This is a genomic window from Acidovorax sp. 107, assembly GCF_003058055.1.
GTDB lineage: Bacteria > Pseudomonadota > Gammaproteobacteria > Burkholderiales > Burkholderiaceae_C > Acidovorax.
The window spans coordinates 1-190,183 of the sequence record NZ_QBTZ01000002.1; the positions used below are offsets into that span (position 1 = coordinate 1).

Annotated in this window: 175 protein-coding genes and 12 pseudogenes; 92 read left to right on the forward strand and 95 right to left on the reverse strand. The window is 63.1% G+C overall.

Features of this window, described 5'->3' with window-relative positions; all coding sequences use genetic code 11:
• Window positions 1-252: 252 nt before the first annotated feature.
• A complete protein-coding gene (mobI, locus tag C8C99_RS22885; protein ID WP_146186043.1) occupies window positions 253-672 on the forward strand; it encodes a conjugative transfer protein MobI(A/C) in 420 nt (139 codons plus the stop codon).
• Between the two features lie 1,321 nt (window positions 673-1,993).
• On the opposite strand, the gene C8C99_RS24080 is transcribed toward mobI, so the two are convergent.
• On the reverse strand, window positions 1,994-2,365 hold the full coding sequence (locus C8C99_RS24080) for a hypothetical protein (protein ID WP_060987628.1): 372 nt from the start codon (window positions 2,363-2,365) through the stop codon (window positions 1,994-1,996).
• Window positions 2,366-2,395: 30 nt separating this feature from the next.
• On the opposite strand from C8C99_RS24080, the gene C8C99_RS22895 reads away from it, so the two are divergent.
• Window positions 2,396-2,758, forward strand: a complete 363-nt coding sequence (locus C8C99_RS22895; RefSeq protein WP_146186044.1) for a hypothetical protein — start codon at window positions 2,396-2,398, stop codon at window positions 2,756-2,758.
• 373 nt (window positions 2,759-3,131) lie between these two features.
• The gene (locus C8C99_RS22900) at window positions 3,132-4,019 is read left to right on the forward strand and encodes a hypothetical protein (RefSeq protein WP_108627286.1); all 888 of its coding nucleotides are present in this window, start codon (window positions 3,132-3,134) and stop codon (window positions 4,017-4,019) included.
• A 61-nt stretch (window positions 4,020-4,080) separates the two neighbouring features.
• On the opposite strand, the gene C8C99_RS22905 is transcribed toward C8C99_RS22900, so the two are convergent.
• The 9 genes from C8C99_RS22905 to C8C99_RS23985 form a co-directional block, all read right to left on the reverse strand.
• Window positions 4,081-4,344, reverse strand: a complete 264-nt coding sequence (locus tag C8C99_RS22905) for a hypothetical protein (protein WP_108627287.1) — start codon at window positions 4,342-4,344, stop codon at window positions 4,081-4,083.
• A 598-nt stretch (window positions 4,345-4,942) separates the two neighbouring features.
• Window positions 4,943-5,467 (reverse strand): DUF6036 family nucleotidyltransferase, encoded by a 525-nt coding sequence (locus tag C8C99_RS22915; protein WP_108627289.1) that lies wholly within the window; start codon window positions 5,465-5,467, stop codon window positions 4,943-4,945.
• Window positions 5,464-6,138, reverse strand: a complete 675-nt coding sequence (locus tag C8C99_RS22920) for a helix-turn-helix domain-containing protein (protein WP_108627290.1) — start codon at window positions 6,136-6,138, stop codon at window positions 5,464-5,466. Before C8C99_RS22920 ends, C8C99_RS22915 begins: the two co-directional genes overlap by 4 nt.
• Before the next feature lie 636 nt (window positions 6,139-6,774).
• Window positions 6,775-6,975 (reverse strand): hypothetical protein, encoded by a 201-nt coding sequence (locus C8C99_RS22925; RefSeq protein WP_108499163.1) that lies wholly within the window; start codon window positions 6,973-6,975, stop codon window positions 6,775-6,777.
• Window positions 6,976-7,234: 259 nt separating this feature from the next.
• Complete coding sequence (locus tag C8C99_RS22930; protein WP_108627291.1) at window positions 7,235-8,584, reverse strand: HipA domain-containing protein; 1,350 nt, start codon at window positions 8,582-8,584, stop codon at window positions 7,235-7,237.
• The gene (locus tag C8C99_RS24085; protein WP_199226546.1) at window positions 8,581-8,898 is read right to left on the reverse strand and encodes a hypothetical protein; all 318 of its coding nucleotides are present in this window, start codon (window positions 8,896-8,898) and stop codon (window positions 8,581-8,583) included. The genes C8C99_RS22930 and C8C99_RS24085 overlap by 4 nt, the downstream gene beginning before the upstream one ends.
• Before the next feature lie 421 nt (window positions 8,899-9,319).
• Window positions 9,320-9,997: a YkgJ family cysteine cluster protein gene (locus C8C99_RS22940; protein ID WP_108627292.1), complete on the reverse strand. Its 678-nt coding sequence runs from the start codon at window positions 9,995-9,997 to the stop codon at window positions 9,320-9,322.
• A gap of 83 nt (window positions 9,998-10,080) precedes the next feature.
• Window positions 10,081-10,404, reverse strand: a complete 324-nt coding sequence (locus C8C99_RS22945; protein ID WP_146186045.1) for a hypothetical protein — start codon at window positions 10,402-10,404, stop codon at window positions 10,081-10,083.
• Window positions 10,405-10,564: 160 nt separating this feature from the next.
• A complete protein-coding gene (locus C8C99_RS23985) occupies window positions 10,565-10,738 on the reverse strand; it encodes a hypothetical protein (protein WP_158274190.1) in 174 nt (57 codons plus the stop codon).
• 1,165 nt (window positions 10,739-11,903) lie between these two features.
• Between C8C99_RS23985 and parA the strand changes: the two genes are divergently transcribed.
• The 3 genes from parA to C8C99_RS22960 all read left to right on the forward strand — a co-directional run bounded on the left by parA (window position 11,904) and on the right by C8C99_RS22960 (window position 16,390).
• A complete protein-coding gene (gene parA / locus C8C99_RS22950) occupies window positions 11,904-12,578 on the forward strand; it encodes a ParA family partition ATPase (protein ID WP_108497340.1) in 675 nt (224 codons plus the stop codon).
• A gap of 9 nt (window positions 12,579-12,587) precedes the next feature.
• On the forward strand, window positions 12,588-13,595 hold the full coding sequence (locus C8C99_RS22955) for a ParB/RepB/Spo0J family partition protein (RefSeq protein WP_108627293.1): 1,008 nt from the start codon (window positions 12,588-12,590) through the stop codon (window positions 13,593-13,595).
• 1,436 nt (window positions 13,596-15,031) lie between these two features.
• Window positions 15,032-16,390, forward strand: a complete 1,359-nt coding sequence (locus C8C99_RS22960; RefSeq protein WP_108627294.1) for a replication initiation protein — start codon at window positions 15,032-15,034, stop codon at window positions 16,388-16,390.
• Window positions 16,391-16,668: 278 nt separating this feature from the next.
• Here the strand turns inward: C8C99_RS22960 and C8C99_RS22965 are convergent.
• Window positions 16,669-17,099 (reverse strand): annotated as a pseudogene (locus tag C8C99_RS22965) (DDE-type integrase/transposase/recombinase); the annotation flags it as partial.
• Here C8C99_RS22965 and C8C99_RS22970 point away from each other — a divergent pair.
• A pseudogene (locus C8C99_RS22970) lies at window positions 17,094-17,377 on the forward strand (ATP-binding protein); the annotation flags it as partial. The pseudogenes C8C99_RS22965 and C8C99_RS22970 overlap by 6 nt on opposite strands.
• Before the next feature lie 72 nt (window positions 17,378-17,449).
• Here the strand turns inward: C8C99_RS22970 and C8C99_RS22975 are convergent.
• A complete protein-coding gene (locus C8C99_RS22975) occupies window positions 17,450-17,761 on the reverse strand; it encodes a helix-turn-helix domain-containing protein (protein WP_108497338.1) in 312 nt (103 codons plus the stop codon).
• A gap of 199 nt (window positions 17,762-17,960) precedes the next feature.
• Between C8C99_RS22975 and C8C99_RS23880 the strand changes: the two genes are divergently transcribed.
• The gene (locus tag C8C99_RS23880; protein ID WP_133246262.1) at window positions 17,961-18,251 is read left to right on the forward strand and encodes a hypothetical protein; all 291 of its coding nucleotides are present in this window, start codon (window positions 17,961-17,963) and stop codon (window positions 18,249-18,251) included.
• 1,151 nt (window positions 18,252-19,402) lie between these two features.
• Window positions 19,403-19,552: pseudogene (locus tag C8C99_RS24465) on the forward strand (hypothetical protein); the annotation flags it as partial.
• 89 nt (window positions 19,553-19,641) lie between these two features.
• Here the strand turns inward: C8C99_RS24465 and C8C99_RS24260 are convergent.
• Entirely contained in the window at window positions 19,642-19,890 is a 249-nt protein-coding gene (locus C8C99_RS24260; protein WP_233247460.1) for a hypothetical protein, read from the reverse strand.
• Between the two features lie 129 nt (window positions 19,891-20,019).
• On the opposite strand from C8C99_RS24260, the gene C8C99_RS22990 reads away from it, so the two are divergent.
• From C8C99_RS22990 to C8C99_RS23015, 6 genes are all read left to right on the forward strand, one after another.
• Window positions 20,020-21,450: a DUF4158 domain-containing protein gene (locus C8C99_RS22990; protein ID WP_108627296.1), complete on the forward strand. Its 1,431-nt coding sequence runs from the start codon at window positions 20,020-20,022 to the stop codon at window positions 21,448-21,450.
• A 77-nt stretch (window positions 21,451-21,527) separates the two neighbouring features.
• Window positions 21,528-23,054, forward strand: a complete 1,527-nt coding sequence (gene istA, locus C8C99_RS22995) for an IS21 family transposase (RefSeq protein WP_108627297.1) — start codon at window positions 21,528-21,530, stop codon at window positions 23,052-23,054.
• A complete protein-coding gene (istB, locus tag C8C99_RS23000) occupies window positions 23,044-23,847 on the forward strand; it encodes an IS21-like element ISThsp10 family helper ATPase IstB (RefSeq protein ID WP_108625308.1) in 804 nt (267 codons plus the stop codon). The genes istA (C8C99_RS22995) and istB (C8C99_RS23000) overlap by 11 nt, the downstream gene beginning before the upstream one ends.
• A gap of 182 nt (window positions 23,848-24,029) precedes the next feature.
• Window positions 24,030-24,221, forward strand: coding sequence for a hypothetical protein (locus C8C99_RS23005; RefSeq protein WP_108627298.1), 192 nt, complete (start codon window positions 24,030-24,032; stop codon window positions 24,219-24,221).
• 581 nt (window positions 24,222-24,802) lie between these two features.
• The gene (locus C8C99_RS23010) at window positions 24,803-25,837 is read left to right on the forward strand and encodes a hypothetical protein (protein WP_146186046.1); all 1,035 of its coding nucleotides are present in this window, start codon (window positions 24,803-24,805) and stop codon (window positions 25,835-25,837) included.
• A gap of 208 nt (window positions 25,838-26,045) precedes the next feature.
• Window positions 26,046-27,551, forward strand: a complete 1,506-nt coding sequence (locus C8C99_RS23015; RefSeq protein WP_108627300.1) for a hypothetical protein — start codon at window positions 26,046-26,048, stop codon at window positions 27,549-27,551.
• A 4-nt stretch (window positions 27,552-27,555) separates the two neighbouring features.
• On the opposite strand, the gene C8C99_RS23020 is transcribed toward C8C99_RS23015, so the two are convergent.
• On the reverse strand, window positions 27,556-29,967 hold the full coding sequence (locus C8C99_RS23020) for a site-specific integrase (protein WP_108627301.1): 2,412 nt from the start codon (window positions 29,965-29,967) through the stop codon (window positions 27,556-27,558).
• A 108-nt stretch (window positions 29,968-30,075) separates the two neighbouring features.
• On the opposite strand from C8C99_RS23020, the gene C8C99_RS23995 reads away from it, so the two are divergent.
• The 3 genes and pseudogenes from C8C99_RS23995 to C8C99_RS23030 form a co-directional block, all read left to right on the forward strand.
• Window positions 30,076-30,234 carry a hypothetical protein gene (locus C8C99_RS23995; protein ID WP_158274192.1) on the forward strand — a complete coding sequence of 53 codons (159 nt, stop codon included), beginning with the start codon at window positions 30,076-30,078 and terminating at the stop codon, window positions 30,232-30,234.
• Window positions 30,224-30,944: pseudogene (gene istB, locus C8C99_RS23025) on the forward strand (IS21-like element helper ATPase IstB); the annotation flags it as partial. The gene C8C99_RS23995 and the pseudogene istB (C8C99_RS23025), both read left to right, overlap by 11 nt.
• 12 nt (window positions 30,945-30,956) lie before the next feature.
• A pseudogene (locus C8C99_RS23030) lies at window positions 30,957-31,628 on the forward strand (IS66 family transposase); the annotation flags it as partial.
• Window positions 31,629-31,656: 28 nt separating this feature from the next.
• Here C8C99_RS23030 and C8C99_RS24090 read toward each other — a convergent pair.
• Window positions 31,657-31,869 (reverse strand): hypothetical protein, encoded by a 213-nt coding sequence (locus tag C8C99_RS24090; RefSeq protein WP_199226558.1) that lies wholly within the window; start codon window positions 31,867-31,869, stop codon window positions 31,657-31,659.
• On the opposite strand from C8C99_RS24090, the pseudogene C8C99_RS23035 reads away from it, so the two are divergent.
• Window positions 31,813-31,992: pseudogene (locus C8C99_RS23035) on the forward strand (transposase); the annotation flags it as partial. The gene C8C99_RS24090 and the pseudogene C8C99_RS23035 overlap by 57 nt on opposite strands.
• 153 nt (window positions 31,993-32,145) lie before the next feature.
• On the opposite strand, the gene C8C99_RS23040 reads toward C8C99_RS23035, so the two are convergent.
• The 12 genes from C8C99_RS23040 to C8C99_RS23095 form a co-directional block, all read right to left on the reverse strand.
• Window positions 32,146-33,258, reverse strand: coding sequence for a CaiB/BaiF CoA-transferase family protein (locus C8C99_RS23040; protein WP_108627302.1), 1,113 nt, complete (start codon window positions 33,256-33,258; stop codon window positions 32,146-32,148).
• Between the two features lie 50 nt (window positions 33,259-33,308).
• Window positions 33,309-34,169 carry an ABC transporter ATP-binding protein gene (locus C8C99_RS23045; RefSeq protein WP_108627303.1) on the reverse strand — a complete coding sequence of 287 codons (861 nt, stop codon included), beginning with the start codon at window positions 34,167-34,169 and terminating at the stop codon, window positions 33,309-33,311.
• Window positions 34,163-35,392: an ABC transporter substrate-binding protein gene (locus C8C99_RS23050; RefSeq protein ID WP_108627304.1), complete on the reverse strand. Its 1,230-nt coding sequence runs from the start codon at window positions 35,390-35,392 to the stop codon at window positions 34,163-34,165. Before C8C99_RS23050 ends, C8C99_RS23045 begins: the two co-directional genes overlap by 7 nt.
• A gap of 70 nt (window positions 35,393-35,462) precedes the next feature.
• Window positions 35,463-36,515 (reverse strand): branched-chain amino acid ABC transporter permease, encoded by a 1,053-nt coding sequence (locus C8C99_RS23055; protein WP_108627305.1) that lies wholly within the window; start codon window positions 36,513-36,515, stop codon window positions 35,463-35,465.
• A gap of 3 nt (window positions 36,516-36,518) precedes the next feature.
• The gene (locus tag C8C99_RS23060; protein ID WP_199226547.1) at window positions 36,519-37,406 is read right to left on the reverse strand and encodes a branched-chain amino acid ABC transporter permease; all 888 of its coding nucleotides are present in this window, start codon (window positions 37,404-37,406) and stop codon (window positions 36,519-36,521) included.
• A 5-nt stretch (window positions 37,407-37,411) separates the two neighbouring features.
• The gene (locus tag C8C99_RS23065; protein WP_108627306.1) at window positions 37,412-39,355 is read right to left on the reverse strand and encodes a long-chain fatty acid--CoA ligase; all 1,944 of its coding nucleotides are present in this window, start codon (window positions 39,353-39,355) and stop codon (window positions 37,412-37,414) included.
• Window positions 39,352-40,152: an ABC transporter ATP-binding protein gene (locus C8C99_RS23070; protein ID WP_233247462.1), complete on the reverse strand. Its 801-nt coding sequence runs from the start codon at window positions 40,150-40,152 to the stop codon at window positions 39,352-39,354. Before C8C99_RS23070 ends, C8C99_RS23065 begins: the two co-directional genes overlap by 4 nt.
• A 3-nt stretch (window positions 40,153-40,155) precedes the next feature.
• Complete coding sequence (locus tag C8C99_RS23075; RefSeq protein WP_108627308.1) at window positions 40,156-41,316, reverse strand: acyl-CoA dehydrogenase family protein; 1,161 nt, start codon at window positions 41,314-41,316, stop codon at window positions 40,156-40,158.
• 31 nt (window positions 41,317-41,347) lie between these two features.
• On the reverse strand, window positions 41,348-42,115 hold the full coding sequence (locus C8C99_RS23080) for an SDR family NAD(P)-dependent oxidoreductase (RefSeq protein WP_108627309.1): 768 nt from the start codon (window positions 42,113-42,115) through the stop codon (window positions 41,348-41,350).
• Between the two features lie 11 nt (window positions 42,116-42,126).
• The gene (locus tag C8C99_RS23085) at window positions 42,127-43,374 is read right to left on the reverse strand and encodes a thiolase family protein (RefSeq protein ID WP_108627310.1); all 1,248 of its coding nucleotides are present in this window, start codon (window positions 43,372-43,374) and stop codon (window positions 42,127-42,129) included.
• Between the two features lie 31 nt (window positions 43,375-43,405).
• Window positions 43,406-44,206 (reverse strand): enoyl-CoA hydratase/isomerase family protein, encoded by an 801-nt coding sequence (locus C8C99_RS23090; protein WP_108627311.1) that lies wholly within the window; start codon window positions 44,204-44,206, stop codon window positions 43,406-43,408.
• Window positions 44,207-44,250: 44 nt separating this feature from the next.
• Complete coding sequence (locus C8C99_RS23095) at window positions 44,251-45,429, reverse strand: acyl-CoA dehydrogenase family protein (protein ID WP_108627312.1); 1,179 nt, start codon at window positions 45,427-45,429, stop codon at window positions 44,251-44,253.
• Window positions 45,430-45,656: 227 nt separating this feature from the next.
• Here C8C99_RS23095 and C8C99_RS23100 point away from each other — a divergent pair, with 227 nt between their 5' ends.
• The 19 genes from C8C99_RS23100 (at window position 45,657) to C8C99_RS23190 (ending at window position 65,364) form a co-directional block, all read left to right on the forward strand.
• Window positions 45,657-46,841, forward strand: coding sequence for a lipid-transfer protein (locus C8C99_RS23100; protein ID WP_108627313.1), 1,185 nt, complete (start codon window positions 45,657-45,659; stop codon window positions 46,839-46,841).
• A gap of 33 nt (window positions 46,842-46,874) precedes the next feature.
• The gene (locus C8C99_RS23105) at window positions 46,875-47,318 is read left to right on the forward strand and encodes a MaoC family dehydratase N-terminal domain-containing protein (RefSeq protein WP_108627314.1); all 444 of its coding nucleotides are present in this window, start codon (window positions 46,875-46,877) and stop codon (window positions 47,316-47,318) included.
• 10 nt (window positions 47,319-47,328) lie between these two features.
• Entirely contained in the window at window positions 47,329-47,745 is a 417-nt protein-coding gene (locus C8C99_RS23110; protein ID WP_108627315.1) for a MaoC family dehydratase, read from the forward strand.
• Between the two features lie 64 nt (window positions 47,746-47,809).
• Window positions 47,810-48,637 (forward strand): SDR family NAD(P)-dependent oxidoreductase, encoded by an 828-nt coding sequence (locus tag C8C99_RS23115; RefSeq protein ID WP_108627316.1) that lies wholly within the window; start codon window positions 47,810-47,812, stop codon window positions 48,635-48,637.
• 28 nt (window positions 48,638-48,665) lie between these two features.
• Window positions 48,666-49,847 (forward strand): acyl-CoA dehydrogenase family protein, encoded by a 1,182-nt coding sequence (locus tag C8C99_RS23120; RefSeq protein WP_108627317.1) that lies wholly within the window; start codon window positions 48,666-48,668, stop codon window positions 49,845-49,847.
• A 15-nt stretch (window positions 49,848-49,862) separates the two neighbouring features.
• A complete protein-coding gene (locus C8C99_RS23125; protein ID WP_108627318.1) occupies window positions 49,863-51,002 on the forward strand; it encodes an acyl-CoA dehydrogenase family protein in 1,140 nt (379 codons plus the stop codon).
• A 45-nt stretch (window positions 51,003-51,047) separates the two neighbouring features.
• Window positions 51,048-52,655 carry an acyl-CoA carboxylase subunit beta gene (locus C8C99_RS23130; RefSeq protein WP_199226548.1) on the forward strand — a complete coding sequence of 536 codons (1,608 nt, stop codon included), beginning with the start codon at window positions 51,048-51,050 and terminating at the stop codon, window positions 52,653-52,655.
• 23 nt (window positions 52,656-52,678) lie between these two features.
• Entirely contained in the window at window positions 52,679-53,089 is a 411-nt protein-coding gene (locus C8C99_RS23135; RefSeq protein ID WP_108627320.1) for a CoA transferase, read from the forward strand.
• Window positions 53,090-53,118: 29 nt separating this feature from the next.
• Entirely contained in the window at window positions 53,119-54,279 is a 1,161-nt protein-coding gene (locus tag C8C99_RS23140; RefSeq protein ID WP_108627321.1) for an acyl-CoA dehydrogenase family protein, read from the forward strand.
• Window positions 54,280-54,303: 24 nt separating this feature from the next.
• Window positions 54,304-55,092 carry an enoyl-CoA hydratase/isomerase family protein gene (locus C8C99_RS23145; RefSeq protein ID WP_108627322.1) on the forward strand — a complete coding sequence of 263 codons (789 nt, stop codon included), beginning with the start codon at window positions 54,304-54,306 and terminating at the stop codon, window positions 55,090-55,092.
• Between the two features lies 1 nt (window position 55,093).
• Window positions 55,094-57,097 carry a biotin carboxylase N-terminal domain-containing protein gene (locus tag C8C99_RS23150; protein WP_108627323.1) on the forward strand — a complete coding sequence of 668 codons (2,004 nt, stop codon included), beginning with the start codon at window positions 55,094-55,096 and terminating at the stop codon, window positions 57,095-57,097.
• A 90-nt stretch (window positions 57,098-57,187) separates the two neighbouring features.
• A complete protein-coding gene (locus C8C99_RS23155) occupies window positions 57,188-58,120 on the forward strand; it encodes an MBL fold metallo-hydrolase (RefSeq protein ID WP_108627324.1) in 933 nt (310 codons plus the stop codon).
• A 92-nt stretch (window positions 58,121-58,212) separates the two neighbouring features.
• Entirely contained in the window at window positions 58,213-59,001 is a 789-nt protein-coding gene (locus C8C99_RS23160) for an enoyl-CoA hydratase/isomerase family protein (protein WP_108627325.1), read from the forward strand.
• A complete protein-coding gene (gene can, locus C8C99_RS23165; protein ID WP_199226549.1) occupies window positions 59,001-59,669 on the forward strand; it encodes a carbonate dehydratase in 669 nt (222 codons plus the stop codon). Before C8C99_RS23160 ends, can begins: the two co-directional genes overlap by 1 nt.
• A gap of 31 nt (window positions 59,670-59,700) precedes the next feature.
• Window positions 59,701-61,131, forward strand: coding sequence for an MmgE/PrpD family protein (locus tag C8C99_RS23170; protein ID WP_108627326.1), 1,431 nt, complete (start codon window positions 59,701-59,703; stop codon window positions 61,129-61,131).
• Window positions 61,131-62,300, forward strand: coding sequence for an acyl-CoA dehydrogenase family protein (locus tag C8C99_RS23175; RefSeq protein ID WP_108627327.1), 1,170 nt, complete (start codon window positions 61,131-61,133; stop codon window positions 62,298-62,300). The genes C8C99_RS23170 and C8C99_RS23175 overlap by 1 nt, the downstream gene beginning before the upstream one ends.
• Before the next feature lie 60 nt (window positions 62,301-62,360).
• Complete coding sequence (locus C8C99_RS23180; RefSeq protein WP_199226550.1) at window positions 62,361-63,518, forward strand: acyl-CoA dehydrogenase family protein; 1,158 nt, start codon at window positions 62,361-62,363, stop codon at window positions 63,516-63,518.
• A gap of 15 nt (window positions 63,519-63,533) precedes the next feature.
• Complete coding sequence (locus C8C99_RS23185) at window positions 63,534-64,511, forward strand: acyl-CoA dehydrogenase family protein (protein WP_108627329.1); 978 nt, start codon at window positions 63,534-63,536, stop codon at window positions 64,509-64,511.
• Between the two features lie 43 nt (window positions 64,512-64,554).
• Window positions 64,555-65,364 (forward strand): hypothetical protein, encoded by an 810-nt coding sequence (locus C8C99_RS23190; RefSeq protein ID WP_108627330.1) that lies wholly within the window; start codon window positions 64,555-64,557, stop codon window positions 65,362-65,364.
• Here C8C99_RS23190 and C8C99_RS23195 read toward each other — a convergent pair.
• A complete protein-coding gene (locus C8C99_RS23195; protein WP_108627331.1) occupies window positions 65,318-67,285 on the reverse strand; it encodes an AMP-binding protein in 1,968 nt (655 codons plus the stop codon). The genes C8C99_RS23190 and C8C99_RS23195 overlap by 47 nt on opposite strands.
• Before the next feature lie 98 nt (window positions 67,286-67,383).
• On the opposite strand from C8C99_RS23195, the gene C8C99_RS23200 reads away from it, so the two are divergent.
• The 6 genes from C8C99_RS23200 to C8C99_RS24265 all read left to right on the forward strand — a co-directional run bounded on the left by C8C99_RS23200 (window position 67,384) and on the right by C8C99_RS24265 (window position 74,125).
• Entirely contained in the window at window positions 67,384-68,055 is a 672-nt protein-coding gene (locus tag C8C99_RS23200; protein WP_108627332.1) for a nitroreductase, read from the forward strand.
• A gap of 93 nt (window positions 68,056-68,148) precedes the next feature.
• The gene (locus C8C99_RS23205) at window positions 68,149-69,456 is read left to right on the forward strand and encodes a long-chain fatty acid--CoA ligase (RefSeq protein ID WP_199226551.1); all 1,308 of its coding nucleotides are present in this window, start codon (window positions 68,149-68,151) and stop codon (window positions 69,454-69,456) included.
• Window positions 69,410-69,787 (forward strand): hypothetical protein, encoded by a 378-nt coding sequence (locus tag C8C99_RS24095; RefSeq protein ID WP_199226552.1) that lies wholly within the window; start codon window positions 69,410-69,412, stop codon window positions 69,785-69,787. The genes C8C99_RS23205 and C8C99_RS24095 overlap by 47 nt, the downstream gene beginning before the upstream one ends.
• A gap of 26 nt (window positions 69,788-69,813) precedes the next feature.
• Window positions 69,814-71,016 carry a thiolase gene (locus tag C8C99_RS23210; protein ID WP_108627333.1) on the forward strand — a complete coding sequence of 401 codons (1,203 nt, stop codon included), beginning with the start codon at window positions 69,814-69,816 and terminating at the stop codon, window positions 71,014-71,016.
• Entirely contained in the window at window positions 71,013-71,432 is a 420-nt protein-coding gene (locus C8C99_RS23215; protein WP_108627334.1) for a Zn-ribbon domain-containing OB-fold protein, read from the forward strand. Before C8C99_RS23210 ends, C8C99_RS23215 begins: the two co-directional genes overlap by 4 nt.
• Before the next feature lie 167 nt (window positions 71,433-71,599).
• Window positions 71,600-74,125 (forward strand): LuxR C-terminal-related transcriptional regulator, encoded by a 2,526-nt coding sequence (locus tag C8C99_RS24265; protein WP_233247466.1) that lies wholly within the window; start codon window positions 71,600-71,602, stop codon window positions 74,123-74,125.
• Window positions 74,126-74,140: 15 nt separating this feature from the next.
• On the opposite strand, the pseudogene C8C99_RS23225 reads toward C8C99_RS24265, so the two are convergent.
• Both C8C99_RS23225 and C8C99_RS24470 read right to left on the reverse strand, forming a co-directional pair.
• Window positions 74,141-74,581 (reverse strand): annotated as a pseudogene (locus C8C99_RS23225) (methyl-accepting chemotaxis protein); the annotation flags it as partial.
• 116 nt (window positions 74,582-74,697) lie between these two features.
• Complete coding sequence (locus C8C99_RS24470) at window positions 74,698-74,859, reverse strand: helix-turn-helix domain-containing protein (RefSeq protein ID WP_369867868.1); 162 nt, start codon at window positions 74,857-74,859, stop codon at window positions 74,698-74,700.
• A 293-nt stretch (window positions 74,860-75,152) separates the two neighbouring features.
• Here C8C99_RS24470 and istA (C8C99_RS23235) point away from each other — a divergent pair, with 293 nt between their 5' ends.
• Together istA (C8C99_RS23235) and istB (C8C99_RS23240) are read left to right on the forward strand one after the other, a co-directional pair.
• Window positions 75,153-76,679 (forward strand): IS21 family transposase, encoded by a 1,527-nt coding sequence (gene istA / locus C8C99_RS23235; protein ID WP_108627297.1) that lies wholly within the window; start codon window positions 75,153-75,155, stop codon window positions 76,677-76,679.
• Entirely contained in the window at window positions 76,669-77,472 is an 804-nt protein-coding gene (istB, locus tag C8C99_RS23240; RefSeq protein ID WP_108625308.1) for an IS21-like element ISThsp10 family helper ATPase IstB, read from the forward strand. The genes istA (C8C99_RS23235) and istB (C8C99_RS23240) overlap by 11 nt, the downstream gene beginning before the upstream one ends.
• A 192-nt stretch (window positions 77,473-77,664) precedes the next feature.
• Here istB (C8C99_RS23240) and C8C99_RS23250 read toward each other — a convergent pair whose 3' ends face one another.
• The 33 genes from C8C99_RS23250 to C8C99_RS23410 form a co-directional block, all read right to left on the reverse strand.
• Window positions 77,665-78,543, reverse strand: coding sequence for an SDR family oxidoreductase (locus C8C99_RS23250; protein WP_108627336.1), 879 nt, complete (start codon window positions 78,541-78,543; stop codon window positions 77,665-77,667).
• Window positions 78,540-79,403: an SDR family oxidoreductase gene (locus tag C8C99_RS23255; RefSeq protein ID WP_108627337.1), complete on the reverse strand. Its 864-nt coding sequence runs from the start codon at window positions 79,401-79,403 to the stop codon at window positions 78,540-78,542. The genes C8C99_RS23250 and C8C99_RS23255 overlap by 4 nt, the downstream gene beginning before the upstream one ends.
• Window positions 79,404-79,410: 7 nt before the next feature.
• Window positions 79,411-81,009, reverse strand: coding sequence for an acyl-CoA carboxylase subunit beta (locus C8C99_RS23260; protein WP_108627338.1), 1,599 nt, complete (start codon window positions 81,007-81,009; stop codon window positions 79,411-79,413).
• 10 nt (window positions 81,010-81,019) lie between these two features.
• Window positions 81,020-81,514, reverse strand: coding sequence for an acetyl-CoA carboxylase biotin carboxyl carrier protein subunit (locus tag C8C99_RS23265; RefSeq protein ID WP_108627339.1), 495 nt, complete (start codon window positions 81,512-81,514; stop codon window positions 81,020-81,022).
• A gap of 2 nt (window positions 81,515-81,516) precedes the next feature.
• The gene (locus C8C99_RS23270; RefSeq protein ID WP_199226553.1) at window positions 81,517-82,986 is read right to left on the reverse strand and encodes an acetyl/propionyl/methylcrotonyl-CoA carboxylase subunit alpha; all 1,470 of its coding nucleotides are present in this window, start codon (window positions 82,984-82,986) and stop codon (window positions 81,517-81,519) included.
• A gap of 56 nt (window positions 82,987-83,042) precedes the next feature.
• Window positions 83,043-84,251 carry an ABC transporter substrate-binding protein gene (locus C8C99_RS23275; protein ID WP_108627341.1) on the reverse strand — a complete coding sequence of 403 codons (1,209 nt, stop codon included), beginning with the start codon at window positions 84,249-84,251 and terminating at the stop codon, window positions 83,043-83,045.
• Window positions 84,252-84,469: 218 nt separating this feature from the next.
• Entirely contained in the window at window positions 84,470-85,516 is a 1,047-nt protein-coding gene (locus tag C8C99_RS23280; protein WP_108627342.1) for a branched-chain amino acid ABC transporter permease, read from the reverse strand.
• The gene (locus C8C99_RS23285) at window positions 85,516-86,388 is read right to left on the reverse strand and encodes a branched-chain amino acid ABC transporter permease (protein ID WP_108627343.1); all 873 of its coding nucleotides are present in this window, start codon (window positions 86,386-86,388) and stop codon (window positions 85,516-85,518) included. Before C8C99_RS23285 ends, C8C99_RS23280 begins: the two co-directional genes overlap by 1 nt.
• Complete coding sequence (locus C8C99_RS23290) at window positions 86,388-88,256, reverse strand: long-chain fatty acid--CoA ligase (RefSeq protein ID WP_108627344.1); 1,869 nt, start codon at window positions 88,254-88,256, stop codon at window positions 86,388-86,390. The genes C8C99_RS23285 and C8C99_RS23290 overlap by 1 nt, the downstream gene beginning before the upstream one ends.
• Window positions 88,253-89,035, reverse strand: coding sequence for an ABC transporter ATP-binding protein (locus C8C99_RS23295; RefSeq protein WP_108627345.1), 783 nt, complete (start codon window positions 89,033-89,035; stop codon window positions 88,253-88,255). Before C8C99_RS23295 ends, C8C99_RS23290 begins: the two co-directional genes overlap by 4 nt.
• 7 nt (window positions 89,036-89,042) lie before the next feature.
• On the reverse strand, window positions 89,043-89,834 hold the full coding sequence (locus tag C8C99_RS23300) for an ABC transporter ATP-binding protein (protein WP_108627346.1): 792 nt from the start codon (window positions 89,832-89,834) through the stop codon (window positions 89,043-89,045).
• A gap of 425 nt (window positions 89,835-90,259) precedes the next feature.
• Entirely contained in the window at window positions 90,260-91,945 is a 1,686-nt protein-coding gene (locus C8C99_RS23305; RefSeq protein ID WP_108627347.1) for an electron transfer flavoprotein-ubiquinone oxidoreductase, read from the reverse strand.
• Window positions 91,946-92,002: 57 nt separating this feature from the next.
• On the reverse strand, window positions 92,003-92,512 hold the full coding sequence (locus C8C99_RS23310; protein ID WP_108627348.1) for a MaoC family dehydratase: 510 nt from the start codon (window positions 92,510-92,512) through the stop codon (window positions 92,003-92,005).
• Complete coding sequence (locus tag C8C99_RS23315; RefSeq protein WP_233247468.1) at window positions 92,509-93,159, reverse strand: TetR/AcrR family transcriptional regulator; 651 nt, start codon at window positions 93,157-93,159, stop codon at window positions 92,509-92,511. Before C8C99_RS23315 ends, C8C99_RS23310 begins: the two co-directional genes overlap by 4 nt.
• A 102-nt stretch (window positions 93,160-93,261) precedes the next feature.
• On the reverse strand, window positions 93,262-94,053 hold the full coding sequence (badI, locus tag C8C99_RS23320; RefSeq protein WP_108627349.1) for a 2-ketocyclohexanecarboxyl-CoA hydrolase: 792 nt from the start codon (window positions 94,051-94,053) through the stop codon (window positions 93,262-93,264).
• Window positions 94,054-94,112: 59 nt separating this feature from the next.
• Window positions 94,113-94,910, reverse strand: a complete 798-nt coding sequence (locus C8C99_RS23325; protein WP_108627350.1) for an SDR family NAD(P)-dependent oxidoreductase — start codon at window positions 94,908-94,910, stop codon at window positions 94,113-94,115.
• A gap of 160 nt (window positions 94,911-95,070) precedes the next feature.
• Window positions 95,071-96,273, reverse strand: coding sequence for an ABC transporter substrate-binding protein (locus C8C99_RS23330; RefSeq protein ID WP_233247470.1), 1,203 nt, complete (start codon window positions 96,271-96,273; stop codon window positions 95,071-95,073).
• Window positions 96,274-96,426: 153 nt separating this feature from the next.
• Window positions 96,427-97,242, reverse strand: a complete 816-nt coding sequence (locus tag C8C99_RS23335) for an ABC transporter ATP-binding protein (protein ID WP_108627352.1) — start codon at window positions 97,240-97,242, stop codon at window positions 96,427-96,429.
• Window positions 97,243-97,295: 53 nt separating this feature from the next.
• Complete coding sequence (locus C8C99_RS23340) at window positions 97,296-98,369, reverse strand: branched-chain amino acid ABC transporter permease (protein WP_108627353.1); 1,074 nt, start codon at window positions 98,367-98,369, stop codon at window positions 97,296-97,298.
• A gap of 4 nt (window positions 98,370-98,373) precedes the next feature.
• Window positions 98,374-99,261, reverse strand: a complete 888-nt coding sequence (locus tag C8C99_RS23345; protein WP_108627354.1) for a branched-chain amino acid ABC transporter permease — start codon at window positions 99,259-99,261, stop codon at window positions 98,374-98,376.
• Window positions 99,262-99,264: 3 nt separating this feature from the next.
• Entirely contained in the window at window positions 99,265-101,208 is a 1,944-nt protein-coding gene (locus tag C8C99_RS23350) for a long-chain fatty acid--CoA ligase (RefSeq protein ID WP_108627355.1), read from the reverse strand.
• Complete coding sequence (locus C8C99_RS23355) at window positions 101,195-102,046, reverse strand: ABC transporter ATP-binding protein (protein WP_233247471.1); 852 nt, start codon at window positions 102,044-102,046, stop codon at window positions 101,195-101,197. The genes C8C99_RS23350 and C8C99_RS23355 overlap by 14 nt, the downstream gene beginning before the upstream one ends.
• 150 nt (window positions 102,047-102,196) lie before the next feature.
• Complete coding sequence (locus C8C99_RS23360; protein ID WP_108627356.1) at window positions 102,197-103,411, reverse strand: CaiB/BaiF CoA-transferase family protein; 1,215 nt, start codon at window positions 103,409-103,411, stop codon at window positions 102,197-102,199.
• 9 nt (window positions 103,412-103,420) lie between these two features.
• Window positions 103,421-104,587, reverse strand: a complete 1,167-nt coding sequence (locus C8C99_RS23365) for an acyl-CoA dehydrogenase family protein (RefSeq protein ID WP_108627357.1) — start codon at window positions 104,585-104,587, stop codon at window positions 103,421-103,423.
• A gap of 12 nt (window positions 104,588-104,599) precedes the next feature.
• Window positions 104,600-105,403, reverse strand: coding sequence for an enoyl-CoA hydratase/isomerase family protein (locus C8C99_RS23370; RefSeq protein ID WP_108627358.1), 804 nt, complete (start codon window positions 105,401-105,403; stop codon window positions 104,600-104,602).
• Window positions 105,404-105,446: 43 nt separating this feature from the next.
• Complete coding sequence (locus C8C99_RS23375; RefSeq protein WP_108627359.1) at window positions 105,447-106,304, reverse strand: MaoC/PaaZ C-terminal domain-containing protein; 858 nt, start codon at window positions 106,302-106,304, stop codon at window positions 105,447-105,449.
• Window positions 106,305-106,318: 14 nt separating this feature from the next.
• Window positions 106,319-107,239 (reverse strand): SDR family oxidoreductase, encoded by a 921-nt coding sequence (locus tag C8C99_RS23380; RefSeq protein WP_108627360.1) that lies wholly within the window; start codon window positions 107,237-107,239, stop codon window positions 106,319-106,321.
• A gap of 28 nt (window positions 107,240-107,267) precedes the next feature.
• Window positions 107,268-108,425, reverse strand: a complete 1,158-nt coding sequence (locus C8C99_RS23385; protein ID WP_108627361.1) for a thiolase — start codon at window positions 108,423-108,425, stop codon at window positions 107,268-107,270.
• Window positions 108,422-108,832 (reverse strand): Zn-ribbon domain-containing OB-fold protein, encoded by a 411-nt coding sequence (locus C8C99_RS23390; protein ID WP_108627362.1) that lies wholly within the window; start codon window positions 108,830-108,832, stop codon window positions 108,422-108,424. Before C8C99_RS23390 ends, C8C99_RS23385 begins: the two co-directional genes overlap by 4 nt.
• Window positions 108,829-109,995: an acyl-CoA dehydrogenase family protein gene (locus tag C8C99_RS23395; protein WP_108627363.1), complete on the reverse strand. Its 1,167-nt coding sequence runs from the start codon at window positions 109,993-109,995 to the stop codon at window positions 108,829-108,831. The genes C8C99_RS23390 and C8C99_RS23395 overlap by 4 nt, the downstream gene beginning before the upstream one ends.
• Window positions 109,992-111,158, reverse strand: coding sequence for an acyl-CoA dehydrogenase family protein (locus tag C8C99_RS23400; protein ID WP_108627364.1), 1,167 nt, complete (start codon window positions 111,156-111,158; stop codon window positions 109,992-109,994). The genes C8C99_RS23395 and C8C99_RS23400 overlap by 4 nt, the downstream gene beginning before the upstream one ends.
• 84 nt (window positions 111,159-111,242) lie before the next feature.
• On the reverse strand, window positions 111,243-112,409 hold the full coding sequence (locus C8C99_RS23405) for an acyl-CoA dehydrogenase family protein (RefSeq protein WP_108627365.1): 1,167 nt from the start codon (window positions 112,407-112,409) through the stop codon (window positions 111,243-111,245).
• A gap of 19 nt (window positions 112,410-112,428) precedes the next feature.
• A complete protein-coding gene (locus C8C99_RS23410; protein WP_108627366.1) occupies window positions 112,429-114,480 on the reverse strand; it encodes an NADPH-dependent 2,4-dienoyl-CoA reductase in 2,052 nt (683 codons plus the stop codon).
• A 39-nt stretch (window positions 114,481-114,519) separates the two neighbouring features.
• On the opposite strand from C8C99_RS23410, the gene C8C99_RS24335 reads away from it, so the two are divergent.
• From C8C99_RS24335 to C8C99_RS23525, 26 genes are all read left to right on the forward strand, one after another.
• Window positions 114,520-114,642 (forward strand): hypothetical protein, encoded by a 123-nt coding sequence (locus tag C8C99_RS24335; RefSeq protein WP_255411701.1) that lies wholly within the window; start codon window positions 114,520-114,522, stop codon window positions 114,640-114,642.
• Window positions 114,639-115,805 carry an acyl-CoA dehydrogenase family protein gene (locus C8C99_RS23415; RefSeq protein ID WP_108627367.1) on the forward strand — a complete coding sequence of 389 codons (1,167 nt, stop codon included), beginning with the start codon at window positions 114,639-114,641 and terminating at the stop codon, window positions 115,803-115,805. Before C8C99_RS24335 ends, C8C99_RS23415 begins: the two co-directional genes overlap by 4 nt.
• Complete coding sequence (locus C8C99_RS23420) at window positions 115,802-116,590, forward strand: enoyl-CoA hydratase/isomerase family protein (protein ID WP_108627368.1); 789 nt, start codon at window positions 115,802-115,804, stop codon at window positions 116,588-116,590. The genes C8C99_RS23415 and C8C99_RS23420 overlap by 4 nt, the downstream gene beginning before the upstream one ends.
• Window positions 116,591-116,622: 32 nt before the next feature.
• A complete protein-coding gene (locus C8C99_RS23425; RefSeq protein WP_108627369.1) occupies window positions 116,623-118,230 on the forward strand; it encodes a carboxyl transferase domain-containing protein in 1,608 nt (535 codons plus the stop codon).
• Window positions 118,231-118,296: 66 nt separating this feature from the next.
• Window positions 118,297-120,297: a biotin carboxylase N-terminal domain-containing protein gene (locus C8C99_RS23430; protein WP_108627370.1), complete on the forward strand. Its 2,001-nt coding sequence runs from the start codon at window positions 118,297-118,299 to the stop codon at window positions 120,295-120,297.
• 18 nt (window positions 120,298-120,315) lie between these two features.
• Window positions 120,316-121,305, forward strand: a complete 990-nt coding sequence (locus C8C99_RS23435; protein WP_108627371.1) for a hydroxymethylglutaryl-CoA lyase — start codon at window positions 120,316-120,318, stop codon at window positions 121,303-121,305.
• A 61-nt stretch (window positions 121,306-121,366) separates the two neighbouring features.
• Entirely contained in the window at window positions 121,367-122,119 is a 753-nt protein-coding gene (locus C8C99_RS23440; protein WP_108627372.1) for a glucose 1-dehydrogenase, read from the forward strand.
• 24 nt (window positions 122,120-122,143) lie between these two features.
• Complete coding sequence (locus C8C99_RS23445; RefSeq protein ID WP_108627373.1) at window positions 122,144-123,739, forward strand: carboxyl transferase domain-containing protein; 1,596 nt, start codon at window positions 122,144-122,146, stop codon at window positions 123,737-123,739.
• A gap of 10 nt (window positions 123,740-123,749) precedes the next feature.
• A complete protein-coding gene (locus tag C8C99_RS23450; RefSeq protein WP_108627374.1) occupies window positions 123,750-124,547 on the forward strand; it encodes a crotonase/enoyl-CoA hydratase family protein in 798 nt (265 codons plus the stop codon).
• A gap of 25 nt (window positions 124,548-124,572) precedes the next feature.
• Window positions 124,573-126,603: a biotin carboxylase N-terminal domain-containing protein gene (locus C8C99_RS23455; protein ID WP_108627375.1), complete on the forward strand. Its 2,031-nt coding sequence runs from the start codon at window positions 124,573-124,575 to the stop codon at window positions 126,601-126,603.
• Window positions 126,603-127,748 carry an acyl-CoA dehydrogenase family protein gene (locus tag C8C99_RS23460; protein WP_108627442.1) on the forward strand — a complete coding sequence of 382 codons (1,146 nt, stop codon included), beginning with the start codon at window positions 126,603-126,605 and terminating at the stop codon, window positions 127,746-127,748. Before C8C99_RS23455 ends, C8C99_RS23460 begins: the two co-directional genes overlap by 1 nt.
• Entirely contained in the window at window positions 127,745-128,812 is a 1,068-nt protein-coding gene (locus C8C99_RS23465) for an MBL fold metallo-hydrolase (RefSeq protein ID WP_233247473.1), read from the forward strand. Before C8C99_RS23460 ends, C8C99_RS23465 begins: the two co-directional genes overlap by 4 nt.
• On the forward strand, window positions 128,809-129,285 hold the full coding sequence (locus tag C8C99_RS23470; protein ID WP_108627377.1) for a PaaI family thioesterase: 477 nt from the start codon (window positions 128,809-128,811) through the stop codon (window positions 129,283-129,285). Before C8C99_RS23465 ends, C8C99_RS23470 begins: the two co-directional genes overlap by 4 nt.
• Window positions 129,282-129,716, forward strand: coding sequence for a PaaI family thioesterase (locus C8C99_RS23475; protein WP_108627378.1), 435 nt, complete (start codon window positions 129,282-129,284; stop codon window positions 129,714-129,716). Before C8C99_RS23470 ends, C8C99_RS23475 begins: the two co-directional genes overlap by 4 nt.
• A 23-nt stretch (window positions 129,717-129,739) precedes the next feature.
• Window positions 129,740-130,621, forward strand: a complete 882-nt coding sequence (locus C8C99_RS23480) for an SDR family oxidoreductase (RefSeq protein WP_108627444.1) — start codon at window positions 129,740-129,742, stop codon at window positions 130,619-130,621.
• 13 nt (window positions 130,622-130,634) lie between these two features.
• Window positions 130,635-131,324 (forward strand): transglutaminase family protein, encoded by a 690-nt coding sequence (locus C8C99_RS23485; protein WP_233247475.1) that lies wholly within the window; start codon window positions 130,635-130,637, stop codon window positions 131,322-131,324.
• Window positions 131,325-131,384: 60 nt separating this feature from the next.
• On the forward strand, window positions 131,385-132,611 hold the full coding sequence (locus C8C99_RS23490; RefSeq protein ID WP_108627380.1) for an ABC transporter substrate-binding protein: 1,227 nt from the start codon (window positions 131,385-131,387) through the stop codon (window positions 132,609-132,611).
• A 22-nt stretch (window positions 132,612-132,633) separates the two neighbouring features.
• Complete coding sequence (locus tag C8C99_RS23495; RefSeq protein ID WP_108627381.1) at window positions 132,634-133,506, forward strand: alpha/beta fold hydrolase; 873 nt, start codon at window positions 132,634-132,636, stop codon at window positions 133,504-133,506.
• A 14-nt stretch (window positions 133,507-133,520) separates the two neighbouring features.
• Entirely contained in the window at window positions 133,521-135,035 is a 1,515-nt protein-coding gene (locus C8C99_RS23500) for an AMP-binding protein (RefSeq protein WP_108627382.1), read from the forward strand.
• A gap of 55 nt (window positions 135,036-135,090) precedes the next feature.
• Window positions 135,091-135,576 (forward strand): MaoC family dehydratase, encoded by a 486-nt coding sequence (locus tag C8C99_RS23505; protein WP_108627383.1) that lies wholly within the window; start codon window positions 135,091-135,093, stop codon window positions 135,574-135,576.
• A 91-nt stretch (window positions 135,577-135,667) separates the two neighbouring features.
• Window positions 135,668-136,837, forward strand: a complete 1,170-nt coding sequence (locus C8C99_RS23510; RefSeq protein ID WP_108627384.1) for an acetyl-CoA acetyltransferase — start codon at window positions 135,668-135,670, stop codon at window positions 136,835-136,837.
• A 5-nt stretch (window positions 136,838-136,842) separates the two neighbouring features.
• Window positions 136,843-137,244 (forward strand): Zn-ribbon domain-containing OB-fold protein, encoded by a 402-nt coding sequence (locus tag C8C99_RS23515; protein WP_108627445.1) that lies wholly within the window; start codon window positions 136,843-136,845, stop codon window positions 137,242-137,244.
• Between the two features lie 16 nt (window positions 137,245-137,260).
• The gene (locus C8C99_RS24270) at window positions 137,261-137,665 is read left to right on the forward strand and encodes a hypothetical protein (protein ID WP_233247476.1); all 405 of its coding nucleotides are present in this window, start codon (window positions 137,261-137,263) and stop codon (window positions 137,663-137,665) included.
• Window positions 137,649-137,960: an acyl-CoA dehydrogenase family protein gene (locus C8C99_RS24275; protein WP_233247478.1), complete on the forward strand. Its 312-nt coding sequence runs from the start codon at window positions 137,649-137,651 to the stop codon at window positions 137,958-137,960. Before C8C99_RS24270 ends, C8C99_RS24275 begins: the two co-directional genes overlap by 17 nt.
• Window positions 137,920-138,249 (forward strand): acyl-CoA dehydrogenase family protein, encoded by a 330-nt coding sequence (locus C8C99_RS24280; protein ID WP_233247480.1) that lies wholly within the window; start codon window positions 137,920-137,922, stop codon window positions 138,247-138,249. The genes C8C99_RS24275 and C8C99_RS24280 overlap by 41 nt, the downstream gene beginning before the upstream one ends.
• Window positions 138,250-138,441: 192 nt before the next feature.
• On the forward strand, window positions 138,442-139,380 hold the full coding sequence (locus tag C8C99_RS23525) for an IS481 family transposase (protein WP_108627385.1): 939 nt from the start codon (window positions 138,442-138,444) through the stop codon (window positions 139,378-139,380).
• A gap of 114 nt (window positions 139,381-139,494) precedes the next feature.
• Here the strand turns inward: C8C99_RS23525 and C8C99_RS23530 are convergent, their stop codons facing one another.
• Complete coding sequence (locus C8C99_RS23530) at window positions 139,495-140,445, reverse strand: DUF4158 domain-containing protein (RefSeq protein WP_108627386.1); 951 nt, start codon at window positions 140,443-140,445, stop codon at window positions 139,495-139,497.
• A 105-nt stretch (window positions 140,446-140,550) separates the two neighbouring features.
• On the opposite strand from C8C99_RS23530, the gene C8C99_RS24285 reads away from it, so the two are divergent.
• The 4 genes from C8C99_RS24285 to C8C99_RS24000 all read left to right on the forward strand — a co-directional run bounded on the left by C8C99_RS24285 (window position 140,551) and on the right by C8C99_RS24000 (window position 141,539).
• A complete protein-coding gene (locus tag C8C99_RS24285) occupies window positions 140,551-140,652 on the forward strand; it encodes an acyl-CoA dehydrogenase family protein (RefSeq protein ID WP_233247482.1) in 102 nt (33 codons plus the stop codon).
• Between the two features lie 66 nt (window positions 140,653-140,718).
• Complete coding sequence (locus C8C99_RS23535; protein ID WP_108627387.1) at window positions 140,719-141,156, forward strand: alpha/beta fold hydrolase; 438 nt, start codon at window positions 140,719-140,721, stop codon at window positions 141,154-141,156.
• Window positions 141,141-141,359, forward strand: a complete 219-nt coding sequence (locus C8C99_RS23540) for a hypothetical protein (RefSeq protein ID WP_108627388.1) — start codon at window positions 141,141-141,143, stop codon at window positions 141,357-141,359. The genes C8C99_RS23535 and C8C99_RS23540 overlap by 16 nt, the downstream gene beginning before the upstream one ends.
• 36 nt (window positions 141,360-141,395) lie before the next feature.
• Window positions 141,396-141,539, forward strand: coding sequence for a hypothetical protein (locus C8C99_RS24000; RefSeq protein ID WP_158274193.1), 144 nt, complete (start codon window positions 141,396-141,398; stop codon window positions 141,537-141,539).
• Window positions 141,540-141,593: 54 nt separating this feature from the next.
• Here the strand turns inward: C8C99_RS24000 and C8C99_RS23545 are convergent, their stop codons facing one another.
• Genes C8C99_RS23545 through C8C99_RS23555 form a run of 3 tightly spaced genes read right to left on the reverse strand, consistent with a single transcriptional unit; the run spans window position 141,594 to window position 144,584 of the window.
• Window positions 141,594-143,000 (reverse strand): MmgE/PrpD family protein, encoded by a 1,407-nt coding sequence (locus C8C99_RS23545; RefSeq protein WP_158274194.1) that lies wholly within the window; start codon window positions 142,998-143,000, stop codon window positions 141,594-141,596.
• Between the two features lie 7 nt (window positions 143,001-143,007).
• Window positions 143,008-143,769 carry an enoyl-CoA hydratase-related protein gene (locus C8C99_RS23550; RefSeq protein WP_108627390.1) on the reverse strand — a complete coding sequence of 254 codons (762 nt, stop codon included), beginning with the start codon at window positions 143,767-143,769 and terminating at the stop codon, window positions 143,008-143,010.
• On the reverse strand, window positions 143,766-144,584 hold the full coding sequence (locus C8C99_RS23555; protein WP_108627391.1) for an IclR family transcriptional regulator: 819 nt from the start codon (window positions 144,582-144,584) through the stop codon (window positions 143,766-143,768). The genes C8C99_RS23550 and C8C99_RS23555 overlap by 4 nt, the downstream gene beginning before the upstream one ends.
• A gap of 205 nt (window positions 144,585-144,789) precedes the next feature.
• On the opposite strand from C8C99_RS23555, the gene C8C99_RS23560 reads away from it, so the two are divergent.
• The gene (locus tag C8C99_RS23560; RefSeq protein ID WP_108627392.1) at window positions 144,790-146,040 is read left to right on the forward strand and encodes a CaiB/BaiF CoA-transferase family protein; all 1,251 of its coding nucleotides are present in this window, start codon (window positions 144,790-144,792) and stop codon (window positions 146,038-146,040) included.
• A 545-nt stretch (window positions 146,041-146,585) separates the two neighbouring features.
• Here C8C99_RS23560 and C8C99_RS23565 read toward each other — a convergent pair.
• The 13 genes from C8C99_RS23565 to C8C99_RS23625 all read right to left on the reverse strand — a co-directional run bounded on the left by C8C99_RS23565 (window position 146,586) and on the right by C8C99_RS23625 (window position 164,000).
• A complete protein-coding gene (locus C8C99_RS23565) occupies window positions 146,586-147,254 on the reverse strand; it encodes a TetR/AcrR family transcriptional regulator (protein WP_108627393.1) in 669 nt (222 codons plus the stop codon).
• Window positions 147,255-147,389: 135 nt separating this feature from the next.
• Window positions 147,390-148,586, reverse strand: a complete 1,197-nt coding sequence (locus C8C99_RS23570; RefSeq protein WP_108627394.1) for an acyl-CoA dehydrogenase family protein — start codon at window positions 148,584-148,586, stop codon at window positions 147,390-147,392.
• Window positions 148,587-148,630: 44 nt separating this feature from the next.
• Window positions 148,631-150,412 carry an acyclic terpene utilization AtuA family protein gene (locus C8C99_RS23575; RefSeq protein ID WP_108627395.1) on the reverse strand — a complete coding sequence of 594 codons (1,782 nt, stop codon included), beginning with the start codon at window positions 150,410-150,412 and terminating at the stop codon, window positions 148,631-148,633.
• Window positions 150,413-150,436: 24 nt separating this feature from the next.
• Complete coding sequence (locus tag C8C99_RS23580; protein WP_158274195.1) at window positions 150,437-150,922, reverse strand: PaaI family thioesterase; 486 nt, start codon at window positions 150,920-150,922, stop codon at window positions 150,437-150,439.
• Between the two features lie 23 nt (window positions 150,923-150,945).
• A complete protein-coding gene (locus C8C99_RS23585; RefSeq protein ID WP_108627397.1) occupies window positions 150,946-152,337 on the reverse strand; it encodes a VWA domain-containing protein in 1,392 nt (463 codons plus the stop codon).
• The gene (locus C8C99_RS23590) at window positions 152,321-153,289 is read right to left on the reverse strand and encodes a MoxR family ATPase (RefSeq protein ID WP_108627398.1); all 969 of its coding nucleotides are present in this window, start codon (window positions 153,287-153,289) and stop codon (window positions 152,321-152,323) included. The genes C8C99_RS23585 and C8C99_RS23590 overlap by 17 nt, the downstream gene beginning before the upstream one ends.
• Entirely contained in the window at window positions 153,261-154,421 is a 1,161-nt protein-coding gene (locus C8C99_RS23595; RefSeq protein WP_108627399.1) for an acyl-CoA dehydrogenase family protein, read from the reverse strand. The genes C8C99_RS23590 and C8C99_RS23595 overlap by 29 nt, the downstream gene beginning before the upstream one ends.
• A 13-nt stretch (window positions 154,422-154,434) precedes the next feature.
• A complete protein-coding gene (locus C8C99_RS23600) occupies window positions 154,435-155,598 on the reverse strand; it encodes an acyl-CoA dehydrogenase family protein (protein WP_108627400.1) in 1,164 nt (387 codons plus the stop codon).
• A gap of 50 nt (window positions 155,599-155,648) precedes the next feature.
• Window positions 155,649-157,607, reverse strand: coding sequence for an acetyl-CoA carboxylase biotin carboxylase subunit (locus C8C99_RS23605; RefSeq protein WP_304529399.1), 1,959 nt, complete (start codon window positions 157,605-157,607; stop codon window positions 155,649-155,651).
• Between the two features lie 132 nt (window positions 157,608-157,739).
• Window positions 157,740-159,359 carry an acyl-CoA carboxylase subunit beta gene (locus C8C99_RS23610; protein WP_108627402.1) on the reverse strand — a complete coding sequence of 540 codons (1,620 nt, stop codon included), beginning with the start codon at window positions 159,357-159,359 and terminating at the stop codon, window positions 157,740-157,742.
• 49 nt (window positions 159,360-159,408) lie between these two features.
• Window positions 159,409-161,541: a 3-hydroxyacyl-CoA dehydrogenase NAD-binding domain-containing protein gene (locus C8C99_RS23615; RefSeq protein WP_108627403.1), complete on the reverse strand. Its 2,133-nt coding sequence runs from the start codon at window positions 161,539-161,541 to the stop codon at window positions 159,409-159,411.
• A 44-nt stretch (window positions 161,542-161,585) separates the two neighbouring features.
• On the reverse strand, window positions 161,586-162,794 hold the full coding sequence (locus C8C99_RS23620; protein WP_108627404.1) for an acetyl-CoA C-acetyltransferase: 1,209 nt from the start codon (window positions 162,792-162,794) through the stop codon (window positions 161,586-161,588).
• A gap of 69 nt (window positions 162,795-162,863) precedes the next feature.
• Window positions 162,864-164,000: an acyl-CoA dehydrogenase family protein gene (locus C8C99_RS23625; RefSeq protein WP_108627406.1), complete on the reverse strand. Its 1,137-nt coding sequence runs from the start codon at window positions 163,998-164,000 to the stop codon at window positions 162,864-162,866.
• 145 nt (window positions 164,001-164,145) lie between these two features.
• On the opposite strand from C8C99_RS23625, the gene C8C99_RS23630 reads away from it, so the two are divergent.
• From C8C99_RS23630 to C8C99_RS23650, 5 genes are all read left to right on the forward strand, one after another.
• On the forward strand, window positions 164,146-164,748 hold the full coding sequence (locus C8C99_RS23630) for a TetR/AcrR family transcriptional regulator (protein WP_108627408.1): 603 nt from the start codon (window positions 164,146-164,148) through the stop codon (window positions 164,746-164,748).
• Between the two features lie 78 nt (window positions 164,749-164,826).
• Entirely contained in the window at window positions 164,827-165,576 is a 750-nt protein-coding gene (locus C8C99_RS23635; protein WP_108627409.1) for an electron transfer flavoprotein subunit beta/FixA family protein, read from the forward strand.
• Window positions 165,576-166,514 carry an electron transfer flavoprotein subunit alpha/FixB family protein gene (locus C8C99_RS23640; protein ID WP_108627410.1) on the forward strand — a complete coding sequence of 313 codons (939 nt, stop codon included), beginning with the start codon at window positions 165,576-165,578 and terminating at the stop codon, window positions 166,512-166,514. The genes C8C99_RS23635 and C8C99_RS23640 overlap by 1 nt, the downstream gene beginning before the upstream one ends.
• Before the next feature lie 64 nt (window positions 166,515-166,578).
• Window positions 166,579-168,177, forward strand: a complete 1,599-nt coding sequence (locus C8C99_RS23645; RefSeq protein WP_108627411.1) for an AMP-binding protein — start codon at window positions 166,579-166,581, stop codon at window positions 168,175-168,177.
• A 139-nt stretch (window positions 168,178-168,316) separates the two neighbouring features.
• Entirely contained in the window at window positions 168,317-168,517 is a 201-nt protein-coding gene (locus C8C99_RS23650) for a CDGSH iron-sulfur domain-containing protein (protein ID WP_233247485.1), read from the forward strand.
• Between the two features lie 392 nt (window positions 168,518-168,909).
• On the opposite strand, the pseudogene bioB reads toward C8C99_RS23650, so the two are convergent.
• The 11 genes and pseudogenes from bioB to C8C99_RS23710 form a co-directional block, all read right to left on the reverse strand.
• Window positions 168,910-169,924 (reverse strand): annotated as a pseudogene (bioB, locus tag C8C99_RS23660) (biotin synthase BioB).
• Between the two features lie 26 nt (window positions 169,925-169,950).
• On the reverse strand, window positions 169,951-170,346 hold the full coding sequence (gene panD / locus C8C99_RS23665; protein ID WP_108627413.1) for an aspartate 1-decarboxylase: 396 nt from the start codon (window positions 170,344-170,346) through the stop codon (window positions 169,951-169,953).
• Between the two features lie 133 nt (window positions 170,347-170,479).
• The gene (locus tag C8C99_RS23670; protein ID WP_108627414.1) at window positions 170,480-171,268 is read right to left on the reverse strand and encodes a citryl-CoA lyase; all 789 of its coding nucleotides are present in this window, start codon (window positions 171,266-171,268) and stop codon (window positions 170,480-170,482) included.
• 27 nt (window positions 171,269-171,295) lie between these two features.
• Window positions 171,296-172,123, reverse strand: a complete 828-nt coding sequence (locus C8C99_RS23675; RefSeq protein WP_108627416.1) for a CoA ester lyase — start codon at window positions 172,121-172,123, stop codon at window positions 171,296-171,298.
• A complete protein-coding gene (locus C8C99_RS23680) occupies window positions 172,120-173,490 on the reverse strand; it encodes an MmgE/PrpD family protein (protein WP_108627418.1) in 1,371 nt (456 codons plus the stop codon). Before C8C99_RS23680 ends, C8C99_RS23675 begins: the two co-directional genes overlap by 4 nt.
• A 17-nt stretch (window positions 173,491-173,507) precedes the next feature.
• Window positions 173,508-174,683 carry a CaiB/BaiF CoA-transferase family protein gene (locus tag C8C99_RS23685; protein WP_199226557.1) on the reverse strand — a complete coding sequence of 392 codons (1,176 nt, stop codon included), beginning with the start codon at window positions 174,681-174,683 and terminating at the stop codon, window positions 173,508-173,510.
• A gap of 11 nt (window positions 174,684-174,694) precedes the next feature.
• Complete coding sequence (locus C8C99_RS23690; protein ID WP_108627421.1) at window positions 174,695-175,852, reverse strand: acyl-CoA dehydrogenase family protein; 1,158 nt, start codon at window positions 175,850-175,852, stop codon at window positions 174,695-174,697.
• A gap of 53 nt (window positions 175,853-175,905) precedes the next feature.
• Entirely contained in the window at window positions 175,906-176,688 is a 783-nt protein-coding gene (locus C8C99_RS23695; protein WP_108627423.1) for an enoyl-CoA hydratase-related protein, read from the reverse strand.
• A 50-nt stretch (window positions 176,689-176,738) separates the two neighbouring features.
• Window positions 176,739-177,923, reverse strand: a complete 1,185-nt coding sequence (locus tag C8C99_RS23700) for a CaiB/BaiF CoA-transferase family protein (RefSeq protein WP_158274196.1) — start codon at window positions 177,921-177,923, stop codon at window positions 176,739-176,741.
• Between the two features lie 13 nt (window positions 177,924-177,936).
• A complete protein-coding gene (locus tag C8C99_RS23705; protein ID WP_108627426.1) occupies window positions 177,937-178,725 on the reverse strand; it encodes an enoyl-CoA hydratase/isomerase family protein in 789 nt (262 codons plus the stop codon).
• A gap of 549 nt (window positions 178,726-179,274) precedes the next feature.
• Window positions 179,275-179,467: pseudogene (locus tag C8C99_RS23710) on the reverse strand (IS481 family transposase); the annotation flags it as partial.
• Window positions 179,468-179,524: 57 nt separating this feature from the next.
• On the opposite strand from C8C99_RS23710, the gene C8C99_RS23715 reads away from it, so the two are divergent.
• The 5 genes and pseudogenes from C8C99_RS23715 to C8C99_RS23735 form a co-directional block, all read left to right on the forward strand.
• Window positions 179,525-180,884 (forward strand): IS3 family transposase gene (locus C8C99_RS23715; RefSeq protein ID WP_369867863.1). Its coding sequence is split into 2 segments (ribosomal slippage): window positions 179,525-179,994 and window positions 179,993-180,884, totalling 1,362 coding nucleotides; the frame shifts between segments, so codons are not numbered across the junction.
• 162 nt (window positions 180,885-181,046) lie between these two features.
• Window positions 181,047-181,412 (forward strand): annotated as a pseudogene (locus C8C99_RS23720) (IS3 family transposase); the annotation flags it as partial.
• A 3-nt stretch (window positions 181,413-181,415) separates the two neighbouring features.
• Window positions 181,416-181,757, forward strand: a pseudogene (locus C8C99_RS23725) (IS3 family transposase); the annotation flags it as partial.
• A gap of 222 nt (window positions 181,758-181,979) precedes the next feature.
• A complete protein-coding gene (locus C8C99_RS23730; protein ID WP_108627428.1) occupies window positions 181,980-182,963 on the forward strand; it encodes an IS110 family transposase in 984 nt (327 codons plus the stop codon).
• A gap of 7 nt (window positions 182,964-182,970) precedes the next feature.
• A pseudogene (locus C8C99_RS23735) lies at window positions 182,971-183,450 on the forward strand (IS3 family transposase); the annotation flags it as partial.
• Here the strand turns inward: C8C99_RS23735 and C8C99_RS23740 are convergent.
• Entirely contained in the window at window positions 183,447-184,418 is a 972-nt protein-coding gene (locus tag C8C99_RS23740) for an IS481 family transposase (RefSeq protein WP_108627429.1), read from the reverse strand. The pseudogene C8C99_RS23735 and the gene C8C99_RS23740 sit on opposite strands and share 4 nt — an antisense overlap.
• 413 nt (window positions 184,419-184,831) lie before the next feature.
• Between C8C99_RS23740 and C8C99_RS23745 the strand changes: the two genes are divergently transcribed.
• From C8C99_RS23745 to C8C99_RS24295, 5 genes are read left to right on the forward strand one after another with little or no spacing between them, the layout of a single operon-like run.
• Window positions 184,832-185,236 carry a hypothetical protein gene (locus C8C99_RS23745; RefSeq protein ID WP_146186048.1) on the forward strand — a complete coding sequence of 135 codons (405 nt, stop codon included), beginning with the start codon at window positions 184,832-184,834 and terminating at the stop codon, window positions 185,234-185,236.
• A 23-nt stretch (window positions 185,237-185,259) separates the two neighbouring features.
• A complete protein-coding gene (locus C8C99_RS23750) occupies window positions 185,260-185,730 on the forward strand; it encodes a hypothetical protein (protein WP_060985853.1) in 471 nt (156 codons plus the stop codon).
• Between the two features lie 13 nt (window positions 185,731-185,743).
• Window positions 185,744-186,322, forward strand: a complete 579-nt coding sequence (locus C8C99_RS23755; RefSeq protein ID WP_108627431.1) for an RES family NAD+ phosphorylase — start codon at window positions 185,744-185,746, stop codon at window positions 186,320-186,322.
• 16 nt (window positions 186,323-186,338) lie between these two features.
• Window positions 186,339-186,500, forward strand: a complete 162-nt coding sequence (locus C8C99_RS24290; RefSeq protein WP_231940643.1) for a hypothetical protein — start codon at window positions 186,339-186,341, stop codon at window positions 186,498-186,500.
• Between the two features lie 30 nt (window positions 186,501-186,530).
• Window positions 186,531-186,869, forward strand: a complete 339-nt coding sequence (locus C8C99_RS24295; protein ID WP_233247483.1) for a hypothetical protein — start codon at window positions 186,531-186,533, stop codon at window positions 186,867-186,869.
• Between the two features lie 157 nt (window positions 186,870-187,026).
• Here C8C99_RS24295 and C8C99_RS23765 read toward each other — a convergent pair whose 3' ends face one another.
• From C8C99_RS23765 to C8C99_RS23775, 3 genes are all read right to left on the reverse strand, one after another.
• Complete coding sequence (locus C8C99_RS23765) at window positions 187,027-187,998, reverse strand: hypothetical protein (RefSeq protein ID WP_146186049.1); 972 nt, start codon at window positions 187,996-187,998, stop codon at window positions 187,027-187,029.
• 472 nt (window positions 187,999-188,470) lie between these two features.
• Window positions 188,471-188,716: a hypothetical protein gene (locus tag C8C99_RS23770; RefSeq protein WP_146186050.1), complete on the reverse strand. Its 246-nt coding sequence runs from the start codon at window positions 188,714-188,716 to the stop codon at window positions 188,471-188,473.
• A gap of 759 nt (window positions 188,717-189,475) precedes the next feature.
• Window positions 189,476-189,844 carry a hypothetical protein gene (locus tag C8C99_RS23775; protein ID WP_199226554.1) on the reverse strand — a complete coding sequence of 123 codons (369 nt, stop codon included), beginning with the start codon at window positions 189,842-189,844 and terminating at the stop codon, window positions 189,476-189,478.
• Window positions 189,845-190,183 lie beyond the last annotated feature (339 nt).

Genomic DNA, 190,183 nt, shown 5'->3' on the forward strand with positions numbered 1-190,183 from the left:
CCTGCGACATGAAAAGTCCAAAAAGCTGTGCATCCTAATAGGATGGATTGGCACCCTGAATCCATCCTATTAGGATTGACACTTTTTCAAGCCTACACCTGAGGATGCTATAGGATGGGTGGATTCATCCAACTAGGATGGACCAGACCGGCATCTCCATCCCGGAAAAAGTGTGTTTTGAGCAGTACGGCCCCGTGGATGGATGTACCGGGTATCTCCATACACGGTAAAGAGATGGATCTACCCCCCGAAATGAACAAAGACGAACTAGCCCTCTATGAAGATGCAATCCAAGGCCTTGAGCGATGCATCGAGGTGCTCTATGGCCAAGCCATGGTCGCGGCAGACGAGTACATGAGCTTTGTGGATCGGGTTGAGGCGAAGGCGACAGGCTGGGAGTCCAGGTCAACACTGCAACTGTCATGTACCAGAAAGGGCAACCACTTGGATCTCAAATGGACGGGAATCCGTTGGTTTGGTCAAAAGAACAACCGACAATCCATTCGAGTGAGGATTGCGATCAATGAAGAATCAATGACCTATGCAAAGGACCGACTGAATACCTTTGCCAGAGAATGGGAAATTGATGAAGTGATGAAGACAGAAAAAAAAGCTTCAATCCATCAGACGAAAGTCAAAACACATTGTCAAGGCCATCATCAATACTCGTAATGCCATCCGCGTGTTGAAAGCGCAGAAGGGGGATGAGGTTGAGTCCGAGGAAGAGGCGGTCGGCTAGGGCCTATGTAAAAGCAATAGAACCCGCAGCTTGACCCACAATCTTCTTTTTTCACTTGCACTTAAACCTGGGCCCTATGTAGATGCACATGGGGCCTTTGACATTTCAGGGGTGGATTGATGTGCTCGCTGGATGTTTCCCTCGCGGCGTTTGTGCTCTTCAGGCCCCGTGCTTTGACCCCCGTCTTCTTTCCCCCGAAGAAATAAGCGCTCCGTAGTTTGGTTCCATTGATCTCGGGGTTAGGCGATCACACTGGCTCTTCCTCTATACACATTGCGGTCTTTCGAGGCTGTTATTGAGGGGACGAATCGCCCCTCGCGGAATCGCCTCAATCGCGGCGATAGCTGAGGCCCTATGTAGATGCATTTCTATGTAGTTGCGCATCGATTTTGATGACGGCCCTCGTCGCCCAATCAGCCCGACAGCGTTTAGTGTTCGCCCCGCACTTCCGTAGCCTTAATTTCCGCCCGGAACCGGTATCTTCACCATCTGGTGCTCGGTATTTGTCCAGTTTCCAGGCTTCGCCTTTCAGCACCCTGTTTCACGGCTGGAATTGGCATATGAATTCGAAGGCCGACTTGCGACAACAGTAAGATTGCGATGGCGAGCGTTGGATACGACGAGCTACGCGGAAGCCATTCGGCCTTTGGCGTTTCTGGCGGTGGTCCGCGTCGGGTTTTGATTCAGTGGTAACCCAAGGAGAATTCCGCTCTCTGAGCCCGGTGACGCGCGGCGGTGCAGAAATCGCTCTCGTGACCTTTTTCACCGAAAAGCCGCCTTTGCCGGTCTTAGTGGCGCAGCCCCCCCGGCGCGACCCTATAAAGCGGGAATTGCTCTCCGCTGCTCTCTCGAATCTCTGCGGGCCGAAGGTTTTTCGTCTCCCGTAATAGAACCCCAAGATCCTCCGATGGGCCTCCTAGCTCACCAAACGCCCTCAGAGCCCCAAAGTAATTCACCCCCCGGCTGGAGTTTGGAAGCTTGTTTTTGGGGCCTCCTGCGCCTCATTACATGGCCCTCCCCCGTTTGGTTAGACCCGCTCTATTTCGGAGTGGTTTCAAAAGGTGGCAGCAGTTTTCTAGCGTAGCCCCCAGAGAAGAGCAAAGCTTCGCGGATTTCCTGCTCCCCAAGCACCCGAGCATGGTCCACAAGCCCCCGCCAGACAGAGCCGTCCTCAAAATAACGAGCCTTCACGATTTCAGCGTCTAGATCTGCGGCTATGACTTGCCTATACGGCTCTAGATCTTCCAAATCAAATTAGCCTTGGTGGAGCGTGGAACTCGCGAGATCCAGCAATATGACGCCCGCTTTTTGCAGCTGGTATCCGTCTTCATAAAACCGGCGCACTCCCACGCGAGCTGCTTGGACCAGAATGGATGTGTCTGCAGTTGGTCTGCGCAATGGCACGACTACTCCGCGCGAAAACTGGGGAAGTGGCCGAAAAGGCGAGCTGTGGGCAAAGCCATAAAGCTGGCCCGCGAAACTCCCCTGCTTCCTGAGTTTTTCTGCCGCGCGTGACGCAAACTCACTCACGGCCTCCAGTAATGGCTCCAGCGTTTTCACCGGACGGCCGAAGGACCGCGTTACCGCGATTTGCTTTTTATCGGTGGGCACATCTTCCAGCGCCATGCACGATTGCTGCCCTTTTCACCCGACCCCGTGAAACTCAGCCTGGGCTTCAAGGGGGATTCGCTCTCCGTAATCAACGTGCAGCGCCCCGACGAGGTGATGGAGACCAAGATCCGGCAGGAGCTGGAAGCCAAGTACGGCTCGCCGACGCTCGATGATGGACGCAAGGACGAACAGTGCATCTACCGGAACGGCAACAGCTTTACCCTGAAGTCGGGCGTGATGTCAGTGCGCTGGAAGGATGACGAAACCTCGACCACCACAGATCTGAACCTGGTGCATTGCCAGTCGTGCCCGTCAAACCTCAGCAGCGGCATGGTCAGCACGCAGCCATCCCGCAGCCTCTCCATTCAGCGTCGGCCCGCCCCCGCCAAGGCCAGCGGGCTCTTCTGAGCGCCCTCCTCCCCCTCGGGGTGGCAAAAGCGCCTTTTTGCTCAAGTGCGAAGCACTCACGAGTGAGAAAAGCGGTTGAACTCAACAGGTCGGTTGTAGGGGGCAGAGCGCACGCAGCCTGATCCCGCTTTCGGGCGGGGCATGTAATCCAAACAAATCACACTTTTTGCCCTCGGTCCTGCGCGATATACTTGCAAGGCCACCCCTGGGCGCGCGCCGCTTGCGGCGTTGGGGGGTCTATTGAGACCATGGCCTGATCACCATTTACAAACCCTCGATCCTCTTTCTGGACTGGTGGAGCTTTGCGAATGCGCCCTCCCAAGCTTTGGCCCGAAAGCGCCAAGGCAGCTCCATCGTGAATGAAGGAGTTCGAATGAAGTTGTATGTCAACGATGGCGCCGTTTTTGCCGCCAATGTCAACCTTAGCCAAGCTGCCAAGAAGGCAAAATCCCTGAAGTACGTCGAAACCGTTGAGGAGGGCGAGAATCTGATCGCCCAGCTGCTCGGACATCGCGACTTTTTCGAGGTGCGACATCTCGCCAAGAAGGGCGCAGCCAGCCGCAACATTGCGCACCTCGACGAATTTGCTATCTACGACCTGTTGCACAAGAAGTCCGTGACCAAGGGCGAACCGTTCCCTCGCGATCTGCCCCGTCAGTTCAATCGTCCCTGGAAGGATCAAGCCCTGCAGCTTCTGGATGTGGCGCTGGCCAACTGCAAGCCAGACGAACTGGATTTCGTGGCTCTTGTGGGTGGTCCTGGATCTGGCAAGACGATCCTCGCCAAAGCCCACAGCGTCAAGACAGGTGGCTACTTCATCGACGCGGACCTGTACGCGTGGTGGGCAAAACTCTCACCTCCGCGTAACGTTGCGCCGGCAAACTATCTGGACCGCCCAGCGAAAACGCCCACAACGACCGGCACCAACGCGCGTTTCGTTGCTGCCCGCGAGTGGCAGGCAACAGGTATGGACCAGCGCACCGAGGCCAAGGCCTCAGGAGTCTTTCGTGTCCCTGAACTCGGCTTCCCGATGGATGAGATTGAGGTCATGGAAAGCAATTCTCCGGCTCGGGCACTGGTGCGCAGCAGCCCAACGGTGATCGCCTTCGGGTCTCTAGATGCCGTACAGAAGGCTCTTGACAACGCTTGGCATGCGTACATGGGCGGCCAAGCCAAAACCGCCCGTCTGAACTGGGGTGTAGCCCACGTGGTTTGCTTGGATGACATGACAACGCACACGCTGCGCCGTAAGTCGGGATAAGCATTCTGGGGGTCCGGCATATGCCCGAGCCCCCTCCTCAGCTCCAAGGGTCCAGCTTCACTTAGCTGTCTGCCGCGTGCCTGATGAGCATGCAAACCGCCTTGTAGCTCTCCATCACCAGAAGCGTGCGGGCCCCTTGATGCACTCCGTGACCAGAGCAGGTTTCATTGAGCGTCAACTTCGTCTTCACACCCGCCGCGTAATTGGCGCTTGCCACATCGACCACCGTGGTGATCAGGTCCACCTGCACCAGCGCGCTACGCGGTACTACCAGGTCATCGCTGGAATCGTTGACGACAGTCAGGTCGATGCGGGGAGTCGGCATGTTGGGGCGCTGTCAGACCATCAAGGTCTTGCCAGTCTTGTTGGCCATATCGCCCATGCTACTTGATGGCCCTGAAGGAAGTCACACACGCGCATGCCCTGGCGCTCCCCCGAAAAACACACGAGCCCATGGCCCGCAGTCTCACTTTCCGGTTGCTGGAACGAGTGCATAAACGCAAACCAGAGGCCGGAGGAAAGTGAGCCCGTTGAACAGATGACAGTGGCAACTCTCGGGGATGTGGCCATCATCTCCGACAGCGGGGAGCAGTATCTACGCGCAATCAACACAAAGGGCATGAACCGCGACACGCTGGCAGACAGCTTCATTGGTGCAATCCAGGCTGAGCCTTCACGGCATCCCCTGACTTTCCAAAACCCATATCCCGGTGGTCATACGCTGGCTTGTCTCGCAACACACGACTGTTTGCTGAGCCACGTTGTGCTTTTCGGGGTCTTCTACGCCACGTTCATAACGCGCAATCCATCGGGTTACGGCGGCGACTCCAGGGTGTTTTTCATCAACCCGGCATCTAGGGAGTACAACGCCAGCGACTTCAGCTGCGAGGTTGCCGCAGGGCGAATCAAGGGCTTGGGGAGACCTACTTCGCCCAGCGCTTGATGCGGGCTACCAGTCGCGCGATTTCTGGAGGCTCCAGTGGCATTGAGGGAGCAAGTTCGAGACACCTTTCAAGGGTCACATACCCTCGACGCAAGAGCCCCGTGCAAAACTCCTGATCCTTCGGCCTGGCTGCAGCCGCCTTCGACATGAAAAGGTCTTCAACGTCCAAGCACCAGCCAATGAAGCTGTCGGTATTCCCGTTCTGCACCTTCCATAGCCGTTCCTCCCACCCCTGGGGCAGGACTGCAGTCTCTGGGCCCACGCCTTGGGCATAAAACCCGTTCGCAAGGTGAAACTCGGAGCCCTCGCCCAGCACCCCTTCGATCTTCTCCGCAAGCTCAGGCGCGTACCTGGGATAAATGTCAGCCTCTGCAGACATCTTGAACTCGGGGTCTGGGTAGGGAATCTTGCCCAGAATGGACTGGCTCCCGATCACAACGAATTCGTACTCTTCGGTGATCGCACCGCTCGCCCGGATCAGATGCTCCAGTTCGTGGCGATTCATGGAAGGGGCCCTTCCGCACCAAAAACAATCCCCTTCTTGAGAGTTGAAACATGACTCAAGATGCTTTCGCGATCCTCTTTCGAGAGCAACGTGGGCAAAGGAGACGCCTGGCGTAGCTCCTGCGCATGTCTCGAACGGCCCAAAACCTTGCTCCACTTCTTCGCCATGAGGATCTTGAGCCACTCTGCGTAAAGGGTGTGCGAATGCGCGTTGCCACTTTTCATCCAGCGATTAACAGTCTCCTTGGCTTCCTCGATCAGCTCGGGATTGGCCCGCACCCGCTCCACCGCCTTTTCGTGAAGAACCAGGCTCAACAGATCCTGCGCCTGATGCCGCTTGCTGTCCGCGCTGATCATGATTTGAACCTGAGGCGCTGGTCGGTGTGACCGGGCCGCCGCCGTACCAGGCTGCGCTGGATGAACCATATCTCCCGCCAAAAATGCCAAGTCAGCGGCCACGCCTAGAACACCCATCACCCGCAGATAGGTGCCCATGGATGGGCCTGGATCGCCAGCTTCCACCGAAGCGAGTGTCATGCGGGAAATGCCAGCGCGTTCAGCCATCTCGACCGTGGTGAGCTTTCGCGCCTTGCGCAGTCGGCGCAGGCGATCACCCAGCTGCAATAGCAACTGCCGGTGAAGGACGAGAGAATCAGAAGGATCGGGTTTCATTTGGCTAGAATTTTATACAAACGACCTATCAATGTCCATATTTCTAGCCACATGAAAAGGCGCGACCACATAGCTAATGCGACGACAAAGGCTCCTGCTCAATCAACCTTTTGTCATGACATACCAACGCACATGGCCCTCAGGCGGCTGGGGCGCGTCTGGTAACTCGACTGCAGTCACAAGGCGCTGGACCAGCCACATGACCTTCCGGCCCGAGCAAGAGGACCCTTGGCAAGCTTATCCACCACACCATCGTCCCGAATGCCCAAAAGCGGCTGCGGGCACCGCACTGAGCCCCCAACCATGGCGATCTGGGTTCCCAGCGAAGATTGCCCTTGCCCTGCCCTTATCCATGTGGGGCCTCACAAAGATGGCCTCGAAGTCCTCCACAGCCTTCGGACTTGGGGCCATGCGCGTAACGGGCACCTGCGGCTGTGGGCCCTACACAGAGGTACCACAAATGGCCGTCCAGCAGCGCAACGGCAATAGGGATGGCCAGATGTGCATCTCTGCCCGTAGTTCCCGCTTTTCATGGCATCACGAGAACGTCGCCAATCCGAAAGGACGTGGGCGAAGGTCAGGGACATGGATTCTCCGAAACGGGTGCGGTCGGCTGGCGGTACGTGAGGGTTTGTTTCAGGGGTGCGCGCAATCAGGCATAGGGGTGCCAGGGACACCCCGCATCACCTGCGTGCTCACGCGGTACTGCGCGCCGCGCTTGGTCGTGAGCACAGGGGCGTAGCTGTAACCGCCGCTGTAGAAGCTGGATGGCAGTTCGGCCAGGGAGCCCCCGGCCCGCAGAGCGCTGAGAACCTGGTCGAGTCCAGCAGATTTCATTTGGTGGGGGCGCCACGCTCACCCAATCGTCCTCTGCATGGGTATCCTTCGATGCGTCAGTCGTTGCTGGCGCCCCGTTCTGTGGGCCTCTGGGCTGCTTGATGACTCTTATTGCAATTCAATAGCCAATTCAAAGCAGTACGGCAGTTGCTTTGTCAATTTCGATGAAGGAACTGAACCCGCCCAATTCAGCATTTGGATAGCGTCCAATTCGGCATTCAACCCATTCACGGGCTTCCTCTGCTGGGCTCACTTGTCGCTAGGCTTGGGGGGCCTTAGCAGCCGGGACTGGCAAGCGGACGCGTCTGAGCATGTCCGCAATCACAATCATGCGGATGGAGCGCAGGAGATGGCTTTGTGCGCCGACAGTTTCGCGGGTGGGCGTGCCGTTTGGCCCTGTGGCGTCGCGCATAGTGGCTTCCAGCTTGTCGGCGATGTCTTCTGCGGCCTTATCCAGCTTGCTCACGATCTTGCCGATCTCGCGCGCGGCAGTGACCTTGTTGAGCCCCAGCTCCATGCCGGTTTCAAGGAGCTTTTCGAAAGTCACTTCAGCAAAGAAGGTCGCTCCTGCAACGGGAGTGGCCAGCTTTTCGTTGGGCCAGACGGCATCGCCGTCGCTGTAGACCCGCGTGTGATACACCGCCGTACACAGGAGGTCGTAGAAGGGGGCCACTCGCTTACCCTCCTGATCCACCAAAAACGAGATGTTCTTCAGGTGCGAGTCCGAGTTGCCCACCATCGTGTTGAAGATGATCCAGCGGAACACCTCCAAGCGCGCCACCACTTTGTTGCGACACTGGTCGATGAGTTCGTTGAGCTTGGGGAGGGTGGCGCTCGTGTACTTGTTGAATGCAGGCTCATTGAGCAGCTGGATGCCGTCGAGCGCATGCACGCGGTCGGGTTCGATATGCCCAGGCGTTCGGTCGAAACGCTCGATGATGAACACTGGCTCCGGGAGGTACAAGTGCCAGACACTGGGCACGGTGAGCCCCAACCGAGCAGCCAGCAGCATGGTGAACGTTTCGTTGATCACTGAGTGCGGATAGCCCTCGGCCGTCGAATTCGGCTTGAGGATGTGGGTGGATGGCGTGCCTTTCAGGGGCTCGCTCAATTCCTGGCTCTTCGGATCAAAGAGAACCACCATCTTGTGCTGAGCCCCGGCCAGCGACATGCGCTTGGGGGCATCCTTGTTCAGAGACGCCCTCGGCAGGTTGCGGATGCGTTGAGACAGGTCTTCCCAAGTGAGCGGCTGCATGCCTTTTTCAGGCTGCGGTGCGCCCTCAGCCTGCAGCACCAGGGCCCCAGCCGACTCCATGCCCATGCGCTCCAGCATGCCGAAGGCATCCGCGGATTCCACGTTCACCTCTTTCGCCAGCACCTGGCGCATCAGCTCCTCGGGCAGCAGGTTGTCAAAAAACCATTGCACGGGCCGCGACGATGAGCCGTCCACCTGCCAGTCGGTGGATAGCGGAAGAGACGGGGCCAGAGGGAATGCGCCGGGGCTTGCCAACCAGGTGCCGGCATACTGGAACGCCCAGATGTTGTCGGCATCGCGCAGCGTGCCCACCAGTGCTCCGTTGATGAGGACTTGGAGCGTGCGGGTGGTCATTCACGCACCTTTTTGATGATCATTTTGTTCTCGGTGCTGGAAAGGAGAACCATGTTTGATTTGGGTAAAAAGTGCTCAAAGGCCCGCTTCACAGCGGATGCCTGCGAATCTGGCACCTCCAACAGCACCCGGATACCAAGCTCATCGAGCACCTTGAGCACGCGCCCGAACTGAATGGTGTCCTTGCCCTTCTCCAGGTCGCGCAGGAACACATGGCTTACCCCAGGCACATCCTCCTGACGAATACTGTTGACCTTGCGCATAGCGCGGATGGCCACACCGACGCTCTCAACTGACGTTACCTGTATCTGCATGTACACGCTCCTGAATCTCAATGATCGCTTAGGTTTAAGCCATTATGGACCCTGGAAGTAGTCAAACGCAACGATCTATTCGTTTTGACCATCACCAGTGGGTTTGAGGCTTAAAACTAAGCACACCATTCGATTCTGACCTTCAATACATCGTTGAAGCTAGTCTTCGAAGCGAGCGTTGCGAATTTCTAGGATAGGGCTAACGGCAAGCATCCCGGATGCCACCTCTGCGGGAGCTGGTAGCCTGTCATTCTCGAACGCCCCACAATGCTGTGCACCGTCGAATCGAGGAGACAGCGTGAAAGACTGGGGACATCTTTGATCTCGCGCGTCACATTTATCGAATGACGAGTAATGCGCTCTTCCTAGATCCAGGTACGGTTCTTGTCCCGCTCGTAGGTAACTCTTAACGACTCCCTGCTCACTGTTGCTCAGTCATCGGGAACCAGTTTCTGATGTCGTCGTAATCCTGGTGAGCCCCAAGGATGACAACCGAATCGACGTGGTGTTCCTGGGTGTTCAGGTAAGGGACATTGATGGTGCTGCCCTCCACGAGCTGGCACAGCAATGCGTCCTCATCCATGTTCAGGAGAAGCCTGCATTGAAGGGGGCGGCTTGAGTAGATACCACAGACATCATCCTTCAGGAAGGTACAGGGCTTGCCAAACGCTTCCTGCGTCGCCGCCTTGTAGCTCTCGCTGTCCTCATCCACGTTGGCCATCGTGTACTTCCCTGCCAACGGGTTCATCGGCGCACCGGTTTCCTTGGCGATGACCAGTGCCTCGGCTCTGGAGATCATCACGGCGATATGGCAGCAATGTGAGCAACCCTTGCGGCATGCGGCCAACGGCGCAGCACTGCCCGTGACGCTATCAGCCGCCTTGCGCAGCCATGTCACCCGCTTGGCCACAGTGCCGGCCTTGGCAGCTTGGTCGAGGAGCCGGGATTCCTGCCTGCGATCCACACCTTTGAGCGTCTGCAGCTTGGCCTCCACGCGTTCGCGCAAGCCTTCCCATCGGCGCTCGATGCGCCCCATGACCTCGGGGGCGGAGGTTTGAACCTGCCCACCGGGCACGACGAAGTCACTGTCGGTCTTCATGGCTTTACCCCAACTCCAATGGGTTCGATGCCTTCATCCAGCGCGGCACAGCCAACATGACGGTGAAGGGGCAAGTTGGGGGCTCATGTGCGGATACTTGGAGTAGTTGGCGCGACTGATGCCAAGAACTGGCCTTCCACCGCTCCAGGATCAGTTTTCGATGAGAAAGTAGCTATCAACCTCCCGACTGCCGTCTCTTCCTTGAGGTGAGCGAACAATTGGAGATCTACAGCATGTTCACGCTGCTCGGCTTCAAGGCGTAGCTTTAGATCCTGTTGCAGCTCGCCCAGGTCATCCAGCACATTGAGCTCATACGGCACGTAGGCGCAGTCGTCCTCGCTGCCCAGGAAGGCACGCGCGCACCGAGTGTCGCATGTCGACAGGGCCGACAGGTCCTTGGGGGACACACTACCTTGCTCCATACAAATTCATCAATCTGGCCATTCACGCATACGGTGAAGGTTTCCTGAGCGTAACCAAATTGGGCCATAGCCACATTGGCGTTAGGGAGAAATAGCTCTGACTGGTTGACTGGTCGCGAGCCCTGCAAGCACGCTTTAGAACCCGTTAGCCCCCAGACTTTCCGCTTCCATTGCCGCCATAGACGGTCGTCAAGCCCTTGGCTCCAACTTCCAACTGCTGGTTTTCAGCGTTGACGTTGCGCAAATTCTTGATGACGAGCAACTGGATCCCGATCTCAGCCTGGATCGGTACCGGTATCCGGCCTTCGACAAGAGGCAAGGGCTCCTGTTTCTCTGGATCAGGTATGCCATGTGCCACCTTGAGCAGCGCATGAAGGTCATCTTAATCAGCGGGCGTAAGCACATTCTTTACCAGCAAGAGCGCCGCTCCACCAGGCCTGGAGCCCTTTTGTCCAAGCCCATAGTTTCCGCGTCGTCAACATGACCTCTCCTGACTTGTCAGTCATACGATTTCAGTTAATCCATTGAGGCTGGATCTATTGGGTGCTCAATGGCGTTCTCAAACGTGAGAAATTGCCAAGGGGGCGGACATAGAGAAGACTGGCACGCTGGACGGGGAAAGCATCTTCGTGAGGACCGCCTGAATAGAGTCGCTGCGTCCGCTGCGCTCCACAATCTGCTGAAGCTCGCCCACCATGGTCAGCCCCCAAGAAGCCGCCTTCCCCTGATGGGTCAATAGCGTTGGTTACTTCGAGCCCCACGGGGTCTGGGCCCAACGCATCACTAAGCGTGCTCGTACCCTCCTTGGGTCGATGCAATCTGGTTCCTCGGTCAGTTCAATGCACATGATGACCTGAGTTACAGACGATCGTGGATGTCTCGAGCGCCGGGGCTTTGCCCCAATGATGCTCTTCCCTTAAGCCACCGCAAGCTCTCAATTTCGACGTTATCCAAACAACATTTCAAAAAAGCCAGCTCTGCATTGAACATAGCCGCATAACCACACCGCCCAGAACTTTCAGCGCTGAAAGTTCACCCTCGCACCCGCACTCAATAAAAAACACAAATTAGAAATTTTACAAAAATACAATGCACGAACAATAAATTTTACGCACCAACAAAACCGCGACACCCCACCGATCACGCACTCCCCCACGGGGTCCAACCTTCAACCCTCAGCACCAAAAGCCCCGCAACCAATCGCACCAAAACATCGCCCCCCAAACATAGCGCGCACCAGGCAACACAACACCAAAAGGCCGATCAACAACCACCCCTGACTCAACTTTCAGCGCTGAAAGTCAAGCCATAGCAACGATCAAAGCAACACAGAAGTCGTTTTGCAAAAACGCATGTGCGATAAAATAAACAGCGTTTTCATTAATTTGTTATTGAATTTCATCTGAGTTTGATACAATCCCCTTCGCGGAGAATCCGGCAAGACTTTCAGCGCTGAAAGTCTGCCAACCTATCAGGAGCAGGCAATGACAGCAAAAGTGGTCACCGTGTTTAACCAAAAGGGCGGGTGTGGAAAAACAACCATTGCGATGAGCCTCGCTGGATCATTCGGGCTTCGCGGATATTCATCACTTGTCGTAGATATGGACCCGCAGGGGACTGCAAGCCGCTGGGCAAGTGCCGCCCCCGAAGAGCGGCCATTTCCAGCTTCTGTGATTAGTCTTGCTCCTATGGAAGGAAAGATGCACAGAGAAGTAAAAAATCACATAGATAAATTTGATGTGATTTTTGTAGATTGCCCACCGGCAATGAATTCTGCAGCCCCCACGTCGGCCATGTTGATCTCTGACTTGGCTCTCATACCGCTGGTCCCGAGTCCGGCGGATATCTGGGCGGCGGAGTCTGCCAAAAAATTGGCGGAGGCAGCACAGGCCAACAACGAAGAGCTCGTCGCACGAGTCGTTGCTAACATGGTCCAGCGCTCGACTTCACTAGCCAAAGAGCTAATTGAATTATTGGAGGAAGATAAAGAATTTCCTCTTCTAAAAACGTCCCTAGGTTCGCGAGCGGCGTTTAGAGAAGCCCAGATTCTGGGGTCAACCGTTCATCAAGTGCCACGCGCCACAGTTGCAATGGAAGAGGTGGAGTTGATGGCAGAGGAAGTGCTTCACCTTTTGCACCTTCCTTCGCGCAAAAATTAAGGACAAAAGATGATTTCCAAAGTCGACCGCAAAGCTGCAATGCGAGCGTCCCTTTCGGCTGAAAAGCGGGATGTAAATGCGCGGTTTGCAGCGGCAGATGCCGTGCTTTCCGAGCGTCCAGGTGGCCTTGGAGGTGTGCCCCCCCCCCAAGTCGTCCTCGATGAGGCACAGGCTGGTCGGACTTTCAGCGCTGAAAATACTGGTCCAGCGCAGCAGCGAATTGTGGCAGCTCCTCTTGATAGAGTGCACGAAAACCCACTGAATGCCCGTCACATCTATGACCCTGACATCGTCAAGGAGCTGGCGGCGTCAATTGCAACTCGTGGTCAACTCGTTCCAGCGTCTGCGATCGCGCATCCGACCATAACAGGTGACTACTTGCTGATCGATGGCCACTATCGAAAGAAGGCGCTCGCTGCAGCTGGTCAACACAGCATCGACCTGGTGATTCGCCCACACGAAGGTGATCTCGAGCTCTATCGCGTGAGTTGGGTGCTCAATGAGGAGCGTAGCGCGCAAAGTCCCTTAGACAATGCATTCGCGTGGAGAAAATTGCTTGATAAAGGCTTAGTGCAAACTGAGTTGCAAATCGCTGAGCTCTTGGGAGTGTCGCTCTCGACGGTGAACAAGACCATTGCGTTGCTGAGCCTTCCGACTGCTGTGCTCGACCGAATGCGCGATCGGCCAGAGAAGTTTGGCGTATTCGTTGGGTATGAGATCACGCTTGCTGCCAAGAAGGTGAGCGAGATAGAAGTGCTTGCATTGGTAAATCGCATCATCGAAGAAGATCTGTCGTCGCGTGAGGTCGGCGCCATACGCGCAAAACTCGATACTGGCGATAAACGCAAGCCTAAAGAAACATCGCGCCAATACAAGATCCAACACACTGGCCAACAGATCGGATTCCTCAAAGAATGGGACTCAGGAAAGGTCTCACTTGAGGTCGTGCTTGCCGATCCAAAGGAGAGGGCAGCACTCGTTGCCGAACTCAGAAGCCGTTTCGGTCTGTTTGACTGATCAAGATGTCGGCCAAAAGGTGAGCCTCTACAGGGAGCGAACAATGCTCCCGAAGAGGACCAAGGGCCCATAGAACGGACTGGAGACTCTTTAGGGACGCGAAAAGGGGGTGACTGTCCTTCCCGCCTTAAACCGAGACCTTTGATAGCCCGTATCGGTCCCTTCTTCTTTCTAAGGTGAGTCTTTACGGGGAGTGCCGCTCCACCGTTGTTTCAGCAGTCGGCCTACCAATCCGTCTCCACCGCCGGAGTGCAGTGCCAGAGCGACCTGCGCTTGCCAATCCTCAAAAGGTGAGCCTTTTCAGGGACCCGTCGCAATCGTCAGCGCGAAGGACCGGGGGAAGCATTCGAACACCCCGATATGTATTAAGGTGAGCTTTTACGGGGGCTAAAGCCAGGCCCGGAAACCGGAGCGAAATGTTTGCAGTCTGCATTCGGCGGATCATCACCCCGAAACTCCCAAAAAGCGCCATATGGATGCCTACTTCATCGAGCCAAAGGGCATGTAAAGGCTCAAAGGTGAGACTCCACAGGGACTAGAAATGGCGCCCTAATGAGATTCCAGCATCTAGAATGTGTGCACTCACACACAGGGAAGAGTATTTAAAAGCTATCTTGCACACAAAGGTGAGTCTCATCAGGGACCAGCGCGGATGAGGTTCCACTATGCGTAGCCCGCACGGCTTCCTGTAAAGATTGGGTATAGGTGAGCCTTTACGGGGGGGCCTGATGAATCTAGGCGATTCTGATTGTGGCTGGGGAGAGGGGCAGGAGTCGTTTTCGATTTGACCTCGTCTGGTGAGCTTTTACAGGGAGCAAGGGAGTGATGCTCTACTGATGGGCAATTGGGCATGGTCGAAATCCTTCTGGACTCTGGTGAACTGGCTGTTTTGCATTGGAATTCACTCGTTAGGCATCCACGCTATTGAGGATTCTTTGTATTGAACATCCTTGGAAACCTTAAATACAATTTAAACATCGCAAAACCTAAGCCCCACGCGGTTTTCCGCCTAGTGAGGTGAGTGGATTCGGGGACCAAGGTGAGCCAATACGGGGAGAGAGGTGAGTGCCCCCGGGGACAGGCAACATCTATGGTGAGAATTAACAGGGACCATAAGTGAGTGGATTCAGGGGCAAAGTGCGCAAAGGTGAGCTTCTACGGGGAGCGGGCGACACGGTAGCTCCTTGAACTCGCCTAGAGCTCATGAACTTTTTCTTGGCGAGCTAGCTTCCACCTAATGATCGGGTTGGCCGAATGAGCGGTCTGCAGCCCAGCGTAGGCTTGCCTCATCACCTACGAAAAGGTGATGAGGCCACAAACCGATACAAAGGTGAACCCTCGACGCTTCCATCGAAAGGTGAGAGAATCGCGCCAAAATTTCACCGATAGATCCGGTCGCATGGCAGCGCGCACCAAGCACCGGTCAGGAAAGGTCGATGCCGATGGCGAGGAAGAGCAAGGCGAAACCTGGGGAGGTCATCACGATCGACGCCAGCGATGTGAGGGAGTTTCGCAAGACCAATGAGGCTATTGGATTGCGGGTCGTAGAAGGCAATCTCTCGCTGCTCTCTCGTAAGGTATTCAATGTGATGATGTACCACGCCCAGGAGATGAAGGTTCCTGGGCTCAATGCACCGATCAACACCGCTGCAGCCAAGAAGTACTTCTGGATTCCGCTTTCTGACCTTGCCCGGGATGCGGCCTACGACAGCAAGGATGTGCAGTACCTGAAGAAGCAGCTTGAGGAAATGCAGAACATTAAGCTGCTCATGGAGAACGAGCGACAGTGGACGAGTGAGCGACTGGTCTCTTCGGTCACCTTGGTTAATCCCGCTGGGCTGAACAAGCATGCAGGGCAGGTGTGGTTTGGATTCGCTTTTCCTCCTGAGGTGCACGAGCAGGTGATGGCGCCTAGCACTTACACACGGCTTTCGATCGTGTACCAAAGCTCGCTCAAGTCAGGGTCTGCCCTTGCTTTGTATGAAATCTGCCGTCGTTACGCGACTAATCCATCCAAGGTGACTTTCATCCAGACTTATGAGCACTGGTACGGTGTGATCACAGGCAATCCTATATCTGAGTCGACACCGCCCGTCTACAAGTACTTCAAGCGGGACACCCTGAGGCCCGCCATCGCTGAAATCAACGCGCTCACTGACATCAACATCGAACTGATTGAGCACAAGAACGGCCGGCGCGTCGAGAAGCTGCAGTTCAAGGTCGAGCAGACGAAGCAAGCCCAGCTTGAATTCCCGGCGCCGCCCATCATCGACACGGAACTCATGACGAGGGTGATGAAATTCGGTTTCAGCCAAGCGGACGCCAGCGACTTGGTCGCGCAACACAGTGACGACCTCCTGCGCACGGCCATTTCTCGGGTGGAGGCACGCGCAGAGTCGAAGGGAATGACCCCGCTGGAGACCCCAGCAGGCTACTTCCGCTGGACGCTCCAGGACTTGGTGCGTAACCCGACTCCTGTACCTGCACTGGCATCACCCAAGGCTGCCCCCTCGTCTAGCAAGGCGAGCGGTCGCAGTGTGATGGAGCGATTTCTTGCCGCCAGGGCTATTGAGGCCCTTGGGGTCTACAAAGAACTTGACGATAGCGAGCGCAAGGCTCTATTCGAGGCGTTCAAGTCACAGAACGCCAACAAGACGTTAAAGCTGGACAAGGGGCTTGATAGCGCTGCAGTCCGTGGCATTTTTGCGCCTTGGTACGCCAAACAGTTGTGGGGAGAGCCAACGGCCCAAGCGCTGGCTCAGTTTATCGAGGAGTATGGAGCTACGTCCAGTTAGCCAGCGCTGGCTGGCGTCGTACGTTGTGGCCGGAGACGAACCAATTTCTGCCGCTTCAACTCAATACCCCGGCTGGAAAATGTTTGCATTCTTATGTTGTTCGCATATTAATTATGTCCACGTAACGTGGACATTCAAAAAAATGGACGACAAAGGCATCTTTGAGAGTGCTCTAGAAGCAATAGCGCCAGTAATGCAGTTCGAGGTGAATCGTTCCGGGATTCTCGGAGGCTGTTTGGTTTAAGTCAGCCCACTTCCGCAGTGGCCTGACTGGCGAGTTACCGGTAGTGGTTTGCCTCAGCTTCTGCCGGTGGGACGTACCCTATGGGTTCGAGCAGGCGATGGTGGTTAAACTATGACCCCCATTCGAGCGTGGCGAACTCCACGGCTTCCTTTGTTTTCCATGGCGCGCGGTGATGGATTAACTCGGCCTTGTAGAGACCGTTGATGGTCTTGGCCAAGGCGTTGTCATAGCTGGCGCCCTTGCTGCACACGGAAGTCTCTATGCTCGCTTCAGCCAGTCTTTCAGAGTACCGAATGCTGGCGCATTGCGACCCGCGGTCACTGTGGCAAATCAAGCTTCCATCGCGCTCAGGCTGCCAGATGTAAAGGGCTTGCTCCAGTGCATCGAGCACGAAGTCCGTGCGCATTGAACTGCTTACCCGCCAGCCCACGATACGGCGGGCAACACGTCAATCACGAAGGCTACCTGCCGTTCCGTACGTGAGGAGGAGCTTTGCTGTTCCACCTGCTGTCCCAAGCTGTACGAGTGCACGAGCGTCGTGATAACCACCAACCTGAGCTTCAGTGAGTGGGCCAATGTGTTCGGAGATACCAAGATGACCACGGCGCTGCTGGACCGCATCACGCATCACTGCCATATTCTGGAAACCGGTAACGACAGCTACCGGTTCAAGAACAGTTCGGCACAGCAGCCACAGACCCACCAAAAAGGAGAAGACAACCAAGAACTTATCCACAACGTGAGCATGAAGTTCACGAACCAGGGTGGGTCAGATCGAGATGGAAATGGCGGGTTAGTTTTGGGGAAATCAACAGTCAGCCACCGCCCCCGCTAGGCAGGCCAAGCGCAGCGACTTCTTTCTGGACTTCGGCCAAAACAACCGAGACGTCATCTAGCGATGGAGAAGTGGCAAATGAAATTGCGAGCAGGGTCAGGGGATGGACGTTCAAAGCGGTGGCGATCTGCTCCACTTTTCCCAACGTGGGACTTTTGGTGCCTCGCTCTAGACTGCTGATGTAGGTTCGACTTGAAACAGAGGAGAAGTCCTCTTGGGTGTACCCCCGTGCGCGACGGATTACCCGCAGAGCCATGGCGATATTGTTCAACGCATTTGAATGAGCTTCCATCTCCGCGATTAGGAGACTTTGAACACAATAGGGCTACAATCTATAGTGTTCAAATTTTGCTTGACCAATGATTTCTTACTTTCGCAGTGTGCTTGCTGGGCTAGCTAGAGTCTCCCGCCGAAGAGCCCCAATAGCTAGTCTAAGTTTTGTACGACCATACTTCTTTGTTGAGTACCGTACAGAAAGCATTGGCGGAGGCATGAAGAACATTTTTTTGTCGAATGAAGACCTATTGCTCGACTTTGTGAAGCAAGGTTCTTTGCAAGGCTATATTGTGGTTCGCGTGAGGGTAATGTCACCTGGATACATGCATGATTCAAAATTTTGGCATTTTGAAGATCTCATAGCTTTATGGGAGGCTGAAGAACCTAATATGTATGAGCCGGCTCTGCTGTACACGCTGTCAACTGGTGTCGAGTTGGTAAAATCAGCTTCCTTCACGCCAATAGAGCATTTGGGAAAGCGCAAGTTGATATATCGGGCCCCTTAAGGCCAGGCAGTAGCAGCTATATGTTCCATTTCTCTCAAAAACTGCTGAGCAGAGCCTCCTGAAACGTGTTTTCTCTACAGTCGATTGCGGATATAACGATGACCGAGTTCTTTAATAATCCTGTTGCTGTCGGAATGAGCCTGTTCGGTCTGCTTCTGCTAGTGGGCTCCACATTTTCAAAAATGCAGGCTCGTTGGGAGCGGAAACACTTTCGCAATGACGCTCTTTGATTGAAAGCTGAGCCTCGTTGTTTTTAGGAATCAAATTGAATCGACAGGAGGAGCAAAAGAACGCTTTTCCCATCCTTCATAGGTTCTGTGATTGATTGAGTATCAGTCCTACATTATTTAGTTGCGCATATCACCATGGGCTTATTTGTCTCATGCCAGCGATAGCATAATTTATTGGTGTACGTCTCTGCGCAGGGGGTCAGAACTAAAATAATTGGAATAGCCTTGACTGCGTTGTACCAACGACATAAGCTGCACTATGTGAACAAAGCGCATTCGTTAGCCTTCGGCCTGACTACCGCCCAACTGCAAGAGTTGGCCAAACAGGCTGTCCGTGACGCCATAACCAAGAACGTTCAGGCGGGTGTTTCAACAACCGTTCTGCTCAACGGGCGTGTGCAATCGCTCGATGCAAGTGATCTACGACTGCAGTCGCTCTTGAACGAACGGGACGCGACTGGCCACGAGTCGTAGTGCGGAGGAACTTCATCTGGGCTGCTGTGCCCGTCATCGAAATCTCGAACTTCGTAGGGGTCATGGAGGCCGACCAGCTTTGACAACTGAGGTTGGCTCTGCGGGGGAAGCGTCCCGCGACTCCGAATTGCGGAATAAATGCTCCTATTTGGCGGTTCATATATCGGAGCATATAGGGGCAGCGGGCTACTTCAGGCTGATCTGAGCCATTAGCATTTCAGTACCTGAACGGCAGCAAACGCCAACACCACTCATTGAACTCCAACGTTGCTGACCGGCGGCTTCATCGTCGGAACCAGTCAGTCGAACGTGGAGCAGGCCAAGCAAATACCCGAACGACAGCTTATGCGCGCAGCGACAGACTCCTGTCAACCTTTCGCGGCTGCGAGTCAGCGTGCTTGAAAGCGGTAACTCAATTCGCCGGGTGGCGGGCAACGCGTGACTTGAATGGGCAAACGTCCGATCTGTGGCGGCTCACTCGCCATAGAAAATATCAACGCAAGGCTGAACGGGCGCAAGTTCGCCGGCACTGCCCGTGCCAACGTCTGCGACCAGGCTAAGAGCAAGGCGGGCGCACAACTTGAGCTTACAAGGGCGTTGCGAAAGTCTCCAAATGACGTAGCAGGCGTCGTACGAGCGGTTCGTATAGTGCTCATTCAAGCAGCCAACATTAGCGCCAGATGCTCTCAATGCCCAATCAAGCGGCTGACGACTTTGGAGACAGCGCTCAGGAGGGTCATGTCGTCGCCATCAAGGTCAGCTTGGCCAAGATGCTTCCAGAGGGCGATGGCCGAGCACATCAGCAGGATGGCGACTCCGGCCCATTGACAGGGCCAGATAAAGCGTTGCCACAGAACTTGGTCCAGCAATTGTGCAAAGACCTGGGCGGTGGGGCCCTTGAGACTGGCCTTCCGCTCAGCTGTCCAGGCCAACATGCAGGTCGGCAGCGCTGCATGGGGTGATCTCGGTTTTCGTGCAACATCCGAAGCGCTCCTCCAAAAATCCTTTTCCGACAACAAGTTAGGCGCACCGTATAGTGCTCTCCGCTGCGAAGGAGAGCACGGATGTCGAGCTACAGGTACAGGTTCGTCGGCTACGAAAAAATGCCGTCGGGGATGAACGCGGACGACGTCCAGTTGCATTGCCAACTATCAGACGAGCTGATCAGGGAAATCAGGAACAGCAGCTTCTTGAAGCGCTATCACCTGGGCCTGGCGGTGCAAATGTCTTTCCTTGCCCTGACCGGGCGGAATGCAGACGCTCGGCTCAAGATGCCCGCCCCAATGCTGAGCCTGCTGTGCAGTCAGTTGGGCATTCACTCAACCGCTATCGGCTCGCTCAAATCCCTGTACGCCAATGCCCAGCGGACACTGACCACCCATCGGGCCTGGGTGAGAGAAAAGCTGCTCTTCTCCAGCTATGACGAAGCTAACCACCAGCGCTTGTACGTCGCCATGTCCAAGCGTGCAGTCGACGCCTCCTCGGTTGACGAGTTGTTCACGTTCGCGCAGGAATGGCTGTTCGACAACAGGATTGTCTTGCCGAGTGACCGGGTAGTCCAGGACCTGGCCCGATATGCATTTCAGGTCGTAGAAAACCAAGCCTTCGTGATCATTCAAGCAGCAGTCACACCCGTACGCCTTCGGGTGTTGCTCAAGGTCATGCATGAGGAGAGTCCGATCCCAGGAATCTCACTTCTGGAGTGGCTGAAGCAGTCCGCCGGCAAGCATGGTGTAAAGGCGTTGAAGGAGGTGAACTCCCGAATCGAGACGCTCAAGACATTGGGTGTTCACCTCTGGAACCTGCAAGGACTGACGATCGGACGCATCCACGCTTTTGCCCAATCCGTCGTCAATCGCTCACCTTCAGAAACGGCCCGCAGGATCGAGAGCACTCGCTCGATTGAGATCGTGTGTTTCCTCAAGCACCTTCTGGGAGAGCTGAGCGACGAAGCGATCTTTCGGAACAATCGCCATACCGGTGACATTGTCCGGATGGGCACCAACCGAGTGCAGGCCAAGCAGGCACAGCGGGCGATGGAGTACCGCACCTCGATCAAGTCCATCCGAGACATTGCAGCGGACACCACGCGCGACGCGCAGTCACGGCTGTCTTCCATCATGGCCCTCGCAGATGACATGTTGGGCCGACCCCCCGTTAGCCGCGCCGAAATCGTCAGGAGAACTTTGACGGAGCAAAGCGCGCGGGTGCGCACCGTGCTGGACGGCATGGCGTGCCTTGAGCTCAAGGGAGACGCTGAGCACCGTGATGGGCGGTTGATTTCGGCACTTCGCGATCTGCGCGCCGCAGGCGCAAAGGAGCTGCCCACTGACTTTGATACCTCACTCGTTGATGCCAAGTGGCGTCCGCTTCTCGATGTTCCTGATCGCAAAGCCGCACTCAGAGCTTTTGAGGGGTTTGCTCTGACGCGTATTCGCAAGGGCCTGATCGGAGGTAGCCTGTATGTTGATTTCCACGCAGAAGTGACCCACTAACCCCCGGGATTTCCATCCAAACCTGACCCACGTACTAACCCTAACCTGCTGCTTTGCTGAGCAGCAGGAGACCAGGAGTGATAGACGTGGCAACACTGAGTGTCATCAGGCGCTGGGCCCTGCGAGAGCAGCTGTCCATCCGGGAGATCGCCCGCCGCACGGGCCTCTCGCGCAACACCATCCGCAAGTACCTGCGCGCAGGCGAGGCCGAGCCGCACTATGCCAAGCGGGTCAGTCCATCCAAGCTCGATCCCTTCGCCTTGAAGCTCGCCGGCTGGCTCAAGACGGAAGCTGGCCGATCCCGCAAGCAGCGGCGCACCGTCAAGCAGATGTACGTGGATCTGCAGGCGCTCGGTTATGGCGGCTCCTACAACCGTGTGGCGGCCTTCGCCCGCCTCTGGCACGAGCAGCGCCTTGTGTCACAGCAGACCACCGGCCGTGGCACCTTCGTTCCCCTGACCTTCGGCCCGGGTGAGGCCTTCCAGTTCGACTGGAGCGAGGACTGGGCTGTTCTCGCCGGCGTGCGCACCAAGCTGCAGGTAGCCCACTTCAAGCTCAGCCACAGCCGAGCGTTCTACCTGCGCGCCTACCCCCTGCAGACGCACGAGATGCTGTTCGATGCCCACAACCATGCATTCGTAGTCCTGGGTGGCGTGCCCCGCCGTGGCATCTACGACAACATGCGCACCGCAGTAAACCGGGTGCGCCGTGGCAAGGAGCGCGACGTCAATGTGCGTTTCGCCGCCATGGTCAGCCACTTCCTGTCCGAGGCCGAGTTCTGCAACCCGGCCTCGGGCTGGGAGAAGGGCCAGGTGGAGAAGAACGTGCGCGATGCCTGCCATCGCCTGTGGCAGGTAGTGCCGCCATTCCCAAGCCTGTCCGATCTCAATGCCTGGCTTGAAGAGCGCTGCGTGGCGCTGTGGCACGAGATCGAGCACGGCAAGCTGCCGGGCTCCGTCGCGGATGTCTGGGCTCAAGAGAAGGCAAGCTTGATGCCGATGCCCCGGCCCTTCGATGGCTTTGTGGAGCACACCAAGCGCGTCTCACCCACCTGCTTGGTCCACTTCGAGCGCAATCGCTACAGCGTGCCGGCGCCGTATGCCAATCGGCCGGTGAGCCTGCGGGTCTACGCCGATCGCCTGGTGGTCGCCGCCGAAGGCCAGATCGTGTGCGAGCATCAGCGCCTGATCGAGCGTAACCACCACGGTACGGGTCAGACCGTGTACGACTGGCGCCACTACTTGGCGGTGCTGCAGCGCAAACCAGGAGCTTTGCGCAACGGCGCCCCATTCCTGGAGCTACCAGCGGCCTTCAAGCGACTGCAGGCCACCTTGCTCAAGCAACCCGGCGGCGACCGGGAGATGGTGGAGGTACTGGCACTGGTGCTGCACCACGATGAACAAGCTGTGCTCGCTGCAGTGGAGTTGGCACTGGAGTCAGGGGCTGCCAGCAAGACCCACATCCTGAACGTGCTCCACCGCCTGCTGGACGGTAAGCCCGCCCCAGCACCGGTCACATCGCCGCAGGCCCTCAAGCTGGCGGTGGAACCCCAAGCCAATGTGCTTCGTTACGACCAATTGAGGGAGGTGCGCTATGCGTCATGACCCTGCCATCGCTTCCATCGTGATCATGCTGCGCGAGCTCAAGATGCACGGCATGGCCCAGGCAGTTGCAGAACTGGCTGAGCAAGGTGCACCGGCCTTCGATGCGGCGCAGCCCATCCTGTCCCAACTGCTCAAGGCCGAGACCGCCGAGCGAGAGGTGCGCTCGGTGGCCTACCAATTGAAGGTGGCCAGGTTCCCGGCGTACCGGGACCTGGCTGGGTTTGACTTCGGCCACAGTGAGGTGAACGAGGCACTGGTACGCCAGCTGCACCGCTGCGAATTCTTGGAGAACGCCAACAACGTGGTGTTGGTGGGTGGCCCGGGTACGGGCAAGACCCACATCGCCACAGCCCTCGGGGTGCAAGCCATTGAGCACCATCACCGCAGGGTGCGGTTCTTCTCCACGGTGGAGCTGGTCAATGCACTGGAAGAGGAGAAGGCCCAGGGCAAGCCGGGGCAGATCGCGCACCGCCTAGCCTATGCCGATCTGGTGATCCTGGATGAACTGGGCTACCTGCCATTCAGCACGTCAGGAGGAGCCTTGCTGTTCCACCTGCTGTCCAAGCTGTACGAGCGCACCAGCGTTGTGATCACCACCAACCTGAGCTTCAGCGAATGGGCCAGTGTGTTCGGGGATGCCAAGATGACCACGGCACTGCTGGACCGACTCACGCATCACTGCCATATTCTGGAAACGGGTAACGACAGCTACAGGTTCAAGAACAGCTCCGCACAGCAACCACCACAGACCACCAAGAAGGAGAAGGCGACCAAGAACTTATCCACAACGTGAGCGTGAAGCTCACGAACCAGGGTGGGTCAAGATTCGATGGAAATGGTGGGTCAGCTTTGCGTGGAAATCAACATTTCTTCGATGTACAGCGGTGATAGGGGGTGCTTCGTAAGTTCGGAGGCTTCTATGATGCGGGCCAGTTGCTCTAAGAGAGGTGTTCAGTGCCAAAGACGCTGAGTCAAATGAAGAAACGCCTGGAAGAGGCAATGAGCCAGGCCGACGATGCGGAGGAGATCATTCCTCTGATAAAGAAGGCTATTGCTCAATATGAGTTGATGCCCGGCGATCTGTTTGATCAGTCCCATCAAGCCCCCAAGTTGACTACTCAAAAACACCTGAAGACGCCAATTGCGCGGCCACAGGTGTCTTCGTGAACATCTTCACGCGGAACGCCCGACGCTAAGTCGATTGGTAGGGCATTGTGGGCGACTGGGGAATCCTCTCGAGACGTTCCCCCAATGCAACCCGTTGATCCGCAAGAACAGATGGCCAACTCGCGAGGGGAACCTGCCACCCTGTCTGCACAAGCCGGATGGAGTAAAGATGGGCCAGACCGGCAAGATCTATTCTGAGGACCGTAGGCACCAGCACTGCCCTGTTGCGTAGATCACAAAAGAGGCTATGGGGGGCGGCTTGTCTGCTCTACTGGCCCAATGAGTTCGCGTGGCTTACGTCACTCGACGGTTTGAGTCGCCTCGGGGCGATTCATATATGAGAATATTTGGATTACATGCACTGAGTCATTCCTGCGATAAGGCCGTCACTCAGAAATGAGTAACTACAACTCTTTCAACAGCTTTGCCTGAAATAGGGGATTGCATGACAGTCGCAATTCTTCAACATCTCACACATCGAAGTAGCGTCATGGCCGAATGCTACTTCGCTTGGAGATTGCCGTCCTGTCCCGTTCTCTCAATTACTCGTAAAGCAAAAAATCACGACAATGCAGTTGATCATGAATTCCAAAGTTGAATTGAGCGCTGATGAGTTTTTTGAGCAATGGCTAGTACATTGCTCAAATGATGACCAACGGGCCATCAACGACTTTGATTTCTACAGGTACTTTTGGACCTCCTGGACCAAATTTTTGGCAAAAGTTGGGGACCCTGATAACCCGAGATGGGTTCACTGGACTGATGCTGACCCTGTGCTGGTCAAGCGTTATCTGAATGGTGGGATCAAGGTGCGCGGGAGTGGCGTCAAGATCAGCGAGATCACCGAACGCCGGTACTGGCGCCTGCTGGAACGGGTGTATGACTACGCCATGGAACGCGGGCTGGTTGCAGCAAATCCAGCAGCGGCCATTGCCGAAAAAGAAAAGCCTCCTTCCGAAGATCCGAAGGGGGCCATCCTTTCACCTGTGGTCTGGGAGCAGTCCATCAAGATGCTTCGGGAAGACTCGGGTGAAGCCTTGAATCTGAAGGCCAGCGACATCCGCAACCGCGCGCTCTTGCTGGTCCTTTTTGAGTTGGGGTTGACCTCGGCGGAAGTCCGCGCGCTCTCGCACGAATCCTTCGTGAACGGCAGGGGAGGGAAGGGTGCCTCGATCCGCATCACCTCGGGTGGCGTCAACCAACTGCGCACGATGGTCGTGTCGGATGAGGTGCGTTCGGCCGTGGCATCGTGGCTGCAGGTGCGTTCGACGGCTGGCAAACACGCGATGACGCCAGCTCTTTTCAGCTCGCAGACTGGCAAACCAATGACCGACGAAAACCTGCTGGTGCTGGTTCGCGCGCACCTGCTGGCCGCCAGTCGGGCCGCTGGCCAGGGTGATCCGGTTCGCGCTGGGCCACAGATCGTCAGGAACACCAGGCTGGTGCAATGGATGCTGTCTGGCATGCCCCAGCCGGAAGTGGCACTTCGCGCCGGTCTCAAGAACGTCCGGGGGCTCTTGCATTTGCGCCAGCATTTGCCGGATGGACCGCGCCTGGAACTCGCGCGCGCGTCCAGCCGAAAGGACGACGAACCGCTGCGCCCAGCCTACGCGTAGCTGCTCTCGGGGTGATCCGCTGGGGCTCAACCATGGGTCTTCACCCTGAGCACGGGCAACACGCCCGATCTCGGCATTCAGTCATCCTGGAAACGCTGGCGCCCACTGGACTATCCCTTCGTCCTCTGGGCCCAGTCAATTTCGACATAGGATCACCACCATGGGTCGCGGGCCAAGGCCTGCACATGGCATTGATCGGGAGGCTTGAGTGAGTGCAAGAGAGAGGGTAACGCGCAACACCCACGAGTTCTGGAAGGCGACGTGCGGCATCGACACCCACGCCAGGGGCTCTGGGAATGCTCGCAACGACACACCGTGGGTCGCCTTCACGGCGGATCGGAAAGCTCTGGTTTGCACGGTCTGGGAAGACCAGATCGCCAAAGTCGTTGATCCCATCGACAACCGAACCCGCAGCTTCGTGATGCTCGGCGGGAAATCGACAAAGTGGAAGGGCGGGGCGGTCAAGCGGGGACGCGAAGCGGAAACTGCCATAGACGAGGCCTTGAATTTGCGCGTGCCAGTCTTTGGTTTCCGCGCGGTGGCGTCTGGGGACGATCCCGCCCACATGACCCGCCATGTGAAGCACATCAACCTCGATAATGTCTCTATCCTCAAGCCTCACTTTGGACTCGCCGTCGATAACCCACGAGAGCGCCTGGGCCTGGAAAAGAAGCTTCAGGACCTTTGGAAGAGCCCGGACGTTGATGCCCTCAATACGGCAACTCTCTTCGAACTGGTGGAGGCCACCGGCAATGTGCCCGGTGCCGACTGGAACCCTTTGCTTGCGCCTGCTACGGGGACCGACGACGCTGCAGGGCTTCGCGGCAATGCGCTTGCCGCGCGCATCGTGCTGCCCTACCTGGTAGAGCACGTCCGCAGGCAGACCGATGGTATCATCGTGCCTCTCACCTACTCCGATGTGGCCAAGTTACTGGGCAGGGTGAAGGCCGATGGCAATGCCTATGCTCAAGGCATCGGAAATGTCCTCGGCGAAGTGACTAATCTGGTTGAGGCGGGTACCCGCGATTGGCCTGAGGAACTTCGCCCCCCTCACATCACCTCCATGGTGGTCGCCAAATCGGGGGCCACTGCCGGTCTCCCCAGCGATGGCGTCAACGGCTACTGGCCCGGATTCGAGGCGCTGACACCGGCTGAAAAACGGGCCAAAGTGCGCGATGAATTCGACCGCATCCTCGCCTACGGTGATCGATGGCTCCAGGTCCTCGAAAGCGTGGGCCTTGGCTCCGCAGCATCGCCGGCAGACCCCGATTCAGGCAACGGCAAAGACAAACGCTACGGCTGGGGTGGCGGCGAGTCCGAGGAGCACAAGCAGCTGCGCCTCGATGTCTTGGCCAGGCCGGAGCTGTTCGGCCTGCAGAACACGCGCCACGCGGAGACGGAGTACCCGCTCTTGTCGGGTGATCGCCTGGACGTATTTTTCCGAACGGAGGCACGTTTGGTCGGCGTCGAGGTCAAATCCATCCGGTCGGCAGACGATGACCTGGAACGTGGCATCTACCAGTGCGTGAAGTACCTGGCCGTCATGCGCGCTCAGGCGTTGATCCACGAGCCTGCGGGCACAGAGATCCAAGTCACGGCGGTACTGGTGGTGCAAAAGCAGCTCCCAGCTGACCTGGAGGAACTCGCCACGAAGCTGGGCGTGAAATGGATGGTGCTGCCTCCTGGCCATTTTGCGCAGGCCACCCCAGATTGAAGCCTCAGACGCTCGACTTGAGCTTTTCCGCCACCCTGATGCGCTCGGACATGTCGGCTTTCACATAGATGGCGGTGGTGTTGATGTTCTTGTGTCCCAGCAGCCCCTGCACCACGCTGAGATCTCCTTCGGAGGACTTCAGCGCCTTGTGCGCATAGGTGTGGCGAAGCCAGTGGGTGGAGGCCCGCATGAAAGGGCCCTTGCCCTCGCCCGGTTTCTCACCAGCGGTGGCAGAGCACATCGCAAAGAATCCTTTGAGGATCTGATACAGCATGTGAGCGGACAAGGCGCCGTTCTCGTTGACGGTGTACTTGAGCTGGCCTGCCACGGATATGCCCTCGATCTCAATCGTCGGCAGCGCTTTGACCTGTGATGCCAGGGCTTTCTCGTCGCGTTCCTTCTTCAGCTTCTTGTCTTTCGCCCAGATCCACCGGTCATCCAGCACGCCAATCAACGGCTGGTCCTCGGGCTTGACGTGAGAGAAGTATTTCAGCCTGCCCTGGTTCAGCAGCTCCTCACGATCCCTCCGGTGCTCGCGCAAGGCCTCCATGGTCTCGGCGTTCAAGGGCACTTGGCGTTTGCGCTTGCCCTTGCCCAGCACCTGCAGCACACGCGCTTCAGAACCAGGTTCCAGCGCTCGGTCGGTTTGTACGTGGGACCACCGGGCCTGCGCCACCTCCGCACGGCGAAGACCCGCGTTTTCGAGGAGCCGGAACAGGGCGCGCAGCCGCCGCTTGGGAGCACCATCGGGCAGTTCTGCGAACGTGTTCCCCACCACCTCCAGGTCGGCTTTGGTGAACGAGCGGAATACGTCCAACGTCTCTTCTTCGCGCTTTTTTCCGTGGACGGCCTGGGCAGCGTTGCCGTCGATGTATCCCGATTCTTTCCAGTGCGTGTACATCTTGCGCACTGCGGCGAACGTCACGTTCAGGCTCACGGAGTTCAGGGGCCCGCGCAGGGGCCTCCAGCCGGTGGTCTTTTTCTTGGGCGAGCCTTTGTCTGCTTGAACCCAGTGAGGAGGCGGGGCGATCAAAAAATCCTTGAAGGCAAAGAAGTCGGCCTCGTCCAATGAAGAGAGCGCCTTCTTGCGCTCATGAACGGACCAGAGGATCAAGCGCTCGATGGAGCGCTGGTACGCCTCCTGGGTGAATGGCGACAGGTCCTTGATCTTGAGAAACCACCCCCTCACGGCCTCCAGGTCGTTGGTGGCACTCATCGTGTTGACCCCGTGCTTGCGAAACGTGCCCTTGGTTCCCATCAGATCTGCAGGCCACTTCATCGAGGTCAGCGGCTGCAGGGCGTTTTCATCCGAAACCTGCACTTCGGTGGAGGTGGCGTTGGCGGCGACCAGGGCGGGGAGCTGGGACAGGCCTTCGGCGGGCGCCAGGTTCCAGCGCAGAATCCACGCCAACAGGTTGTCCGCCCGCTTGACCCCATAGCCAGGCAGGGCGTCGTACCAGGTGGCGCCTTGCAGCGACATCCAGTCCACCAGGTTCCCCAGCGTGATCACACCGGCTTTGCGCAGCGCCTGCATCTGGGCGGCCGACATGATCACCCACTGCTCCACGCGATGGGCGCGCTCGGGCTTGGTGCCCAGATGTTCATCCAGCCAGTTGATCGCGTTCAGCACGTCCTTCATGCGCTCGGCCGCGCTGCGGGCCTGCTCCAGATCCTGCACCGGCTCGACCGGGATCACTGTCGGCACGTTGGCCAAGGTGATCTCTGCCTGTGCCGGTGAAGCCGTGGCCACGGGAGGGGTGAGGGCGGGAAGTGGGGCTTGGGCGGCTTGGGCGGCAGCTTCTGCTTCCTGCAGCGCCTCCTGGTGCCGCTCGATCAGCTCCGCTTCAGAAAACATGCCTTCGTCAAACTGCGCCGCAAACTCCTCCAGCGTCGGCGGCTGGGGCGCCTGGACTGCCACCGGCTCGGCAACGGACTGCGCTGCAGGGGCCGATGGCTGGGCACCGGGCTCACTGGCCGGAATCCGCGGTGCCTCCAGCACAATGGTCTGGTGGTCCCTGAGAACCCTCACCATAGCGCGGGCCTCGTGCGACTGCGCTATGCCGTTGGCTGCAGCCTCGATCCGGTCCAAAAGCTCCTGGTATCTCTTGATCAGCGCTGGGAGCTCGGGCGCGCGGCCTGGCCAGAGCATGTACTGGCGGGCGGCGACCGTGAGATCCACCCCTTGGGCAACCGCCCGCAGCATGGCAAACTCATCGGCCGTGGCGCTGCTGTCGTGGGCGATCTTGGTGCGCGAACCTGGTGGCCGACCGCGCCGCCGCGCTGTCTTGGCGGGTTGCGCGGGCTCCAGCGGCTGGCCACCGTCAAAATCCGCGACCGCGAGATTTCCGGGGCCGTCGATGGGGCCGGTGTCGGCGGGCGATTGACCCGCAGGAATTTCGGGCGTAGATTGGGCCATGACTATGAAAAAACCGATTGTCTTGAACGTTGGCCAGCGGGTCCAGCACCGGGCCAAAAGGTACAACTAAGCGAAAGAGGAGCCGGAAAATCCCCCTCCTCTATTTTCATGCCTTATTTGAAAGACCTTAACGTGCTGCACCGGCTGCTGGACGGCAAACCTGCGCCGGCACCGGTCACATCGCCGCAGGCCCTCAAGCTGGCGGTGGAACCCCTGGCCAATGTACTTCGCTATGACCAGCTAAGGGAGGTGCGCTATGCGTCATGACCCTGCCATCGCTTCTATCGTGATCATGCTCGCGAGCTCAAAATGCACGGCATGGCCCAGGCTGTCGCTGCGCTGGCCGAGCAAGGTGCACCGGCCTTTGATGCAGCACAGCCCATCCTGTCCCAACTGCTCAAGGCCGAAACCGCCGAGCGGGAGGTGCGCTCGGTGGTCTACCAATTGAAGGTGGCCAGGTTCCCTGCGTACCGGGCCTGGCTGGGTTTGACTTGAGCCACGGTGAGATCAACGAAGCTCTGGTGCGTCAGTTGCACCGCTGTGAATTCTTGGAGAACGCCAACAACGTGGTGCTGGTGGGTGGGCCGGGGACGGGCAAGACCCACATTGCCACAGCCCTCGGGGTGCAAGCCATTGAGCACCATCACCGTAGGGTGCGGTGCTTCTCCACGGTGGAGTTAGTCAATGCGCTGGAAGAGGAGAAGGCGCAAGGCAAGTCAGGGCAGATGGCCCACCGGCTGGCCCATGTGGATCTGGTGATTCTGGACGAGCTGGGCTACCTCCCGTTCATTGCATCAGGAGGTGCCTTGCTGTTCCATCTACTGTCCAAGCTTTACGAGCGCACGAGCGTTTTGTTCACCACCAACCTGAGCTTCAGAGAATGGGCAAGCGTGTTCGGGGATGCAAAGATGACCACGGCACTGTTGGACCGACTCACGCATCACTGCCATATTCTGGAAACCGGCAACGACAGCTACGCACCTGGTGCGTTTGAAGCCGCGCGTGCCGGTCAACATGCCAGAACCTTCCTGGGTGACTGGCGCGGCAATCTGATTTGTGACGACTACGCCGACTACAAGGCCAGCTTCGGCTAGGGCGTGACAGAAGCGGGATGCTTGGCTCACGCCCGGCGCAAGTTCTTCGATCTGCACGCGGCCAACAAGAGCACGATCGCCGAGTTCGCACTGGCGCAGTTCGCGCGGGTCTACTAGATCGAGCGGGCCGTCCAAGACACACCAGCACCTCAACGGCTACTGGCTCGCCTGCAGCACAGCTGGCCGATACTGGACGCCTTACACCAGTGGATGGTGTTGCAGCGTCAGCAGGTGGCCGGCAACTCGGCCACGGCCAAGGCGCTGGACTACATCCTCAAGAGCTGAGCGGCGTTCACGCGCTTTGTCGATGACCCGTAGCTGCCAGCGGACAACAACTGGATCGAGAACCAGATCCGGCCCATTGCCATCGGAAAAATCAACTGGTTGTTCGCCGGCAGCCTGCACGCGGGCCAGCGGGCGACCGCTGGTATGAGTCTGATCCAGTCGGCACGCATGAGTGGGCGCGACCCGTACGCGTACCTCAAGGAATTGCTGACCCGGCTGCCCACATACAAGGCCAGCCGGATCGACAAGCTGTTGCCGCACCGCTGGCAACCGGCGGGCTGATCCCGGCCATCGACGCCATCGGCTCTGTTCATCGGGTGGCTATCTTGAGCAGCAGCCCTGGGGAGACCTTCCAGTTCTGGCCTTCGTCGTTGTGCACGCTGGCGGTCTTCATGTTCAGGCGCAGCACGATGCCGCTCTTGACGCTGCCATCGCTGGCCGTGAACTGAACCCGGTCAAGGCCGTGGTGATTCCCTCGCGGGCAACGAACAAGCAGTCGCGCGATTTGTACAAGGCGCGTCATTTGATTGAGAACTTCCTTGCGCGCTTGAAGCAGTACCGTGGCATAGCTACGCGCTACGACAAGACGGCTCGTAACTTTCTGGGGATCATTCACCTGGCCGCATCCGTGGTGTGGCTGATGTGAGTCGTACCAACCCCACGCCAGCCTCAGGATTGATTGATGACACGCCTTAGTAGTCCAAGTTTTCGTCCCCCCTCCCGAGGTCTGCACTATCGGTTGTTCTCGACAGTGTCGGGGAGGCGACACGGTTGACCTGAATCGAGATAACCGATTGCCTCAGGTCGCGTCAGTGGTCATGGTGTCGTCGTGTTCGCCAATATACGGCGCAGATCCCGGACGAACTGGAGCCGTTCGGCTAAATCGTGGGGCCGGTGAAGGCTGCAGCACGCCGTCTTGCTCAAAGAACGTTTCGCGCGCCGCGTTGTGCGGATGGCGCGCAGCCTCTTCGAGCGTCAGGACGGGTGCAAAGCACACGTCCGTCCCCTCCAACAGCGCGCACCAGTCCTCGCTCGGTTTAGACAAAAAGATCTCTGTGAGCCTGCGCTTGAGTTCAGGCCATGCGGCGGGATCGCGCTGGCGCTGGAAAGCGGGATCGTGGAGACCAAGCTTCTCCAGCAGCAGCATATAGAACTGGGGCTCCAGGGATGCGATCGAGATCCACTTCCCGTCAGCGCACTCGTAGGTGTCGTAGAAATGCGAGCCACCGTCGAGCATGTTGGACTGTCGGTCGTTTTGCCACATGTTAGCCGCCTTGAGTTCGCAGACGATGGAGGTCAGCAGGGCAGCCCCGTCGGTGATCGCGGCATCGACCACCTGGCCGCGCAGCGATGTGCGCGCCTCTAGCAAAGCGCAAACAATGCCGAAGGCGAGCATCATGCCGCCGCCGCCCAGGTCGCCGACCATCGCCGGCGGCGCCACCGGGCCGCCTTGCGAGCGGCCGATCAGGCTGAGTGCGCCCGACAACGCGATATAGTTGATGTCATGCCCGGCTGCCTGCGCGAGCGGGCCGTCCTGGCCCCAGCCGGTCATGCGGCCATAGACCAGACGCGGATTGCGTGCCAGCAGCACATCCGGCCCCAGACCTAGCCGCTCCATCACGCCCGGGCGGAAACCTTCGATGATGGCGTCGGCTCCGTCAATCAGCTCCAGGACCCGCTGCACGTCCTCGGGCGACTTCAGGTCAACCGCGATCGAGCGCCGGCCACGGTGCAGCACGCTGCGCCGGCCGCCGGCCAGGAAACCACCCTGTCCGCGGTCCTTGCCCTTGTCGGCCTTGCGGTCCAGGCGGATCACGTCGGCGCCCATGTCGGCCAGCATCATGGCGCAGAACGGCCCGGGGCCGATGCCGCCGAACTCGATCACTTTCAACCCCTGCAAGGGACCACTCATTTGTCGCTACTCCTGCAATCGAACTAACAAAACCACCAGCCAGCCGCCTGTTACCCCAGCCAACGCTTGCGCCGCTTGTAATGCTTGACCTCGCGAAAACTCTTGCGTTCCCCCTCGCGGTCCAGGCCAAGATAAAACTCACGCACGTCCTCGTTGTCGCGCAGCTCCTGGGCCTGCCCCTCCAGCACGATGCGGCCGCTCTCCATGACATAGCCATAATCGGCGATCTCCAGGGCCACGCGCGTGTTCTGCTCGACGATGAGCAGCGACAGTCCCTGCGCGCGCAGGTGATGCAGCACGGCGTAGACTTCCTCGATCATGCGCGGCGCCAGTCCGAGCGAGGGCTCGTCGATCAGCATGAGTTTCGGCTCGGCCATGATCGCGCGCCCGATCACCAGCATCTGCTGCTCCCCGCCCGACAGATAGCCGGCGGTGCGTTTTCGCAGCTCGGCCAGACGCGGAATCGCATCGTACACGTTGTCCATCGCCCGGTGCATCGATTGTGCTGATGAAAACATGTGGCCGCCGATGATGAGGTTTTGCTCGACCGTCATGTGCTGCAGCACGCGTCGGCCTTCCATCACATGGACCAGACCTCCGCGCACCACAGTCGCCGGGTCGTGCCCTTGAATCGGCCGCCCATCGAAGGTGATGACCCCGCCCGAAACGCGGCCGTCCTCCGAGTCGATGACGCCGGAGATGGCCTTGAGGGTCGTGCTCTTGCCGGCACCGTTGGCACCCAACAATGCCACACAGCCTCCGTGGGGGATCTGCATGGACACGCCCTTGAGCGCCAAGATCACCTCGACGTACAGTACCTCGACGTTGGACAGCGTCAACACCGCCGGAGTGGCGGCCGCTTGAGGCGCGGCACGCTGGTCCGGAGCCGCAGCAAGGGCTGGACTTACCATTTTGGCACCGTTGGCACGGTCACGTCGCCTGCCGACCGGAACACCTTGCCATCCTTCATCGTGGCGATGTTGACCTTGGCCGTGCCGGTGGGGAAGGGCGTGTCGCTGTTGAAGTCCACGCCAGGCAGTATGCCCATCAGGTCGTTGCCGGTGAACTGGCTTGCCAGCAGCGTCTCCCGCACGGCTTCGCCTGTGACTTTGCCGACGCCTTTGGACTTGATGGTGGCCTCGATCGCGCGCACGGCCACGATGGTTTGGCCCAGACCCATGACGGTCATCGCATTCCAGGTCGATTTCAGACCGTACTTTTCCTGCAGCAGCTGATAGAACTTGCGTGCCGTTGTGTCGCTTTCGCTGGCGTCGGCAATTGCGCCCACTTCGAAGTCGCCGGCAAAGCCGTTAGGATCACCAAGGGCCTTGGACGATCCAGCCAGGCCGTTGTGCAGCGATAGCATGATCGGGATGTTCTTGCCCAGCGCCTGCAAGGCCCGTTTGGTCGCCACGGCCTGCGCCGTGTTGGTCTGGATCACAATCACATCGGTGCCCGCGTTGACCAGGCGGCGCACCGCCAGGGTTAGGTCAGTTGGCTGCACTTCGGTCCAGATCGCTTCGACGAAGCTGGCCTTGTCGGGGTTGGCCTTGGTGTAGCTTTGCAGGCCCTTGGCCATGTCGGCGTAGGCGGGCGTGGCTTCGGACGTGATGATTGCCACCTTGACCGGGCGCTTGCCCTCGAGCTTGGTGGCGCGGAACCACTCCAGGAAAGCGGCCGCCTCATGCGGGTAGGTGGGGCGCAGGTTCAGGGCCCATTGGTTGGGCTTCCAGCCGAAGCCGTAGGCCGCGGTGCCAAGCAGCATGACTACCTTGTCTTCCGGCAGGCGCTGCTGCAGCGCGGCCGCATCCGGGCCGCCAAGGCCTAGTACAAGCGCGGGTTTCACTTCGGCCTTGATGCCGGGCCATAAGCTGGCGGTTTGCGCCACGTCGTAGCGCATGTCATAGGTTTTAACGACGATTTGCGCATTGAGCTTGCTGCCCACTTCCTTGTTCCACCATTCGATCACGGCGAGTCGCCCGCCCTGCATCTCGGGCATGACGTTGGCGTAGGGGCCGGCGAAGTCCGCAAAGGCGGCAACGTTGATCGTTGTCGTCTGCGCAGAGGCTGTCGCGTTTAGCAGCAGACCTGCTGCGAGAGCGGCCGTGAGTTTGAAAAAGGTATTGCGCTGCATGCTTGTCTCCAGGTAGTGGTGGTGAAGGGAAAAGGGACCGGGGGATTGCGACTCGCTGTGGTGAGCGTGTTCAGTGGTGAAACGGCCAGAGCCGGTAGTTGGTTTTCAGGATGTTCCAGCGGTGCATCAGGCCTTTCGGTTCAAGCAGCAGGAACAGTGTGATGATCAGGCCGAGAAACACATTCATGCTGGCGAAGATCAGGTCGCTACTCAGGCTGGGAATGCGCTCGATCAGGTCGGGTCCGAGACTGGTGATGAGCTCTTGGACGCCACGGATGAGCACGGTGCCGATCAGCGCACCCACGATCGAGCCGAGCCCGCCGACGATCATCATGGCGATGAACCAGATCGAGTTGAACAGCGTGAACTGATCGACCGAGACATAGCGCACCTGGTAGGCCCACAAGGCGCCGCCGATGCCGGCGTAAAAAGCGCCAAGAACGAAGGCGCGCGATTTGGCCCCGGCCACGTCGATGCCCATCATGCCGGCGGCCACATCGTCGTCGCGCACGGCGACGAAGGCGCGTCCGTGACGGCTGCGCAGGATGCCGAAAGCGCCGAATACCATCACCATGGTGACGACAAGAAACAGGTAATACAGCGAACGATCGGTGTTGAACAAAAATGTGCCCAGCCGCGCCGGCTCGAGGCTGAAGCCATTGACGCCGCCGAGCCAGGAAGAGGGCAGGTTCAGCACCATGAAGTGAAAGATGAACTGGGCCGCGATGGTGGTCAGCGCCAGGTAAAAGCCCTTGATGCGCGCCGCCGTCAGGCCGAACAGCCAGCCGGCCAGCGCCGCCATCAGGCCCGCCACCGGCACCGCAACCCAGAACGGCAGCCCGGCCTTGACCTCGACCACGCTGGCGGCGTAGGCGCCGACGCCCATGAAGGCGGCTTGGCCCAGGTTGATCTGGCCGGCGTAGCCGGTGGTGATCTGCAGCCCGATCACCACGATGGACGTGACCAGCATCAGGTTGGCCACCGCGACCAGACGCGCCGAGGCGAACCAGGGGTAGATCAGCAGAATTCCGATGAACAGGGCCAGGCTGAGCCACTGGGCGCGTGTGCGGATCAGCGCGCGGTCGCGCGCATAGCTGGTGGAAAAAATGCCGGAGGGATCCATGGGTCAGACTCTTTCAATGCGTTTCCAGCCGAACATGCCGGTCGGACGAACCACCAGCACCACCAGCATGAAGATATAGGGGACGACGGCGGCGGCGTTGCCGCCGATCAGTGGGTCGATGTAGGCGGCCGTCAGCCCCTGCACGATCCCGACGATGATGCCGGCCAGCAGCAGGCCGCCAATGGATTCGAGCCCGGCCAGCAGCGCCACCGGCAGGGCGGCGAAGCCGATCTCGGAAGACATGAATGTCAGCGACTTGCCGCTCAGGTAAACCGTCGAGGTGATCACCGACAGCACCCCGCCCAGCGCCCAGGCGAAGGCGATGGAGCGGCGCACGCTGATGCCCATGGCCAGCGCGATCTGGTGGTCCTCGGCCACCGCCGACATGGCCAGTCCGGTGCGGCTGCGGTTGAAAAACCAGTGCAGCGCCACGGCCGCCGCCACCGCGATGAGGCCGCCGATGGCGAGCGGGCGCGGGATGATCATCTCGCCCAGGATGATGGGCGAGAGGGGAAAGAGGGCAGGGAACTGGCGCTCCTGCGGGCCCCAGATCACCAGAACGAGCCCGCGCATCAAGATCAGCAGCCCGATGGTCACCATGATCATGGAGAACACCGACTCGCCAATGAGGCGCCTGAACAACAGGCGTTCAATCGCCAGACCGATCAGCACAGAAATACCCAGCGCAGCGGGGACGCCGAGCGCCGGATGCATGCCGCGCGACTCGATCGCCCACCACAGCAGGAAGGCGCCCAGCACGATCATCTCGCCGATCGCCATGTTGAAGACCTTGCTGGCGCGATAGATGACGACAAAGCCCATGGCGACCAGCGCGTACAGCAGGCCGAGCAACGCACCGTTGATGGTGTAGTTGATGAATTCGATGATCATGGCGTTTAGGTTCCTTCGATGTCGGTGACCACGACAGTGGCTCGCAACACGCCCTGGCGGCCGTCCTGGTAGGTCACGGCGATTTCGCAGGCAATGTCGGTGGCGCCCGCATACAGGCCGTCAATGAGCGCCCGGTAGCGCACCTCGAGAAACTCGCGGCGCAACTTGCGAGTGCGGGTGAGTTCGCCTTCGTCGGGGTCGAGCTCTTTCGGAAAATTGGCAAAGCGCGCCACCCGCGAGCTTTCGGGCAGCAGTTGGTTGATACGCCGGATTTCCCCCTGCACCAGTTGGCGCACCTCGGGCCGCTGCGACAGATCGGTAAAGGTGGAGAACGCGATGCGCCGCTCCTCGGCCCAGCGGCTGGTAACCGCCATATCGATGTTGATCAGCGCGCCAACCCAGGGCCGGGTGGCGTCGCCCAGCACCATCACGTCCTTGATGAAGGGTGAAAAGCGCAGCCGCGTCTCGATGAACTGCGGCGGATACAGGTGACCGCTGGCGAGTTTGACCAGGTGTTCCACGCGGTCGAGATACACGAGTTCTCCGCGCTCGGTCTTGCGCACTGCGTCGCCGCTGACGTACCAGCCGTCGCGTTCGATGGCGGCGGTCTTGTCGGGCTTTCCCCAATAGCCCAGAAAGCCGGTGCCGCCGCGCAGCAGCAGCTCGCCGTTGTCCTCGATACGCGATTCCAGCGGTGCGCCGAAGGCCGGCTCCACATCCAGCAGCGGACCCACCGTCTCGAGGTCGTAGCGCTCGCCGCGGTGGCCGGCAATCAGGCCGAATTCGGAGCAACCGTAAATGTTGCGCAGTGGCACGCCCATGGCGTGGAATAAACGAAACACGTCGGGCGCCATGGCGGTGCCGCCAGAAACCGCGACATTGCTGCGAATAAAGCCGAACTGATCGCGCACCGGGTGCAGCGCCAGCGCTTCGGCCAGCGGCAGCAGCAGGCGCGACAGCCAAGGCGCCGTTCGCCCTTCGAGCCGCGCCACATGCACGTCGTGGCCGATGCGCATGCCCCAGCGGTAGATGCCGCGCGCCGCCCAGCTCGCGGCAAGCATGCGCGCCTCGATGGTGGCGGCAATGTTTTCCCACTGGCGCGGGCCGAACAGCACGATGTGTGGCGCGAGTTCGCGCAGGTTGGGCAAGACCTGGTCGGGACCTTCCGGGAAGTTGACCACCAGCGGCAAGGCCAGTCCGAGCGTCACGCCCAGCAATTGTTCGGTGATCCAGGCCAGCGGAGTGTAGGACATGTATTCCATGTCGGCTTGCAACGGCAACGCGCTCCTCATGCGCAGCGCGTTGTCCATCAACCAGCGGTGACTAATCATCACGCCTTTGGGCTTGCTAGTGGTGCCGGAGGTATAGGTCAGCAGCGCCAGATCGTCCGAGTGGCCGGCGTTGACTTCGCGTTCGAAGCGCTGCGGGTGCCGCTCGTGCTGGCGCCGTCCTTCAGAGGTCAAGGCATCAAAGGATTGCAGCAGCGGATGCCGGTACGACCACATGCCGGAGTTGTCCCAGTAGGCTATGCCCCGGATGTCGGGCAACCGCTCCAGCAGCGCGAGCGCCTTGTCGATTTGCTCCTGGTCCTGCGCGAAGATGAAGCGGGCCCGGGAATCCTCGCACAGGTAATGCAGTTCGTCGACGGTGGCGTCGGGGTAGACCGACACGGTTTTTGCGCCCAGTGACTGGGCCGCGAACAGAGCCCAGTAATGCTCGGGCTCGTTCTCGCCGATCACGATCGCGGTTTCGCCGCGCTGCAGGCCCTGCGCCGCTGCGCCAAGCGCAATGCTGCGCGTTCGGTCAAACACATCGGCCCACGTATAGCAGCGCCACACGCCTTTGCGCTTGACGCGTTGCGCCAGCCGCTTGGGATGCTCCTGGGCGTGGGCGAGCAACTTCTGTGGCAGGGTCGGTACGGATGCCGGGTTGGGGTGGACCGCGTTCATGCCGCAGCTCCCAGGTAAGCCTGGATCACGGCCGGATCGGCCTGCACCTGTGCTGGCGTGCCGTTGGCGATCATGCGGCCGAAGTCGAGCACCGCCACGCGGTCGGCCAGATCCATTACCACCCCCATGTCGTGCTCCACCAGCACCACCGGGATGCGCTTGGCCTCGCGCACGTCGATGATGAAACGGGCCAGGTCTTCTTTTTCTTCGGTGTTCATGCCGGCCATCGGTTCATCCATCAGTAGCACCTTGGGTTCCATCGCCAGCGCACGGCCCAGGTCAACGCGCTTGCGAAGACCATAACCGAGCGCGCCTACGGGCTGGTGGCGGATGTTTTCAATTTCGAGAAAGTCGATGATCTCCTCGACCGCTTCCCGGTGCAGGGTTTCTTCACGCTGCGTCCAGGGGAAGTAGAGAAATGCCTGCGCCAGACTTGAACGCATCTGGCTGTAGCGGCCGACCAGGATGTTGTCGATCACGCTCATGTTGGAGAACAAATGGGTGCCCTGAAAAGTGCGCACCACGCCGTCGCGCGCAATCTCATGCACCGCGCGGCCTTTGATTTCTTGACCACGATAGCGCACGCTGCCTTGTTGCGGGTGGTAAAAGCCGCTCAGCACGTTCATCAGTGAGCTCTTGCCCGCGCCATTGGGGCCAATGATGGCCAGCAGTTCATTGTCACGCACGTCTATGGCAACATCGGCCAAGGCAGTGACACCGCCAAAGCGCAAGGTGATGTCCCTGGCCTGAAGCACCGAAGCTTCACTGGACGGACTAATGGAGGGGGTGGGGGTCATGGGTCAGGAGAAGGCATTGATGCCGGTCAGGGCACGGCCAATGATGAGTTTCTGGATTTCGGTGGTGCCGTCGGGGATCGGCATCATTCGGGCGTTTCTGAATAGCAATTCAACGCCATAGTCTTTTGTGATGCCGTTGCCACCGTGAATCTGCAATGCCTTTGACGCGACGTTGACCGCCATCTCGGTCGCGTACCATTTGGCCATGGCGCTTTGCACCTCGCTTCGCACACCGTGGTCGATCAGGTTGAAGGCGCGATAGACCAGCAAGCGCGCGGCGTCGAGTTCGGTGGCAGCCTCAGCCAGCATGCCCTGGATCAATTGATGACCACCGATCGGCTTGCCATGCTGGCGGCGTTCCTTTGAGTAGGCCACTGCCTTGTCGAGCGCGGCCTGGGCGATGCCGATCGAAGTCATGCCCACCATGGGGCGCGCCTTTTCGAACAGCACCATGGTGTTCTTCAGGCCAGTGCCGGGTTTAATCATCATGTTCTCGGCCGGTACGCGCGCGCCGTCGAAGAACAGTTGTGCGGTTGACGTGCTGTTGAGACCCAGCTTGTCGATATTGCGGCTTTCGTAGCCGTGTTCGGCGCGGTCCACCAAGATCATTGAGATGTCTCCCGTGCCTTTGCTTGACGTGCGCACGATGACCATGCAGAAGTCGGAATAGTGGCCGTTGGAGATCCAGGTTTTTTCACCGGTCACGATGTAGTGGTCGCCGTCGCGCTGGGCACGGCAGGTCACCTCGGCCACGTTGGAGCCGACGCCGGGTTCGCTGATGCCGCTGCAGGCGATGATCTCGGCGCGGACCATGCGCGGCAGATACTTTTCGCGCATGGCGGTGTTGGTGCACACCTGTAGCGAGTAAGCGCCGAGCTGCTGGATCAGCAGCGAGATGGCCACGTCGCCGGAGATGCGCGCGAGTTGCTCGTACATCAACGCATAGGTGAGCCAGGGCATGCCGAGGCCCCCATGTTCCTCGGCGATGATGCCGTTGCCGCCCATGCCATAGGGCAACATCTTCTGGAAGATCTCGAGCATCAGCTCTTTTTCGATCAGCTTGTCGGGCTGGTGGCGCTCGACAATCGGACGCAATTCGTTTTCGAGAAAGCGGGTGAAGCCTTCGACGGCCATGCGCTGTTCTTCGGTGGGGAGAAAATTCATGATCGTGGTCTCGGTGGGGTGTCGATTTTGTTTAGCGTGTGCTCATGCGTGCGCCGGCATCAATGTGCAGACAGGTGGCGTTGATGTAAGGGTTTTCGACGATAGAGCGAATCAAGTGGGCCAGCTCGTTGGCTTGACCCATGCGCCGCGGGAAAAGAATCATGCGGTCAACGATGGCCTGCGCAACTTTCTTCGGCAGGCCCGCGACCATTGGCGTTTCGAACAAGCCAGGCGCGACCGCTACGCAGCGGATACCCAGATCGGCGAGGTCCCGTGCCACCGGAAGCGTGAGGCCGATCACACCTGCCTTGCTGGCGGCGTAGGCCGCCTGCCCCATCTGGCCATCTTGTGCGGCACCAGATGACAGGTTCACGATGACGCCCCGTTCATCGTCCTCATGTTCGTTGTGCGCCATCGCTACGGCGGCCAGGCGGAGCACGTTGAACGTGCCGGTGAGGTTGACCGCAATCACCTTGTTCCACAGTGCCAGGGGGAAGGGTTTTCCATCTGCCACGGTCTTGGCTGCGTCTGGCACGCCGGCGCAGTTGATACAGATGTGGATAGCGCCAAAACTGGCTAATGTTGCGTCGATACCCGCTTGTACCTGTATTTCGCTGGTGACATCGACCTGCGCGAACATTGCAGAACTGCCCAGTTCGGTGGCGACCTGCGTGCCTCGTTCGCTGTCGCAGTCAAACAGTGCCACGCGCGCACCGCCAGTGACGAAGGCTTCCACTACAGCACGCCCCAAACCGGATGCACCACCTGTGACGACGGCGACCTTGTCTTGTAAGTTCATCCTTCGCTCCCTCAGCGCCCGAGGATTGTGACGGCAGCCACGGCCTCTTCAATTCCGAAAAGGCCCCCACCGTTTTCTGCGATGGCAAGGCGGGCTCCTTGCACCTGGCGAGTCCCCGCTTCGCCGCGCAACTGCACGACCAGTTCGTGCAACTGACCCAGCCCGGTGGCACCGATCGGATGCCCTTTGGACTCCAACCCTCCGGATGTGTTGATGGGGATGCGCCCGCCGATAGTGGTGTCGCCGCGCTCGGCGAGCCGACCACCGTCGCCGAAATTGCAGAAGCCAAGGTTCTCGCTCTGCACGATTTCGCCGATGGCGGTGGCATCGTGCACCTCGGCCAGAGAGATGTCCTGCGGGCCGATGCCGGCGAGCTCGTAGGCGCGTCTGGACGCCTTGACGGTGATGTGCTGGGCCACGTCTTCCGGTTGGTGGATGGCGCCGGTGGCCACCACCGAGGCGAGCACTTTGATGGCGCGCCGACGGTCGGTCAGACGGGCCAGCGCCGCCTCCGAACAGACAATGGCTGCGGCAGCCCCATCGCTGATGGGCGCGCACATGGGTAGCGTCAGAGGATAGGTGATCGGTGGCGCGGCCAGTACCTCTTCGATGGTGTAGGCGTTGCGGTATTGCGCCAGCGGGTTGTGCACCGAATGGCCGTGGTTCTTGGCCGAAACGGCTGCAATTTGTCGCTGTGTGGTGCCAAACTCGCGCATGTGAAAGCGGCCAAAGGCGGCGTAGATGTCCATGAACAGGCTGTAGGGCGCTTTCGACGTGGAGCCATCGGGCGGCTCGATGCCGTGTCCCATTTGCAGCAGTGCGCGCTTGTTCTCATCAACCGTGGCCACGTCCCAGGCGCCGTCGAAGACGCTGAACATTTTGGCCTTGTCGGCGCAAAACATTTTCTCGGCACCAATGGCAAGCGCAATCTCGCCTGCACCCGAGCGCACATGCTGCACCGCCAAGTTGAAGGCCGAGCTGGCACTGGCGCAGGCGTTCTCGATGTTGAAGATCGGAATGGATTCGAAGCCCATCGTGCGCAATGCAATCTGGCCGCGGATCATGGTCTGGCCTTCGAGCGCGCCCTGGGTGGCGTTGGAGAAATACGCCGACTGGATGTCGCTGACGGACAGCCCGGCATCGGCCAGGGCGGCGTTCACGGCAGCGGCGGTCAGTTGCTTGATGTCGCGGTCAAGAAACTTGCCGGTCGGCGTCATGCCGACGCCGGCAATGTAAACGGTGGTTTGCGGGTTGGTCATGGTGATGTATCCGTTTAAGGCGTGGGTGAAATCAGTAGCCCTTGAAATCGGGCGTACGCTTGCCGACGAAAGCCGCGAGGCCCTCTTGGATGTCGTGCGAATGGCGGTGCGCGTCGAGCACAAGCCGCTCCAGCCGCAGTGCCGAGGCCTGTGGTTGCTCAAGACCGTCCGCGACGGCCTGTTTCATGCGGCGCAGCACCAGCGGGCTCTTGCTGGCGATGCGCAAGGCGAGTTTTTCGACCTCGGACACCAGCTCGGCGTCCGGCACCACGCGGTTCACCAGGCCCAGCGGAATCAGTTCACACGCGGGCAGGGTGTCGCCGGTGAACAGCAGGTATTTGGCGGCGGTGGCACCGATGCGCCTTGGCAGGATCGCCGCACCGCCCGCGCCCGGAAACACGCCGAAATTGGCATGCGCGTCGCCGATGCGGGTGCTGTCGGCGGCGATGATCAGGTCGCAGGCCAAGGCCAGCTCCAGCCCCCCGGCCATCGTCAGGCCGTTCAAGGCGGCGATGGTGGGCTTGGGGCACGCGCGCAGACGATTCATCATGCCGCCGACGAGATCGAGAAACTCACCCATCGGATCGCTCGGGCCGGGGTTGCCACCGCTGCTCTCGAATACGCCTTTGAGGTCGGCGCCAGCGCAGAAGGCGCGACCGGCGCCGGTCAGCACGATGACGCGGATGGCCGGGTCACGCTCGCAACGCTGGGTCGCCTCGCGCAATTCGGCGCACATCGTCTCCGACAGGGCATTCATCGCGTCGGGCCGGTTCAGCGTGATCCACGCCACGGAGCCGTGCTGACCGAAGTTGATCGTTGAAAAGTCTGGCATCGCGGGTTCCTCGTTCTTGGGCGGGTTTGAGGTCGTCATGGGGGTCAGCCGCGCAGCAGCTCTTCGGCAATAATCATCTTGCGCACTTCCGACGTGCCCGCGCCGATCTCCAGGATCTTGATGCAGCGGAACAGGCGGTTGATCTCCGACTCCCAGATGTAGCCGCTGCCACCGTGCACTTGCACTGCCTTGTTAAGCACGCGGTTGCAGGCCTCGCCCGCATACAGGATGGAGGCGGCGGTCAGCTTGTGGGCATCGCCGCGGCCACCGCCGCCGACTTCCAGATCATTGACCTCTGCCAGGGTGCGCCAGACCAGGGTTTTCATGGCCTCGATTTCGGTGTACATCTCGGCCAGCATGGCCTGGACCATCTGGAAACTGCCGATGGTCTTGCCGAACTGCACGCGCGTCCTGGCGTACTCGACGCTCAATTCGAGTGCCCGCTCAGAGATGCCCACGCACAAGCCGGCCACCAGCGCGCGCTCCAGATCGAGCCCGCTCATGACGATCTTGACGCCTTCGTTTTCCTTGCCCACCAGGTTGGCGGCCGGTACACGGCAGTCGTCGAACACCAGCTCGCCGGTCTGGCTGCCGCGAAAGCCCATCTTGATGAGCTTTTGCGCCACTTTGAAGCCGGGGAAATCCTTCTCGACGATGAAGGCCGAGATGCCCTTGGCACCCAACTCCGGCGCGGTCTTGGCGTAAACCAGCAGCACGTCGGCCACCGGGCCGTTGGTGATGTAGATCTTGGTGCCGTTGAGGATGTAGTGCTCGCCCTCGCGGCGCGCGCTGGTGCGCATGGCGCCCAGGGCGTCGGAGCCGGCGCCGGGTTCGGTAAGGCCGAGCGCGCCGATTCTCGTGCCGTTGCACAGGCCGGGCAGGTATTGGCGGCGTTGCGCCTCGTTGGCGTTACGGAAGATGTTGTTGACGCACAGGTTGTCGTGCGCCGCCCACGACAAGGCGATCGCGGGGTTCCAGCGCGCGAAGGCCTGGCAGATCAGACCCGAGCTGAACAGGTCCATGCCCGCGCCACCTTGCTCGGCAGAAACGGTGGCCCCCATGAAGCCAGCCGCGCCGATTTTTCGAAAAATATCCGGCGGCCACCATTCCTCGTCGTCCATGCGGCGCGAGAGTGGCGCGAATTCCTTGCGCGCGAACCTGTCGGCGGCTTCGAGCACGGCGCGATCGTCAGCGGAGAGAGAGAAATTACGAGGGGCGACCATGCTGGGTTACCAATCCGTGATGGGGTTGGGGCTCAATGGGCCCGAAGCGCGCTAACGCAAATTTACGTTGGCGAGATCCTTCTTAGGATGGCGCGAACTTAATGGGGTATTGTAAAACTGTCAAGCGTTAGGTAGGATTCGTGGCTGGACGTCTTATAAGACCATGCCGTTCGCGGAACGGTCGTTCATCAGCGTCAGCCGACGCTTCACCCCGAGGAGTTAGAGCCATGAGTCATAAAGTCATCGTTGCCGGCGTCGGTATGATCCCGTTCACCAAGCCGGGCGCCAGTGAGCCCTATCACGTGATGGGCGAGAAGGCCGTTCGCCAGGCCCTGGCCGACGCGCGCATCGCGTACCCCACGATCGAGCAGGCCTATGTCGGCTATGTGTATGGCGACTCGACCTGCGGCCAGCGGGCGCTCTACCTGGTGGGCATGAGCGGCATCCCTATCGTCAATGTCAACAACAACTGCTCCACCGGATCGACGGCGCTGTTCCTGGCGCGCCAGGCGGTCGAAAGCGGCGCCGCCGAGTGCGTGCTGGCCCTGGGATTCGAGCAGATGGCGGCCGGCGCCATCAAGGCCCAGTTCGAGGACCGGCCGACGCCGTTCGAGGCATTCGACCACGCCACCGCCGAGCTCGTCGGGCACCCGGAAATCCCCTTGGCCATTCGATACTTCGGCGGTGCCGGCAAGGCGCACATGGACAAGTACGGCACCCAGCTGTCGACTTTTGCCCACATCCGCGCCAAAGCCAGCCGCCATGCCGCCAACAACCCGCTGGCGCTGTTCCGCAAGGAGGTCTCGGTCGATGATGTGATGAACGCACCAGTGCTGTGGGAGGGCGTGATGACCCGCCTGATGGCTTGCCCGCCGACCTGCGGCGCCGCCGCGGCGGTGATCTGCTCCGAAGCCTTCGCCAGGAAGCACGGGCTCGACACGCGTGTTTCGATGGTGGCCCAGGCGATGACGACCGATTTCCACAGCACTTTCGAGTCGCACGACATGATGCGCGTGGTCGGTTTCGACATGGCGCGCGATGCGGCGCAAAAAGTCTATCAGCAAGCTGGCATCGGTCCGCAGGACGTGAATGTGGTCGAGTTGCACGATTGCTTCGCGCAGAACGAGCTGATTACTTACGAGGCGCTGGGCCTGTGTCCGGAGGGCGGCGCCGAGAAATTCGTGCTGGACGGCGACAACACCTATGGCGGCAAGGTCGTGACCAACCCGTCGGGCGGCCTGTTGTCGAAAGGGCATCCTCTGGGTGCCACCGGTCTGGCGCAATGTTACGAGCTGACCCATCAACTGCGCGGCACGGCGGACAAACGACAGGTCAAGGGCGCCCGTGTAGCCTTGCAACACAACCTCGGGCTGGGCGGTGCTTGCATCGTCACGCTTTACCAGGCCGCGTGAGCACCGGCGCGGAAAACCAGGAGCTGGAGTCCCATGATCGACAAGAAATTCATCGGTTACGAGGTGCCGCCCACGCTGTGGGATGTGGAGAAGGGGCGCATCCGTTTTTTCGCCGAGGTGATCGGCGTCACTGATCCGATCCACCTCGATGCCGCGGCCGCCAAGGCTGCTGGCTACCGCAACGTCGTGGCGCCGCCGACATTCATCTTTGGCGCCGAGAGCGATTCGGGGGTGCTGATGAAGCTGCTCGACACCCTCAAGATCGACCTGCGCAAGGTCTTGCATGGCGAGCAGCGCTTCGACTACCACGCTCCGGTGTGCGCTGGCGACACGCTGCGCTTCCAGACCCGGGTCACCGACATTTTCGACAAGAAGGGCGGCGCGCTCGAGTTTGTCGTCAACGACACGAAGGTCACCAATCAGGTCGGCGAGCATGTCGCCGACCTGCATTCGGTGATCGTCGTGCGCCACGCCTGAAGGAGTATTCATGAACATTCAAGTAAAAGCGATCGAGGTCGGCGACGACATGCCCGTGCTGGAACTGCCGCCGATCAACCGCACCACCCTGGCCCTGTTCGCCGGCGCGTCGGGCGACCACAACCCGATCCACATTGACATCGACTTCGCCCATGGCGCGGGGATGAAGGATGTGTTCGCGCACGGCATGTTGTCGATGGCCTACCTCGGGCGCGCGCTCACCGAATGGGTGCCGCAGCGCCAGCTCCTCAGCTATGGCGTGCGCTTCGCGGCCCTGACCCACCTCGGCGACCGCGTGCGCTGCAGCGGCAAGGTGGTCGAAAAGCTCGAGCATGCAGGCCGGCCCTGCGTGCGTGTTCAGATCAGCGCGACGAAGGCGACAGGCGAAATCACGCTGGCCGGCGAGGCGTTGGTTGCCTTGAACTGAGGCCGCCGTTTGGCGGCCCGGCTTTTTATTTCTTACCGTTGAACCACAAGCAAGGACTCATCTCATGAAAAAACTCGAAGGCAAAGTTGCCATCGTCTCCGGTTCCGGTCGCGGCATTGGCCGCGCCATCGCCATGAAACTCGCCAGCGAAGGCGCTAAAGTGGTCGTCAATGACCTCGACGCCGCCCCGGCCGAGCAGACCGCGGCCGACATCAAGGCCGCTGGCGGCCAGGCACTGGTCTGTGCTGGCAGCGTTACCGCTGATGGTTTCGCCGAGCAATTCGTCAAGACCGCCATCGACGGCTTCGGCGGCCTGGACATCATCGTCAACAACGCCGGCTACACCTGGGACAACGTGGTTCAGAAGATGACCGATGAGCAGTGGAACGCGATCATCGACGTGCACCTGACCGCGCCGTTCAAGATTTTGCGCGCCGCGGCGGAGTTCATCCGCGTCGCCTCGCGCAAGGAAGCCGAGGCCGGGCAGGAGGTGTTCCGCAAGGTGGTCAACATTTCGTCCATCGCCGGCACCGGCGGCAACGCGGGCCAGGCCAACTACTCGGCGGGCAAGGCCGGCATCATCGGCCTGACCAAGGCGCTGTCCAAGGAGTGGGGACGCTACAAGGTCAACGTCAACGCCGTCGCTTTTGGCATGATCAAGACGCGGTTGACCGAGGCGTCGGCCGGCGGCAACGCATCGATCGACATCGAAGGCCAAAAGATCAAGGTGGGTGTCAACCCTGATTTGCTGGAAATGATGGAGCGCACCATTCCGCTGGGTCGCAGCGGCACGCCCGAGGAGGCGGCCGGGTCGGTCTACCTGCTGTGCATTCCCGAATCGAACTACGTCAGCGGCCAGACGCTGATCTGCGGCGGCGGCATCTCGATCTAACCCGCAAGCGTATCCATAAAGGCCCACGATGGACATCGATTTCAGCCCAGAAGACCTGGCGTTCCAGCAAGAGGTTCGCGCCTGGTTCAAGGCCCACACGCCGCCCGAGCTCAAGCGCAAGACCGTCACTGGGGAGATGCTGCAAAAGGACGACATCGTTCAATGGCAGCGCCGACTCGATGGCCAGGGCTGGCTGGTCACCGGCTGGCCCAAGGAGCATGGTGGGCCGGGCTGGACGCCGACGCAGCGCTACATCTTCGACCTGGAGCGCGCGGCGGCCAGCGCGCCGGTGGGGCTGTCGATGGGCGTGATCATGCTCGGGCCGGTGCTGATCGCCTTTGGCACGCCTGAGCAAAAGGCGCAGTACCTGCCACGCATCCGCCGTTGCGAGGACTGGTGGTGCCAGGGCTATTCCGAGCCGGGCGCGGGCTCCGATCTGGCCAGTTTGAAGACCACGGCCGTGGCCGATGGCGATGACTACGTCATCAATGGTTCCAAGATCTGGACCACCTATGCGCATTGGGCGACGCACATGTTCTGCCTGGTGCGCACAGCCAGCACCGGCAAGAAGCAGGAGGGCATCTCCTTCCTGCTGATCGAGATGGACCGCCCCGGCATCGATGTCAAGCCCATCGTCTCGATCGACGGCGAGCACCATCTGAACCAGGTGTTCCTCACCGATGTTCGGGTGCCCAAGAAGAACCTGGTCGGTCGCGAAGGTCAGGGCTGGGACATTGCCAAGTACCTGCTCACGCACGAGCGCACCAGCATCGCTGGCGTGGCCGATTGCAAGGCGCATTTGGCCAACCTGCATGCTGCAGCAGCTGAGCGCCGCTCGGGTGGCCGAACGCTGATCGAGGACGCGGCGATGCGACTCAAGCTGGCGCGCGCCGAGATCGAACTGATGGCGCTCGAATACACCAACTTCCGCGTGCTGGCCGCCACCGCCTCGGGCAAGGCCCCGGGGCCGGAATCCTCGCTGCTCAAGACCATGGGCACGGCGGTGCAACAGACCCTGGCGGAACTCGACGTCGAAATCGCCGCCGAACAGGCTTGGCCCTGGCACGAGCAGGGCGAGTTTGGCCAGGGGCGCTATGCCCACGCGATGTCCCGCTATGGGTTCTCGCGCGCCGCCACGATTTACGGCGGCAGCGACGAGGTGCAAAAGAACGTACTGGCCAAGATGCTGCTGGCCGGCGGCGCGCGCTAGGCAATAAGGAACACGATGAACTTCGATCTCTCCGAAGAGCAAAATATGCTGCGCGACGCAGCGCAGAAATTTCTGCGTGCCGAATACCGTTTCGATGCGCGCAACAAGATCGTCGCATCCGAGGCAGGCATGAGCCGCGAGCACTGGCGGCGATTCGGCGAATTCGGCTGGCTGGGGCTGGGCCTGCCCGAGGCGCATGGCGGTTTTGGCGGCGTGGTCGAGCTGATCCAGATCGCCGAGGCGATGGGGGCCGCGCTGGTGGTCGAGCCCTACCTGGCCAGCACGGTGCTGGGCGCGCAGGCGCTGACGCGCGCGGGCAGCGCGGCGCAGCAGGCGGCCTGGCTGCCCGGTCTCGCGTCAGGCCAGCGCATATTGACATTGGCGCATGGCGAGGCCGATGCACGTCATGAACTCGGCTATGTGAGCACGCGTGCCATGGCCAAGGACGGCGGCTGGCTGCTGTCGGGCCGCAAGAGCGGTGTGCTGGGCGCCCCTTGGGCCGACGGCTTCGTGGTTGTCGCCAGAACCTCGGGCGCAACGGACGAGCGCCAGGGCATCAGCCTGTTTCTGGTCGACGTAAAAACGCCAGGCCTGCAAGTGGCGGGCTACCCGGCCTACGACGGCAGCCGGGCTGGCGACCTGGTGCTGGACCAGGTCGTGCTCGGGCCGGATGCGCTGCTGGGCGCCGAAGGCGCGGGTCTGGCGCTGCTGGAGCGGTTGGTTGACCTCGGCATAGTGGTCGCCTGCGCCGACGCACTCGGCGCGATGGGCGCGCTGCTGCGTAAAACCGGCGAGTACGTCAGCACGCGCAAGCAGTTTGACGTGCCCATTGCCAGCTTCCAGGTTATCCAGCACCGGCTGGTCGACATGTTCGCCGCGGTCGAGGCCAGCCGCTCCTTGCTGTTGATGGCGGCCTTGCATGCCGAGCATCCCGACGCGGCTACCCGCTCACGCGCGGTCTCGGCGGCCAAGTCGGCCATTGGCGAGCGCGCCCGCCATGTGGCGCAGCAGGCGGTGCAGTTGCACGGCGGCGTGGGCATGACCGAGGAGCTGGACATCGGCCACTACTTCCGGCGTTTGACGCTTTTTTGCAATCTGTTGGGCAGCTCCGACCACCACCTGCAGCGTTTTGCGGCGCTGCGTGCAGCGGCTTGATCGCCCGTGACCGACCGATACCGCGCCCCTTGACGGGCTGACCAAATGAGCCTGATGACATCTACCGCCGCACCGAGCTCGCCTGAGTTTCAGCGCAACCGTGAAGCCTATGAGGCGCGTATAGCCGATCTGCATGAACGCCGCGCACGAGCCCTGATCGGCGGTCCCGAAAAGGCGCGCCTGCTGCACAAGAAGCGCAAGCAGTTGTTGCCTCGCGAGCGACTGGCCGCCGTGCTCGACCCCGGCTCGCCTTTCCTCGAATTCGGGCAGCTTGCCGGCGACGGCCTGTACGCGGGCGTGCCGCCGGGCGGCAGCATCATCACCGGCGTGGGGCTGGTGTGCGGGCGCGCCTGCATGCTGATGATTCACGATGCCACGGTCAAGGGCGGCACCTACTACGGCATCACCGCCAAAAAACATGTGCGGGCTCAGATGTTCGCCTGGCAGCACCGGCTGCCGTGCATCACCATGGTTCAGTCGGGCGGCGCCAACCTGCCGGAGCAGGCGCATATATTTCCCGATGACGGGCAATTCGGTTCGATCTTTTACAACCAGATCCGCATGTCGGCCGAGGGCATCACCCAGATCGCCACCGTGCACGGGCCGTCCACCGCTGGCGGCGCTTACCTGCCGGCGCTGTGCGACGAGGCGGTGATCGTGCGCAACCAGGGCGCGATGTTCCTCGCCGGGCCCGAATTGGTGTATGCAGCCACCAAGGAAGAGGTTGACATTGAAACCCTGGGCGGCGGCGAGATGCACAGCCGCGTCAGCGGCGTCACCGACCACCTGGCCGAGAACGACGGCCATGCCATCGCCATCGTGCGCGGCATCGTGGCCAACCTCGGCACCGGGGCCAAGCAGCGCTGGGACGTGGCGCCGCCACTGCCACCGCGCCATGACCCGCGCGAGATCTACGGCATCGTCAGCGCCGACAACCGGCACCCGACCGACAACCGAGAAGTACTGTTGAGACTGATTGATGACAGCGATCTGCAGGAGTTCAAGCCGCTGTACGGCGACACCATGATCTGCGGCTTTGCGCGCATCAAGGGCTTCCAGATCGGCATTCTGGCCAACAACGGCGTGATCTTCTCCGAGAGCGCGCTCAAGGGCGCGCACTTCATCGAGTTGTGCTGCCAGCGCGACATCCCACTGCTGTTCATCGCCGATGTGTCAGGCTTCATGGTCGGTCAAGCGGTGGAGCAGCAGGGCATTGCCAAGCACGGCGCCAAGTTCATGACGGCCATGGCCTCGGCCAACGTGCCGCGCTACACGCTGATCACCGGAGGTTCGTACGCGGCGGCTTATCTGGCCATGTGCGGACGTCCGTTCAAGCCGAATGTGATGATGATGTGGCCCACCGGCCGCGCCGCGCTGATGGGGCCGGAGCAGGCCGCCACCACGCTGACCATGGTGCGCGAGAACATCCACCGGCGCGAGGGCACAAGCTGGAGCGACGAGCAGCGCGAGCAGTTCAAGCAACCGATACGCGAGCAATTCGAGCGCTTTTCCAGTCCCTACAACTACGCTTCCAATCTGTGGTGTGACATGGTCATCGACCCTCTGGAAACACGCGACACCATGGCTTTGCTGCTGGAGCTGGCGGGCCGCGTGCCGCGGCACGACACGCATTTCGGCGTGTTCAGGATGTGAGTCCTCGGGCCACGGGATTCAAGATGCTGGAAACCATTCTCTCTGACTGCCGCGTGCTCGACCTGACGCAAAACGCCGCCGGCACCTTCCGCGCCCAAGCCCTGGGCGACTTCGGCGCCGAGGTCATCAAGATCGAACGTCCGGGCAGTGGCGACGACGCGCGGCAGGGGAAGCCGCCTGAGATGGGTGGCCAGTCGACCGGGTTTCCGGCACTGGACGCAACAAGAAGAGCGTGTGCATCGATCTCGAACCTGCCGGTTAACGGCGCGCCTGAACACAAGGCGATGGGTCTGTCGATCAATTCGCAGGGGCGGCGCGGCCGCACCGGCCAAAGCTCGCCAGTGCTGGGCGCGCGCGCAGACGAGGTACTGGTGGCATGTGGCCTGAATGCGCAAGAGCTTGTCGAGCTGCGACGCAGCTCGGTCGTCGACTGACGGCGCCGACAACTCTCCAGAGGACACCCATGGACTTTGGCTACACCGAAACCCAAACCCAAATTCGTGCCGCGGTGAAGGCCCTGTGCGATGGCTTTGGCCTCGGATACTGGCGCCAGTGCGCGCAGGACGGGGCCTACCCCGAGGCCTTTGTCGATGCCATGATCCAGGCTGGCTGGCTGGCCGCGCTGATTCCCGAGGAATACGGCGGCTCTGGGCTATCGCTGATGGACGCCTGCACTATTCTGGAAGAGGTCAACCACAACGGCGGCAACAGCGCCTCGTGCCATGCCCAGATGTACACCATGGCCGCGATCATGCGGCATGGTGGCGAGGCGCAAAAGCGCAGGATGCTGCCGCGCATTGCCGACGGCAGCCTGCGCCTGCAGGCTTTCGGCGTGACCGAGCCCGATGCCGGCTCGAACACGTTGGCCATCAAGACCTTTGCGCGCAAGGTGCCCGGCGGCTATGTCGTCAATGGCCAGAAGACATGGACCTCGCGCTACAGCCATTCGCACATGTACCTGTTGATCGCGCGCACCACGCCGATCGAGGAGGCGGCCAAGAAGACAGACGGCCTGAGTCTGTTCCTGGTTGACATCGCCAAGGCTGGCGCATCGCTCAAGGCCACGCCGATCCGCACCATGATCAATCACCACGCCTTCCAGGTCTTCATCGACAATCTGGAACTGAGCGACGACGACCGCATCGGCGAGGAAGGAAAGGGTTTTTACTACCTTCTGGACTCGTTGCACTCCGAACGCCTGCTGGTGGCCAGCGAGGCCATAGGCGACGGCAAATGGTTCGTCGAGAAGGCCTCGCGTTATGCCAGCGAGCGTGTCGTCTTCGACCGCCCGATCGGTGCCAACCAGGGTGTGCAGTTTCCCATCGCCCGCGCCCACATGAACATCGAGGCCGCCGAACTGATGCGCAACAAGGCCGCCACGCTGTTCGATGCCGGACTGCCCTGCGGGCGCGAGGCGACCATGGTCAAGTACCTGGCCAGCGAAGCCGCCTGGGAAGCCGCCGAAGCGGCCATGACCACCTTTGGCGGCTACGGCGTGGCCTGCGAATACGACATCGAGCGCAAGTGGAAAGAGACGCGGCTGTTCCGCACCGCGCCGATTTCCAACAACCTGGTGCTGGCCCAGGTGGCGGAACATCTGCTGGGCATGCCCCGTTCGTACTGAGAGGCCGAGACAAGGAACAAGACGATGGAATTCACGACACTGCGCATCGAAACGGCGCCCGGCACCGAGGCCGCCGATGGCATCCGCACCCTGATTCTCAATCGCCCCGAGGTTCTGAACGCGATGAACACACAGATGTTCGTCGAGTTGCGCGAGGCCTTGCACCAACTGGCGTTCGACGACGCGCTGCGCGTGCTGATCTTCACCGGCGCCGGCGAGCGAGCCTTCTCGGCCGGCGGCGACCTCAAGCAGCGCGACGGCATGACCGACGGTCAATGGCGGCGTCAGCACCAGCTCGCGGAAGAGGTGTTGCTGGCCGTCAGGGATTTTCCGCGACCCGTGATTGTTGCGGTCGAAGGCCACGGGCATGGCGGCGGCTGCGAGCTGGCGCTGATGTGCGACTACATCGTCGCCTCGCGCGCGGCGGTGTTTTCTCTGCCCGAGCTGCGGCGCGGCATCATGCCCGGCGGCGGGGGCATCCAGAACCTGGTGTGCGCGGTCGGCATGCGACGGGCCAAGAAACTGCTGTTCACCGCGCGCCGCTTCTCGGCCGAAGAAGCCGCCGAATGGGGCATGGTGACCGAGTTGGCCGAGCCGGGCCAGGCGGTGGCCGATGCACGTGACATCGCGCTGGCCGCGCCCATGGCGGCGCGCTACGCCAAGCTGGCGGCCTCGCGCAGCGGCGAAGTCGACTTCCACACCGGCTACGCGCTGGACATTGCCGCCTACAACGTGCTGGTGTCGTCCGACGACCGGCTCGAAGGCGTGAAAGCCTTCAACGAAAAGCGCGCGCCGAGCTGGAGCGGTCTCTGATATGTTCAAAAAAATACTGATTGCCAACCGCGGCGAGATCGCTTGCCGCATCGCCCGCACCTGCCGCCGCCTTGGCGTGGCGACAGCCGGCGTGCATTCGAGTGCCGACCGCGATGCGCTGCACGTTGACTTGATCGGCGAGTCGATCGAGATCGGCGGGGCGGCGGCGGCCGATAGCTACCTGCGCATTGATGCGGTGATCGATGCGGCCCGGCGCACCGGGTCGCAGGCCATTCATCCGGGCTTTGGCTTTCTGGCCGAGAACGCCGTCTTCGCGCGCGCGGTCGAGGCTGCCGGTCTGGTCTTCGTCGGCCCGACGCCCGAGGTCATTGATCGCCTGGGCGACAAGGCCTCGGCTAAGCGCGAGGCCCGCGCTGCAGGCGTGGCCGTTCTCGGCGGCAGCGAGCTGCCGAGCCGCGATGCGGCCGAAGTTGCGGCCCTCGTGCGTGGATTGCCACTGCCGGTGATGTTGAAAGCCGCCGCCGGTGGCGGCGGCAAGGGCATGCGGGTGGTGCAGCAGTTGGACGGGCTGATGGAGGCCATCGAGTCGGCCATGCGCGAAGCCAGGAGCGCCTTTGGCGACGCGGCCCTGATTGTCGAATCTTTCGTTGAACGCGGGCGTCACATCGAGGTGCAAATCGTCGGCGACGGGCGTGGCGAAGTGATTCATCTGTTCGAACGCGAATGCACGTTGCAGCGGCGCCATCAGAAAGTCATCGAAGAGGCGCCGGCGGCGAACCTCGCCCTGGCGCTGCGCGAGGCGATGCTCAGTGACGCGGTGCGCTTGGGGAAGCGACTGTGCTACCGCGGCGTCGGCACGGTGGAATTCATCGTGCACGGCGAGCAGCACCACTTTCTCGAAGTCAATCCTCGGCTGCAGGTCGAGCATCCGGTGACCGAAGAAGTGACCGGGCTGGATCTGGTCGAGATCATGCTGCGCATCGCCGCCGGCGAGGGGCTGCCCTTGCGCCAGAGCGATGCCCAGGTGCGTGGCCACGCGATCGAGGCGCGGGTCTGCGCCGAGGATGCCGCGCAAAATTTCCTACCTTCCACCGGCGAGCTGATCGCGGTGCGGCTCCCGACTTCTGGCGTGCGGGTCGAATCAGGTGTGCGGGCTGGCATGGCGGTTACGCCGTACTACGACTCAATGCTGGCCAAGCTGATTGCGCATGCGCCCACGCGCGAGGCGGCGCTGGACCGCCTGAGCCTGGCGCTTGGCGAAACCCAGGTCCACGGCGTCGAAACCAACTGCGCTTTTCTGCAGCGCCTGCTGGCCCTGCCCGCCACGCGCAACGCCAGCTTCCACACCCGTCTGATTGACGAGGTGCTGGCCGAGGGGAGTCTGGGCGTGAGCAGCGCGCCGCTGGAGCGGCTGGCCGCTGCGGCGGCCTGGTGGTTGCTCGATGCGCGGTGCAGCGGCAAGCAATTCGGGGCTTGGTCGGCCCTGGATGTGACGGGCTGGCAGATGCATGCCGGCGACGACCCGCTTGCACCGGTTCCGGCGCTGTTGCTGCACTCGGGTGGCGCAACGCACGAGATCCGGTTTGGTGCCGTCTCGCCCGAGCCCGAAATGACGGTGCAGATCGGCGCCGAGCGGGTTCGCCTGGCGTTGACCGCCATGGTCGGGGGCGATTGGCGTTTGCGCATGGGAGATCGGCATGAAGTGCTGACTATCGTGCGCAGCGACGATACCGTGTTTGTGCAGGGCGTCGGGACCGCCCACGCCATCGGTGTGACCTCCTACCTCAGCCAGGCTGCCACGGGTCGCCAGGCCAGCGGCCAGTTGCGCACGCCGATGATGGGGATGATCCTGAAAACCCATGTCGCGGTTGGCGAGCGGGTGCGCGCCGGCGATGTGGTGGCGACGATGGAGTCGATGAAGATGGAGATGCGCATCAACGCCGACCACGATGGGGTGGTGCGCTCGCTGTCGGTGCAAGCCGGCCAGATGGTCGAGCGCGGCCTGGTGGTGGCGGTGGTCGAATCCGAAGACGCGGTGGAATGAGCGTGTCGCTGTCACTGGATGCGGCGCTTGTGATTGCTATTGATTTAATAGCTTATCGCGTCCGCCAAACGGTGGTTAGGGGCCATTTTGATGCAAAAAACCAATTTTGACAGAAATCTTCCGACAGGCGTGCAAGTATTCGAGCGCGGCTGGCTGTCCTCAAACAATATTCTGTTCCTCGGATCGCAGTCCAGCGCACTCGTTGACAGTGGTTACAGTACGCATGCCGAACAAACCACCGGGCTGGTCGGCGCCGCTTTGCAGCAGCGGCCGCTGGATTTGCTGCTCAATACCCATTTGCACAGCGACCACTGCGGAGGCAACGCCGCCCTCCAGCGCAGTTATCCAGAACTTCAAACCCTCATTCCGCCTGGCCAGGCATCACTTGTTTCGTCGTGGGACCCCGTTGCCCTGAACTATTTACCATCCGGGCAGCACTGCCCCCGGTTTAAGTTCGATGGCCTTCTTTTACCGGGCACGGTCGTTCAGCTGGCAGATACGGCATGGCAAATCCATGCGGCACCGGGCCATGATCCCCATTCGATCATTCTGTTTGAGCCTCGGTCCCAAACCTTGATTTCGGCAGATGCCTTGTGGGAAAAAGGCTTCGGCGTGGTGTTTCCGGAGCTCGATGGTGAAACCGCGTTTGACGAGGTGGCCGCTACATTCGACTTGATTGAGCGGTTGGACCCGCGCTGGGTCATTCCTGGCCACGGCCCGGTATTTGGCTACCGTGCCGAGGTTCTGGCTAAGGCGCGAGAGCGCCTGAATGCCTTTGTCAAAAGTCCTGACCGACATGCGCATCACGCGGCCAAGGTTTTGCTGAAGTTCAAACTGCTTGATCAGCAGCAAATGCCTTTTGCAGATTTTGTCAGATGGGCCGCAAACACCAGCTACTTTCAGCTCATTCACCAGCGGTTTGTTCCTTCTGGTCCCATCGACCACTGGATGGAACAGTTGACGCAAGAGCTTGTGCGTTCAGCAGCCGCACGAAGAGAAGGTGACATGGTCTACAACGCGTGAAATCGGTCACGGAGTGGATCATGCGACGAAGGCGCTGACGAATCAGCGGTCGTATGAGCAGAGCAGGCAATTTTTTAACAGGACATCAGGATATGAGTGAAGCAGAAACGGTTTTGTACGAAGTGCGCGATGGCATTGCCACCGTGAAGATCAACCGTCCCGAGATACGCAACGCGCTGTCACCGGCCGCCGCCAACCGGCTGCACGACCTGTGGGGTGAAGTCGATGCCGATAAAAACGTGCGCGTGGCCATCCTGACTTCGGCCGACTGCGGCACCTTCTGCGCCGGTCTCGACCTGCGGGAGGCCGCGCGCGTCAAGAAGGAAGAGGGCGTGGACATCCTGACCAAGATGAAGGACCCGTTCCACGGCCGCCAGCGCCGCGTGGCCAAGCCCATTATCGCGGCCATGACCGGGCATCTGATCGCCGGTGGCATGATGCTGAGCCTGAACTCGGATTTGCGTGTGGGCCTCAAGGGCACGCAGGTCGGCATCACCGAAACCCGCATCGCCGGACGTGGCAGCCCGTGGGCCATCCCCTTGCTGTGGATGCTGCCGCAGCCGCTGCTGATGGAGATGGTGCTGACCGGCGACCTGTATCCGATTGAAACCTTCAAGCAACTGGGTTTCATCAACTACCTGGAAGACACGCCGGATGCGGTGCGCGCTCGTGCCACCGCGCTGGCCGAACGCATCCGCGACAACGCGCCGCTGTCGGTGATGGCGGGCAAGGAATCGATCATGACGGCGATGAGCGCTGGCTGCGAGGCCGGCATGGCGCTGGCGCACAACATCTACCGTGCCGCCTACGCCAGCGAGGACGCGCAGGAGGGGCCGCGTGCCTTCGCCGAGAAGCGCAAGCCGGTGTGGAAGGGGCGCTGATGCCGTCCCGGGATGCCATGTCCAGCCTGGCCCCTTTGTTGGAGAACAACCGTGCCTGGTCGGCGCGCTGTGCTGCGGAAGATCCGCAGTACTTCGAGCGGTTGGCGCACCAGCAAATGCCGCGCTATCTGTGGATCGGCTGTTCCGACAGCCGGGTGCCGGCCAACGAAATCCTGGGCCTGCGGCCTGGCGAGGTGTTTGTGCACCGCAACGTTGGCAACCTGGTGGTGCACTCCGATCTGAACTGCCTGACGGTGCTGCAGTATGCGGTCGAGGTGTTGAAAGTCGAGCATGTTCTCGTGGTAGGTCACTACGGTTGCGGCGGCGTGCAGGCGGTGATAGAACAGCGCCGCACCGGTCTGGCTGAGAACTGGTTGCGCCATCTGGAGGATGTGGCGCGCAAACACGCTGATCGGCTCGACTGCATTTGGGGCCTTGACGAGCGCGCCGCGCGGCTTTGCGAGATGAACGTGATCGAGCAAGTCAGCAACGTGTGCCGCACCACCACCCTGCGCCGCGCCTGGGAGCGCGGGCAGCAAGTTGAGGTGCACGGGTTGGTCTACGGCCTGCGCGACGGCTTGCTGCGGCCGGTCGGGGGCAGCGTCAAAGGCGTGCAGGACCGGCAGGAGCAATACGCTCAATCGCTTGCTGCCCTTGGCACACTCTGAGTGATACGAAGAACACAAAAGGCTATTCCACATGTCAGCCGACACGACAACCCTCCCGGCCCCCCGCATCGCTGCCCAACTGGCCGCCTTCGCGCACGGGCTGGAGCCCGGCATGCTGCCTGCGGCCGTGGTCGAACAGGCCAAGCTGCTGATGCTCGACGCACTGGGCATTGCCCTGGCCTCGTCCGGGCAGGATTTCGCGCACTGTGCCTACCGCGGCCTGCAGGCCTTGGGCGGCACGGGTGACAGCGCCGTCATGGGCGCCTTTGCACCCCTGCCGCTGCGCGATGCGGTGCTGATAAATGGCATCCTGGTCCACGGGCTGGACTTCGACGACACCCACCCCGGCGCGATCACGCATCCCAGCGCCAGCGCTTTCCCGTTGGCGCTGGGTCTGGCGGCGCAACGGCATGCGACGGGGGCCGAGATGATCACAGCTTACGTGCTGGCGATTGAGGTTGCTGCGCGCCTGGGTGCGGCGGCTCGGGGTGGTTTTCATGATGTGGGATTTCACCCGACCGGGCTGGTCGGGGCTTTTGGGTGCGCGCTGGCGGCCGGCAAGCTGATGGGGCTGGACCTGGCCGCCCTCGAGCACGCGCAAGGCGTGGTGTTGTCGATGGCGTCGGGCAGCATGGAGTTTTTGGGCGACGGTGCCTGGACCAAGCGCATGCACCCGGGCTGGGCCGGCGTCAGCGGGCTGACCGCCGCGGCACTGGCCGGTGCGGGATTCCGTGGCCCGTCGCAGCCGTATGAGGGGCGCTTTGGCCTGTACGCCAGTCACCTGGCCGCGCGCGGCCAGAGCGCCGATCTGGCACTGTGCACACGCGGCCTGGGTGAGCGCTGGGCGCTGATGGAAGTGGCGGTCAAGCTGTACCCGACCTGCCACTTCACGCACGCCAGCATCGATGCCGCGCTGGCGCTGCGCGCCGCGGGTCTGCGCGCCGAGGAGATCGCCTCGGTGCAGGTGCTGTTGCCGCAAGGGGTGCACCCGGTGGTGTGCGAGCCGGTGGCGGCCAAGCGGCGGCCAGCAAACGTCTACGAATCACAGTTCAGCATTCACCATCTGGTCGCGCTGGCCTTGCTGCGCGGCGAGCTGGGGCTGGCCGAACTGGATGCCGCCCACCTGGCCGACCCACAGGTGCAGGCGCTGGCTGACCGCATCGAGCACGCGGCCGACCCCGATGCCGATTACCCCACCCTCTTTTCCGGCGAACTGCGCGTGCGCACGCACGACGGGCGTGAACTGCGCTGGCGCGAGTCAGCGCACCGCGGCGCACCGGGCCGGCCGATCACGGTTGCTGACGTCGAGGCCAAATTCATGGGCAATGCGCTACTGGTCCTGCCGCGCGATCAGGTGCTGCGCCTGCGCGACGCTGTGCTGAGCGCCGACCGCGCCAAAGACGCCGCCATCCTGGCACAGACCCTGGCCCACCCCAAAACCAGCACTTCCGGAGCCCTCTGATGACGAGCAGCCAGCCCACGGTCTTTGATGCCGAAAAAGAAAATTTGGTGCTCGCCGCCGTCGAACGCTTCGTAGAGCGCGAAATCAAGCCCGTGGCGCAGCGGCTCGAACACGCCGACGAATGGCCGGCCGACATCGTCGCCGGCATGCGCGACATGGGCCTGTTCGGCTGCATCATCTGCGAGGAATATGGCGGCCTGGGCCTGTCGGCCAGCACCTATGCCAAGGTGGTGGAGCGCATCGCGCGGGTCTGGATGTCGGTATCGGGCATCATCAACTCGCACCTCATCATGGCCGCCTGCGTGCAGCGCAACGGCACCGAGGCGCAGCGCCAGCATTTTCTGCCGCGCTTCGCCAGCGGCGAGCTGCGCGGCGGCCTGGCCCTGACCGAGCCCGACTGCGGCACCGACCTGCAGGCGGTACGCACGGTGGCCCGGCGCGACGGCGACCACTACGTCATCAACGGCACCAAGACCTGGATTTCCAACGGCAGCCATGGCCAGGTCTTTGCCGTGCTGGTCAAGACCGACCCCGGGGCCCAGCCCCGTCATCGCGGCATGAGTCTTTTCATCTGCGAGAAGGGCCCCGGTTTCAGCGCCACCAGAAAGCTGGAAAAGCTCGGCTACAAGGGTATCGACAGCGCCGAGCTGGTGTTCGACAACTTTCGCGTGCCGGCCGCCAACCTGGTCGGCGGCGTGGAAGGGCAGGGTTTCAAGCACGTGATGGGCGGACTGGAGTTGGGGCGCATCAATGTGGCTGCGCGCGGCGTGGGCGTGGCGCGCGCCTGCCTGGAGGAGTCGCTGGCCTATGCCCAACTGCGGCGCACTTTTGGCAAGCCGATCTGTGAACACCAGGCGATCCAGCTCAAGCTGGCCGATATGGCGACCCGCGCCGAGGCCGCCCGCCTGCTGGTCGAACAGGCCGCCAAGGCTTATGACGCCGGGCAGCGCTGCGACATGGAAGCCGGCATGGCCAAGCTGTTCGCCAGCGAGGCGGCGGTCGAAAACTCGATGGAGGCCTTGCGCATCCACGGGGCCTATGGCTACTCGAAGGAAATGAACGTCGAGCGCTATTACCGCGACGCGCCGCTGCTGTGCATTGGCGAAGGCACCAACGAATTGCAGCGCTTGATCATCGCCAGCCAACTGGTGGAGCGCAACCCGATCTGATGCATCAGCTGGGGCGCTGCCTCCACCCGACGGTCAATGCATCCCACGGAGGAACATTTCTTGAACAACCTGCTATCCGCTTTTCGGCTCGCCACCCTTCCCGCGCGGACGAACCCTTTTCGTGCCGAGGTGAAGGCGTTCCTCCAATCCAGCCTGGCGCCCGCGCCCGCCGACATCCGGGCCCGTTCATGGATGGGTTTCAATGCCGCCTTCAGCAAGAAGCTGGCGGCGCGCGGCTGGGTCGGCGTGACCTTGCCGGCCCAGTACGGCGGTGCCAACCTGGACGCGTTCTCGCGCTTCGTGCTGGTGGAGGAACTGCTGGCCGCCGGTGCCCCGGTGTCCGCGCACTGGATTGCCGACCGCCAGAGCGGGCCCTTGATCCTCAAGTTCGGCACGGAGGCGCAACGCCAGTTCTATCTGCCTAAAATTTGCAGTGCCGAAGCTTTTTTCTGCATCGGCATGAGCGAACCCAATGCCGGCTCCGACCTCGCCAGCGTTGGCACCCGGGCCACGCGCTGCGAATGGGGCTGGCGCTTGAACGGCCGCAAGATCTGGACCACCAACGCGCAGCACTGTCATTACATGATCGCCCTGGTGCGTTCGTCGGGCGAGCCGCAGGACCGGCAAAAGGGTTTGTCGCAGTTCATTGTCGACCTGTCCTTGCCTGGGGTGACGGTGCGCCCGATTCATGACCTGGCCGGCGACGCCCATTTTTCGGAAGTCTTTTTTGACGATGTGCTGTTGGCCGACGACGCGCTGGTCGGCGCGGAAGGCAGCGGCTGGGAACAGGTCAATGCCGAACTCGCCTTCGAGCGCAGCGGCCCGGAACGCATCTATTCCAGCATCGTGCTGCTGGAACACTGGATCACCTGCCTGCGCAGCCGCTCCGAAGCGTCTGCCCACGCCGCCACCATTGGGCGCTTCGCCACGCACCTGGCCACGCTGCGCAACATGTCCATCGCCGTCACGGCCAAGCTCGTCAACGGGGAAAGCCCCTTGGTCGAAGCCGCCCTGGTCAAGGACATCGGCACGGAATTCGAGCAGAGCATTCCGGCCGTGATCGAAGCGGCCATCGCCCTGGACCCGGACGCTCCGGTCGATGCTGAGCTGTACGGCGCCGTGGCTTATGTGAACCAGATCGCGCCCACCTATTCCCTGCGCGGCGGCACGCGCGAGATCCTGCGCGGCATGATTGCCCGCGGTCTGGGCTTGCGCTGAGAACGAAAGCATTCCATGTTTGCACAAGCGATTGAAGACATCCTCAAAGACCAATGCACGCCGGCCGTGGTGCGCGCGATTGAAGCGGGCGGCTCGCCCGCTGCACTGTGGCAGGCGGTGGAGGGCGCGGGGTTTCTCGAACTGCTGGGGCCAGAGGACGCTGGCGGTGCCGGCCTCCCGCTGGCCGATCTGTTCCCGATCCTGAGTAGCTTCGGCCGCTACACGGTGCCGGTGCCGGCGGCTCAGACGATTGTGGCGCGGGCGCTGCTGGGGTCGCGGTTTGCGATGCCCGGCGGCATGATCACGCTGGCCGCTGCGTTGCGGCGCGAGGCCAGTGGCGCCATCGTTTGTTCATTGACGCCTTACGGTCGGGTGGCCGATTTCGTATTGGCCCGAGATGGCGATGCCTTGCTCCTGCTGCCCGCGGCCGCGGCCCGGCGCGAGGCGACCGGCGTGCACCGGAGCCTTGCAGCCACCCTGCGCTGGCCCGATGAAAGCGCCGTGACGCATGTGCCCGGCGCGGGCCCGCTGCTGCCGGCGTTCGCGGCGGCTTTGCACGCCGCCCTGCTCAGCGGTGCCATGAATCGTGTGTTTGAAATGACACTGCAATACTGTAATGACCGCGTCCAGTTTGGCAAAACGCTGGGCAAGTTCCAGGCGGTGCAGCACCAGTTGAGCGTCATGGCCGAACATGTGGCGGCTGCCTCGATGGCCGCCGAAGCGGCCTTCCACACCGACGCCGCGGCGCCGTCCCTGCTTGCCGCGGCGATGGCCAAATCCCGCACCAGCGAAGCGGCGGCGCTGGTTGCGTCCATCGCCCATGCACTGCACGGCGCGATCGGCATCACCGAAGAATACGACCTGCAATTGCTGACCCGGCGCCTGCACGAGTGGCGCATGGCGCATGGCTCGGAAGCACACTGGAACGCATGGATCGGCAATAAGGTGTTGGCTTCGGACACGCTCATCGCCGATTTTGTGCGGTCGGTTTAACGGTTTGAGGATGCGCTGAATAAGCCCCGTATTGGAGAACCAGATGACCAGAGTCCTCGCCCTTGTGTACGGTGTCGCGTGTTACGGCTTCTTCTTTGCCGTATTCCTGTATTTCATCGGTTTCATCGCCGACATTCCGCTCCCTGGTTGGTTGCCCAAGACGGTGAGCCATGGCGGCGCCGACGGTGGATGGGGTGCCGCGCTCATGAACATTGTCTGGATGGCGGTGTTCGGCGTTCAGCACAGCGTGATGGCGCGCGAGGGCTTCAAGAAGGCGATCGTGCGCATGGTGCCAGCGCATGTCGAGCGCAGCAGCTACGTGCTGGCCTCTGGCGTGGCGCTGTCGCTGGTGATGTGGCAATGGCAACCGATGGTCGGCATGGTCTGGCAGTTCGACAGCCCGCTGGCGCAGTACCTGCTCTGGGGGCTGTTCGGCTTCGGTTGGACGCTGATTTTCGTAGCCACGTTCCTGACCGATCATTTCGACCTGTTCGGAGTGCGCCAAGTCTATCTCCACTTTGTGGGCAAGACCTACACCCATGTCGAGTTCAAGACCGTGTTTCTCTACAAGATGGTGTGCCACCCGATGATGCTGGGCTTGCTGATCGCGTTCTGGGCTGCGCCGACAATGACGGTGTCGCACCTGCTGTTTGTTTGCCGCCGGTATGTCGATCTACGTCTTCAGCGGCATCTACTTCGAGGAGCGGGGTTTGCTGCGCGCGCTGGGCAAGGACTACGCCGAATGGCGAGGCAAGACGCCGATGGTCTTGCCGTTCTGATCCCCTCACCTCACGGGGAATCGGGCATCAGACTGCCAGCTTGCCCCGCAGCTCGGCCACCGTCTCGGGGTTGACCAGCGCGGACAGGTCGCCCGGACTGTCGCCCCGGTACACGGCGCGCACCACGCGGCGCATGATTTTCATGTTGCGCGTCTTGGGCAGGTCGCTGACCAGCAGCACCTGCCTGGGGCGGTACGAGGCGCCCATGCCATGGACGACCGCTTGGGACAGTTCGGCCTGTAGCGCCGAGTCCGCCGCCACGCCGGGCATCGGCACGCAGACGCAGACGATGGCCGAGCCCTTGACCTCGTCGGGCACGCCGATCACGGCCGCCTCCGACACCTTGCCGGTGCCGGTGAGCAGGGTTTCGATCTCCGACGGACCGGTGCGCTTGCCCGAGACCTTGATCGTGTCGTCGCTGCGCCCCAGGATGTAGAACAGGCCGTCTTCGTCGCGCATCGCGAAGTCGCCATGCACCCAGACGCCCGCAATGGTGCGCCAGTAGCTGTCCAGGTAGCGCTCGTCGTCGCGCCACAGGCTCTTGGTGAAGCCGATATTGGGGTTGCGCAGCACTAGCTCGCCGACCTGGCCCGGGCCGACCGGCTGGCCGCTGTCGTTCACGATGTCGACCCCGGCGCCGAGTCCGCGGGCGCCGAACGAGCCCGGCCGCAAGGGGTGGTGCAGGGTGCCGATGAAGTTGCAGCCGCCCACCTCGGTGCCGCCGACAATGTTAAGGAGGGGCAGGCGCTCCTTGCAGACGTGCTTGAAGAACCAGCGCCAGGGCGCCTCGGTCCAGGCCTCGCCGCCGGAGCAGGTAATGCGCAAGGCGGACAGGTCGTAGCGCTCCACCTCTTCGTCGCCGTAGCGCATCAGGCTGCGGATCAGCGTGGGCGCGACACCCAGATAGCTGACTTGATGGTCCTGCACCAGTCGCCAGAAGCGGCCCGTGTCGGGAAAGTCGGGCGTGCCCTCGGCCACCAGCAGGCTGCCACCGAAATAGCTGGGAATGCAGGCGCACATGGCGCCCACCATCCAGCCCATGTCGCTCATGAAGAAGAAACGGTCGCTCGATTTGAAATCGGCGCAGATGTGCATGTCGCGCGTGACCATCGAGCCGAGGAAGCCGACGTGCGTCCAGATGCAGCCCTTGGGCTTGCCGGTGGTGCCCGAAGTGTAGAGCAGCACCGCGGGCGCATCGGCTTGCATCTCGGCGGTCGGCATGTCGTGGGGCTGGCTGGCGACCAGGCTGGCCCAGTCGTGGTCGCGGCCCGGCGTCATCGGGCAGGGGGCGGCATCGCCCAGGTGGCGCAGCACCACCACGTGCTGCACGCTCGGCACCTCGGCCAGCGCTTCGTCCAGCACCGGTTTCATGCCGCCGGGCGCGCCGCGCCGCCAAGTGCCGTCCACCGTCAGCACCGCCTTGGCTTCGCCGTCGTTCAGGCGGGCCGCGATGGGTTGTGGCCCGAAGCCCGAAAACAAGGGCATCAGCACGGCGCCGATTTTCAGCACGGCAAAAAACGCGACGAAAGTCTCCGGCAGGTTGGGCAGGTACAGCCCGACCCGGTCGCCCCGACCGATGCCCAGCGACTGCAGCGCCGCCGCAAGGCGGCAGACCTCGGCGTCAAACTCGCGGTAAGTCAGGTTTCTGCGGTGTTGCGGGTTTTCGCCCTCCCAGACCAGGAAGGTCTGGTCCCACACCGGCGTGCCACGGTGCCGGTCCAGGCAGTTGAGCACGATGTTAGTGGTGCCGCCGACGCACCAGCGCGCCCACTCGATGCCGCGCGAGGTGTCGAGCATCTGGGTGTAGGGCCGGTAGAAGCGGAAGTCGCAGAACTCGAAGACTTCCTGCATCAGCCAGGCCGGGTCGGCATCGGCACGGACGCTCAGGTCTTCGAAGCTGGATTCGCCCACTTTGCGCAGGAAGGCGGTGAGGTTGGATGACGCCATCAGTTCGACGGATGGTATCCAATCAAACGGTTGTTTGGTAGAATTCATGGTTCAATGCTAGCCGAACGTCGTGCCGGCGTCCAGTGGCGCCGGCATTTACACGTCGTTCTGCCTCCTTATGTGCGCAGCCGGAAGGGTGATGATCCATGCATGTCGATGAAGCGATTCGCAGCCGAAAATCGGTCAGACGGTTTCTCCCCACACCCGTTCCTGCTTCAGTCGTGCACCAGATCCTGAGCGTGGCGGCACGGGCCCCGAGTGGCAACAACGTGCAGCCGTGGAAGGTGTATGCGGTGGCGGGTGAGGCTCGGCAGCGCCTGTGCGGTGCCTTCGTCGAGGCGGCCACGCACGAGCCCGAGCGCCACCAGGCCGAGTACGCGTATTACCCCACGGCCTGGGTCGAGCCCTACCTGGAGCGCCGCCGCCGCTGCGGTTTTGGTCTGTACGCCAGCCTGGGCATCGCGCGCGACGACACGGCGGCGCGCGAGCGGCAGATGCTGCGCAACTACACGTTTTTCGATGCGCCGGTGGGCCTGCTCGTCACGCTGGACCGGCGACTGAACACCGGCAGCTTCATGGACCTGGGCATGTTCATCCAGAGCATCCTGGTGGCCGCGCGCGCGCAGGGCCTGCACACCTGCGCGCAGGCTGCGTTTGCCTGGTACCACAAGGTGGCCCGGGATCAGTTGCCGATCGGCGAGCATGAAATTCTTGCCTGCGGCATCGCCCTCGGACATGAGGACCTGTCGGCCTCGGAGAACGCCTTCATCACCGAGCGTGCCGACGTGGATACGTTCGCCAGCTTCCATGGTTTTTGACGCCACATGCTGAGCTCACGCTCACGCTCACGCGCCAGCGACCGAGCCTTTGTGCATGCTGACAAGCACATCAATTATTAAAGGAGACAAGCGATGATTCTGCACAACCCTGGGACCTTGAAGCGTTATACCGAGAGCGGCCACTGGGGCCGGCGCACCCTGCTCGATTTGCTGCGCGAGACGGCGACCAAGGCGCCAGAGCGGCCCGCCGTGATCGACCCGGCCGACCGGCCCGATCTGACCGGCACGGCAGCACAGAGCCTGAGCTATCGAGAGCTGTCCGTGGCCGTCGACGCCATCGCGACTGGGCTGCTGGACATGGGTTTGCGCAAGGACGAGATCGTCGTCGTGCAACTGCCCAACGTATGGGAGCTGGTGGCCATGTTTCTTGCGGTCAGCCGCGCCGGCGGCGTGCTCTCGCCGATGCCGATTCAGTGGCGCGACAACGAGTTCCAGAACGTCAAGAAACTCACCGAGGCGCGCTTTTTCTTCGGGATGCGCGATTTCAAGGGCGCCCATCAGCTCGCCATTGCCGAGAAGGCCGGGTTTGTCGCGCTGCCGATCGAGCGCATTGCCGAGATGGCGCGTGGTGCGGCCGACGTGGCCAGGCTCGACGCCATCGGTGTCGACGCTAACGATATTTTCAGCCTGTGCTGGTCGTCCGGCACCGAAGCCCTTTCCAAGGGCTGCCCGATGTCGCACAACAACTGGATCTTTCAGATGAACCTGATCCCGCAGGCAGCCGGGCTGCACGAAGGGGACAGGGTGTTGGCGACTGCGCCGGTGGTCAACATGACCGGCGTGGCGACCTGGCTGGCCTCGCTGGCCATTGGAGGCACGACGCTCTTGCATCATCCGCTGAACATGCCGCTGCTACTCAAGCAGTTGATGCATGACCAAGTGCACTTCACCCTGCTGGTGCCCGCCGTGCTGAACATGATCCTCAAGTTGCCCAACGTCGACCAGCTCGACTTCTCCAGCGTGCGTTGCATCGCCTCGGGTTCGGCGCCACCCTCGCGCTGGAGCATGGAGGAGTTCAAGCGGCGCTGGAACATCGAAATCCTGCACGCCTGGGGACAGACCGAAGGCACCGCGTTGTTTGCCGGCGCGCGAGACGTGCCCGATTTCGCCAAGCGGGCCGATCACTTTCCGTGGTGGGGTTGCCCGGGAGTTGAGTGGCCCTCGGGCATCCGAGGTGTCGAGATGAAGCTGCTCGACGAGGGCGACGACGAATGCACGCAGCCGGGCCAGGTGGGCGAGCTGGTCTACCGCGGGCCTAACGTGTTTGCCGGCTACTACCAGCGGCCGGACCTGGCGAAAAGCACGTTCACGCTTGACGGCTATTGTCGCACTGGTGACTTCTTCATCGTGCGGGACGCTCACCACATCGGTTTTTTTTGACCGCAAGAAAGACATCATCATTCGCGGTGGCTTCAACGTCAGCGCCGCCGAGGTCGAGAACCTGGTTCTCACCCATCCCGGCGTGCAGGAGGTGGCGGCGGTGGCGGTACCCGACGAGATCATGGGCGAGAAGACCTGTATCTTCGTCGTTCCCAAGGACAAGGCCCAGCCGCCGACGCTGGAGGACATCGTCGGCCACCTGAAGAAGATCGGCGTGGCGGCTTACAAGTTGCCCGAGCACATCGAGTACCTTGACGCCATCCCGCGCAACCCGGTGGGGAAAATCCTGAAGGCACAATTGCGCAAACACGTGCGCCCTGCGGCTGCCTGAGCCCGTCCCGACCCACGAACCCTGTTATGGCGAACATCCAATCAGCCCCCCTGACACACACGCTGCGCGGTAAAACCGCGATCATCGGCGCAGGCATTTCCGCCGTCGGCCGCGTGCCGGGCAAGAGCGCGCTCGCGCTGGCCGCCGATGCGGCGGGTAAGGCGCTGGCCGACGCAGGCATCGGCAAGCACGAGATCGACGGCGTGCTTTCAAGCTCCGCCTTCGCCTCGCCGTTCCACCGCTTCAGCGTGGCCTTCAGCGAGTACCTCGGCATCCAGCCCACGTTTTCCAACACGCTGCAGGTTTCCGGCGCCACGGCGGCGACCATGTTCAACATCGCCGCCGCCGCCATTGCCGGCGGCTTGGCCGAGACCGTGCTGGTGGTGGGCGGCGACAGCCTGCTGACCGGCCTGTCGCCCGACCTCGCCTTGCGCTCGATGACCGAAAGCCGGGACCAGCAATACGAGATGCCGTTCGGCATTCCCGTGGCCAACACCTTCGCCATGACCGCGCACCGGCACATGCAAGAGTTCGGCACCACGGCCGAGCAGTTTGCCCGGGTGGCGGTGGTCCACCGCGAGCACGCACGCCGCACGCCGGGGGCGCAGATGACCGCGCCACTTACGGTTGACGACGTGCTCAATTCCGGCTGGGTGACAACGCCCTACCACAAGCTCGACTGCTCGCTCATCTCCGACGGCGCGGCGGCCTTCATCGTCACCTCGGCCGCGCGCGCCAAGGCCCTGGGAATTGGCAAGCCCGTCTACATCCTGGGCGGAGGCGAATGCTACACGCACGAGCACATCTTCCTGATGCCTTCACTGACCACCACCGGCGCGGTGCAATCGAGCGCCAAAGCCTATGCCATGGCCGGTTGCGGGCCAAAGGACATCGACGTGGCCGGCGTCTACGACTGCTTCACCGGCACGGTGATCATGATGCTCGAGGACCTCGGCTTCTGCCCCAAAGGGGAGGGCGGGCGCTTCGTCGAAGACGGCCAGATCAGCTACGGTGGCGCCATTCCCTGCAACACCCATGGCGGCCTGCTGTCGTTCGCCCACTCGGGCATGCCGGGCTCGCTGTTTCATTTTTACGAGATCGTCAACCAGTTGCGCGGCAACTGCGGCGAGCGCCAGGTTGCAGGCGCTGAACTCGGCCTGGTGCACAGCCTGGGCGCCGGTTTCGCCACCAACGCCACCACCATCCTGGGAACGGAGGCCACGCTGTGATTAACCCGAAGGACGCCCACCTCAAGCCACAGCCGACGCCGGATGCTGATTCGGAAATCTATTGGCGCGGCATCCAGGAGGGCCAGCTGTTGCTGCAACACTGCCTTGCGTGCGGCCACGTGCAACTCTACCAGCAGGCGATATGCCGTGCGTGCGGCAGTGAACAGCTGGAGCACCGCCCCGCCAGCGGTCGCGCCAAGGTGCATTCGTTCAGCGTGGTGCACCGGGCGCCCGGGCCAGCCTTCAAGCCGGACACGCCCTATGCGGTGCTGCTGGTCGAGCTCGAAGAAGGTCCGCGGATGATCAGCGCCTTCGTCGGCGCAGACCCTTCGGTGGTCACCTTCGACATGGCGGTCGAGCTGGTGTGCGAGCCCGTCGGCGGCGGCGTGGCGCTGCCGCGGTTCCGGGCGATCTGACTTCAAACATGGCGCGGCGCCTTCAAGCGTCCTCCGAGGGCATGGCCGCACCCAAAGCCACATTTCGCTGGCCCCATTTCGCTGCGTCCTCCTAGGCGGTCGTTGAGGGCGTGCCTCCTGACCAGACGCCGGCTACGGTGGTGCGGCGGGCGATTTCGCCCTTGTCCATGCGTGATCGGATCGTGGCCGTCGTTGCGCCGGCGGGCTATGGCAAGACGACCTTGGCAGGAGGATGGTTTCGCGCTTGCAAAGACGCCGACCCCGTGTGGGTGGGCCTCGACACTCCGTGGCGCGACCAGGTGTTCTTTGTGCGCTCCTTGTTGAATGCCGTCGGAGGTTCGTTGGAGCCCGTCGCGATGGGGGTTATCGACGCGGCGGCGCTCGAGGGCTGCTGGATGGCGTTGTTGCAGGCTCTTGGTCAACGCCGTCGTCCCATGGCGCTATTTTTCGACGATGTGCAAGTGTTGCGAGGCAGCGAGCGCGCTCACACCCTGAGCCGTCTGTTGATGGCAGCGCCCGATCACGTGAGGTTCGTTGTTTGCGGCCGTGAAGGGATGGACTGCGATCTGGCCGTGCCGACCGCGCGCGGGCTGGTGCGCTGGGTGACACAGCGCGAACTGAAGCTCGATGCTCAGGATGTGCGAGAACTGGTGCGGCGGCGCCAGTTGTCGGCCGGTGACGAAGAGATCGATCATATCGTCGGGATCACCGATGGTTGGCCAGCATTGGTGCAGCTTGCTCTCGCCAGCGGCGAGGGCGTGCAGGAGGCAGCCGATGGCGGTAGCAACTTGCTGATGGACAGATTCGTTTACGAGAGCTTCTTCAAGGGCCTCGCGCCGGCCCGCCAGCAGGCGCTGTTCGTGATGGCCGCAGTCGGCGACTTCACGCTGCCGCTGCTGGCCGCGCTCGATGTGCCCGAAGGGGCGGAGGCGATCGCCGCGGGCGAGCAACTGGGCATCGTGCAGCGCCGGGGGCGCGTGGCTGGCGAGCCATTCTACGCCTTGCATGCGTTGGTGGCGGAGCGCGCGTTGACGCGATTGGTCGGCGTGGGGAGTGTTTCGGTGCCCATGCTGCGAAAGCGGTGCGCTCAATGGTGGGCTGCCCGGGGCGAGGTCTACCGTGCGATCCGCACGGCTCTGAAGGTGGATGACCCGAGGCTCGCGTCCGATTACCTGACCGGTTACGCGCGTCAGCTGGTGCAAGGCGAAGGCCGGCACGAAACCTTTCTGGACCTGCTTGCGCAACTGGAGTTGCGCAGCGTCGAGCCTGATGGCGAATTGATGTTGTATGCGGTTTGGGCACTTGTGTTTCTGCGCCGCTATGCCGAAGCGGCAGCGTGGCTGGCGCGCATCGAGCGGGTTTGTGGCAAGGAAGGATCAGCCGGTGCCTGCTTGATTCTGCATACGACCGTCCTTCAACGAGGCGTGATCGCGGGCCTGCGGGATGACGCGGCCGATGCCGAAGTCTTCGTGCTCAAGTGGCTGGCCGGGCCGCCCGATCCAGATCCGTTCCACAACGGCGCGGCACACACGGTGCTGGCCTATGCGCAGAAATGCAATGGACGCTTCGCCGAGGCTGCCCAGTGCTTGCGCGAGGCGCAAGTGAAGTTCGATGACGCGCCATCGCCTTACGGTCTCATGTGGGTACGAGTGGTCTCGGCTGCCTCGCTGCTCAAGGCCGGTCGGCATCGCGATGCCCTGGCGGACAGCGCCTCGGCGCTGGCCGAAGCGCCGGCTTTCACGCCAGGGGCCGCCGGCTTGGCGGCCATGCTGCGCGCGATCCGCGCGTTGCTGCTGTACGAACGCAACCAGTGCGCCGATGCGATGGTGGAGGCGGAAGCGGCGCTGCCACTGCTGCCGCACCAGGGCATCGTCGATGCGATAGTCGCGGGCTACGTGGCAGCGTCGCGTCTGCAGGCGGCGCGTGGCGACCTGTCTGCGGCGCTTGACGCGGCGGCGGAAGGCGAGCGCGTGGGACTGGCGCGCGGCTTCATGCGCCTGCAACTGACGATGGTGGCCGAGCGTGCACTGCTGCTGCGCGCCGGCGACGTCGAGGCGGCTCGGCGAATGGCCAGCGACCATGGGCTGCTGCCGCAAAGTTCGCAGACCCATCTGCACACAGACAAGGCCGAGCGCCTCGGGGCACGCCTCGATCTCGCGCAGGGGCGGCCCGACCTCGCCCTGCAATGGGCCGATTCGGGCATCGACAGGGCGCGGCGCAGCCATCAGCAGCACAAGCTGGCCGAGTTGCTGATGCTGCGCTCACTGGTGTTGGCGCGAACAGGAGAGGCCGAAGGTGCCCACGACGCGGTGATGGAAAGCCTTCGCATCGCGGCATCGAACGGCTACGTTCGCCTGTACCTCGACGAAGGCGCCGAGTTGGAAGGCCTCTTGCGTCGCGTGGTCGACAAGCCGAAAAGTCCCACGCCGGCGGTTTCATATGCGCGCACGCTGCTGCTTGCCGCAGGCACTGCATCTGCATGCCAGGATGCGGTGACCCTGGGGCAGGAGCGACCAACCGAGCGCGAACTGCAGATCCTTCGCCTGCTCGCAGATGGCCTGTCGAAGGGCGAAGTGGCGGGGCGGCTCGTGTTGACCGAGGGCACGGTCAAGTGGCACCTGCACAACCTGTACGCCAAACTGGGCGTGAGAAACCGCACGGGCGCTTTGCGGGAAGCGCGGGCGCGGGGGTAGCTGTGAGCCGCCGCATCAGGTCGCGACGGCCCCTTGTCCGATCCTCTCGAAGTCGTTGGCGCCGCGAAGCCCTTCTTGTACAGACTGGCGACTCGGGACACTGTGCGCGGCATGGGGACTGCCATCGCCCGCCAGTTTGAACACCGCCACCGTCTGCACCAGCTCTTCGGACTGGCCCTTCAGGCTGGAGGCCGCCGCGGCCATCTGCTCGACCAGCGCCGCATTCTGCTGCGTGACCTGGTCCATATTGGTGACGGCCTCACCCACCTGCGCCACGCCCGCGCTTTGTTCACTGCTGGCCGCGCTGATCTCGCCCATGATGTCGGTCACGCGTCGGATGCTGTCCACGACCTCTCTTATGGTGGTGCCGGCCTGGTCCACCAGGGCGCTGCCTTGCTCGACCCGGCCCACGCTGTCGTCGATCAGGGTCTTGATTTCCTTGGCGGCCTCGACCGCGGCATTTGTCGCCGGAAGCATAACTGTGCCGCGGCGCGAAGCATAACTGTGCCATCCAGGAGAAAACGGCGAAACTTTAAGCCGCATTGATCCGTCTCAAGTTCGCCAAACTCGTTCTAATGAGAATCTAGTGGGAGCGTTTTGCTCTCAGCCGGAGGGCCTTGTTCCTGACTGAGTAGCCTGTAAAGGTGCGAACGCGAAATTCCGAGCGAAGACGCAGCTTTGCTTTTGTTGCCCCCATGAAGTCGCACCGCTTCTGCCGCAGCTTGCCGCTCCATATCTCTCAGTTGAACGACCTTGGCCTGTTCGGCAATCTCGGGCCTGCTCTGATTCCTAGGGGACGCCAGACTCACCGGTCGTCTGGCGAAGTGTGAAATGGAAAGCGTTTTGCCGGAGGAGAAAACCAGGGCCTCCTCGATTTTTTGGCGAAGTTGGCGGATGTTGCCTGGCCAAGACAATTGGGTGTTGATTTCCACGCAGAAGTGACCCACTAACCCCCGGGATTTCCATCCAAACCTGACCCACGTACTAACCCTAACCTGCTGCTTTGCTGAGCAGCAGGAGACCAGGAGTGATAGACGTGGCAACACTGAGTGTCATCAGGCGCTGGGCCCTGCGAGAGCAGCTGTCCATCCGGGAGATCGCCCGCCGCACGGGCCTCTCGCGCAACACCATCCGCAAGTACCTGCGCGCAGGCGAGGCCGAGCCGCACTATGCCAAGCGGGTCAGTCCATCCAAGCTCGATCCCTTCGCCTTGAAGCTCGCCGGCTGGCTCAAGACGGAAGCTGGCCGATCCCGCAAGCAGCGGCGCACCGTCAAGCAGATGTACGTGGATCTGCAGGCGCTCGGTTATGGCGGCTCCTACAACCGTGTGGCGGCCTTCGCCCGCCTCTGGCACGAGCAGCGCCTTGTGTCACAGCAGACCACCGGCCGTGGCACCTTCGTTCCCCTGACCTTCGGCCCGGGTGAGGCCTTCCAGTTCGACTGGAGCGAGGACTGGGCTGTTCTCGCCGGCGTGCGCACCAAGCTGCAGGTAGCCCACTTCAAGCTCAGCCACAGCCGAGCGTTCTACCTGCGCGCCTACCCCCTGCAGACGCACGAGATGCTGTTCGATGCCCACAACCATGCATTCGTAGTCCTGGGTGGCGTGCCCCGCCGTGGCATCTACGACAACATGCGCACCGCAGTAAACCGGGTGCGCCGTGGCAAGGAGCGCGACGTCAATGTGCGTTTCGCCGCCATGGTCAGCCACTTCCTGTCCGAGGCCGAGTTCTGCAACCCGGCCTCGGGCTGGGAGAAGGGCCAGGTGGAGAAGAACGTGCGCGATGCCTGCCATCGCCTGTGGCAGGTAGTGCCGCCATTCCCAAGCCTGTCCGATCTCAATGCCTGGCTTGAAGAGCGCTGCGTGGCGCTGTGGCACGAGATCGAGCACGGCAAGCTGCCGGGCTCCGTCGCGGATGTCTGGGCTCAAGAGAAGGCAAGCTTGATGCCGATGCCCCGGCCCTTCGATGGCTTTGTGGAGCACACCAAGCGCGTCTCACCCACCTGCTTGGTCCACTTCGAGCGCAATCGCTACAGCGTGCCGGCGCCGTATGCCAATCGGCCGGTGAGCCTGCGGGTCTACGCCGATCGCCTGGTGGTCGCCGCCGAAGGCCAGATCGTGTGCGAGCATCAGCGCCTGATCGAGCGTAACCACCACGGTACGGGTCAGACCGTGTACGACTGGCGCCACTACTTGGCGGTGCTGCAGCGCAAACCAGGAGCTTTGCGCAACGGCGCCCCATTCCTGGAGCTACCAGCGGCCTTCAAGCGACTGCAGGCCACCTTGCTCAAGCAACCCGGCGGCGACCGGGAGATGGTGGAGGTACTGGCACTGGTGCTGCACCACGATGAACAAGCTGTGCTCGCTGCAGTGGAGTTGGCACTGGAGTCAGGGGCTGCCAGCAAGACCCACATCCTGAACGTGCTCCACCGCCTGCTGGACGGTAAGCCCGCCCCAGCACCGGTCACATCGCCGCAGGCCCTCAAGCTGGCGGTGGAACCCCAAGCCAATGTGCTTCGTTACGACCAATTGAGGGAGGTGCGCTATGCGTCATGACCCTGCCATCGCTTCCATCGTGATCATGCTGCGCGAGCTCAAGATGCACGGCATGGCCCAGGCAGTTGCAGAACTGGCTGAGCAAGGTGCACCGGCCTTCGATGCGGCGCAGCCCATCCTGTCCCAACTGCTCAAGGCCGAGACCGCCGAGCGAGAGGTGCGCTCGGTGGCCTACCAATTGAAGGTGGCCAGGTTCCCGGCGTACCGGGACCTGGCTGGGTTTGACTTCGGCCACAGTGAGGTGAACGAGGCACTGGTACGCCAGCTGCACCGCTGCGAATTCTTGGAGAACGCCAACAACGTGGTGTTGGTGGGTGGCCCGGGTACGGGCAAGACCCACATCGCCACAGCCCTCGGGGTGCAAGCCATTGAGCACCATCACCGCAGGGTGCGGTTCTTCTCCACGGTGGAGCTGGTCAATGCACTGGAAGAGGAGAAGGCCCAGGGCAAGCCGGGGCAGATCGCGCACCGCCTAGCCTATGCCGATCTGGTGATCCTGGATGAACTGGGCTACCTGCCATTCAGCACGTCAGGAGGAGCCTTGCTGTTCCACCTGCTGTCCAAGCTGTACGAGCGCACCAGCGTTGTGATCACCACCAACCTGAGCTTCAGCGAATGGGCCAGTGTGTTCGGGGATGCCAAGATGACCACGGCACTGCTGGACCGACTCACGCATCACTGCCATATTCTGGAAACGGGTAACGACAGCTACAGGTTCAAGAACAGCTCCGCACAGCAACCACCACAGACCACCAAGAAGGAGAAGGCGACCAAGAACTTATCCACAACGTGAGCGTGAAGCTCACGAACCAGGGTGGGTCAAGATTCGATGGAAATGGTGGGTCAGCTTTGCGTGGAAATCAACAGTCGCGCCGGATTGGCAGCCGGAAATACAAGCCGTGCCCGCTGTTCAGAATATCGTATCCCACGAGCTGCTGAAACGGCCCATGAGAGTAAGTTGCCGACGGAAGAGGGGATTGCGCGCTCACTCTTGGCCGACTTCGAAATAGTCCGGCTTGCCGGCAGGCCAGAACTCACCCCACAGCAGCATCCCGCCCTCAACGTTGAGCACCTCGCCGGTGATGAATTTGCCGGAAGGGGCGGCGAGGTAGACCACCGCCTCGGCGATGTCCTGCACATCGCCGGCCCGCTTCATCGGATTGCACTGGTAGAAGGTGGAAACGTTTTCTTCGCGGTAGTTGTTGAAACCGTTGCTCTCGATGGCGCCGGCACCAATGCAGTTGAGGCGTATGCCGTGCTCCGCCCACTCGATGGCCAGCGTGCGCGACAGCGCGATCACGCCGGCGCGCGAAGCGGTGGTGTGCGCCATGCCGGGCAGGCCGCGGTCGATGGCGGCGGTGATGTTGACGATGTTGCCGGGCCGACCCTGCGCCACCCAGCGCCTGGCCGCGCCCTGCATCATGTACCATGTGCCGTTGAGGTTGGTGTCGATCACGGCGTTCCAGCCTTTGACGCTGAAGTCCATCGCATGGGCGGCAAACTGGCCGCCGGCGTTGTTGACCAGCACGTCGACGCAGCCCAGGCGTTCCCACACGGCACCGAGCATGGCGTCCACCTGCTCGGGGTCGCGGATGGTCATCGGGTAGGTAAACACCTCACGGCCCGACAGCGCGCGCAGTTTTTCGGCGCAGTCCTCGAGCTTGTCGGCCTGGCGTCCGCATATCGCGAGCGTTGCGCCGAGCCGCGCGAACAGGAAGGCAATCGCCTTGCCGATACCGCTGCCGGCGCCCGACACCAGCACCACCTTGCCGGCGAACAGATCGTCGCGGTAGACCGTCGGCAGGGTGGCCAGTGCTTCGTCACCGGGGCCGAACTTGGGGTGCTGCGTTGTGGTTGGGTTCATGCGTTCATCTTGAAGTAATCGGGTTTGGTGATGGTCCAGACTTCCCCCCAGAGCACACCACCTCCATCCACCGTAAGCAGTTCGCCGGTGACGAACTTGCCACTGGGCGCGCTGAGGTAGACCGCAGCCTCCGCTACGTCCTGCACGTCACCGACATGCTTCATCGGGTTGGCTCCGGCGAAGGCCTTCACGGCCTCGGGGGTGTACTGACGGAAGCCGGTGCTGGCGATCGCTCCCGGCGCAATGCAATTGACGCGGATGCCATACTGCGCCCACTCCACTGCAACAGTTTTGGACAGGTGAGTCACCGCGGCGCGCGCGGCGCAGGTGTGGGCAACGCCCGGCATGCCGCGCTGAAAGGTGGCGACGATGTTGACGATGTTGCCCTGTGTGCCTGTGTCGCGCCAGCGGCGGGCCAGCGCGTGCATCATGTACCAGGTGCCGTTCAGGTTGGTATCGATCACCGCTTTCCAGCCCTTGACGCTATAGTCGAGCGCGCGCTGGGGGAACTGTCCACCGGCATTGTTGACCATCACGTCGACGCGTCCGAAGTGCCGCCAAGCCGCGTCCATAAATTGCTCGATCTGCTCGGCATCGCGGATGTTGGTGGGTTGCACCAGCACTTCGGGGCTGCCCAGACGGCGCAGCCGCTCGGCGCAGTCTTCGAGCTTGACCAGGTCGCGCCCGCAGATGGCCAGTTTGGCGCCCAGTCGCGCGTACAGAAAGGCGATGGCCTTGCCGATGCCGCTGCCGGCACCGCTGACCATTACCACCTGGCCATCGAACAGGCCAGGTTGGTAGACGGTCGGTCGGGTCGAGAGTGTCTCATCGTCAAAGCCGAAGCTGGTGGGTGTTGTCATGGGTACTTCAGAAACGAAAAATTCCGTAGCGCGGATCGGCGATGGGCGCATGCGAGGCGGCCGACAGGGCCATGCCCAGTGCGTTGCGGGTATCAACTGGCGCCAACAGTCCATCGTCCCACAAGCGCGAGGTGCCGAAATAGGCGTTGGACTCGCGCTCGGCTTTGTCGTAGACCCGCTGGCGCAGCGCCTGCATTTCGTCCGTGTCGGGTTCGTGCCCCTTGCGGCGCAATTGAGCGATCTTCACGTCAGCCAAGGTGCTGGCAGCCTGTTCGGGGCCCATCACGCCCATGTGGACGTTGGGCCAGGCCCAGATCAGGCGCGGGTCCCAGGCGCGGCCGCACATGCCGTAGTAGCCGGCGCCAAATGCCGCGCTGGTGATGACGGTGAATTTGGGTACCTCGCTACCTGCCTGGGCCATCAACATCTTGGCGCCGTCCTTCGTGATGCCTTCCATTTCGTAGCCGCGGCCTATCATGTAGCCGGTGGTGTTTTGCAGGAACAAGAGCGGCGTGCGGTTCTGGTTGCACAGCGAGATAAAGTGCGCCGCTTTCTTGGAACTGTCGCTGAACAGTACGCCGTTGTTGGCCAGGATGCCGACGCGGTAACCCCAGATGTAAGCGTAGCCGCAGATCAGCGTCGTGCCATAGGCCGGCTGGTACTCGTGGAAGCGGCTACCGTCGACGATGCGCGCGATGAGCTCGCGCTGGTCGAACTGCACCTTGTGGTCGGGCGAGACGATGCCATGGATCTCGTCCGGGTCGTAGTAGGGCGCTTCGGGCTCGCGCTCGGGCAGAAAACTGCGCGCCGGCGGCTTGAATTCAGCCACGATTTCGCGGCAGATTTCAAACGCATGCGCTTCGCTGTCAGCAGGATAGTCCACCGTGCCCGAGATCTGGGTGTGCAGGTCGCAGCCGCCGATCTCGTCGGCGGTGTGTTCCTCGCCAGTGGCGGCCTTGACCAGCGGCGGACCGCCGAGGAACACCCCGCCGGTGCCGCGCACGATGATGCTGTAGTCGCACAGCGCCGGGATGTAGGCGCCGCCGGCCGTGCAGTGGCCGAACACGATGGCCACCTGCGGAATGTTGGCCTTCGACAGAAGGCACTGGTTGCGGAAGACCTTGCCGCCCTCGATGTAGACGCCCGAGAGTTCTTCGAGGAAGGCTCCGCCGCTGTCGCACAGGTGGATCACTGGCAGGCGGTTTTCCAGCGCGATGTCGAGTAGCCGCGAAAGCTTGCGCGGCGTCAATGTGTACCAGACGCCGCCCTTGACGCTGGAATCGTCAGCGTGGATCAGCACCTCGCGGCCACTGACCATGCCCAGGCCGGTGACGACATTGGCGCCCGGCACTTCGCCGTTGTAGTCTTCGCACGCGGCCAACGCCGAAAATTCGAGGAAAGGGGTGCCGGGGTCGAGCAGCAGATCGAGGCGCTCGCGCACCAGCAGCTTGCCCTGATCGCGCACACGTTTGATTTCCTGCGCTGGCCGCTGGTGGCGGGTGATCTCCATGCGTTCGCGGTATTTCGCGATGATGGAGGTCATTGCCTTGTAGTTGCCACGGTACGCCGGGGACGATGTGTCGATGCGGGATTCGATGCGTTTCATCAGTCAGTTCTCAGAGGTCTTGCAGCGTTACGAGGATGGCCTTGAGTCCGAAAGTGGCGCCTACGCCAAAATGCACGGCCTTGACGCATGCTTCGCGCGGCGCGGCCAGCGTGGTTTCGAGCTTCATGCTCTCGATCACCATCAGCGGCTGGCCGACGCTGACCATGTCGCCTGCGGCCACCTGCACGGCGATGACGGTGCCGGGCATCGGCGCGACCAGCGTGTTGGACGCGCCGGCACGGGCTTGTCCAGCTCCACCGGCGTCCATTGTCTCGATCTCGGTGGCGCCGTTGGCGTTGCTGTGCACGAAAACCGATTTTTCACCGGCAGCGATCCAGACAGCGTGTTCCTGACCGTCGATCATGATGCTCTGGCGGCCATCGGGCAAGGCCCCGGCGCGCGCGTCGATGCGGCGCCCGGCCCGCAGAATGGAATATCCGCCATTGCCGCCGCGAGTCACCACCACGTCATGGGTCTGTCCGTCGATCAGGTAGCGTCGGCGCATCGTCAATTCCTCCAGGCGCCCATCGCGGCGTGCATCGCGGGCACGTCGCGCACCGCGCGCAGCAACTCGTGATCGGACAGCACGGCCGCGGCAATCGCCAGGTCGGTGTCTTCCTCGCGAACGATGTCGCGCAGATCCTCGGCGCAGCGCGCCAGCATGCCGGTGTCGGCTCGGCCCTCCATGAATTCGGGGTGCCGCAGCACGCGGGTCAGGTAGCGCGCGTTGGTTGTCAGGCCCAGCAGCACGGTGTCTTGCAGCGCGCGCGCCGAACGGGCAATGGCCTCGTCGCGCGTGGCGCCGTGGCAGATGATCTTGGCGATCATCGGGTCAAAGGCCGCGGTCACGGCCTGGTCTTGGCGCACGCCTGAATCGACGCGCACACCCGGTCCCGCGGGTGCTTGCCAGCGCAGGATTCTTCCGGTGGCCGGGCGGAAGTCATGCTCTGCATCCTCGGCGTAGAGCCGGCATTCAATGGCATGGCCTTGCTGCACGATGTCGGACTGGGCGAAGGCCAGCGGCTCGCCGCGCGCCACCCGCACTTGCTCGCGCACCAGGTCGATGCCGGTGACCATCTCGGTCACTGGATGCTCGACCTGCAGTCGTGTGTTCATCTCGAGAAAGTAGAACTCGCCACCCGCGCCGTAGATGAACTCAACAGTGCCGGCGCCGCGGTAGCCGCAGGCGCGGGCGATGCCGGCCGCGGCCTCGCAGATATCGCGCCGCTGCTTGCTGGTCAACGCGGGCGAAGGGGTTTCCTCGATGATCTTCTGGAAACGCCGCTGCACCGAACACTCGCGTTCCCACAGATGAATCACCTGGCCGGATTCATCGCCCAGAACCTGCACCTCGATGTGGCGGGGGCGTTCGACGTAGCGCTCGACGAACAGCCGACCGTCGCCAAAGTAGCGCTCGCCCTCGCGGCGCGCGGTGGCAAGCTCGCTTTCGAGCTGGGCCAGGTCGCGCACGATGCGCATGCCCTTGCCGCCACCGCCGGCCGAGGGCTTGATCAGCAGCGGTGTGCCCACCTGGAGGGCACGCTCGACGAAGGTTGCCGGGTCGTCGTCCTCGACCGCGCCAGGCGCCACCGGAAAACCGCGTTCGGCCACGAAGTTGCGTGCACGTACCTTGTCGCCCATCAGTTCGATGGTGTCGGCACGCGGCCCGATGAACACGATGCCTGCCTGTTCTAGGGCGCGGGCAAAAGCTGCGTTCTCGGACAAGAAGCCGTAACCGGGGTGCACCGCCTGCGCACCGGTACCATGGCAGGCTTCGACCAGCTGCGCGATGTCGAGGTAGGCAGCAACCGGCGTTGGTCCATGCAATTCGATGGACTGGTCGGCTTCCAGCACGGCCGGGCTGTCGGCATCCAGCGCGTGGTGAGCCACCACGGTGACGAGCCCCATGCCCTTAAGCGTGCGCAGGATGCGCAGCGCGATCTCGCCCCGGTTGGCGATCAGAACTTTTTGAAACACGGGTGGGACTCCGTTGTATGGCGGATGACGGTCAATGCATGCAACGGCGTCTGGCATCAATCGAACACCGGGATGAGGTCGGACACGCGTTCGAACCGGCTGTTCTTGGCGTCCGACCGCAGGACCAGCAGGCTGCTCGGCGAGTGTCGCTGGTTGGGCCCGAAGCTGATCGGCGAAGCCAATCCATCGGTGCCGAAGTTCTTGGTCGTCTCCAGCTTCTCGACGACGCAGGCGCGGGTCAGCGCCTTGCCGCAGCGGCGGATGGCGTCTTCCATCAGCAATGCACCAATATAGGCTGTGATCGAATAGCGGTTGAGCATCTTCTGCTCGTCGGCGGACAGGTACTTCTGTGCCAGCCCCATGAACTTGGCCATGCCTGGCACCGCCATGTCGGTCAGAGGCGGGACGTAGTCGGCGACGAAGTAGCCGTCGCCTGCGGGGCCGGCGAGCGCCTGAACGGGGGTCAGGTGGGCCGAGTGCACCGCAAGGAAGGTCAGGGTCATCTGGTTCTTCGCGGCTTCTTTCATCAGCATCGAGTGCTCGGCCACCACGCCGCCCGACGCGAGGAAGGTCGCACCCACCTGCTTCAGGCTCAGCATCTCGGCCGAGAAGTCCTTGGTACCACGCTTGAAGGAGATCTCGGACACGCTGTTGAGCCCCAGATCCTTGACCGCCTTCTGGTAGCCGCAACGCACGTCGTTGCCAAACTCGTCATCCTGATAGACCAGTGCAAACTTCTCCTTCTGCAGCTTCTTGCTGGTCACCATGTGCTTCATGCCTGCGCTGAGCTCCTGGCAATAGGTGGGTCCGACCACGAATACTGTTTTGTTCGGCGGCGTGAAGTGCGCCGCCGCCACGGCCATGGCGTTGATGGTTGGCAAGCGCTGCTCGTTGATGAAAGGCAGCATAGCTTGCAGCATGGCTGAACCCGAAGTGCCGATCAGGCCAAAGATGCCTTCCACGTCGACCAATCGTTTGACGCTTTGCACAGCGCGCTGAGGCACGTATCCGTCGTCGTCTTGGCGAATCTCCACTTTGCGCCCGTTGATGCCCCCGCGAGCGTTGACATCCTGCTCCCATACCCGCAACGCATGCATGTGAGCCTTGCCCAGCAGGCTCGCCGGACCGCTGACGGGCGTTACCGAGCCCAGGACGATTTTGGTGTCGGTCACGCCGGGGTCCGCAGCAACGACGGTCGTGGCCGTCAGGCCGATGACCATGCTGAGCAGACTGGTGGCGGCATATCGAAAGTATTTGTGTGTCATGAAAGGCACTCCTGGTTGAGAAATGGGGGAGGGCTAGTGGCGCGTCGTCAGGATCACTGGGCGCTCAGAAATTCAGAGGCTCGCTCGAATTTCGCGGCGCTGGCATTTGCCTTGAGCAAAATGGGGCGGGGGCCCGGCTGTCGAGCAAAGGTAAGTCGGCTTCTGTCGTGTTTGCATCTCAATTCTCCTGTTGAATAAACAGCGCGTGTGCCGCCGGGTCAGAAACGGAAGGGCCAGTGGGTCCAGTAGTGCTTGATGTCGCGCCAACGCCCGATCAACCCGTCGGGCTCAAATCGCAGGAACAACACAATCGCGAGCCCATAAATGACACCTTTGATCTCATAGGCGGCAGCGGAGTCCGACCCGCCGAAGCCGGCGCCGATCATGCTGAACACGAAGCCCAGGCTCTCATTGAGCAGAACGATGAAAGCCGTGCCGAGTAAGGCGCCTGCCACCGAACCCAGGCCACCCACGATGAGCATGGAGAGCGCCTCGATCGAGATCAGCAGGCTGAAGCTGTCCACGTTCAGGTAGCGTGTGTAGTAGGCCAGCAAGCCCCCGGCGATGCCGGTGTAGAAGGCGCTGACCATGAACGCCAGCAGTTTGTAGCGCACCAGGTTGACGCCCATGGCCTTGGCGGCGATATCGTGCTCCCGAATCGCCAGGAACGCCCGGCCAATGCGGCTGCGCAGGATGTTCAGGGTGATGAAGGTGAACACCACCACAAAGGCCAGCACCACGTAATAGTAGCCACGTTCGGCCTCCAGCGCCTGGCCGAACAGCGCGGGTTGCGGCACTGTCAGGCCTTCAGAGCCGCCGGTCAGGCCACCCCCGTTGAGGATCAGGTGGTTGATGATCACGGCGAACGCCATCGTCGTGATGGCCAGGTACAGCCCCTTGAGGCGTAGCGACGGTATGCCCACGATGATCCCGGCGACGGCAGCGCTCACGCCGCCGGCGAAGATGGCCGCCAGCATCGGCCAGCCAAGTTTGCCGGCCAGGATGCCGGCCGTGTAGGCGCCGACCGCCAGAAAGCCCGAGTGCCCGAGTGATATCAGTCCAGTGGTGCCGGTCAGCAGGTTCAGGCCCAGTACCCCCAACGCCGTGATCAGCAGCAGCAGAATGACGGAGACATAGTATTTGGCCAGCAGCAGTGGCGCGGCCGCCAGCAGCGCCACCAGAAGACACGACCAGACGATGACAGGGACGGAGTCGGTCAGCGCCAACAATTGACGATAGTCTTGCTTGAAATTTCCGCTACGCATCAGACACGCTCGATTTCAGGTTTGCCGAACAGGCCATAGGGCCTGACCATGAGAACGACGAGGATCAAAAGAAAACCAGCGATCTCCTTCATGCCACGGCCGATATAGCCTTCCGACAGGTTCTCGACCACGCCGATCAGGATGCCGCCCAGCGCGGCACCGAACACCGAGTCCAGCCCGCCCAGGATGACTGCCGGAAAGCTGCGCAAGCCGGTCGTCCACATGCCGGGGTTGACATCGTAGATAACACCGATCAACACGCCGGCAATGGCGGCGAGTCCGGCCGACAGGGCCCAGGACAAGGCGAAGATGCGTTTGACATTGATGCCCATCAGCAGGGCCGCGGTTTGTACGTTGGCGGTGGCGCGCATGGCGATACCGACCCGCGAATAGCGAAAGAAAGTCCACAGGCCGAGCAGCACGACCGCCATCAGCCCGACGGCATACAGTTGCGCCGGGTACAGACCGGCCGGGCCGATTCTGATGATCTCCGTTGGCAGGCCGGCATTGAGCGGCATGGGGTCGGCGCCCCAGATCAGAACCACCACCGAGCGAAGGATCACGGCCAGGCCAATGGTCACCATCACCGTGGAAAACACCGGCTGACCGAGCATCGGACGGATCAGCAAGACCTCGATCAGCAGGCCGATCAGCACCGAGGCGGCGGTCGTCAGCAGCAGCATCGGCCAAAAGCCAAATTGGAAGGTGCCGGACAGGGTGAAGGCGATGTAGGACACCAGCATCATCAGCTCGCCCTGGGCGAAGTTCACCACGCCGGTGGCGCGGTAGATCATGGCAAAGCCCATGCCGATGAAGCCGTAGACCAATCCGACGGCGATGCCTGAAATGACCAGTTGCAGAAAATAGTCCATCAGCCCGCCCCTCCACCGTAGATGATCGCGATCTCTTTCGCGAAGGTTTTTTCGATGACGTTGCGCCGTACCTTCTGGGTGGCGGTGAGCTCACCGTCATCGTGGTCGAGTTCCTTCTCCAGAATCAGGAACTTGCGGATGTTCTCGACACGGGCAAACAGCTTGTTTACGCGCTTGACATCCTCCTCAATCAGTTCGCGCACCTCGGGCAGCAAGGCCAGGCTCTTGTAGGTGGTGTAGGCCAGCTTGCGCTCCTGGGCCCACTTGCCCACCGTGTCAAAGTCGATTTGGATCAGCGCCGCCAGATAGTGACGCCCGTCGCCCAGGATGATGGCCTCGCGAACGTGCAGGCTGTCCTTGAGCGCATTTTCGATCTCGGACGGCGCGATGTTCTTGCCGCCACTGGTGATGATGATGGCTTTCTTGCGGTCGACGATCATCAGCTCGCCGTTGTCAGCCAACGCCACGATGTCGCCCGTGTGCAGCCAGCCATCGACCACGGTTTTGGCCGTGGCGCTCTCGTCGTGGAGATATCCCTTGAACACGGCGGGGTGCTTGACGACGAGCTCGCCGTCGTCGGCGATTTTCCAGTTCAGGCCGTTGATGGGCAGGCCTGTGGCGCCCAGTTTGACCGCTTTTTCATGCTGGAAGAAGATCACGCCGCCGGACTCGGTCATGCCGTAGACCTGGTACACCGGAATGCCCAGAATGCGGAAGAACTTCAGTACCTCGGGCGAGACGCTGGCACCGCCACAGAAGCCGCACTGCATGCGGTCCAGTCCGATGAATTTCTGCAGATTGCGAAACATCAGCAACCACAGCACGAAGAAGTGCAGGCGATCCGACAGGCTGCGGCGACCCCCTTGCGCCTCGACCTTTTCAAACAGACGGCGTCCGGCATCGAAGCAGCGCTTGAAAGCCCAGCGCTGAAAGCGCGAGGCGTCCTGCATGCGGATCAAAATGCCTTGCTGCAGTTTTTCCCAGATGCGCGGCACGCCCAAAAACACCGTGGGCGCGATTTCGCGCAGATTGACCGCCACCGTGTCGATAGATTCGGCATAGTTGACCACGCCTCCGGTGAGCAGGTGCAAGACCGTCGAGAAGGCGCGCTCGGCCACGTGGCACAGCGGCAGGTAACAGACCACCTCGTAATTATGGCGGTCCAGCGTGAAATGAGTCTTGAGCTTGTCAACGGTGACGATCAGGTTGCGGTGCGAGAGCATCGCGCCCTTGGGGGGGCCAGTGGTGCCCGAGGTATAGACCAGCATGCAGGTGTCGTCGGGCCGGGTGTCCTCGATGGCCCGGTCGAAGGTGCTCGCATTCTGGGTCGAGGCGGCGGCGTACTGGTCGCCAAGCTCGAGCACGTCGTCAAACGACATCAGTTGGTCGTGCTTGTAGCCGCGCATTCCCTTCATGTCGGCGCAGATGATCTTCACCAAGTCGGGCAGGCCGGTGGCGTGCTTGTTCATGGCGTCGAGCACCTTGTCGACCTGCTCTTGGTCGCCGCAGACCACGAACTTGCTGTTCGAGTGGTGCACGATGTATTGCAACTCGGGCCATGGGTTGGTGGGGTAGATGCCGACCACAATGCCGCCGATGGCCTGCGTCGCCAGGTCGGAAAACATCCAGTGGGGGCTGTCCTCGCTGGCAATGGCCAGGCGATCCCCCTTCTCGAATCCGAGGGCCTTCAGGCCGTGGGCAAAGCGGCGAGCGGTCTCCAGATAGTGCTGCCAGCTCATCCGGTTCCAGATGCCGTAGTCCTTCTCGCGAAACGCGAGCGCATCCGGAAAGCCTTGCGCCCAATGCCTGAGCAGCTTGGGCAGTGTGGTGTTGCCGTCGCGCAGCGCGGCGTCCAGGTTATCGATCACGCGGCCTCCTTGGTCTTGCTGCCCAGGTAGGCGTCGATCACGGCCGGGTTGGCCGATATTTCAGCCGGTGTGCCCTCGCCGATCTTGCGGCCGAAGTTGAGCACACAGACGCGGTCGGAGATGTCCATCACGATGCCCATATCATGCTCGACCATTAGAACCGAAATACCGAGTTCGTCGCGGATGTCAAGCACGAAGCGAGCAATGTCTTCGGTCTCCTCGCTGTTCATGCCCGACACCATTTCGTCCAGCAGCAGCAACTTGGGCTCGGTGGCCAGTGCGCGCCCCAGCTCGACCCGCTTTTGCAGGCCATAGGACAAGGTGCCCACCGGCATGTCGCGGATTTCCTCGATTTCGAGAAAGTCGATGATCTCTTCCACCTTGCGGCGGTGGTCGATCTCTTCGCGCCGTGCCCGCCCGAAGAACCACGAGGCATCCAGTACGTTGGTGGCCATGTGGCAGTGGCGGCCTACCATCAGGTTGTCCACCACGCTGGCATGCTTGAATACCGCCAGGTTCTGAAAGGTCCGACCGATGCCGATGGCGGCCAGGCGGTGCGCCGGCATGCCGGTGATGTCGCGGCCATCGAAATGCACGGTGCCGCTGCTGGGCTTGACGACGCCGCTGATCATGTTGAAGGTGGTCGTCTTGCCGGCTCCATTGGGACCGATCAGGGAATAGATTTCACCGCGCCGGACGTGAAAACTGACGCCGGCAACGGCTTCGACGCCGCCGAAGCGCTTGGACAGGGTTTCGACCCCTAACAATGTGTCGTTCATGTTCTTCTCAGGACAGCCAGCGCTTGCGCCGCTTGTAGTGCTTCACGTCGCGCATGTTCTTGCGCGACCCGCCTTCACTGAAGCCCAGGTAGAACTCGCGCACGTCGTCGTTGCGCAGCATCTTGTCGGCCTCACCATCGAGCACTACGCGGCCGTTTTCCATGATGTAGCCATAGTCGGCCATGGCTAGTGCCATCTGCGCGTTCTGTTCCACCAGGAGAATGCCCATGCCTTCTTGACGACACAGGCGCGTGATGATTTCGAAGATTTCTTCGCTGATCTGTGGCGCCAGACCGAGCGTGGGCTCATCGAGCATCAGCAGTTTCGGGGACGACATCAGCGCGCGGCCGATGGCCACCATCTGCTGTTCGCCGCCCGAAAGATAGCCCGACACCGTGCTGCGTTTTTGCACCAGACGCGGGAACAACCCATACACCATCTCCATCTGGCGCCTGGCGTCGGTCAGGCTGCGCGTGTAGCCGCCCATCACGAGGTTTTCCTCAACCGTCAACTGGTCGAACAGGCGGCGCCCCTCGGGCACCATGACCACGCCGGCGCGCACGATTTCGTCCGGCGCCAGGCCGGCCAGCGGGCGGTTTTCAAACGTGATCTGACCACCCTTGATCTCACCGTCTTCCGGATACAGTACGCCCGAAATGCCTTTGAGCGTGGTTGATTTGCCGGCCCCGTTGGAGCCGAGCAGGGCAACGATGCGGCCTTTGCCCACCGCCAATGAGGCCTCCCGCACCGCCTCAATGGTGTTGTCGTAAACGATCTGGACATTGGTGAGATTCAGCATGACAGACCGCTTCTTGCACCATGCTGCGGGGGCGCAACCATTGAACGGCTCTGCCGGTCGATCTCGGTAAGGCGGGCCGTCGGGATGGCAGCCGCAGCCGTGCGCACTTGCGGCCTGGAGGGGCCGGATTTTGGGGTGCGACCATAAGCTCTGAGCTTCAGGGTATCGGTCGGACTGGCAGTGAATTTTCTCAAGGTTTGTCCCGTGTTGGCCGTGTTGGGCAGGCGGCTGGCCTGCCTTGTGCCCTGCCGTTCTGCAACGGCATGCGCCATGCCTTGCTCACAGGCATTAATCTAACGGTAGTTAGATTGATATCAACTAGAAAAAACCCTATGCCGGTGCCGACGACTCCGGTTGTGAACGCGAGCGGCAACTTCTGCCCAAGCTCGCTTCCGAATGGAAGCGGGTGCTTCAGCGTCGCTCGGCTACATTCCCGCGTAGTTCGGCCCGCCGCCGCCTTCGGGTGTGACCCAGACGATGTTTTGGGTCGGGTCCTTGATGTCGCAGGTCTTGCAGTGCACGCAGTTCTGTGCGTTGATCTGCAGCCGGTCGCTGTGGTCCTCGTCCTTCACGAACTCGTACACGCCGGCTGGACAGTAGCGGCTCTCGGGGCCGGCGTATTTCGCCAGGTTGATCTGCACTGGCACGCCGGCGTCCTTGAGCGTCAGGTGCGCGGGCTGGTTTTCTTCGTGGTTGGCGTTGCTGACGAACACGCTGGAGAGTCGGTCGAAGGTGAGTCTGCCGTCGGGCTTGGGGTAGCTGATCTGCGGCATCTCGGCGGCTGGGCGCAGGGTGGTGTGGTCGGCCTGTGTGCGGTGAATCGTCCAGGGCGGACGCTGGATGCCGAGCCTGGGCAGCAGCCACTGCTCAATTCCGGTCATCAGCGCACCCACGGTGTTGCCTTTCTTGAACCACTGCTTGAAGTTGCGCGACTGGTCGAGTTCGGTGTGCAGCCAGCTGTTTTCGAACGCAGCCGGATAGGCGCTGAGTTCGTCGCTGCTGCGTCCGGCGGCCAGGGCTTCAAACGCGGCTTCGGCGGCCAGCATGCCGCTTTTGATGGCGGCGTGGCTGCCCTTGATGCGGCTGGCGTTCAGGTAGCCTGCATCGCAGCCCACCAGCGCGCCGCCGGGGAAGATGGTCTTGGGCAGGGAGAGCAGGCCGCCGGCCGCGATTACGCGCGCGCCGTAGCCGATGCGTTTGCCGCCCTCGATGTGCTTGCGGATGGCCGGGTGGGCCTTCCAGCGCTGCATTTCCTCAAAGGGGCTGAGCCAAGGGTTTTTGTAATCGAGCCCGGTGACGAAGCCCAGCGTGACCTTGTTGCCTTCCAAGTGATAGAGAAAGCCGCCGCCGTAGGTCTGGCTGTCCATCGGCCAGCCGGCCGTGTGCACCACCCGACCGGGTTGGGCGCGGGCCGGGTCAATCTCCCACAGTTCCTTGATGCCAATGGCATGGCTTTGCGGATCGCGGCCTTCGTCGAGCTTGTATTTGGCGATGAGCTGCTTGCCCAGATGGCCGCGCGCGCCTTCGGCAAATATGGTGTACTTGGCGTGCAACGCCATGCCGAGCTGAAAGCCGTCGTGCGGCTGGCCGTCCTTGCCAATGCCAAGGTTGCCGGTGGCCACGCCCTTGACCGAGCCGTTCTCGTTGTAGAGCACCTCGGCGGCGGTAAAGCCGGGGAAGATCTCCACGCCCAAGCCTTCAGCCTGCTCGCCCAGCCATTGGGTCAAGGCGCCCAGGCTGATGACGTAGTTGCCCTCGTTGTGGAAGCAGTCGGGCACCAGAAAGTCGGGCGTGCGCCTGGCGCCAGTTTCGCTCAGGAAAAGCACATCGTCACCTGTGACGGGCTGGTTCAACGGGGCGCCAAGTTCCTTCCAGTTGGGGAAGAGTTCGTGCAGCGCGATCGGATCCATGACGGCGCCGGAGAGAATGTGAGCACCGGGCGTGGAGCCTTTTTCAAGTACCACGATGGACACGTCCTGGGCATTTTCTGCGGCGAGCTGCTTGAGGCGGATTGCCGTGGCCAAGCCGCCTGGTCCGGCGCCCACCACCACCACGTCATATTCCATCGCTTCGCGGGGGCCGTATTGATCGAGCAGGGAGGTGGGCGTCATGCGGAGAGAACCCGGAAAGTGGGAGGCCCTGGGGCCCAAGTTGGCGAAAGGGGCGGTTCAGTGGCCGTTGTCGGCCGGCAGCGGCGGTGCGGTGCGCGGTGCGCCGTCACGGGTGTAAACCATGACCGTGCGCTTGAACGTGCAGACGATGACGCCGCCCTGGTTGTAGCCTTCGGTGCGCACCGTCACGACGCCGACGTTGGGACGCGACCGTGACTCACGCTTGTCCAACACCGTGGAACGTGAATAGAGCGTGTCGCCCTCGAACACCGGATGCGGCAGACGAACTTCGTCCCACCCGAGGTTGGCCATGACGTTTTGCGATACATCACTCACCGTCTGTCCGGTCACGAGGGCCAGCGTGAGGCAGGAGTTGACGAGAGGGCGGGCGAACTCCGTTTGCGCGGCATAGTGGGCGTCGAAGTGCAGCGGGGCCGTGTTTTGCGTCAACAGCGTGAAAGAGATATTGTCGTGCTGGGTGATGGTGCGCCCGAGGGCATGCCGATACTCGTCGCCGACCTCGAAGTCTTCATAGAACCGGCCGCGCCAGCCTTCCTTGACAGTCATTTGTTGCTCCTGCAGTCATGCGTGAGGATTCCATCGAACACGATCGCCGTGATTTGGCGTGAGAAGTCCTGAAAAGAGCCGCGCTGGGGGTTGTACCATTCGACGGTCCAGTTCAATGCGCCAATCACGAAAAGCCGAATCATGGCCGTGTTGGTGTCTTGGCGCAATTCGTTGCTAGCGAGTGCCGACTCGAGCAGCCGATCCCAGTAGTCCGCGTAAGCGCGACGGACAAGCCTGTGGCGATTCTTGGCGCTGGTCGGAATCTGACCATAGATGCGAATGTTGGCCGACGTAAAGTCGCCATGGTGGAGCAGTCCCCAGAGGTGGCCTTCGATGCCAGCGGCGATCCGGTCACGCCATGACATGTTCTCAGGAAGTGCGTCAATACGGGCACGGACAGCGTCTGCGACGATCGTGATTCCCTTGTCTAGGACTTCGCCAAGGATCTGCTCTTTTGATTCGAAGTGGTAATAAATGCTGCCGGCTTTGACTCCTGCGGCATCGGCAATCTCGCGCAACGTGGTGGCAGCATAGCCACGATGCCTGAACAGTCGTGAGGCTTCGAGCAACACACGCTCGCGCGTTGCTGGGTCATTTCTGTCATTTTGGCCGGATTTTGCGTCTGTATTTGACTGCATATTGGTCATTAGTTAGATTCAACATGCAAATCGTATCAGGCTGGGCTATGCTGGAAGTCGAGACCCCGTGCGTGGGCGCGTCGCATGAGATTATTCAGGGCTTGCATTCGCTCACATGTTGCCATCAACCCACTGCCTGAAATCAGGCTTGCGCTTTTCCAGGAAAGCGTGGACACCTTCTTTAGATTCTGCCGTGTCGTAGTACAGGCTCAGCGCCTGAAGTCCCAGGCTGCCGATGCCGCGAATGTGCTCTGTGGATGCATTGAACGAGCGTTTGGCGATGGCCAGCGCGGTAGGACTCTTTTCGACAATCTCCTTGCACCAGCGTGCGACTTCGGCGTCGAGCTGGTCGTGCGGCACGACGGTGTTGCACAGGCCCATGACCAAGGCTTCCTGCGCATTGTAGCGGCGACACATATACCATATCTCGCGTGCTTTCTTTTCGCCCACCACATGGCTCAGGTAGGCCGTGCCCCAACCAGGATCGACCGAGCCGACCTTCGGGCCGACCTGACCAAACACCGCTTTGTCCGAAGCGATGGTCATGTCGCACAAGGTGGCGAGCACGTTGCCACCCCCAATGGCGTAGCCCTGTACGCGGGCGATCACGGGCTTGGGCACGTCACGAATGGCGCTATGAAATTCTTCCACCGGGATGCCGATGGTGCCCCGGCCGTCGTACTGACCGGCGTGGGCCGATTGATCGCCGCCGGTGCAGAAAGCACGATCACCGGTGCCCGTGAGCACAATGGCGGCGATGCGCTTGTCCCAGCCGGCTTTCATGAAGGCCTGCAGCAGCTCCTCGACGGTCTGGCCGCGAAACGCATTCATTACCTCGGGGCGGTTGATTGCGATGTAGGCCACCGAGTCGCGCTCTTCGTAGAGGATGTCCTTGAATTCCATGGGTTTTCCTTTTTGTTCGTTGTGTCGATGGCGCATGGCAGCCCACCATGCCCCAGCGTTTATCCAATCATGCTGTAACCACCAGAAACGGAAAGCACCTGCCCGGTGACATGGCCCGCAACCTTTGCCGAAGACAGGAAGACGACGGCATTGGCAATGTCCTGTGGCCGCCCCACTTTGCGCAGCGGCAGCGCCTTGGCGACTTTCTCCAGTTGCTCGGGCGTGAACATGCTGCCAGCATCGACCCACATGCTGCTGCCGCCTACTTCGTCGGTGGTGCTCGGGATCGTGACGCCGGGGCAGACCACGTTGCAGCGGATGCCGTAACGCCCGTTTTCCTTGGCGATGGTTTTCATGAAGCTGTTGATGGCCGCCTTGACGCCGCCATACACCGCCTCGCGCGGTTCGCCCTGACGGCTCGCATCGGAACTGATGGAGACGATGGAGCCCGCGTTGCGGGGAATCATCAGATCCAGCGCGATTTTGGTGCAGTTGAGAACGCCGAGGTAGTTAATGTTGATGATCTTCTGCCACAGGTCGGGGGTCGTCTGGGTAAAGAACAGCAACTGGTCCCATCCCACGTTGTTGACGAGCACATCGACGCCGCCGAACTTGTCGGTCGCGGCCTTGAACATGGCCTGCACCTGGTCGAGCTTGGTGACATCGGTTTTGACGACTTGCGCCGACGCGGCCCCGTTCGCCAGAGCGAATTCCGCCGTCTTTTGCGCCTGCTTGTCGTCGATGTCCCCGATGGTGATGTGGGCGCCCTCAGCGGCGAAGCCAAGCACGATGGCGCGACCGATGTTCGAGCCGCCACCGGTGACGATGACCGATTTGCCTTTGAGATCCAGATCCATATTGATTCCTCGCGCACTTGGCGCATCATTGATTCCTACACAGCATAACTGCCAAACGATAGTTAGGTTTGACGGTCGAGTTTTCCGGTGTTTGGCAGGGGCGCAGTCGCGGTAAAGCCGGCCTTGATCTGACCATGCCCCTCCCCAGGCATGGCCGTTGCTATTTGCCCTTGGCGAACTCGCCTGATTCTTTCTTCACGATGTCCTGGATCACATCGTCATACGCCGAGAACCAGTCAGTCTGGGGTACCCAGTTGGCGCCATCCCACAGGTCGATACGGGTCTTGCCACCGCCACCATGGTCCTTGGAGGTCACCGTCACAGGGGCGATCAGGCCTTCGGCGTCAAAGTTTTTCAGGTTTTCCAGGCCGCGCTTCATTTTTTCAGGGGTGATGGGCCAGCCGTGTTGTTTGACAGCCTGGCGAGCCCCCTCGAAAACGCTGGCATAGATGGCCAGACCGGTGTTGTAGTAGATGTCGTTGAGATGCTTGCGGTCACCGCTGCCCTTGCCCTTCTCGTACAGGTCCTTGATGATCTGTTGCATCAGCGGGTGGCTCTGTCCACCTGACACGTTGGTGCCTCGTTTGACGCCTTTCGCGCTTTCCAGACCGATGTTGGCGAGGTCAACTTCGTTGAACCAGTTGACCGCGATGTACTTGTCCATCGGAATGCCGTTGCGCTTCATCTCGCGCGCGGCGACAACGTGCATGTTGGACAGATTCCAGCTGATGACCCAATCGGGGTTGATGCGGCGGATCTGGGTCCAGGCCGCGGCTTGGTCATTGCCGGGCATCGGGTTGGGAATGAGGTGCAGATCAAATCCCTCCTTGGCGGCGAGCGTCTTCAGCACGCCAATCGGCTCCTGACCGAACGGATAGTCTGGGTAGATGAACGCGATCTTCACGCCTTTGAGGCTGCCGTTGGCCTTGGTCTTGATGTAGTGGATGTTGTTGGCCATCTGGCCCCAATAAGTCGGCCCAATGGGGAAAATCCACTTGAACACATCGCCATCGACGGCATCGCCACGGCCCACGAAGGATTGCACCATCACCTGGCCATCCGCCATGGCGCGAGGCAGAACGGCGCGGGCAACCGGCGTGGACAGGAAATCAAAGGAAATGGCGCCCTCGCGCTTCATTTTTTCGTAGCACTCGATGCCGCGCTGCGGTTCGTTGCCGTGGTCTTGAACCATGATCTCGATGGGGTGACCTTCGATGCCGCCCTTCTGGTTCAATATCTTGGCATAGTCGTTCGCAGCCTGAGAGATTTGCGGGGTGACAAAGCCGTAGGACTTGCTCAGGTCATAGCACAGCGCGAATTTGATGGGTTGGGCTAGCGCGGACGTCAGGCCGGCAAACGCCAATCCCAAGCCGGCCACGACAGAAATAAACTTGGATCGCATGTCTGTTTTCCTACCATGAATCGTACGGGTTGAAAAAGCCCGGGGTGCACGCCGTACCGTACCGCCTAGGACTGGTTACAAACCGAGTGTCGAGATTGCTGGGGCTCCGGGGGGTCAAGTCAGCCAGCGTTTACGCCGGCGATAGTGTTTGATGTCATGGAAGCTGCGTCCTTCGGCGCCGCCAAGATAGAACTCCTGGATATCCGGGTTCTTCTTCATCGCCTCGGCGCTGTCATGCATTACCACGCGTCCGTTCTCGATCAGGTAGCCGTGCGAGACCACCTCCAGGGCGGCAATGGCGTTTTGCTCGACAAGCAGGACGGACAGACCTTCTTCCTTGTTGATGCGCCGGACGATGTCAAAAATCTCGGCCACGAGAAAAGGGGCCAGTCCTAGGCTGGGCTCATCGAGCATCAGCAGTTTGGGTTGCGTCATCAGGGCGCGCCCAATGGCCAGCATCTGCTGCTCGCCACCTGACAGGTAGCCGGATTGGGCGGTGCGCCGCTGGTGCAGGCGCGGGAAGTAGGTGTAGACCATGTCCTTGTTGCGCAGCATGTCCTGGCGGTTGCCACGCACCGCCGACGCAGCTGCAAGGTTTTCGTCCGGCGTCAGGTGCTCGAACACGCGCCGCCCCTCCAGCACATGAACGATACCGAGTTTGACGCGCTCCTGCGGTGCCAGCGCATCAATGTTCTGACCCAGAAAACGGACTTCTCCGCGGGTGATCTGGCCGCGCTCGGGGCGAAGCAACCCGCTGATGGATTTGAGCGTCGTGCTTTTGCCGGCGCCGTTGGCGCCCAGCAATGCGACCATGCCGCCTTGCGGCACATCGATCGACACGCCCTTGATGGCGAGCGAGACGTGGTCGTAGATGACCTCGACGTTGTTGAGTGACAGAACCCGAGCGGGGTCCGAGACCTGGTTTTCCATACGCGGAGGGAGGGCTGTTGATTGATCGGTCGCGTGCATGGGGTGGTCCTTACTTACTTGCGGGCGTAGCCGAAGGGCCAGACCAGGAGATAGTTGCGCAGATTGGTGTACATCTTGCCAAGGCCCATGGGCTCGACCAGCAGGAAAACGATGATCAGTGCGCCATACACCGCATGCGGGATGTGGGCCAGTGTTTCAAACCCGAGCGTGGCGCCTGCGAGCTGTGCCAGCCAGGCGATCAAGCTGTTCATCAGGCCGGGCATCAACAGAATGAAGGCGGCCCCGAAATAGCTGCCGATGATGCTGCCCAGCCCGCCGACGATCACCATGGCCAGCAGCTCGATCGACACGTTGACGGCGAATTGCTCCGGCGTGGCGGCCCGATAGAAGGTGAAGACCAGGATGGCGCCGCTGACGCCCCCGATGAAGGACGAGGTGGCGAAGGCCACCAGCTTGTAGTAGAGGCTGTGCACGCCGATGACCGCCGCGGCGAAGTCTTTCTCCCGCACGGCGACGAGCGCGCGGCCCAGCGCGCTGCGGCGCAGATTGAGCATGAAGACCGTCACGAGCAGGCACCAGCCCAGCGCCACGTAATAGAGGCCGGCCTCCGAGGTGATGGCCTGACCGAGCAGGCGCATCGCGGGGGCCTGCAGTGTGGCCTGGGTGCCGCCGCTGATGGCCGGCACGTGGGAAATCACCCAGTCCATCACGAACTGCAGCGCCAGCGTGCTGAGCGCCAGATACAGGCCTTTGACGCGCAGCGCCGCGAACGCGAAGACGATGCCGATGACCGCGGCCATCACGCCGCCGAGCACCACGGCGATTTCCCAGGGAATACCGTTGCGCGCGCCATGCACTGCCGTGTAGGCGCCGATGCCCATGATGGCGGCGTAGCCGAAGTGGAACTGACCGGCCCAGCCCAGGATCAGGTTCAGGCCGAGCACGGCCGCAGTCCACACCAGCCAGGGCAGCAGATGGGTGCTGAGGACGAGCGTGCTCATGGTGAATGGCGCGGTGATGGCAAAGGCCAGCAGCAGGCCGATCATCCAGCGGTCTGCGGGCAAGGGGAAAAGGGCCCGCGTGCCAGCGTAACTGGTGTGGGAAATGCCTGATTGACGGAACAGCATGGGCTCAAATCCTTTCGATGTCGTGGCGCCCGAACAGGCCGTGCGGCCGAATCAGGATGGTCAGAATCAGCGTTGCTGCCATCACCAGGTCGCGGCTGCCGCCACCCACCAGCGGGTCTAGGTAGCCGGACGCAACGCCTTCCAGAAGACCCAGCAGCAAGCCTGCCAGAATGGCGCCGCCGATGCTGTCCAGGCCTCCGAGAACGGCGACCGTCAGGCCCTTGAGCAGTAGCAGCGCAAGCCCCTGATTGACCCCTTGAACCGAGCCCCACAGCACGCCGGCCGTGGTGGCCAGCACCGAGGACATGGCCCAGGAAAACGCCACCCCGCGTTCCACCGAAATACCGACCGACCAAGAGGCGATGTAGTCATCGGAGATGGCGCGCAGGACGATGCCCCTGCGTGTGCTAAAGAAAAACATCAAGACCAGAAACAGCGCGGTGGCGACCACCGCTCCCACTACATAGGCGCGACTCAGCAGGATCGGTCCCAGGAACAGCGGTTGATCGCTGATGCCAATGTGCAGCGGACGGCCCGAACCGCCCCAGATGGCCATGGTGGTCGCGCGGATGAAAATGTCGAGCCCCAGCGTCATCATCAGGATCATGATGATGGGCCGGCCTGCGAGTCGGCGCAGCGCCACCCGCTCGATGCCCATGCCGACAAAGAACATCGTTGCCATGGCCAGTGGAATGGCCGTCCACATGGGCAGTCCCAGGCCATTGGCGATGGCCAGCACCACATAGGCGCCCAGCATGGTCATCGCGCCTTGCGCCAGGTTGGGCACGGACGACGATTTGTAGATGAGCACGATGCCCAGGGCCACCAGGGAGTACATCAACCCCGACAGTGCGCCATTGATGGCCAACTCGGCAAACAGTGAGAAATCCATGGTTCAAACCTCCTGCACCGAGAGTTGGCGTTCGATGGTGCCGACCTCCCCGGACTCGTATGTGATCCGCGCTTTCATCGTGACCGTTTTCTGTCCGCCGTAGATCGCATCGATGATGGGCGCATAACGCTCTTCCACCACGTTGCGGCGCAGCTTGCGGGTGCGTGTGATCTCGCCATCATCGGGGTCGAACTCCTTGTGCAGCGACACGAAATGGCGCAGCTTCAGCCCATCCGGGAGGATGCTGTTGACGCGCTGAATCGCGGTCGCGATCAGTTGCATCACCTCGGGTGTTTGCGACAGATCGGCGTAGGACATGTAGGAAATGCCCCGCACCTCGGCCCAATGGCCTACCGTTTCCTTGTCGATGCAGATGATGGCCGCCAGTGTGTCGCGACCGCTTCCGAGCACCGCCACGTCCTTGATGTATGGACTGAACTTGAGGCGGTTCTCGATGTAGTTCGGGATGTAGCGTTCGCCTTGGGCGGTATGCACCACCTCCGACAAGCGCCCGAGCACCACCATATGCCCGTCAGGCTCGACATAACCGGCATCGCCCGTGCGCAGCCAGCCATCCGCCAGCGCTTCCTGGGAGGCTTTTTCCAGCTTGTAGTAGCCGGAGAACACGCTCCCGGAGCGCACCATGATCTCGCCGTTGTCGCTGATTTTGACCTCGACGCCCGGCAATGGCCTGCCGACCGTGTGCAGGCGCACTTCCTCGGCGTCCTGCAAGGCATTGAAGGCACTGCTTTCGGTCTGGCCATAGAACTGGCGCAGTTTCACGCCCAGCGCGCGGTAAAAAACAAAGGTGTCTTCGCCAATGGCTTCGCCGCCGGTGAAGGCACTGCGCAGGCGGGTCAGGCCCAGCTGGTCCTTGATCGGCCCGAAGACCAGCCATTCGCCCAGCTGGCGCATCAGACGCTCTTTCAGGCCGGGCTGTTTTCCCTCGAGCTTGCGCCGTTCGGCGGCCAGCGCGGAGTTCATGAAAACATCGTAGAGCCATTTCTTGAGCGGCGTCGAATCCTCCATGCGCACCTGGATGGTGGTCAGCATGTTGTCCCAGCTGCGGGGTGCCGCCAGATAGAAGGTGGGAGCGACCTCGCGCAGGTCGTGCAGCACCGTTTCCTGGCGCTCGGGAATGTTGATGGTGAAATGCATCGCGATACCCGCGCCCACCGTGATGGCAAAGTCACCCACCCAGGCCATGGGCAGGTAGGCGAGTATGGTTTCGCCAAAGGTGAAGGCGCCCCCCCGATGGGCGTTGCCCACGCCGGCCAGCAGATTTCTGTGGCTCAGCACGACCCCTTTGGGTTTGCCCGTGGTGCCCGACGAGTGTACAAACACGGCGGGTCCGTCGGGCTGGGCACGTTCGATCAAGGCGTTTCGCAGTTTCGGCTCGGCACGCAGGCGATCCGCACCGATGGCCAGCAGCTTGTCCCACGACACCAATCCGGGATTGGGATAGCTGGCCAAGCCGCGCGGCTCGTCGTAAATGATGTGGTCAATCGGCTTGTCCTGATCCCCCAGATCGAGTACCTTGTCGACCTGTTCCTGGTCTTCGGCCAGGACGAAGCGGACATGCGCCTCGTGCATGAAGTGACGTATTTCGTCATGCGTGGCGTCGGGGTAAACCGGCATCGCGTAGCCGCCCAGCATGCCGGCGGCGAGCATGCCCATGTAGAGCCGGGGCCGGTTGTCACCCAGCACCAGCAAGGCATCTTCGCGATCAAACCCAAGATGCTCCATGCCCGCCGCGCAGGCCAGGGTGTCGTCGAGCAGCTGTGACCAGCTGGTTTCCTGCCAGATGCCCAGATGCTTTTCGCGCATCGCCACGCGCTGGCCCAGCAGTTCGGCGTTGCGGGCCAGAATCCGGATGAGGGTGGTGCCGGGGCCCAGATCCCATGGGGTGTTGCCGTTCTTGACGGTGTCGATGTCAGCGCGTCGCATGCGCACCCCCCAGATAGGCCTTGATCACGCGTTCATCCTTCATCACCTCGGCCGGAATCCCGGTTCCTATGGTTTCACCGTAGCTGAGCACCATCATGCGATCACAGATGCCGGTGATCACGTCCATGTGGTGTTCGATCAGCAGCACGGTGACGTTGCGTTCGTCACGCGCGTCGAGAATGAAACGCGCCATGTATTCCTTTTCCTCCTGGTTCATGCCGGCCATGGGTTCGTCAAGAATGAGGAAACTGGGTTCGGCCACCAGCGCGCGCGCCAGTTCGACCCGCTTTTTCAGGCCGATCGGAATGCTGTCCACAAGTTCGTCGCGCACGCTCTGGAGCTGCATGAAGTCGATGATTTCCTCGACCTTGAGCCGGTGCGCCATCTCATCCTGTCGGCCCAGCCACCAATACAGGGCGGTTTTGACCACACCGGGCTTCATGTGGATGTGACGGCCCAGCAGGATGTTGTCGAGCACGCTCATGCCGTTGAACAGCGCCAGATTCTGGAAAGTGCGGGCCACGCCCAGGGTGGCCACCTTGTGCGGCGCCATGCCGGTGATGTCGTGGCCATTGAGCCATATGCTGCCGACCTGCGGTGGGAAGAAGCCGGTGATAGCGTTGGTCATGGTCGTCTTGCCGCTGCCGTTGGGTCCGACCAGGCCAAAAATTTCCCCGCGCTCGATGCGCAGATGGACCCCGGTCACCGCGACCAGACCGCCGAATCGCCGCTCCAGCCCCCGGCATTCGAGAACGGGGATGGTGGCCTCGTCGCTGGCTTGCATCGAAGCCGCCCCCTGCTCTCTGGCGCTGCGATGGGTACTGATGGTGTTGATCACTGAAGGTGCCTATGACATTGAAGGGGTGGACCATGTGCTCGATGGCAACTTGCCAGCCCAATTGCTGCTTCACATAAAAAATCTAATCCATAATACGTCGAACGTTAGTTAGGGGCCACGGGGGTTTCCCTAGTTCTTTCCAGCGGGCGTTCATGCCGCTGCTTGTTGCACAGTACCCCGCGCAATCAGGGCGTCAATGGTGGCAACGCCGTAGCCATGCTCTAGTAGCAGCTCGCGCGTGTGCTGGCCAAAGCGCGGCGGGGCGCTGTGCGCCCGGCCTGGTGTACGTGACAGCTTGACCGGGATGCCGATGCCCGACATTCCCTCCACCTGCACCACCATGTCGCGATGTAGGGTGTGCGGGGCGGTCAAGACCTGAGGAACGGTTCTGACTGCGCCTGCGGGAATGCCGGCTGCCAGCAGTTCCTGGCACAGCCACTCGCCATCCACCTTCAGCAAATGCTCTTCGAGCAGAGCGCGCAGCGCATCGCGGTGTTGCAAACGGTCGGCGTTGGTGGCAAAACGCGGCTCCTCGGCCAACTCGGGTCGGCCGAGGAACTCGCACAGTTTTTTCCACTGTCCGTTGTTGCCGATCCCCAGGAAGACCTCGCAGGTCTGGGTCGGAAACTTGTCGTAGGGCACGATGTTGGAATGCGCATTGCCGCTGAGCGTGGGTGTCTGGCCCGACTGCAGCCAGTTGGCGCTTTGCGGGTGCAGCAGCGACACGGCGGTGTCGTACAGCGTGGCCTCGACGAACTGCCCGCGCCCGGAACGCTGGCGTTCGATCACCGCCAGCAGCACGCCGATCACGGCCGACAGGCCGGTGGCGATGTCCACCACCGGGACGCCGACCCGCAGCGCTCCGGTGTCCGGCGTGCCGTTGACGCTCATCAGGCCGCCCAGCGCCTGTGCCACGGCGTCGTAGCCCGGCGCGCCGCCCAGTGGCCCATTGGCGCCGAAGCCGCTGACGCGGCAGTGGATCAGGCGCGGGAAGCGTTCGCGCATCGTCTGATCATGGCCTATGCCCCAGCGTTCCAGCGTGCCGATCTTGAAGTTCTCGATCAGCACGTCGGCATCCGCCAGCATCTTGAGCACAATCTCGCGCCCCTCGGGCAGGGACAGGTCGATCACGATGTCGCGCTTGTTGCGGTTCAGGCCGTTGTAGTAGGCGGCGGTGCCGTCGTCGGCAAAGGGCGGGCCCCAAGCGCGGGTCTCGTCGCCGGCGGGCGGCTCGACCTTGATGACGTGGGCGCCGTGGTCGGCCAGGATCTGGCCGCAGTAAGGCCCGCCGAGCACGCGCGACAGGTCGATCACCTTCAGACCGGCCAGCGCACCGAAGACTGGGAGGGAGAGGCGTGTGTTCATGGTGGCTTGTCAGTACGAGCGCGGCAGGCCCATCACATGCTCGGCGATGTGGTTGAGCACCATTTCACGGTTCAGCGGCGCGGTGCGCAGCAGTCGCACCAGGCCGTACAGATCGTACATGCCGTATTCCTTGGTGAAGCCGTTGCCGCCGAAGCACTGGATCGCACTGTCAACGGCGTGGATCCCGGCCTCGGCGGCGGCGTACTTGGCCATGTTGGCAAATTCGCCGGCTGGCAGGCCCTGGTCGAAGGCCCAGGCGGCCTTGAGCGCCATCAGCGAGGCCATCTCGATCTCGCTGCGCGCCATGGCCAGCGGATGCTGCACGCCTTGGTGGGCGCCGATGGGGGTGTTGTTGAACACCTTGCGGTCGTTGGCGTAGGCCACCGCCTTCTTCAGCGCGAAGCGGCCGACGCCGGTGCACAGGCCCGACAGGATGATGCGCTCGGGGTTGAGCGTGTCGAACAGGATGCTGAAGCCCTTGTCCACTTCGCCCAGCACGTCGGCTTCGGTGAGCTCCACATCGTCGAAGAACAGTTGCCACTGCGTCTCGGGCACCGGGAAGGCGACCGGAATCAGCGTCTTGCTGATGCCTTTCTTCTTCATGTCCACCATGAAGATGGTGAAGCCGTCGGTTTTCTTCTTCACGTCGGCGCGCGGCGTGGTGCGCGTGACGACCATGGCGTAGTCGGCGCAGTTGGCATCGGTGATGAAGACCTTCTGGCCATTGAGCCGAAAACCGCCCTGGCCGTCGGGCCTGGCGATGCTGGTGATCTCGATCGAGTTGGAGCCGGCGTTCGGCTCGGTGATGGCGAAGCAGAACTTGATCTCGCCGGCGCAGCCGCCCGGCAGAAAGCGGCGCTTCATGTCCTCGCTGGCGTGCTTGGCCAGCAGGCCCATGGTCATGGTCGGGCCGACCACCAGGTTCAGCAGCGGAATGCCGTTGTTGGCCAGGCCCTCCATGAACAGCAGCATCTCGGTCATGCCCTGGCCGGCGCCGCCGTAGGCCTCGGGCACCATGATGCCGAGAAAGCCGTCGTCGGTGATCTGCTGGTACAGCTCGGTCGGACGCTCGTTCTTCTCGGCGTAGCCGCGCCAGTAGTTATGGTCGAACTGCTTCGAGATACGATCGCCGTACTCGTAGATCATCCGTTGTTCTTGGGTCAGCTGGAAGTTCATGGAGGCCGCTCCTTATTGCTGGGTGGAAGGAAACTTGGGCGCGCGCTTCTCGCGCACCGAGGCCACGCCTTCCTTGGCGTCCTCGCCGAGGAAGCACAGCATTTCCATGGCCAGCGAGCTCTCGAAGATCGGGCGCGCCACGTTCATCCAGCCGTTCAGGGAGCGCTTGGTCAGGCGGATCGCCTGCTGGCTGCCATTGGCCAGTTTGTTGGCCACGGCCATGGCCTTGTCCATCAGCTCGGCGCGCGGCACGCACAGGCTGACCAGGCCGATGCGTTCGGCTTCCTTGCCGTTGACGAAATCAGCCGTCATCAGGTAGTACTTGGCCTTGGCCATGCCGCACAGCAGCGGCCACAGGATGGCGGCGTGGTCGCCGGCGGCGACGCCGATCTTGACGTGGCCGTCGGTGATCTTGGCTTCCTCGGCCATGATGCTGATGTCGGCCAGGAAGGCCACGGCCAGGCCAGCGCCCACGGCCACGCCGTTGATGGCCGAGATGATGGGCTTGTCGCAGGCCATCATGTTGTAGACCACGTCCGAAGCCTCAGTCATCGTGTTGGCGATTTCCTTGGGGTTACCGACCATGTTGGCCACCCATTCGAGGTCGCCGCCGGCCGAGAAGGCCTGGTCGCCCGCGCCAGTGATGACCGCGACCCGGGTCTTGGCGTCATCGTTGACGACGCCCCAGATCTTGGTCAGCTCCCAGTGCAGACGGCCATTGGTGGCGTTCATCACCTCGGGGCGGTTGATGGTGATGAGCAGCACGCCGTTGGGGCGGTGGTCGAAGGTGAGGAATTGAAAGTCAGCGTAGTTCATCGGAAGGCTCCTTGAGAAAAAAGAAAAAAAAGGCCATGGACGGTCAGCGCAGCTCGGCGCGACCGTTGTTGAGCACCACCACATCGCGTTCGACGGCGCGGGCCCGAAACGAAACGACGTTGCCGTCCACCCAGACTTCAGTGCGTATCGTCTCGCCGGGGTACACGGGCGAGGAGAAACGCACGTCCATGGCGCGCAGGGCATGGGGATCGCCGCCGCAGACGCTCCGGGTGAGGGCCCAGCCGGCAATGCCATAGGTGGCCAGGCCGTGCAGGATGGGCCGCTCGAAGCCGGCCGCGCGCGCCACCGCGGGTTCGGCATGCAGGGGGTTGTAGTCGCCCGAGAGCCGGTAGATCAGCGCGGCGCGCGGCTGGGTGGCGAAGTCGAGGCTGTGATCGGACGTGCGCGCGGGCAGTTCGTGCACGGCTTTGACCGGGCCGGTGGGGCCGCCAAAGCCACCGTCGGCGCGGCAGAAGGTGGTCGAACTCAGGGTGGCCAGCAGTTCGCCGCAGGCGGCGTCATGCACCGTGCGCTCGGTATAAACCAGCGCGCCCTTGCCCGGGCCTTTGTCGATGAGCCCGGTGACCTTGGTCCGCCCGATCACCTCGCCCTCGGGGGCGGGCAGGCGATGGATGCGCAGCCCTTGCTCGCCATGCACCAGGCGCACGGCGTCGATGCCCGTGGCCGGGTCTTTCATCCACATGCCGGGGTAGCCCAGCACCACCGGCAGCGTGGGCAACGCCAGCAGGTCTTTCTCATAGACGAAGCGCAGCTCGGCCTCGTTGGTCGGGTCGGCGCCCAGGCCGATGCCCAGCGCGTACAGCAGGGTGTCGCGCTGCGTGTAGCGATGGCGCACGTCCTCGAACGGCCACGCCATCAGTCGGTCGTAGTGGATCGCCATGGCGTCGCTTCGCTTCAGACCGGATCCCAGGAGAACACGATGTTCGAGCTCTCCAGCGGATAAAAGTTTTGCTTCATGGCGGGCAGCACGCGTTCGGCGATGGTCTCGGGTGTCCAGCCTTCGCTGGTGTGCATGCCGCGGATCGGGCGCGACTGGCTCATGAGGAAGATCTCGTTGCCGCGCACGGCGAAGATCTGGGCCGTGACGTCGGCCGCCGCATCGCTGGCCAGGAAAGTGGCCATGGGCGCAATCTGCTCGGTGCCGAGCTTCTTCAGCTTTTCCACGCGGGCTTGCTGCTCGGGCGTGTCGGTCGGAATGGCGCCGATCATGCGGCTCCAGGCAAAGGGCGAGATGCAGTTGGAGCGCACGTTGTAACGCTGCATGTCGCCGGCGATGTGGCGTGACATGGCCACGATGCCCAGCTTGGCGGCGGCGTAGTTGGCCTGCCCCAGGTTGCCGATCAGACCCGAAGTCGAAGTCATGTGCACGTAGGCGCCCGATTTTTGCGTTTTGAAGTGCGGCGCGGCGGCGCGCGAAGTGAAGAAGCTGCCGTTGAGGTGCACGTCGATCACGGCGCTCCACTCTTCGGGCGACATATTGAAGAACAGCCGGTCGCGCAGAATGCCGGCGTTGTTGACCACGATGTCAATCTGCCCGAAGGTGTCAACGGCACATTCGATGATGCGGTTGGCCGTCGACCAGGTCGACACGCTGTCGGTGCTGAGCACGGCCTGGCCGCCGGCGGCCTTGATCTCGTTGACGACTTGCTGGCCGTGGCTGGCGTCGTTGCCCTCGCCGCCGACGGAAGCGCCGATGTCGTTGACCACCACCTTGGCGCCCTGCGCCGCCATCTGCAGTGCGATATCCCGGCCGATACCCCGGCCCGCGCCGGTGACCACGGCCACCTTGTCTTGCAGCATGGTGCCTTTGTTCATGAAATGACTCCTGTTTGTTGATGAAAGATCAGACGGTGGCGGCCGTGCCCAGCAGGGCCGTCACCTGGCTTGAAAGAACGCCGCCGTTGCCATGGCACAGCGCGACCTCGGCGCCGCGCACCTGCCGCGCCCCGGCCTCGGCGCGCAGTTGCTGCACCGCTTCGATCAGCAGGAACATGCCGTACATGCCGGGGTGGCAGCACGACAGACCGCCACCATTGGTGTTGACCGGCAGCGCGCCGCCCGGCGCGATGCGCCCGTTGCGCACAAAAGCGCCGCCTTCGCCCTTGGCGCAAAAGCCCAGGTCTTCGAGGAACAGCAGCGTGTTGATGGTGAAGGCGTCGTACAGCTCCAGCACGTCCACGTCCTTCGGTGCCAGCCCGGCCATGGCGAAGGCGCGTGGCCCGGACTCGGCGGCGGCGGTCACCGTCAGGTCGGGCATGGAGCCGATCTGGCGATGCCAAGTGGCGGCTGCCGCGCCCAGCACGTAGACCGGTGGCTTGGGAAAGTCGCGCGCCCGCTCGCTGCGCACCAGCACCAGGGCGCCGCCGCCATCGGTGACCAGGCAGCAATCGAGCACCGACAGCGGGTCGCTCACCAAGCGCGCGGCCAGCACCTGCTCGATGCTGAGCGGTTCGCGCGCGTGCGCCAGCGGATTGAGCCGCGCCCATTGACGCGCCGCCACCGCGATGTGCGCCAGATCTTCGCGCGTGCTGCCGTACTGGTGCATGTGGCGCGCGGCGGCCAGGGCGTAGCTGGAGATCGGGTAGCGCGGCTCGTAAGGCGCCTCGTACAAAGGGGTCTCGGCCATCGACTTGAGCTTGCCGAAGCCCGAACCCTGGTTGCTGCCATAGCAAATGAGCGCCACCTCGCACTGGCCGGTGTGCAGGGCCATGGCGGCGGTGAGCAGGTGGCCCACGTAAGACGAGCCGCCGACCATGGTGGCTTCACAGAACTTGGGCTTGAGCCCCAAGTATTCGGCCACCGACAGGCCGGCCAGGAAGTAGTAGGACGAGCCGGTGAACAGGCCATCGACATCGGACAGCTTCAGACCGGCATCGGCCAGCGCGCCGTGCACCGCTTCGCCCAGGATTTCGAGCGCGCTGCGGCCGGGCGCCATGGGCACGCCGCCCAGGCTGGCGCCGACGATGGCGGCGGCACCGCGCAGAGGGGAAGCAGTGCTCATGGCGTCGTGGTCTCCTGTGGCGTGAAGACCAGCAGCTTGCCCTTGGCCGGGTCGTCGATCACGCGCGCCCGCACCCGCATGCCGATGCGCACCTGCTCAGGCGGCACGCCATCGATGCGCGACATCAGCCGCGGCCCCTCGGCCAGATCCACCAGCGCGACGTTGTAGTCGCCGCCGGACTCGGGTTTTCTGCGCACCGTGGTGCTGGAATAGACCTGACCGGCCCCGCTGGGTTCAACCCAGTCGAGCTGGGCCGAGCCGCAATGCGGACACAGCGCGCGCGGATAAAACACGTGCTGGCCGCAGGCGCTGCAATGCTGGATCTCGAAGCGGCCCCGCGCCAGCGCCTGCGCGAACAGGGCGTCCGGCCCCGGGCCTTCAAAAACGGGATGGCGCGCGCTCTTCATGACGGCAGCTTCAGCACGCTGGCGGCCAGGATGTTGCGCTGCACCTCGTTGCTGCCGCCGTAGATGGTGGCCGGGCGCGCGTTGTAGAAGGTGGTCAACGCATCGGTCTTGCCGCCGGGCAGGGCAATGTCGCCGGGCGTGCCGCCGCTGGCGCCGACGACGTCAACCAACAGGTCGGCCAGGCGCGAATAGGTTTCGGTGGCGAACAGCTTGAGCATGGAGACATCGGGTCCCAGGGTTTCGCCGCGCTTGACCTGTTCGATGAAGCGGCCGTAGAGCGTGCCCAGATCGGCCACGTCCAGCGCCAGTTTGGTGTAGCGGTCCACAAAGCCGCCGTCTTCGAACAGACCGAGCCGCCGTGCCGCTTCCTGCACGCGCGCCAGCGCGTACTGGCTTTGCTTGGGGCTGCCCAGGAAGATGCGCTCGAAGCCGAGCAGCGCCTTGGCGATAGTCCAGCCCTTGTTCAACTCGCCGACGATGTTGGCGCGCGGCACGCGCACATTTTCCAGGAAGACTTCGCAGAAGTCCTCGTTGCCCGCGATGTTGCGGATCGGCCGCACCGTGATGCCCGGCGTTTTCATGTCGACCAGCAGGAAGCTGATGCCCTCCTGCTTCTTGGCCGATTTGTCGGTGCGCACCAGCAGGAAGATGTGGGTGGCGTCCTGCGCCAGCGTGGTCCAGGTCTTCTGCCCGTTGACCACGAAGTCGTCGCCGTCTACCACCGCTTCGGTGCGCAGGCTGGCTAGGTCGGAGCCCGAATTGGGTTCCGAATAACCCTGGCACCAGATGTGCTCGCCAGCAATGATTCTGGGCAGGTAGTGGGCGCGCTGCGCGTCGTTGCCGTGGTGAATCAGCAGCGGGCCGACCATGGTGATGCCCATGTCGGGGGCGCGCGCGACGCCCCAGCGCTCCTGCTCTTCAATGAAAATGATGAGTTTTTCGGGGCTCAGTCCCATGCCGCCGTACTGCGTGGGCCAGCTCGGCGCAATCCAGCCATTTTTCGAGAGCGTCAGGTACCATGGCCCGATTTCGGCCCAGCGCAGACGGCGCTGCGGGTAGCGCCATTCGCCCGGATACTGGGCTTCAAAAAATTCGCGCACGGTGGCGCGGAAGCGGGCATCGTCGAGTGCGTTCCAGTCGGTGGTGGTGGCGGAGAGATTCATGCGTGCTCCTGCGCGGTGGTGTGGCGGGTGAGGTCGGCGTAGCGGCGGCGTTGCTGGGTGCCATTGCCCAGCCAGGCGGCGAGCACCAGGACGCGCTGCAGATACAGACCCAGGTCGTATTCGTCGGTGACACCAATGGCGCCGTGCAGTTGCACCGCTTCGCGCGCCACCTGCAGCCCGGCGTCCGACGCGCGCGACTTGACGCGGCTGGCCATGACCGAGCGCCCTGTGGCATCGCTGTCCGGGGCGTCGAGCAGGGCCACGGCTTGGGCCACCACGCTGGCGGTCAACTCCTGCTGGATCAGCAGATCGACGGCGCGGTGCTGCAGCGACTGGAAGCTGCCGATCGGCTTGCCGAACTGGACCCGCGTACGCAGGTAGTCCTGCGTCATGGACAGCATGCTGCGCACCAGGGCCAGCAGTTCGACGCTGGTCATGACCAGGGTTTCATCGTAGGCGCGGGTGAGGGCGGCGACGGCCGTCTGCCCTTCGGCCAGCAGGTAGCTGGCGGGCAGGCGAATGTGGTTGAGATCGATCTGGGCTGCGTAGCTGCCGTCTGCCAGCGGCTGGCTGCTCACGGTGAGGCCTGCCGTGTCGGCTGGCACCCACACCAGGGCCAGGCCTTGCGGCCCGCTGGCGCTGACAATATGGCCGTCGGCACCGGCGCCGGGGCGCACATGGCGCTTGCCGCCATTAAGCAGCAGGGCGTCGGCCTGGCGCTCCAACCGGGTCGCGGCGTGGTCGAGCCGGTCTTTCGCGCCGGTGACATCTTCCTGCCAGGCCACGGCGGGCAACGTTCGTCCCCCGGCAAGTTCACCGAGCAGCCGCGCCGACAACTCGGTGCTGCCGGCATGCGCCAGCAGCCGACCGGCGAAGACCAGCACCGGTACCACCGGTTCTGGCGCGACCTGGGTGGCCAGCACGGCCACCACCTCGGCCATCTCGGCGAAGCCCTGTTGGTAGCCGCCCAGTTGTTCAGGCACGAGCAGCCCGGTCCAACCCTGCTCTGCCAGGGCGTTCCAGAAGCGGCGGTCATGGCCCGGCGTCTGCTGGCGCAGGGCGCGGGCACGGTTGAGGGGCGATTCCTTGGTGGCGAAACTCAGCGCGCTCTCGCGCAGCATGGTCAGCTGTTCAGCGCGTTCGCTGTCGGGGGTGGCGGTCATGATGGGGTGGGTTGCGTTGTCGGTTGAACGGTATCGACGAGGCCGCTGCCGGCCCCGGCGGGAGGAAAATCGGCCATGGGCGTGTCAATAGGACTTGGGCAGGCCCAGCACCTTCTCGGCGATGAAGCACAGGATGAGTTGCGGGCTGATCGGCGCGATGCGCGGAATCATCATCTCGCGCAGGTAACGCTCGACGTGGTATTCCCTGGCGTAGCCATAGCCGCCGAGCGTGGCCATGGCGCGCTGGCAGGCGTTGAAACCGGCTTCGGCCGCCATGTATTTGGCGGCATTGGCGTCGGCGCCGCAGGGTAGGCCCTTGTCGTATTTCCAGGCCGCGCGCATCGCCATCATCTCGGCGGCCTCGAGTTCCATCCACGATTGCGCCAGCGGATGCTGGATCGACTGATTCTGCCCGATGGGCCGGTCGAACACTTCCCTTTCCTTGGCGTACTTGACGGCCACTTCCAGCGCCTTGCGGCCCAGGCCGACCGCTTCGCCCGCAATCAGCACCCGTTCGGGGTTCATGCCATGCAGGATGTATTCGAAGCCGCGGCCTTCCTCCCCGATGCGGTCCTCCAGCGGCACCCGCAGACCGTCGATGAAGAGTTCATTCGAGTCGACCGCCTTGCGCCCCATCTTTTCGATTTCGCGCACCTCGACAAAACGGCGGTCCAGGTCGGTGTAGAACAGGCTCAGGCCGAGAGTCGGATGCTTGCAGTCCTCGATCGGCGTGGTGCGCGCCAGGATCAGCATCTTCTCAGCCACCTGGGCGGTCGAGATCCAGACCTTCTGGCCGGACAGCACATAGTGGCCGCCGACCCGTTCGGCACGGGTTCTCAAGCGGGTGGTGTTCAGGCCGGTGTTGGGTTCGGTCACGGCGAAGCAGGCTTTTTCCTTGCCCTGGATCAGCGGCGGCAGCATGCGGCGTTTCTGCTCGTCGGTGCCGAACGCGGCGACCGGCTGCAGGCCGAAAATGTTCATGTGCACCGCCGATGCGCCAGACAGCCCGGCGCCCGACTGTGAAATGGTCTGCATCATCACGGTCGCTTCACTGATGCCCAGTCCGCCACCACCATACTCCTGTGGCAGGCAAACGCCGAGCCAGCCGCCGTCAGCCAGGGCGCGGTGCAGCTCATGTGGAAAGCCGCCCACCCGATCACGTTCGAGCCAGTAGCTGTCGTCGAAGCGGGCGCAGATTTTGCTGATCGCTTCGCGAATTGATTCGTGTTCTGGGTTGGTGGTGAAATCCATGGGGGGTGTTCCAGTGGGCTCAGATCGCCAGACCGAGACGCGTGCCCTGGTCAATGGCGCGCAAGGCGTCCAGTTCGGCGGCCAGCTCGGCGCCGCCGATGACCTCCGGCGCGAGGCCCAACTCGCGCAATTCGGTGGCCAGCGTGTTCTCGCTGTCCTGGCCGGCGCAAATCACGATGGTGTCTACATCGAGCACGTGTGGCTCGCCATTGACTCGCAGGTGCAGGCCGGCGTCGTCGATGCGCTCGTAGCTGCAGCCCGACAGCATGCGCAGGTCGCGTCGCGCCAGTTCGGCCTTGAGCGCCCAGCCGGTGGTCATGCCCAGGTTGCGCCCGGGTTTTTCCGGCTTGCGCTGCAGCAGGGTGACTTCGCGTGCCGCCTTGACCGGCTGCATCGGTTTCAGGCCGCCAGCGGCTGAGGGCGAGGTGTCGACACCCCATTCAGCGTGAAACCGGTCGACCGCCTGCGGCGTGCTGGCGGCGCCATCAGCATGTTCTTCGTGCAGCAGGAACGCCGCCACGTCGAAACCGATGCCCCCGGCGCCGATCACCGCGACCCGGTGGCCCGCCTGCACCCGGCCCGCCAGCAGGTCGGCATAGCTCACCACTTTCGGGTGAGCTATGCCTTGGATCTGCGGCAGGCGCGGGCGCACGCCGGTGGCAATCACGATGTGGTCGTAGTGGCCGCCAGCGAGCGATTGGGCCTCAGCCCGGGTGTCAAGCTTGATCATGACGTCATGCCGCGCCACGCCTTGCTTGAAGTAGCGCAACAGTTCGTTGAACTCCTGCTTGCCCGGCACGGCCCGGGCCAGGTTCAATTGGCCGCCGATCTCGGGCCCGGCTTCAAACAGGGTGACCGCGTGGCCGCGTTCGGCGGCGGTCAGCGCGCAGGCCAGCCCGGCTGCGCCGGCGCCGATCACCGCCACCTTGCGCGGCACGGCCCGTGGCGGCAGTAGCGAGAACTCCAGCTCGCGGCCGGCGCGGGGATTGACCAGGCAGGTCGCGGGCCGGTCGGCGAAGATGTAGTCGAGACAGGCCTGGTTGCAGGCGATGCAGGTGTTGATTTCATCGGCGCGGCCATGCGCCGCCTTGTGCACGAAGTCGGCGTCGGCCAAGAAAGGGCGCGCCATCGACACCATGTCGGCGTCGCCACTGGCCAGGATTTCTTCGGCCAGATCGGGCGTGTTGATCCGGTTGGAGACGATGACCGGGATCGACACCGCTTTTTTGACGCGGGCCGCGGCGAAGCGCCAGGCGGCACGTGGCACGACATAGGCAATGGTCGGGATGCGTGCTTCGTGCCAGCCGATACCGGTGTTGAGGATATCGGCGCCAGCGGCCTGTACCGCCTGGGCGAGTTGGTCGATTTCATCGGCCGGTGCGCCGCCTTCGACCAGATCGAGCGCCGAGACCCGGAACATCAGCAGAAACTCTGGACCCACCCGGGCGCGCGTGCGACGAACGATCTCCACCGGCAGGCGATGGCGATTTTCTAGGCTGCCGCCAAATTCGTCGCTGCGCTGGTTGGTGCGCGTGACGGTGAACTGGTTGAGCAGGTAGCCCTCCGAGCCCATGATCTCCACGCCATCGAAGCCGGCGCGCTGGGCGAGTTCGGCGCAGCGCACATAGTCCTCGATCGTTTGCCAGACTTCGGCCGTGCTCAGGGCGCGCGGCGCGCGCGGGTTGATGGGCGAGGGAATCTCGGAGGCGCCGACGGGCTGGGCAATTTTGGCGTAGCGGCCCGTGTGCAGGATTTGCAGAATGATCTTGCCGCCTTCGGCATGCACCGCCCGAGGGATCGGTTGGAGCGCATCGGCCTGCTCCGCCGTGACGAGCAGGGGGCCGGTTTCGTCCAGCAGGCCATCCGGGTTGGGGGCATAGCCGCCCGTGACGATTAGGCCCGCGCCACCGCGCGCCCGCTCGGCATAGAACAGGGACAACCGGTCGATGGAGTGGTCCAGCGACTCCAGGCGCGTGTGCATCGAGCCCATCAGCGCCCGGTTGCCAAGGGTGTGTGCGCCGACCTTCAGGGGGGACAGCAGCGTCGGAAAGGAAGCGGGGGCATTGGACATGGCAGATAGTCTCCAAATAATCTAACTAACACCTGTTCGATGAGTTATTATACGGTGTCGGCCAGCCATGCCATGGAAGAACGTCGCAAATTCTTTGTCTTGATCGACGGTGTGGCGCAGGCGGCGATTTCGGCAACAGTCAGCCAGGAGATTTCCCCATGATGTTTGATGACGACCAGATTGCGCTGCGTGACGTGGCGCGCCGCTTTGCGCGAGAAAGACTCAGACCCGATTACCAGAAGCGCGAATCGCAACCGGGCATCGACCGGGCGCTGTTCAAGGAAATGGGCGCGCTGGGTCTGATCGGGGTCGATCTGTCCGAGGAATATGGCGGCTTGGGCCTGAGTGGCGTCACGGCCGGCATGATCACCGAGGAAATTGCCTATGCCGACTTCAACGTAAGCTACATGCAGCTGCTCAGTTCGCTGATGGGCGCCATCATCCATGCCAATGCGTCCCCCGAGTTGGCGCGACCCTGGAACAGTCGGATCGTGGCGGGCGAGGCCATCGTCGCCCTGGGTCTGACCGAACCTCGCGGTGGCTCGGACGCCGCCAATCTGCAGCTCAAGGCGCGGCGCGAGGGGGACGAGTACGTGCTTTCTGGCGAAAAGACCTCCATCACTTTTGCCGACCAGGCCGATGCCATGGTGCTGTTCGCGCGCACCGGCAAGCCGGAGGAGGGCGCGCGCGGCGTCAGCGCGTTCCTGGTGGAACTGAACCAGAAAGGCGTGCAGCGCACGCGCTTCAATGACGTGGGCAGCAAGATCATCGGCCGTGGCTCGGTGTTCTTCGACGACGTGCGGGTGCCGGTCGGCAACCGGCTGGGCGAGGAGGGCAAGGGTTTCACGCAGGTGATGCAGGGATTCGACTTCAGCCGCATCCTGATCGCGCTGCAGTGCGTGGCCGCCGCGCAGGCCTCGATCGACGAAACCTGGGAGTACGTGAAGGAGCGCCACACATTTGGCGCACCGCTGGCGCAGTACCAGGGCGTGAGTTTTCCGATCGTCGAGTTCGAGACCCTGATCGCCGCCTGCCGCCAGCTCTGCTACCACGGCCTGGCCTTGCGCGACGCCGGCCAGCCGCACACCGCGGAAGCGGCCATGGTCAAGTGGATGGGGCCAAAAACCGCCTTTGACGCGATCCACCAGTGCCTGCTGACCTTTGGTCACTACGGCTGGTCGATGGACCTGCCGCACCAGCAGCGTTTGCGCGATGTGATGGGTCTGGAAATCGGCGATGGCACGGCGCAAATCATGAAGCTGATCGTCGCCCGCGAGCGCGTGGGCCGCGCAGCCGTGCAGTATGCCAAGGAGAACAAGTCATGAGTCAGACGTCCTCCGTGGTGGTCAGCCGTGAAGGTGCCGTTGGCATCATCGAGTTGGCGCGACCCGAAAAATTCAACTGCCTGTCGCTGACCGTTCATGCGGGCATCGAGGAGGCGATGGACGCATTCGAGCAGGCCGACTCCGGTGTGCGCGCCATCCTGATCCGGGCGCAAGGCAAGCATTTCTGCACCGGCGCCGACCTGGATGAGGTCAAGGCCTTGCGCGCCGATCCGGCCAGGTTGCAACATTTCATCAGCTATGGCCACGGCGTGCTCAAGCGCCTGGAGCGCAGCGACCTGCCGGTGGTGGCGGCCTGCCAGGGCCTGACCCTGGCCGGTGGCAGCGAACTGATGCTGGCCTGCGACGTCATTTTCGCGGCCCAAGACGCGCGCTTTGGCGACCAGCACGCCCAGTTCGGTTTGATTCCCGGGTGGGGCGGCAGCCAGCGCATCCCGCGCATCGTCGGCTTGCGACGTGGCCTGGATCTGTTCTTTTCGGCGCGCTGGATCGACGCCGACACGGCCCTGCAGTGGGGACTGGTGAACTATGTGGTTGCGCCCGAGGCGCTGGGCGGGGCGGCGCTGGAATACTGCACGAAGCTCGCCACGCGCAGCCGCATCGGCATGGCCACCATGAAACGTCTCGCGCGGCAAGGCATGGAGGGGTCGGCGGAGGTCGGCCTCAAGCTCGAGGAAGACCTAGCCAGTACCGCCCTGCTGGACGATGACGTGAGCGAGGGGCTGGCAGCTTTCGAGGCGCGCCGCACCCCGGTGTTCAGGGCCTGAGACTCTCCTTACGAACCGATGCAAGAGCGACGATGACCATTCTTTCCTCCCGCGTGTCGACTTCCGACGACGACTTCCGACTCAACCGCCAGGCCTACGAGGCCATGATCGCAGACTTGCACGCCCGCCGCCAGCTCGCGCTGGCCGGCGGGCCGCCCAAGGCGCGCGAAAAGCACTTGGCCCGCAACAAGATCCTGCCGCGTCATCGGGTTGAAGTGCTGCTCGACGCCGGCTCGCCGTTCCTGGAGATCGGTATGCTGGCCGGCGAAGATATGTATGACGGCGTGCCGCCGGGCGCCAGCATCATCACCGGCATCGGCCTGGTGCAGGGGCGCCCGTGCATGATCATTGCCAACGACGCCACCGTGAAGGGCGGCACTTACTACGGCATGACCTGCAAGAAGCATGTGCGGGCGCAGCAGATTGCCTGGGCACACCGCCTGCCTTGCATCACGCTGGTGGACAGTGGTGGCGCCTTCTTGCCGGAGATGGCCAACATCTTCCCCGACGTGGGCCAGTTCGGCAGCATCTTCAACAACCAGGTGCGCATGTCGGCCGAAGGCATCCAGCAGATTGCCGTGGTGATGGGCCCCTGCACAGCGGGTGGCGCCTACATCCCGGCGCTGTGCGACGAGGCGGTGATCGTCAAGGAACAGGGTTACATGTACCTGGGCGGCCCCGAGCTGACCTTTGCCGCCACCGGCGAGACGGTGGACGCCGAGTCCTTGGGCGGCGCCAAGATGCACTGCAGTGTCAGCGGCGTGACCGATCACATCGCCGAAGACGACCGCCACGCCCTGGCCATCACGCGCGAGATCGTGCGCGACCTGGGCGAGCAGCCCAGGCCGCGCTGGACGCGCCAGCCTTCGGTGCCCCCGCGCTTCGATCCGCGCGAGATATACGGCATCATCAGCCGCGACGCCAAGATCCCGACCGACACGCGCGAAATTCTGGCGCGCTTTGTCGACGACAGTCGGTTCCAGGAATTCAAGCCGATGTACGGTGACACCCTGCTGACCGGCTTTGCGCGCATCCACGGCCATGAGATCGGCATCCTGGCCAACCAGGGCGTGCTGTTTCCCGAGAGCGCGATGAAGGCGGCGCACTTCATTGACTTGTGCTGCCAGCGGGACATCCCACTACTGTTCATGGCCGACGTGACCGGCTTCATGGTCGGGCGCGCCGCCGAGCAGGCCGGCATCGCCAAGGCCGGGGCCAAGATGATCACCGCCATGGCGTCGGCCAACGTGCCCAAGTACACCATCATCATGGGCGCCTCTTACGGCGCCGGCTACCTGGCGATGTGCGGCCGTCCGTTCAACCCGACCGCGATGTTCGCCTGGCCGACCGGCCGCGCAGCCATCATGGGCCCGGACCAGGCCGCCACCGTGATGGCGCTGGTGCGCAAACAGATCAACAAGACCGAGGGCAAGGAATGGACGCCCGAGGAGGAAGAGGCGTTCAAGGCCCCGGTGCGCAAGATCTACGAAGACTTCCAGCCGGCCAAGAACTTCTCCTCGAATTTGTGGGTGGACGGCATCATCGATCCGGTGGAAACGCGCGATGCCATGGGCTTGCTGCTCGACCTCGCATCCCGTACAGCCGCCAAGCCGACACCGTTCGGTGTCTTCCGTTTCTGACCAGGACGTCATCCATGCCACGCATCCACACCGTCTTGATGACCCGCTTCGCCGCAGGAGTTGGGCATGCTTAAGAAAATCCTCATTGCCAATCGCGGCGAGATCGCCTGCCGCATTGCGCGCACCTGCCGCAAGCTCGGCCTGGAAGTGGCCACCGTGCATTCCAGCGCCGACCGGTTGGCCCGCCATGTGCGCGAGATCGGTGAATCGGTCGAGCTCGGGGGCGCCGCGCCCAGCGAGAGCTACCTCAACATCGAGGCCATCATCGCGGCGGCCCGGCGCGTCGGCGCCGATGCCGTGCATCCGGGCTATGGTTTCGTTTCGGAAAACGCGGACTTCGTGCGCGCGCTCGAAGCCGCCGGACTCACCTTCATCGGTCCCCGGGCCGAGACCATCGAACGCGTGGGCGGCAAAGCCAGCGCCAAGCGCGAGGCCGCCCGCCTGGGCGTGCCGGTCATTCCCGGCAGCGAAAGCGGCATGACCGATCCGGCCGACGTGTTGAATCTGGTGCGCGGCATGACGCTGCCGGTGCTGCTCAAGGCCGTGGCCGGCGGCGGCGGTCGCGGCATGGCGGTGGTCGACACGCTCGACGGCCTGGAAGGGCGCATCGAGAGCGCCATGCGCGAGGCTGAAAAATCCTTCGGCAATGGTGAGTTGATCGTCGAGCGCTACCTGCCGCAGGTGCGCCACCTGGAGGTGCAGGTGGCCGGTGATGGTCAGGGCCACGCCATTCACCTGTTCGAGCGCGAATGCACCTTGCAGCGCCGTCATCAGAAAGTGATCGAGGAAGCGCCTTCGGCCGGACTCAGCCCGCGCCTGCGCGCGGCCATCCTGGCCGACGCGGTCAAGCTGGCCGCCGGCGTGAACTACCGCGGCCTGGGCACGGTGGAGTTTGTCGTCACCGGGGATGAACATTACTTCCTGGAGGTCAATCCGCGCTTGCAGGTCGAGCACCCGGTAACTGAAGAAGTCACCGGACTCGATCTGGTGGAGTTGCAACTGCATATCGCCGCCACCGGCGCCTTGCCGCTGGCGCAGGCCGACGTGCGGTGCAGCGGCCACGCCTTCGAGGCCCGGCTGTGCGCGGAAGACGCCGATGCCGGTTTCCTGCCGGCCACCGGGCAGTTGCAGGTGGTCGATTTTTCACGCTCGGGCGTGCGCATCGAGTCCGGGGTGGACAGCGGCGACGACATCTCGCCGCACTACGACTCGATGATCGCCAAGCTCATCGCCCATGGCACCGACCGCGAGGCAGCGCGCCGGGCGCTGGGGGCCGGACTGCGCGCCAGCACGGTGATCGGCCTGGTCACCAACCTGGAATTCCTGCATGAACTGCTGGAATGGCCGGAAACCCGCGATGCCACTTTCCACACCCGCCTGATCGACGAGCGCCATGCACAGCGCGGCGGCGTGTTGGCGCCCGCCGCGCCGCCGCTGGAGCATCTGGCGGCCGCCGCGTTGCACTGGCTGGCGCAGCAGCGCGCCGAGTCGCCTGCGCTGGGCTGCTGGACGCTGTGGGACGGCTTCACGGGCTGGCGGCTGAGCAGTGGGCCGATCCAGGCCGCGCCCCAGCCGGCCCTGGTGTTGAAGATGGGTGCTGCCGAGTGGCCGGTGCGGTTTTCGATGCGCGACGCCGATGGCGTGTGCGCCTTGGTCATTGGCGAGCAGGCCGTGAACGCCGCGCTGCAGCCGCTGGCGGGCGGGCGCTGCCTGCTGCAATGTGGCGGCCGGGCGCTGGAGCTGACGATTCGGGGCGATGCGCAGCACATAGAGCTCTCCAGTGCGCTGGGCAGCAGTGTGTTCACGGCGCAACCCTATCTGGGTGGCGCTGCCGCGGACGCGGCCGCCAGCGGACAATTGGGCGCACCGATGATGGGCAAGGTGGTCGCGGTCAAGGCAGCAGTTGGCGAGATGGTCGCCATTGGCCAGACCGTGATCGTGCTCGAATCGATGAAGATGGAGCTGCACGTCTCGGCGCCGTTCGAAGGCCGCCTGAGCGGCCTGCGCTGCCGGGTTGGCGACATGGTCGAGCGCCACCAGGTGCTGGCCGAAGTCAGCCCGGCCTGATCGAAGGAGATGCCAGCGATGAGCAACTTGCCTACCTCCGTCGAGTTCCACGAGGAGGGCCCGCGCGAGGGCTTCCAGATGGAGCGGCAAACCTATCCGCTGGCGGACCGCGCAGCGCTGGTTGACGCCTTGGCGGCCTCGGGCCTGAAGCAGATCCAGGTGGCGTCCTTCGTCAGTCCGCGCGCGGTGCCGCAGATGGCCGACGCGTCCGAGCTGTTTGCCGCCATCGCCAAGCGTCCCGGCACCCGCTACACGGCGCTCTGGCTCAACGACAACGGCTTCGAGCGGGCGCGCGCCTGCGAACAGGTGGACCTGGACGGCAAGCTGATGTTCTACTCCACCGAGCCGTTTTCGCAGCGCAACAACCATTGCAGTGTGGCGGAGATGCGCGAACGCCAGCTCGGCTGGCTGGACCGCTACATCGCCCTGGGTATTCCGGTGGAGAAGGCCTACGTGATCACGGCTTTCGGCTGCAATCTTGGTGGCGCCGTGCCGCTGTCGGTCGTGACCGACCAGGTCCGCTGGCTGGTCGATGCGTGTGCTGACCGGCGTGTGCCGCTGCCGGCGGTGTACCTGGCCGACACCATGGGGTGGGCAAATCCCGAGGAGATCAAGCGCCGCATCGGCGCGTTGCGCGAGATCGTGCCGGAGGCCCGGATCGGCCTGCACCTGCACGACACGCGCGGCGTCGGCGGCGCCAATGTCTATGCCGCCTTGCAGATGGGCGTTCGACTGTTCGACAGTTCGGTGGCGGGTTTGGGCGGTTGTCCGTTCGCGGGTCACCAGCATGGCGGCGCGGCCGGCAACATATGCACCGAGGACATGGTGTTCATGTGTCAGGAACTGGGGATTGAGACCGGGATCGACCTGGAGATGCTGATCGAGGCGGCGCGGCTGGCCGAACGCATCATCGGCCGCGCCCTGTCGGGCCATGTGATGCGCAGCGGCTCGCTCAAGGGCTTTCGTGCCGGCCGGCAAATGCAAGAGGTTTGTCACGCGGCGCCCTGAGCGCGGGCAGGGTTCAGGGCATTTTCATGCCACACAGGGTTGACACTCCAAGGAGAAGATCATGGGTCGAGTACAGGACAAGGTCATTCTGGTGACGGGCGGCGCGATGGGCATGGGCCAGGCCCACTGCGAGCTGCTCGCCAGCGAGGGCGCGCGGCTGTTCGTCGCGGACGTGAGTGCCGAGCTCGGCGAAACCGTCGCGGCGGGCATTCGCCAGCGCGGCGGGCGCGCCGAATTTCTCGATCTCGACGTCATCGACGAGGCGCGGTGGAGTTCGGTGGTCGAGCAGATCGTCGAGCGCGCGGGCCGCATCGACGTGCTGGTCAACAACGCCGGCATCCTTCTGATGAAACCGGTGCACGAAACCAGCACGGCGGAGTGGGACCGTATTTTCAACGTCAACGTGCGTGGCCCCTTTTTCGGCACGCGGGCGGTGGTGCCGGCGATGCGGCAGGCAGGTGGCGGCTCGATCATCAACATCTCGTCCATCTACGGCCTGGTCGGCGCACCCAGCGCCTGCGCCTATGAGGCTTCCAAGGGCGCGGTGCGGCTATTCAGCAAGGCCTGCGCGGCCGATCTCGCCCCCTTCAATATCCGTGTCAATTCGGTTCACCCCGGCGTCATCGAGACGCCGATGACCAAGGACCTGTTGAGCGATCCGGCCAATCACAAGGCGCTGCTCGGCGCCACCCTGCTCGGGCGGGCGGCGCAGCCGCGGGAGGTGTCGGCGGCGGTCCTGTTCCTGGCTTCCGATGAGTCGTCCTTCGTGGTTGGCTCGGAGCTGGTGGTCGATGGTGGTTACACCGCGCTCTGACCGCGCTTCAAAGGAGGATACGGAATGTCCGTGATTCAAACGCTGGTCGATGTGCGAGGTCCGGGCTTCCGCGACAACCTGGCCCACCACGCGGGCCAGGTCGATCTTCTGCGCGCGCGCCTGGCCGAGGTGGCCACCGGCGGGCGTGACGCGCACATCCGCCGCCACCGCGAACGCGGCAAGCTGCTGGTGCGCGAGCGCATCGACTTCATCGTCGATGACGGCAGCGCCTTTCTGGAGCTCTCGCCGCTCGCTGCCTGGGATCAATATGGCAACGAGGTGCCAGGCGCGGGCATCGTCACCGGCGTGGGCATGGTGGCCGGGCGGCCGTGCATGTTCATTGCCAACGACGCCACCGTCAAGGGCGGTTCTTTCTTCCATGAAACCGTCAAGAAACACGTGCGGGCGCAGGAAATCGCCGAGCGCCTGCGCCTGCCCTGCCTGTACCTGGTGGACTGCGGCGGCGCTTTCCTGCCGGAACAGGACCGCGTGTTCCCCGACAAGGACCACTTCGGCAACAGCTTTCACCGCCAGTGCCGCATGTCGCAGGCTGGCCTGCCGCAGCTCTCGGCCGTGTTTGGCGGCTGCACCGCGGGTGGCGCCTACATCCCCGCGCTGTCGGACGAAGTGGTGATGGTGCGCGGCAACGCCCGCATTCACCTGGGCGGTCCGTCCATCGTCAAGATCGCCATCAACGAGACGGTCGATGGCGAAACCCTCGGTGGCGCCGAGATGCACAGCCGCGTCTCCGGCGTCAGCGACCACCTGGCCGAGGACGAGCACCAGGCGCTGGCCATGTTGCGCCAGATCGTGGCCAGCCTGCCGCCCGAGCCGCCCATGGCGCCGCCGTTGCCGCCCAGCCCGCCGTGCCACGATCCGGTCGAACTCAACGGCATCGTGCCGGCCGACCCGAAACAACCGTACGACGCGCGCGAGATCATCGCGCGGCTGGTGGACGGCAGCGCCTTCCACGAATTCAAGCCGCTGTGGGGCGATACGCTGGTGACCGGTTTTGGCGCGATCCACGGGCAGCCGGTGGCCATCCTCGCCAACAACGGCGCGCTGCTGGCCGAGGCGGCCCTCAAGGGCGCGCATTTCATCGAGCTGGCCAACCAGCGCGGCGTGCCGCTGCTGTTTCTGCAAAACATTCCCGGCTTCATGGTCGGCACCGAGGCCGAGCGTGGCGGCATCGCCAAGCACAGCGCCAAGATGGTGTACGCCATGGCCTGCGCGCGCGTGCCCAAGCTGACGCTGGTCGTCGGCGGCTCCTACGGCGCCGGCAACTACGGCATGTGCGGGCGCGGCTTCGAGCCCGAATTCCTGTTCGCCTGGCCCAGCGCCAGGGTCGCCACCATGAGCGCCGACATCGCCAGCAACGTGATGGTCGAGCTGGCGCGCTCCAACCTGCGCGGCCCGGCCGACGAGGCCCGGCTGGCCGAGACCGAACGCAAGGTGCGCGAACAGTACGCGCGCCAGAGCGACCCCTATTACGCCACCTCCCGGCTGTGGGATGACGGGCTGATCGAACCCGCGGCCTCGCGCGACGTGCTGGGCCTGGCGCTGGCGCTGGCGGCACGCCGTGCGATGCCGAACACCGCCACCCCTGTTTACCGCATGTAAGAGAACCCCCATGAGCATCCCCACTTACGAGACCCTGCAACTTGCCATCGACGCGCGTGGCGTGGCCCGCCTCACGTTGAACCGCCCCGACACCCACAATGCGCTCAACGCCGCCCTGATCGGCGAGTTGCGCCGCGCCATCGATTGGCTGGCCGCGGCGCCGGGCGTGCGCGCCGTGGTGCTGACGGGCGCCGGCAAGACCTTCTGCGCCGGCGGCGACCTGGGCTGGATGCAGGACAACATGAAGAAGAGCCGGGCCGAGCGCGTCAGCGAGAGCGGCGATCTGGCGCTGATGCTGCGCGCCCTCAACGAACTGCCCATGCCCGTGATTGGCCGCATCAACGGCCCCGCCTACGGGGGCGGCGTCGGCATGATCTCGGTGTGCGACATCACGGTCGCGGTCGATACCGGCGTCTATTCGCTGACCGAGGTGCGCCTGGGCCTGCTGCCGGCCAACATCGCGCCCTACGTGGTGGCGCGCATGGGCGAGGCCAACGCCCGGCGCACCTTCCTGACGGCGCGCCGCATGAGCGCGGCAGAGGCGCAGCGTCTGGGCCTGCTCTCTGAAGTGGTGGCGCCCGACCAGCTCGACGCCGCCGTCGAGCGCGAACTGGCCGACCTGTTGCAGTGCGCGCCGGGCGCGGTGGCCGCCACCAAGAAGCTGGTGGCCTATGTGCGGACGCACGACCTGCCCACCAACATGATCTACACCGCCGACAAGCTGGCCGACGCCTGGGAAACCGAGGAGGGGCGCGAAGGCATCGCCACCTTCTTTGGCAAGCGCCCGCCGGCCTGGCGGCAGACCTGAGTGTTGACATGAATGCGTACGACGGATGTTTAGTACCCTCCTGATTGCCAACCGCGGCGAGATTGCCTGCCGCATCGCCCGCACCGCGCGCCGCATGGGCTTGCGCACGGTGGCGGTGTACTCCGATGCCGACCGCGAGGCCTTGCACGTGGCTCTGTGCGACACGGCCGTGCACATCGGGGCGCCGGAGGCCGCGCGCAGCTACCTCGATGCGGCTGCCATCGTGGCCGCGGCACGTGCCGCCGGCGCGCAGGCCATCCATCCGGGCTACGGCTTTTTGTCCGAGAGCCTGGCCCTGATCGACGCCTGCGAAGCCGCCGGCCTCATTTTTGTCGGCCCCTCGCGCGAGGCGATCCGGCGCATGGGCTCCAAGATCGAATCCAAGCGCATCGCGGTGCAAGCCGGCGTGCCGGTGGTGCCGGGCTACCATGCCGACGACCAGGACCCCGTGGTCCTGCAGGCGGCGGCCGATGGCATCGGCTACCCGGTGCTGATCAAGGCCTCGGCCGGTGGCGGCGGCAAGGGCATGCGGGTGGTGCGCGGCGCGGGCGAGTTCGAGGCCGCGCTGGCCACCGTGCGGCGCGAGGCGCAGGCCTCGTTCGGCGACGACCGCGTGCTGCTGGAGCGCTACCTGGACGAGCCGCGCCACCTCGAAGTGCAGCTGCTGGGCGACCAGCACGGGCACCTGGTGCACCTGTTTGAACGCGAGTGTTCGATCCAGCGCAATCATCAGAAAGTGATCGAGGAGGCCCCCGCGCCGCACCTGCCAGCGGCCGTGCGCGAGGCCCTGTTCGCGCACGCGCTGGTGATGGGGCGCGCCATCGGCTACGACAGCGCCGGCACCATCGAGTTCATCCATGACAGCCGCAGCGGCGACACCTTCTTTCTGGAAATGAACACCCGGCTGCAGGTCGAGCACCCGGTGACCGAGCTGACGGTCGGCATCGATCTGGTCGAATGGCAACTGCGCGTGGCCGCCGGCGAGCCGCTCGGCTTCAGCCAGCCGGACCTGTCGCAGCGCGGCTGTGCGATCGAGGCGCGCGTCTGCGCGGAGAATCCGGCGGCCCGTTTCGCGCCCGAGATCGGCACCCTGATCGGCTACCGCGAGCCGCGCGGCGAGGGTGTGCGGGTGGACAGTGGCGTGCGCGCCGGCAGCCAGATTTCGCCGTATTACGACTCCATGCTGGCCAAGGTGATTGCCCATGCCGACGACCGGCCGACCGCCGCGCGGCGGCTGGTCACCGCGCTGGACGACACGGTGCTGCTCGGCGTGCACAGCAACCTCGGCTTTCTGGCCGATCTGCTGCGCCACGAGCACTTCGCACAAGTGCTCAGCACGCACTACATCGAACGCGCTTTTCCCGCCGGCTGGCAAGCGCGCGCGGACGATGGACTGGCCATCGCCGCGGCCGCCTTGCACGGCGTGCTGTCCGCGCGGGCCGGGGCCGGGCAGCAGCCACTCGGGGCCTGGCAGTCGCTCGGGGCCTGGCGCGCGGTCGGCGCTGGGCACGGCATCGGCAGCACGCAGGTGCTGCTCGAAGACGGGCAGCGCCGCGTGCATGAGGCCAGCGTGTCGCCGCTGGGCACGGGCTGGCGCGTGCGCGTTGGCGATCTGGCGCTGGACCTGGCGGCGACGCTGACCGGCGACACCCTGGAGTTGCAGCGCGACGGCCTGACGGTTCGCTTCACGGTGGCGCTGGAGCAGCACGCCACGCGGGGCGAACGCCTGTGGCTCGCCGGACCGGGCGGCACCTGGGCCTGGCGCCGGCTCGACCGCTGGCAGCGCGCGCTCCAGGGCGCGGCGGGCGCGGACGATTCGGGGGGCAAGCGCCTGCTCGCGCCCATGCCCGGGCTGGTGACGCAGGTGCAGGCCAGCGTGGGCATGACCGTGAACGCGGGCGACTCCCTGGTGCAGATGGAAGCCATGAAGATGGTGCACACGCTCAGCGCGCCCGCGGCCGGGCGGGTGGCCGAGCTGCGCTGCCGCGCCGGCGATGCGGTGCGCGGCGGCGATGTGCTGGTGGTGATGGAAGCCATGGAAACCAAGGAAGCATGATGAACGAACCGATTTATTTTGACGAGCAACACCGCCAGTTCCGCGACAACCTGCGCCGCTTTGTCGAGCAGGAAGTGGTGCCGCACGCGGCCCCCTGGGAAAACGAAGGCATGGTGCCGCGCGCGCTGCTGCGCAAAATGGGAGAGCTGGGTTATCTCGGCGTGCGCTATGGCGAGCAATACGGCGGCTCCCGGCTCGATACGGTGTACAGCGCCATCCTGGCTGAAGAACTCGGTCGCTCCACGTATGGCGGCTTCGCCGTGACGGTGATGGTGCACACCGACATGGCCTCGCCCCACCTGGCCAACTTCGGCACGCCGGACCAACTCGCGCGCTACCTGCCCGCCCTCATCCGCGGCGAGAAGATCTGCGCCGTGGCGGTCACCGAGCCCGACGCCGGCTCCGACGTGGCCGGCATCCGCACCCGCGCCGTGCGCGACGGCGAGCACTGGGTCATCAACGGCAGCAAGATGTTCATCACCAACGGCGTGCACGGCGACGTGTACTTCGTGGCCGCCAAGACCGACCCAGCGGCCAAGGGCTCGCGCGGCATTTCGATCTTCATCGTCGAGAAGGGCACGCCGGGCTTTCGGGTCGGGCGCGCGCTCAACAAGAGCGGCTGGCTGTGCAGCGACACCGCCGAGCTGGTATTCGAGGACTGCCGCATCCCGGCGGCCAACCTGCTGGGCGAGGAGAACAAGGGCTTCTACCAGATCATGCGCAACTTCCAGAACGAGCGCATGGTGCTGGGGGCGCAGATGATGGGCGAGGCCGCACGCGCGATCGAGCTGACGCTGGCCTATGTGCGTGAGCGCAAGGCCTTCGGCGCCACGCTGTGGGACAAGCAGGCGATCCGCCAGCGCCTGGCCATGCGGGCGGCGCAGGTCGAGGCCGCCCGCCAGCTCGTCTACCACGCCGCCTGGCTCGACGCCCAGGGGCGCGAATGCGTGAAGGAGGTGTCGATGGTCAAAGCGCTGTGTGGCGAGCTGCTCAACGACGTGGTCTATGACTGCCAGCAGTTCCACGGCGGCTCCGGCTACATGCGCGAAGTGGCGATCGAACGCATGGTGCGCGACGCCCGCGTGCAGGCCATCGGCGGCGGCGCCACCGAGGTGATGCTCGAAGAAGTGGCCAAACGGTTATGAACATGGGTACTTCTCCGGCCACTTCGGCCATGGATGGTTTGGCCGGCTTGCCGCTGAAGGAGGTCCTGCCCGGCATTCTGATGTTCACGCTGCCAGTGGACTACGGCATCGACCACGTCAACGTTTACCTGATTCGCGAAAGCGAGGGTTGGTGCTTGTTCGACACGGGGGCCGAATGCGAGGCGGCGCGGGCCTTGTGGCTGCGCGCATTGGCCGGTCCGCTGGCGGCTGGATTGACGCGCATCATCGTCTCGCACCACCACCCCGACCACCTCGGGCTGGCGGTGTGGCTGCACGAGCGCACCGGGGCTCAGGTTCTGATGCGTCAGGAAGAGGTGGCGGTGGCGCGGCAGACGCACGTGGCCAACGCCGGCGATCGCGCGTACTGTATCGACTTCATGCGCCGCCATGGGATGGCGCCGGAGGACGCCCAGCAGGTGGTGGGCGGGGTGCTGCAAAGCAACATGGCCTGTGCCGTGCCGACCCGCACCGAGCCGCTCGAAGCCGGCCAGACCTTGCATATCGGCGCTCATGCCTTCGACGTGCTGGTGCTTGGCGGCCACAGCATCGCGCAAATTTGTTTGTACGAGTCCAGGCTGAAGTTGCTGCTCACGGGCGACCAGTTGCTCGAACGCATCACACCCAACATCGGTGTCTGGCCCTATGGCGAAACCGATCCGCTGCCACGTTACCTGGAGAGCCTGCGCACCATTGCCGGACTGGATATCGAACTCGTATTGCCGGCCCATCACGACGTCTACCATGCTGGGGTCAAGCGCGCGCACGGGCTGGTGGCGCACCACCAGAAGGCGCTGCGCAAGTTCATGGCGCGTCTGGGCGCGGGGGGCATGAATGCCACCGAACTCGGCTACGCCGTTTATGGCGCGCAGAGCGACCCGCTGCATGCCTACCTGGCCATGGGCGAAACGCTGGCGCATCTGCTGTGGCTGGAGCGCTCCGGTTATGCGCGGCGTGACGAAACGCCAGCGGTGACCCGCTGGTATCCGGTGACAGCGGCCGACGGCGAGCCCACCTTAACCTTGTCTGGAGACATGTCGAGATGACAGAGACGCACACCATCAACGAAGAAGAAATCGCCAAACGATGGCGGGAATTCGCCCATGTGTCGCCGTACAACCGCGAACTGGGCCTGCTACCGCACGCGGTGCACGCTGACTGGTGCGTGCTCAAGGTCGAGTATCAGGACGCGCTGGTGGGTGATCCGCAGACTGGTGTCTTGCATGGCGGGGTGATCACTGCGCTGCTCGACGCCGCGTTCGGCTTCGCGATTTTCGTCAAGCTGCCGGAGATGCGGCCGATGGCCACGCTGGACTTGCGCATCGACTACCTCAAGCCCGCCACGCCCGGGCGGGCGATTCTGGGGGGGGCCGTTTGCTACAAGCTGACTTCAGAACTGGCATTCGTGCGAGGCGCTGCCTACCTGGACACCCTGGACGATCCCATAGCCACCGCGGTTGGCATTTACATGTTTACTTCCGGGCGACCAGTGTTGCGCAACGAGGAGGTGCCGCGATGAACTGGACCGAACAAATCAATCACGCGCGCGCCCAGGGCGACTGGAGCGAAGTGATCCGGTCTGTGCCCTTTGCCCGTTTTCTGGACTTGCGCATGGATGTCAAGGGCGAGGAGTTCACCTGCGTCTTGCCATTCCAGGAAAAACTGATAGGCAACCCCATCCTGCCTGCTCTGCATGGCGGAGCCACCGGGGGGTTTCTGGAGTGCGCCGGACTGTTCTACCTGCTGTGGCACATGGACAGCCGGGACTTGCCCAAGACCATCGATTTCAACATCGATTACCTGCGCTCGGGCCGACCGCAGGACACCTATGCCAACGTTGTGATGGTCAAACAAGGCCAGCGGGTGGCGAACCTGCGCATCCAGGCATGGCAGTCCAGTCCCGATAAACCCATCGCCCTTGGCCACGGCAATTTTATGCTGCGAGCCTGAGGGCCCAAAAAGGAATGTTCATCATGTCTCAACCAACCTACCGTTCCGTGTTTCGCCCTGGCCTGTTCGCGGGTCAGACCGTTATCGTCACCGGCGGCGGCAGTGGCATCGGCCGCTGCACCGCGCATGAACTGGCCAACCTGGGGGCCTGCGTGGCGCTGGTCGGCCGCCGCGTCGAGAAACTGGAAGCGGTGCAAGCTGAAATCACGCGGGCCGGCGGCCAAGCCAGCATCCATGCCTGTGACATCCGGGACGAGCCGGGCGTCAAGGCCATGATCGCCGACGTGATCGGGCGCCACGGCAAGATCGATGGCCTGGTCAACAACGCCGGCGGCCAGTACCCGCAGCCGGTCAAGGACATCAGCCTGAAGGGCTGGGATGCGGTGGTGCGTAACAACCTCACCGGCGGCTTTCTGGTGGCGCGCGAAGCCTTCAACCAGTCCATGGCGTCGAACGGCGGCGCCATTGTCAACATCATCGCCGACATCTGGGGCGGCATGCCCACCATGGCGCACAGTGGCGCGGCGCGGGCCGGCATGCTGTCCTTCACCGAGACGGCGGCCTGCGAATGGGCCGTTGCCGGCGTGCGCGTCAACGCGGTGGCGCCGGGCTGGATCGCCAGCAGCGGCTTTGACACCTACAGCCCCGAGATGCAGGCCGAACTGCGCAGCCTGAAAACCAAGGTGCCGCTGCAACGCTATGGCACCGAAGCCGAGATTTCGGCAGCGGTTGTCTTCTTGCTGTGCGAGGCGGCAGCTTTCATCACCGGCTCCTGCATTCGGGTCGATGGCGGCGTGCCCAATGCCCGCCCGACCTGGAAACTGCAGGCCCATGATCGCTCCAGGCCCTTCAACGGCTTTGCGCTGTCGCAGGCGCCGAAGTGCCTGAGCGTGCAGGATGAATGACATGGACGCGACGATGCAAACCACGAATTCGAACGATCCGGCGGCTTATCTGGCGCCTGGGCGCTACGTGGACAGCGATCACCCGGCGGTGGTCGCGTTCGCCCGCCGGGTGGCCGCACCCGGCCTGACGCCGCGCGAGGCTGCGGTCAAGCTTTACTACGCCGTGCGCGACGAGTTTCTCTACGACCCCTACCACTTCGACACCACGGTCGAGGGCTTGAAGGGCAGCCACGTGATCAAGGCTGGGCGCGGCTTTTGCGTGCCCAAGGCGGCGCTGCTGGCGGCGGCGGCCCGCGCCCTGGGCGTGCCGGCACGGCTGGGCTATGCCGACGTGCGCAACCACCTGACCAGCAAGCGGCTGTACGACATGATGGGCACCGACCTGTTCGTCTTTCACGGCTATACCGATCTGTGGATCGACGGCCAGTGGCTCAAGGCCACGCCGGCCTTCAACCGATCCCTGTGCGAGAAGGCGGGCATCCGGCCGCTGGAGTTCGATGGCAGCGCCGATTCGGTTTTCCATGAATTCGATGTCAGTGGCCACCGTCACATGGAGTATGTACATGAGCGTGGTGTCTACGCTGATCTGCCGCGCGAGGAACTGCTGGCCTCGTGGCGCGTGCACTACAAAACTTTTGCCGACTGGGGCCAGATAGCAGGCAATGGTGCCAACTTTGAAAAAGAAGTGGGAGCGGGATCTTGACTGCCGCCAAGTGAGTCGACCAAGTTCTTGTGGAGGTTTGGTAAACATAAGGGGACAACTATGAACCTGAAAATATCGAAATTCGCAAACTCGTTGAGCGATCCTCGGTCTTGGCTTCAGCCTCGGCTGCCAGATATGCGGGTAACCCGGCAGGCGGTGCAAGTTCTTGCCGCCCTTTGCGCGACGTTGCTGGGGATCGGGCTCACTAGAGCAGAGACTGGTGTAACAGCGCAGACCGTCCTGATCGGTCAGAGCGTTTCGCTGACCGGCCCGCTTGCTGAAATCGGTACCGATTTCAGCGAAGGTTTCAAGGCCTACATCGACGAGGTGAACCGCCGTGGCGGGGTCTTCGGCCGTCGGCTGAAACTCGTGCTAATGGACGACGGGTATGTTCCCCAACAATCATTGGCCAATACCGAAAAATTGATTGGTGAGGACAGAGTATTCGCGCTGGCCGGAAACTTGGGAACGGCCAACGTCACCGGTGTTTTACCGCTATTGGAGCAACACCGGGTGCCACTATTTTCGGCTTTCACGGGAGCAGATAGCCTGCGCCACACGCCGAACCGGTATGTGTTCACGGTGATGGCTTCGTATGGTAATGAGACAGAAAAAATGGTTCAACATCTGACGACGGTAGGGATCAAGTCCATCGCCGTCGCATATCAGAACAACGCTTTCGGACAGGAAGGGCTTGCGGGCGTGCAGGCGGCTATGAAGGATCGCCAAATTGCCCCGATAGCGAGTGCGGCGATTGAAACTGACGCTCGGGACGCTGCGGTTGCGGCGCAAACGATTGCTCGCGCTCGCCCGCAAGCGGTCATTTTGACGATGGCCGGCAAACCGACCATCGAATTTATTCGCGAGTTCAAGAAGACCGGAGTGGCAGCACAACTGCTGCTGCTGTCGGTGGCGGACACCAACCTCCTGGTCAAGCAGTTCGGCAAGGACGCTGCTGGCATTCTCGTCACCCAGACGATGCCGGCGCCGTTCTCCGACAAGCTCGGCGTGTCGCGCGAATTCCGCCAGCTGATGAGATCCGTCGGCAAGGACAAGCACGTCGGCTATGCGTCCATGACTGGGTTCGTATCGGCCAAGGCCTTTGTTGAAGCGCTCCGGCTCACCGGGCCGGACCTGACCCGTGAGAAGTTCATGACTTCCATCGAGAGCGCAAAAAACATGGATCTTGGGGGCTATGTCTTGCGCTTTGGCCCGGAAAAGCATCATGGTTCAATCTATGTCGAGATAACCATGATCAAGCCTGGCGGCGCGCTATTTGTCTACTGAAATGAAGATTCAAGCGCTCCCTATGAGCAATTTCGAGCGGCGAGTGTTTTCTGGCTTCACCGGTGGCCCCCTGGTCGCCGATGTCCATGGCCCAGTCGGCGCACCGACGGTGTTGCTGTTGCACGGCGGTGGGCAAACACGCCATGCCTGGGGCCGCACCGCGCAGACCCTGGGTGACACAGGTTGGAGCACCGTCGCCCTGGATCTGCCGGGCCACGGCGACAGTGCCTGGGCCGCTGATGGTGACTACAGAATCGAGGTGTTGGCCGACACCATGCTTGGCGTCTGGCGCGAACTGGGCATGCCGCTGGCGGTGGTCGGCGCCTCGCTCGGGGGCTTGATCAGCATGGCGGCCGTGGGCCGCGCCGATGCGCCGCCGATCAGCGCGCTGGTGCTGGTGGACATTGCGCCGCGCATGGAAGAAGCTGGTGTCGAGCGCATTGTGAGTTTCATGCGGGCGCGGCCCGATGGCTTTGCGTCGCTCGAAGAAGCTGCCCAGCAGATTGCGGCCTACCGCGGCCGGCCGATGGATGGCCCCATCGAGGGACTGAAGAAAAACCTGCGGCTCAATGCGCAAGGCCGCTGGAATTGGCATTGGGACCCGCAACTAATGAGCGAGGCCAATCACAACCACCGGCGCGACGCGGCCGGCTACGAGCGCGCCTTGCGCGGCCTGCAGGCGCCCACCTTGCTGCTGCGCGGCCAGCGCAGCGACGTGATCAGCGAAGAAGATGCGCGCGCCCTGGTGCAAACCATGCCGCGGGCACGTTTCATCGATCTGAAGGGCGCCGGCCACATGGTTGCCGGTGATGCCAACGACGCTTTCGCCGCCAGCGTGGCGGCGTTTCTGCATGAAGTGATGCCGCCGGCACGGTCCACGGCGGGTGGAAACTGAACCAGGAGCACGGAATGAGTTTGCGATCTTTTACGCTGCAAGATCTGATCAACCGCAACGCGCAATTGTACGGCTCGAACACCGCCCTGGTGTTCGGCGCTCAGCGGGTGACACATGCCCAGTACGCCCGGCGCACGGCGCGCCTGGCGGCCGGTTTGGCCGCCGTTGGCGTAGGGCAGGGCGACCGGCTGGCCATACTGGCCCCCAATTGCCTGGAATATGTCGACCTGTTGGGTGCCGCCGCCCGGTTGGGTGCGATCATGGTGCCAATAAACGGCCGACTGTCGGCCGAGGAAGTGGCCTATGTCATCGAAGATGTGGCGCCGCGGGTGCTGATCGTAGCCGATGAATACCAGACCCTGCTGCCGCAGCGCGGCCTGGACAACACGCTGCGCTACACGCTGGGCGTCGCGCCAGCACCCTGGCAACCCGTCAGTGCGCTGTATCGGGAGCGTGATGCGCCAGCGGCAGGCCTGCCCAGCGTGACCGACGGCAGCGGTTTGCTCATCATCCACACCGCCGCCGTGGGCGGTCGGCCGCGCGGCGCGCTGCTCACACACCGCGGCCTGATCACCGCCAGCCTGCAGACGCAACTGGCTTGGCACCTGACGGCGGCGGATGTCAATCTGGGGGTCTTGCCACTGTTTCACGTGGCCGCCATCGGCTTCCTGCTGGCCGCGCAGCAGGCGGGCGGGGCGACGCTGCTGATGGCGCGTTTCGATCCGCCCAGTCTGGTCAGACACATCGACGAGGACGGGGGCAGCCTGATCGGTACCTTTCCACCGATGCTCGGCGCCCTGCTGGAAGCCGCCGTAGCCCAAGGCTCGGCGCTGTCGAGTCTGCGCGTGGTGTCGGGGATCGATGTGCCCGAGACTATCGCGCGCCTGCGCGCCACCTGCCCCCAAGTGACTTTCTGGAGTGCCTACGGCCAGACCGAGACATCGGGCTCGATCAGCCTGGCGCCATTTGACGAGCGCCCCGGCAGCGCCGGACGGCCCACCGCGCTGAACACGGTCGCGGTGGTGGACGAGCTGGACCGCCCCTTGCCCACCGACGCCACCGGCGAGATCGTGGTGCGGGGTCCGATGGTGTTCCAGGGCTACTGGCGCTGCGAAGCAGACAACGCCTTCACGCTGCGCAACGGCTGGCACCACACCGGTGACTTGGGGCGCATCGATGCCGAGGGCTACCTCTGGTACGGCGGGCGCTCGCCGGCCAAGGAGTTGATCAAGCCGGGGGGCGAGAACGTCTATCCGGCTGAAGTCGAGCGAGCCATTCTGGAGCACCCGGCGCTGGCGCAAGCGGTGGTCATCGGCGTGCCGGACGTTCAGTGGGGCGAGGCGGTCAAGGCCGTCTGCGTGCTGAAGACGGGGCACACATTGAGTGCCGACGACCTGATCGAGTTCGTGGGCGCTCGCATCGCACGCTACAAGAAACCCAAGCATGTGGTGTTTGTGCAGGCGTTGCCCCATGCCGCTGCCGGTGGGGTGGACCGGGCGGCCGTCAAGGCCGGGCACGGCCACGTTTGACGCGGCGCGCAGCAAGCGATTTTCAACCAGAACCAGCCCTGAAGGAGACGACAGCATGACCCAGGCCTCCACCGGCGACCCGGTGCAGCGTTTCAAGACGCACCGGCGCACCATCACCGAAACCGACATTGTCAACTTCGTCAACGTGGCCGGACTGCACGAGCCCTTCTTCATTGACATGGATTACATCCGGCAAAACATGACGGGTGCGCACCGCAGCCGCTTCGCACCCGGGCCCATGATCATCTCGCTGGGCATGGGGCTGTTGGCGACCTACGTGGCCGGCGTCATCGAGCGCGCGCTGGCAGGTCATGTGGTCGGGGCCTTTGGCGGCATGACCGGTCTGCAGGCACGCCTGCGCGGCGCGCTGTTTCCGGGCGACACGATTCACGTCGAAGGGGAGGCGCGGCTGCGCCCGCCAACCGCGCGTGGCTACACACTGATGGATATCCAGCACCTGGTGATCAACCAGCGCGGTGAAACCATCGCCGATTTCACTGAGACCCTGACCTTCCTGCCCAGTGAGGCCGGCACGACGTGATCTGTGCCGGGCCAGAGGGGCTCACAACAGTGGCTTATGGCTATGCGAGCCGCACAGGCCCATGTCGTTCAACACCAGAAGAATGCTTAACATGACAAAACGAGAAGCTGTGATCGTCGGCGTGGCCGACCTGCCACTGAAGGACGGCAAGGTCCTTGCGCCCATGTCGGTCCTGCAGGCCCAGGCGCTGGTCGCCCGCGACGCGCTCAAGGATGCGGGCATTCCGATGAGCGAAGTGGATGGCCTGCTGACCGCCGGCCTGTGGGGCGTGCCCGGTCCGGGCCAGTTGCCGACCGTGACGCTGTCGGAGTACCTGGGGATTACCCCGCGCTTCGTGGACGGCACCAACATCGGCGGCTCGGCCTTCGAGGCGCACGTGGCGCATGCCGCCACCGCCATCGAGGCTGGCCGCTGCGAGGTGGCACTGATCACCTACGGCAGCCTGCAAAAGAGCGAGATGAGCCGCAACCTGGCCGGACGCCCCGCCGTGCTGACCATGCAGTACGAAACCCCTTGGGGCATGCCCACGCCGGTGGGCGGCTATGCGATGGCGGCCAAGCGCCACATGCACGAATATGGCACCACCTCCGAGCAACTGGCCGAGATTGCGGTGGCCACGCGCAAGTGGGCGGCGCTCAACCCGGCGGCCACCATGCGCGAGCCGCTGTCGATCGAGGATGTGCTCCAGAGCACGATGATCTCCGACCCGCTGCACCTGCTCGATATTTGTCTGGTGACCGACGGCGGCGGCGCCGTGGTCATGACCACCGCCGAGCACGCCAAGGCGCTCGGGCGCAAGCCGGTGTATGTGCGCGGTTATGGCGAATCGCACACCCACTGGACGATTGCCGCCATGCCCGATCTGGCACGCCTGACAGCGGCCGAGGTCGCGGGCCGCGATGCCTTTGCCATGGCGGGCATCGGGCACGATGCGATCGACGTGGTCGAGGTCTACGACTCGTTCACCATCACCGTGCTGATGACGCTCGAAGCGCTGGGTTTTTGCAGGCGCGGCGAGGGCGGTGCTTTTGTTTCCAAGCAGCGCACCTCGCCGGGCGGTGCATTCCCGCTCAACACCAACGGTGGCGGTCTGTCCTATGCGCACCCCGGCATGTATGGCATCTTTCTGCTGATTGAGGCGGTGCGCCAGTTGCGCGGCGAATGCGGCCCGCGCCAGATCGCGAATGCCGTGACCGCGCTGGTCCACGGCACCGGCGGCACGCTCTCCAGCGGGGCCACTTGCATTCTCTCCAACCGGTGAACACCATGTACGACAAACCCCTGCCCGTCATCGATGGCGAGAGCCGCCCCTATTGGGCCGCCCTCAAACAACACCGCCTGACGATCAAGCGCTGCACAGACTGCGGCAAGCACCATTTCTACCCGCGCGCCCTGTGCCCGCACTGCCATTCCGACGCCGTCGAATGGGTCGATGCGCGCGGCACTGGCACCATCTATAGCTACACCATCGCGCGCCGGCCGGCCGGTCCGGCCTTCAAGGCCGACACCCCCTACGTGGTGGCGGTTATAGACCTCGACGAAGGAGCGCGCATGATGACCAATATCGTCACCGACGATGTGGATGCGGTGCGCATCGGACAGCGCGTGACGGTGCAGTACGACGACGTGACCGAGGAGGTCACGCTGCCGAAGTTCCGGATCTTGTAACAACGAGGTTTCACGCATGGACTTCATCATCGATCCCGACACCGTGGCCATTGCCGAGACGGTGCTGCGCTTCGTCGAGCGTGAAGTGCTGCCGCTGCAGCAGCGCCACCATGACCAGCTGGGCAGCGAACGCACCTTGTTCGATGCCAGCGACCGCTATGTGCCCGAGGTGCTGGCGCTGCGCCAACAGGCGCGCAAGCGCTCGGCCGAGTTGGGTTTTTACACTCTGTTTGGCGACGAAAATCTGGGCGGCGGCGGTCAGGGCGCGCAGGTCATGGCCCATGTGCAAGAGACCCTCAATCACAGCATTGGCCCGGCGCAAGCGCTGGTCCATACGGTGGTGCTGCCGTCCCCCTTTACCAACGGCCTGTCGCCAGTACTGCGGCACCTGGACCCCGAGGTGTTTGCCGGTTACCGATGACGGAATCGCCAGCGGCAACAAGACCCTTTGTTTCGGCCTGAGGGAGCCCGATGCCGGCTCGGATGCGTTCGCGATGAAGACCCGCGCGGTGCGCGACGGCGACGAGTGGGTGCTCACCGGCACCAAGCAGTGGATCACGAACTCCCCCTACGCCGACTACGCCATGGTGTTCGCGCTGACCGACGCCGAAGCTGCGGCCCGCCACAAGGGCGGCGTCACCGATTTTTTCGTTGGCACGCGCGCGCGGATTTTCCGTGCCGCGTGTCATCAACACCAAGGGCCACCTGGGCGGTGACACCGGAGTCATCGTGCTCGACGGCGTGCGGGTGCGCGACGACCACCGGCTCGGTGAAGTCGGGCTCGGTCTGGCGGTGGCGATGGACGGCGTCAACGCCGGGCGCATGGGCATGGCGGCTTCTTGTTTGGGCCTGGCGCGTTGGGCGCTGGACCAGGCAGTGGAATATGCCAAGGTGCGGAAAACCTTTGGCCTGCCTATTGCCGAGCACCAGGCGATCAAGCTCATGCTGGCCGATAGGGGTGATCTCACTTTCGGTGCAAAACATCCGATTAGGAGCCAAGGGTAATCCCTAGGATTTTGTCAGCTGAGCCCATGTCTTCACCCCTCTTGCTGTGTTTCAAGGAAAGCCCATGCAGATGAGCTACAGGTTACGAACCACAGCGTGTGCCTAGCTGTTGTGTCTCAATAGGTTGTTCACCCGAATGGTTCTGGGAGACTGGAGGTACCACGCTTCAGGATCACAGAGGAATCCCACCGGATGAACAGCCATAAGAATGCCAGACTCACCTTCGAAGGGCGTAAATTGTTCGTAGAGCGCATCGCCGTCATGGGGCTGATGCCTGCGGCCTCGGCCGCAGGCATCAGCGAGCGCACCGCCCGTAAATGGCTCAAGCGCTTTGCCGAACAAGGCCTGGCCGGCTTGTATGACCGCAGCTCGCGCCCGCAGACTACACGCACGACATGCGACGCGGCGCTGTGCCGGCGCATTGAACAGCTGCGTCGCAGCCGTATGCCCATGCGCAGCATTGCCCGGATCGTCGGGCGCAGCGTGTCAACCATCAGTCGTCTGCTCGCTCGCCTGGGCCTGTCCAGCCTCAAAGCCCTGGAGCCTGCGAATCTCGCGGTGCGCTATGAGCGTCAAAGGCCCGGCGAGCTGCTGCACATGGACACCAAGAAGCTCGGACGCATCGTCGTCACGGGCCACCGCGCCACTGGCGATCCACGCGACCACACCCGAGGTGCAGGCTGGGAGTTCGCACATGTGGCCATCGACGACCACTCCCGCGTAGGCTTCGTACAAATGCACGCTGATGAGCGCAAGGGCTCGGCCGTGGAATTCCTCAAGGCTAGTGTTGCCCACTACGCGGCCTTGGGCGTGAAGATCGAGCGGTTGATCACCGATAACGGCGCGGCCTACCGCTCACGTCTGTTTGCACAGACCTGCCAGGCCATGGGTATCAAGCACAGCTTCACTAAGCCCTATCGGCCGCAGACCAATGGCAAGGCCGAGCGCTTTATCCAGACTTGCCTGCGTGAGTGGGCCTATGGCCGCGTGTGGTCAAACAGCGCCGAGCGAACGGCCGGGCTGCCCGCATTCCTGAGCTACTACAACGCCCGAAGGCCTCACTCAGCCCTCGGGCACAAACCTCCCGCATCCAGACTCGGCGGGAATAACCTATTGCAACTCAACATGTAGGGCTCTAAATGGCTTGAAGTCATGTTCACTGAAACAGAAACTCTTATCGCTATGCGGTTTGGAAACACGCTGCTCTTGCTGTGCATACCCCTCGGCGCTCTGTGCGCGCAAGGACTACACGCGGTTGCGTCCTTGGCCGATCAGGCGGTTGAGATGGCGGCCAGCCGTGTAGAACGCGTTGTCGGTGAATTCAAGCAAGGTTGCGCGCAGAAAACCGCAGACCTCAAGCACTTGTGTTTTCTCGGACAGCGCTTTCGTTGCTGAAGGAGCACGATGCACGACGGCGCGCGCATATGCTCGAATCCGTGCTCCGCCGATTGCAGAGATGTCCCACAGATGGACCCCCAGCTCTTTCAGGAAGGCAATCTTTTTGCTGGCCTCTCGAAGGGAATGAAGCCCATGCTTTCCCGGTGGCTCCTTGAGCCATTCCAAATTCGTGCCACCTGTTCTCCCTTTTCGCCCGGAATAAACGGCCTTCAGAGCCTTTTGAGCAAGCGCCTCAGTGACATTGAGGCGCACGACCTCGATCGCGGCGACAGTCTCGGCTTCAAATGCGCGGCTGGCGATGCTTCGTAGGACCCGCTCATGGGGGATAAGCAACTGGTTATCGAGCAGCCAAAGCTCCCCACGCTTAACCAAGTCCTCGGTCGAAACAGCGGTGCTCGCCAGAGCCTTCAACGCAAGACCGAGGTCGTCGAGCTTCTCTGGAGTTGCAGGCGCCAGGTTGGCGAGGTTCTCGAGAACCCACTGCCTGTGGGCAGTTAGCGTTGTAGGTCTCTTGTACAGAGACTTGAGTGATGCAATGGACGTCTGCCGCAGCTGCAGTTCCGCGCAGAGGTACTTCAAAAGAAGCGCTGGGATGAGCGTCAGGTTTTCGAGATGCCGTCCAGAGGCTCGCAGAAAAACGAGAAGGATCGCCGGCCCAAGTGCATTGTCTCGGTACCGCGATCTCAGAGCATCGACATCTTCTTTGGACAGCCGAAAGCACAGACCAATATCTATATCGGTGAGGGTCTTGGGGAACGAGGTCGTGCCTATATTGAAGCGCTGATGAAATCCTGACATTTCTCCTGCCTCCCTGGATGGGGCACTCTGGCAGCAGGATGAAGGCCAGTCAAGGTGTCGCAGAGTTCAGGGTTTACCCGTAATGGGAAGCGTAAAAACCTGCGCGTGAATGGAGGTCACCTCGTGATGCGCATCCCCGACGGAACGGGCGAGATTCAGCGCCGTACCATCGCGCGCCAACTGCTGACCGGACAGGTGGACCTGTAGGTTGTGCCCAGCCTGGGCCCGGCGCGTGCCGATCCTCTGCAATGCGCAACAAGGAGATCGATTGACATGATGAAAGGGCACGAACTGTTTGCGGGCGGCCACCGGCTCGCCGCCGGCACCTGGGGCGACGTGGGCGCCGGGCGACCGGCCATTGTCATGATGCACGGCGGGTTGGACTGCATCACCACCTGGAAGGATCTGCCGCAAGCGCTGGCCGAGGTCAGCGGCTGGCCCGTGTTGGCCTACGACAGCCATGGCTATGGATGCTCCGAGCGTCTGGTCGGCGGGCGTGAACCAAGCTATCGGAGCGAGGAGGCCGGACCGGTGCTCGGTGAGGTGCTGCGGCACTTCGACATCCGCCCGGCTCTGATGTTCGGCCACAGCGATGGCGGTGCGATGTCGCTCCTGGCTGCGGCGGTGCATCCTGAGCGGGTGTGCGGCGTGCTCGCCTGTTCGCCTGTTCGCCGACGATCACCATCGATCAGTTCATGGTCGATGCCATGACGGGTGCGCGCCGCGCGTTTGAACACGAGGGGCTGCGCGACAAGCTGATGCGCCACCATGGCGACAACACCGACGCGATGTTCTGGGGCTGGTACGAGCCCTGGGCCAGCCCGCGGGCCCTGCAATGGGACATGAATGCCGAGCTTGCCGCGGTGCGCTGCCCGGTTTCCGTGCTGTTCGGTAATGACGATGAATATGGCTGACGGCCCAGCGCAATTTCCCTGTTTCGCCACGGCCTGATGCCGCTTGAAGTGATGGCACTGCCTGGAGTCGGCCACCATCCGCAGCAGCGCGCGCGCGGCGAGACGATCGGCATGTTGCAGCGGCTGCTCGGGCGCATCGGACACAGCGTCTCGGCCGGAAGCGAGGACACCGGCCGATGACGGACGCCGAAGAGTTTGCCTACGCGATGGTGCTCCAGCTTCAATATGCCGCCGTCAGTGCAGGCCGCGGCATGCCTGGCGGGCCAGCATGCTTGCCAGCGGAGAGAGGTCGGTCAGGTGGTCCAGGCGAGCCACCAGATCGATCAGCTCGTCGCCCTCGGCCGGGGTGAGCGCGGGCTTGACCAGGCGGCGGAACTTTTCCTCCAGCCGCTGCTGCTGCTCCAGCAGGTCGCTGGCGGGGCGTCCGCTGTCGTGGCGCTGGCGCAGCACGGCGCCGTCCTGGGTCTCGATCACCACTTCGCTGAGGGTGAGCCCCGGGCACTGGGGCGCGAGCAAGACCTGCACGCGCCCACGCAGCGCCACGACCTCGGGCGCACGCACGGCTTCGTCACTGAACCCGTCCAGTCCCGCTGTGTCAATCCCCGCCAGCGCCATCGCCACTGTGTGGCGCAGACTGAACTTGGCCTCCAGCCCGGTGCGCGGTTCGGCAAGGTTGCACACGCCCTCGCTGGCCGCGCCGGCCCGTACCGTCACGTGGATCACGTCCTCGGGTTGCAGTGCATGTTGGAGACGCAGCTGGCGCGCGGCCTCGATGGCGGCATGGGTGCCGTAACAGGCGGCGTGAAATTTGAACAGATTGTGGCGCAGGTGCCAGCCGCCGTCCGGCGCGGCCAGGACCGCTTCCAGCGATGCGGTGCCACCGTGTGTGGCGATGAAGCCTTGCGTACATTCGATCGCATCGGCACGGCTGGTGAAGCCACGCGCGGCCAATTGGGCCGCCTGCAGGCCGTCGGCACTGGCGCGCCCCGCGTGCAAGGGCTTGCACATGGTGCCGAACATCGATTTCAGTCCGGCCGCCGTGGTGCTGGCGATGCCCAGCGCGGTCGCGGTGTCGTCGGCGTCGAGCTGCAGCAGGCGCGCGCAGGCAGCGGCCGCGCCCAGCGTGCCGAGCGTGGCCGTGGTGTGAAAACCGTTGGAGTACTGTGCGTCGCCGGTAGCCAGCCCCAGCTGGCACATGGTTTCATAGCCGGCGGCGAAGGCGGTCATGAAGTCGCCTCCGCTGGCGCCATGCGACTCGGCCAGGGCCAGCAAGGCCGGGATCAGGACCACCGAGGGGTGGCCGGTGCAGGCCATGTTGAGGTCGTCGTAATCGAGCGCGTGCGAGGCCGCGCCATTGATCAACGCCGCCTGTCGGCTGGAGGTCGTCATGGCGTGCCCGACGACGGTGGCCTGGGCGTGGCCTCCCTGCTCACGGGCTTCTTCGGCCAGCATGTGCACCAGCGGCTCGCACGCGCCCGCCAGCGTCACCCCCATCCAGTCGAGCAGGCATTGCCGGACCCGCAGGCGCACATCCTCCGGCAGGTCGTTGTAGCACAGGGCAGCACTGCGTGCGGCCAGTTCCCGTGTGATGTCAGTGGTTGGGCGCGAGGCCGACGATGCGGATATAGAGGCCGTGGTCACGCTCACTTCAGCGCCCCTTCCAGACCGGTTTGCGCTTTTCCCGGAAAGATTGGGGGCCTTCCAGCGCATCTTCACTGAGGTAGACGGCATCGAACGCGCGGTTCGAGGCGCGCAGCGCGGCGGTACGGCCCATCTCGGTGGACAGACGCACCATTTCCTTGGCCGCGCGCACCGTCAGCGGCGCATTGGCCATGAGACGGGTCGCCAGTTCTTTGGCGCCTTGCAGCGCCTGCCCCTTGGGCATCAGGCGGTTGATGTAGCCGAGTTCGTAGGCGCGCTGCGCTGTCAGCGGTTCGCCTGTCATCGCAACTTCCATCAGGATGCGCTGCGGCAGCATGTGGATGACGGGCGCCGCCCACGGCATGCCGCGTCCGACCTTGGCCTCGGTAATAGCGAATTTGGCGGTTTCGTCCGCCACGCACAGGTCGCACATCTGCGACAGCAGCCAGCCGCCCGCATAGGCATAGCCCTGCACGGCGGCGATGACGGGCTTGGTGACCTCGATGTTGTCGCCGAGCACGGCGATGAAGCCCGCCGGCGGGATGCGCAGCTGGGTGTCGGCGGCTTCCACAAGGTCCATGCCGGCGCAGAAATTGTCACCCGCACCAGTGAGAATCGCTACCTGTGCCTCGGCGTCGGCTTCGAAGCGACGCCAGACCTCGAAGAAGCCATCGCGCACGGCGCGGCTCAGCGCATTGCGGCGTTCGGGGCGGTTGATGGTGATGATGGCGATGCCGTCGCTCACCTCATAGAGAAGTTCATTGGTCATGGGCTCAATCTCCTGGTCAAGTTGTGGTTCCGCTCTCTTGGGGCGCGTGCCGTCAATTCACGCGGGTCCGGTTCCGGACGGTAGCCGAGCGCGCGCGAAATGTTTGCAGCGAGTTCCATCACCAGGCGCTGCAGGTCAGCCGCCGCGGCGCGACCGCGCTCAATAGGCGCGGCGATGATCAGCGCCGCATTCACGCGGCCGCCGGGCTCGAAGATCGGGGCCGAAAAACCGGCCACATCCGGTGTGACTTCCCCGAACGTGAAGGCCACGCCGGTTTTTCGAACCTGCTCGATGATGCGCGCCAGTTGCTTTCGGTCGGTGACGGAGCGTGGGGTCAGTGCATGCAGGTCGGCGCTTTGCAGATATTCGTCGCGCCACGCCTCGTCCTGGAACGCCAGCAGCACGCGCCCGGCGGAGGAGGCAAACAGCGGTCGTGTCGTTCCTTCCGGCACGGCGTATCGGATCGCTCTTGTGCTCTCGACGATGGGGCCGTAAATGAGTTGACCCTCCGCGCGGTTGATCTTGGCGATCAATGTGGTCTCGCCGGACCGCGCCACCGCTTCGCGCAGGAACGGCATGGCCACGATGTCAAGCGAGCTGGCCGAAACCAGCGCGGCCCCCAGAGAGAACGATGCAGGGCCCAGCCGATACACCGCGCCGCTGCGTTGCAGGTAGCCATGCGCCGTGAGGCCCCGCAACAGCGAGAGCACGCTGGTTTTCGGTGCGTGCATCGACTCGCACAGCTCGGCCAGGGCCATGCCCGGGGGCTGCCCGGCCAGCAGCTGCAGCAGTCGCAACACGCGTGCCAGCGACATCGGCGCACCGTCTGCCCGGTGTGTAGCACCTACTCGTTCGTACCGGGCTGTTGCTGGATGGTTCATGGGACTCATGCTTTTGTTCCGATATCAGACTGGTTGTTCTAGTATCAAATTAGCACTAATATGCAAAAGCTTCAATCAGGTTTTCCTCAATACAAGACGATGAGGTGGCCTGACGTCAAAAAAATCAGAGGGGACACAGATGACAAACCCACCCAACCAGACTGCACCCGCCGGGGGGCCGCTCGCGGGCGTGCGGGTGATTGACCTCAGCACAGTGCTGATGGGGCCGTATGCGACCCAGATTTTTGGTGACCATGGCGCCGACGTGATCAAGATCGAATCCCCCGAGGGCGATTCGACGCGCTGGATCGGCCCCGGGCGCCATCCCGGCATGGGCCCGCTGTTCCTGCACCTGAACCGCAACAAGCGCAGCGTGGTGCTCGACCTCAAAACCGCGCAGGGCGCGGCCGCCATGCGGCGCCTGATCGAAGGCGCCGATGTCTTCGTGCACAACCTGCGACCGGCCTCCATCACCCGGCTCGGGCTGGACTATGAGAGTGTGTCGGCGATCAATCCGCGCATCATCTGGTGCGGCGTGTATGGCTACGGCGAGGACGGCCCCTACGCCGGCCGCCCGGCCTATGACGACCTGATCCAGGGCGCGGTCGGCATTGCCGACTTGCAGCAACGCAGCGGGGCAAGCGAGCCGCGTTACGTGCCGCTGACGATTGCCGACCGCATGGTCGGCCTGCATGCGGCGCACAGCGTGGCCATGGCGCTGTATGGGCGCGAGCGCACCGGGCGCGGCTGCCGCATCGACGTGCCGATGTTCGAGACCATGGCCAGCGTGGTGCTGTCGGATCACCTGTATGGCCGCACCTTCGAGCCGCCCAGCGGTGACGCCGGTTACGTGCGGCTGCTCTCGCCCGGGCGCCGGCCCTATGAAACCAGCGACGGCCACATCTGTGCGCTGGTCTACAACGACGGACACTGGCAGCGTTTTCTGCGCGCCATCGAGCGCGACGATTTGCGCACCGATCCGCGCTTCGCCGACTTGAGCAGCCGCACCCGGCACATCGACGAGGTGTACGGCTTTCTGGGCCAGACGCTGCGCGGGCAGAGCAGCGATCACTGGCTGGCGCTGTTCGAGCAGATCGACGTGCCGGCGGTGCCCCTGAACAGCATCGAGTCCCTGCTGGACGACCCGCACCTGGCGGCGGTGGGCTTCTTCCGCCAGGTCGAGCACCCGTGCGAAGGGGAGATCCGCACCTTTGGTACGTCGGCGCGCTGGGTGGGTTACGACGTCAGCCAGTTGGCGCCCGCGCCGCGACTGGGGGAGCACACCGAATCGGTTCTGCGCGAATGCGGCTTTGATGCAAGCGCGCTGGTGTCCTTGCTGGTCAGTGGCGCAGCAGTGTCGGAAGCCGCCGGTGTCCAAGTGTCAGCATGAGAAACGCTTGGCCACTCTGCTGCCCGAAGGCGCTCGCGCCGCAGCCTGCCAGGGCGAAGCTACTACAATGAAAGCCCCGGCATTGACTGCAATCAGACTGACCGGCGTGCTGGGCGCGGAACTCTCCGGGCTCGACCTGTCCCAGCCGCAAGGGCAGGATGACTGCGCAGCGTCTGGCTCGCGCATGGCGTCGTTTTTTTGCGCGACCAGCACCTCCACGAACGAACACTTTCTGGTTTGCGCCAAGGCCGTTAGCACCCGGCGGAATACCCGTTCATGAACGGCATTGAGATCGCTAGGCCGAAGCCGGTCGTGGCGCTGCTGCAGTTTTTATAATATTTACGCACCGGAAAGAAGGCAGAGTTGACCTGCCAGCTTCCGCTGGCAGGTGGGTTCTCTGGTGTTCCGGGATAACCGCTGCACACGTCACACTCTGTCAACGATTACCACGGCCTCCGCCGGGTCATCATGCACCGCACGCATCACGCTTGCAAGTGACAGGCCTCCTCAGTTGGTAGGGACGCCTCTGTACAGGGCTCACAGAATCAAGTCCGGTTTTGGCTTTGCCGGGGTACGTGTATGCACAGGGCCACCACTGCGTCGGTCAGGTCATCAATCGAGATGCCCATTTTGGGGTTGAACCACTGCGCTGACCCGTTCAGCATGCCAAAGATCAAATTCCGCGCAAGCGGCACCTCGACTTGCAAGTAGCCGGTCGACGAGAGTGCTTGAAGCACGGGCATCCATGTCGCTTCGTAGTCACCTTGCAGCTTAGCGATGACGTTGCGCTGCCTGGTGTTGAGAGAGCGGGACTCGTAGAGCACCGCATGCATGAAGTCGCTACTTTGCCCAAGTAGCGTATCGAAATGCGATCGGATCAATTGCCGCAGCGTGGTTGCAGCGTCATGGGTGGCAAGTAACACGATTGTCTGACGCGCCAGCGCGCGACGCAGGCCTTCCTGCACCACTTCGTACAACAGCTCATCCTTGCTTGCGAAGTGACAAAACAATGAACCGGAATGCATGCCGACGGCGCTGGCGATGTCGCGCGTGCTCGTACCGTTGAAGCCGTGGCGTCGAAACAGTTTGGCCGCGGCTTTGACGATATCTTGGCGGCGGTTGCCTTCATTCCGCTCTTGCAGCGTCTTGGGTGGGCGGCCTCGTGGCCGCTTGGCAGCTACGACAGTGGGGAGCGGGCGAGTGGAACACATCATCGGTGAACGAGTAGCGATGCCTGCCACCAGTGGCGGTTCGCAAGCTCGGGCCGCCCCGAAAACGGCGGTCGGAGGTCCTGATCGTATTCTGACCCTCGGTTCTGGTGGCCGGTGCTGGGGATGACAGCCATCGGCTCAGTACGACTTCGGCAAACCCAGCACGTGCTCGCCGATGTAGTTGAGCAGCATCTCATTGTTGATAGGCGCGATTTCCAGCAAGCGGATCATGGGCCACAGCGTGATGATGTCGTAGTCGCGATCGAACCCGTAGCCGCCGTGGGTTTGCAGCGCGGCCTCGACGGCCGCCACCGCCGCCTGCGAGCCCAGCAACTTGGCCATGTTGGCGTGCGCACCGGCGTCTTCGCCGGCGTCGAAGCGCTCGGCCGCGGAGTAGGTCATCAGGCGCGCGGCTTCGATCTGGGCCTTGGCCTGTGCCATGCGGTGTTGCAGCGCTTGGTAGGAGCCGATCGGCTTGCCGAAGGGTTTGCGATCGTTGGCGTAAGCCACGGCCTTGGTCAGCGCATAGTCGCCCAGGCCCAACGCCGCGCCGGCGGCCAGCAGGCGCTCGGAATTCAGGCCGTCGAACATCAGCTTGGCGCCCTTTCCGGCTTCGCCGATCAGCGCGTCGGCGGGCAGCTTGACGTTGTCAAAGAACACCATATACTGGCGCTCGGCGGTTTCGACCTGGATGTTGAGTTGCGTCAGCTGGATGCCGGGCGTTTTCATGTCGAGCACGAACAGCGAGATGCCGTCGGTGCGGTGCTTGACCTCGCCGGCCTTGGTGGTGCGCGCGATGACCAGCATGTAGTCGGCATCGCGCGCGCCGGAGATGAAGACCTTCTGGCCGTTGAGCGTCCAGCCGCCGTCGGCGTTGGGCGTGGCCAGCGTGGTCATGGCGAAGCTGTTGGTGCCGGCGTTGGGTTCGGTGATGGCAAAGCACAGCTTCTTCTCGCCGGTGCAGGTGGGGGTGACGTATTTGCGGATCTGCTCGGGCGTGCCGTGGCGCATGATCGGCACCCGGCCCAGGCCGGTGACGACCAAGAACAGTGTGGGCACGCCGGCCAGCGCCAGCGCCTCGTTGAGCGCGGTGATCTCCAGCACGCCGCCGCCGGATCCGCCGTACTCTTCGGGGACGGACAGGCCGAGCAGGCCGAACTCGCCGAGTTTTTGCCACAGCTCGTCAGGGAAGCGGTCTTCCTGGATGCACTGGAGAATGTAGCTGCGCGGGTACAGGGTGGTGACGCCGCGGGCGGCTTCCTGCACGTCTCGGATACGCTCGCGCAGCGCTGCGGAAGCAGTGTTGCCAATGGCGGTGGTTGCCGGGGTGTTCATGGTGTGTGTCTCCATCTTAGATTGGGGGCTGGGGGCAAAAGTTGTCAAAGTGACATGTCGGCCGGAATCGGAACTGGAAAATCGAGCAGCATCTGCGCGAAGGCTTTGCCCTGCGAGTCCATGCGGACTGAGGCGATGCCGCCGCCGCCCAGGGCTTCGTGCAGCAGAAAATTCAGCGCGTGCGTGCCGGGCAAATCGAATCGTCGCACGCTGCCCTTGACCAGGTGGGCGAACCAGGCCGCCACCGCCTGCTCGGTCAGGGCGGCTCGGATGAAGGGCAAGTAGCCGGACTTGCGCGCCAGGATGCCGATGTTGGCGGCGTCGCCCTTGTCGCCGCTGCGCCCCCACGCCAGTTGCACCAGCGGCACCGTGCGTGTGCCGCGCGCAAAGGCATCGGCGGCAGGCAGCGGGCCTCCGACCTGGGGCAGGGTCGCCGGGTCAAACACCTGGCCGTGCCATGATGGTGCTTCCACGGTCTGGTCGCCCATGTCGATGCTGGCGGCCACCTGTGCCTTGGGCACCAGGCAGGAGAATAGTCGAACCACTGGCTGCACCTTGGGTCGGCCGCCGGTGAAGCCAGTGATGGCCGGGGCCGACATCAGGGCCAGCGGCGCCACTTCGCGTGAAAACAGTTCGAGCGCGTCCTTGACCGGATGGCGCACGCCGACCTTGAGCATCACTTCGCGCGCATCGGGCCGCGCATGGGGGCCATAGGTGTCTTCGGCGCCAATGGCTTCGATGCTGGTTTCGGTGAAGTCGGGCCAGCCGCGCTCGCGGTAGTGGCGTCGCATGCGCGCCAGCATGGCGGCACCCACGCGCTGGGCCTTGGCGCCGGCATCGATGCCGCCAATCATGAACAGGCTCATGGCCCGAAAGCCGTCGGCGTACGTGACACTGACCTTGGCCTGGTCGGTCGGCGGGAGGCCGCGCGCGCCCTTGACCTCGACGCGGTCGGGGCCGATCTGCGTCAGCGTCACGCCGGTGAAGTCGCAAACGACGTCGGGCAGGATGTAGGCGCGCGGGTCACCGATTTCGTACAGCATCTGTTCACCCACCGTGGAGGGGCAGACCAGCCCGCCAGTGCCTTCGGGCTTGGTGATGTCGAAGCTGCCGTCAGCGCGGCATTCGGCGATGGGGAAACCCATGTCGTCCCAGCCCGGCACGGTGTCCCAGTCGGTGTAGTTGCCGCCGGTGGCCTGCGTGCCGCACTCGATCAGGTGACCGGCCAAGCTGCCCTGCGCGAGCAGATCGTGGTCGGCGGCGGTCCAGCCAAAGGCATGGATCAGCGGCGCCAGCGTGACCGCGCTGTCGACGCAGCGGCCGGTGACCACGATGTCGGCGCCGGCCGCCAGCGCGGCTGCAATCGGGAAGGCGCCCAGATAGGCGTTGGCGCTCATGACCTTTTGCGGAAACGGGCTGCCTGCAAACATCTCCTGGGTGCCGGCTGCGCGCAGCGCTTCCACCTGCGGCATCAGGTCGTCGCCCAGCACGGCGGCAATTTTCAAATCCACGCCTTCGGCCTGTGCCGCCGCCGCCAGCGCGGCGCGGCAGGCGGACGGGTTGACGCCGCCCGCGTTGGCAATGACCTTGATGCCGCGCGACTTCAGTTCCTTCATCAGGGGCCGGAGGGTGGCCACGAAATCCGGTGCATAGCCCAGTGCCGGGTCTTTGGCCTTGGCGCGGCTGAGCAGCGACATGGTGATTTCGGCCAGGTAGTCGAACACCAGGACGTCGATGTTGCCGCGCTGCACCAGTTGGGCGGCGGCGAATTCGCTGTCGCCCCAGAAGCCCGAGGCGCTGCCGATGCGGAGGGTTGTTTGCTTCATGAATAACTCCTATTGTTGATGGGGTCAGCGCAGGGGAGTGGGCATACTGCGGGGCCAGAACACGCGCCAGATGCCCTTGGCGGTGGCGCAGACGGTGCCATTGGCGTCCAGGAACTCCCCTTCGGCAAATGCCATCGTGCGGCTGATGCGCACCACACGGCCGCGCGCCTCGAAGCTGTCGCCCAGGGCGGCATTGAGGAAGGTGATGTCGAGGTTGATCGTGAACTGGCGCAGCTCGAAGGGGTCGATGTCGGCCGCCTCGGGCATGGCCAGCAGCGAGGAGATGATGGCCCAGCCCAGCGCGCCGTCAAACATATAGGAGATGACGCCGCCGTTGAGCACGGTGTCCGAACCGCCGCCGCCGCGTTGCGTGGGCAGGGCCTGGGGCAGCCGCACGATCGCTCGGCCCACGGCGGTTTCTTCAACCTCCAGCCCTTGCGCTTTCAGAAACAGGTTGTCGTTCCAGCTTTGCTTGTAGGCGGCGATGCGGTCCAGTTGGGGGGCATTCATGTGTGGGTTCCTGTAAGGGGGTTTCAGGCGCTGGCCGAATGGTTGCGCAGCAAGGCGTCCAGCGTGTTTTCCAGATGCGCCAGCGAGTTGCATTCGCGCGCGATGTGGCAATAAGGCGCATAGCGCTTCATCTCCGAGTCGCCCAGGCCCCAGAACGAGACGGGCTCGGGGTTGAGCCAGATGACCCGGCGCGCGCGCTGGTAGAGCCGTTGCATGACGTGCGCCTGGGCCTGGCCGCGGTTGTTGCGCGCGTCGCCGAGCATTAACACGGTGGTGCGGCGGTCGATGTCATCGAGCAGCTGCGCTTCGATGTCGAGCAGGGTCTGCCCGTAGTCGGTGCCGCTGCCGCCTACCGCCTGCATCACTTTGTCCACCGCCTGTTCGACCGGCAGCGACTCGAAGGTGTCGCTTACCTCGACTAGGTGGTTGGTGAAGGCAAAGCTGCGCAGGTCGCTCACCTGCTCGCCCAGGCTGTGCAGGAACAGCAGCAGAAAGTGCGCGTACTGGCGCACCGAGCCGCTGACGTCGCAGATGGCCACCACTCGCGGCCGGTCCACCACCCTGGAGCGCCAGAAGGTCTCGAACATCACGCCGTCGTAGGCCGCGTTATTGCGCAGGGTCTTGCGGAAGTCGAGCTGGCCGCGCACGCGCTTTTTCTTGCGCCGCGAGTGGCGCTCGGCCAGCCGCTTGGAGATTTTGCTGACGATGACGTGCATGCGCGCGAAATCGCGTTTTTCGATGTTCGAAAGCTTTTGCGATTGCAGGAAGTCGTCGTGCAATTGGCGCGTGGGCGCCGTGCCGAAGAGCGCGAGCTTGCGTTCGACAAAATTGCGCACCTCCTCGAACAATTTCTTGCGCGCCAGTTCGAGTTCGCGCGCGCGCGCGGGTGCCAGCGTCTGGCGTTTGGCGTCGGAAATTTCGCGGTCCAGCAATTCCAGGCCCATGGCTTGCTGGATTTTCTGGGTGTAGTGGCCTTTTTGGGTGAAGAACCAGATGTCGGTCAGGCCGACCTCGCGCGCAGCTTCCTGCATGCGCTTGGCCAGTGCCGCCGAGTCACCCGCCAGCAGCAACTGCGACAGGGCTTGGCCGCCTCTGCCCTGGCAGCCGCCAGGCCCGCCGGAACCGGTGGCCGCCGTGTCTTGGGGGCTCTGGGCGCTTTGTGCGGGCGGGTCTTGCGCCGGTGCGCTCAGGTTTTCAAAGGCGCTGAAACGGAAGAATCGGTCAAAGGCGTCGTCGAACAGGGCGCGGTCCGGGGTGGTCTTCGCCAGTGTCGCGCCCAGCGCGCTTTTGAGCAGGGCGCGGTCGCTCCAGCCGACCAGCGCCACGGCGCGCGCCGCATCGATCTGGGCGTTCAGGCTGACCTCGAAGTCGCTGCCGCGCAGCGCCTTGAAAAAGTCTTCAAGCGTGGCTTGCACGGGGCATCTCCGCGTCCTTGCGCGCTTGCTGCAGCAGGGTGGGCAATTGCTCGCTGGCCGAGGCAATGTCCTGCTCGAACTTGAGGAAGACGTTGAGTGTGCTCTTCACCATGTCCAAGCTCAGGTGCTCGGCGTGCAGCAGCAGCAGTGTTCTGGCCCAGTCGATGGTCTCGCTGACCGAGGGCTGTTTTTTCAGGTCCATCTGGCGCACCGCCTGGATGAAGGCGACCAGTTCGCGGTTCAGTGTGTCCGACAGGCCCGGCACGCGACGCTCCAGAATGCGCCGCTCCAGCTTCGCCTCGGGGAATGGAATGTGCAAATGCAGGCAGCGGCGCTTGAGCGCGTCGCTCATCTCGCGCGTGTTGTTGCTGGTGAGAAAGACGAGGGGCTTGACCTTGGCCGTGATGGTGCCGAGTTCGGGCACCGAGATCTGGAAGTCCGACAGCACTTCGAGCAGGAACGCCTCGAACTCGGGGTCGGACTTGTCGACCTCGTCGATCAGCAGCACGCAACCGCGCTCCTGGTGCAAGGCCTGGTACAGGGGTCGCGGCTCCAGAAAATGCTCGGAGAAGAACAGGTCGTCGTGCGCATGCAACCTGTCCATGGAGGCGGCAAGGCCGACGGCGCCCTGCATCATCTCGCCCAGTTTGTCCTTGAGCAGTTGGGTGTACAGCAACTGCTTGCCGTATTTCCACTCGTACAGGGCCTTGGATTCGTCCAGCCCTTCGTAGCACTGCATGCGGATCAGGGGCACGTCGAGGATCTCGGCCATGCCCTTGGCCAGTTCGGTCTTGCCGACGCCGGCCGGGCCTTCGACCAGGAGCGGCTTTTCCAGGTTGAAGCCCAGATAGACGGCGGTGGCGATGTCGCGGCTGGCGATGTAGTCCACCCCGGCCAGGCGTTGCGCCAGGCCGTCGATGGAATCAAAGTGGGGTTGGTGCAGTGTTTTCATGGGTTTCCTTGGGGCGCAGCATTCTTTCGCCGGCTTGAAGTTGTCGGGTGTCCGCGATGCCGCGGGCAATGCCCTGCACCAGGCGCAGGTCGCGCGACAGGGTGAGCAGTGCCGGTTCATGGTCGTCCAGAGCCGCTGCAAAGGACTCACAGGCGCCTTGCCAGCGATCAAACAGTCTGCGCGCGCCCAGGTTGAAAGCCGCCAGCGCCTCGTTCGGCCCGTGCTGGTCCAGATGCCGGGCGGCGTGCCGGGCCACCGGCGAAAGGGCGTCGAGTTCGAGTTGCAAGCCACCCAGATCCCGGGTCAAGGCAGGGGGGCGGGCGGCGCTGCGAAACCAGCGCGCCAGCGCATCCAGTTCGGCTTGCATGGCGCCAAGCATGGCCCCCAGCAGCAGCGCATCTTCGATCGCGCGCAGCGGTCGCGCGATGGTGTCGAAAGCCTGTCCCGGATCGCCCAGGCGTTGGTTTTCCGGCACCCGGCAGCCGACAAGGCGCAGGCCGCAATGGCCGAGCGGCGCCAGTCCGCGCACTTTGTCGTCCAGTTCGCGGGTCAGGCCCAGTGTGTCGGCCTCAACGACGAACGCATCGAAGCGCTTGCGCCCCTCGTGCTCGCCGCTGACGGCCAGCACGATGATGGCGTCCGCCGACGGGCCGTTGCTGACGTAGGCCTTGTGGCCGTCAAGAAGCCAGTTGTCGCCGTCCTGCACCGCCCGGCAACCCAGGTGTTTGGGGTGCGCACCTGCGCCGGGCTCGGAGATCGCGAGTGCCAGCAGCGCGTCGCCCCGCGCCATGGATGCCAAAAGGGCACGATGCCGGTCGCTACGCAGATTCGGCGCCAGCACGAAGCGCCCCAGCATCTGCTGCATCATCCACGCCATGCCGAGGCCCTGGCTGGCTGATTCCCGGGCGACGATGCCGGACAGCGAGCTGACCCGCACGGCGTCCGCGATGGGCGGCCCGCCATCGCGGTCGAAGCCCACACCGAGCAAGCCGTTGCTACCGAGATGGCGCCACCAGGCACGGGGGAAGCCGTGCGCGCCGTCAGGCGCTGGCGCGTTCGCCAAGGCCAGGCGCATGGCTTCGGGCAGTGCCGAGACCGGCACCGTTTTTGCAGGGGATGGAGAGCGGTTCATAGGCCCATGCGGATCAGGCGTAAAACCCCAGCTGGCGTGCCGCCAGGTCGCGCATCACCTCTTCGGCGCCGCCACCGATGGCGTTGACCTTGACTTCGCGGTAAATGCGCTCCACCTTGACACCGCGCATGAAGCCGGCGCCGCCGTGCAGTTGCACCGCCTCGCTGGCGCAATAGGCCATGGTTTGGGTGGCCTGGTTTTTCAGCAGGCAAATTTCGCCTACCGGTGTGTCGCCCTGTTCGACGCGCCAGGCCAGTAATTCCAGCATGGCCTGCGTCGCATCGACGCGCATGGCCATATCGGTGAGTTTGTGGCGGGTGACCTGCTGGTCGATCAGCTTGCCACCGAACATCTCGCGCTCACGCGACCAGGCCAGCGCTTCGTCCAGACAGACTTGGGCAAAACCGTTGGCACCGGCGGCGAGGAAGATGCGCTCGCGGTTGAAGTTTTTCATGATGGCTTTGAAGCCCTGGTTCTCCTGCCCGACCAGGTTTTCCACCGGCACACGGCAGTTGTCGAAATACAGGGCAGCGGTGTCGGAGCACCACCAGCCCATTTTTCTCAAAGGCGTTTGCGTGAAGCCGGGCGTGCCTTTCTCGATCAGCAGCAGCGACACGCCGCCTGGCCCCGGCCCGCCAGTGCGCACCGCCACGGTGTAGAAGTCGGCGCGCATGCCGGAGGTGATGAACATCTTCGAGCCGTTGACGACGTAGTGGTCGCCATCCCGGCGCGCCGTGGTCTTGAGGTTGGCCACGTCCGAACCGCCGGAGGGTTCGGTGATGCCGAGCGCGCTGATCTTCTCGCCCCGCAGTACCGGCGGCAATACGCGTTGCTGGAGCCCTTCGCTACCCACGTTGACGATGGGGGGACAGCCGATGGTGTGCGACAGCAGACTCGCCAGGACACCGCCAGCGCCGCAGCGCGCAAGCTCCTGCGCGGCGATGATGGTCATGAACAGGTCGCCGTCGTTGCCGCCATGGCGCTCGGGAAAACCCAGTCCCAACAGGCCGATTTCGGCCGCCTTGCGGTACAGCTCGACAGGAAAGGACTCGGCTTCGTCCCATGCGTCCACATGCGGGCTAATTTCCCGGGCGACGAAGCGGCGCATCGCGTCGCGGAACGCCAGGTGCTCGGGCTTATAGAAGGGGCTCTTGGCAGGCGGGGTTTCGGTCGTCATGGATGGGACTCCTCGTGGGCGTGGCGTGTGTCGTGCGTGCAGGGCGAGCATCAATCAGGCAGATCGACCAGTGACACCAGCAAGGCGCGCGTGGCAACCTGGTCGCCAGCGCGCACCGCCACCTGGTCCACCACGCCATCGCGACGGGCCAGCAGTTGGTGTTCCATCTTCATGGCTTCGAGCACCACCAGGCGTTGCCCCTTCGTGACCGTGTCGCCACTTTGGACGTCAACGGCCAGCACCCGTCCATTCATGGGGGCGAGCACCCGTGATTCCGCGCTTGCCGCTGCCGCTGACGGTGGGGCATAGGTCAGGTCTTCAAAGCTGGCGCTCAGGTCGCCCAGTTCCAGGTGCAACACGTCGCCGGAAAACACCGCCGCCGCGTTTTTCTGCACGCCATCGGCGATCAGGCGCAGGCACTCGCCTTCGCGCTCGCAGAGGGTGATGTGGTGCAGCGCCGCGCCCACTTCCAGCGTGTAGCTGTGGGTTCCCGTGACCGTGATGTGCACGTCATGGCGGTGTTCTCCCTCGCCGATCAGCATCGGCCAGCGTGCTGGTCCGCTGGAGCGCCAGGGCGCGGCCGCGACCGGTTTGGCGTTGGCTTCGAACCACAGCGTGCTGGCCAGCGCCAGCGCCAGCGAGTCGGGCCGGGGCCGCACCAGCGCCGCGCTGTCGAAGTGCTGGGCGATGAAGGCCGTGGTCGTTTCGCCAGCAGCGAAGGCCGGGTGGCCGGCCACGGCCTCGAGGAAGGCGCGGTTGTGGGGCAGGCCGAGCAGGCGGGTGCGTTGCAGCGCACCGATCAGGCGCCGTCGGGCCTCGTCGCGGGTCGCGCCGTGCGCAATGATCTTGGCGATCATGGGGTCGTAGTGCGGGCTGACGGTCTGACCCGATGCCAGTCCATGATCAACGCGCACGCCCTCGCCCGTGGGTGGGTTCCAGAGCGCCACATCGCCACTTTGCGGCAGGAAGCCTGCGTACGGGTCTTCGGCATACAGGCGCACTTCAATGGCGTGCCCGTTCAATGGCACCTGCTCCTGCGTCAGCGGCAAGGGCTCGCCACGGGCCACGGCGATCTGCCATGCCACCAGGTCAAGGCCGGTGATGCACTCGGTCACCGGGTGTTCGACCTGCAGCCTTGTGTTCATCTCCAGAAAGTAGAAATGTCCTTCGCGATCCAGCAGAAACTCGACCGTGCCGGCGCCGACGTAGTTCACGGTGCGCGCCGCCGCCACCGCCGCCGCGCCCATCCGCGCGCGCAGCTCGGGCGTGACTGCGGGGGAGGGGGCTTCCTCGAACACCTTCTGGTGCCGACGCTGGATCGAGCAATCGCGCTCGCCGAGATGAATGATGTGGCCATGCCGGTCGCCGAAGACCTGGATTTCGACGTGGCGCGGTTCCAGCACCGCGCGTTCGAGGATCAGTTCTTCGCTGCCGAAGGCATTGCCCGCTTCCGAACGGGCGCTCACCAGTGCGACCGGCAGGTCCTGCGGGTGTTCGACCAGCCGCATGCCGCGTCCGCCACCGCCCGCCGCCGCCTTGACCATGATCGGGAAACCGATCTCGCGTGCCTGTGCGAGCAATGTGGCATCGGACTGGTCCGCGCCCTGGTAGCCCGGCACACAGGGCACGCCCGCCGCCAGCATCAGACGCTTGGCGCCGGCCTTGTTGCCCATCTTCAGGATGGCCTGCGGGTCCGGGCCGATGAACACCAGCCCGGCGTCCAGGCAAGCCTGAGCAAAGCCGTCGTTCTCCGACAGGAATCCGTAGCCTGGATGCACCGCATCAGCGCCCGTGCTGCGCGCCGCCGCCAGCAGCGCCGCGATGTTGAGGTAGCTCTCGCGCACCGGCGCCGGGCCGATGCACACCGCCTCGTCGGCCAGGTTGACATGCAGGGCCTGGGCATCGGCTTCGCTGTAGACAGCCACCGTGCGGTAGCCCAGTGCCTTGGCTGTGCGAATGACCCGGCAGGCGATTTCTCCGCGGTTGGCGATCAGGATTTTTTTAAACATGCTCAGCTCCCGCGGAAAAATCCCCTGCGCACGCTGCGCGTGCCATGCGATGTGGCTTCGCCGCTGCGCCGACTGGTGTCGGCTGGTCTCCGCGGTTGGCGATAAGGATTTTGGTGAAGTTCATCGGGGTTCTCACATCCGCGCCACGCCAAAGGTGTTCGGGTTCAGAGGCCGCATCCCGGCTTCGCGACACACCGCCAGGGTGGTGGCAAGCGCGCGGCGGGTGTCGCGCGGATCGATGATGCCGTCGTCCCACAGGCGCGCGGTGGCAAACAGCGAATGCGATTCGATGTCGAAGCGTTCCAGGATTTCCTTATTCATGGCCTCCATTGCGGCAGCCGGTGGCTCCTGGCCGGACCGGGCGAATTTTTCCTCGGTGACGATGCGCATCACGGTGGCGGCCTGCTCGCCGCCCATCACCGCCACCCGCGCGTTGGGCCAGGCAAACATGAAGCGCGGATCGTAGGCGCGGCCGCACATGCCGTAGTTGCCGGCGCCGAAGGAGGCGCCGGTCATGATGGTGATCTGCGGTACGGTGGCATTGGTCACGGCCTGGATCATCTTGGCGCCGTGCTTGATCATGCCGGCCTGCTCGACGTCCTTGCCGACCATGAAGCCGGTGGTGTTCTGCAGGTAGACGATCGGGGTGCCGGACTGGCAGCACAGTTGGATGAACTGGGTCGCCTTGGTGGCGCCTTGCGGATCGATGGGTCCGTTGTTGCCGATGAAGCCGCACGGGTGTCCCTCGATGGCGCCATGGCCGCACACGGTGCTGGAGCCGTACAGCGGCTTGAATTCAAGGAAGTCGGAGTCGTCGATCAGCCGTGCCAGCAGCTCGCGCATGTCATAGGGCTGGCGGAAGTCGGTGGGCACGACGCCGGCCAGTTGCTCGACCGGATAACGCGGCTCTTTCCAGATCTTCGCCGCCCGCATCGGCAAGCACTCGTTCCAGGGCAGACGCGCCAGGATGTCGCGTGCGATGCGGATGCCGTCTGCATCGTCCTCGGCCAGATACTCGGCCACGCCCGACGTGGAGCAATGCATCTCGGCGCCGCCCAGTTCCTCATCGGTGGCGATTTCGCCGGTGGCGGCCTTGAGCAGGGGCGGGCCGGCCAGGAAGGCCTTGGCGCGGCCGCGCACCATGATCACATAGTCGGACATGCCAGGCAGGTAGGCGCCGCCGGCGGTCGAGTGGCCGTGCATCACGCAGACCTGCGGAATGCCCCGAGCCGACATCCGTGCCTGGTTGGCGAATCCGCGGCCGCCGTCGATGAACACCTCGCCCACGTGCATCAGGTTGGCGCCGCCCGATTCGACCAGTCGCACCACCGGCAGTTTGTTCTCCAGCGCGATGGCTTCGGCGCGCAGGCTCTTGCGCAGGCCCATCGGCGTGATGGTGCCGCCCTTGATGGCGCTGTCCGACGCGATCACCACGCAGCGTATGCCCGACACCACCCCGATGCCGCAGATGATCCCGCCACCCAGCACGTTCTTCTCGCCGTCGTCATCGTGCATCCTGAAGCCGGCCAGGGTCGAGAACTCCAGCCACGGCGAGCCGCGGTCGAGCAGCAGCGCAATGCGCTCGCGCGGCAGCAGCTGTTTGCGGGCGCGGAACTTGGCCTCCTGGCTGTTGGACAGGTTGCGCACGCGGTCTTCCAGCGTGCGAAAAGTGTCGATCAGGGCGAGCATCTGCGCGCGCACGCGCTGGAAGCTCTCGGATTGCGGGTCGATCTGGCTCTGGATGACGGGCATGGGCGGTTCTCGCTGAAGGGTAGCAGTGAACGGGCGTGGGGGGGGGCGCTTACAGGTCGTAAAAACGCTCGCTGCCATCGGCCATGCGGCGCAGCAGTGGCGGCGGTGCAAAGCGCGCGCCGTGACGCTCGGCCAGGGTCTCGCAGGCCTTGACAAAGGCGGCCACCCCCAGGCTGTGGATCTGCCCGATCGGCCCCCCCAGATAGGCCGGAAAGCCCCAACCCAGGATCGCGCCGACATCGGCATCGATAGGCGCCAGCAGCACCTTCTCTTCGAGGCAGCGCGCGGTTTCGACCGACTGGATGAACATCAGGCGCTGCTTGACCTCTTCGACCGTGGGTTGCGTGGCCGCCAGCGGGAACTCCCGCGCCAGACCCGCCCAGAGCTGCTTGGGGCCATCTTGTGGGTAGTCGTAGAAGCCCTGGCCGGCTTTTTTGCCGAGCCGGCCGAGTTGGTCCACCATGCGATCGCAGACATCGTCGATGGCGCTGCGCTGGTAGGCCGCGCCGAGGTCGGCGGCGGTTTGTTTGCGAATGCGCGCCATCAGTTCGAGAGAGACTTCGTCGGCCAGCGCCAACGGCCCCACGGGCATGCCCGTCATGCGTCCTGCGTTTTCGATCAGGGCCGGTTTCACGCCTTCTGCCAGCAGCGCCAAGCCCTCGCCGACGTAGGTGGAGAACACGCGGCTGGTGTAGAAGCCGCGGCTGTCGTTGACGACGATGGGTGTCTTGCGGATCGCCTTGACGAAATCCATGGCGCGGGCCAGGCATTCGTCGCTGGTGGCCTGGCCACGGATGATCTCCACCAGCGGCATCTTGTCCACCGGCGAGAAGAAGTGCAGGCCGATGAAGTTGGCCGGACGCGCGGAGGCTTCAGCCAGTCCGCTGATCGGCAAGGTGCTGGTGTTGGAGGCAAAGATCGCGCTGTGGGCGATCACCGCTTCGGCCTTGCGCGTCACGTCGGCCTTGACGGCGCGGTCTTCAAACACCGCTTCGACCACGATGTCGCAGCCTGCCAGGTCGGCAAATTCGGTGGTCGGTTTGATCCGGGCGAGCTTGGCATCGCGCTCGGCTTCGGTCATGCGCTTGCTGGCCACGCGTTTGTTCCAGAGCCCTTCGCTGTAGCTCTTGCCCCGGGCTGCGCTGTGGGTGCTGCTGTCGAGCAGTACCACGTCCATGCCTACTTCCGCGGCACAGAACGCAATGCCCGCGCCCATCATGCCGGCACCCAGAATGCCGACCTTGCGGTAGCTGGCCTGGGGCACGGTCTTGGGCCGCGAGGCCAGCTTGCTGGCGGCGGTGATGCCAAAGAACAGCGAGCGGATCATGTTCTTGGCTTCCTTGCCGGTCGTCAGTTTGACGAACTCGCGCATCTCGACCTGGCAGCCGGTGTCGATGTCGACCTGGCAGCCGTTGTAGACGCAGTTCAAAATGGCCTCGGGTGCGGGATAGTTGCCAAAGGTTTTGGCGCGCAGCATGGCGTTGCCGGCCGTAAAGGTGTCGTAGCCCATGGGGCTTTGCACGGCGCTGCCCGGCAGCTTGAAACCCTTGCGGTCCCAGGGCTGAACGGCGGCAGCGGCGCCGTCGGTCAGCAGCCACTGCCTGGCGCGGGCCAGCAGTTGGTCGGCCGGCAGGACTTCATCGACCAAACCCGCTTCCAGGGCTTTTTCCGGGGCAAGTTTTTTGCCCTCGAGCAGGAAAGGCAGCGCGTTGCGCACGCCGATCATGCGCGGCAGGCGCTGGGTGCCGCCGCCGCCGGGCAGCAGGCCGAGCGATACCTCGGGCAGGCCGATGAGGGCCTTGGGGTTGTCGGCGGCGATGCGGCGGTGGCAGGCCAGCGCGACCTCATAGCCGCCGCCCAGGGCGGTGCCGTTGAGGGCCGCGACGAAGGGTTTGCCACTTTTCTCGATGCCGCGCATCAGGGCGTGCAACTGGGCGACGAAGTCCATCATGCCGGCCACGTCGGTGATGGCGAGCATCATGTTGAGGTCGGCGCCGGCGATGAATTCGGGCTTGGAAGATGTGACGATCACGCCCTTGACGGCGGCGTCCGCGACGGCCCTGCGCACGGCGTCGGTGAAGGCGGGAATGGATTGCCCGTTGAGGACGTTCATGGGCACGTCCTGCATGGCCCAGGTGAGGGTGGCGATGCCGTCGGCATCGACCTTGAAGTCAATAGTCATGGTGGGGTCCAGGTCTGTGATGGGGTGCGCGTCGTGCCGGGGCTTCAGACGCGCTCGATGATGGTGGCGGTGCCCATGCCGGCGCCCACGCACAGCGTGATCAGGCCGGTGGACAGGTTGCGCCGTTCGAGTTCGTCGAGCACGGTGCCCAGGATCATGGCGCCGGTCGCGCCCAGGGGATGCCCCATCGCGATGGCCCCGCCGTTGACGTTCATCTTGTCGTGCGGGACCTTCATCACCTCCATGAAACGCAGCACCACCGAGGCAAAGGCTTCGTTCAACTCGTAAAGGTCAATGTCGGCCGCTTTCATGCCGGCTAGCTTGAGCGCCTTTTCCGCCGAGTAGGAGGGGCCGGTCAGCATGATGGTTGGCTCGCTGCCGATGGAGGCGAACGAGCGGATGCGGGCACGGGCCTTCAGGCCCAGCCGTTTGCCGGCCTCGGCGTTGCCGATCAGCACCGCGGACGCGCCATCGACGATGCCCGACGAGTTGCCGGCGTGGTGCACGTGCACCATGCGCTCCAGCTCCGGATAGCGCTGGATGGCGACCGCGTCGAAGCCGTATTTTTCGCCCTGCGCCTTGAACGCGGGCTCCAGCTTGGCGAGCGACTCCAGGGTGGTTTCTGCGCGCATGTGTTCGTCGCGCTCCAGCACGGTGCAACTGTTCACGTCCCTGACGGGAACGATCGACCTGGCGAAGCGGCCCTCGGCCCAGGCGAGCGCGGCGCGGCGCTGGCTTTCGACCGCGTAGCTGTCGACGTCGCTGCGGCTGTGGCCGTAAAGGGTGGCAATCAGGTCGGCAGAAATGCCCTGCGGCACGAAATAGGTCGGAATCGCCACCGCCGGGTCAATCGCCCAGGCGCCGCCGCTGGTGCCCATGGGCACACGACTCATGCTCTCGACCCCGCCGCCGATGACCAGTGGTGACTGCCCCGACATCACTTTGGCGGCGGCCATGTTGCAGGCTTCCAGGCCCGAGGCGCAAAAGCGATTGACCTGCACGCCGGCAGCGCTTTCGTGGTACCCGGCGGCGATGGCCGCCACGCGCGCGATGTTGGCACCTTGCTCACCGGCGGGTTCGACGCAGCCGAGGATGACGTCGTCCACGAAGGCGGTGTCCAGGCTGTTGCGGTCGCGCAGCGCCTGCAGCACGATGATGGCCAAGCCGATGGGCGTGGTGCCATGCAACGCGCCTGAGCTGCGGCCCTTGCCGCGTGGCGTGCGCACCGCGTCGTAAATGAATGCGTCGGTCATGGTGGTGTTCCTTCTTTTGGAGTCTGTGGAGGTGGTAGGCAAGAGGCAGAATGCGACGCGAGTCGGGTACTACAACGTACGACCGATGATTTCCTTCATGATTTCGTTGGTGCCACCGTAAATGCGAGCGACGCGCGCATCCGCATAGGCGCGGGCAATCGGGTACTCCCACATGTAGCCGAAGCCCCCGAACATCTGCAGGCATTGATCGATCACCTTGCAGTGCAGGTCGGTGGTCCAGTACTTGGCCATCGCGGCGGTGGCGGCATCGAGCTTTTCCTCCATCAGCAGGCCGAGCAGGCGGTCGACGAAAACCTGTGCGATCTGCACCTCGGTCTTCATTTCGGCGAGCTTGAATCGGTTGTGCTGGAAATCGATCACGCGCTGGCCAAAAGCCTTGCGATCCTTGGTGTAGGCCAGCGTCCATTCGAGCGCGGCCTCGGCGCCGGCCACCGCGCCGATGGCAATCTGCATGCGTTCCCAGGCCAGTTCCTGCATCAGCAGGAAAAAGCCCTTGCCCTCGCCGCCCAGGATGTTGCTGACCGGCACGCGCACGCCGTCGAAGAAGAGTTCCGAGGTGTCCTGCGCCTTCATGCCGATTTTTTCGAGGTTGCGCCCGCGCGTGAAGCCGGGGCGATGGGTCTCGACCAGCACCAGCGAGGTTCCCTTGGCGCCTTGCGTCGGGTCGGTCTTGGCGACCACGATCACCAGGTCGGCGTTCTGGCCGTTGGTGATGAACGTCTTCTGACCATTGATCACCAGTTCGTTGCCGTCGCGCACGGCGCTGGTGCGCACGCTTTGCAGGTCGCTGCCCGCGCCTGGCTCGGTCATGGCGATGGCGCCAATTACCTCGCCAGTGGCCATCTTCGGCAGCCAGTGGCACTTTTGCTCCTCGGTGCCGTAGGCCAGGATGTAGGGCGCCACGATGTCGGAGTGCAGGCCAAAGCCGATCCCGCTCGTGCCGGCCCGCGAGACTTCCTCGATCAGCACGGCACTATGCAGACGCGTGCCGCCGCCGCCGCCGAAGGCTTCAGGAATGGCCGGACACAGCAGGCCCGCATCACCGGCCTTGCGCCAGACCGCGCGCGGCACGATGCCATCGGCTTCCCAGCCGGCGTGATGGGGGATGACTTCTTCTTCCAGAAAGCGGCGGGCCTGGTCACGGAAGAGTTCGTGTTCTTCACCGAAGAGGGTGCGGCTGAGCATGGGTCTGTCCTTGAAATCCGATTGAGCTGGCATGGCCGACGCTTGGCGAAGCGTGAACCGTCCATGCGCATAGGCGCTGCAAGCACCCCGCACGCGATGGACAAAATCATCGACCAAACGCTTGTTAGATGATATAGTATACGGCATGACCAAGGAACGAAACAACCCACTTTCGCGCAGGGATGCGATCCTGGCGACGGCGGCGAGCCGGTTCCGGCGCGAGGGTTTCGAGCGCACCTCGGTTCGCGAGATTGCCCAGGCTCTGGGCATGACTTCCGGCTCGCTCTTCTACTACTTCGCCACCAAGGAGGAACTGCTGGTGGCGATCATGGAGGAGGGCGTTCGCGACATCATTCAGTCGGTGCGCGACGGGCTGGCTGGCGAGACCCTGCTGCCCGAGCGGCTGCTGTCGATGGTGCGCAGTCACCTGAGGGCATTGCTGGGTTCGCGGCTCGACGCGATGACCGTGCTGCTCTACGAGTGGCGCAGTCTTTCGCCGGACGCGCAGACCCGCGTGATGGCATCGCGCGACGCCTACGATGCCTTGTGGATGGAGCCGATCAGCGAGGCGGCGGCGCTGGGCATGGTCGATGCCGATGCCGTGCTGGTGCGCCAGACGGTGCTCGGCGCCCTCAACTGGACGGCGCAATGGTACCGGCCAGGCGGGCGCCTGGACATCGACGCGCTGGCGCAGCGCATGTACACGATGCTCTTCCCGCGAGTGGTTGCGTCGGGGCGCGAGCCGTGATGGGCCGGGCCGGATGGGGGCTCCGTGCCTGCCTTTCTTGTCTTGAATCGTTTGTTTTTTCAACCATGTGGAGATGAAGTGAAGATATTGGTCGCCGTCAAGCGGGTGCTGGACTACAACGTCAAGGCCCGCATCAAGTCCGATGGTTCGGGGGTCGATCTCGCGAACCAGAAATTGTCCATGAACCCGTTCGACGAGATCGCCTGCGAAGAGGCGGTGCGCCTCCGGGAGGCTGGCGTTGCGTCGGAAGTGATCGTCGTCTCCTGCGGCCCGGCCGCCTGCCAGGAGACGCTGCGCAGCGCGATGGCCATCGGCGCCGATCGCGCCGTGCTTGTTGAAACCGATGCCGGGCTCGAACCGCTGGCGGTGGCCAAACTGATGCGGCACGTGGCCATCAAAGAGGGCGTGCAGTTCGCCATCTTTGGCAAGCAGGCGATCGATGACGACGCTGGCCAGGCCGGCCAGATGTTCGGCGCGCTGATGGGCTGGGCCCAGGCCAGCTTTGCCTCCAGGGTGCAGATCAGCGGCGAGACCGCCACTGTCACGCGCGAGATCGACGGCGGCCTGGAAACCCTGGCCATGAAGCTGCCGGCCGTGATCACGACCGACCTGCGCCTGAACGAGCCGCGCTTCATCACGCTGCCCAACATCATGAAGGCCAAGAAAAAACCGATGGAGGTCATCCGGGCGGCCGACCTCGGCATCGACATCGCGCCGCGCACCGTGACCCTGCACGTCGGCGAGCCGGCGTCGCGCAAGGCCGGCATCAAGGTGGCCGACACGGCCGAACTCGTGAAACGACTCAAAGAAGAAGCGAAGGTGATCTGATGACAACCCTGATCATTGCGGAGCACGACAACGCCGTGCTCAAGGCGGCAACGCTGAACACGATCGCCGCCGCCACCCGCATTGGCGGCGACGTTCATGTGCTGGTGGCGGGTGGCAATTGCGCTGCCGTTGCCCAGGACGCGGCGGCGGTCGCGGGCGTAGCCAAGGTGCTGCACGCCGACGCGGCCCACTACGAAGCCCATCTGGCCGAGAACCTGGCCGCACTGGTGCAGTCACGCGTGCGCGCCGATGCGGGCTACACCCATGTACTGGCGCCGGCGACGGCCTTTGGCAAGAATGTGCTGCCGCGCGTGGCGGCCCTGCTGGACGCCTCCCAGGTGTCGGACGTGATCGCCATCGAATCGCCCGACACCTTCCAACGGCCGTTCTATGCCGGCAACGCGCTGGCCCGCGTGCAATCGAAGGATGCCATCAAGGTGCTGAGCATTCGTACCACCGCCTTTGACCCGGCCGGTGCGGGCGGCGCGGCGGCGGTCGAAACGCTGACGGCGGCTTGCGATCTCGGGTTGACCACCCTGGTCGGACGTGAGGTCGTGAAGCTGGAGCGTCCGGAACTCACCGCCGCGTCGGTCATCGTGTCGGGCGGACGCGGACTGGGCGCGGCCGACAAGTTTCACGCCGTGCTGGAGCCGCTGGCCGACAAGCTTGGTGCGGCGATCGGCGCGTCGCGCGCGGCGGTCGATGCCGGCTACGCGCCCAATGACTACCAGGTCGGTCAGACCGGCAAGATCGTCGCTCCGCAGTTGTACGTGGCCGTCGGCATCTCGGGCGCCATCCAGCACCTGGCCGGCATGAAGGACAGCAAGGTGATCGTGGCGATCAACAAGGACGCCGAAGCGCCGATCTTCCAGGTGGCCGACTATGGCCTGGTGGCCGATCTGTTCACCGCCGTGCCAGACCTGATTGCTGCGCTCTGACGGCGTCGGCCGCGGAGCGACAATCAACCGGACGCGCCTCGGCGCGACACAAGGAGACATTACCATGACAGCCTCTGTTTCCGTCACCCAGGGCGTGCCGCCACCGGGTGCGATCGCGCGTGTCGCCATCGGGGATTTCCTGCGCCGCTCGGCGGCGCGCGACCCGGCCAAGGTGGCCTTCGTGCTCGGCGCCGAGCGGCTGACCTACGGCGACTTCGACGCGCGCGTCAGCCGCTGCGCTAACGCGTTGCTCGCGGCAGGTCTGGTGCCCGGCGACCGCGTGGTCACGCTGTGCAACAACTCGCTCGAGTTCCTGGTCGCGATGTTCGGCATCCACCGGGCCGGCTTGGTGTGGGTGCCGATCAATACCGGGCTGGGCATCGACGACGTGCGCTACATCATCGACCATTCCGAGGCGCGCTTCGTGCTGGTCGATGCGACGTTGTTGGCGCGACCCGACACCGCCGCCGCGCTGTTGCATGCCCCCGGTCGCGGCTGGGTGCTCGAAGGCGAGGGCCGCGACACGTTTGACAGCTTCGGCGCGATGCAGGCGCGCCAGCCCGCCACCGAGCCGGAGGTCGAGATCCACGATCGCGACGTGGCTCAGATCATGTACACCAGCGGCACCACCGGCCGCCCCAAGGGCGTGATGCAGAGCCACCTGTCGGTGGTGATGGCGGCGATGAACAACGCCATCGAGTTCGGGCTCTCGCGCAACGACGTCGCCAACGCGACGCTACCGCTGTTCCACTGCGCACAGCATACACTGATGTTCGGCCTGCTGGTGGCCGGCAGCACGCTGGTCGTGATGCGCGGCTTCGACCCGGTGGTGGTGCTTGATGCCATCGAGCGCGAGCGTATGAGCTTTATGGTCGGGCTGCCGTTGATGCACCAGGCGTTGCTCGACCACCCGACACGCCCGAGACGCGATCTGTCCAGCCTGCGCCTGTGTTTGTATGCGATGGCGCCGATGCCCGAGACCCTACTGCGCCGCCTGATCGCCGAGTTCTGCCCGAACTACATGCTGGGCACGGGCCAGACCGAGATGTACCCTCTCACCGTCGCCTTCCGGCCGGAGCAGCAGTTGCAGCGTTTCGGCTCGTACTGGGGCGTCAGCACGCTGGTCAACGACACGGCCGTGATGGACGACGCGGGGCGCCTGCTGGGCCCGGGCGAGGTCGGCGAGATCGTGCACCGCGGACCGAACGTGATGGAGGGCTACTACAAGAACCCGCAGGCCACCGCCGAGTCGCGCGCCTTCGGATGGCACCACACCGGCGACCTCGGCGTGTGGGTCGACGGTCAGCTGATGTTCCGCGACCGCAAGAAGGACATGATCAAGACCGGCGGCGAGAACGTGCCGTCGATCAAGGTGGAAGCGGTGCTGCTGCGCCATCCGGCGGTGGCCAATGCCGCCGCGGTGGGCTTGCCGCACCCGCGCTGGATCGAGGCCGTGACCGCCTTCGTCGTTCTCAAGCCAGGCGCCCAGGCCGACGAGGCGAGTCTGATTCAGCACTGCAAGGAGCACCTCGGCGGCTTCGAGGTACCGAAGGGCATCGCCGTCGTTGAGGCGCTGCCGATGACGAGCACCGGCAAGATCCAGAAGCACCCGCTGCGCGAGCTGTACCGGAACCTTTACGATGGCGAACAAGCCGCCACTTGAGACGGAGTCTCCGGTGCGGTCCTGACGCTGCCCGGCCGGGCGCATGCAGGCGCGTTACTCTAAAACTCTTCGTTAGACAACCAGGAAGGAGTGAACCATGGCGACCCCAGTTAGAGCGAGTGACATACCGTTTTCTGTCATGGTTGAGGCAGGGAAGGACTATTGGTGGTGTTCATGTGGGCAGAGCAAGAACCAGCCGTTTTGCGACGGAACGCACAAGGCAGCCGGTCAATTTGTGCCAGTGAAGTATGCGGCTGCGGAGAGTGCGATAGTTTACTTTTGCGGCTGCAAGCAGAGCGGCAGAGCACCGCTGTGCGACGGCTCGCACAAGAAGGTCTGAAGTGGGCTCTAGCCCTTGATTTCCTGCTGCGCACCCCCAGGGCACTGATCGACAAACGGAGCGTCATCGGGCAGGACGAGTCGACCTGAGGTCGTGAGTTGCGTCCATCGCGTAGCGGGAAGGTTGGTAATGACGCCTACTGCATGCTTGGGAAAATTGAGCGGCCAAATGCCGTCGCTCGCGAGCGCGAACGGTCCACTCGGTTCAAACCAAGCCTGCCACGTCTGAACGCCATTCTGAACTGCGCGCCGCGCTGAGTTACCTCTTCAAGCGCTTTCCCGACGAGTACTTCCGGCACATCGACGACGCCCGCAGTTACCTTGTGGAGTTCGTCGACGCACTCACCGAGGTTGGCTGGCTAGCGGTGGTCAGCTGAAAGAGTCAACGGGGTTTTAGATCTTTACGGCCGGCTGCGGAATCTGGCTCACACCCAGGCGCGTGAGCAGCTGCACGTGGGACTCAGTGTCGCGGTTGCCGGTGGCCAGCAGCTTGTTGCCGAAGAAGATGGAGTTGGCGCCGGCGAGGAAGCACAATGCCTGGATAGCCTCGCCCATCTGCTGGCGTCCGGCCGACAGGCGCACGCGCGCCTTGGGCATGGTGATGCGGGCCACGGCAATGGTGCGCACGAACTCGAAGGGATCGAGCGGCGCCTGTTCGGCCAGCGGCGTGCCTTCGACGCGCATCAGGTTGTTGATCGGCAACGATTCGCGGTGGGGTCCAGATTGGCCAGTTCGGCGATCAGGCCGGCGCGCTGGCGGTGGCTTTCACCCATGCCGCCGATGCCACCCGAGCAGACCTTGACGCCGGCACCTCGCATGTGCGCCAGCGTGTCCAGCCGGTCCTGGTAGTCGCGCGTGCTGACGATGTCGCCGTAGAAATCAGGCGCGGTGTCCAGGTTGTGGTTGTAGTAGTCCAGGCCGGCGTCGGCCAGTAGCTGTACGTGTTCTTCCTTGAGCATGCCCAGCCTGGCACAGGTCTCCAGGCCCAGGCCCTTGACGCCGTGTACCAGCGCGGCGACTTTCTCCACGTCGCGTTCCCTGGGTTCGAGCAAGGCCGCGCCCATGCAGAAGCTCGTGGCCCCAGCCTCCTTGGCGCGGCGGGCGGCGAACAGCACCTCTTCCAGCTCCATCAGCTTGGAGGCCTTGACGCCGGTGTGGTATTGGCCGACTGCGGGCAGTAGCCGCAGTCCTCCGGGCAGCCGCCGGTCTTGACCGACAGCAGGGTGGCGAACTCGACCTGCGTCGGGTCGAAGTGCTCGTGGCGCACGGTCTGCGCGCGGAATAGCAGCTCGGGGAAGGGCAGCTGGAACAGCGCCTCGATGGCGTCCACGCTCCAGCGCTCGGCTTTCGCGGCGGCGGCCGCTTTCGGGCGGTGCAGGGTGATGGTTTGTTCTGTGACGGTACTCATGGCGATCTCTCTATCTCGGGCGTGATTCAGGCGCTGTCGCCGCCGTGGTGATCAGCGTGCGTCGGCACATGGGATGCTTCCTGCACCAGGATGTGGCTGCGCTGTTCCTTGATGCGGTTCTGCTCGTCCACGAAGACCAGCTTGGGCTCGAAGCCCTTACACCTTTCTTCGGGCACCTGGGCGAAAGCGGCAATGATGAGCAGGTCGCCCACGGCAGCGCGGCGCGCGGCCGAGCCGTTGACGGAAATGATACCCGAGCCGCGCTCGCCGTTGTTGATGTTCCAGATGTGAACCTGTTCGTTCTCCATCATGTTGGCGGCTTCAAGCAGGTTCTCGTCAATGGCGCAGGAGCCTTCGTAGTGCAGCTCGCAGTCGGTGACGGTGGTGCGGTGGATCTTGGATTTGAGCAGGGTGCGGTACATGGCTTCACCTTCAAGGAGGTTCAGCGGGCAAGCAGCCCCCGGGTATCAAACAGGCGTTGGTGGCTGGCCCAGTCCAGGTTATCGGTAATGCGCAGCTTGTCACCAGGACATCGAATTGGCCAGCCGAAGCGCTTCAGGCGCCTTGTGGCCTGATGTGCTGGGTGGCCTCGTCTTCGACACGTTGCCAGATCTCGACCGCGATCGGGTTGTCGCTCTCTTCGAGGATATGGCCCACCAGCCCGATGGCGCGCGCGAAGACGCCGATGCCGCGCACGATTTTCCATGGCAGCCCGAGTTCGCAGCTGATGGCGCCGATGGCGCCGGTCGCATTGACGGGCAGCGACTTGCCAGCGACGCGTTCGGCCTCGGCGCAGATCAGTTGTTCGAGCCGGATGTAGTCCCCAGAAAAGTCGTTGTCCTCGGCGATCTGGAACAGGCGCGGGGCACGCGGATCGACCGGCTTGTGCAAGGGATGGCCGAGCCCGGGAATGATCTGGCCGCGTGCACGAAAGGCGGCCACGGTGTCGCGGGCGATGCGCTCCAGATCGGCGCCCTGGGTGCCCGGCGGAAGTGCCTCGTACAGCATCTTGGCGGTGCCTTCGGTGCTGCCGACGAACACACTGCCCAGGCCGCACAAGCCGGCCGCCACCGCCGCCTGCAGCGATTCGGGCGCACCGGCGTAGGTCAGGCGCGCGGCCAGCGCGCTCGGCGTGATGCCGTGCTCGACCAACGTCACCGCAATGGCGTTGAACACGTTCGATTCCTGCGGCGTCGGCATGCGCCCGAGGATCTGCAGGAAGGCCATGTCACCCAGGTTGAGATGGCCGAGGATCTCGTCGGGCAGGCTCTTGCCGTGCACTATGATGCGGTCGGGGGTGCTCCAGGCGATGTCGGAGCGGATGGGCTTGTTTTTGCGGGCCATGAGGGACTCCAGTCGGGTCAATGAAAATCAGGCTTCCAAGCCGGCGCTGCGTATCACGGCGCGCGCGCGCTGGACCACCGGCAGGTCCACCATCTGGCCGTCCACGGCCACGGCACCGCCGTTGGCCGATTCAAATGCTTCGCAGACGCGGCGCGCCCAGTCAAGCCGCTCGGGGGTGGGCGTGAACACCGTCTGAACGGCAACCACCTGCTTCGGGTGGATGCACAGCTTGGCGCCAAAGCCGAGTCGAAGCGCGCGTTCGGTGTCGGCCTGCAAGCGGTGCAGGTCGTCGATCGCGGTGCTGACGCCATCGACCGGCGCAGCCAGCCCGGCCAGCCGCGAAGCCAGCACCATTTGGGAGCGGAAGGCCAGCAGCTCGGTCTCCGCGCCATCGGGCGCGCAGTCGATGCCCAGATCGAGCGCCAGGTCGACGCTTCCAAAGGCCAGGCGAATCACGCCCGGCACGCGCGCAATGCTGTGGATATCTTGCAGACCGCGCGCCGACTCGATGATCGGCAACACGTCCTTGTAGGTGGCCTCGACCACGGTGCAGACGGCGTCGATGCCCTCGGCCTTGGGCAGCATCACCGCCGCCACGCCAGGATGACGACACAGTTCGAGGTCGTCCTCAAACCACGGCGTGCCAGCGGCATTGATGCGAACCGCCAGCGGCGCAGCCTCCTCCAGTAGCGCCGCCAGCGCCTCGCGCGCGAGCGCTTTCGCCTCGGGGGCCACAGCGTCTTCCAGATCGACGATGACCACGTCCGCTCCGCTGGCGCGGGCCTTGGCATAGCGCTCGGGTCGATCGGCGGGCACGAAAAGGTAGGCGCGCGGGGCGGTGGGGTTGGCTGTCATGCGCGCGCCTCCAGCCAGCGGCCCATGCGCGGCGCCTCGGCCACGGTCCAAACGCGCGCGATCAGCGCCTCCATTTCTTGCGGCGTGGCGCCCTTGCCGTAGGCCGCCAGGCGCTGTGCCTTGTCTTCCAGCTCGCCGCGTGTCAGGGTGTTGCCGGGATCGCCCTTGGGCTCGTCGACGCGCGCGCTCAGCGTGCGGCCATCGCGCGTCGTCACGGTCACCTTGCCCATCCAGCGCTGCGGATAGGCCCGGTCCACCTCGGCGTCAAGCTGCATCGTGACCCTATCGCGCAAGGCCGCCACGCGCGGCGCGAGGTAATGCTGCTCGAATTCGTTCAGCCCGGCGTAGCCGTACTCGGCCGCCAGCGCAAGCACCGTGCCCATCGAGAACTTGGCCTGGTGCACGGTGGCGGGCACGGTGACGCGGCCCAGCACGTCGATGGCTCCCTGATGCACATGGGTGGTCACCGCGGCGATAGCGTCGGCCTTGAGCCCATGCGTGCGCATCAACGCGAGCAGCGCGTCGGCGCTGGGGTGGGTATGACGGCACGAGGCGTGGTACTTGAACGAGGTTTCCGCCGTGGCCCAGCGCTGCCCCAGCCGGTCGGTGAGGCGCGCCGGGTCGGCATCGCTGGACATGCCCGCGGCCATGCCCTGCGGCCCTTCCAGAATCTGGCGCGCGCCGGTCAAACCACCTTGTGCCAGGCAGGCGCAGGCCAAACCGCTGGACGCCGCATGCGCGGTGTGCAGCGGCTTGGAGTCGGCAGCGTCGCGCAGGAACTCCCACAGGCCGGCAGCTTGTGTGCCGGCGCTGCCGAAGGCATGCAGCATGGTCGGCGCGTCCAGCCTGAGCAGCCGCCCGGCGGCCGCGGCGGCGGCCAGGGTGCCCGCAGTGGCGGTGGTGTGAAAGATGCGGTAGTGCGAGCGACCAAGGAACTCGCCCACGCGAATGCCGACCTCATAGCCCGCCACCACGGCGACCAGGAACTCACGGCCACTCGCGCCGATGTTTTGCGCCATGGCCAGCGCCGCCGGGAACACGACGGCCGCGGGATGGAACACCGAGCCGTTGTGCACGTCATCCTGTTCAGCGAAGTGCGAGGCGGCCGCGTTGACCATCGCGGCGAAATGGGGCGAGGTGGCGCGGCGCGAGATCAACACCTCGGCGCGGCCCGAGTCCGGTCCCATGGTGCGGGCGTAAGCCTCGATGGCCTCGACCGGCCGCGCGCCCTTGCCGGCCAGCGCCGAGGCGTACCAGTCGAGGAACAGGTCTTCGGCGCGGCGCAGCACCGGCGCCGGAATCGCGTCAAATGGCAGACCGGCGGCAAAGGCGGCCAGCGTCGCGCTCGGGGTTTTATCTTGGGTCATGATTCGTTCACACCTTCTCAGATGGCCTTGTCCGCTCGCAGCCGGGCGATGTCAGGCGCGCCGTAGCCGAGTTCGGCGAGGATGGCTTCGGTGTGCCCTCCCAGGGCGGGCACCGGCCCCATGGGGGGCGGCTCGCTGTGGCTGAGATGGTGTGGCGGGTACAGCGCCGGCAACGGGCCGCCGGGCGAGTCAATCCCGGTCCAGCGCCCGCGCGCCGCCAATTGCGGGTGCTTCCACAGGTCAGCCAGTTCATTGAGCTGGCCATTGGCGATGTGGGCCGCATCGAGCCGTTCGACCAATTGCGCCGCCGTCAAGGTGGCACACACGCCTTCGATGATGCCGCGCAATGCCTCGCGCTGGGCCAGTCGATTGGCGTTGCCCAGGTACCGGGTGGCCAGATCGGGCAGTTGCAGCACCTGGTTGCAGAAAGTGGCCCACTCGCGGTCGTGCTGCACCGCCAGCACTACCTGCTTGCCGTCACCGCAGGTAAAGGGGCCGTAGGGGTAAATGGCGGCGTGCGAGGCACCAGCGCGCGGCGGCGGCGGCTGGCCGTCCAGCGTGTAGTAGAGCGGGAAGCCCATCCATTCGGACATGGCTTCGAGCATCGAGATTTCGAGCCGCTGGCCACGACCGGTGCGACCGCGCTCCAGCAGGGCGGCCAGAATACTGCTGTAGGCGTACATGCCGGCGGCGATGTCGGCAATCGACAGGCCGGCCTTGGACGGCTGCTCCGGCGTGCCCGTCACCGACACAAAACCGGCTTCGCTCTGGATCAGCAGGTCGTATGCTTTTTTCTCGGTGTAAGGCCCGCCGTCGCCGTAGCCCGAAATGTCGCACACCACGATGCGCGGATGGACCAGCGCCAGGCTGGCGTGATCCAGTCCCATGCGCGCGGCGGCGCCGGGCGCCAGGTTCTGCACCAGCACGTCGGCCCGCTCGACCAGCTTTTGCAACACGGCACGGGCGCCGGGATGCTTGAGGTCGAGCGTCAGGCTTTCCTTGGAGCGGTTGCACCAGACGAAGTGCGAGGCCAGGCCGTGGGCCCGGGTGTCGTAAGCGCGGGCGAAGTCGCCTTCACCCGGGCGCTCGACCTTGATGACCCGCGCGCCGAGGTCCGCGAGCTGACGGGTGCAGAACGGCGCGGCAATCGCGTGCTCCAGTGTGACGATCAACATTCCTTCCAATGGGCGCATGGTCATTGCTTTCAGAATGAACGTGGCAGCCCAAGCACGTGCTCGGCTACGTAGCTCAGGATCAGGTTGGTGGAGATCGGTGCCACCTGGTAAAGCCGGGTTTCGCGGAACTTGCGCTCCACGTCAAATTCGCAGGCAAAGCCAAAACCGCCATGCGTCTGAATAGCGGTGTTGGCCGCCTCCCAGGAGGCTTTGGCTGCCAGGTACTTGGCCATATTGGCCTCCGCCCCGCAGGGTTGGTGGGCGTCGAACAGTTCGCAGGCACGCCAGCGCATCAGGTCGGCGGCTTCGGTCTCGATGTGGGCTTCGGCCAGCGGAAACTGCACGCCCTGGTTCTGCCCGATCTGGCGGTCAAACACGCGGCGCTCGCGGGCGTAGCGGGCGCTGCGCTCGACGAACCAGCGGGCGTCGCCGATGCACTCGGCGGCAATCAGGGTGCGCTCGGCGTTGAGGCCATCCAGGATGTACTTGAAACCTTTGCCCTCCTCACCGATCAGGTTCTCGGCCGGGATTTCGAGGTTGTCGAAAAACAGCTCATTGGTCTCGTGGTTGACCATGTTGCGGATCGGGTTCACCGTCATGCCCTGGCCAATGGCCTGGTGCAGGTCAACGATGAAGATCGACATGCCTTCGGATTTGCGCTTGACCTCGGCCAGCGGGGTGGTGCGCGCCAGCAAAATCATCAGGTCGGAGTGCTGGATGCGCGAGATCCAGACTTTCTGGCCATTGACCACATAGCGGTCGCCCCGCTTGACGGCGGTGGTCTTGATCTTGGTGGTGTCGGTGCCCGTGGTCGGCTCGGTCACGCCCATGGACTGCAGACGTAGATCGCCGCTGGCGATGCTGGGCAAGTAGAGGCGCTTTTGTGCTTCCGAGCCGTGGCGCAGCAAGGTGCCCATGTTATACATCTGGCCGTGGCAGGCGCCGGCGTTGCCGCCGCAGCGGTTGACTTCTTCCATCACCACCGAGGCTTCGGCCAGACCCAAACCGGCACCGCCGTATTCCTGCGGAATCATCACAGCCAGCCAGCCGGCCCGGGTCAGCGCGTCGACACACGCCTCGGGGTAAGCACGGGCGTCATCGATCTTGCGGAAATACTCATCGGGGAAGCGTTTGAAGAGATCGCGCAGTGCCTGGCGCAACTCGGGATGGCGTTCTTGGTTCGTCATGTTCAATCTCTAGAGATCCAGCCGAGCAGCGCCGGCTGGAGTGCGCATATCCTTCAACGGAATTTGCTGAAATCGGGCTTGCGTTTTTCAAGAAAGGCGCTGGCCCCTTCCTGTTGCTCGCCGGTGTTGAAATAGTTGGGCGCCACTTCCTGGATCAGGTCGTTCATGTCCCGGCCCATGATCGGCGCCATGTGGTGGTAGAACGAGCGCTTGACAATCTTCAGGCAGGTCGGCGACAGCGACAGCAGTTCGTCGCAATACTTCTGCACCTCCGCGTCGAGCTGAGTCATCGGCACCACCGCGTTGGCCAGACCCCAGTCCAAGGCTTGCTGCGCGTTGTAGCGGCGGCACAGCATCCACAGCTCGCGCGCCCGCTTGTGGCCCAGTACGTTGGCCGCGTGCGCGACGATGTACCCGCCTGCCGGCGAGCCGACGCGGGGCCCGTTCTGACCGAAGATCGCGTGCTCAGCGGCAATCGTGAAGTCACAAAAATAGGCGATGTGGTGGCCGGCGCCAATGGCATAGCCGTTGACCCGCGCGATCACCGGCTTGGGGCATTCGGCGATCTGGCGGTTGAAATTGAACTCCAGGTCCTGCAGGCCGCTCTTGCCGCCTTCGCCCTTTTCCCAGTTGACATCGCCGCCGACGCAAAAGGCGCGCTCGCCGGTGCCGGTCAGCACGATCACGCCGACCTTCGGATCGTTGCCGGCCTGGGCCAGCCGCCGCTCCATGTCCTTGATCGTGTCACCGGTGAAGGCATTGAGCGTCTTCGGTCGGTTGATGGTGATGGTGGCGACGAAATCCTTGACTTCGTAAATGACTTCCTGGCCCGACATGTCTGGCGCTCCTGTAAAAGTTTGGGGATCCACTGATGACGATGGTTCAATTAGGGTGCCACCACGCCGTTCTTCACGAGTTGATCCACCTCGGCCGGGCCGTAACCCAGCTCCCCGAGAATGTGACGGCTGTGCTCGCCCAGCTTGGGCGGTGGCGGCATGGCGTCGGGTCGGCGCATGCCCGCAGCGAGCTGCGCTGGAAAGGGGATCAGCGGCAGGCCCGGCAGCTCCGGATGTTCGACAAAGCGGGCGGCCAGCACCGGGTCGGCCATGGCCTGAGACACCGTGTTCACCGGGCCGCAGGGAATATCGGCGTCCTCGAAATCTGCCACCCAGGTGGCTGCCGGACGGGTGTTGAAAATCGACTCCAGTTCAGCCAGCAGCGCCGGCCGGTTGGCAATGCGCGCGGCGTTGCGCTGGTAACGCGGATCGGTGAGCCACTCGGGCCGCTCGATGACACCACAAAACCGCTTGAACGCCGCTTCATTGACCACCGACATGCTGAACCAGGCACCGTCGGAGCCGCGAAAGTGCCGGCTCGGCACGGCAATCGGCAGGTTCACCGAGCGAATCGGCTCGCGCTTTTCAAGCGCATATTCCCCCACCTTGCTCGCCATGAAATTGAACATGGTGTCCACCAGCGACAGCTCCACGCGCTGCCCCAGGCCGGTCTGCTGCCGGTGCATCACCGCGGCCAGCACGCCCAAAGCGCCGCACATGCCGGACGCCACATCAATGACCGGCAAGCCAATGCGAACCGGTGGGTCCCCGGCCTCGCCACTGGCATAAAAGGCCCCCGTCATGCCCTGCACCACGCTGTCGACCGAGGGCCTGAGCCGGTAGTAGCTCTGCTCACCGAAGGCGCTGACCATGTAATACACCAGCGTCGGGTTGATGCGCCGCACCGCGTCGTAGTTCAGCGCATGGGCCTCGGCAAAGTCGGGGCGAAAATTGTGCACCAGCACCTGGGCTTTTGAAATCAGCCGCTCCAGCACCGCGCGCCCGGCCGGCGTGCGTATGTCCAGCGCAATCGACTCCTTGCCCCGGTTGCAGGCCATGAAGGCGGCACTGGAGTCGCCATAAAACGGCGGGCCAAAATGCCGCCCTTCCTCACCCATCATGGCTTCGACCTTGATGACGCGCGCGCCCAGGTCGGCCAGCACCATGGCCGCGTAGGGTCCGGCAATCAGGCGGGACAGATCGATGACGGTGATGCCACTCAGAACGCCTTGCACGGCGCAGCCTTTTTTACTTGCTGGCGCGCGAGCGGGCGCGGAAGGCTGCGATGCCGGCGCGATGCTCGGGCGTGTCTTCGAGCACCGCCATGTGCGAGGACACCATGTCCAGGTGCGTGGCGAGCGCCATGGTCTGGCTTTGGTAAACCGCGCGGCGAAAGAAGCGCACCGCCTGCTGCGGCTTGGAGGCAATGGTGCGCGCCATCTCGTAAGTGGCCGCCATCAGTTCGGCGTCGGGCACCACGCGGTTGACCATGCCGATGCGCTCGGCTTCTTGCGCCTCCACCACGCGCCCCGTCCAGAACAGCTCCAGCGCGCGCGCCGTGCCGATCAATCGTGGCAGGAACCAGGCCCCGGCATCGCCGGCCATCAGCCCGATGTTGATGTAGCTCTCGGCCAGCGTGGCCGAACTCGCCATCAGGCGGATGTCGCACATCAGCGCCATGTCGCAGCCCGCACCGCGCGCCGCGCCGTTGACGGCGGCAATGACCGGTTTTTCCATCCGCTCCAGGGTGAGCGCGATGCGGTGCACGTGCCGGTACAGAAAGTCCTTGCGGCCCATGCTGTCCATTTCGCTGAACCGGGCCATTTCCTCGAAATCACCGCCGGCACAAAACGCGCGCCCGGCACCGGTGACGACGACGACCTTGACGCGGTCATCGGCCTCGGCCTGCTCGAGCGCCGCGCGCCAGGCATCCACCATCTCGAGATCGAAGGCGTTGAGCTGCTCCGGCCGGTTCAGCGTCAGGGTGCAGATGCCGTCGGCATCCACTGCAAACAGAATTGGGGCAACGACGGACATGAGAGTCTTCCTTCAAGTGAAGTGGACGGCAAACAGGGGCGTAGAGGCAGCCCGGATTTGTGCTTTTAATGTATTTTAACAGAACGGTTGTTAGTTAGAGCCGATCTGCGAATCCACCTCCGGACGGGATTCATCGATCCGCTCGGTCTATGCATTCTGCGCCAGGGCGTTCGCGCAATAAGCCACCCGACTGGCAGCGTCCAACTTCGGTCAGAATCTCCATCTTCGACCAGCATCGGCGCGCAACGCAGCGTGGCTGTTGATTTCCACGCAGAAGGGGGGTTGCTCGAAACCGATCGCTTGGCAACTTCTGTAGTCATGAACCTCAACCGCTCCTGCAAATCCTCAACGATCTTGGCCAGAGCTCTGTTCAAGCCCTTTGCCTCCCCCAGCTAAGCCATGGCCTAGGCCAGCGAAGCGTCGGCACTCCCCAGCCGCGTCCGGTACTGCGTCAACTCCACCTCCATCCCTAATTTCGTCGCCGCGAACTGCTCACGCGCAGTCTTTTCCGACATCCGCCCCCCAGCCATTCGCTCTGCCGCGACGACCTCAAGTTTCATAGTTGTCACATCTCGGACGATCATATGGCCGCTTGTGAAACAGATCCGGGTGCTCTTGGTACCACTCCGACATGGCCTTCATTGGCGGCTATGCGGCCATTGAACCGCTCCACCATGCCGTCGATTCTTGGGGTCTGGGTCCTGGGCTTGGTCAGCCGGTGCTCTATGCCCAGCTCCTGGCACTGAATCGCCCCGGGTTGAACTGACCCCCAGAAGTTGGACAAACTTCAAGGGGTTACATGAAGAAGTACAAAACGGAGTTCAAGCTGGAAGTGGTCCAAAGCTTCTTGGCTGGCGAAGGCGGCGCGAAGCTTTTGGCTCGGCGGTGGTCGGTTCCCGAGGAGAAGGTACGCACTTGGGTGAGCCACTACCGCCTGCACGGCATAGACGGATTGCGCCCCAAGGGCAGCACGTACAGTGCGCAGTTCAAACTGCAGGTACTGTCCCATCGGGATCGCGAACAGCTCTCCAGCCGCCAGGTCGCGGCGATCTATGACATCCGCAATCCAAACCAAGTCGTGGTCTGGCGGCGCACTCTCGATCAAGGCCGCCTGCAGGCGCGCGAGCGCGGGAATGAAGAACAACCCAAGATGAAGCCAAAACGACGCTCTGCCGCACCGTCGAGCACGGTCGTTGCTGATGCGGAGAAAACCCTGCGAGAAGAGAACGAACGACTACGCGCGGAGGTCGCGTGTACCAAAAAAAATTGCAGGCCTTGATTCGGTCGAAGAGATCAGCTGCGCCGACAAAGCGCATCTGATTGCCGGGTTGAGGCATCACCATAAATTGGCATACCTGTTGCAGGTCGCAGGCCTGCCACGCAGCACGTTCTACTACCAATGCCAGGCGAGCCAGCGCGCCGACCAGCAAAGCGCCTTGGAGGCCAGGATCCGCACTGTCTATGACGAGCACAAAGGACGCTACGGCTACAGACGGATCACGGCCGCGTTGTGCAATGGGGTGGCGGAACCGGTCAACCACAAGTGCGTGCAGCGTCTGATGCAAAAGATGGGGCTACGTGCGTTGATCCGGGCGAAGAAGCGCTCCTGGCATGTCCCGGGCACGAGCGATGCGCACGTACCCAACGTTCTGCAGCGCGACTTCTGCGCGACCGCCCCAAACCAGAAATGGGCGACCGATGTCACCGAGTTCAATGTAAGCGGCCAAATGCTCTACCTGTCGGCCTGCATGGACCTGTACAACGGCGAGATCGTCGCGTACCGCATGGCAAGGCGGCCGGTCTTCGAGATGGTTTCCAGCATGCTTGAGGCCGCGCTCTCGCGGACCAACTGCGTCGCAGGCCTGATCGTGCATTCCGACCAAGGTTGGCACTACAAGATGCAGCCCTACCGAGCGATGCTCGTGCGACGCGGAGTCGAGCAAAGCATGAGTCGCAAGGGCAACTGCTTCGACAACGCGGCGATTGAAAGCTTCTTCGGCACCCTGAAAGCCGAGTACTTCCGTCTCGAAAGGCCCGATAGCATTGATGCGCTCGAAGCAGGCGTGCATGATTACGTCCACTACTACAACCACGAGCGCATCAACCTCCGGCTGCAGGGGCTCAGTCCGGTGGAATACCGATTGAGAAGCACCGCCTAATCGGCGGAATGGTGACCGTCCAACTTCTGGGGGTCAGTTCAGTTTGAGGAGGCTCAACACTCTGAGAGGATTGAGCCATGAAGAAGACGAACAAGTTCTCGCCCGTGGTGCGTGAGCGCGCGGTGAGGATGGTGCAGGAGCAGCGCGGGGAGTACCCGTTGCCCGTCGGCGTATCGACGTCATGCCGCGCTGCTACGCCAGCCCCACAAGCGCTGCGCCCGTGCCAAGCGCGACGAGTTGCTGATGCCGCAGATTCAACGCGTCTGGCAGACCAACATGCAGGTCTACGGCGCCGACAAGGTGTGGCGGCAACTGGCGCGCGAAGGCGTGACCGTAGCTCGCTGTACTGTCGAGCGACTGATGCGCAGCATGGGACTGCGCGGAGTGATGCGTGGCAAAGTCGTACGCACCACCATCGGTGACGCCAAGGCTGCGTGCCCGCTGAACCGGGGAAACCGGCAGTTCCGGGCACAGAGGCCCAACCAGTTGTGGGTCAGCGACTTCACGTATGTCTCGACCTGGCAGGGCTAGCTGACCGTGCACCCCAGCGGCTACTACGCCTGGAAGTGCGATCCGGTGAGTTCTCGTGGCAAGGACGATTAACGCTTGTTGGGCTTGCTCAAGCACGCGTGGCTGGAGAGTGGTGGCGTCTATGGCTATCGCAAGCTCACGATGGACATGCTCGACCTGGGAGAGCGCTGCGGCAAGCACCGCGTGGCCCGATTGCTCAAGCTTGAAGGCCTGCGTTCACAGACTGGCTATCGACGCCGACCTGGCCCGCGTGGCGCCAAGCCAGCGGTGGTGGCACCAAACCATCTGCAGCGCCAGTTCAATGTCAGCGAGCCCAATCAGTCATGGGTGACCGACATCACCTTGTATCTTGGGGGTGTGGCGAATAGCGTTCGCCGCACGAGGCGGGGACAGCACGGACATTACGTGAGGCCTCAAGCCTGGGATGTAGATGTCGCGCCCCGCCTCACCTTCGCGCCAATCCGAGATCGGACGGTAGCAAAGGCCTCGCCGTGTGCGATGAGCCTGCATTGACAAGGTAGATCGGCCCGAAGGGCATGGCGCGCTACAACCCGGAGGCCCGACATGCTTTACTTTGGAATTGATGTATCCCGCGACAAGTTGGACTGCGCCGTGGTCGATGAGCAAGGCCAGCGCGTCAAGCGCGCGCGTACCTTCACAAACGACACCCAGGGCGTCATTGAGCTCATAGGCTGGGCACGCGCGGTTGCTGTCGATCAGCCACGCCGCTTCGTCATGGAGGCGACCGCGGCATACCACGAGCTCGCAGCGACCCGACTCCATTGCGCCGGCCTAGTCGTCTCGGTCGTGAATCCGGCGCAGGTTCGCGCGCTGGCCAGAGGATTGGGAACACTCAGCAAAACCGATCTTATCGATGCACTGCTACTGGCACAGTACGCGCGACTCGCTGAGCCCAGACAGTGGCGCCCGACGAAGCCTCAGTTGCAGGAATTCAGCGCGATGCTGTTGCGACTTGATTGCCTCGAAGCTGACCTTCGGCGCGAGCAGAATCGGCGGGAGCAAGCGGCAGTCCGGGGCTCGGCAGATTGTGTAATGGCTTCCATCGATGCCTGCATCGAGTTCCTGCGCGGTCAGTGCAAGGCGATGCGCAAGACGATCGACTCACACATCGTCGCCAACGAAGGGCTGAGCCAGAGCATCACGCGACTGCGCACGATTCCCGCCGTTGGTGAGAAGACCGCAAAGCGCATGGCTGCCATCCTTGGCGCCAACGACTTCGTCAGCGCCAAGGAAGCGGCGGCGTTCCTTGGCCTCGTACCGATCAAGTGCGAATCAGGCAGCAGTGTCAGAGGTCGCTCCCGCCTGTCTAAAGCAGGCAACCCAAAGGTGCGCGCGTCTCTCTACATGGCGGCGGTCGTCGCGAAGAAGATTAATCCGGACATCAAAGACTTGTACGACAGACTCTGCGCGCAGGGGAAGACCAAGATGTCGGCGCTCGGAGCGTGCATGCGCAAGCTCGTGCATCTTTGCTATGGTGTCCTCAAATCCGATCACGACTATGTGCCGCCGGAGGCCAGATCATCTTGACATTCAAGACGGTATCTACATCCGCACCCATGAAGGCTGGTTGTACCTGAGCGCCGTCATCGACCTGTTCTCCAGGCAGGTGATCGGCTGGTCCATGGGGCACCGCATCGACACTGAGATAGTGCTCAACGCGCTGCTGATGGCATTGTGGCGCCGACAACCCAAAGCTGCTGTCACCGTCCACTCTGATCAGGGCAGTCAGTTCACTGGGCATGCATGGCAAGACTTCCTGCGCGCTCACAACCTGGTTTGCAGCATGAGCCGTCGGGGCAATTGCCATGACAACGCCGTGGCCGAAAGCTTCTTTCAACTTTTGAAACGAGAGCGAATCCGTCGCCAAATCTACCCAACCCGCGATCAAGCCAGAGCCGATGTCTTCAACTACATCGAGATGTTTTACAACCCTAAGCGACGCCACGGCACTGCCGGAGATACTTCACCGGTAGAGTTCGAAAAACGCCATTTCCAACGGCTCAAAAGTGTCTAGGTGTCGCATCCCGGACGACCATATGGCCGCTTGTGAAACAGATCCGGGTGCTGCTGGTACCAGTTCTTTATCGCCTGCATAGGCGTCTTGCTGCCCAGCGCTGACTGGTGCAACTGGTGGTTGTACAAGGCCACGTAGCGCAGCAAAGTCTGCTCCATATCCTCTCGGCCGTTGAAGCGGTGGGTCTTCAGAACATCGGTGATGCGCCCGCTGAAGCGCTCCACCATGCCGTTGGTTCTTGGCGTCCGGGGTTGGGTCAGCCGATGCTCGATGCCCAGTTCCTGGCACAGCTGATCAAATTCATGGTTGCCAGTGGGCTGACGCTCACGGCTGGCAAACAGGCGGTCCGTGAACTCCTTGCCGTTGTCCTTCAGCAGCTTGCTGATCTTGATCGGGCAGGCCTTGTGCAGTGCCCTTAGGAAGGCCTGTGCGCTGGCCGCTATCTTGTTGGCCTTGAGTTGTACGAACACCCATCGCGTGGCCCGGTCGATGGCCACGAACAGGTAGCGCCGGCTGCTTTCGTCCTGCATCTGGGGCAGGTACTTCACATCCACGTGCACATAGCCTGGCTCATAGCTCTTGAAAGCCTTGTGGGCCGCCACGGGCTCGCGGGGCTTGAGCTCGTTGAGATTGCCCGTCCCATGGCGGCGCAGGCATCGGTCCAGGCCAGAGCGAGAGACATCTGGGCTCAGGAACTCCCGCGTGACGGCCAGCAGGTCATCCAGGGGCAGCAGCAAGGTACGCCGCAGGTGGAGCACCACGATCTCTTGTGCAGGTGTCAGAACGGTCTGCAGGCGGTGGGCCGTGTGCGAGCGATCCCCAAAGACCTCGCGCTTCTTCCACTTGTAGACCGTCTGCTCGGTGATGCCGAAACGCTGGGCCAGCACACTGGCGGTCTCGTCGCTGGCGGCTATCTCGGCACGCACGGCAGGCGTGGTGCGGGCGTTCTTGTGCAGGGCTATCAGCATGGCTTTACTCCCAGACTCGGTTGCAACGACTCTATCAACTCTTGCAAGACGGCTCGCGCCATGAAGAGCGGATAGCGTTTGGAGTCTATGCAATCGTCCGGGATACGACATCTAGGGAATACGGGGCGATTTAAGCCCAAATTTCCGGACAAAGTTTGTCTACAACTTTGCTAAAAAATAGGAACAACAAAAAAATGAACGTGATGCCCCCTCTATTTTCATGCATTATTTGCTAGACGTTAACGGAGTTTAAGGCAGATCAGATGTTAAATGCAAAACAATTTCAAACCGTCGAAAAATTACCGAACTTAACGAAACGATCAAAGCTATACAAAGTAACGTAACTATCCAATCTTGCGAAATTTGCGGCAGCGATGTACATTCCTCTCTGGAAGCCACGGTCAGGACGAGCCATGTCCGCCACGCGACCACAGGAGAACGAGATGCTTGCTTGGATAGATGGCCCATGTGGGCCGAGCGCACCCGCCGCGTTCGATCACTACGCGATCATTCGCCGTAGTGGCGACCTTGTGCCCTTTGAACCGCAGTTGATTGCTCAGGCCATGATGAAAGCGTTCCTGGCCGTGCATCAGACGATACGGCGGTCTTGCACATGGCACCCGTTTTCCTACCCGATGAGCACCCTGTCGAGTCGCGTCTCGCAGTGGTATAGCCACGAACGCCTGGAGGTCCGCTTCCCGAAGATGGGCGGTGGCGCGCGCCTGAGGTCACGGCGCCGCAACAACACAGACCTTCGCGACGGATCTACTTCTGGCTTCTTCTCGGCGGCAAAGCCCAACCTGCGCAACGCGCCATAAGCGCACCACGGTTTGAAATCCCCATGAACACCCTGTCCATTTCCTCACCGTTTGCCCACCGCAATGCCCCAGACCTCTCGCAGGCGTCTCCTGATCCCTACGCGACAGCGGCCCAGTCTGCCGCTGTCTTGCGCTCGGGTGCGCAGTACCGCCGCGAGCGCATGGAAGCCGACGACATGATCACGACCGACGACGCTGCACTGCTGGCAGGCGCCAGCCGGGTGACCATCAACGCCTGGATCAAGTCGCGCCGCTGCATCGGGGTTTCCCACCTGCGCCGGGGGTTCAAGTTGCCGCGCTGGCAGTTCGAACCCAACCTGTGGCCCATCCTGCAGCCCTTGGCATCGGCCCTTGGCGCGTCCGATGGCTGGCAGGTGCTCACCTTCCTGGAGACGCCGGCATCGGCCCTCGACGGCCAGACACCGCGCGCCGCACTTGAGCAGGGCGTCCCAGCGAAACACATCCTGGCATTGGCAACGGCTGAGGCTCACTGAATGACCTCGCCTCATGAACCTGACAGACCTCAATCCGCCATTCATTGAACTTCCTGACCGCCAAATCTGGCACCGCATCCAGCGCACCAGCTGGCGCAAAGACAGCGTGCGAACGCGCGGGTTCATCCTCCCGCCCTTCGGCATTCCCACTGGCCGTTTCGATCTGTCCGACGAGCCCACTGCCTACCTCGCCGATAGCGAGCAGACCTCGTGCTACGAGGCGCTTTTTCGGCGGGACACGCGCAGCTACACCCTGGATCAACTCCGGCAACGCTCACTGGTAGCCTTTCGCACGGCAGCAGGGATGCGCCTTGTCGATCTGCGCGGGCTGGAGGAGAACTACCCTGTGCTGCAATCCCTGCGTTACGAGGCCACACAAGCCTTTGCCGCCGACGCCCGGAAGGCCGGTGCTCATGGGGTCATGTACGCATCCGCGCAGCACCCCTACCATTCCTGCATCTGCCTGTTCGAACGCGGCGTGGCCAGCATGACCAAGGTATCAAGCACACCGCTCGTGCAACCCGGCAGTGATCGCCTCCACCTCAGTGTTCTGCGCGCAGCTCTGGGCTCTCAAGTAGCCATCGTCTCGTGAATCAGGAGTGCAACCCATGCCCATGACCCCGCGTCCATCAGTAGTGCGAACCGATGCCGATGGCCTTGCCGCCTTCCAGGGTGACGCGCTGCTGGTGCTGGAGATCTCCAAGCGCGAGATTGAAACCGGAAACATCGCGAGCGCGCTGGAGCGCCTGCACGCAATCGCCGAGTCCTGAGAGACGGCCCTTCGCTACCAAGAGTGCCTGGTGATTCAGGTGCTGGGTTACGACTCTGACCACCGTGAACTGGCGGAAATCCCCGAGGTGCGCGCCTTCTTTGCCGGACTCGCTCGAGAGTGGCCCCACTGGATGTGGTTCCTGCACAGGCATGTAGGGGCGATCCATTTGCTGTTGGCACTGCTGTGCAAGGTCAAGATCCATCGCCGGGGGAGCAGTACAGGGACCGAGTTTCTTGACCGCCATGAGCTTGCTGCCCAGATGGCTGACCTGTTCCAGCGCGGCAACGCCATGTTCGAGGCGTTCGGAATCAGCGAAAGCGAGGCCGAAGCTTCATGCGAGCGCGCGTGCGCTGAGCTGGTTCCATAGCCACCGTCATCCGGGGCCGTGGACGAGCCGATGGGATGCTGGATCACCCCCTCAGGGTGCATGGGCCACGACAAGAAACACCTAACGGATGGGAAATCTGGGCGGAAAGGAGATTCCTGTCGCCCGAACCCACGACAGGATCACCCGAGCGAAAAGGTCAGTCCTGGTAGACGGACACACGCCGCAGCGTCTTTCCCAAAACGACCACCTCCACACTGCCGACCGTGTAGCCACCGAGCTGCCATCGGCGGCTTCCATCTGACGCCCGCTGCTGCTCCCCAAAGGCACCTGCCATCCGCTGCTCGAACGCAGACATGTCCTCGGCCGTGACGCTGCAGGTGACACCCACCATGCCCCGGCGCGGCTGGAAGTCGAATTGCACGGGCCGATCCACTGAGCAGGGAATGAAGCCGTCGCTCAAGCGGATCGGCGGCTGCATGCCGGCCTGGTAGCCCATGCCACACCCGATACCGCCTCCAAACGAATAGGCACTGCAGTTGCGGACATCGAAGCCATAGAGATCGCCAGCATCTCTGGGCGACATCCCCAGCGGAGCTGCGACCGACACGCCACCCTCATCACCAGGCTTGGCGATGTAGACCATCTGGGCCGAACCGCAGCCAGGGTACAGCCGCACCTTGTAGCTGGTACCGTCCTTGAGCTGGCTGGACACGTCGAAGAACCCCTCCTTCGAAAACGAGGTCTTTACGTTCCACGGACCCTCATGTTCCAGCACCTTGCTGATGGCCTCGATCAGGCTGGACTCACGGCAGGAGCCGCTTTGGGTCGCGGCGAACCAGGTTGCCTTGGCCTGCGCCGATTTCGTCACGTCATCGGCGCAGCGCAGCCAAGACTTGTCCGAGTTGGCGGCGGCATAGGGCCCCCAGCACCACCCACGGGATTCAGCCATCTCCTCCGCAAGGTTCGCGCGGCTGCACGGAGATCCTGGCTTGTCCGAATCCTGTGTCGCCGCGCGGCACTCTACCCGCTGGTGCAGGGCCTCGGCCTGCAGCTTTTCATCGCTCATGGCGCCGTAGGCTTTGCGCACGTCTTCGACGGTCGTTTCACCGCAACCGGTCAGCGCCAAAGTTGCGGCCGACACCAAAGGCAAGAGGACAAGAAGCTTCATTGGGATGGACGGTAAAGGGAAGTGGCGAGCTTAGCCCGGAGCGTGCTCAACTGGCCACCGCTGGCGTCCAGTTCGGTGAAGTCGTTCACATTGCCCGTCCAAAAACTAAGGGCTGACCACCGGTCAGCCCTTTAGCAAAGAATCGAGCGTAATGTGAGAGCGCTGTTCTTCGCAAAACCCGATCAAAGGATCAGAACGCTCATCCTACCCGCGCACTTCACTCAAAACAACTGTCGGTGGATACTCGTAGCCCCTTTTCAAAAGGTATGCCTGTACTGCGGTGAATCTGACCTTGGCCAGATCCAGGTCCGTGAATAGTTCCTGTCTGCGCCCATGACGGCGATTTGTCTCGCCGTACCAATGGCGGTTGATTACACAGGCATCGAACAGATCAACATCCAGGCTCAGGATGTACCGGCGTTTTCCACGAACAAACTCTTGACGCATACGCGCTCCGCAGAAACAGGCCTGCCTACGACGACTTGGCGCGCTTGCTGGCGAGTCCCACGGCCAGGTCAGTCAAGACCGCAGCTTGCAGGTTCTGCAATAAATCCTCAGGCACTCTGGTCCAGGCCAAAATGGAATTGGGATATGCGCCTACTGGCATTCCGTGTTCATTGAGGATGCAGGTGGTATTCCCCTGAGTGAAAACACTGCCATAAATGACGGTAACCGATGGCTTCATCATCATTTCCAGGCCGAGGGAATCAAGGTACATCGAAGGGTCGTGGGCAATGACCTCCACATACCGCTCATTGTGAATACCGCACCACTTACGGCAAGCCATGGCGACTCGGACTCCCTCTGGGGGTATGCCCACAGTCCAAGAGCCAAGACTTGCGGACTGAGTGTTTTTCAGATCTTCATTCATTCAATTAACCCAAAGAACGTGCAAAGCTTCGAACGCCTTTGCCAACCCTGTTACTAGCGTCGGTCGTGGACGATGCAACCGGAGTCAACTCGGTACTGCTTGGACTACCTACAATCTCCTTTACCGGGTCAACAGGCTTCGGAAGAGACTCCACGTCAGTTGCATTCGTCGGTAGCGCAGGTTGTCTTGAGCGTGGGCTGTCCGACGAAATCTGAGATCTAGGCTCCGCCGCCATAGATGCTTGTATTGCTGGCTTACTCCCGTCTACTACGAGTTTCCCCGTCTCTGAATAGAGCGCCAGAAGTGCCAATATCCTCAAACGTTCGGCTCTAGCGCGCTTAGAAATACTGCTCAACTGATCTAGCAACTTTGGTTGTGTTTCGCCAATAAACACTGCGAACTGGATCGGTTCGAGCTGCCCGTCAACAACCCCCATGTTTACCGGAATGCCCCTGAAAGTTTCTGATCCGCTTTCAAGGTACATACCGATCATTGCCAAAGCCCTAAGCCGTTCTGATCTGACATTAGCCGGAATCCGCGCAAAAGCACTATGCAAAAGCGGGTATGCCTCGTTAATTTCGACAACGACTTTCAGGCTTTTGCCGCTCATACAGAAGCACCGCCGAGCAGCCAAAATCCACGCGCATTCGAAAGCACAGGATTTTTAGGCGATACCACTTTCAGGCGCGGGAATGCCTCCTGAATTGCCTGCTGGAAGAAGGAAGATCCACCGCCGACCAGAACAATAACGTCAGGAGACATAGTTTCCACGCGGAGAGCCTTTTGAATCGAAGTGGCTGCGACAGAGGAAAGAGTTTCACTTGCCTTCTTGAGGAAAGGAGCAAGTTCGACACGCTCACCCATGAGCAAGATGCTTTCCTTGCCGGAGTGAATTGCATTTCCGATCGTTTCGACACTCACTTTTGCTCCGTGCTCTTCGGAAATAAAAGTTCCCGCTTGCGCTCCCACCTTCATTACATAAACTTCACAATTAATCGCACTCCATTAGACACTTAATGCAATTACGTGCAATTCTTGTCGCAGGTCAACCGCAGCGTAGTCGCAGCAAGTACGCCTGGCGTCGGACGGTCTCGTAGCAGTACAGAGTGACTAATGACTCACTTCAACGAATTGCTCGGACAAAACGACGTTTTCATCATTTTACGCCTCTTGATCCTAATAGGATGAATTCACACCCCTCTTTATGCGGACTGCAAGATCAGCTGTTCCAGCGGCTCTTTGACCTAGTGGATTCATCCTATTAGGATGGAACGGCAAATAATGGATCATAAAGAGACCCAACCCCCTCCGCTC

Coding starts and splice junctions, on each gene's coding strand:
- mobI (WP_146186043.1), top strand. CDS start 253: ATGAACAAAGACGAACTAGCCCTCTATGAAGATGCAATCCAAGGCCTT.
- C8C99_RS24080 (WP_060987628.1), bottom strand. CDS start 2,365: ATGGCGCTGGAAGATGTGCCCACCGATAAAAAGCAAATCGCGGTAACG.
- C8C99_RS22900 (WP_108627286.1), top strand. CDS start 3,132: ATGAAGTTGTATGTCAACGATGGCGCCGTTTTTGCCGCCAATGTCAAC.
- C8C99_RS22905 (WP_108627287.1), bottom strand. CDS start 4,344: ATGCCGACTCCCCGCATCGACCTGACTGTCGTCAACGATTCCAGCGAT.
- C8C99_RS22915 (WP_108627289.1), bottom strand. CDS start 5,467: ATGAATCGCCACGAACTGGAGCATCTGATCCGGGCGAGCGGTGCGATC.
- C8C99_RS22920 (WP_108627290.1), bottom strand. CDS start 6,138: ATGAAACCCGATCCTTCTGATTCTCTCGTCCTTCACCGGCAGTTGCTA.
- C8C99_RS22925 (WP_108499163.1), bottom strand. CDS start 6,975: ATGAAATCTGCTGGACTCGACCAGGTTCTCAGCGCTCTGCGGGCCGGG.
- C8C99_RS22930 (WP_108627291.1), bottom strand. CDS start 8,584: ATGACCACCCGCACGCTCCAAGTCCTCATCAACGGAGCACTGGTGGGC.
- C8C99_RS24085 (WP_199226546.1), bottom strand. CDS start 8,898: ATGCAGATACAGGTAACGTCAGTTGAGAGCGTCGGTGTGGCCATCCGC.
- C8C99_RS22940 (WP_108627292.1), bottom strand. CDS start 9,997: ATGAAGACCGACAGTGACTTCGTCGTGCCCGGTGGGCAGGTTCAAACC.
- parA (WP_108497340.1), top strand. CDS start 11,904: ATGACAGCAAAAGTGGTCACCGTGTTTAACCAAAAGGGCGGGTGTGGA.
- C8C99_RS22955 (WP_108627293.1), top strand. CDS start 12,588: ATGATTTCCAAAGTCGACCGCAAAGCTGCAATGCGAGCGTCCCTTTCG.
- C8C99_RS22960 (WP_108627294.1), top strand. CDS start 15,032: ATGCCGATGGCGAGGAAGAGCAAGGCGAAACCTGGGGAGGTCATCACG.
- C8C99_RS22975 (WP_108497338.1), bottom strand. CDS start 17,761: ATGGAAGCTCATTCAAATGCGTTGAACAATATCGCCATGGCTCTGCGG.
- C8C99_RS23880 (WP_133246262.1), top strand. CDS start 17,961: ATGAAGAACATTTTTTTGTCGAATGAAGACCTATTGCTCGACTTTGTG.
- C8C99_RS24260 (WP_233247460.1), bottom strand. CDS start 19,890: ATGTTGGCCTGGACAGCTGAGCGGAAGGCCAGTCTCAAGGGCCCCACC.
- C8C99_RS22990 (WP_108627296.1), top strand. CDS start 20,020: ATGTCGAGCTACAGGTACAGGTTCGTCGGCTACGAAAAAATGCCGTCG.
- istB (WP_108625308.1), top strand. CDS start 23,044: ATGCGTCATGACCCTGCCATCGCTTCCATCGTGATCATGCTGCGCGAG.
- C8C99_RS23005 (WP_108627298.1), top strand. CDS start 24,030: ATGAAGAAACGCCTGGAAGAGGCAATGAGCCAGGCCGACGATGCGGAG.
- C8C99_RS23010 (WP_146186046.1), top strand. CDS start 24,803: ATGAATTCCAAAGTTGAATTGAGCGCTGATGAGTTTTTTGAGCAATGG.
- C8C99_RS23020 (WP_108627301.1), bottom strand. CDS start 29,967: ATGGCCCAATCTACGCCCGAAATTCCTGCGGGTCAATCGCCCGCCGAC.
- C8C99_RS23995 (WP_158274192.1), top strand. CDS start 30,076: ATGCCTTATTTGAAAGACCTTAACGTGCTGCACCGGCTGCTGGACGGC.
- C8C99_RS24090 (WP_199226558.1), bottom strand. CDS start 31,869: ATGACGCGCCTTGTACAAATCGCGCGACTGCTTGTTCGTTGCCCGCGA.
- C8C99_RS23040 (WP_108627302.1), bottom strand. CDS start 33,258: ATGAGTGGTCCCTTGCAGGGGTTGAAAGTGATCGAGTTCGGCGGCATC.
- C8C99_RS23045 (WP_108627303.1), bottom strand. CDS start 34,169: ATGGTAAGTCCAGCCCTTGCTGCGGCTCCGGACCAGCGTGCCGCGCCT.
- C8C99_RS23050 (WP_108627304.1), bottom strand. CDS start 35,392: ATGCAGCGCAATACCTTTTTCAAACTCACGGCCGCTCTCGCAGCAGGT.
- C8C99_RS23055 (WP_108627305.1), bottom strand. CDS start 36,515: ATGGATCCCTCCGGCATTTTTTCCACCAGCTATGCGCGCGACCGCGCG.
- C8C99_RS23060 (WP_199226547.1), bottom strand. CDS start 37,406: ATGATCATCGAATTCATCAACTACACCATCAACGGTGCGTTGCTCGGC.
- C8C99_RS23065 (WP_108627306.1), bottom strand. CDS start 39,355: ATGAACGCGGTCCACCCCAACCCGGCATCCGTACCGACCCTGCCACAG.
- C8C99_RS23070 (WP_233247462.1), bottom strand. CDS start 40,152: ATGACCCCCACCCCCTCCATTAGTCCGTCCAGTGAAGCTTCGGTGCTT.
- C8C99_RS23075 (WP_108627308.1), bottom strand. CDS start 41,316: ATGAATTTTCTCCCCACCGAAGAACAGCGCATGGCCGTCGAAGGCTTC.
- C8C99_RS23080 (WP_108627309.1), bottom strand. CDS start 42,115: ATGAACTTACAAGACAAGGTCGCCGTCGTCACAGGTGGTGCATCCGGT.
- C8C99_RS23085 (WP_108627310.1), bottom strand. CDS start 43,374: ATGACCAACCCGCAAACCACCGTTTACATTGCCGGCGTCGGCATGACG.
- C8C99_RS23090 (WP_108627311.1), bottom strand. CDS start 44,206: ATGCCAGACTTTTCAACGATCAACTTCGGTCAGCACGGCTCCGTGGCG.
- C8C99_RS23095 (WP_108627312.1), bottom strand. CDS start 45,429: ATGGTCGCCCCTCGTAATTTCTCTCTCTCCGCTGACGATCGCGCCGTG.
- C8C99_RS23100 (WP_108627313.1), top strand. CDS start 45,657: ATGAGTCATAAAGTCATCGTTGCCGGCGTCGGTATGATCCCGTTCACC.
- C8C99_RS23105 (WP_108627314.1), top strand. CDS start 46,875: ATGATCGACAAGAAATTCATCGGTTACGAGGTGCCGCCCACGCTGTGG.
- C8C99_RS23110 (WP_108627315.1), top strand. CDS start 47,329: ATGAACATTCAAGTAAAAGCGATCGAGGTCGGCGACGACATGCCCGTG.
- C8C99_RS23115 (WP_108627316.1), top strand. CDS start 47,810: ATGAAAAAACTCGAAGGCAAAGTTGCCATCGTCTCCGGTTCCGGTCGC.
- C8C99_RS23120 (WP_108627317.1), top strand. CDS start 48,666: ATGGACATCGATTTCAGCCCAGAAGACCTGGCGTTCCAGCAAGAGGTT.
- C8C99_RS23125 (WP_108627318.1), top strand. CDS start 49,863: ATGAACTTCGATCTCTCCGAAGAGCAAAATATGCTGCGCGACGCAGCG.
- C8C99_RS23130 (WP_199226548.1), top strand. CDS start 51,048: ATGAGCCTGATGACATCTACCGCCGCACCGAGCTCGCCTGAGTTTCAG.
- C8C99_RS23135 (WP_108627320.1), top strand. CDS start 52,679: ATGCTGGAAACCATTCTCTCTGACTGCCGCGTGCTCGACCTGACGCAA.
- C8C99_RS23140 (WP_108627321.1), top strand. CDS start 53,119: ATGGACTTTGGCTACACCGAAACCCAAACCCAAATTCGTGCCGCGGTG.
- C8C99_RS23145 (WP_108627322.1), top strand. CDS start 54,304: ATGGAATTCACGACACTGCGCATCGAAACGGCGCCCGGCACCGAGGCC.
- C8C99_RS23150 (WP_108627323.1), top strand. CDS start 55,094: ATGTTCAAAAAAATACTGATTGCCAACCGCGGCGAGATCGCTTGCCGC.
- C8C99_RS23155 (WP_108627324.1), top strand. CDS start 57,188: ATGCAAAAAACCAATTTTGACAGAAATCTTCCGACAGGCGTGCAAGTA.
- C8C99_RS23160 (WP_108627325.1), top strand. CDS start 58,213: ATGAGTGAAGCAGAAACGGTTTTGTACGAAGTGCGCGATGGCATTGCC.
- can (WP_199226549.1), top strand. CDS start 59,001: ATGCCGTCCCGGGATGCCATGTCCAGCCTGGCCCCTTTGTTGGAGAAC.
- C8C99_RS23170 (WP_108627326.1), top strand. CDS start 59,701: ATGTCAGCCGACACGACAACCCTCCCGGCCCCCCGCATCGCTGCCCAA.
- C8C99_RS23175 (WP_108627327.1), top strand. CDS start 61,131: ATGACGAGCAGCCAGCCCACGGTCTTTGATGCCGAAAAAGAAAATTTG.
- C8C99_RS23185 (WP_108627329.1), top strand. CDS start 63,534: ATGTTTGCACAAGCGATTGAAGACATCCTCAAAGACCAATGCACGCCG.
- C8C99_RS23190 (WP_108627330.1), top strand. CDS start 64,555: ATGACCAGAGTCCTCGCCCTTGTGTACGGTGTCGCGTGTTACGGCTTC.
- C8C99_RS23195 (WP_108627331.1), bottom strand. CDS start 67,285: ATGAATTCTACCAAACAACCGTTTGATTGGATACCATCCGTCGAACTG.
- C8C99_RS23200 (WP_108627332.1), top strand. CDS start 67,384: ATGCATGTCGATGAAGCGATTCGCAGCCGAAAATCGGTCAGACGGTTT.
- C8C99_RS23205 (WP_199226551.1), top strand. CDS start 68,149: ATGATTCTGCACAACCCTGGGACCTTGAAGCGTTATACCGAGAGCGGC.
- C8C99_RS23210 (WP_108627333.1), top strand. CDS start 69,814: ATGGCGAACATCCAATCAGCCCCCCTGACACACACGCTGCGCGGTAAA.
- C8C99_RS24265 (WP_233247466.1), top strand. CDS start 71,600: ATGCGTGATCGGATCGTGGCCGTCGTTGCGCCGGCGGGCTATGGCAAG.
- C8C99_RS24470 (WP_369867868.1), bottom strand. CDS start 74,859: ATGGAGCGGCAAGCTGCGGCAGAAGCGGTGCGACTTCATGGGGGCAAC.
- istB (WP_108625308.1), top strand. CDS start 76,669: ATGCGTCATGACCCTGCCATCGCTTCCATCGTGATCATGCTGCGCGAG.
- C8C99_RS23250 (WP_108627336.1), bottom strand. CDS start 78,543: ATGAACCCAACCACAACGCAGCACCCCAAGTTCGGCCCCGGTGACGAA.
- C8C99_RS23255 (WP_108627337.1), bottom strand. CDS start 79,403: ATGACAACACCCACCAGCTTCGGCTTTGACGATGAGACACTCTCGACC.
- C8C99_RS23260 (WP_108627338.1), bottom strand. CDS start 81,009: ATGAAACGCATCGAATCCCGCATCGACACATCGTCCCCGGCGTACCGT.
- C8C99_RS23265 (WP_108627339.1), bottom strand. CDS start 81,514: ATGCGCCGACGCTACCTGATCGACGGACAGACCCATGACGTGGTGGTG.
- C8C99_RS23275 (WP_108627341.1), bottom strand. CDS start 84,251: ATGACACACAAATACTTTCGATATGCCGCCACCAGTCTGCTCAGCATG.
- C8C99_RS23280 (WP_108627342.1), bottom strand. CDS start 85,516: ATGCGTAGCGGAAATTTCAAGCAAGACTATCGTCAATTGTTGGCGCTG.
- C8C99_RS23285 (WP_108627343.1), bottom strand. CDS start 86,388: ATGGACTATTTTCTGCAACTGGTCATTTCAGGCATCGCCGTCGGATTG.
- C8C99_RS23295 (WP_108627345.1), bottom strand. CDS start 89,035: ATGAACGACACATTGTTAGGGGTCGAAACCCTGTCCAAGCGCTTCGGC.
- C8C99_RS23300 (WP_108627346.1), bottom strand. CDS start 89,834: ATGCTGAATCTCACCAATGTCCAGATCGTTTACGACAACACCATTGAG.
- C8C99_RS23305 (WP_108627347.1), bottom strand. CDS start 91,945: ATGACGCCCACCTCCCTGCTCGATCAATACGGCCCCCGCGAAGCGATG.
- C8C99_RS23310 (WP_108627348.1), bottom strand. CDS start 92,512: ATGACTGTCAAGGAAGGCTGGCGCGGCCGGTTCTATGAAGACTTCGAG.
- C8C99_RS23315 (WP_233247468.1), bottom strand. CDS start 93,159: ATGACCAATATGCAGTCAAATACAGACGCAAAATCCGGCCAAAATGAC.
- badI (WP_108627349.1), bottom strand. CDS start 94,053: ATGGAATTCAAGGACATCCTCTACGAAGAGCGCGACTCGGTGGCCTAC.
- C8C99_RS23325 (WP_108627350.1), bottom strand. CDS start 94,910: ATGGATCTGGATCTCAAAGGCAAATCGGTCATCGTCACCGGTGGCGGC.
- C8C99_RS23335 (WP_108627352.1), bottom strand. CDS start 97,242: ATGGAAAACCAGGTCTCGGACCCCGCTCGGGTTCTGTCACTCAACAAC.
- C8C99_RS23340 (WP_108627353.1), bottom strand. CDS start 98,369: ATGCTGTTCCGTCAATCAGGCATTTCCCACACCAGTTACGCTGGCACG.
- C8C99_RS23345 (WP_108627354.1), bottom strand. CDS start 99,261: ATGGATTTCTCACTGTTTGCCGAGTTGGCCATCAATGGCGCACTGTCG.
- C8C99_RS23350 (WP_108627355.1), bottom strand. CDS start 101,208: ATGCGACGCGCTGACATCGACACCGTCAAGAACGGCAACACCCCATGG.
- C8C99_RS23360 (WP_108627356.1), bottom strand. CDS start 103,411: ATGAACACACGCCTCTCCCTCCCAGTCTTCGGTGCGCTGGCCGGTCTG.
- C8C99_RS23365 (WP_108627357.1), bottom strand. CDS start 104,587: ATGAACTTCCAGCTGACCCAAGAACAACGGATGATCTACGAGTACGGC.
- C8C99_RS23370 (WP_108627358.1), bottom strand. CDS start 105,403: ATGAACTACGCTGACTTTCAATTCCTCACCTTCGACCACCGCCCCAAC.
- C8C99_RS23375 (WP_108627359.1), bottom strand. CDS start 106,304: ATGGCGATCCACTACGACCGACTGATGGCGTGGCCGTTCGAGGACGTG.
- C8C99_RS23380 (WP_108627360.1), bottom strand. CDS start 107,239: ATGAACAAAGGCACCATGCTGCAAGACAAGGTGGCCGTGGTCACCGGC.
- C8C99_RS23385 (WP_108627361.1), bottom strand. CDS start 108,425: ATGAGCACTGCTTCCCCTCTGCGCGGTGCCGCCGCCATCGTCGGCGCC.
- C8C99_RS23390 (WP_108627362.1), bottom strand. CDS start 108,832: ATGAAGAGCGCGCGCCATCCCGTTTTTGAAGGCCCGGGGCCGGACGCC.
- C8C99_RS23395 (WP_108627363.1), bottom strand. CDS start 109,995: ATGAATCTCTCCGCCACCACCACCGACTGGAACGCACTCGACGATGCC.
- C8C99_RS23400 (WP_108627364.1), bottom strand. CDS start 111,158: ATGACCGCCACCCCCGACAGCGAACGCGCTGAACAGCTGACCATGCTG.
- C8C99_RS23405 (WP_108627365.1), bottom strand. CDS start 112,409: ATGGATTTCACCACCAACCCAGAACACGAATCAATTCGCGAAGCGATC.
- C8C99_RS23410 (WP_108627366.1), bottom strand. CDS start 114,480: ATGTCCAATGCCCCCGCTTCCTTTCCGACGCTGCTGTCCCCCCTGAAG.
- C8C99_RS24335 (WP_255411701.1), top strand. CDS start 114,520: ATGAGTTATTATACGGTGTCGGCCAGCCATGCCATGGAAGAACGTCGC.
- C8C99_RS23415 (WP_108627367.1), top strand. CDS start 114,639: ATGATGTTTGATGACGACCAGATTGCGCTGCGTGACGTGGCGCGCCGC.
- C8C99_RS23420 (WP_108627368.1), top strand. CDS start 115,802: ATGAGTCAGACGTCCTCCGTGGTGGTCAGCCGTGAAGGTGCCGTTGGC.
- C8C99_RS23425 (WP_108627369.1), top strand. CDS start 116,623: ATGACCATTCTTTCCTCCCGCGTGTCGACTTCCGACGACGACTTCCGA.
- C8C99_RS23430 (WP_108627370.1), top strand. CDS start 118,297: ATGCTTAAGAAAATCCTCATTGCCAATCGCGGCGAGATCGCCTGCCGC.
- C8C99_RS23435 (WP_108627371.1), top strand. CDS start 120,316: ATGAGCAACTTGCCTACCTCCGTCGAGTTCCACGAGGAGGGCCCGCGC.
- C8C99_RS23440 (WP_108627372.1), top strand. CDS start 121,367: ATGGGTCGAGTACAGGACAAGGTCATTCTGGTGACGGGCGGCGCGATG.
- C8C99_RS23445 (WP_108627373.1), top strand. CDS start 122,144: ATGTCCGTGATTCAAACGCTGGTCGATGTGCGAGGTCCGGGCTTCCGC.
- C8C99_RS23450 (WP_108627374.1), top strand. CDS start 123,750: ATGAGCATCCCCACTTACGAGACCCTGCAACTTGCCATCGACGCGCGT.
- C8C99_RS23455 (WP_108627375.1), top strand. CDS start 124,573: ATGTTTAGTACCCTCCTGATTGCCAACCGCGGCGAGATTGCCTGCCGC.
- C8C99_RS23460 (WP_108627442.1), top strand. CDS start 126,603: ATGAACGAACCGATTTATTTTGACGAGCAACACCGCCAGTTCCGCGAC.
- C8C99_RS23465 (WP_233247473.1), top strand. CDS start 127,745: ATGAACATGGGTACTTCTCCGGCCACTTCGGCCATGGATGGTTTGGCC.
- C8C99_RS23470 (WP_108627377.1), top strand. CDS start 128,809: ATGACAGAGACGCACACCATCAACGAAGAAGAAATCGCCAAACGATGG.
- C8C99_RS23475 (WP_108627378.1), top strand. CDS start 129,282: ATGAACTGGACCGAACAAATCAATCACGCGCGCGCCCAGGGCGACTGG.
- C8C99_RS23480 (WP_108627444.1), top strand. CDS start 129,740: ATGTCTCAACCAACCTACCGTTCCGTGTTTCGCCCTGGCCTGTTCGCG.
- C8C99_RS23485 (WP_233247475.1), top strand. CDS start 130,635: ATGCAAACCACGAATTCGAACGATCCGGCGGCTTATCTGGCGCCTGGG.
- C8C99_RS23490 (WP_108627380.1), top strand. CDS start 131,385: ATGAACCTGAAAATATCGAAATTCGCAAACTCGTTGAGCGATCCTCGG.
- C8C99_RS23495 (WP_108627381.1), top strand. CDS start 132,634: ATGAGCAATTTCGAGCGGCGAGTGTTTTCTGGCTTCACCGGTGGCCCC.
- C8C99_RS23500 (WP_108627382.1), top strand. CDS start 133,521: ATGAGTTTGCGATCTTTTACGCTGCAAGATCTGATCAACCGCAACGCG.
- C8C99_RS23505 (WP_108627383.1), top strand. CDS start 135,091: ATGACCCAGGCCTCCACCGGCGACCCGGTGCAGCGTTTCAAGACGCAC.
- C8C99_RS23510 (WP_108627384.1), top strand. CDS start 135,668: ATGACAAAACGAGAAGCTGTGATCGTCGGCGTGGCCGACCTGCCACTG.
- C8C99_RS23515 (WP_108627445.1), top strand. CDS start 136,843: ATGTACGACAAACCCCTGCCCGTCATCGATGGCGAGAGCCGCCCCTAT.
- C8C99_RS24270 (WP_233247476.1), top strand. CDS start 137,261: ATGGACTTCATCATCGATCCCGACACCGTGGCCATTGCCGAGACGGTG.
- C8C99_RS23525 (WP_108627385.1), top strand. CDS start 138,442: ATGAACAGCCATAAGAATGCCAGACTCACCTTCGAAGGGCGTAAATTG.
- C8C99_RS23530 (WP_108627386.1), bottom strand. CDS start 140,445: ATGTCAGGATTTCATCAGCGCTTCAATATAGGCACGACCTCGTTCCCC.
- C8C99_RS23535 (WP_108627387.1), top strand. CDS start 140,719: ATGATGAAAGGGCACGAACTGTTTGCGGGCGGCCACCGGCTCGCCGCC.
- C8C99_RS23540 (WP_108627388.1), top strand. CDS start 141,141: ATGGTCGATGCCATGACGGGTGCGCGCCGCGCGTTTGAACACGAGGGG.
- C8C99_RS24000 (WP_158274193.1), top strand. CDS start 141,396: ATGCCGCTTGAAGTGATGGCACTGCCTGGAGTCGGCCACCATCCGCAG.
- C8C99_RS23550 (WP_108627390.1), bottom strand. CDS start 143,769: ATGACCAATGAACTTCTCTATGAGGTGAGCGACGGCATCGCCATCATC.
- C8C99_RS23555 (WP_108627391.1), bottom strand. CDS start 144,584: ATGTCGCTGGCACGCGTGTTGCGACTGCTGCAGCTGCTGGCCGGGCAG.
- C8C99_RS23560 (WP_108627392.1), top strand. CDS start 144,790: ATGACAAACCCACCCAACCAGACTGCACCCGCCGGGGGGCCGCTCGCG.
- C8C99_RS23565 (WP_108627393.1), bottom strand. CDS start 147,254: ATGATGTGTTCCACTCGCCCGCTCCCCACTGTCGTAGCTGCCAAGCGG.
- C8C99_RS23570 (WP_108627394.1), bottom strand. CDS start 148,586: ATGAACACCCCGGCAACCACCGCCATTGGCAACACTGCTTCCGCAGCG.
- C8C99_RS23575 (WP_108627395.1), bottom strand. CDS start 150,412: ATGAAGCAAACAACCCTCCGCATCGGCAGCGCCTCGGGCTTCTGGGGC.
- C8C99_RS23580 (WP_158274195.1), bottom strand. CDS start 150,922: ATGAATGCCCCCCAACTGGACCGCATCGCCGCCTACAAGCAAAGCTGG.
- C8C99_RS23590 (WP_108627398.1), bottom strand. CDS start 153,289: ATGAAAACACTGCACCAACCCCACTTTGATTCCATCGACGGCCTGGCG.
- C8C99_RS23595 (WP_108627399.1), bottom strand. CDS start 154,421: ATGAACCGCTCTCCATCCCCTGCAAAAACGGTGCCGGTCTCGGCACTG.
- C8C99_RS23600 (WP_108627400.1), bottom strand. CDS start 155,598: ATGACGACCGAAACCCCGCCTGCCAAGAGCCCCTTCTATAAGCCCGAG.
- C8C99_RS23605 (WP_304529399.1), bottom strand. CDS start 157,607: ATGTTTAAAAAAATCCTGATCGCCAACCGCGGAGAAATCGCCTGCCGG.
- C8C99_RS23610 (WP_108627402.1), bottom strand. CDS start 159,359: ATGCCCGTCATCCAGAGCCAGATCGACCCGCAATCCGAGAGCTTCCAG.
- C8C99_RS23615 (WP_108627403.1), bottom strand. CDS start 161,541: ATGACTATTGACTTCAAGGTCGATGCCGACGGCATCGCCACCCTCACC.
- C8C99_RS23620 (WP_108627404.1), bottom strand. CDS start 162,794: ATGACCGACGCATTCATTTACGACGCGGTGCGCACGCCACGCGGCAAG.
- C8C99_RS23625 (WP_108627406.1), bottom strand. CDS start 164,000: ATGCTCAGCCGCACCCTCTTCGGTGAAGAACACGAACTCTTCCGTGAC.
- C8C99_RS23630 (WP_108627408.1), top strand. CDS start 164,146: ATGACCAAGGAACGAAACAACCCACTTTCGCGCAGGGATGCGATCCTG.
- C8C99_RS23640 (WP_108627410.1), top strand. CDS start 165,576: ATGACAACCCTGATCATTGCGGAGCACGACAACGCCGTGCTCAAGGCG.
- C8C99_RS23645 (WP_108627411.1), top strand. CDS start 166,579: ATGACAGCCTCTGTTTCCGTCACCCAGGGCGTGCCGCCACCGGGTGCG.
- C8C99_RS23650 (WP_233247485.1), top strand. CDS start 168,317: ATGGTTGAGGCAGGGAAGGACTATTGGTGGTGTTCATGTGGGCAGAGC.
- panD (WP_108627413.1), bottom strand. CDS start 170,346: ATGTACCGCACCCTGCTCAAATCCAAGATCCACCGCACCACCGTCACC.
- C8C99_RS23670 (WP_108627414.1), bottom strand. CDS start 171,268: ATGGCCCGCAAAAACAAGCCCATCCGCTCCGACATCGCCTGGAGCACC.
- C8C99_RS23675 (WP_108627416.1), bottom strand. CDS start 172,123: ATGACAGCCAACCCCACCGCCCCGCGCGCCTACCTTTTCGTGCCCGCC.
- C8C99_RS23680 (WP_108627418.1), bottom strand. CDS start 173,490: ATGACCCAAGATAAAACCCCGAGCGCGACGCTGGCCGCCTTTGCCGCC.
- C8C99_RS23685 (WP_199226557.1), bottom strand. CDS start 174,683: ATGCGCCCATTGGAAGGAATGTTGATCGTCACACTGGAGCACGCGATT.
- C8C99_RS23690 (WP_108627421.1), bottom strand. CDS start 175,852: ATGACGAACCAAGAACGCCATCCCGAGTTGCGCCAGGCACTGCGCGAT.
- C8C99_RS23695 (WP_108627423.1), bottom strand. CDS start 176,688: ATGTCGGGCCAGGAAGTCATTTACGAAGTCAAGGATTTCGTCGCCACC.
- C8C99_RS23705 (WP_108627426.1), bottom strand. CDS start 178,725: ATGTCCGTCGTTGCCCCAATTCTGTTTGCAGTGGATGCCGACGGCATC.
- C8C99_RS23730 (WP_108627428.1), top strand. CDS start 181,980: ATGCTTTACTTTGGAATTGATGTATCCCGCGACAAGTTGGACTGCGCC.
- C8C99_RS23740 (WP_108627429.1), bottom strand. CDS start 184,418: ATGCTGATAGCCCTGCACAAGAACGCCCGCACCACGCCTGCCGTGCGT.
- C8C99_RS23745 (WP_146186048.1), top strand. CDS start 184,832: ATGTCCGCCACGCGACCACAGGAGAACGAGATGCTTGCTTGGATAGAT.
- C8C99_RS23750 (WP_060985853.1), top strand. CDS start 185,260: ATGAACACCCTGTCCATTTCCTCACCGTTTGCCCACCGCAATGCCCCA.
- C8C99_RS23755 (WP_108627431.1), top strand. CDS start 185,744: ATGAACCTGACAGACCTCAATCCGCCATTCATTGAACTTCCTGACCGC.
- C8C99_RS24290 (WP_231940643.1), top strand. CDS start 186,339: ATGCCCATGACCCCGCGTCCATCAGTAGTGCGAACCGATGCCGATGGC.
- C8C99_RS23765 (WP_146186049.1), bottom strand. CDS start 187,998: ATGAAGCTTCTTGTCCTCTTGCCTTTGGTGTCGGCCGCAACTTTGGCG.
- C8C99_RS23770 (WP_146186050.1), bottom strand. CDS start 188,716: ATGTACCTTGATTCCCTCGGCCTGGAAATGATGATGAAGCCATCGGTT.
- C8C99_RS23775 (WP_199226554.1), bottom strand. CDS start 189,844: ATGAAGGTGGGAGCGCAAGCGGGAACTTTTATTTCCGAAGAGCACGGA.